Raw genomic sequence first — 230,686 nt, 5'->3', positions numbered from 1 at the left:
TCAAATAGAGGGCATTATCGTCAATCAAAATATTTTCCATCTGAACAATCTTTTTGAGTCTTTCATAAATGTCTTTCACAGAAATCCTTTTAAAATCAAATCTCTGACACCTTGATAGAATAGTTGCAGGCACTTTCTGGATATCTGTGGTTGCCAGAATAAAAAGTGCATGGGAGGGGGGCTCTTCAAGGGTTTTTAAAAGCGCGTTGAAAGCCCCTGTTGAAAGCATGTGTACCTCGTCTATTATATACACCTTCTTTTTGCACATAGAAGGTGGGTATCTGACCTCGTCCCTGATTTGCCTCACGTCGTTGACACTTGTATTTGATGCAGCGTCAATTTCTAAAACATCAAGTGTCTTTTCGTCTAAGATGCTTCTGCATACCTCACATTCGTTGCATGGATTCCCATCCTTGGGGTTCAAGCAGTTCACAGCTCTTGACATTATCTTTGCGGTTGTTGTTTTGCCAGTACCTCTCGGGCCGCAAAAGATGTATGCGTGTGCTATTCTATCTTGTTTTATCTGGTTTTTTAACGTTTTGGTTATATGCTCCTGGGCAACAACATCTTCAAACACTTTTGGTCTGTATTTTCTATAAAGTGCTATGTGCATACTTATCACCCTTTTTCTACATTTTGAGTTTTTCCACAACAGCAAACTCTATTTGTCTTAGCGGCACATTAGCATCAATGAGCATTACTTTTACCCTGTCACCTATCTTGTAAACCTTTTTCGACTTTTCGCCTATCAGCTGATAAGTCTTTTCATTAAAGACATAATAATCATCCTCTAAAGAGCTGACTCTTACTAAGCCTTCTATTGTATTTTCAAGCTCCACAAAAAATCCAAATGGTGTTACATTCGAAATAATTCCTTCAAAGACCTGACCAATCTTGTCTTGCATAAATTCAACCTTCTTGAGGTCAACCGTTTCACGTTCTGCTTCTTCTGCAACTCTTTCTCTCTGTGATGTCCACTTTGCAATCTCTGGCATTTTAAGTTTGAGCCTCTGAATTTTTTTCTCTGTCATTCTACCTTTTAAAACATCCTTCATAATCCTGTGTATCACAAGATCAGGATATCTTCTTATTGGAGAGGTAAAGTGACAATAGTATTCTGTCGAAAGACCAAAGTGACCAAGGTTTTCTTCACAGTACCTTGCTTTTTTGAGAGACCTCAAACACAGCGTATGAATAACCCTTTCTTCTGGCGTGCCACGGCTTTGTTCTAAAACTGCCTGCAAAGCTTTGGGATGTACCTTGTTCGAAATACCTTTTAAAATATACCCCATGTTGTATATAAACTCAGCAAACTGATAAATCTTTTCTATATGAGGCTCTTCATGAACCCTGTACAAAAACGGAACATTTAGCCAGTAGAAATGATTTGCAACTGTCTCGTTGCAAATTAGCATAAACTCTTCAATTATTTTATTAGAGATTGTAAGCTCATATCGGATAACGTCTATGGGTTTGCCGTTTTTATCAAGTATGACTTTTGTCTCGTCAAAATCAAAATCCAAAGCCCCTCTTTTCATTCTCTTTTCTCGCAGGATAAGCGCAAGCTCGCGCATAAGCTCTAAATCTTCTCTTATATGTTCATACCTTTTCAAAAGATCTTTGTCCTCTTCTTTGAGAATCTTTGTAACATTTGTATACGTCATTCTTTCTTTACTTCTTATAACACTTTCAAAGATGTTATGTTTCACAACATTTCCATACTTGTCAATCTCCATCATAACAGAAAATGTCAACCTGTCAACGTTGGGGTTAAGTGAACAAATACCATTTGAAAGTTTAAACGGAAGCATTGGGATGACTCTGTCAACAAGATATACAGACGTTCCGCGCCTGTAAGCTTCTTTGTCAAGATGTGTGTTTGGCTTTACATAGTGGCTAACATCTGCAATGTGAACACCTAAAAGATAGTTCCCATTTGGAAGTTTTTGGATAGATACTGCATCGTCAAAGTCTTTTGCATCTTCACCATCGATTGTAAAGATTGTTAAGTCGCGCAGGTCAACTCTTCCTTCTAAATCCTCTTCTGTCACTTCATCTGGAATATTCTCAACTTCTTTTAGTACCTCTTTTGGAAATTCCTCATCAAGTTCATATTTCTTGATTATTGAGAGAATGTCAACACCTTTGGCATTTTCATACCCCAAAATCTCAACAATTTTCCCTTCAGGGTTTCTTCTTTTTTCAGGATATCTTGTAATTTCAACAACTACTTTCTGCCCTGTCTTTGCCTTATTCTTACCGCTTTTTGGAATATAGATATCATATATTATTCTCTGGTCATCTGGAATAACAAACCCAAAGTTCTTACTATCTTCATATCTTCCAACAACTTTTGTAATACCTCTTTTTAAAATTCTTTCAACATATCCTTCAATTCTTTTACCTTCAACAGGAACAGCAGAAAGTGCCTTGACAAGCACTCTGTCGCCATGCATAGCACCATTCATGTTTTCTGGTGAGATATAAATGTCAGGAACACTTGGATTGTCAGGAATCAAAAAACCATAACCACGTGGGTTTACCTCAAGCACTCCTGCAAACAAATTCATCTCTTCGGCAAGACCAAACCTGCCACGTTTTGTTCTTACAATCTTTCCTTCCTGCTCAAGTTCATCAAGAATCTTTTTTAATAACTTCTCATCTTTTTCCTGCCAGTTCAAAATATCAAAGATCTCTGAAAAGGTCATAGGATGATAACTTTCTTCCTGAAAAAGATTTAAAACCTCCTGCTTTTTCTCTTCAAATTTAATTTTTTTCACAGGACTATCACATCCTTTTTTTTAATTTACAAACCAAGTTCATTAGATATTCTTTGCATAGCTTTAAGGGCTATTCTTAAAAATTCTTCAAGATCAAGTCCAAGCTCAGAACATGCTCTCATCTGATCTCTGTTTGCACCTTTTGCAAAGCTTTTTTCATTGAATCTGTTCATCAAAAACGAAACAGTAACATCAGATAGTTTTTTTGATGGTAGAATCAGCGCGCCTGCTACAATAAAACCTGAAGTTGGATCAACACAGTAAAGAGCTTTATCCAAAAGTGAAAGTCTTGGAAGACCATGCGCGTCGTTGTGAACCTTCACAGCATACACAATGTCCTTGTCAAACCCCAAATCCTCCAAAATTTTTGCGCCAACCAAGCTATGTGTACTTGGGTCATTTTTTGTTTCCTCATAATCTATATCATGGACAAGCCCGCAAATCCCCCACTTGTCCATATCCTGTTCAAAATAACATGCAAGCTCGCGCATGATAGCCTCGCAAGCCAAACAGTGTTTGAAAAGATTCTGTGTCTTTATTCTCTTTTTGAGCTCCTCAAGTGCAACTTCACGTGTAATGCTCATTCTTAAAACCTTCCTCCTTTTGTACTAAGCGTTTTTTAAGATCTTGTGAACATTCATGGTTAAAATAAAAACCCAAGGTTGACATTCAACCTCAGGTTTTACTTTATTACAAAGAATAAAACTATTGATACCACAAAGAAAGCTGCTGCAACTATCCATGTGTATCTTCCAAGCATAGCATCAAGAGTTCTTCCCTTGTACTTTCCAAAAAATGTCTCAGCACCACCTGCAATTGACCCAGAAAGCCCTGCACTCTTGCCTGACTGCAAAAGCACAACAATTATAAGTGCAATTGCTAAAAGAAGCTCCAAAACAGTTAGAATTATCTTTGCCATTGTGGTTTAAAACCTCCTAAAAATTTAGTATTGACTTGCACAAATTACAGGTCAACTTCCCTGCACTTTGTCTCAACAAGCTTAATTTGACCTTCTTTGTCCTCACCTAAAAGTAAATCACACATCTCTTTTGCTTTAGCGTTTGTGAGAAAGATATCTTCAACTTTTCTTCCATCTTTGTATTCAATCTTAACATAGAAGACTTTCAATGCATTCACCTTCCCTGCAAAAAGCCATAAAAACCATACTAAAATTATATCACAAGATAAGAAAAATTCAATTAAAATGATAATCTTTAATCCAAATACTCCCCAACAAAAACCTCCTCGGCAGGTCCTGTCATAAAAACTATACCGTCTTCTTGCCACTCTATTTCAAGAATTCCAAAATAAAGGTGGACATTTGCTTTTCTTTCTGTAAGTCCATTTAAGTTTGCTGCTATCACAGAAGCACAAGAACCCGTGCCACATGCAAATGTAGCCCCTGCACCTCTTTCCCAGGTTCTTACCTTTATATTATTCTTGTCAATCACCTGAACAAAGTTGACATTTGTCTTTCTTGGAAAAGCCTCATGCTTTTCTATTTTTGGTCCTAACGTATAAATGTCCACTTTTTCAACATCATCAACAAACAAAATAGTGTGCGGAACACCCATCAAAAGAGATGTAATTCTGTATTCATTGCCATCAACTACAATAGATGTATTTATGGCATCACTTTCTGGGTCGCCTTGCATTGGTATATCTTTTCTTTTAAAGCTGGGCTTTCCCATATTCACTTTAACTTTATCAACAAGTCCATATTCGTTTACAAAAAGCTCTGGCTCAATTATGCCTGCCAACGTTTCAACTTTGAATTTAGTGGCTTTCACAATTCCTCTTTCATATACATATTTTGCAAAACACCTGATTCCATTTCCGCACATCTCAGCTTCAGAGCCGTCAGAGTTGATAATTCTCATCCTGATGTCAGCAATATCTGAATTTAATACAAGCAGCAGACCGTCTGCTCCAACTCCAATGTGTCGATGGCACATCCTCTTTGCAAGCAAGTTATAATCTATATCCTCTTTGCCTCTTGCATCTATTACAATAAAGTCATTTCCAAGCCCGTGCATCTTTGAAAAAAGCATTTCTTGAACCTCCTTTTAAAAAGTTTTAATTTCTCAGCGAAATTATAGGTGGTGGAACTCTTCCTCCACGTTCAATCAACCTTTTTGGTGAACTTCTGTTGATACTCATCACCTTTGATCTTCCTAAAAGCCCACCAAAGTTGACCTCATCCCCTTCTTTTTTGCCATATGCAGGAATCACGCGCACAGCTGTTGTTTTGTTGTTGTAAACGCCAATCGCAATCTCATCTGCAATTATAGCAGAGATAACTTCAGCTTCTACATCGCCTGGCACAACTATCATATCAAGACCGACAGAACATACACTTGTCATTGCCTCAAGTTTTTCTATCGATAGTGCTCCTGCCTCAACAGCCCTTACCATTCCAGAGTCTTCTGATACAGGTATAAATGCTCCAGAAAGTCCACCTGTAAATGTTGCAGCCATCGCTCCGCCCTTTTTTACAGCATCATTCAAAAGCGCTAAAGCAAATGTTGTGCCATATCCGCCAACCTTTTCAAGTCCCATCTCTTCAAGTATCTCTGCAATGCTATCACCAACTTTCGGTGTTGGTGCAAGCGACAAATCTACAATCCCGGCTGGAATTTGGAGCTTTTTGCTTGCATACTGCATAACAAGCTGACCAGCCCTTGTTATTTTAAATGCCATCTTTTTTATTGTCTCATAAATCTCATCAATTGAAGCATCTTTCTTCTCTTCCAATGCTCTTTTCACAACACCAGGGCCTGAAATTCCCACATTTATGCAACAATCTCCCTCGCCTGTCCCATGAAACGCACCTGCCATAAATGGATTATCATCTGGTGCGTTTGCAAATACAACAAACCTTGCACATCCGAAACTGTCTTTATCCTTTGTTTTTTGTGCAATATCTTTTATTATAAACCCAAGATAGGCAATCACATCAAGGTTAATACCCGACCTTGTTGTGCCAACGTCAACCGAAGAACAAAGCCTTTCTGTTGATGCCAATGCATCTGGAATAGAAGATATGAATTTTTTAGTATTTTCATCATAGCTTTTGTGAACAGCCGCAGAGTAACCACCTATCAGATCAACCTCAAGCTCTTTGGCAATCTCATCAATGGCTACTGCTACCTTTATCAGATCTTCATATGAATAAGAAAAGGTCAAAAGAGAAATAGGTGTAAGAGCTACCCTTCTGTTGACAATTGGAAGTCCAAACATATCCTCAATCTCATTTGCCACATTTCTGAGATTTCCCGCATATTTTATAATCTTTTTTCTCATGTTATCAATAAACCTCTGTGGAATGTCTGAGCAACAATCAAAAAGACTTATCCCAACTGTGATTGTTCGAATATCCAAGTTGCTTTGCTTTACCATATTAATAGTTTCAATTATCTCCTGTGATGTGAACATTCTGCTTTCATCTCCTCAAAAACAAAAATTACTATATCCTGTTTATGCTATTGAAAAGGTCTTCGTGCTGCATATTTACATCAACGCCTATTTCCTGCCCTTTTTTCATGAGAAGTTCTTTCAGCTCAGAAAACTTCAATTTGCACTCTTTTAGGTCAACAAGCATTATCATAGTAAAAAATCCCTGCATAATTGTCTGGCTTATATCAAGAATATTTACATTGTTCTGGGCAAGTAAGCTCGAGATTGCTGCAATTATGCCAACTTTATCTTTACCAACAACTGTTATTATTGCTCTCATGTCTCTTTTCCTCCAAAAGTTTTATGATAAAGATTTTTGAATTTCAAAGCCTTTCTAAAACTTCACTGTACTCAGGAATTGCAGGAATAGCACCTTTTTTGGTTGCACACAGAGCACCTGCTATGTTTGCTTTTTTTACAATATTTACAATTTCATCTTCTGATAGATTTTCAACTGGCAAAGATTTTAAGATTTCATGCAAAAACATGCCGACAAAACAGTCTCCACATCCAGTTGTGTCAACAACATCAACCTTTATTGTATCAACAAAATATGACTTTCCTTTAAAGAAAACCATGCTACCCTTTTCGCCAAATGTCACAAGGAAAATCTTTACCTTGTCTTTTATTCGGTTATAAAAGTAATTTACACCCTTTTCATATAACAAAACCTCTTCCTCGGACATTTTCAGAATATCCACAAACCCATTTTCAACAGGTTCAATCATGGTCTCTAAAGCCTTTTTTTGGCTTTCCCACAGGCTACTTCTGTAGTTTGGGTCATATGAGATTGTGCTGCCACTTTGTCTTGCAATCCTTAAAAGCTCTAAGGTGGTTCTTTTGTTTTGTTCATATGTCATTGAAAGTGAGCCAAAGTGAAATATATCAGCTGACTTTACGATATTCATATCAATATCTTCCACTTTTAGGTAAACATCTGCACCATATTTTCTTGAGAACGAAAAAGACCTTTCACCTTTGCTATTTAGCTTTACAAACGCAAGTGTTGTGAAATATTCATCTGTCATTTTAACATTTGAAATATCAACACCACAGGCAGAAAGGCTATCTATAATCATTTTGCCAAACATGTCATTCCCAACCTGTGAGATTAAATACGATTTTCCTCCAAACTTTGCAACTGCTGCTGCCACATTTGCCGGTGCACCGCCCGGGTTTGCTTCAAATAGGTTATCTTTTACATTCAAAAAATCTATTAAAACCTCTCCGTAGCAGACAACTTTCAAAAACTAATCGTCCCCTTTCCTTTGAGTATAATATTATTATAGAACATTTAATATTCAGAAGTGAAGAAATAATAGGGTAAAACATATATAGAAAAACTTATTCTTGACTGGATATGTCATTCGGATACAAAACTTTTGACCTGTATTTTGGTATTCTGAGCAAGGCTTAAAGATGTTTGAATACAAAAAAATTGGTGCACAGAAAGTCTTATCTGTGCACCAAAATATTTTATTAAGTAAAGGGGGTCTTTCAGTTAAATATTTTTCCCTTTTTGTATTCTTTCATACATCAAAAACCTTAAAAACTAACAATTTAAAAAAGTTATAATCCTCCTTTATAGAGTTCCCAGTTCCACATCCCTTCAAAACTTTAACAAAAACCTATTTATGCCATCAACAAAAAGGAGGTATTATTACAGGTTTGCTACCTTGACAGGTTGTTCGAACAAACCTCTTTTTACCTCTGTAGTTGTCATGTGGCTTGCTTTGAGCATCTCTGTGATGTAGTTGCAAGCTTGCCACGGGTCGACTCTCTCGCCGCATGTAAATACATCAACTGCTGCATAGCCAAGCTCTGGCCATGTGTGAATTGTCAGGTGTGACTCAGATATTACAACAACCCCACTTACACCCTGTGGTGAAAACTTGTGGAATGCTACCTCTCTTACCTCTGCACCTGCTTTGAGCGCTGATTCTACCATTATCTTCTCAATCAGCTCGCGGTTGTTGAGCACTTCCTTGTCACACCCGTAAAGCTCTGCTATTATGTGCCTGCCCAATGCGTGCATCTTCTCTACCTCCTTCTTGGAATTTACTCTTTTCAAGTAACAGAATTTATTTTAGCAAAATTTTTTCAAAAGTCAATATATTTTTTTAAAAAATATCATTTTCCTTTAAATTTTTAAATTAGCTCTCGTTTTCTTATCAAAATCTTTGTTTTTCTCTTTCTTATCCTATTATATGATTGAAAATTTAAAAATGAACGTTGAATACTTTTTCTATAGCCTGTGCAAAACCGCTATCATCACTTTTTGCAACAACAAAGTCAGCAGCCTCTTTTAACTCTTCAACTGCATTTTCAACAGCAACCCCTATCCCTGCATATTCAATCATTGAAATGTCATTGTCACCATCACCAATTGCCATAACCTCTTCTCTTTTCAAACCATAGTACTCGATCAAAAACTTAAGTGCATTTCCCTTTGAAACATTTATATCTGTAAATTCCAAGAAGAAGGGTTTTGAAAACATTATGTTAAATTTTTTGGTAAAATCCTCTGGAAGACTTTCTTTTAACGCTTTCAATCTTTCATGTTCATCAAAAAACAAAACTTTTGTAACAGGTCTTTCGATAACTTCAAGTAAATTTTCAACTATATGTGGCTCAAGTTTTGTAAGATTTTTGTAATACTCTGTCTTTTCGTTCATAGCTTCAACATACCATATATTGTCAATGTAAATGTGAATGTGAATATCTACATCTTTTGCAAGCCTTACAAGTTCTTTTGCACTATCTGGGCTAATCTCACAACCATAAAGTTTTTGATCAGTTTTGGGGTCATAAACAAGTGCGCCCTGGTATGTTATCATTGGGTAAAAATTCTCAAGTTCATACGCCACTTTTTTAACAGAAGGATAAGGCCTTCCTGAAGCTAATATCAAAATAATATTGTTTTTCTTTAAAAATTCAATAGCTTTTAAATTTTTTTCAGTTATTGTTAACTCCTTTGATAGTAACGTATCATCTATATCTGTTGCAACAAGTTTGATCATCTTTTTTGTTTCTCCTTTCTTTCATTTATGTCAAAATACAAAAAACGGTTTGGATATTGAAAACATGAACAACATCGTTCACGATATCAATATCCAAACCTTTTTAGTTTATAAAAACCTTTTTACTTTAAATGAACATATATTACATTTCCTGTCATAAGCTTCGGATAAAAGTATGTGGATTTTTGAGGCATCTTTTCGCCGCTTAAAGATACATCTTTTAATTCCTCAACAAGCGTTGGATTTAAAATAAATCCATATTTTGCACCCTTGTTTACTGTTTCTATTAACTCTTCAATAGACTTGGTATACTTTATGTTTCTCTGGTATAGAATATCTTCATCTGTAATTTCAAGAACTTTATTAAAAACAAGTTTTTGTAATATCACAACATCAAGATTTTTATAAGCTTTACTTCCTTCAATCTCTTTTAAGGAATCTTCAGGTTCTTTTAATGTAATTAGATAGAAATTATGATTATATGTGTAAACTAAAAATGCATATTTTTTCTTTGCTTCTAATTTCTCTTTTAAGTTTTTGTAATCCCCTTGTTCAATTTCAAAATCTGCTTTTAACTTTTCCATAAATATATCTTCTTCAACATCCGATGAAAGAACAATTCTATGTGTAGGCAAAATAATTATTCCTGGGTCTTCTAAACTTGTTAGTGTAATCATTATATAGTTATAATCTGCATTATCTCGTTTGCCTTCTTTCTGTTCCATCTCTTTCTTATATTCAAGTGCTGTTTCATACCTGTGGTGACCATCTGCAATAAATATCTTCTTATCATAAAAAAGCTGTCTCAATTTCTCAATTATATCACTGTCAGATACAACCCACATTCTCTCAAATGTACCAATGCCCTTATAAGAAACATCTTCTTTTTTCGATTTTATTGTATCTAAAATTTCTTTAATTTCTTTTGTCTTATCCTCATAAAGTCCAAATATACTGCTTATATTAGCATGTGTCTTTCGCATAAGCTCAAGTCTTTCTTGTTTCGGTTTTGAAAGCGTAAATTCATGAGGTATAACTATACCTTTTTCAAATTCAACAAGCTCAAGAGCAACAATTAGCCCTGTGCGAACATGCTTCTTCCCATCCACTTCAAATTCCTGTTCAAGAACATAAATGCAATCTTTTGAGTCAAATTTCAAAATTCCTTGCTTTATCCAGTTATCTAAGTATTCTTTTGCACGAGTAAACTTGTTATTCTCCTGGTTATCATTCTCAAACTCTTTCCCAAACTCAACTCGTATTATATTGTATTCGCTCTTTCTATAAAGTTCTTCTCTTTCCTCTTCAGAAATAATATCGTAAGGAGGACATATGCACTTGTCAAGTTCAATTTCAGGCGAATATCTCAAACCTCTAAACCCTTTGATGTTAGCCATACTACACCATAACCCTTTCTACTTTATATTTACTATTTTTATCCAAAACTGTTTTAAAGTTTTGCCATTGTCACTCTCAAAATTCCATCAGTATTTTTTAACTTTTCTACAGCCTCATCAGGTAGATCACCGTCTATCTCGCATACCATAACAGCTTTCTCGCCCTTTTTGTTCCTGGACACCTGCATTGTAGCGATATTGATTCCATATTCACCCACTATGGTACCAATTCTGCCTATCATACCAGGCTTATCTATGTTCTGGATAAGAAGCATATACTTTTCTGGTTTGAAATCTACTTTATAACCAAAGAAATCAATTATTCTTCCTTCATTGTTATACACCGTTCCAGAAAGTTCTAATACCTTCTCATTTGTAGTAAACCTTGCAGTTATCATATTTTTAAATTTACCTGCTTCTTCTGTTTTACTTTCAACTACCTCAATTCCCTGTTCCTTTGCTAATAGCTGGGAATTTACATAGTTGACAGTATCCTGTACCGAAAATTCAAGATAGCCTTTTAAAAGTGCACGTGTAAGCCAAGTTATTGCTTTCTCATCTATCTGTCCGCTGTAGACAATTTCAATTTTATTGGCAAAAGCTCTTTCTGCCTGAATAAAAATCTTTCCCATTGCTTCAGCAAGCTCTAAATATGGCATAACTTCTTCAAGCTTTTCCTTTTCAAACGCCGGAAGATTGACAGCATTTTTAGCAATACCGCCTTTGAGCACCGCTGCAACCTCTTTGGCAACAGACACAGCAACATTTACCTGAGCTTCCTGTGTCGATGCTCCAAGATGAGGTGTTATTACCACATTGTCAAGCTCTAAAAGTGGGTTGTAGAAGTCCTGTTTTTCAACCTCAAAGTTTGGTTCTTTTTCAAGAACATCAAGTGCTGCTGCTGCGACTATGCCTTCTTTTATAGCATTGTAAAGATCTTTTTCGTTTATAACACCGCCACGCGCACAGTTTACTATCCTGACACCTTTTTTCATCTTTTTGAACTCTTTTTCTGAAATGAGATTATACGTCTCTTTTGTCTTTGGCGTGTGGATAGTAATAAGGTCAGATTCTCTAAGTAATGTGTCAAAGTCAACCTTTTCAACACCGTATTTTTTGAACTTTTCATCAGAAACATATGGGTCAAATGCAATGACCCTCATTCCGCAAGCTTTGAGTCGTTCTGCAACAAGTGCTCCAATCTTTCCAAAACCAATAATTCCTGCTGTTTTTTCGTAAAGCTCAACACCTTTGAATTTATTTCTTCTAAAATCGCCCTGTTTACAAGACATGTACGCCTGTGGGATGTACCTAAATATGCTAAATATAAGACCAATTGTGAGCTCAGCAGCTGCCATAATATTGCCATCCGGAGCATTGACAACAATTATACCCTGTTTTGTCGCGCTTTCTACATCAACATTGTCAATACCAACACCAGCTCTTGCAATCACTTTTAAGTTCTTACCACACTTTATCATCTCTTCGTTCACTTTTGTTGCACTTCTGACAATCAAAGCATCATATTCACCAATTATATTGCAAATCTCTTCATGCGAAAGCCCAAGCCTTTCATCAACCTCAATTCCTTCATTTTTCAGAATATCTATGCCTTCTTTTGCAATCCTCTCAGTCACCAAAACCTTCATTTACTCTCACTTACCTCCTTAGCAATTTCCTGAAGCATAGCTTTTGTTGCATCACCAACTTCAAAGTTTTTGTACCCTACTTCTAAAAGCGCAAGCTCAAAGCATTCTATGGTTTTCAAAAGATCAAATTCGTCAACATATCCCATATGACCTATTCTTATAATCTTTCCTTTAAGTGTTGCCTGCCCTCCTGTTACCATTATATCATATTTCTGATTCATTATCTTCCTTACCTTTTCTATATCCACACCTTCCGGTGACTTTATTGCAGTAATTACCGCAGATGAGTATTCTTTCTTTGGGAGAAGCTCTAAATTAAGCTTTTCAGCAGCAAGCTGAGTAAGACGTGCAAGGCGTGTGTGACGTTTAAAATTGTTTTCAAGTCCATAATCTAAAATTAGTCTTAGCCCCGCATCAACAGCTCTGATTAATGTCACAGCTGGAGTGAATGGAGTATCCTGACTTTCCTTTAAAAGATTGTCTTGATACTTTTTAAAATCCCAATAAAACTTTCTAAGTTTTGACGTTTTGTAAAACTCCCAAGCTTTTTCTGACACTGAGACAAAGGCAAGACCCGGTGGGGACATCAAAGCTTTCTGAGATCCTGTAACAACTACATCAACACCCCACTCATCAGTCTTTAAATCAATTGCACCAAGTGAACTTACAGCGTCCACAATTAAAATCTTGTCTGTATTTTTGATATACCTTGCAAGCTTTTCAATAGGATTTGTAACACCTGTTGATGTCTCATTGTGTGTAATAAACACACCTTTTATGTCTTTGTTAGACTCAATTATTTCAATTACTTCGTCAATATTCGCAACATCACCATAAGGATATTTCTTTTCAATTACATTAAGACCAAACGTCTTGCATATATTTATAAACCTATCCCCAAAGACCCCTACTGAAACAACTAAAACAGTGTCACCTTCAGAAAAGAAATTGACAGCGCTTGCCTCCATTGCACCAGTTCCTGACGCTGCAAATGTTAAAACATTGTTTTTTGTCTGAAACACTTTTTTTAAGTTTTCATTCACTCTTGAAAAGATTTCTCCAAACTCTTTTGTGCGATGGTGAATAATCTGTTGTGACATGGCAGAAATAACCTCAGGTGGTAGCGGAGTTGGCCCAGGCGTCATCAAAAGCTTTGGTTTCCTCATATTTAAACTCTACCCCTTTCAACAAACTCAATTTGTTTTAAGTTGATTATATCTAATGCGACGTACAATGTCAATAATTTGACAATCTTATTATTATACATTTTAGACATATAATAATTAGATGTTTTTGTATATTTAAAACAACTTCTTGCAACAAAAAATTGGTAATATAAACAAAAAGCCGGCAAGAAGCACCGGCTAAAACCTTCTTTTGCAGAATCTTTATTTATTTTTTTTGTTCTCATCGTCCTCTTCATCTTCATATTCATCATCGTCTTCTTCATCGTCAAGCTCTTCTTCAAGTTCGTCAAGATATATTATTTCATTGCAGTTAGGACATTCAATCTCGTCCTCGTTTAAGTACTCATCTTCTTCTAAATAAAAGGTAACCTTGCAGTTTGGACAAGTCACTTCTACCAAGTCCTCGTCTTCTTCCTCATCATAGTAGTCATCATAATCCTCGTCATAGTTTTCATACACTTCATCTTCTAACTTTTCTAAATCCTCATCTATTGAGTCTACAACATCTTCCAGCTCTGCCTGCTTTACATCAAGCTCGTTTATTGCATCTGCAAATTCGTCAAGCACATCAATGATGCTCAGAAGAAGCTTGCCTTCTTTTGAATCCTCATTTATGCCCAAACCCTCTGCAAGTCCTCTCAAATATGCAACTTTTTCATACAAATTTTCCATTAAAGTATCCTCCTAAAATACAGAATAACCTTGTCTATACATAATATTTACCCATAAAAAATAGTTTATACACACAGCATATAATTGAAAAATATCAAATTAATTACACTCGTGATAGATACTCTTCTGTTGACGTGTCAATCTTAATTTTATCGCCGACATTGATGAAAAGCGGAACCTGAATTACAGCACCTGTTTCAACCTTTGCAGGCTTGGTTGCACCTGTTTGAGTATCACCTTTAAAGCCAGGTTCTGTGTCTATTACCTCAAGTTCAACAAATCTTGGTGGCTCGACACCAAATACAACCCCATTGTGCGAAAGAACAGTCACAGTCATGTTCTCTTTGACAAACTTGAGTGCATCACCAACCATATCATGACCTAGGGCAATCTGCTCATATGTCTGTGTATCCATGAAATAGTAAAGTTCACCGTCGTTGTAAAGATACTGCATCTCTCTTCTCTCGATGTGAGCAAGAGGCATTCTCTCGTCTGGTCTGAATGTCTTTTCAATCACAGCACCTGTCTTTATATTTTTAAGCTTTGTTCGAACAAAAGCTGCACCTTTACCAGGTTTTACATGCAAAAACTCAATCACTTGAAATATCTGACCATCGTACTCTATTGTTAATCCTCTTCGAAAATCGCCTGCCTCAACCATCAGCTTCCCTCCGATTAAAAATTTTGCTCTTCTATTTTATCAAAAACAACATATTTTTTTCAACCAAATTAAAATTCCTTTACATCCTCGCTATCCACCTCATATACATCTAAAATCTTTCCTTTTGAAAGTGTGCCATAGACCTTTTCAACCTTTGCATATATATACTTGCCAACAAGGTCTGCCGCATCATCAAGCTCTATTCTATTCTGATTTACATACCCAATTGCATTTTTGGAATTGAATCTGTCTTCTTCCTCAACAAATGCTAAAACCTCATCTCCTTCACAAAGCCAGCCACACAACGCCATGTAATGATCTTCATCCTTCACAGGACATATAGTAAACTTATTAATGTGAATATTTGAAGAAGCTTTGACATAAATTTTCTTTTTGTATTTTTTCTCAAGCTCTTCTATTCTGTCAATTTCACCCTTTCTTAAAATCTCACATACTTTTGTGTTAATCTCAACAAAGAATTTGTCTTCTACTTTGTTTTTGCAATACCACTCAATCTCTTTCAATGCTTTAAATGCGACACTCTCAGGAGACAAAATCTTACCAGTACCCTCACAGTAAGGACAGTTTGATTGCATAACGCATGAAAGTCGTTGCCTTACCTTCTTTCTTGTCATCTCAACAAGCCCAAGAGGCGTTATGTCAACAACAACAGTTTTTGTCTTGTCTTTTTTTAGGGCCTCTTTTAAAGCATCTAAAACTATCTTCTGATGATCTGGATTTTTCATATCAATAAAGTCAATTATGATTATTCCACCAATATCTCTGAGCCTTAGTTGCCTTGCAATCTCCTGTGCAGCTTCAAGATTTGTCTTTAAGATTGTTTCTGCAACATCATTCTTGCCAACATACTTTCCTGTGTTGACGTCAATCACAGTCAATGCCTCTGTCTCATCTATTACTATATAACCACCACTTTTTAACCACACTTTTTTCGATAATGCCTTTATAAGTTTTTGTTCTATCTGAAAATATTCAAATATATTAGTCGCAAGGTTAAAATACTCAACTTTATTTTTCAAACTCGGTGCATAAGAGGACAAAAATTCTATAATCTTGTTATATTTTTTCCTATCGTTTATAACAAACCTGTCAACCTGGTTGGTAAACATGTCTCTTACAGCTTTGAATACAAGGTCATAATCTTTGTAAAGAAGAACAGGAGCACTCTGACAGCTTTTTTGTTTTATTTTTTTCCACATATTCTTTAAAAACTCAAGTTCACTCTTCAAAACCTCTTCACTCTTACCTTCAGCTGCAGTTCTGACAATCAAACCCATTCCCTCTGGTTTTATCTTGCAGGCTATCTCTTTGAGCCTCTGCCTTTCTTCTTCACTCTCAATCCTTTTTGAAACACCAACATATTCTGTACATGGCAAAAGAACCAAGTATCTTCCCGGCAACGTTATGTTTGTAGTGACCCTTGGCCCTTTCTGGTCATAGCCCTCTTTTATTACCTGTACAACTATCTCTTGACCACACCTCAAAGCCAGCGGATTTGTTTTTATTTCGTAATACTCATCAGTATCCCCAAATTCAAGTCTGTTCACATCACCAAGATACAAAAAAGCATTTTTCTCCTGACCAATATTGACAAAAGCTGCATCCATACCAGGCAGAATGTTTTCAACTACCCCTTTGTAAATATTCCCTATTATACTTTGACTGTCCTCCCTTTCAATATAAATCTCGACAAGCTCTTTATCCTCTAAAACAGCTACCCTTGTTTGGTTAAAACTTACATCAACTATAATTTCACTTTGCATTATATCACCCTTTTATAGTTAACTTTTACCCTTTCAACCTTAACTATTCTACACTCAATATTATACTCTTGCAAAAATTCTCTTAATATATCTTCTGGTTTTATATAGCTTCCATTCAAAACGTTTATATGAAAGCTTATTTTTACAGTTTTATCTTCTCTTTCACACTCATAGTTCAAAAGAAAATCGAAAATCTTTTTTATTGTTACTTTGCCTTCTTTTTCTTTCTTTACAGCAGGATTTTTTTTCATAAACTCCTCAAAGTACTTACAAAATTCTTCCTCAACTTCAACAAAACATTGATAATACATATCACTTACTTGTATTTTATCAGTAGCCAGCTCAACTTTCAACATTTTTAATCCTTCTGGCAACACTTTATTGAAACTATCAATGATACTGTTCTCAAGTTCCTGCTCACATTCAACTTCAAATATCTCTTCTTTTGAACAAAGCCCAACTGGCATTGGAAGAATAAAAACTATTTTTGGGTGTGGGTTGAATCCCTGTGTAAACTTAAGTTTTATATTTAGCCTTCTAAATAACCTTTCAAATAACCTTGTCATGTCAAGATGGGATATAAACGCTGCTGGTAAATCTCGTGAGAAATAAAACCTGTATCTATTTGCCAACACAAATTCCCCCTCGAAAAGAAGCTACACCACAACCCATGCATCTTTCAAAACACGAACTTGTGGTTTTTGCTTCATATGCCAAAAGACACTCTTTCTTTAAAAACTCCTTGGTCACACCTGTGTCGATAATGTCCCATGGCAAAACCTCATCAAAGTCTCTTTTCCGGTCAGAGTAAAACTTCCAGTCGATATTTTCTCCCACAAATGCCTTTTCCCACTTTGAAAAATCAAAAAACTCACCCCAGTCGTCAAACTGGCAACCAAGAGCAACTGCTCCTTTAATCACCCTTGAAAGTCTTCTGTCTCCTCGTGAAAGTACCGCTTCAAGTTTACTAAGATAAAAATCATGCCAGCTATACTCAACATCCTTTACCCTTTTGAGGTTTTCTTTTAAAAGTTTCATCTTTCTTTGCATGTTTTCAATACTATCTTGTGCTTCCCACTGAAAGGGCGTGTGTGGTTTTGGTACAAAAAAGGATGTGGATACTGTTATTCTAACCTTCTTTTTAAACCCAAGTTCCTTGTAAATTTCCCTTATATTCTTTGCTATTGTATATATCCCAAGAACATCTTTATCTTCTTCAAGTGGAAGACCAAGCATGAAATAAAGTTTTATATTCTGAAACCCTCTTTCAAACGCAAGCTTGACTGTAGAGTATATATCTTCATCTTTTATATTCTTGTTTATAATATCCCTTAGTCTCTGTGTTCCTGCCTCGGGCGCAAAAGTTAGTGTAGGCTTTCTAACTTTTTCAACTTCTTTCAAAAGGTCCAAAGAGGTAGAATCAAGCCTTAAAGATGGCAGAGAAATGTTTACTTTTTTCTCTTCTGCAAATTTCAAAATTTCTCTTGCAAGCTTATCTATATCCGGATAATCACTTGTGCTAAGGGATACAAGAGTTATCTCATTGCATCCGCAATTTTCAACAAGTTCTTTTGCATACTGTAAAATCTTTTCTGCTTTTCTGAATCTAACAGGTCTGTATATTACACCTGCCTGGCAAAACCTACACCCTCTCGCACACCCTCTAAAAATTTCCAGAGTTATTCTATCATGAACAACTTCTATAAGAGGAGTTATCATTTTTGTTGGAAAATAGCTTGTATCTAAATCTTTTACAATTCTTTTTCTTACTTTCTTGGGCACATTTTCAGATACAGGTGTTATAGATTTTATAATACCATCTTTGTTATATTCAACATTGTAAAGCGAAGGAACATAACAGCCCTCAATAGATGCACATTCAAATAAAAATTCTTTTTTTGTCATGTTTGAAAATTTATATCTTTTAAAAAGATCAATAATCTCCAAAATGACTTCTTCACCCTCACCAATAACAAACACATCAACAAATTCCCACAAAGGTTCTGGATTGTACGTACATGGACCACCCGCAATCACAATTGGCATTCCCTTTTCTCTTTTTTGACTTTCAAGAGGAAGACCACAAAGTTCAAGCATCTTCAAAACATTTGTATAGCTCATCTCATATGAAAGAGAAAATCCTAATATATCAAATCTATCAAGTTCAGTAAAAGTTTCAAGTGAGAATAGTTTTATTCCCTCTTTTTTCATCCTCTTTTGCATATCAATCCATGGCATAAAAGCCCTTTCGCAGTATACATCTTCTCTTTCATTCAAAAGATGATACAAAATCTTAAGTCCCAAGTTAGACATGCCTATTTCATATACGTCCGGAAAGCAAAATGCAAATCTAACATCCACCTTTTTAGGGTCTTTTTTTATCATGTTTATTTCGTTGCCGATATATCTTCCCGGTTTTTCGACATCATAGAGCAGTTTAAATACCTTGTCTTTTACAACCACTTTTGTCCTCCACCTCTTCTTTATATAAAAATACAATAAGCTACAGGCTACCCTGTAGCTGAAAAGCTTAAAAATCTTAAATTCTATTATTCCTCAAAGAAAATAAAAGCAAACGTCCCAGGTCCAACATATGTGCCTATTACGCTACCTATTTGAGTTACGATAAGCTCGCCAGGCGAAATTTCCTGTTTTATTGTATTTATAAGTTCCTCAACTTCACTTAAATCACCTGCATAACAAAAACCACAAACCTGATTTTTAAGGTCCAATCCTTTTTTATTTACCTCTTCAATTATTCTTGGCAAAGCTCTTTTCATGCCCCTTACTTTATCAAGTGGCTCAACCACTCCGTCAACTATATGAAGAATAGGTTTTATGTTTAAAATATTACCGATAGTTGCCTTTGCAGGTGATATTCTTCCGCCTTTTTTGAGATATTCTAAGGTTTCAACCGCAAAAATATGTCTTATAGTATTTGTTTTTTGTATTATAAATGAAGCTATATCTTTTGCTGGCATACCTTCATCTGCTAACCTTTTAGCTAAAATAGCTAAAACTCCAGTACCTATCGATGCGCTTTTACCATCAATAACAAAAACCTTTTGAGAATCTAACATGTCTCTAGCCAAACATGCAGAATTATAAGTCCCTGATAGTTTTGATGAAAGATGAATTGATACAATCTCATTACCATTTTCAATCTCTTGTTTAAATATATCCAAAAACTCTTCCGGGCTTGGTTGAGATGTTCTTGGAAGAACTGTTGATGATGTTAATTTTTTGTAAAACGTTTCAGGTGTAATTTCTACCCAGTCTTTATAAACTTCGTCTTCAAAAAAAACCTTTAATGGTACCATTTTGATACCAAATTCATTTAGCATCTGAGGGCTCAAATCACACGTCGAATCTGTAACTATAGTAACACCCATTTAAAATCCCCCTTTTATCTCTATGGACTAGACAAGATTAGGAAAGCCAAGCTGTCTGAGAGCTTCATATAAAACAATAGCAACCGAATTTGAAAGATTTAAAGACCTCACATCGCTTATCATAGGTATTCTGTAAGTCCTATGTATGTTCTGTTCAATCAGCCACTGAGGAAGACCAGCTGTTTCTTTGCCAAACATAAGATAGCAATTGTCTTCATATAGCGCCTGGGTATAATATTGTTTGCCTTTGGTAGAAAAATAGAAAATGGTTGCTCCTCTGTTTTTTTCAAAAAAGTCATTCAAATCCTTGTATATCTTTACATCCAAATACTGCCAGTAGTCAAGACCTGCTCTTTTCAAGTACTTATCTTCCAATGAAAAACCAAGAGGCTCTATAAGATGGAGCTTGCTTCCTGTACATGCACACGTTCTTGCAATGTTTCCTGTATTGTATGGAATTTCAGGTTCATGTAACACAATGTTTATTGGCATAATATAGAACAACACTCCCCCTTTCGTCATTTAGTTTTCCATGAACGCAACATCCAAATCAATTTTATCCCCGTTGTCAAGTAAAAGCGGAACACATATGTTTATCATTTTAGATGTGCTGAGCGTCATGTTCTCACCTATTAAAATTGAAGGGGGTGTTATCTCAACCTTCAATCCTTTTTGTGAAAAAAGTGTTGAACTATTACCCATAATCATATTTGCCATCTCACCAATCGCACTTTTGGCAAGCTCATCAAATTCTGATACAGGATATCCTCCCATCATCATTGATGCAATATTTTTAGCTGTTTCAATTGACATGCAAAAGTTTACTTGTCCTTTTATATTCCCTGTCATTCCAATTATAACAACAACTTGGTCAACTTTATATGTTGGTTCTTTAATGTATACTTTCCCAAGCTTAAAGTCAATGTTTGCAACCTGTCTTAGTACTTGCTGGCTCGCTTGTATAAATGGATTGATGTATTCAACATTTACATTTGCCATCCAAAATTGCCTTGTTACCCTGCCATTTTACTTGGCAGAATACAAGACTTTCCTCCTTTCTTCATTTTAGTATCTTTTCAAATAGGAATGATCTTTTGATTTTTATTGCCTTTGCAGGACAAAGTTCGTGACAGCAATAGCATTTTATACATTTTTTCAAATCGAGGTACGCTTTTCTGCTCTTCATCTCAATAGCCTGAGCTGGACAAGCGTTGAAACACTCTGCACAACCTATACAAATATTTCTGTCGAAAACTGGTCTAGGTGAGAGAAAACTATCCAAAAACCTTGACAAAAACTGTGGAAGCCTTCCTTTCACAAAAGAAATCTCGGGTCTTAAGACGAGTTCAAAACTCGATGGTGCAACATCTTCAATCATCTCACCAACAATCTCAACCTCATCAGGATTTAAAAGTCCTTTCTCCTTTGCCACCTCCAAAAGAGGAACATCTTTTATGTCAAGCCCAATAATCTTACAAGCCACATAATCCAAAGCAATTGCATCCTCGGATATTAGCAAAATTCCAAGCTTTTTAGGTTTTCCTGCCGACGGTCCTTCTCCTTCCATTGCAACAATACCGTCCATAATATTTAACATTGGCTTTGCTACTATGAAGATTTCAATTAGCATCTCCATAAATCTTCTAACATCCTGGAACCTAAAATGCATCTCAGCTTTCTGTCCACCTGGGACAAGCCCAAACAAATTCTTAACAGCACCTGTGAAGACTGCCATCTGATGGGTTTTAAGTTTTGGAAGATTTATGATTCCCTGGCTTTCAAAGTATGGGGATATCAATGAAAGTTTTTTAAAAGTTGACCTTTCGACATTAAGGTCTCTATAAGACGTATCATAGTTTAAATAAACATTTTCAAGATTTTCAAGTACTTTAATTCCTGCAGCCTGGTATATATTTTCAAGCCTCTTTTTGGTGTACGGACCACCTGGACTGTCGGCTATTATAACCTTTGCTACTTTCTCTTTAATAATTTCTACTGTTGCCTGAACAACAGTAGGATGGGTGGTAACAGCATCTTCAGGGCTTTTTTTCATGAGAAGATTCGGTTTTACAAGTACGCAATCTTTTTTTGGAATTTCACAACCTATTAGGTTTATACCCTTTAAAATTGCATCTTTCACATTCTGAAGGTTATATGTATCACACTTTACAATCGCAACCTTACACATTAATTGTTTCCCCCAAAACAAACTTTTCTATTGCTCTTGCCACCCCATCATCATCGTAAGAGTTCGTCACATAATCAGCTATTTCTTTAAGTTCTTCAATAGCATTCTCCATTGCAATACCAAGCCCGGCAAATTCAATCATCTCAAGGTCATTTTCATTATCACCTATTGCCATCACTTCCTCTGGTGCTATTCCTAAATAAGAACAGACAAATTCAAGTGCACTCTTCTTGTTAACTCCTTCTTTCATAACTTCTAAAATGTTAATGTCTGATTTTGTGGTTTCAATACCTGAAATTTCTCTCTCTATTATTTTCCTTACATAGTCTACTTTTTTCAAATCAGCGTCAATAATAACAAATTTGGTGATTAAATCAGCGCAGGCTTTAAGGGTATTTTCAGAATCGTCAATTATGATATTAATTCTCTCTTCTTCAGGAAGTTCCTTATTCTTTTCGTAATAAAATTTAGATGAATAATCAAGCCTTCTTGCTATCATTGTGTCCTGGAAATAGTAATGATAATAGATGTCATTTTCTTTGCAAATTCTGGCAATTTCCAGACTCTTTTCATTCTCAAGACCTATATAGTAGATATCTTTATTTTTCTTGAGGTCTCGCACAATTGCACCGTTGCAGGCAACAATAACCTGGTCATAAAGTCCTAAAACCTTTGCAAAATACATCACGCCTTTGAGGATTCTTCCTGAGCACAGAACAATCTTCACACCTTTTTTCTTTGCAAGCTCAATAGCTTTTTTGTTCCTGTAAGAGATATTTTTGTTTCTGTCTAAAAGTGTCATGTCAAGGTCAATTGCAATAAGTTTGTACATCTTTTACCTTCACCTATATTAATAAATTTTAAAAATAATTTGTTACAATTTATTATATCAAAAAAAAATAAAGGCTGCCAATCATGGCAGCCTTTATTTTTGAAATTAGTACATATCAGGTGCTGGAGCTGGTGGATTCTTCTCTTTTTCAGGTTTTTCAGCAACAACTGCTTCTGTTGTCAGAAGCATTGCAGCGGCTGATGCAGCATTTTGTATAGCTGTTCTTGTAACCTTCGTTGGGTCAACAATTCCCGCCTCGAACATGTCAACAAACCTCTCGTTGAGTGCATCAAATCCAACACCAGCTGGGCTCTCTTTTACCTTGTTTACAATAACTGAACCGTCTAAACCAGCATTTTCAGCTATTTGTCTGAGTGGTTCTTCCAGAGCTTTTCTTACAATCATTGCACCTGTCTTCTCATCACCAGTGAGGCTTTCAATGAGCTTATCAAGTGCTGGAATTGCATTAATTAGAGCTGTACCACCACCAGGTACAATTCCTTCTTCTACTGCAGCTTTTGTTGCAGCAAGAGCATCTTCAATTCTAAGTTTCTTTTCTTTGAGCTCAGTCTCAGTTGCAGCACCAACATGAATTACTGCAACACCACCAGCAAGCTTTGCAAGTCTTTCCTGAAGTTTTTCTCTGTCAAAATCAGATGTTGTTTCTTCAATCTGTTTCTTGATAGACTGAATTCTTGCTTTGATTTCGCTTGGGTCTCCTGCACCGTCAACAATGATAGTATTTTCTTTCTGAACTTTTACTTGTCTTGCACGACCAAGCTGGCTGAGTTTTACCTCTCTCAAGTCAAGACCAAGCTCTTCAGAAATTACTTGACCACCAGTTAATATTGCAATGTCCTGCAGCATTGCTTTTCTTCTGTCACCAAATCCTGGTGCTTTTACTGCAACACACTGGAGTGTTCCTCTGAGTTTATTTACAACAAGTGTTGCCAAAGCTTCGCCTTCAACATCCTCTGCAATTATCAAAAGTTTTCTCCCCTGCTGAACTATCTGTTCAAGAAGTGGCAAGATATCTTGGATTGTCGAAATTTTCTTATCTGTAATCAAGATGTATGGATCATCAAGCACTGCTTCCATTCTCTCTGTATCTGTTACCATGTATGCAGAGATGTAACCTCTGTCAAACTGCATACCTTCAACTATCTCAAGAGTTGTTTCTGTTGTTTTTGACTCTTCAACAGTAATAACACCATCATTTGTTACCTTCTCCATTGCATCTGCAACAAGTTTACCAATCTCTTCGTCTCCTGCTGAGATTGAAGCAACATATGTGATGTCTTCTTTCCCTCTTACCTTCTTGCTCATCTTTCTAATTTCTTCTACAACAACTTCAACTGCTTTCTGTATACCCTTTCTTAAAATCATTGGATTCGCACCAGCTGCAATGTTCTTAAGACCTTCTCTTATCATTGCCTGTGCCAGAACTGTTGCAGTTGTTGTACCATCACCTGCAATGTCGTTTGTCTTAGACGCAACCTCTCTTACAATCTGTGCTCCCATGTTCTCAAATGGGTCTTCCAGCTCAATCTCCTTTGCAATTGTAACACCGTCATTTACAATCTGTGGTGAACCAAATTTCTTCTCAAGAACAACATTTCTTCCTTTTGGTCCAAGTGTAACTTTAACTGTATCTGCAAGTTTATTAACACCACGCTCTAAAGCCCTTCTTGCCTCTTCGTCGAATAATATCATCTTTGCTGCCATCTTTAAACCTACCTCCTTTTCAATTCAAATTAATCTTCAATTATTGCTAAGACATCATCTTGTCTGATTATTGTATATTCTTCACCATCAATTTTGATTTCTGTACCTGCATATTTGCTTACAATTACCTTATCACCTTTTTTCACAACCATTTCAACCTTTTCACCATCAACAATTCCACCTGGACCAACCTCGATTACCTCAGCAATCTGTGGTTTTTCCTTTACAGTATCTGGAAGAACAATACCGCTCTTTGTTACCTCTTCTCTCTCCTTGAATTTGATTAGAATCCTATCACCAATTGGTCTTATCTTCATTAAACTTCCCCTCCTTTTTCAAGTTTGTTAGCACTCACTTTGAATGAGTGCTAATCACAATAAATACTATAGTATATTCTTCCTTTTCTAATCAAGTTTAATTTTGCCCAAAAAAAGCACGCTATATTCAATTTTCGTCGAATTTAAAGGGAAAATATAAAAATATCTTCTTCAGACTCTCATTTTCTCTTCACTGCTTTAATTTTTACATTACGCTATTCACTTAAATCTTGTAAAATTTGTTTTCGATACTGGGTAGGACTCAGACCTGTATACTTTTTGAAAATGTCATTAAACCTCTGAAGTGAAGAAAATCCACACATCATTGCAATATTGCTAATCTTTAGATTTGAAATTGTAAGATACTCTTTTGCCTTTTCTATTCTCTTTGAAAGTAAATATTCTTTTGGTAAAACCCCAAAATGGTTTTTAAATATCCTTGAAAGACTACTTTCAGACACGAAAAACCGCTTTGCAACATCACCCATTTTTATATCTTCCATGTAGTTTTTGTCAATATATTCTTTAATATGTTTTACAATCATTGAATAGTCGTAATTTTTTATCATTTCAAGACTATCAACTTCCCGTGTTATATATACGAAAAGCTCTAAACATTTTATATAAAGAAGAATACTATTTTTGTTTTCTTTTGCCTCATGAAGAATAGATTCTAAACAAAAGAAAATATTGCTTCTTTTTCGAACATGAAAAAAGTAAAATTTATTTGCTATGTTTTCTAAAACTTTTAAAAAGCCATAAATTTCTTTAAGATCATTTACCTTTGCTTTGCTATCTGGATTTAAATAAAATCCTATTACAATAAATTCAGCCTTGCTCGAACCTGTAACCTCAAACTTATGCTTTGTAAAGGGTTTTATTATCAAAAGGTCACCAGCTTTTAGATCAATTTTTTCTTCCTCTACCCAAAAATCAATGTTTCCTTTCTTTATGAATATAAGTTCATAACTGTCATGAATATTATAATCCATTTTCCAGCTATTATCATGAACTCTCTCAAGCGTCTTTACTATTACAGGCAGGATTTTATTAATTGCTTCTATCATCTTCTAACCCCGCTTGCTTTACTTATGACTATTATATACTGCTTCAAAAATCTCTTCATATGTCATTGCTCTCAAAAATTGTATCCTTCGCCCCACCAATAAGTTAGAATTTAGATTTTTGCTTTTTAAAAACCTTTCAAACGACTCTTTGTCCTGAATAACTCCATTTCGGTAAAGAACATCTGCAATGTTTTCAATATTGTCAATATAAATGTCCACCGTACTATTAAGATTTGGTAAAACTTCTTTAGCGTTCGAAATAGTGATAAAATACATTGCACAAACACCAAGTATCCATCCAATTCCTATCCCCAGCAACAAAAACTTGTACCACCTCAGCTTCTCTCCCTCCCAACTATTCTTATAGCAAGTTTTGCTTCACCCTTGCCAATATTTAAGATCGATGCAATCTCATCTACTGTATACCCCTGTTTGTAAAGATCAACTGCTTTTCTGTAAAGCTCTTCTTTTGACTGTTTTTTGCTCTCATTTTTTCGCATATCATTTACATGTTCAATAAAATCTTCTTTTTGTGCATAAGTTTTTGTTTCGTTCGTTTTTTCAACTTTTTTTTCAGTGTTTAGATGCTCAGTATTACCTTTGATTGGCACTTTTTCAATGTCTAAGATCTCACCTTTGGCCCATCTTACCTTGTTTTCTATTCTTTCAATAATATATTCACCAAAATTATCTAATTCTTCAATAGTCTCAATGGCTTCATTCAAAAGCTGTGAAAGAGTTTTTTGAGCCTTTTCTGATTCATGTAAAATCTTCTCTCCTCTTTCTATATCCTTTTTTAACAACCTCAGCGACCACAATACTACAATTAACCCAAAAAATATAAATAATATTACATAGGCATCCATTTTCTTCTTATCTTCTCCTTAACACAAAACTTTATATTCTAATATCAAATCCCTTCTGTTGCTTTTTGGATTTCTTAGATTCCTGTTTTTCTTTTTCTTGTTTTTGTGTAAACCTAATTTCAGATACATTCTCCTTTTCTCTAACCCTTCTCAAATCTTCATATACCTTTGACTGGTTTTTCTGGCTATTTATGTGTTTTAACATATTCTCTTTCTGTTGCTCACTAAGCACAACCTGTGACACCTCTGTCGATTTTGGGTACAAAATCTTTACATCAATTGGTCTTATATTCATTTTCTTTCATCTCCTTTTATTTCCAAGGAAATTCTAAATATAGTTATCTTTAAGCATATGGTGCTATCTTTATATCTGCATCCTCTCTATAAATCTTACAATATTTTACTGGTTCTTTTATAAGTTTACATACATTCCCTATTGTTATCTTAACCCCTGGATATACTGTATCCTGAACCTTAACAATCCCTTCGTTTCTCTCCTCAAGTCGCTTTTCAATTTCTTCAAATTCACTCTGCAATGTTTTTAATCTTTCTGATGCTGTTATCTTTGACCTTGTAAATTTTTGAAGCATCTCTCTTTTCTCATCTGTTAAAAGACCTGCTGCTTCTATCTTTTTCAGAACCTCAATTCCTTGATCACATTTTTTTATGTTTTCTCTTAACTCTGACATCTCTTTTTTTATCTCTCTGTACCTTTCCAACATAATAGGATCAACCCCAACTTCTATTTCAGTAACAGTAGAAAGATACGAACCTATCACTTTTGCTTCAACCTCTTTACCAACCTTACAAGACCCACCAACAATAGAAGCTTTCCTGCCAACAAGTACAAGTTTATTACCGCACTTTATGTCACTATGAACAATTGCTTCTGCCTGAACATCTTCTCCAGCAACAACAGTAGCATTCTCAATAAACTTTGCAAAAACACTCTTGCCGGCAATAACTCTGCCCTTACCCATACCTGTTATTCCTTTGTGCAGTACTACATTTCCTTTTGCCTCAATTTCAGCTGCCTCGACAATACCATCTACCTCTATATTCCCCTCAGCAACAACCTTAAACCCAGAAAGCACACTTCCTTTTATGTGAATATTACCAACAAAGTTTATGTTACCCGTTGAATTGTCTATATCAGAGTTAATCTCCAATGTATTTAATACTGTAACCTTTCCATCAATTATGCACACCTGACCATCGCACGCAGCTTTTAATGTATGACCGTCAGAATCTATGTATGTATTTTTCCCCCTTGGGAGATTTAACTTCCTACCTTTTTGCCCTCTTATCACCCCTCCAAAAACATCCATACCATTTTCTCCATCAATTGGATCTATCATCGTGACAAGAACATCATCTTTTCGCACATTCTGGACAATTCCTAAGTCCTTGTAATCTACTCTTCCATCAGGAAGTTCTTTGGGTCTTATCTCACGTTTGACATCAAAGTGGTATATAAGCTTGCCATCCACAGGTTTACCAGGCGGCTTTCCTTGAGCTACCACAACAGGTGTCCCAAAAATAGGATTTTCAATAATCTTCTTTATGGCTTCTTCATCTATCCCAAATGTAATTTTATTTTCTCTCAATTTATTCATCACATTTTCATATGTCAAATCTATACCATTTTGATTCTGTATAAGCACTATACTTGCTTTTAATCTATCAGATGTCACCATAACCTTTATATCAACCTTTTGTTCATTTGACATTTTAATGTACCCCTTTCCCCGCAAAAAATAAATACTACTTTTCCAAATACTTTTGTAACGCACTTCTGAGTTTTAAAAGTGCTCGTGTGTGAAGCTGACTAACACGTGACTCAGATACACCCAGGATTTTTGCTATCTCTTTTATGCTAAGATCTTCATAGTAATAAAGCACTATCACCATCCTTTCATTCTCCATAAGACTATCTATCTGTTGTCTCAAGACTTCTCTGAGCTCTTCATTCTCTATAAAATGTTCCGGCTGAGACACAAAATCTTCAAGTCCGCCAATTTTGCTTTCATAGTTCTGTTCCAAGAAACTTTCCAGTGAAATAATCATACCACTGGATATCTTTTCTTGCAGTTTCTGAAGTTCATCAATCGAAATCCCAATTCTCTTGGCAACTTCCTGAACTGTCGGTGTTTTACCTTCTTTTTCTATCTCAATGTACGCTCTTTCTATCTCTTTTGCTTTCTGTCGAATGCTTCTGGGCAAAAAGTCTTGACTTCTAACACAGTCAATTATTGCTCCTTTTATTCTTGTATAAGCGTATGTCTCAAATTTGACTCCTTTTTGACTATCAAACTTCTCTATTGCATCAAGAAGACCAATCGAACCATAACTTACCAAATCGTCATATTCAACATTGCCACCAAAATAAATGGCCATCCTGCCAGCTACAAGCTTTACAAGTGGCATATATTTTATTATAAGCTGTTCTTTTATCTTAGGGTCTTTTGTCTTTGTAAACTTCTCCCACAAAAATGCATCATCCATACCTATTCGTACCTCTCAACTACTCAAGGATTATGGTCCTTGTTGTCATTCAATAAACTCATTATTATACTTCCAAACACATAACCTATAATCGACACTAAAGCAGTTGCAAAAAATGTATAATCTCCGGATTTTTTTGTAAAAAGACATGTAACAAGAACTATACTCCCACCTACAAGCGCTAAAATCTCAGGTAATAATTGCTCCCCTTTCAACTTTCAAGTCTTCTCCTTTAAATTGTTTTTGTCCCCTTGCCAATTGTTTTTATTTCAAGCCTACCATCTTCAGAGTAAAATATAATAGTTCTACCATAATTTCCTCCAGTATCTTCTGCTACAATAGGTATATTTTGTTCATATAAAACTTTTTTGGCAGCATCTACGTTTCTTTTTCCAATGTTCATAAACTCAGAACGTGTTACTTCAAACATCTGAGCTCCACCTGCAAGTTTGGAAACCATATTTTTTTTCGTAGCACCAAGCTCTTCCATTTTCTCTATGAGTAGGGGTATACCTGTATCCGCAAACTTCGCAGGATTAGTATTATTTTTTACACCCCAGCTGTAAGGAAGCATAATATGTATCATTCCTATTATCTTTGTCTTTGTGTCGTATATACACACCCCAACGCAAGAACCAAGTCCAAGTGTGGTAAGCGCATTTGGATAACCAGTAACATTTAAATCTGCCATGCCTACTTTTATAATCTCCATCATCTTTTATGCTACTCCCAGTGCCTTTAACATTTTTTTATATGACTCTATTGTTGGTATAAGGAAAAAATCAGCAACAATCCTACTGCTTTCTTCAAAAATCTCTGTTTCGATATAAAGAGCAGTGTCCCCTGTCTCGCCAAACTGAATAGCAGGAAAGCTTAAAATTGCACCTGCCATATCCTCAGCAAGCTGGGGAACAGACTGAATCATCTTAAAACCTGTAAGAGTTGATAGTGCTGTTAAATATGCCCCAGCTAAAATGTTTCCGATCTCCATCAAAGCAGACTTTTCTATGTCAGTAAATTCATTGTATCCATTTAAAGTTGTACCCATTAACATGTTAACAAGAAGGTGAGCTGATGCTTGAGACATCACAAACATTATAAATCCTTCTATGTCGCCTTCCACGTTCAATAATATTCCAACTACGGGTATCTCTGCTCCGCCAAGAATTTCTGGAACTTCTTGGAGTTTTACCATCTTTACAACAGGAACCTTCATGTTTATTTTTCTACCTATCATCATGGCAAGAGCTGACACTGCATTACCTGTTCCTATGTTCCCAAGTTCTTTTAATACATCTAAATACATTTCGTTTATTTCGCTGTTTGACAAATTCATAAAAATTAAACCTCCTCGGCTTTTTCAAAAAGCACATCTTCAAGGTTGATGATGTTTATGAGCAAGCCGTTATACTTTGCAATAGAAAACTTAAACTCGTTCCTGTCTCTTGTTGCCTGATCAAAATCTTCTTTGGTAAGATATACCACATCTAAAACCTCGTCAATTATAAGTCCTACTTTGAACTCGCCTTTCCAGTTAACAATCAAAATTCTTGTCTCCTCACTAAACGCCTCTTTCTCAACATCAATCTTTTCACGAAGGTCTATAACTGGTACAATCTCACCACGAAGATTTATAACTCCTTTCACATACTCCTTTGTATGAGGTACTCTAGTTATCGGCATAATCTTTTCTATGTTTTCTATATTGTTCACACTCAACCCATAATGTTCATTTGCAAGCCTGAAAACTAAATATTGTTCCATCTTCTCTTTTCACCTCTATACTTTTTTCTTACACTGTTAACATGTTCGGATCAAGTATCATAGCAACAGACCCATCGCCAAGTATTGTTGCACCAGATATGAGCCTAATTCCCTCTAAATACTTTCCAAGAGATTTTATAACAATATCCTGCTGCCCTAAAAGCCTGTCAACAATGATTCCTGTCAGCTTTTCACCACGTCTTACTATTACAACAGTAAATTTCTTCTTGTCAAGAACTGGCTCTAACCCCACAATGGAATGTAAATGCTTTATTGGAATCACCTGATTTCTCAGCATGATTATCTCTTTTCCCTTTTGAACAATCTTTATATCCTCTTTTGCAACATCCACAATCTCTCTGATTGATGCAACAGGAATTGCATATATCTCATCATGTACAGTAACAAGCAATGCCTGAATGATAGCAAGAGTCAACGGAAGTCTTATAATAAACTTTGTTCCTTTTCCTTTCTGTGTCTTTACCTCAACCATTCCACCAAGCTGTTCAATTTTGGTCTTTACAACATCAAGTCCAACCCCACGTCCAGAAAGATTTGTAACCTTGTCTTTTGTTGAAAAGCTCGGCATGAACAAAAAATCTATTATTTCCTGGTCTGACAATTCTATCTGGTCTTCTTTCAAAAGTCCCTTTTCTATCGCTTTTTGCTTTACCTTTTCCAAATCAATTCCTTTACCATCATCCTCTACTTCAATAACAACATTGTTTCCATCATGATAAGCCGAAAGTTTAATAACTCCGCTCCTTGATTTACCAGTTTTGACCCTTTCATCAGGGTCCTCTATCCCATGGTCAGCAGCATTTCTCAGAAGATGAATGAGCGGGTCACCAAGTTCATCCACAATAGTCCTATCAACCTCTGTATCTTCACCAGACATTACAAGTTCAAATTCCTTTCCAAGTTCTCTTGCCAAATCCCTCATCATCCTGGGAAAACGTGAAAATACCCTCTCTACTGGTACCATTCGTACCTTCATAACAGCGTCATGCAAACTTGTTGTTATTCTCTCCAAGTACTCAATAGATTCTTCGTACTGCCTATCATTATATTTTTTGGCAAGTCCTTCTATACGGCTTTTGATTATAATAAGCTCGCTTACCAAGTTCATTAGAACATCCAATCTTTCAATATCAACTCTAACTGTTTTGCTTGTTTTCTGCACAGTTTCTTGTTTTTGTTGCCGTACAACCTTTACAGTTTCTTGGACAGGAGTCTCTTGTTGCACCTCTTCAATTTCTTCTTTTTCTTCTGCACTGCTAACCTCGCCAGACTTTATCTCAAGCCCTTTTACTTCTCTTATCTCTGAAATTGATAGAATTCTTTCTCTTATTTTTTCAATCGGTTGTTTGCTTATAACAGTAATAGAAAACTCAAAATCAAACTTTTCATCCTCAATATCCTGAACAGAGGGTTTTGAATGAATAATCTCACCAAATTCCTCAACTGCCCTGAAAACAAGGTATGCACGAGCAGATTTTAAAAGACAGTTCTGGTCAAGCTCAACATCAAATTTGTAAACGTTAAACCCTTGACTCCACGCACGTTCTATTGCTCTTACAACAAATTCGTCATACTCATATTTTTTAATTGGCTTTGAGGTGGAAGAAACTGTTACGCTTTCGGCAGGTTTCCCTAAAATAGCATTCAAAGCGTTGACAAGATGCAAATTTGCTTCTTTTCCTTCTGTGCCTGTTGCAACTATAACATCTAAGTATGCTTCAAGCGCATCAACTGTTTTAAAAAGAATATCCATAATATTAGAATTTACTTTTAACTTGCCATCGCGTGCAGCAGCAAGAACATTTTCCATTGCATGTGTAAGTTTTTGCATGTTGGTAAAACCCATTGTTCCAGCCATACCCTTTAAAGTATGGGCTGATCTGAAAATCTCATTTATAAGCTGCAAATCCTCAGGGTTTTCTTCAAGTTTTAGCATATTGTCGTTAAGGCTTTGAATGTGATCTCTCGCTTCTTCTATGAACATTCCAAGATACTGAGACATATCCATCTTTTCATCACTCTCCTTCTTTTGCACGAAAGGCTTTTTTGAAAATAATTATTATCATAACAGCCCTTTTTGTCTCATCTTCTGTTGCTGAGCAAAAATAAACCTGACTATTTTGTCTATTTCATTTTGTCTTGCCTCAATAAATTTACAACCATACATAAATCTGTACATCGGGTGTTGCACCCTTTCTTTTCTAAGAATCTGTGCTTTCAAGATAAGTTCTTCTTGTTCAATTGGTATCTTGGTTAAAATAATATCACCTATTTCAAATTCTTCTTGAGCTATAAAACATACACCTCCACCGCTAATATCCTTTGTAAGTGCTTTTACAATCTTTCCTTCTGAAAACTCTTCTTCTGCCCAATCTTCTTGTTTATTTTCCTTTGATATTTGATCATGACTTAAAAGTTTAACAAATATATCCAAATTTACTGGAAGTCTGAAAAACATTCTTCTCTGGATTTTTCTAACATCTGATATCTGTTTGACTTTTACCATGTATTCTGGTTCTTTAAACCTCTCCTCAACAACGCCGTCAAACATCCAAACACCATCGCTTGAAACTTTATACACCCTCAAAATTTCATCAATGTAAAATGTCACATAAACTCCTTCTTTTATGGGTGTTAAAATATAAAAACAGTCATCTTTTATATCGGCAATTTTGGAAATATACTGCACATCCTTTTCTTCCCATGTGCGTCTATCTATTCTGACAATTTCAATCTTATCACCTACTTTGAAAATCTTTTGCATAAAAAGCCCCCTCTTTTATTGTTCACGAAGTCTTTTGATAATTGATTCAATAAACCGTGAAAAACCACCCCTGTTTTTTTCATCAATACTTTCAGATGACATTAAAATCTTTCTTGCCACATTTTCAACCTGTCGTGAAATGTTGCTCTTTTCATATGATATCATAAATGGTACCTGTTTGATAACTGATTTTGAAACAATACTATTTTCTTCTATATACCCTATATATTCTACTTCTCTTTGCAAAAACCTTTTAATCACACTATTTAGCCTGAAAAAAATCTCTTCTGCTTCCTTTACCCCATTTACCCGGTTTACTAAAAGGTTTATTTTATGATTAAAATCTCTTGCTATAATTGCCTTTATTATAGCATAAGCATCTGTGATAGAGGTAGGTTCTGGAGTTGTAATTACTATTACTTCATCTGATATCATAACAAACTCCATAACATTTCGTGAAATCCCTGCACCTGTATCTATAAGAACTACGTCAAAGGATTTATTTATCAACTGGGCACATTCAATTAACCTCAATAACCTTTCCTCATCTAAATTTGCAAGATCAACTATCCCCGAACCGCCTGATATAAAGTTGATACCCAGCGGCCCCTCTTCAACAATTGAAAAAATATCTTTTTTACCCTCCAAAACATCTTTTACATTGTATTTTGGCGACGTTCCAAGCAAAACTTCAACATTTGAAAGTCCCAAGTCAGCATCAATTATAAGTACTCTTTTACCCATCTTTTTCAAAGCAATTGCCATGTTAACAGTAAGATTTGTCTTGCCAACACCGCCTTTACCACTTGTAATAGTCACAACCTTTGATTGTGTACCCTGATAGGCAGAAATATTTGCACTAATTTCAACTTTTCTGACAAGATTTCTTAGTCCTTGTGCCTGGTCTCTCATAAAACCTTACTCCCTATGATAAGTTTTGCAAATTGTTCAGGGTTAAACTGTTCAATATCATCAGGTACATTTTGACCAGTCGTTATATACGCAATTGGCTTTTGTGTAAAGTATCGGATATTTAATATATTCCCATAAGTTGATACTTCATCTACCTTGGTTATGATAACTTTATAATCATTTAAAAATGAATAAGTATTCACCACCTCTTTGAACACCGCAGGTTGGGTTGTTGCACTTAGAAGTAAAAACACTTCATCTGGGTTTGCCTTGGCAACAAACGCTTTTAGTTCATTCATATGTTCATGATTCTTGTGACTTCTTCCTGCAGTGTCAACAAGAACTACATCTGAGTCAGAAAAATTTTCAATTATCCTATCATACTCATCAACCTCATACCACACCTTCGTTTTGATATTCATAATCTCGGCATAAGTTTTAAGCTGTTCAACTGCAGCTATTCTGTATGTATCCGCTGTAATAAATCCTACCTTTTTCCCATCCTCAAACATAAGCTTAGCAGCAATCTTGGCAATTGTGGTTGTCTTGCCAACACCTGTTGGTCCTACAAAAAACATAATTTTAGGAATTTTAGAATTAAACGAGAGCGGTGCTGCTGCTCCTAACATATTCTTTATTTCCTTGTATATATTGTTTACAACACTGTTTATAGAAGCTTCTCCGCTTAGGTTTGACAACAGCACATCTATAATTTCATTTTCAACGCCATTTTTTATTAAATTTTCTCTCATAATATCAATAAAATTTTTCTTACTAAGTTCTTTTGTTTGAGTAATACCTTCTTCTTGCTCTTTCTTTATAACCTCTTTTAAAGCTTTTTCGAGAGAGTCAATCTTTCTTTCAAGTTCTTTTATCTGGGTTATCTGAAGGCTCAAAGCTAAGCTTTCCTGTTTTATAGAATCTTCTTCTTTCTTTGTTATTTTCTCATCCTCACACGCAGCTGTAACTTCTATTAGTGGCTTTTTGAAAAAACCAAATAAACCTTTTTGTTTCACCTTTTTAGTTGAAAGTATAACAGCATCCTTACCTAAATCTGCTTTTATTCTCATTAATGCTTCCTGCATATCATGTGCCAAATACCTCTTGATTCTCATCTTTAAACTTCCACCATCCCAACTGTTCTAATTTGCACACTTGGTAAAATTTCATTATATGAAAGTACTACAACATCAGGAAAGATATTCTCTATAAGCCTCCTGAAATATATCCTAACTATCGGCGAACAAATAACAATTGGTTGTGCCGACATGCTTACTAACTTTTCTAAAATATTGCTGAGATTGTTTATAAGTTTTTGAACATAATCAGGCGGAATGTTTAAAAAACTTCCCTGTTCAGTTTTCTGAATAGAATTCATTATTATCTCTTCAACATCAGGGGAAAGAGTAATTGCTTCGAGTACATTACCAGATACATACTTTTTAGTGATATACCTTGCCATTGCCTGACGTACATATTCTGTTAAAACATCTGTGTCTTTTGTTGTATGTGCCCAGTCAGCAAGCGTCTCTAATATCGTAACCATATCCCTTATTGAAATCCGTTCTTTCAACAGGTTTGCCAAAACCTTTTGAACTTCTCCAACTGTCATAAGTTTTGGAATGAGTTCGTCCACTACAACAGGATTTATTTCCTTCACATTGTCAATCAACTTCTGTACATCCTGTCGTGTCAAAAGCTCATGAGCATGGCGTCTTATTATTTCTGTAAGGTGAGTTGCTATGACTGACGGAAGGTCAACTACAGTATACCCTGCCATTTCTGCTCTTTCTTTCATTGAAGATGAAATCCAGATTGCATCAAGCCCAAACGCAGGCTCCTTTGTTGGTATACCTTCTATCTGTTCTGTGACAAAACCAGGATTAATAGCAAGAAGGCTGTCGCTCATAAGCTCTGCTTTAGCTACCTCAACACCTTTTATGTTTATTCTGTACTCATAAGGCTTGAGTGCCATGTTGTCTCTGAGCCTGATTGTAGGAACAATAATTCCAAGTTCAAGCGCAAGCTGCCTTCTTATCATAACAACCCTTTCTAAAAGGTCCCCGCCCTGGTCTTTGTCAGCAAGCGGAATTATTCCATACCCAAACTCAACTTCAATAGGATCGACATACAAAAGATTTACAACATTTTCAGGTTTCTTTAGTTCTTCAACCTCTTTCTGTTCAACCTGTTTTTCTTCAATACTCTCTATCTTTTTTAGACTACTATTCATCCTAAACCCCATTGTAAACATAGCCCCAGATAAGAAAAATAGCGAAAGTTTTGGCATTGTGGGAATTAAAGCGAGTACTGCTAAAATACCTCCCACAGTATAGAGGACTCTTGGATGAAATTCAAACAATTGTTTTATAAGACTTTCCGAAAGCTTGCTCTCATCTGCTGCTTTTGTCACAACAATTCCTGTAGCAGTTGAAATAAGAAGTGCGGGTATTTGAGCTGCAATACCATCTCCCACAGATAAAAGAAGATACTTTTGTATAGCCTCGGTAACATCTTCTCCTCTCATAGCAACACCAATTATCAGTCCACCAAGTGCATTGATAAACGTAATCAAGATAGCCGCAATAGCATCACCTTTGACAAACTTGCTCGCACCATCCATTGCACCATAAAAGTCTGCCTCTTTTTGAATCTTTTTTCTCCTCTCACGTGCTTCCTGTTCAGTTATTATTCCCGCATTAAGGTCAGCATCCACAGCCATTTGTTTGCCCGGCATCGCGTCAAGCGTAAATCTGGCAGCAACTTCTGATACCCTCTCAGCACCTCTGGTTATTACTATAAACTGGATGATGATTATAATAAAGAATATTATAACACCAACAACAATGTTGCTGCCTATTACAAAATTCCCAAAAGTATACACTATCCTAACATTTTCACCTTGCCCAGTTAATATCTGTCTTGTAGTGGAGATATTTAAAGCAAGCCTGAGCAATGTTGTAAACAGAAGAAGTGATGGAAACACTGAAAAATCTAAAGCTTCTTTTATGTTTATGCTGTTTAAGAATATAACAAGTGCAACTGAAAGGTTGATAGCAATTAAAACGTCAAGCAGGTTAGGTGGTATGGGAAGTATCATCGATAATACTATTACTATTGCAAATACAGAAAAAGTTGCACCTTTAAAATTCATCTTATATTCACCTTCTGATAATTTTTAAGACTATATACATATGCTAAAACTTCTGCAACTGCATGGTAAAGGTCCGGCGGAATGAAATCGCCAATCTCACACATATTGTAAAGATCCCTTGCAAGCTCTTTATTTTCAATAATTTCAATACCGTATTTTATTGCCTCCTGTTTTATCTTTTGGGCTATGTAATCTTTACCCTTTGCAATCACTCTTGGTGCATCAAACTTTTCAGGTTCATACAAAAGAGCAACCGCATAATGTGTTGGATTGGTTATAACAACGTCTGCCTTGGGAAGTTGCTGAAACATTCTTTGAAGAGAAATTCTTCTCTGTCTTTCTCTTATCTTGGACTTTATCTGTGGATTGCCTTCTGTTTGTTTGAACTCTTCTTTTATTTCTTCCTTTGTCATCATTAGCTTTTTTTCATACTGCTGGCGCTGAAAAATGAAATCTATCACTGCTATTCCAAAAAACATTACTGCCATCCATAAAATTAAATTAATAACAGAGTCAAAGGAAAACTTGACAATTGTAAGTATATTCATTTCATACATTTCCAAAAGCTTTTTAGCAAATGTTTGCGTATAACTGTATCCCGTGTATCCTATAATCAGAACTTTTAGTACAGACTTGATAAGTTCAACCACCGAATTAATTGAAAATATTCTCTTAAATCCTTCAATGGGATTAATCTTTTGAAAACTCATTTTAAGCGACTGTCCTGTAATAAGAAAACTACTTTGTGCCCATTCTACAATTGCTGCTACAAACATAATTGTAACGCAAAATGGAAGAATTATTTTCAAAGAAGTTGTAATAATAACACTTAAAAGATTGGTTGCATCGCTTATATCTTCTAAACTATAATTCAAATTACTAAAAAAATATTTACTCCCTTGTTGCAATGGCTTAGTTATTGAAGAATAACCAAATTTTAGAAAAAGAATACTTATCAATAAAGCAAAAGCAGAGGTAACTTCTCTGCTTTTTGCTACCATTCCACGCTTTCTTGCTTCTTGGCGTTTTCGAGGTGTTGCTTTTTCAGTTTTAGTACTTGCTTCAGAAAATAACTGGATATCAAATTTTAATTTCACCTGATGCTCCCTCTCAATGTTTCAAAAGTATATACAGCTATTTTGTCAATTAACACAAATATCATCTTGTTCATGAAAGGAAGAACTATAACAAGCACCAAAAAACCAATTGCAATCTTTATAGGAAGTCCTACCATGAACACATTCATCTGTGGAACTGCTCGTGACAGTACAGCTAAAATTATATCTACAATGAGCATACTCATTAAAATTGGCAGGCTTATCTCAACTCCTATTAAAAAAAGCTCTGAAAAAAACCTAAAAAAACTCCAAGTAAATTCTCTTTTAAAACCTTCATATCCGATAGGTACAAGCTTGTAGCTATATATTAAAGCTCTTATAAGCAGATGATGAGCATCTGTTCCAAAAAAAACAACAAGCATATAAAGATATAAAAAGTTCCCTAAAAGAGGTACCTGAATCTCATTCATAGGATCAATGACGTTTGCCATACCAAAACCTATTGCATTGTCAATAATTTGACCTGCCAAAAGTATAGCTGAAAATATCATATATGATATATAGCCTATTAAAAGTCCAACAATAAATTCCTTAATCACTACAAAGATATACACCAACAAATTGGAAGGTACATTGTAGGAAAAGCTGTAAGTTGAGACAACAAGTAAACTCAAGAAAAATGCAAAACCAATCTTAAAATACGCAGGTATATTTCTTCTGCCAAATATTGGTGAGGCTATAAAAAGACCGCTCATTCTTGCAAGTACAAGAAAAAATATATATGAACCGTTTAAAAAAGCGTTAATAATATCTGTCATAAGAGTTCTTCCTTAAATAGAGTTACTTTATAAATTGGTTAATATTTGTCCACAAATATCTTGTAAATTCTATCACTTTGGCAAGCATCCACTGTCCGAAAATCAATAGAGATAGTGCAATAGCTATCAATTTGGGCACAAATGTAAGTGTCTGCTCGTTTATCTGAGTAGTTGCCTGCAAAATAGATATAATTATGCCCACTACCATTGATACAAGCAAAATAGGCCCCGCAACATAAAATGCTGTTAAAATTGCCTGTCTTGCAATCTCAAGCACAAGGGTTGTATCCATATTTACATCTTCTCACTTTTCTTTTATTTAAAACTTCGCACAAGCGACTCTACAACCAAATTCCAACCATCAACCAAAATAAACAACAAAATTTTGAAAGGCAGTGATATCATAACAGGTGGAATCATAAGCATTCCCATTGACATAAGTATACTTGCAACAACCATATCGATTATTAAAAATGGCACATATATCAAAAACCCCATCTCAAAAGCACTTTTGAGCTCGCTTATTATGAAAGCAGGAACAACAACTCTTAGTGGAAGGTCTTTTACATTTGTATTTGGATTTACATTGCTAAGCTTTACAAAAAGGTCAAGATCTTTTTTACGTGTATTTTTTAACATAAACTCTTTTAAAGGCTCCTCTGCCTTTTTCAGAGCTTCCTGGGACGTTATTCTTCCGTTTATGTATGGCAGATAAGCCTGAGTATAAATTTTATCTGTCACAGGTGCCATCACAAAAAAAGTCAAAAACAGTGCAAGCCCAATCAAAATCTGATTTGGCGGCATCTGCTGGGTACCGAGTGCATTTCGAATAAATCCAAGAACTATAAGTATGCGCGTAAATGATGTCATCATTATTAAAATAGACGGTGCTAAAGTTAGGATAGTCAGAAATATTATAAGTTGCAGGGCAGACGATACATCATTTGGATTTTGGGGATTGCCAAGATTTATATTAAGGCTTGCTGTTGCAAGTGCTATTTCTTTTTTTACGCATATGGTTATCAAAATTGAAAGTAGTGTCGATATAATATAAAGAGATTTATTTTTTTTCATCATTTTCTTTACCTTCACTGTCTTTTATTAGGGTGTAAAGGTTGAGTACCTTGTTCTTCAGGTCAAAAGAAGAACTAATCTGGTTATCAATTATTTCCTTAAAACTTTGATGTTGCTCACCTGAATTGAGCAGTTGGTCTTTGCTAAACTCCTTCAAAAATGTTATGCTTTTTTGTGTTTTTCCAAGCAAAATTACCTTGTCAACAATCTCAACAAGCACAAGCATACTATCTTGAGAAAGGGGAAGTAGGTCAACTATCTTAATGTATTCCCCTTTCCTGCCAAGCATCTTTTTGTTCATAATCCTAAGCACATAATAGGTAATGTACATTAGAAGACATATAATTATCAGCGCAAAAACTACCCTAAATCCAAGATCCATTTTTATATTTTTATCTCCTCAAAAATCTATTTTTATCCAAGCACTTTTTTTATTGCTTCAACAATTCTTTCTGCCTGGAACGGTTTTACTATAAAATCACGTGCACCTGCTTGAATGGATTCTATAACCATTGCCTGTTGACCCATAGCAGAACACATGATTATTTTGGCCTGTGGGTCTATCTTTTTTATTTCTCTTACAGCTTGGATACCATCCATTTCAGGCATTGTAATGTCCATCATGACAAGGTCAGGTTTTAATTCCTTATACATTTCCACTGCCTTAGCCCCGTTTTCTGCCTCTCCTGCAACCTCGTAACCGTTTTTTGTGATAATATCTTTTAACATCATTCTCATAAAAGCTGCATCATCAACTATCAAAATTCTTTTTGCCATCAATCTCTCTCCTTTTCAAAGTAGTTCTTTTTTAATTGTAATCTCAGAGTTTAATTTTTGAACACGAAAAAAATAACTTATTTATATTTTATAATCTATTTGAGGGATTGACAATATCAGTTATCCTTACGCCAAAATTCTCATCAATTACTACAACCTCACCTTTTGCTATGACTTTACCGTTTACCAGAATGTCAACAGGTTCACCTGCAAGCTTTTCAAGTTCAATAATTGACCCTGTTGAAAATTCCAAAATCTCTCTTACAAGTTTCTGTGTCCTTCCAAGCTCGACAGTAATCTCAAGCGGCACATCCAAAATGAGTTCAATGTTCTCAGGATACCTTCTTTCCTCTTCCTCATCAAAACTTTCAAATTGCACAGGCGAAACATTATAAACTTGTTGCGGCTGTTCTTTCTTTGGCGTCGGTGTATAAGAAGGTTGTGATGCTGTCCTCTGACTTTTTGAAGTTTGAGAAGAAGGCTGTCTTAATACCTCTTCTTTCCCAGACTCATGCTGAGTTTGTACTGTTGTCTCTGCCTGTACAGATGTACCAAGTGCATTTTTGAGCATTGCATCCACAAGCTGTTTTGCAAAATCAACAGGTATCAGTTGCATAATCTGGCTATCTATCAAATCTCCTATTGTCATCCGAAAAGCTACCTTGACAATCTCATCAGCTCTTTTTAGCTCAGGTATCATCTCCTCGGCATTCTGGGCAAAGTCAATCACAAAAGCTTCGGGCGGATTTATGTCAATTTTTAAATTTAGCATGGAAGAAAGTGATGTGGAAGCAGAACCCACCATCTGATTCATTGCTTCCTGTATTGCTGAAAGTTGAAGTTCTGTCAGCTCATCAGTAAACTCAATTTGACCTGTACCGCCCATCATAAGGTCTGCAATAATTTCAACATCTTCTTTTTTTAGAATGAGAAGATTTACGCCGTCAAGCCCTTCTTTGTAAACAACTTTTATTGCCACATATGGCACAGGAAACTCCTTAGGAAGCTCATCCCATTTTAAAATGCTCACAACTGGCGTTGTAATGTTCACCTTCTGGTTTAGCAAAATGCTCAACGTTGTGGCTGCTGTACCCATTGAAATGTTTCCAATTTCGCCTAATACATCTTTGTCCTGGTCAGATATTGCAGGTGATGATGGTGATGCTTGGTTCATTCCCCGCAAAAGAGCGTCTATTTCGTCCTGAGAGAGCAAATCGCTCATCTAAAATCCTCCCCCTCTTCTACCCGTGTAATCTTTACCGCAATCCTACCTTCTTTTCGTCCTGGAACACCATAAAACTTTAATTTATTCCCAACAAAAATTTCTATTTCCTGGTTTTTTCTTCTGTCAAGTCTCAATACATCACCCACCTGAAGATCCAAAAATTCTCTGACTGTAATTTGTGTTCTGCCAAGTACTGCTTTTACTGTAACCCTTGTTCTTTCAATTTTTTTCTGTAAATACTCTTTTGTCTCCTCTGATGTTTCTTTCGCAGATGTTGAAAACCAGAACTTCGTTGAAAGCCTCGGCATTATCGGCTCTATCACCATATGCGGAAGGCATATGTTTGCCATCCCTTCCGCCTCGCCAACTTTCATAGCAATGGTCACAAGCGCAACTGTCTCATTAGGTGACACAATCTGAGTAAACTGCGGATTTGTTTCTATTTTTTCAAGCCGTGGCCGAAGAACAACAATATTCTCCCATGCTTCCTGAAAATAATTGATAAGTTGCTGAAGTAGTCTTTCTAACAGTGCAAGCTCGATCTCGGTAAAAGTCCTCACTTTATCTATTCCCTTCCCAAATCCTCCAAGGACTCTATCTATCATGGCAAACGCAATCTCTGGGGCCATCTCAAATACAATACTTCCTTTTAATGGTGAGAAATTTACAATGCCCATCACAACCGGATTAGAAAGAGAATTGCTAAATTCATAATATGTCAGCTGTTCAACCGATAACACGTCCATCTGAACAACTGTCCTTAAATACCCAGACAAAAAGGTGGTGACAATCCGGGCGTAATTTTCAAATATCATCTGAAGAGTTCTCAAATGGTCTTTTGCAAACTTACTTGGTCTTTTAAAATCATATACCCTTATGTTCTTTTCTTGTTTTGGTTTTTGAATCTCTTCTATTGAAAGTTCACCAGATGTAAGAGAACGCAAAAGCTCATCTATTTCGCTCTGAGACAGTATATCGCCCATATTCTTACTTTCACCACCTTATTTACTGGATTATAAACTCACCAAAGTTAACATTGTACACTTTGTTCTCAAATATCTCATTTAACCTATCTTTAATCTCTTTTCTAACCTTTTCTTTCCCCTCAGGTTTTAAAAGCTCATCTGCCGTTTTGCTTCTCAAAACACTGTCAATTATATCAGCAATTACTATGTTTTTCTCTTTCATAGTCTCAGGCAGCTTTTTGTCAGTCACCTCAAGCTGAACTGTTATTCTAATAATTCTTCCTGCATTTGTTTGAGTATCCTGCAAGTTACTCATAAGAGCCTTACCATCATTTACATCGTATGTATAAAGCTTTTCTGGTTTTTTCTCAACTGGAGTAACTTTTGTAGCTGATGATGCAGGTGATAAATTTTTTACAACAGTCAAAAATCCTATTCCCATCCCCACCATCATAAGAAGAAGCAGAACAAGTAAAATGAGAATAATTGAGTTTATCTTTTCGCCTTTCATCCTTCATGCTCCTTTTGCACAGGTTGTATATTAAATATAATACCCTCAAAAATCCTCTTTTTATATTCAATGACCTTTTCAATGACCTCATCCACAGACTCTTTCACAACAAGTTTTATGCCATTCGTGAGGGTTATAACAGTGTCTGGAGTGGACTCTACAAACTCTATAAAATCGGCATTTACCACAAACTCTTTGTTGTTTATCCTTCTCAATTTTATCATACATAATCAACCTCTTAAAGATATTGATGAAAAGATATATCTATTTTTTGCAAGGAAAGGAGAAAAAGATATCATACCCTACCCTTTTTCTCCTTCCCTTACTTTTCAGTCATTTACCTCTTAATATTAACTAAATCCTGTAAAAGTTCATCTGATGCTGTTATCACCCTTGCATTTGCCTGATACCCTCTTTGAGTTACAATCATGTCTGTAAACTCTTTTGCCAAGTCCACATTTGACATCTCAAGCGTTCCTTGAGAGATTGTACCTCTTGACCCAGACCCAGGTGTGCCAATCTCAGGGTCACCTGAGTTTACTGTGTTTATATAAAGATTATCGCCTATTCGCTGAAGCCCTGCAGGATTTGCAAATGTCGCAACCGCAATCTGACCAATTAGCTGGTTCAAACCATTTGAATATACACCTGTTATCTTGCCTGATGCATCAACGTTAAACCCTTGAAGGCTTCCAGCGCTATATCCTGTCATTTGCGCCACTCTTATAGAACTTTCCATATTACCAAATTGAGTTATATTCTTCAAGAAAAAGGCAATGTTTGTGGCATCATTCACATCAAACTGAGAACTATTAACTTTTAATGTAACAGGATTAACAACATTGTTCTTGAAATTAATTGTGAACGTACCATCTTGTGTATTAATAAATCGCCCTCCTGTTATAGTAATTCCTTCTACATCAGCGGTGTTCTCGTCATCAAATACCTTTCCAGCTTGTCCAAATGTTATTGTTCCCCTTGCAATAAAGTTGTCATAGTCATTGTTTGCCTCTATCATATCATCAACATATACGTACGCTTCCTGTGGATTTTGGGCAGTACCTATATTCTTCTTTATTCTCGGAGCATCTACAAACCATTCCCATGTATTATCTCCTGTTTTTACAAAAGTCAACTGCAATGTATGTTCTTTCCCTTGTGAATCAAAAATCTTGAAACTGGTTGAATATTTGCTATCGGCAGGAACGTTCAACAAATCTTCAAATTTTGTTATTTGCCCTGAATAGATTTTTGTGTCCGCACTCAGGTTCCCATCAAAACTAATCTTATCTGTTGCCTTTGGAGGCAAAGTTGGAAATGCAAGTATGTTTATCTTTGAAGGCGATTTTGTTGTATCAATTTGATTGTTTACAGGGTCATACATCCATCCAAGAACATTCAATCCCGTTGCTGTCACTAAATTCCCCATCTTGTCCAAACTGAAATTCCCAGCTCTTGTAAATCGTGGAGCCTTTCCGTCTCCTCCCACAACAAAAAATCCATCGCCTTCAATCGCAAGATCTGTTGGATTATCTGTCCTCTGAAGGCTTCCTCTTGTCATGTTCATATCAACAGACGCAACCGACACACCAAGACCAATCTGCATTGGATTTGAACCGCCTCTTCCAGAGGATGTATCTGGTGCCGACGCTGATTTTAAGACTGAAGCAAATACAGAGGCAAACGTCACTCTGCTTGACTTAAATCCCACCGTATTTACATTGGCGATGTTATCACCAATTACGTCCATTCTGGTCTGGTGAGCACGAAGCGCAGATATAGAAGAAAACATTGACCTCATCATGGCTTAAATGAAATCCCCCTTTTTATATGAAATTAAATCCCTTTTGCGGACCTTCCCTCTGTCAGTCAGAAAGGTCCTTTTTCGGGGGACCTCCTACTTTTCAGGTCCATCCCCCATTGTTAATTTTAAATCATCAGCACACCATCAATGTTTGTGAATATGTTATCTTTCAAGTTTGAAACATCTTTTACAGTCACAATTACCCTGTTTTTTATATTTACTATATATGCCTTATTCCCCTCTAAAATCAGTACATCATTTTTGAGACCTTTTTTCTCAGCCTTTTTCACAGCCTCTTCAAGCTTTTCTAAAGTAGATTCATCCAAATTTATATTCTGGAACTTTAACCTTTCGTTAGCGTGTTTTGAAATCTTAATTGATGAAGAAAGTATACTATTAAAACTTTCTGTGGTTTTCCTTTGAGTAGTTGAAACAAAACCTTCAAGCTTCCCACCAGTAATACCTTTTATATTGTTTACTGTCATCTGTCTCATTCTCCCTTTTGCGAGGAGATCAGTATCTCTAGCAAGTCTTCCTTTGAAGGCACTTTGCTGTAAATATTCGATAAAACCTCCTCAGAGTAAGAATGATAAACCTCCTTTACATTATCAGAAAATACCTCTGTACCGTTTACTTTTAAATATACCTTGCTGCCATCCACCCTTATACTGTCAACTCTTCCCTCTATGGTCTTTGATGTATCTGCTGGATTTGTTGCTACAATATATCTTCCTATCATACTTTGGGCTTTCAAAAATTCAAATGACTCATTCAAGTTTTGCATCTGTTCAAGGGCAGAAAACTGAGCAAGCTGGGCAACAAACTCTTTGTCTTCCATTGGTTTTAATGGGTCCTGATACCTTAGCTGTGTGACTAAAAGATTTAAAAACTCCTGTTTGCCAAGAATATTTTTACCAGATGATGCAGTTGAACCTTGAGTTGAGTTTGATATATTTGTATTATTACTTACAAATAAGTCAGACATCTCTATTCCTCCTCAAGCCTTCAAGTTGAGAATACTTTCACTAATCTCATAAATCAAACTCTCTATACTTCTGGTACTCTCCTCATTACCCTGAACAATCAAATTTCTTCTTTGAAAAAACCTCTGCTGTTCTTGATTTTGCTGACCAGTGTAATTTCCCCCTAAGCTTACATTAAGTTGTGATATGTTTATTCCTTGGTCTTTGAGTATAGTAAGAAGACTATTTAGTGACCCTTCTATGATTTCTTTAACATGAGGCGTTGTTACAATCAGATTCCCAAAAATCTTTCCATTACTATCTTTGCTCAGTTCAATTACTACACTTCCAAGCCACTCAGGTTTTATGTTCACCTGCAAAGTAGTTAAATTCTCCTTATTCACTAAAGAAATTTTTTGTGCAAGTTGACTTATTATAGACATTCTCAGTTCTTTTACTTTACTGTCATCTTGGGATGAGATTGTGTTCTCCATATTCTCTACCTTGTTCTGAATAGCAAATGGATACTGTTTTAAATCTAAGGTTTTAACTTCTGCTTTTCCGTCATTTATGCTACTACTTTCATCTTTTTTCAACAAGGTTGAAAAAACTTTGTTAAAATCATCTTTCGAACCTATACTATCAATATTACTGCTCCCTTTTTCGGTTATTTGTACTTTATCTGGAATCTCCAAATTAAAACTATTTGCTATTTTTTGACCATTTAATCTTTTAGCAATATTCTCAAGAACATTTAAAATATTCTTAAAAATCTCTTTGCCATCACCTGATTCAGACAAAACTTTGAAGTTTTGACCTTCCTGTTCAAAAAGATTTTTAAAACTTTTAATCCATGAACTATCATCTGGTATAACATCAAACTCTGGTTTTTGCTTATCTTTTTCAAGAAAGATTTCTTCTAATAACTCTAAAATATTTCCTGCATTAACCCCATTTCCTTGGATAATGCTAAAATTTTGTATCTGTTGGTTTTGAGTTTTCTGTTCAATTGTCTGCACTACATTTTGTAAAAGATCAGAAATTGCTGCTTTATTACTCAGATTAGTGTTTAAATTTAAATACTGATCTAAATTCATGCTCATCTGCACTGACCGCAACTGCAGATTTAAAAAATCTGTTCCTTGGATACTGCTATTCTGAAAAAGCTGTTCTAAATTAAACCTGTCCAAGCTCTCACCACTTTGAAACAAATTAAAAATTAGCTGTAAAAACTCCATCATCTGAGCTTGCAATGATTGTATCTCAGACCTATTTTCAAAGTCTGAGTTTGTACTGTCTGAAAAATCTTGTGATAAAAGCCTGTCTTCTTGAAAATTAGTTTTATCTTTTTGTTCCTGTCCTTGAGAAAATACAATAGCTGATCTACGACTCCCTATTACTACCTTTCTTGGCAAAACACTGTTTTTATTGCCTACATCCTCTGCATTGTCAGATATTTTTTTGAAAACATCTTTAAATGATATATTGTTTTCCTGCCTATCTTTTGTTTTCGATGTTGCAGCGGATGTTTTTGAAAACAGCATATTAGTATTAACAATGCTCTGTATACCCACCTTATCTTTCTCCCTCCCTTCTTGTTAAAATTTTAAATTTTTTTACTATCTTAATGCTGAAAGGCTTGATGTGACCTTTGCAGCATTCTCCGCTCTCATATTACTTATTATCTGCGAAGATATTTTTGTATCAAGTGACTTTAGTATTCTAATTACTAATGTATATTTTGCGTTATCACTCATCATATTTTCAAATATTGACGCTGCAACTTTCGGGTCAATGTTTTTATAGATGTTTGTCAAAATAGAGATATCTTCAGAATTTGTCTTTTGATTTGAGTTTGAAATTCCTAATAATTTTATCGTCTTCTCAGGTGCAATATTTGATAGTATCTCTGAGGCATTCTCAGATGGTATAGATGAAAGCACATCATGTGCCACTTGACTATTTGTATCTAACAAGTTCTCAACTATCTTTGCAGCTTTTTTTGAATCCATATTTTGAAGCAAACTTGCAAAATATTTTGTTCTGTTTTGATTATCCTCCTGCTTTGAAGTAAGGTTGGTTATTTTCACAGTTAAATCTTCTATCTGCTTTTGCAAATTGGTATTTTGTTTTTCCAGCAAAGAAAGTTTTTCCAGTAAGCTCTCTTTTTGTTTTTGAAGGTCAGCAATCTGCTTTTCATATATCTTTTGGATATCTGCTGTTTTTGCCTTATTTGTACTTTTTGCAAATGGAGTTTTCTTTAGAAATGCATCCAAAGCATTTTTCGAACCAAAAAGATTAAAGTATACAGTAGCAAATGACGCCCCAGCAAGAATCAAAAAAATTATTAAAAGTATTAATAAACCCTTTCTCTTTTTCTTTTTTGGATTATTTTCAGTTGTCAAACCCTCTACAACTTTAGCCTCTGCCACTTCTATCACCTATACCTTTGTAGATTTTGTATGAAACAACTCTATCAAGTTCCTTGTTTTCAAGTTGTTTTATCTCATTCACCAAATTTATCAAATACTTTTCCTTTAGCTTTTCGAACTTTTTCTTTTCAATCATGCTTTCTACTACCTCTTTTTTCTTCTCCTCAACTCTAATTTGCTGAAAGTAAATTAACTGGTTTTGAACATCCATTCTCTTTTTTAGCATACTGAGAAACTGGAAATAAACTTTCATCTGCTGTGGCGAAAAACCATTCAAGCAAAGACTTTTTAAATCTTCTTTCACCTTTTTTGCATTCTCCTCCAGTTCAACCTTTTTTGCAACATATTCATTCAAAATCTGATTTTGCCTGGCAAGATCACATTTTTTTATTTCCTCAAACTGCGTTTTTAACTTTAATAGCTGTTCAAACCTGAACCTTTTCATCTTCTTTTCAACCCTTCAAAAAACAATTTTATGAGATTATAGCCTTTAGCATCTCAATCTCCTCTTCAAACTCGAACCTCTCGTCAACCTCCTGTCTTAAAAACTGGTTTATCCGCGGGACAAGTTCAATTGACCTGTCAATCTCCGGATTCGAACCTTTAGTATACGCACCAATGTTTATCAAATCCTCTGCTTCCCTGTACACAGCCAAAATTCGTTTTGTCTCGTTCGCAAGCTCTTTGTGAAAAGGATCAACAATATCGTTCATCACCCTGCTAATGCTTGCAAGCACATCAATGGCCGGATAATGGTTTTTATTAGCTATCGCTCTTGATAGGACAATATGACCATCCAAAATACCACGTGCAGTATCAGTAATAGGCTCGTTAAAATCATCACCGTCAACAAGGACAGTAAAAAGAGCTGTGATAGACCCTTTCCGGTTCTTTCCTGCTCGCTCCAAAAGTTTTGGCATTATGGAAAATACAGACGGTGTGTACCCACGCGACACTGGCGGCTCACCAACTGCAAGACCTATCTCCCTTTGAGCCATTGCAAACCTTGTAAGTGAGTCCATCAAAAAAAGAACATCAAGCCCCTGGTCACGAAAATATTCTGCAATTGTCATCGCAACATATGCCGCCTTTACTCTTTTCAGTGCCGACTCGTCCGAGGTTGCAACTACTACAACAGACCTTTTAAGTCCTTCTTCCTTCAAATCCTTTTCCAGGAACTCTTTAAGTTCCCTTCCTCTTTCACCAATCAAAGCAAGTACATTAACATCAGCCTTTGCATTTCGTGCTATCATGCCAAGTAGCGTACTCTTACCAACACCGCTTCCTGCAAATATGCCAACTCTCTGTCCTTTCCCAATGGTCAAAAGAGTATCTATAGCCTTTATTCCAAGTGGCATTATGGTGTCTATCCTTGGTCTTTCAAGCGGGCTTGGAGCCCTGTTTTCAACAGGATATTTTATCTTTGACTTTATCTCGCCTTTACCATCAATTGGCTGACCAAGACCGTCGAGGATTCTGCCTAAAAGTTCTTTACCCACCTTTACCTCAAACATGCTGTCCTGGGCAATTACCTTGCAGCCAGGAAACACACCAACAAGGTCAGAATATGGCATTAAAAGCACTTTGTTCTCTTTAAATCCTACAACTTCTGCTAAGGTCTCTGTCTTTGCAGCCTTTATACGGCACAAAGTTCCTATGCTAACAGCCGGACCTTGTGATTCTATTGTAAGACCTATAACCTGATTTACAAAACCGGTGAACTGATAAAAATTTGTACTGTCAATTTTTGACTTCAACTTCTCAAGCATTTCAATCACCAATCAAAGATAAAACTATTTCCTGTATCTTTTCAACTCTCATCTTTACTCCTGTTTCGACAAAACCGTATGGAGTTTCAATGACTATATCCCCACTTCTCAAAGCTTTATCAACCTTCACATCTACTTTATTAACTCCGTCAATTTCCCGTAGAATCTTATCAAGTTGACTATTTACATACTCAAAATCTTCCTCACTAACTCTTAAAGACAAATTGTTTCGGATAGAAAGTTGTAAAATAGCGTTCTTAATATACTGCTGAAGAAAACTTTTATCTTTTATCTCTCTCTCTAATACCTTTTCTAAAATCTGGGGTATAAGAAGTAAAAGCTTGGTCTCAAGTTCTTTGAGCATATTCTCTCTTTCCTTTAATATCATTGCCTTTTGAATTTCTACATTTTCAAGCATCTTTTCATACTCTCTTTGAGCATTAAACAAACCTTTTTCAAACCCTTCTTTATAACCATCTTCCTGTGCCTGTTGCAAAATTCCCTGTGCGCGAACATTTGCTTCATTTATTATCTTCTGCGCCTCTTCCTTTGCTTTTTTCAAGATATCTTCAGCCTCTTTTTGAAGAGCCTCAGCTCTACTTTTTTGCTTATCAAACTCTTCTTCTTTTTCTTTTAATTTTCTTTCATAATGCTCAATTTCAGCTTTTGCTTTTATAAGCTTTTCAATAAGCATTTTGTAGTTTGTCTCAACTGGATTTTGAATTAGAACCTGATTATTTCTTATAACATTAGACAATTATCTCATCTCCCCCGCCACGAGAAATTACAATCTCGCCAGCATCCTCAAGTTTTCTTATAATATTGACAATCTTTTGCTGAGCTTCTTCGACATCACGTATTCTAACAGGTCCCATATACTCCATATCTTCTTGAATCATCTCTGCCATACGTTTTGACATGTTGCTAAAGATAACCTTTCGAACCTCTTCAGTTGTACCTTTGAGAGCAATTGCAAGTGTATTGTTCTCAACCTCACGTAAAATCCTCTGAATAGACCTGTTGTCAAGCTTAACAATGTCTTCAAATACAAACATGCGTTTTCTAATCTCTTCAACAAGCTCAACATCTTCAAGTTCTAAAGCTTCCAAAATTCTCTTTTCTGTACCTCTATCAACAGCGTTTAATATATCAACAATGGCCTGAATACCACCAACAACTGTGTAATCTTGCATTACAACAGATGAAAGTTTTTTCTCAAGTACTTTTTCAACTTCGCGTATTACATCAGGTGAAGTTCTGTCCATAAGCGCAATTCTTCGAGCAACATCAGCCTGTTTTTCCTGAGGCAGGGATGCCAAAACCTGAGCAGCCTGCTGTGGCTTTAAGTACGAAATGACAAGCGCTATTGTCTGTGGATGTTCGTTTTGAATAAAGTTGAGTATTTGCGATGCATCAGCTTTCCTGATGAAATCAAAAGGTCTTACCTGTAGCGATACCGTAAGTTTCTCAATAACCTCTCTTGCCTTTTCAGGACCAAGCGCTTTCTCTAAAACCTCTTTTGCATAGTCAATTCCACCTTCGGCAATATATTCCTGTGCAAGGCAAAGGTTATAAAATTCTTCTAAGATAGCCTGTTTCTGCTCAGGCGATACCGTTCTTATATTGGCTATCTCTAATGTCAGTTCCTCAATCTCTTCTTCTTTTAAGTGCTTAAAAATCTTTGCTGACCTCTCAGGCCCGAGCGCAATTAAAAGCATGGCTGCCTTTTGCTTGCCTGAAATACTACTTTTTGCCATAGAGATTCATCACTCCCACTCTTCGTTGAGCCAGTTTCTGAGAAGCTGTGCAACTATTTCAGGTTTTTCTTTCAAGAGCTTGTCTATCTGTTTTTCATACTGGCTAACACCAAACTCTTCAATATTTATCTCTTCAACTTCTGCTTCTTTTTTCTTTTCGACCTCTTGTAAGATTCCCTCAGCTACAGGTTTTTCCTCTGAAATCTCTACAGGCCCAACACCTGCAAGCTCAAGCCTACGAGGTTTACTTTTTGATGCCTTTATCAAGAGGCTTGTCGCAAACGCCATCAAAAGCAAAAAGGCAAGTGCAACATAGATATAATCAATTGGAATTTGTTTTTGAGGTTTGTCAACAAAGGTTGGAATTTCGTACCCCTCTATTGTCACGTTTTGTATCCCTGTTGCATTCCTTATAAGATTTACAATGGTTTCTACCTCTTTCTGGTCTGTCAAAAACGATCTTTTATTGTTCTGATTCTGGATCTTGAACTGTGCCCAGCTCATATTTTTTGCCTGGTCAGACTTTTCAAAATCTTCCTGAGTATATGTAACGTATCTGTACAGTACAACTGCTATTGAAGATTTATCATAGTTAATAGTGCCAGGTGCTTTTATAGTCTCAATTTTTTTTTCATTGTTTTGATAATTTACAGTCTCATCAGTCTTTGTATATGTAGACTGCCCCCCTTGAGAAGTTATAGGATACTGCGGTGCATTTTGTGTGGGATTAGTATCAGTCCCAGGAACACCGCTGGACGAAGAATTTGTACTCTGAGCTTCCTCCTTAGTTGTTTTTTTCGACACAACTATACCACTGTCTTCTAAAACAGGCGAGTATTTTGTTTCGCTTATCTTTTGCATATCAAAGTTCATATCTAAATTCACTGAAACCTTAACATCTTCGGGAGAGCTTACATAGCTTCCTAAGAGCTCTTTTATCTTTTTCTCAATCTCATTTTTAGTTGCAATCCTCAGTTGAAGCTGCTTGCTTGAAAGTCCTTCGGTTGTATCTGACGAATTGTCTGACAGATAATTTCCCTTGTTGTCTATTATCACTACATTTTCTGGCAAAAGACCTTCAACTGAGGCTGCAACAAACCTCTGAATGCCTTCTATCTGGTCTGAGCTTAAACTCTTTTTCAAAGTAAGCTTCACACTTGCAGTAGGTTTTTCAGCTTCACTTTTTAGCGCAAAAGTGTAATCCTCAGGCACGCTCAAATTTACAACCGCGTCTTCTATGTAATCTGACATCTGCTTTAAAGCCTCTTGAATCTCACTCTCTTTAAGTTTTATAAACGTCCTTCTTTTGTCAGCTTCTGTTGCCGTCATGGAGCTTGAAAGTTTTAGCGCATCTTCAAATGTGATACTGCTATTTTTAGGATATCCAGCTTGAGCTGCTGCCATCTTTGCCCTGTCAACGTCAGTATCTTTTACCAGTATAGTTGTACCACCATTTGTAACCTTTGAATCAATTTTTTGATCGTTTAAAATGTTTTGAATTTCTGCTGCCTCTTTCGGGTCAAGTCCAGAAAAAATTGTAACATAATGCGGTCTTGTTGTAATATAAATGGCTGCAATGACCGATAATAGTATTATAGAAGAAGATACAACAAACATTGTCTTCTGTGATCTTGATAAGCTACTCCATTTTTCTTTTATGTTCTTCAACAAATCATTTAAAAATTGAGGCAATTATAATACCTCCCCGCAAAGAAATAAATAAGGTTATACTTGCATACGCATAATTTCGTTGTATGCATCCAAAATCTTGTTTCGAATCTGCAAAGTCAGCTGCAATGCAATTGATGCTTTTTCAGATGCTACTATAGCATCCTGCGGATTTGCAGAAAGCCCCAGTAAAAATAAGTTGTTCTGGTAATCTGCTTCTTTTTGAAGCCCATCTACACCTTCTAACGCTTTGTAGAGAAAATCAATAAACGAAACAGGGGAATTTAAAGAATTTGCATTATTAGTATCTATACTTGAAAACTGTTTTTCAAAAGCCTTCGAAATGCTATCAAAACTTACTTTATCGATCATTATCTGTAAAATCCCCCTTCATTTATTTACCTATTTCAAATGTTCTTGATATCATTGACTTTGTGATGTTAAGAGCAGTGACATTAGCTTCATACGAACGTGATGCTTCAATCATGTTAACCATTTCTGTAACAATATCAACATTTGGATAATTTACATAACCATTTTGATCAGCATCTGGATGTGTAGGGTCATATACCCTTTTAAACGGACTTGGGTCCTCTAAAATAGCCTTTACTCTCACACCGCCAAAAGATGGTGTTTGAACCTCGCTAATCTTCTGGTCTAATATATCAGCAAAACTCTGTTTTCTTTCTTCAAAAACCACAACTTTTCTTCTGTAAGGTTGACCACTTTCTGTTCTTGTAGTGTTTGCGTTTGCAATGTTCTGGGCAATTACATCCATTCTGACACGCTGGGCAGCTAAAGCTGATGAAGAGATGTTTATCGCATCAAACATTCCCATTCTTTATCACCTTCCTTCCTTGATAACCGTTTTCCATTTATTTATCTCTCTTGAAAGTTGAAGTGAAACACCATCAAAATAGAGAGAGTTTTGCAAAAGTTTCCCCATCTCCTGTTCTATGTCCACAGTGTTCTGATCAAGTCTCATCTGCAGACTGCTGTCAAGCACTTCTATGGAATTGTCTTGGTTGCTACTGTTTTCTTTTATATGTTTTTCGTTGGTTGTCACAAGTTCTAAACTTTCTTCTTGATTCAAAGTTCTTAGCAAGAACGCTCTAAAATTCAAGTCTTTTGCCTTATAACCAGGCGTATCTGCATTTGCTATATTGTTTGAGACAATTTTGTTTCTCTCCCATGCCCAGTCAAGTGCCTTTTTGTAAAGGTCAATTTTATCAAACATATTTATCATTTTTTACCCCTCTATTTTTCGACAATCTTTTATTTTATTTTACAAAATTTTTGATAAAAATACCATACAAAATTTTTTAGACTGAAAATTACATCAAAAAAGAGGATAGCAAGAGGCACTAAATTTATAAATCCCCCTGCTATCCCCCTCTTTCCCCCTCATTTTAATTTTAATTTCTCCTTTTGTTTTTGTATTTCATCCCTCACCATATCATTTAACACCTTTATATATGTGCCTTTAAGCCCAAGAGACCTTGTCTCTATAAGCCCAGCACTCTCAAATTTCCTCAGAGCATTCACAATGACAGAACGTGTAATTCCTACCTTGTCAGCAATTCTGCTTGCAACCAAAAGTCCTTCGTTTCCTTTTAACTCATTAAAAATATGCACAAGTGCTTCAAGCTCAGATACAGAAAGTGTCTCAATTGCAGATTTTATCATTTCTCTTTTCTTTTTTTCCTCTTCATCTTCCTCTTTTGAAAGATTTAAAAGTTCAAGTCCAATCACAGTAGAGGCATATTCAAGTACAATTATATCCTCCTCTGTAAAACTCGAGAAACTTTTGAATGCCAAAACTGTACCGAACCTTTTACCTCCACCAACAACAGGAACAGATGTACAAAGCAACTCTTTTTCACTATAAACTTTGCTCTCGATTTCAGCAATCCTAGTAATGTCTGAAAACTTCATATTGGCTCTTGTATCCACAAACCACCAGAAAAATTTTTGAAGGTTATCACCTATCTTTTTTTCTTCAGAAAGTTTTATTTCCACATTCACAAAAGGCATGATGTATTTGCAAATGACCTTCCCATCTTTATCAATAAAAAATACACTCGAATCTGTTACATCACCAACAACAGAGCACAGCCTATCAAAATCCAAGACTTCTTTGTCCTTGCTTTGGATAACTCTGTTGAGTTTCCGAACTTTTTCGAGAAGACTCTGCTGCATTGGCACATTTATCTCCCTTCGCAAATTCCTATGAAAGACATTTGGTTATATTATAAACCTGCTCAAATCTTTGTCCTTTATAATATCTGAAACTTTTGAATATACATAATCCTTGTCAATTACAAGGTCTATAGGCTTTTCAACATTTGCATATTCAAAAGAAATGTCTTCCATTATCTTTTCAACAACAGTGTGAAGTCTTCGCGCACCAATATTCTCGCTCTGCTCATTTATCTTTACAGCAACTTTTGCAATTGCCTCTATTGCATCATCAGTAAAGGTAATGTTTACACCCTCTGTTTTCATAAGCTCAATATATTGTTTTATAATTGCATTCTTCGGCTGGGTAAGTATCTTTTTAAAATCCTCTTCTGACAAAGGATTCAGCTCCACAACAACCGGGAACCTTCCCTGAAGTTCTGGTATCAGGTCAGAAACCTTTGCAACATGAAAAGCTCCAGCTGCAATAAACAGAATATGGTCTGTCTTTACAGGACCGTATTTTGTCATAACAGTGCTTCCTTCAACAATGGGAAGAATGTCTCTTTGCACACCTTCTCTTGACACATCAGGACCAACGCTTGAACCTTTTCCTGCAATCTTGTCTATCTCATCAATAAAGATGATCCCATGTTGCTCAGCTCTTTGAATAGCTTCTTTTATAACCTCATCCATGTCAATGAGCTTGTTGTATTCCTCCTGCTCTAAAACCTCACGCGCTTCTCTTATTGTCATCTTTTTCTTTTTCTTCTTCTTTGGAAATAGTGACCCAAAAACGTCCTGGAAAGAAATCCCCATCTCGTCAGAAATTGTACCCATAATCATTTCAAATGGTGGTTTTACAGTATCTTCAACCTCAACCTCAATCACCTTGTCCTCAAGCTCTCCAGAGCGAAGTTTTTCGCGCAAAATCTCTCTTTGCGTTCTGATATAGTCATCTGTTGTCTGAAAAGTCTGTTCTACTTCCTGCGTCGTAGTACCAAAAAGTGCTTCAAACGGATTTTTAAAACCCGCCTTTCTTGACTGAGGTTCAGGAATTAATATCTCCAAAATTCTGTCTTCAACAAGAGCTTTTGCCCTTTCTTTCATTCTCTCCATGTATTCGCTTTTCACAAGTGATATTGCATTCTCAACAAGGTCTCGAACCATTGAATCTACATCTCTTCCAACATATCCAACTTCAGTAAACTTTGTTGCTTCAACTTTTACAAATGGAGCGTTTACAAGTTTTGCAAGCCTTCTTGCAATCTCAGTCTTACCAACACCTGTTGGTCCAACCATCAAGATGTTCTTTGGTGTTATCTCATCCTGAAGCTCTTTTGGAAGTTTTGCTCGTCTGTACCTATTTCGAAGGGCAATGGCAACACACTTTTTTGCCCTATCTTGCCCAACTATATACTTATCAAGCTCTCTCACAATCTCCTGAGGAGTTAATTCAATCATATCTTATCACCTACAATTCCAAAACTGTAATGTTGTTGTTTGTGTACACACAAATAGACGCCGCAATCTCCAAAGCTTTTCTGGCAATCTCAGCAGCAGAAAGGTCTGTGCTTTGCAGCAGTGCCCTTGCAGCTGCCAAGGCATACGGTCCGCCAGAACCAATCGCAGCAATGTTGTCGTCTGGCTCTACAACCTCGCCACTTCCTGATACAACAAAAAGGTGTTCTTTGTCTGCTACAACCATGAGGGCTTCTAAGCGTCTTAGGACTTTATCCTGTCGCCACTCCTTTGCAAGCTCAACAACGCTCTTTTGCAAATTGCCACTATTTTGTTCAAGCTTTTCTTCAAACTTTTCACACAGAGTTATTGCGTCTGCAACAGAACCTGCAAAACCAACCAAAACCCTGCCATTGTAAAGTTTTCTAACCTTTTTGGCTGTCGATTTCATTATCATATTCTGGGAAAATGTAACCTGACCATCACCAGCTATGGCAACACTTTCGCCTTTTTTTACAGCCACTATTGTTGTTGCATGAAACATAGCTAACCTCCATAAACTTTAAATTATTCAAAAATTTTTTTGGCGACTTCTTTGCAAATGTCCAAAGATTTTTGTGCAATCAAAAGTTTTCTTTTTACCTTGTCTTTAATCTTTGCAATTTCATCATCAATTGATATTATACCATAGTTAGCGTTCATGGGCTGAAAATCTTTTTTGGGTGTTGTAATATACTCTATCAGAGATCCTATACAAGTGTTTGGTGGCAAACTCACAAGATCTTTTCCTAAAAGCTGTCTTGCTGCATTAATTCCTGCAACGATACCTGTTGCAGCAGATTCTAAATACCCTTCGACACCTGTTATTTGTCCTGCAAAAAATATGTTTGGATATTTTCTCAGAAAAAGGTATTTAGTCAGCACTTCAGGTGAGTTAATATAAGAATTTTTGTGCATCACACCATATCTTACAAACTCAGCATTCTCAAGGCCGGGAATGAGCCTAAAAACCCTTTTTTGTTCACCCCATTTGAGTCTTGTCTGAAACCCTACCATGTTATAAAGCTTTCCATCCTGCGTGTCTTTTCTAAGCTGTACAACAGCGTACGGCATCTTCCCAGTCCTTGGGTCAATAATTCCAACCGGCTTTAGTGGACCAAACCTCATTGTGTCAATACCACGTCTTGCCATCTCTTCAATCGGCATACAGCCTTCAAACAGCAGGTCCTTTTCAAAGTCTTTAACTTCAATAACCTCTGCATTAACAAGTTCCCAGTAAAACCTTTCATATTCTTCTTTGGTCATTGGACAGTTTATATAGTCATTTGAACCTTTGTTATAGCGTGAGGCAAAAAACGCCTTTGAAAAGTCTATGGAGTCTTTGAGCACAATTGGGGATGCTGCATCAAAAAAATAAAGGTTTCTGCTATTACATAGCTTTGAAATATCACAAAGAAGACTTTCTGTGGTAAGTGGACCTGTACATACAACCACTACCTTATCTCTTGGAACTTCTGTTACCTCTTCATGGATAACTTCAATTAGTTCATTTTGGCTAATCTTTTGAGTTATATACTCTGAAAACTTATACCTATCAACTGCCAAAGCCTGTCCTGCCTCAACTGAAGTTGCCTGGGCAGCTTCCATCACAAGCGAACCGAACACCTTCATCTCTTCTTTTAAAAGCCCAGATGCATTTGTCAAAAGCTTGGATTTTAAAGAATTGCTGCACACAAGCTCTGCAAAGGTATCTATTTTGTGTGCAGGCGAAAACTTTTTGGGTTTCATCTCAAAAAGCTTTACCTTTATTCCAAACTTTGTGATTACATTTGCTGCCTCAACACCTGCAAGCCCCGCTCCAACAACTACAATTTCCATATCAATTACTCACCTTTTTCCTCTATTTTTCTTCGTAAGCACAACTCTCATTTGAACATATAATCTTTTTATTCCCTTTTCTTCCCTTTTCAAACATGAGACTGCCACACTTTGGACAGTTTTTGGCTGGCTTTTCCCATAAAATGAGGTCACAGTCAGGATATCCTTCGCACGTGTAATATCTCTTGCCTTTTTTGGACTTTTTTTCTATTACCCTTTTGCCGCACTTTGGACACAACACATCAAGGTAATCGTAATAAGGTTTTGTGTTTTTGCATTCAGGATATCCTGGACATGCCAAAAACTTCCCGTATCTGCCTTTTTTTATCACCATTTTTCTTCCACAGTTTTCGCATACAATGTCTGTCTCCTCATCCTCAACCTTAACCTTTAGCAAAGTAGCTCGTGCTATCTCAAGTTCCTTTTCAAGTGGCTGGTAGTATTTTTTTACAACCTCAGTCCACTCAAGCTTTCCTTCCTCAATCTTGTCAAGATTGCTCTCAAGTTCTGCAGTAAATTCAATGTCTATTATGTCTTTGAAATATTCTTTAAGTATATTTGTTACAAGTTTACCAAGCTCTGTTGGTTTTAAAAACCTGTCTTCTTTGACAACATATCCTCTCTCCAGAATTGTCTGGATTGTTGGAGCGTACGTGCTCGGTCTTCCTATCCCTTTTTCTTCTAAAGCTTTTATTAAGGTAGCTTCAGTATAGCGAGAAGGCGGTTGAGTAAAATGCTGTTTGTTCTCAAGTTTTATGGGCTTTAAAACCTCTCCTTCACTAATTTCTGGAAGCTGATTCTCCTCTTCTTCATCTTCTGTATCCTTGCCTTCAACATATACTTCCATAAACCCTGCAAACTTGAGTTTTGACCCTGTGAGCTTAAAAATATAGCCTTCCACTTCAAGCTCGGCTGACAGAGCCTCATAAATACTGCTTTCCATCTGCGATGCCAAAAACCTGTCATAAATGAGTTTATACAACTTGTACTGGTCAGGTGTCAGAGAATCTTTTATACTCTCAGGGTCCATCTCTAAGTAGGTGGGTCTTATAGCCTCATGAGCATCTTGCGCATCTTTTTTTGTTTTGTAAACCCTCGGCTTTTCGGGAAGATATTCTCTACCAAACTTCTGTAGGATAAGGTTTCTTGCCGCCTGCTGTGCCTCCTCAGAAACCCTTGTAGAATCTGTTCTCATGTATGTTATAAGTCCAACACTTCCTTCTCCTTTTATCTCAACGCCTTCATACAGCATCTGCGCAACCGCCATTGTCTTTGCAGGAGTAAACCTCAGTTTTCTTGATGCCTCCTGCTGAAGTGTGCTTGTGATAAAAGGCGGAGGCGGATTTTTCTTTTTCTCCGATACCTTTATCTTTACAACCTTGAACTCCTTGTTTTTTATCTTTTCTTCAATCTCTTGGACCTGACCTTGGTTTTTTAGCTCTATCTTCCCTTTCTTATCTCCATAGAACTTTGCTTTAAACTCTTGGGCATCTTTTTTAAATACCGCTTCTAATGTCCAGTATTCTTCAGGCTTAAAATTTTCTATCTCCTCTTCCCTTTCAACCACAAGCCTTGTTGCAACAGACTGCACTCTTCCTGCAGAAAGTCCACCTTTGACTTTCTCCCACAAAAATGGACTTAGCTTGTATCCAACAAGTCTGTCTAAAACTCTTCTGGCTTGCTGGGCATTAACTAAGTTATGGTCAATAGGCCTTGCGTTTTTTAAAGATTCTTGGACAGCTTTTTTGGTTATCTCGTTGAATGTAATTCTTACATTATCATTTGTATCAAGCCCTAAAATAGTTGCTAAATGCCATGAGATTGCCTCGCCTTCCCTGTCGGGGTCTGTTGCAAGGTAAACTTTTTCTGCTTCTTGTGCAGATTTTTTTAGCCTGTTTATTACATCTGCTTTACCTCTAATGTTTATATACTTAGGGGCAAAACCATTTTCTATGTCAACACCCAAATCACTTTTGGGAAGGTCTCTAACATGTCCCATTGAAGCTTCTACCTTAAATTCTTTGCCAAGATACTTCGCAATTGTTTTTGCCTTTGCAGGTGACTCAACAATGACCAGTTTTTTCAACAGAATTTTACCCCCTGTAAATAGAATTTTTTAAAGCTTAGAAATTATGTTTCCTCGTCCTCTTACAACCTTTGATTTTATCTCCAACGAAGTAATTAAACTTGCAAGCTTGCCAGGTTCCCATCCTGTTAACGCAATCAAACTTTCTACATGCATTTCTCCATTTTCATTTAAAAGCTTTATCAATATTTTCTCATCATTCGTCAACTCTTCTTCATCTTCACTTGTATCAAAACTTAGCTGGGTAGGTTTTAAAGAATAAATCTGCTTTAAATCTTCAAGAAAATCCTCATATGAACATATAATCCTTGCACCTTCTTTTATGAGCCTATTTGTTCCACTACTCTTTTGCGAAAAAATGTTACCAGGCACTGCAAATACCTCTTTCCCCTGCTCCAAAGCAAAGTCAACAGTAGAAAAAGTACCACTTTTAGTTGATGCTTCAATTACAACCAAACAAGGTGAAAACATTGCAACAATCCTGTTTCTCTGCGGAAAGTTCATTTTCTCTGGCAAAGTACCTGGCAAAAACTCAGATACCACACATCCATTTTCTATAATCTGTCGGTAAAGCTTTAAATTTTCTTTGGGATACACAATATCAACTCCGCAGCCCAAAACAGCTACTGTCTTCCCATTTTCAAGTGCTCCTGTATGACAAAAACTGTCAATACCCTTTGCCATTCCGCTAACAACTAAAATCCCTAATGAAGCCAAAAGGCTTGCCAGCTCTTTTGCAACTTTCTTGCCATAATAAGTAGGTTCTCGTGTGCCAACCATTGATATTTTTCGCGGAAATTTAAGAAGCTTTGCATCCCCTTTTACAAAGAGCATAACTGGTGCATGGTCAAAAACTTTGAACTCATCAGGATACAGCCTATCGTCTTCAAGTATTATATTTATACTATTTCTCTCACAAAATTCAAGAATTTTTTCAGCCTCTGCAGTATCAGAGTTTTTTATCTCATCTTTAAGATGTCCAAAAATACCTTCTACTTCTAATTCTTTTCTGTTAAAATAAGCCTCTTTTAGAGTTTTGTATTTATTTTTTATCTGCCTGAACTTCTTAGGGCCTATCCCTTTTATGCTGTAAAGCCACAAAGAATAAATGAGTTCTTCTCTGTTCATTTTCTACCTCATCCCAAACCAATTTGTAAATTAATCCTTCCCCTTTATAACTCCAAGCGGCTCCATTTTAGCAACAGGAGTAGCAAGCCGCGATGTAATTACTGAATTTATCACAAGTTCAATGTCTTTGTAACTCTGAGGACTTTCGTCCAAAAAGTCTTTGAGGTTTTTGGTGTTTATAAGAATCTCTCCGCTCTGCCCCTGTTTTAATGCTTTTGAAAATTCTTCGATGGAGACTGTCTTTTTTGCCTTTGTGCGCGATAAAACCCTGCCTGCTCCATGGTTTACCGTGTGATAGCTGATTATGTTGTCCTGTATTCCTTTCATCAGGTATGAACTTGAACCCATGCTGCCAGGTAAAATCACAGGATGTCCTGTATCAGCAAATTTAGGATTTGGAATCAAATAATGGTTTGGCGGGAGTGCTCTTGTCGCTCCTTTTCTTATAACAAGCTTTTCTCTGTTTGCAAATCTTTCCATGTACGCAATGTTATGAGCAACGTCATACAAAACCCAAGCGTCAATTGAGTGTTTTTCTAAGACTGATATTATGAAATTGCTCATATAGTGTCTATTTATCTTTGCATATATAGCTGCTGACTGCATAGCTTTAATATAATCTTTTGCAACCTTGTTGTCAATTGGCAAAAAGGTAAGCTGCGGGTCGGGTGTTGTGATACCTTTGGATTTCATGACATCTTTGAATTTCCTCTGATAATAATCACCAACAACCGATCCAAACCTTCGCGAACCAGAATGTATCATCACAACAAACTGCCCATCAAAAAGTCCCCACTTTTGAGCTGTTTCTTTGTCCAGCACATGAAGTTTTTGAAACTCAATAAAGTGATTTCCTCCACCCAATGTTGCAAACTGCTCTTTGCCAATCTCATAAGCCTCATCCGGTATTGTGTCAAGGTCAAACTCATGAATGAGAACCATCTTGTCTGAAATATCCTTATCAATCTCTGTATTTTGCAGATACTCTTCATACTTTGCCTTGGAAAGTACAATCTTCTTATTTTTCTTTCCAACACCTGTTGGAATTAAATCTTCTACCTCATTCATTATTTTCTTCAAAAGTGCTTTATCTATATCATCTGCAAACTTGTCTGTCAGTATCAATCTCATACCACAGCCTATGTCAACACCAACAATTGTTGGTGAAATCCACGCCTTTGACATGTCCCAGACAATTATTGTCCCAATCGAAGTTCCTTTGCCTATGTGTGCATCTGGTGTGTAACCCAAAAACTCTACATTTGGAATTTGGGAGGCGTTTTTTGCCTGCTGAAGCACCCCTTCGTCAAGGTCCTTTAAAATCTCTTCTGTCATGAAGAATATCGCATAGTCGTTTGTATAAACACCATCTCTTATCTTTTTCATAAAAAACCTTCACCACCATATCTAATTTTTAATCTTCATTAATAGCTTGCAATATATTAAAATGAAACATCTCGTTTTTTATTTCCTTGCTTTTTTGATAGGAAGTATTCCTTGTTTCGTATATTATCACAAAGAAATTTTTTAATAAAGACATTACCCATTTTTATGATAACAATCCAGGTGCCACAAATGCATTCAGAGTAGCAGGAATAAAAAATACGATAAAAAAAGCAAGCTATCCCTTTTTAAGGAAATAGCTTGCTTTTAACTAAAATTTATTCTACTTACCTTATCTTTTGACCTCTTCAATTACAGACAAATCAACCTTATTTTGAGGAATACCTTGTTTTCTCTGCTCCCAGAGCTTATCTGCAACCCTGCCCCAAGCCTCCGAATATTCAATAAGTTTGTTTGCAAGTTCTTCAGCCGTTTCTGTCTCACCGCCAATCTGAGTTGGACGTGCACCTGCTTCTTCAACAATCTTCTTGAGCTTGAGCGGATTGTCTATCATAGGACATGGTCGCAGATGGTTTTCATTAAATGGAATATTCCTCCTGTATGCCATAAACAGTGGAGATTTTAAAGCATCCAAAAGCGAACATTCTTTTATATTGACGTTTGAAAAATGGATAAATGCGCAAGGTTCAACATCACCGTTTGCGTTGATATGGAGATATCTTCTTCCGCCTGCAATGCACCCACCAGCAGGCTCTCCATCGTTCCAGAAATCAAGCACAAATATTGGTTTTGACCATCTTATTTCTTCTATTCTTCTATACATATACGCTCTTTGCTCTGGCGTTGCCATGTATGATATATCCGCATCCTTACCAACAGGAACATATGTGAAGTACCATCCAAACTTAGCACCTTTTTCTATCAAAAAGTCTATATATTCATCAGAAGATACCTCTTCAACGTTATACCTGTGATATGTTGTTGAAAATCCAAACACAATACCTGCTTCTTTTAGTTTTTCCATTGCTGTGACAACCTTTTTAAATACACCTGGCCCACGTCTTTCATCTGTTGACTTTTCAAAACCATCTATGCTAATTGCAAATGCCAAGTTGCCTACTTTTGCAACCTTATTGATGAAATCATCATCAATCAAAGTAGTATTTGTAAATGACAGGAATACTGTGTCTTCGTACTTTTCACAAAGCTTAAGAATATCATCTTTCCTCAGAAGTGGCTCTCCACCTGAGAAGATTATAAAGTAAATCCCAAGATCCTGAGCTTCTTTTACAACTCTGTCAAGTATTTCATAGTCAAGTTTTGCAGCCTTATGATACTCTCCTGCCCAGCAACCTTTGCAGTGCAGGTTACAAGCAGCTGTCGGGTCAATCAAAATAGCGTATGGAATGTTTATATCGTATTTCTTAATGAGCTCTAATTGCTTTGGTACACCAATAAAGCCTGCATTTAAGAAGAAATTGATAAGAATTCTCTCTCTTACCTTTGGATTTGTCTCTTTAATAATTCTCATTGCATAGTGATGCCAAGAACTATTGGGGTCAAGCAAATACTTTTTCGCATTCTGTATATACCATTTGTCTCTATCACGCCTTACTATCTTTTCTGTAAGGTCCAAAATCTTGCCTATGTTCTCTTCAGGATTGTTTGAAAGATATCTAATTACCTGCTTTAGCACTGCTTCACCTATTATTTTCTTCGGAAGTTCCATATACTTATCACCCCTTTTTTTCTGCTTGAATTTAATTATAACTCTCTTGTTTATAATGTGTCAATAGTTATATATGCATATGTGTATATAAATATGTTTATTTTTTTTCTAAAACGTGATATAATGTTACTTGTCATAACTACATCTTGAGCAAAGGGGAGCAAAAATGACAAGGCTGAATGAAATTTTGTACGCTCTTTCAGACACAACAAGGCTTAGAATTTTAAATATATTGGCCCACCGCGAACAAAATGTAAGCAGTCTTGTTCAGTTGATTCAAGAAAGTCAGCCAAAAGTGTCACGCCACCTTGCTTATCTTAAAAATGTCGGGCTTATAGAGGCAAGAAACCAGGCACAAAAAAGAATTTATTCAATTAAAGCAGATGTGTTTGAAAAATACCCATTTTTAAAAGCTCTTATTTGTGACCTTTCCAAGGTTGAAATATTTGCAAATGATTTAAAGCTACTTTACTCTACAACTTAGTTTCTCTTATTGTTATTGAAAATTGAGTTTTAAAATTAAAAAGAAAAAAGGACTGTCCCATAAGACGAACGTGGGGTAGTCCCTTCTTTATAATATTTGTTTGTACATAATTAAATAATAAGCACTCAAAATATTTTTAGCCAGCTACTTTAATATTATTTTGCCCCAAAATATAGTTAATAAACTTGTCATTTTTCAAATTCAATTTTTTTGTAATTGCTTTTAAAATAACGGTAAATAGTTTCCATAAAACAAAGCCCATAAAAACACCAAAGGTATTTAAAATAATATCATTTATATCACATGTTCTGTACAGGAATTTTATCAAAAAAGAAATAAGTAGTTGAAGTAATTCAATACTTATTGAAAAAGCCATACCTTTCAATAATACCTTTTTTATTGACTTATTTCTTAATAGTGGCAATAAAAAACCAAAAGGAACTGTAAGCAAAATGTTATAATAAAATCGTCTATTTAAAGTAATATTAGCAAATGGTTTTATATTCATTGTTGAAAGAATATCTATCTTTGAAGATATTTCTCTAATGGTTGGTGAAAAGATAGGAATTGGGAATATAGTTTATTCTGTCTTCAAAATTCCACTACCTTTTATATTGTATCCATCATCTTCTATTTTGTAAAATACAAGATAATATTGTCCTGACTTTTGTTCACCAAAAGATTTTGAAAAGTCGACTTCTGTTCCTTCAGGTAATTGTGGTATAACATCTCCCTTTCCAACATTTTCATCAAGTCCAAAACTTGATTTCCAAACTTCATACTTAATTCTATTTGGAGTTTCACCAAACCAGCTATCTTTAGAATAAATCCATATTTTCTCAATTGCGCTCATTTTCCCAACATCCATTTTATGATATATACCATTTTCAGCTCCATTTACGTATCGATAATCCATTGCAAAACTCAAGCTACTTGTATTTGCAAATGAAGGTAGTGAACATACACAACACACAATTAAAATTATTATGGTTGATAAATACTTTTCTGCGCTATATCACCTCTTATTAGATATATTTACAATATTACTATTATAAGCTTTTGTTTTTTATTTGTCAAATACATTTTAAAAATTTTGCTTTTTTATTAGGTAACTCTTGTTTTTCTCAAAATATTATGTATAATATATTTAGTTGCAAACTTTTTGCAAGTAGGTGGAAGGAATGATAAACCAGGAAATTAAGTCTATTTTAAATTTACACAATATCAAAGCTACCTGGCAAAGGATTGAAATATACAAGGTTTTAAATAGTTCAAATCAATGTTTATCAGCTGATGAAATACTCAATATGCTAAAAAACAAAAACCTGAAAATTGACCTTGCAACTGTATATAGAAACCTCGAACTTTTTGTTCAAAATGGAATTGCAGTGAAATCCATTATAAATAGAAAACATTTTTTTGAAATAAAGAAAAATGAGCATCATCACTATTTTGTATGTATAAAATGCAATGCAAAAGCCGAAATTGTAGACTGTAAGATAAATCTAATTGAAGAGGAACTAAACCAAAAGAACTTTAAAATTCTAGACCACAATTTAGAAGTGTATGGTATATGCAATAAATGTTGTGGGAGGGAAAATGAATGAAGAGGATAAAGCTGTTAACTTTTCTCCTTCTTATTAGCTTCATGGTTTTCTTAAGTGGATGCAAAAATGAAGTTTTAACTACAAACAAAGGCACAGTCTACACTACAATCTATCCTTTGTATTCTATTACAAAACTTATAGCAGGGCAGAAGATAACAGTTGAAAAGCTTGTTAAAGACGGTGCAGAAATTCACTCATTTGAACCATCTTCCCGTGATATTGCCAAGCTCACATCAGCAAAAGCAGTGATATATCTTGGGCTTGTTGATGAGTGGGTTAAAAAACCTCTTGAGAGAACAAAGGTCAAAATCTTTAGAGCATCTGAAGGTATAAAGTTTTTAGATAGTGACCCTCATATATGGACATCACCAAGGCTTTTGAAGACAATAACAAGAAATATTGAAAATGCCTTGATAAGCTTAGATCCAAAAAACAAAAGTTATTACCAACAAAATTCTTCAAAGTTGATTTCAAATCTTGATAAACTTGATAAGGAATTTTCTTCTGTTGTGAAAAACTCAAATAGAAAAGAATTTCTAATTGCTCATCCCTCTTTTGGATATTTAGCAAGAGATTACAGCCTCAAGCAGTATTCAATTACCGGTGTGAACGAGGAAGAAGAACCTTCGGCTCAAAAAATGAAAGAGATTGTTCAGCTTATAAAGGAAAAAAACATAAAGTATATTTTAGTTGACCCAAATGAAAATTTGCCTGCTGTAAAGACTATCGCTAAAGACACTGGTATCAAAATTGTAAATATCTATGGAATGGGAATTGTAAATTCATCTCAAGCAAAAAATGAAACTATTCTCAGTCTTATGGAAAAGAACTTAAAAGCATTTGAGATGGTTTTAAAATAAATGTTGCAGGAGAGAAAATCAGAATGATTGAACTTATAGATGTAAACTTTTATATTGACCAGAAAAGAATCCTAAAAGACATAAACCTCAAAATTCAAAAAGGTGAGTTTGTTGCCATAGTCGGACCAAACGGTTCTGGTAAGAGCACACTTTTGAATATAATCTCTGGAATTTACTCTCCAACAACCGGAAAAAGACTAATATTTGGCAAGCAGCATCTTACCCCACAGGATAGGCAGAAAATATCCTTTGTTCCTCAAAAGGTCACAAATTTTAACCAGAGCTTCCCTTTGAGCGTTTTTGAAACTGTACTTTTAGGACTTGTGCCAAAAAAGGGATTGCTTCAGAGATTTTCAAAACAGGACTTAGAAAAAGCCGAAAGCATTTTAGAAAAGCTTCAAATAAAGCAGCTCAAAAACAGGCTCATTGGTCAACTTTCTGGCGGACAGCAGCAAAGAGTATTTTTAGCCCGCGCGCTCATATCAGATCCCCAAATACTTCTTTTAGATGAGCCAACTGTGGGAATAGACAGTCTCTCTGAGCAGCTTCTTTTTGAAATTCTTGGGGAGAAAAAGAAAGAAGGAACAACAATATTAATGGTAACACACGATGTGTATGCTGTAACCCAGCATGCTGATACCATAATCTGTATGGGGGATGGTATGATTTATACCGCTTGCAGCGCAAAAGAGTTTTCCCCCTCAAAGTTTGAAAGTGTGTACAAATACAAGATCAAGAAAATTGAGCACAGACACTCTTATACCAAAAAAGAACAAAATAACAGGATGTGATATTATGCTTCAATATGAATTTATGCAAAGGGCTTTTTTAGCAGGTGTGCTGGTTAGCATTATGACCTCGCTTGCTGGAAACTTTCTTGTTTTAAAGAGATTTTCACAGATGGGCGACTCTCTTTCACACACAGCAATTGTTGGTGTTGCAGCCTCCCTTCTTTTTAATTTTAGCCCGACCATTGGGGCAATTGTCTCAACCGTTGCATTTGCTTTGGCTATTGAATATTTCAAATCAAGATTTAAAAGGTTTGAAGAAATATCTCTTGCCCTTGTTTCAATCACGGCCCTGGGCCTTGCATCAGTTCTGTTTGGAATTTTAAAAAGCAGTAACAACTTGATGAGCTTCCTTTTTGGAAGCATAGTCGCAATTGGGAATGAAGATGTATGGATTATCTTTGCAGTATGCCTTGTAACAGTCACTTTTATAGTTATGTTTAGAAAAAGACTTATTCTTGCTACATTTGATGAAGTTAGCGCAAAGGTCTCGGGAATAAATACAAAACTACTTGATTTTTTTCTGAATATAATTTCAGCAACAATAATTGCTGTTTCACTTAAGATTGTGGGCGGTCTTTTAATCTCAAGCCTGATTGTTTTCCCAACAGCAATTGCGATGAGATTTTCAAAAAATTTTAGAATGCTTCAAGTAGTTTCACTTTTAGTATCTTTAATTGCAATAATAGCAGGACTTACTTCCTCTTACTATATCGATATCCCACCTGGCGGTGCCACAGTCTTGATATTTTTAGTTATATTTTTTATAGCTGAAATCATCAATATTACAAGAAAAAGATATTTTAAAAAAACTTCTAAATAAGTCTTCTTTCTAAAAGCCTGTAAGAGATTGCCTCTTGCAGGTGCTCTGCTTTTATCTCTTCGCTTTCTTCCAAATCAGCAATTGTTCTTGCAACTTTTAAAATTTTGGTATATCCTCTAAGCGACAGTCCCAAGGTATTAAATGCCTTTTCAAGAAGCTGCTTTTCTTTCTTTGAAAGTTTGCAAAATTTGTTTACAAGAGATCCTTTCATTTGAGAATTATAAAATATGCCAAGCCCTTTGAACCTTTCAAGCTGAATTTGTCTTGCTTTTTCTACCTCTTTTCTCATAGCTGCTGAATCTTTGCAAATTGAGGAATTGAAGTTTTCAAGCTTTACAGACTTTACTTCAACCTGAACATCAATTCTGTCCAAAATAGGTCCAGAAATCTTTCCAAGATACTGCTTAATTTGAGCAGGTGTGCATGTGCACTCCCTTTCATCTGACAAAAAATAACCACACTTGCAAGGGTTCATGCTACATACAAGCATAAACCTTGCAGGATATTCAATTGATGCATTTACTCTTGAAATTGTCACATATCCATCTTCAAGAGGCTGGCGAAGAACCTCAATTGTCTTTTTATCAAATTCGGGAAATTCATCCAAAAACAAAACGCCATTGTGGGCAAGTGAAACCTCACCTGGTTTTGGAACTCTACCGCCACCAATTATAGCAATTGATGAAGAGGTGTGATGAGGACTTCTAAAAGGCCTTGCAGTGATAAGCGCCTGACCATCTTTCAAAAGTCCTGCGCAGCTATAAATTTTTGTCACTTCTAAGCTCTCTTCAAAGGTCATTGGAGGTAAAATTGTAGGTATGCGCTGAGCAATCATGGTTTTGCCGCTTCCCGGCGGTCCAATTAAAAGAAGGTTGTGCATTCCTGCCACTGCTACCTCAACTGCTCTTTTGACATACTCTTGACCTTTGACCTCTGAAAAGTCAACATCATATGTAAAGGTATCAAGAAGATTCATCTCATCTATTTCAATCTTATAAGGTGTGGCACTCTGAGGATTATCCAAGATTTCAACAGTTTCTTTTAAAGTTTTTACAGGAAAAACATCAATTCCTTTCACAACGCTACACTCTGCCCTGTTTTCATAAGGAACAATAATCTTTTTGATACCATTTTCCAAAGCTGCGATTGTCATAAGTAAAGCCCCATCCACCCTTTTGACACTTCCATCAAGCGAGAGCTCTCCAATTATTGCAATCTCATACGGGCTAATTTTAGGGTTTATCTGCTCAGACGACTTTAGCACAGAAATAGCCACAGGCAAGTCAAAAGATGAGCCTTCCTTCCTGGTGCTTGCAGGTGCGAGATTAACAATTATTTTTCTGTTTGGAAATTCAAAACCACTGTTCTTTATTGCCACCCTTATTCTTTCTTTTGCCTCTTTTATAGTCACATCAGGAAGGCCAACTATATCAAAACTCGGCAGGCCATTTGACATGTCTGTTTCAACTGTAACAATATAGCCTTTTATGCCAAGGTAAGAAGATGTCAAAACTTTTGCAAGCATTTTTTATATAGCTTTTCCTTTCCTTTTTTTATTAAAACTTTATCACAGCAAACTTCATTTTTCAATATAAACAAAAAAGCCCTTTTTCAAGGGCTTATATTTTTGAAGATGGTGAGCCATCCGCGACTCGAACGCGGGACACCCAGCTTAAAAGGCTGGTGCTCTGCCTACTGAGCTAATGGCCCATATATAAGATGCATTGTTATTATAGCTGATGTCTGCTGACTCTACAATACCAAACTTTTGTTCGAAATATACAAACAATTAACTTAAAATGATTATACTGTAAAGTTTACAATAAATATCAATTATTTTGGACATACTTTTTTATACAACAAATATATTCTTCAAAATCTTGTATCTTTTCTTTTATAAACCTATAAACCAAACTATCATCAATTTCCCAATAAAGATGTACCAGTTTGTTTCTAAACTTTGCCATTTGAGAAAGCCTTGTGCTAAATTCGTCATTAATAATATCCAATTGAGCCAATGCCAAAAATATATCTACATATGTTTCAGGCGTTTTTATATTTTTACCTTTTGTTTGTTCTATTGAAATTATTCTATTTCCAATGTTGATACATGTTTCAATTGCAACTTGTAAATACCTCTGAGCCGCACCTTTTAAGATTTCATTTTTCATATATTCCTCGAAATCAACTTTTGATATATCTTTTAATAACTCTGTATATTTTTTTAAGAGCTTTAAATGAAATAATATTTTTTCGTCCATATCTTAAAAACAAACTCCTTTCAAAAAATCTTTATAAAGATTTTAAAAATTCTCTATAAAATTCTTCCCTATAAGGCTTTATATCAAGATATTTTGAAATGACCTCTGTTTGAAAGTCAACCATTTTTTCTGTATTGCTACAGTAAACTATCTTCCCAGTTTTTAATACTCCGTATCTAACAGATAAAGGTGCGTGATTAAGAATAACAAGATCAATTTCATCAGTTTTAAGCATTTTCATAAGCCCATCAAGAATTTCATTTTCAAGTTCTTCCACTATTGTTTTGGAAAGTTCCTTGTCAAATAAAATTGCTATGTCTATATCAGAAAGCGGAGTATACGTGCCCATTGCAAATGAACCAAAAAAATAAGCAGCAACAACCTTGTTCCCAAACCTGCTGAAAAATGCACCCAAATCTTTAATAACTTTTTTAGCATGATCAATATCAATTTTATTTCTTCTTATCACTTTCAAAGCACCTTCTATTATCAAATTTTTGTTCTACTTAACTTTTTTCACCTTCGTCTTATCCCCAAGTTTAGTTTAGAAAAATTGTAATACAACAACTTACCAACTAATCTTCTAACGAAAATATACTCTTGCAGATATAATGTGCAACCAACAAAGATAACAAAAAATCTATTCCAGGACTATTAGAATACTGAAATACAAACACAACTATAAACATAAGAAAAAATGAGATAATAAAAACACCACGTAGATAAGAGAGTGCACCTTTTCTGAGTTTCACTTTTTATCAACTCTCTCCTATAGTGATTCAAAGTTTTTTTAGAATTATTTTATCAAAAATTCCTGAGTTGTGCAATAAAAGAGGATGTCTTTCTGCAAGAACATCCTCTTTCTAATATTTTTAATTTACTCTTGAAATAAATCATTAACTTTCTAATTGCAAACATACCAATTTGAATTTAATTTTAAATCCAAATGGTTTAATGTATAGATACTCTTTTTTTGTATTTCGATAATAAATTCACACCTGCAACAAAAATTGCTGTTATAGATAGCAACAATGTCGCAACTAAAACATTTTTTATCTTTTCCTTTTTTTCAGTTGCAGTTTCAAACAAAGGTTTATATGGACTTCCACCCATTTTTATATTATCGGGATCTTTTTGCATCTCATCAAAATAATTCAGTATCTCTTTTGGTCTGTTATTCAACCCGTCTTTTATTTCATCAAAATGCCATATTTTTTTTCTATATATTTCTGGATTTGAAGAATCTGCAGCATCAGTGCACCACCAGTTCCCATCTTCAGATGCTACATATAATGATTTTTCTTGAGCGTCAACAATCTTAACGTTTTGTGGTTGTCCTTTGCTTCTTAAAAATTCTCTCATAAATATAATTGCTTCTCCTAACCCACTGTATCCCATTGTTGAATACGAAATAACATAAGAATAATTATTATTATCCCAACCAATTAACATGTATCCAACTGGTTTATCATCGTAATATATTATTCTTGCCCACTCTTTTTTAACAAACCCCTTTTTAAGTAAATCACTAAATGAACTAAATTCAAGATTTTCTATTTTCTTTCTAATATCTTCCTCAAAATAAAAAATTCTTGTATAACCATTAGAGGCTAATTTTGATTTATAAGGAAACTCAAATAATCTGTACACCTCATACTCATCACTTATTTTAAACTTTTTGAAATCATATGAAACCTTATTACCTGTAATTTCATCCAATTGTTTCTTAATAAAACTATTATCTCTATTTAGAAGTTCAAGCAGAGCGTTCAAATGAGATTCGGCAGTCAATTCTCTCCTGAGTTTCATAATTTCTTCATTATGATTTATAATAGAATCAAATTTTTCATATGCCAATATTGGTATACCGAATAATTGTATCAACATTATTGCTAAAATTATTATCAAAAGTATATTCCCTTTTTTCATATTTATTTCCTCCCCATTATTAGATAGCTCTGTAAACTCTCGCTGCATTATTTAATTCCCACTCAGAATCACCATCTCTCAATTCTAAATCAGATATAAATCTTAAACCTCCTATATCTGGATCCATGATTACAACATAATTTTGCATATATGCATTCACATCAAAATATTGCCATATTCCGCATATAACTGCAAAATGTGCACCTTTAACGTAAAAATGTCCACCTATTGGTCTTCTATAAGTTACTACTTGTTGAATAATTTGATCATATGAAATTGTCCAACCACTTACAGGTTTTATCTCTGAATAACCAACACCATAATAGTTGAGCGCTCTTTGTATATCAGAAAATCCTCCAGTTTTATTTACGTAACTTCCATAGATATATTTCACTATATCCCACTGTGTTGCCTCTCTCCCAAAACCTAAATAGTTTTTGCAATAGTACAATATCGACTCACACCCTGCTGCCCAGCACCAATTTGAATATGCCTGACTTACCTTTTTAACTGGAAGTTCAACATACGTAACTGTATTTTCTGCAAATGCATCACTAAGGTTCAGTAAGAGTAATGTAAAAAACACAATAGCACTAATCACGATTCTTTTGTACCTTCCCTTTTTTAGTAATTTTTTGACCATATCTTCTCACCCTTTCGTTTTTTAATTCTATTTCATTTAAGAACCTTTAATTATAATCTATAACTGCTGTTTTTAATTTCAATTCATAATATTGTTTTTTTTTGCAATATTTTGTACCCATATTTGTATTTTTTTGTCTTGTCAAAGTAAAAAATTTACCTCTTATTGTTTCCTGTTAAATCAAACCACTTATTTTATTTCTTGCATTCTAATTATACACTGATAAAACAAATATAAATCCAAAGGAAAAAATTACCTGAAATGATTGTAGTGAACTGATCCAAAGAAAATTTCTTGAACAATCTGACTTTTATAATTTAAACCCCATTCAACCAATCAAACAACCCAAATTTTTTATATGTTTCCTCTGCATAAATTCAAAGACACCTTATTGGACATAAAAAAACACCTCTCGCAAAGTTTTTAAACTCTGCGATTGGTGGTGCTGTCTTCTTCAAGAGATTGTATCCTTTATCCTCTTAAAATCCTGCCACCTATTTTGCCTTTAAAATTGACTACAGGACTTGATGTTTTTGTTTGCCATTTTACATTTTTTAACTGTTCCATGTAACACTTGAGAATACTCCATAAAACAAAAATGGCTGGGGTGGGTGGATTCGAACCACCGGAATGCAGGAGTCAAAGTCCTGTGCCTTACCGCTTGGCGACACCCCAACTTATTTTATATATGGGGTGGATAATGGGACTCGAACCCATGACCTCCAGGGCCACAACCTGGCGCTCTAACCAACTGAGCTATATCCACCGCCTCTTTAACAAGCAAATCATATTATAAAGGCAACAGCCCAGTTAGTCAATAGCGATTATATGTTTGTAATTGTTAAACTTTTTATAAGCATGGTTGCAAAGGATCCCGCAGGAAGATAGAATTTTATCCTTAGCTTATAATACCCGCTGTAAAAATCATCCTCTTCAAAGCTTGAAACCTCAAGCTTTTCTGGAAAGACTATGGCAGGTCGTAAAAATGATTTAAAATACCAGCTCTTAATCCTTTCAATATCAAAATCAGAAGGTTTTACTCCTCTTTCGTTTAAAATCTCTAAAATAGCGTTATTTACAATATCACTCACATATGGTATTTTTGATGAAACGGTTGGAATGTGGAGGTTTTTTAAACTATTTAAAGACTTTGTTGAAAGTGTAGTGTAAATCAAGTAGTCCATAATTTTCCCCTTTACAGGTTTTAACAAATCAACATAATAAGGCAAAACTGCAATCAATGTCCTGTTCCATATATAGCTCTGGTAAGCAGAAAGAAAAATAGACATCTCTTCTTTGGGAATAAGATTGAGTGCTCTAATTAAATAGTGTCTGCTCTTACCTTTTAAAAGAGTTTTTATAATATCCCTTTCTACCTTCGTTTTACAAAGAGGCAGTATCTTTTCGAAATCTCCCCAAAGCTCAGAGATTTTTTTCTTCCTCTCCTTTTCTTCTTTTTTATCTTCAGGATGAATGGTTGTAAAGTAAAGTTTGAGAGCACCGTTGTAATGTTTTTTAACAATCTTTTCGCCTATGAACTCATCTTCACTTTGACTGCTTCCAAACCGCTGGTCATCAAAGTAGTTGGGAAAGCCAAACTGCTGCACTTCATTTAATCTTCGTAAAATTTTCTCATCCTTATTTTTTAATTTTCTTATTGTTATTTCAAAAAAATTCCCTTCAAGAATCAATGGTGATACAAAATCATCTGAATACCCTATAAACTCTACTTTTACGTTTTCTTTATTAAAATTTATGGTATATTCCCTTGGCACAGAAATATACTGAAAAGTAAGTGCATGCCTATCTTTTCTGCCTGCACAGCCAATCTTCTCAAGTGAAATCTTGTTCTCTTTTGAGATGATCCTGAGAGCATCAACCGTGTTCCAGTGCCTTTTTGTCAAAAGATAAATCTTGTATCTCCCCGACGGTTTTATCTCTAGCTTAAGTTTTTCTTTTACTACAAAATCCTCTGGCAAAACCTTAATTTTCAAACTATTATCACCCTTTTAAATCCTCAATTTTTCAAAACTCTTATTGACACCTTATTTTATTATGATATCATTATATATTGTTGTCAACAAACTATATTACTGAAAATTCGGGTAATAATAAATAATTATGAGGAGGTGGTAGAAGTGGATGTATTAAAAGCTGCTGTTGATTTTGTACAGAACAAGACAAAAGTTGAGGTAAATCAAAGAGATATAGAAAAAATACTCTCTGCACTAAATTCCACAAACCATTTTTGGGAAGTTATTTTTTTGTCACAAAAACCGTTTGCTGTGGTAAGAGAAACAATTAACTATCTTATTTCAATAGATTTTGCCAAGACGGATGAATCAGGTAACTTGATATTAACAGAAAAAGGAAAAGAATTTATAAGCACTAACAATATTCCTATTGTAAAAAATTACACATGTTCTTATTGCGAAGGAAGAGGAATAGTCTTTTCTGAAATCAAGGATGCTTATGAGAAGTTTAAAGAGATTGTCAAGACAAGACCTGATGCAATTGTTGAGTTCGACCAGGGATACGTCACAGAAGAAACAGCATATTCACGAATTGCGCTGATGATTAAAAAAGGAGATTTGGTTGGAAAAAAGCTAATAGTATTTGGTGACGATGACCTTGTTTCAATTGCAGGAGCACTAACAAAACTCCCTAAAGAGGTCATAGTTTTAGAAATTGACAAACGACTTGTTGACTTTATAAATCAGGCTGCAAAAGAATACAATTTAAATCTCAAAGCTATTGAATACGATTTTAGAAATAAACTTCCTGAGGATTTTGTTAAAAGCTTTGACACATTTACAATAGACCCACCAGAGACAATTGAGGCTTTGGACCTATGCTTTACAAGAACAATTTCAAGCTTAAAAGGTGCAGGTTGTGCAGGCTACTTTGGTCTTACAAACATCGAAGCTTCGCTTTCAAAATGGCATGAATTTCAAAAACTTTTGTTGAATAAGTTCAATACAGTTATTACGGACATCATTGAGAACTTCAATCATTATGTAAACTGGAACTATCTCCTGCCATCACTTGAGAGTAGACTTCCTTTTGTAAATGTTCAACCAAAGCTTAACTGGTACACATCAAGTATGTACAGAATTGAGCTTGTAAAAGATGTTGAAATTAAAAATGACTATATCAACTGTGAGCTTTATATTGATAATGAGGCTATACTGTATAAAGAAAATTAATCCTTGCTCTTTTTCTCTTTTTTATGTTAAAATATTGTGTGGCTTTTTAAGCTTCTGATGAGAAAAGGGAGGGAAATAAAGGATGGCAATGTGCGAAGTTTGCGGTAAAAAAGTCTCTTTTGGAAATAAAGTAAGCCACTCAAACAAGAAGTCAAGAAGAACATGGAAGCCAAATGTAAAGAAAATAAAAGTTCTTCTGAAAAATGGTCAGAGAAAGAGAATATATGTTTGCACAAGCTGTATAAAGGCAGGCAAGGTTGTCCGTGCTTAAAATAGAAAAGTTCAAGATAAGCAAATTTATCTTGAACTTTTTTCTTTATTTATCATCACTTATTTTAAACAGCTTTTTTATTAACTTGCTCAAAAACCTTGGCATTTTGAACACCATGATTCTCATTTTACTTCCATCTCCCATCCTTTAAAAATAGATATATTCCTGCACTTATTAACACCACTGCAATTATAAAAGCTAAAAGCCAAGGGGGCATCAGTAGTGATATTAAAATACCTATACCGATGATAAGTAGTACAAGACCCAACCAATTTTTGTTTTTGTGTAAAAAATGCTTGCTCATATCATAAATATATTCTTACAATAGCTGGCTTTATTCTATTATATTCATTTGAAAATAGATGGGTGACAAAAAAGGGTGGAAACTTTTTTAGTGTCCACCCTTTTGTATTTTAAATCAATCCTTTAAAAACTCAACCGTTTTATCAAGCACCAATCTTTCCCATTCATACTTGTTAAATGTGTGGTCAGCACCTTCTATCTCAATAAGTTCAGCCCTATCTCCTAAAATCTGTTTATATTTTCTTCCAACCTCGATAGGTACAGCTTGGTCATTTGTTCCATGCAAAATCAAAATCTTGCCAGGATATCTTTTTATTTCCTCAAAGAAATCATATTTTTGCAGGTCGTAATAAAAATCCTGAGAAAGTAAAAGTCCACCTAAATCAACATATCCCTTCTCTTTGATTGTTGGATTTGTCTCAACCACATTTTTTGCAATCTCTTTCATATTGCCTGCAGGTGCCCACAGAATCACCTTGTAAAGTTTTTCTTTATACTCACCAGCAAGGTAAGAGGATATTGCACCGCCAAGCGAAAGTCCAACTATTGAAATCTTCTGCTTGTCAACAAAGTCAAGAGAAAATAGATACTCTAAAATACATCGTGCATCGTCAATCTCACGCGTAACTGTCATATCATAAAACTCTCCGTCTGACTCGCCAGAGCCCGCAAAGTCAAACCTCACACTTGCAATCCCATATTGCTCTAAAAGTCGCGAAAGTTTCACAAAGATAAAATGAGGCTCCATTTTGTTGCCTGTAAATCCATGAAATATAGCAACAGCAGGAATTTTCCCCTCATATTCCTCAGGTGTATGCAAGTAACCTCTTAGCACTTGACCTATTTTGTTTTTGATCTCAACATGCTTTTGCATTCAAAATCCCCCTTGGCTTTATATTGCTCTACAGGTCTCCCCCTCAATAATTGAGTGTTCAACAATCAGTCTTTTGTACGTCTTGTAGGGCTCTTCAAGTTCTTTTATTAACATCTCAGCTGCATAGTATCCTAAATAAAATACATTGGTATTGATGGTTGTCAACCTTGGCGAGGATAGCTTCGAAAAAATTGACTCATTAAACCCTATCACAGACACGTCATACCCAACTTTCAAGTCAAGCTCCCTGCAAGCACGTATTGCCGCATATGCAACAACCTCGTCAATACATACAATAGCCGTTGGCCTGTTTTTCAGCTGCAACATCTGTTTTGCCTTTTCATAAGAACTTTGCTCATCAAACTCAGTAAACATAATGTATTGGTTCTCCCCAGGAATTTTGTATTTGGCAAGAGCACTTTTGTAACCCGAAAGCCTATCTTGAGTAAGAACAAGATTTTCCATTCCACCCAAAAAACCTATTTGAGTATGTCCAAGCCGAATTAGATACTCTGTTGCGTCAAACGCAGCTTTTTTGTTGTCGTTGTCGACCCAGTTCACATAGTCCTTATCCTTGTCAGGCGACCCTATCAACACAAAAGGAAATTTTAGATTTCGCAAGTATTTTATTGCATAGTCGTTTATACGTGAGGTCAGAAGTATAAAACCATCAACTTTTTTACTTTTAATAAGCCTCTCTAAACTTTCTTTTTCTTTTTCAGGAGGCACAATCGAAAGTACTATTTCATATTCAGTATTGTTTATATAGCTGCAAATACCAGACACAACCTGGTCAAAAAACGTAGAAGTCAGTATCTGCTCAAGCCTTCTTGGCATAAAAATGCCTACCGAATAAGCCTTTTTCATAACAAGACTTTTCGCACTTGCATTTGGGATATATCCAAGTTTCTTTATCGCTTCCATCACTCTCTTTGTTGTCTCAGGAGAAATTTTTGCTTTTCCGGATAACACTCTTGACACTGTGGAAGGTGAAACACCTGCTTCCCTTGCTATGTCTTTAATAGTTACCATCTTAATCTCATCCCAACTCTTTCTTACCTTTATTCATTTAAAGTTCAATTTCAATAATACCAAATATTCTGAAAAATTGCAAATTATACTGACAAGTTTGATTGTTTTTATGTTTCAGAAGATTTTATCTCCGGCAAAGTCATCTCAATCACAAAATGATTGTCACCAGTTGAATATGTTATCAAATACGAACCCTCAGGATAATACAGTGCAAACCTGTTTTTTAAAACATTCATTACCTCTTCAATCTTCTCATAATTTTTTATGACATCATTGTAATATACTCTTATATTCAGCATTCCTGATATTTCAAATATTGAAAGCTGTATTACACTTTTTATTGGAAGCTGTCTTTCCGAACAGCTAGTAAAAAGTTTTGCAATAAAACTCAGCGTCCCATGAAGTATAAATCTATCTTTCAAACTATCGTCGTGGAAGTTTACAATTATTTCAAAATTGTTCTTAAGTGAATAAACACAACCAGAAAGAATTGTTTGAAATAATGTCACCTCGTACCATAACGGAACAAAAATGCGGTTTGAATATACACTTGCTTCTAAGGTGTCTAAAAGTGACCTTGCAAGCCCTTCAATTTCTTTTTGCTCTTTTTCAACTGCTATTTCATATATAAGTTGAATATTTCTTATTATCATTTCTCTGTAATCAAAAATAAATTGGTTTTCAGCCTCGTTTTCTTCGTTTATTAAATAAAATTTATTCTTTAAAGCTTGCACAGCACTTTCAAATTTTTTACCATCCTCATTGAAAAACTCAAAACTATTCTCTATTGATTTTAAAATATTTTCTACCTTTCTTACTCGTTCACCAAATTCATTTATTATGGGTAAAATCCCAAAAACATATCCTACAGTCACAATCAAACTCAAACTTATACAAATCAAAATCCATGATACTGTATTATATGTACGTGTTTGAAACTGAATATATAAAACAAGTCCAAAAAATAACAAAAGCTCTGTAAACGTAACTATCCCATACACTCTCGTAAACTTTTCTTTCATAAACTTCTCACCAACTGCTAATCCCTTTCTTGTATTCTTTTTAATATATACCCATATTTTTGAGGTATATGCATAAAAAGCTTAGTTTTTCTTTATCAAAACACCTGTATGTTAATTCAATTTTAATATTACTCAAACGGTATTAGCAACTACTTTTTGATTGTAAAATTTCACAAAAATCTAAACACAACTTTTATACTCTTTTCACGACCCTTTGATGAGGCAATTTCAATGGCTTTCTGATAATCTTCAAGTTTGAAATAATGAGTAATAAGCTTCTGATATGGAATTCCGTGCTGCTGAATAAGACTCATTGCAAGCTGATACGTTGACATTCTGTATTCATTTATATTTTCTGTGCTGTAACAGTAAGCTCCTCTGATGTTTAGTTCTTTAAACCAAATAGGAGTCAAATCTAAATGTTTTACAACAGAGGCAAGCCCTACAAGAATATAGCTTCCTCGCTGTTTTGTAAGCCACATCCCGTCTCTGATAGTTCTTTCTGTCCCTACACAGTCAAATACCTTATCAAATCCCCCAAGTATCACCTTATCACCAATCATTGGTTTATATACTTTAGCGCAAGTTACTTTTGCCAAATCATCCAAATACCCTTCTTTGGGCTTTACCACTGTGTTTGCCCCAAACTCTTTTGCCAAATCTGCTTGAAAATCATATTTTGCAATGGCTGTGATATCAGCTGAGCTTCCAAGCTTTCTCAAGCTCCAAATAACCAAAAGACCAATTATACCAGCTCCATAAACCAAAACCTTCTCGCTATCTTTTGGAAAATTTCTCATAACAGGATGAAGAGCAGATGCTAATGGGTCAATCAAAATTGCCTCTTCATCTTTTACAGTTGCAGGTACCTTTATAACTTGCGATTTGTGCGCAACAAAATATTCACCCCACGACCCGCCTGTTGTATTGCACGCACCCATAATTGTGCCAGGTGAAAGCTTCCCTTCTGTTATATTAAGACAGGTTGAAAATTCTTCTTCCTGACAAGACGGGCATCTTGGAAGTTCTCGAGCATCACAATCAAGCACTGGGTCAACAATGACTCTGTCACCTATTTCAAATTCAGAAACAGCTTTTCCTTTTTCAACTATCACTCCAAGATTCTCATGTCCTATGACAAAAGGAAATGAAGCAAAAGGTGAGGTTGAGGGTGAGTCGTGCAAAAATATGAGATTTAAGTCAGAACCACAAATTCCTGCATATGTAGTTTTTATTTTTACATAATTTTCTGAGGGAAGAACAGGTTCGGGAATTTCTTTTAGCGCAATACACGAAAATCTATTGTAATAAAACTTCTTGGAAATTTTACCAAGTAAAAGAGCCCTTGTGTACTTTGCAACATTTGCATCAAACACAACTGCTTTCATTTTTCATTATCTCCTTTCTCTTAAAAATTTTGTCAGAAACTTTAAGAGGCTGCACAGTAACCATTGCAGCCTCTTACAATTTAAAGCTCATATTTAAATTATATCGTATTTCTTGCCCAAGTGTTCAAGAACATCTAAAGTTCTATCAAGATGCTCTTTTGTATGCCCAGCTGTAACAGACATTCTAATTCGCGAAAGCCTTCTTGGTACAGCAGGATAAAATACAGGATTTACATATATCCCTGCTTCATGAAGCTCCCTGCACATTTCTTTTACCTTGTAATCATCACCAATAATTATTGGAAAGATAGCGGTTTGCTGGTTGCCAAGGTTAAATCCAAGCTTTAAAAGGTTTTCTCTAAAATACCTGATATTGTCCCAAAGTCTTTGTCGCAGCTCCGGTTCTTCCTCAATAACATTTAACGCTTCAATTAAAGAAGCTGTTGCCTGTGGGGTTGGTGCTGTTGAAAACATATATGCCCTTGAGTAAAAGTGCAGATAGTTTACAAGCTCTTTATTTGTTGCGATAAATCCACCAACAGCACCAAGCGCTTTTGATAAAGTTCCTGCAACTATATCAACCTTGCCCTCAACGTTGCAATGTTCAGGTGTTCCTCTTCCGTTTTTGCCAATCACCCCTGTGGCATGAGCTTCATCAACCATGACAAACGCACCATAAGCATGTGCTATCTCAACAATCTGGTCAAGCGGGGCAATGTCACCATCCATAGAATACACACCATCAACTATGACAAGTTTTGTGTTGTACTTGTCTTTAACCTTTTTTAATACTTTTTCCAAAGAATCCATATTGTTGTGTCTGAAAAACTCTACATTTGTGTTTCTACACCCATCAATTATGCTTGCGTGAACATACATGTCAAGTATAGCAACATCCTTTTCGTGTAGAATTGCCGAAATTGTTCCCAGATTTGAACCATAACCGCTTGTGTAAATTAGAGCATCTTCACAACCTTTGAACTTTGCAAGTTTTTTCTCAAGCTCTACATGAATGTCAAGTGTTCCACCAAGAAGTGGTACAGACCCAGCACCTGTTCCATACTTTTTAATAGCTTCAATTCCTGCTTTGATTGTTCTCGGATGTTTTGTAAGATTGAGGTAGTCGTTTGATGCAAGGTTTATCATCTCTTTAACCTGTCCTGTGTAATGGTCAATAATCTTCATGGTTGGACCAGACCCTGTGAGTGAAACTCTTCTGTATTGATAATGTCTTCTTCTGATATAATCTTCCTTGTACTCCCAGAATTCCTTTGCAAGTTCCATAATATTTTTATCTTCACTCTTCATAAAATCAGCAAGTGAAAATTTTGTTGTGTCAATCATATCTTTTCAACCTCCTTCTGAACACATTTTTGTGCACATACATAACTTAAAAAAAGAATTATTTAAAAATTGGATTTCCGCTACTGTCTATGTCAAGATGAAGAGCTGCAAAGTCTTTCCCAAGCCCCGGCATTGCAATTATATCACCGCACATGACAAGTATAAATCCAGCTCCATTTTTAATTTCTATGTCTGTAACATTTAATATAAAATCTTTTGGTTTCCCGAGTAATTTTGGGTCATCAGAAAGTGAATACTGAGTTTTTGACATACAAATTGGAAAATGTTCAGTCTTGAGATTTTTTATAAGCTCAAGTTTTGACAAAGCTGCTTTAGAAAATTGTACATTTTTGGCCCCATAGATGATGGTTGCAACTTTTTTAATTTTTTCTTCAATAGAATCACTGTCCTCATAAACAAAGTTAATCTTTCTTTTTTTATTGCTCAACTCTATAACCTTTTCAGCAAGCTCAAGCACACCTTCTGACCCGTTAGCATATGCAGTAGATACAGAAAATTCTACACCCTTTTGCTCACAAAAAGACCTGACAAGTTCAATCTCTTCCTCTGTATCATCCGGAAACTTATTTAAAGCTACCACTGTCTCAAGTCCCATAATTTTAAGATTTTCAATATGCTTTTCTAAATTCTCAAGTCCTTTTTGAATAGTTTTTACATCACTTTGCAGCCCACCATTTGCTTCAATCCTCGAATGATGTTTTAAAGCCTTTGTTGTCACAACTAAAACAGCAGCGTTCGGATATATTCCAGTTTTTCTTGCAACAATATTAACAAATTTTTCTGCTCCCAAGTCAGAACCAAAACCTGCTTCAACAACAACATAATTAGCAAGTTTTTGAGCAATCTTTGTAGCAACAATACTATTTGTACCATGCGCAATGTTTGCAAACGGCCCACCATGGACGATTGCAGCAGTATTTTCAGAAGTTTGAACAAGGTTTGGTTTCAGTGCATCTTTTAACAAAAGAGCCATGCTTCCATGGACGTTCAAATCCTTGGCATACACAGGTTTTTTGTCATAAGTAAAGCCTATCAAGATATTCCCGAGTTTTTCTTTGAGATCATCATAGCTCATCGAAAGACACAAAACTGCCATAACTTCAGAAGCAACAGAGATAACAAAACCATCTTCTCTTATAGCACCTTTTTGGTCAGATAGTCCAACTATTATATGCCGAAGACTTCTATCATTCATATCTATTGATCTTTTTATAGTTATAGACTTTGGATTTATTCCAAGGCTATTTCCATGATAAATATGATTATCAATGGCAGCACAAAGAAGATTGTTTGCAGAGGTCACAGCATGAATATCTCCAGTAAAGTGAAGGTTTATATCAATTGAGGGCAAAATCTGAGACGCACCGCCACCCGTTGCCCCACCTTTTAGACCCAAAAAAGGTCCTAAGGAGGGTTCTCTTAAAGTTACAATAGATTTAAATCCTAGCCTATTTATTGCCATTGAAAGACCAATTGCAGTTGTAGTTTTTCCCTCTCCATAAGGCGTTGGATTAATAGACGTTACTAAAATAACCTTGCCGTCTTGTACTTGTGCTTTTTTCTTGAAGACATCCAAACTGATTTTTGCCTTGTACTTTCCATAAAGTTCAATGTCCTCATCGTCAAGTCCTATTTTCGCTGCAATCTTGGATATAGGCTCAAGGGAGGTCTCCTGCACTTTTGATATGCTTTTCATAGGTAGATTTCACCTGACCTTTTGATATGTTTTGTTTAAAAATTTTTCGCGATTTACAATAAACCTTTCGTGAACTCCTTCTCCAATCTTCTCAAAGCTGTCGTATGCCTCCACTTTAAATGTGAGTTTTCTGTCTTCAATGGCAATCAGCTGGGCAACTGCTTTTACTTTCATTCCCTTTGGAGTGGGCGCTAAATGCAAAACATCTACTTTGCTTCCAACTGTAGTATAGCCTTCTTCCAAGTAGTTCTCTACACAAAGAAGTGCTGCCTTTTCCATCAGCGCTATCATTGAAGGAGTTGCAAACACATCCAAAAGTCCACTTTGAAAATGAGAAGCAAGCATACTATCGTTCACTACTTCATCGATCTCAAATTTAAGTCCAACTTGAAGTTCTGGCTTTTTCAATTAAATGCGCCTCCCTTTGAATGAACCTTCTGGGCTTCTACGGACACCATCCAAAACATCCTGTTGTAGTGCACAATTTTGTTCACAATATATGCTTTAATAAATATATTACTTCTATTTTGTGGAATTGTCAATTATAATATGAAAAAGTTTGACTTGAAAATGCTGATAAGATAAATTATAATTGATTTTGCAAAATGAAAAAGGCGGAGAGATGGCCGAGTGGTCGAAGGCACACGACTCGAAATCGTGCGCACCCTCAAAAGGGTGCCGTGGGTTCGAATCCCACTCTCTCCGCCATTTTTATTTTAACTTTTCTACACACTAAATTTTCTACTTCTGTAATATCTGCTTTGAAAATAGGCAGACCATTTAAAATTTGTGGTATAATAATATTCAATTCAACATTTTTTATCCAAAACAGTGCACAATCTTTCAAAGGAGATGAATACAATGATTGCAGAAGTATTTGGTGTGTCAATTATTGCAGGATTTGTAGGTTCTCTTCTGGGAATTGGAGGGGGACTCATTGTCATCCCTTTTTTGTCAATTGTATTCAAGTTCAATATGCACCAAGCTGCAGCAGCCGGGCTTGTATCAGTTATTGCAACATCGTCTGGTGCTGCATCTGCCTATGTCAAAGATAGGCTTACTCATCTTAGAATAGGAATGTTCTTGCAGCTTGCAACAGTCATCGGGGGTGTACTTGGAGCAATCTTGAGTGGCATTTTGTCTGCAAAAGTTTTGTCACTCATATTTGGAATTCTGCTTTTATACAATTCGTTTTTGATGATAAAAAATAGAAAGTCGGATGAAAAACCAAAATCTTCAAGTCTTCAAATATCAAAATGGGCAAAAAAGCTTAAACTTTACGGAAACTACTTCGACAAAATCCAAAACAGAAAAATAGAATACAGTGCACAAAATATTGCTGGTGGTTTTTTGATGATGACATTTGCGGGAATACTTTCTGGTCTTTTGGGTATCGGAAGCGGAATTTTCAAGGTTTTAGCACTTGATACTATAATGAAACTACCTTTTAAAGTCTCAACTGCAACAAGCAATTTCATGATGGGTGTGACTGCCTTGGCCAGTATTAGCATATATCTTGCAAGAGGTGATATTGTGTACGATGCATGTGGGGCTGTTGCAGTTGGTGTACTTGTTGGTTCTGCAATAGGTGCGCGACTCATGCCTTACATAAAATCAAAGTACCTTCGCGTAGCATTTGCCCTGATTTTAATTTATACCTCAATTGAAATGATTAGAAAGGGGCTGTTTTAGATGGAAAATAGAAAAACAGCAACAATGGAAGATATAATAAGTATTGTTTTGAGAGCTGGAGTGCTACTTAGTATAATTATTATCTGTGCAGGACTTTTTTTGCACATTGTGCTAGAAATTTCTGTAGGAAGCTTGATTATAAAAACAGGGCTTTATATTCTTTTCCTGACTCCTTTTGCAAGGCTTGTTGTCTCCCTTTTTATGTTCCTTATAGAAAAAGATTTGATATACTTTGCTATAACGTTGGCTATAATTGTGATTATAGTGGTAAGCAATCTGCTTGTATCAGCTAAAATTTAAATTCTTATAAAATATGAACAAAAAAGCCACAGGATTTGCATTTTCGAGCTTCCCGTGGCTTGATTGTTTTATTCATAGATTTGTAATACTGTTTTTATCTTGTCAAAAGCTTCTTGTTAAACACGTTTTTTAGTGTCATCAAGATATTATATATCCAAACAATCAACAAAATCCAAACAATAGCCTTTGAAAACCAATTTATTGTTGAAAAATTGAAACTTAAGTTTACCTTAAAACTTGCAAGCGCAAATATGCCAACTGGGAATATATATGCCCAGTATGCAAGGCTAAAGGGAATTTCTGTTTTAAGACTTCTTATCCACAGTACAATCAGTGCTATAAAGATCCAAAGTCCAAATCCCCAAAGCATTGTTGCTCCTATGTTAAACAGGATGGGCAAAAATGTATCATTTACAAGTCCTGCTACCTTGAAGCTCTGGGCAAAACCTTTTATAGCAACAATTGATGCACCAACAGGTGCAAGTAGAATAAACATTGTTGGAAAATGCCCTTTTTCAATGGGTTCCTGCAAAATAAATCTTCCTTTGATTATAGGCAAATAGGTCAAAAATAGTATAAATCCTATTCCAAACATAGCTAAATTTATAAAAGTTATTATACTTTTTTCATTGCCATCAAGTACATTTCTGTTGATAATTTCATTTCCAAGTATAGGTGCTATTATATTTCCAACAGGTGGCATAAAATATGCAAAGTTCAAAATTGAACTTGGTATCTCCTTGTGAGAAAGATGAACTACGAATGTGATTATTGAAAATACTACCATAAGAAAACTTCCCGTATAGAATGAAAACTTTGCAAAAGCAACTGAAAAGTCACTACCAAAGTATAATTTATTGACTAAAATGTTCAATCCTATAATCATAAGAGAAATTGGCATTGTGGCAAAGTAGTTTGATAAAAGTGGATTTTCAAGGTCTTTCTTTACATTTTCAAATCCCACAAACCATCTCAAAAACCAAATTAAAAAGATTATCGCAAAAAATATAATGTTAATCAAGGTGAATGTATAAGATAAGAAATCCTGACCAATAGCCTTAAAAAGATTTGCTATAATACCTGTACCCATGCAAACAACAAACCATGAGGGATAAAAGTTTTTGATAATATTTTTCATCATTTTTTTACCACCTTTCATAATTGTATAAGAATATAATTATATTATAATGCGCAAGAGGTTTAATTTCAATCAAAACTTGCAAACATGGAAAATAGTATTATAATTCTTTTATAAGCAATACATAAAATAAGCCTACCAAAATCTTCTTAAGAAGGGATGATAAATGTGATACCACTTTGGGAAAATCAAAATGATATTCCTCTTTTTGACTCTGCAAACCCTTTTATACCCCATCTTGTGCCATTCATAATTGAAAGTAGCAATCAGCTACCTTGCATAATTGTATTTCCTGGCGGCGGGTACACACACAGAGCACAACATGAATCAGAACCCGTTTGCCTGTGGTTAAACTCTATTGGAATTTCAGCATTTGTACTAAACTACAGAGTACAGCCTTACAAACACCCTGCTCCTCTTTTGGATGCCAAAAGATCAATTAGACTTGTAAGATACTTTTCAAAAAAATGGAACATTGACCCAAACAGAATTGGTGTTTTGGGCTTTTCTGCAGGTGGGCACTTGGCGTCTTTGGCTGGTACACATTTTGACAGCGGTGACAAGAAAAATAATGACCCTGTGGAAAGAATTTCAAGCAGACCCGACTGTATGGTTCTGTGCTATCCTGTTATAAGCCTTGCCGAGTATGCACATGAAGGCAGCAAAAAGGCCTTGCTTGGCGAAAACCCAGACCCAGTTTTAGTTTGGACTCTTTCATCCCACAACATGGTTTCAAGCAACACACCACCAACATTCTTGTGGCATACAAGCGATGATAGTAGCGTTTCTGTCGAAAACTCTCTCTTGTTTGCAATGGCTCTAAAAAAATATAAAATACCGTTTGAACTTCACATCTTCCCTCATGGAAGACACGGACTTGGTCTTGCCGATGACATTCTACATGTCAAAGAGTGGACAAAGCTCTGCGAAAAATGGTTTGAAAGCATAGGATTTATAAGATATAATGTTTGATAGCAAAGTATTTTCAATTTTAAAAGAAAGGGATTGTAAATGTTTCTTAGAAAAGAAGGGAAAAGAACTCAAAAAAAATTAATTAAGGAAAATAAGCTTTTGGAGGCTGCATACAATCTTTTTATTGAAAAAGGAATCACAGCTACTGCAATAGATGAAATAGTAAAGAAAGCTGGCGTTGCAAAGGGAACTTTTTATCTTTATTTCAAGGATAAAGAGGATATTCTTGAAAAACTAATTCTCAAGAAAAGTAGTGAGATTGTTAAAAAAGCATTGCAAGAGGTATCTACAAAAGATTTTACATCACCTGTTGACAAATTTCTTTATTTTCTTGAGTATATTATAGACTATTTGAGTAAAAACAGAGTTCTTTTTAAATTTTTAAAAAAGGACTTTTCTTGGGTATTTTATAAAAAAATTACAGATAATGAACAGTTCACAGAATTAAAAAGAGCAAAAGAGATGTTCTTAAAAAATTTTAATACAAACTATACCCAAGAAGAACTTGAGATAGTTGTTTTTATGATACTTGAGCTTGTAAGTTCGCTCACTTACTCGAGCATTGTAAATAATGAACCTGATTCTATCGAAAAGGTAAAACCTCTTCTTTTGTCCACAATTCGAAAAATTCTTGAAAATTAAATTTCACAATTTTTTAATTTCCTTTTACAATCTTTTCACAATTTGTTCACATATCCTCTCTTTTTTTGCCTTATAATAGATATTACAAAAAAAATTGTACAGAAGGAGCTTAAAAAAAAACTACGATGGACACAGCTTTAATTTTAAATAAAACAAAAATTATAAAATCAATATTTGCATTTGGCACGGATATTAATTTTATCTTTTATCAACCAAACTTTGTAAGTGTATTTGACAGGGCTCACAGAATCATCTTAGATATGGAAAATAAGTTATCGGTTTTTAAGCCCAAAAGTTTGGTATCAAAATTGAATAGATACGGAAATTACATCCCAATAAAAGTTTGCCCGGAGGTTTATGATCTTATAAAAAAATCTGTTGAGTACAGCCTATTTTCAGAAGGCTATTTTGATATAACTGTAAAAAGACTTATGGATGTTTGGAAAGAAGCAAAACAAAAAAATCAGATGCCAGCAAAAGATGAAATAGAACTTGCTCTTGCTTTTTCAGGATCAGTCAATGTGCAGCTTTTACCAAACTACAAAGTAAAGCTTAAAAACAAAGTCAACCTTGACTTTGGAGCCATTGCTAAAGGTTTTGTAGCAGACAAGATACGTGAGATTTTTGAACAGGAGGGTATAAACTCAGCAATCGTCGACCTTGGCGGGCATATATTGACTGTTGGGAAAAAAAATAATGAAAACTTTTGGAAGGTGGGAATTCGGCATCCTTTTAAAACAAGAGAAGATGTGCTGGGTTTTTTAGAGCTTGGTAGTACTTCAGTTGTAACATCCGCAAGTTATGAAAGGTATTTTACAATTGACGGCAAAAAATTTTCCCACATAATCAATCCAAAAACAGGATTGCCTGTAAATGATGACATTGTAAGTATAACCGTTGTAGATACAAATTCAACATTTGCTGATGCGATGTCTACAGCTCTTTTTGCAATGGGATTTAAAAAGGCCATAAACTTCATACAGGACAGCAAAAACATTGAAGCAGTAGTTGCTACTTCTTTTCGAGAAATATATATAACACCAGGGCTTGCACAAAGGTTTACCCTGTGCGATAGCTCATTTAGAGTTATCAAGACAAATGAGGTGATTGTTCTGTGACAAAAAGAGTAATGCCAACACAAATTTTAAGATTTTTTATCCAGCTTATTTCATTTATCTTCTTTCCTTTTTCTTTTGCAATGCTTTTATCTCAAATAAAAAGTCTGTATTTAGCATTTTTGGGCAAGGAAAATTTTTTATTTAATCAAAACTTTATAATGCTTATTATAACCTTAATTATCACAATCTTTCTGGGAAGATTTTTTTGCGGCTGGGTATGTGCGTTCGGAAGCATTTTAGAATGGGTACATTTTTTAGGCAAGAAACTCTTTAAAAAGACATTTGATATGCCTAAAAAATTAGATAATTTTCTTAAAATGTTAAAATATCTGGTGCTTACTTATCTTATTGTGATTGTGTGGACATTTGGTAAAACTTCTTATGCTGACCCCTGGAATGCCTTTGACAACCTGCTTTCTTTGAATTTTGATATAAAGACATACTTGCCAAGCTTTATATTTTTTGCATTTGTATTAATCTTGAGCCTTTTTGTAAACAGAGCCCATTGCAGATACTTCTGTCCACTTGGTGCAATCTTTAATATAATCTCCAGAGCAAAACTTTTATTTGTCAAAAAGGCAGACAAAAACTGTGGAAAGTGCAGAATATGTAGTATCGCGTGCCCAATGGGAATAGATATGAGCAACGTCGAAAATTACAAAGGCGAGTGCATAGCGTGTGTAAAATGTATTGAAAGCTGTCCAAGGTTAAATATTGAGCTGAACATCACAAAGACCAAAATAGACCCACGGTATACTTCTGCCGCAGCCATTGCAGGCGTGTTTTCAGTTGCAAGTTTTTTTGCTACTTCTTCTGTTGAGCCATTGAACAAAAAATTTGTATCTGCAAAACCTTCAACAACTTTTTCACAAAGCATTCGAACTGAAAATAATAAAGACTCAAGAGAAAACCAAACAGAATCAAAAAACACAAGCTTTGGCAGCAAAAATTCCCAGGCTACTACACAAAAATCTACTCCTAAAATTTACAAAGATGGAATATACACAGGTGAGGGTTTTGGATACAGACCAGGGCTTGTCGTTCAGGTTATAATTAAAAATGATAAAATTACAGATATTAAGATAATCTCTCATCAGGAGACACCAAATTTTGCCCAGCTACCATTTGAGATTATTCCAAAAGAGATAATAGAGTCTCAATCAACAAATGTTGATATTATCTCTGGTGCGACAAGAACGTCTTATGGTATTATCATGGCAGTTGAAGATGCACTCAGTAAGGCAAAAATTGAAAATGATGAGTCGGCACAAAATTAAAAAGTACACGGGCTGCTCAAAACTAAAAGGATTGAGCAGTCCATTTTTTTCGTTTGTTATCTTTTAACATATCCACGGACGATAAAATTCATCCATGCCCAGTAAATACTCTGTAAAATCTCGTTGTTTAAACTCTATATCTTCAATCCGCAAAACAGGGAAAATACCAGCTATGCTGCTTGTAATAAAACACTCATCCATATCTTTGATATCATCTATTTTCAGGCACAACTTTCTTACCATATATCCTAACTTTTCAGATACTCTTATTACATGTTTTCTTACAATGCCAGGAAGCAAGCCGCACGAAATGTGAGGTGTGTAAATCACCTTATCTTTTCTAAAAAAGATGTTGGAAAACGCTGCCTCGCATACAAAGTCATCTTGATTGAGAAAAAGACAGCTGTCAAATCCTTTTTTCTTAGCACTTTTTTCTTCGATTAAATTGACACCTATATTGGTAGTTTTTATATAGTTGAGTATATTAGCGTTATCCTTTCTTGTCCGTGCAATTTTCAGCTCAAATCCTTTTTGGAAAAGATTTTTGCTATACCTTATTTCTTTTTGAGCAAAAATCAAATTGCCATCAACATAAAAAATTCTTACCCCACCATAGTCTTTGCCACAAGAAACTATATACCTTTCTATAGCTTCCTTGAACTTTTCAAACTCTAAATCACACCCAAGTCCAAGTATCCAGAAAGCTCTTTTAAATCTTTTAAAATGCTCAAACAAAAAATGCACACCTTTTTTGTCAAAATAAATTGTCTCAAAAGGAACTAACCCAAAGCTATACGACTGAAAAAACTCCTCCAAAATTTCAGCCTCCTCTTTACACACCCGTAAAATCATTTATTCCCAAAAGTTCTAAAAACGGGCTCCCTTTGTAGATTGTCTCCCACCACTCTTCTTCTTCTTGGGAGTCCCAAACAATTCCGCCTCCAACACTAAAATATGCTGTGTCCTCTTCTATAACAAGCGTTCTTATTGCAATGTTAAAATCCATGTTGAAATTGTTTGAGATATAACCAATAGAGCCACAGTATATCCCTCGCGGACACTTCTCAAGTTCCTCTATAATCTTTATAGCATTTAGCTTTGGTGCACCTGTTATTGATCCGCCTGGGAAGGTTGCTTCAATTATTCTTTTTAAATCCATACCCTTTAGAAGCTTTCCCTTTATGGTTGAGACAAGATGAAAAACTGTTGAATATTCTTCAACATCAAAGAGTTTTACAACTTCAATGGATTCTGGCAAACATATCTTTGCAAAGTCGTTTCTCTCAAGGTCAACAATCATCAAAAGTTCAGACCTGCACTTAATATTGTTATATAGTCGATCTCTCAAAGCTCTATCTTCTTCTGGAGTCTTTCCACGCTTAGATGTACCTTTTATCGGTTTGGTTATGATGGTATCTCCTCTTTTCCTCAAAAAAAGTTCGGGCGATGTTGATATGATAGATGCTTTTGGAAACTTTATATACGCATGGTAACAGCCATAGTTTCTTTTTCTGAGGTCAAAATACAAAAAGTCAGGATCAAATACTCCTTTTACAAAAAAGCGCTGTGAAAGATTTACTTGGTAAACATCACCTTCAAAAATATAATCCTTTATTCTTTTCACTGCCTGCATGTATTCTGACTTTTCAAAGTTGCACCAAGCTCTTTCAACCTCAGACTTTTTAAAGCTTGGCAGGGCAAGGTTTTCATTTTTTAGTATCTCTTCAAATTCCATTGCTAAGGCTTTTGATGTGAAAGAAGCATATGTCTTTTTTTCAAAGTGGTCAATAATCAAAAAATCCTCAAAATATCCAAAATATGCTTTTGGAACAAGAGAAGTATCTTTCTTCCTTTTAATTTTAAAAAGGTCAACACCAAAGTTGTAAGAAAAGTATCCTGCAAAACCTCCATTGAAGACAAAGTCGGAATAGTTATATTTGTCTGTCACTTTGTTTGAAAGCTGAGTTAAATACTCAAAAACATCATCCTCTTCATTTAAAATAAAAACTTCTTTAGGCTTTAAAAACAAAAAGGAATATCTTCCATACTTTTTACTTAGCATATTACTTTCAAGCAAAACTGAAAAATCAGTTTTCAAATAATAAAAAATCATAAATGGGTCAGTTACTGTGTTGTAAACTAAAATCTTCACTTTTATTTTTCACCCTTTTAAAAAATTTTTAAGCATCAAAAGTCCATGCTGAGTTGCAATTGACTCAGGATGAAACTGCACACCTTCTATTTTAAACCTTTTGTGTCTTATACCCATAACCTCTCCCTCTTTTGATACTGCTGTGATGGTAAGTTGTGTGCTGTCAACATCATCTATCACAAGAGAGTGGTATCGCACAACACGAAGAGGGTTTTTGAGTTTTTCAAATACTCCTTTTTTATCGTGAAATATTGTATCAATAATACCGTGCATAGGCCTTTTTGCCTTCTTTAACTTTGCCCCAAAGAACATGCCAATTGCTTGATGTCCAAGGCATACACCAAGAATATTTTTTGATTCTTTAAATTTATCTATGATTTCAAACAAAATATTATCGTCAGTAGGTCTTCCTGGTCCAGGAGAAAGAACAATGTGAGTCGGGTTTAGCTTGTAAATATCTTCTATAACAAGCTTGTCACGGTTTATCACAATGGTAGACACTTTGAGTCTTAAAAAATAGTTGTAGAGATTATACGTAAACGAATCAAAATTGTCAACAATCAACACCTTCATTATAAACACACCCTCTTTTTCTTGCGCAAGAACATTTTATAAGGTATCATTTCTGATACCTTATATCAAAAAAGTGCATTCTTGTATTCCTCTACTTTTCACTATTATACTATAACTTGCAAAGGCACACATCAACATTTTGCAACCATCAGCTAAATTATAGCTATTCACAAATTTCAAAAAAGGATTATAATTTTACTTACCCGAAAATTTTGAAAGGAGTTGAAAAGGGAAAATGGCAAAATCAAAGGTATATTTTACAGACTTTAAAACAAAACCAGGGTATAATATGCTTGATAAGCTTGAGAACCTTGTGAAAAAGGCAGGGATTGAAACAATCGATTTTAAAAACAAGTTTGTCGCTATCAAGGTCCACTTTGGAGAACCAGGAAACCTTGCGTATATAAGACCTAACTATGTCGCAAGGATTGTAAAACTCATCAAAAGTCTTGGTGGAAAACCGTTCGTGACAGATGCGAACACACTTTACACGGGAAGAAGAAGCAATGCTCTGGACCACTTAGAAGCTGCGTATGAAAATGGGTTTAACCCGCTTGTACTTGGTTGTCATGTAATCATCGCAGATGGTCTGAAAGGAACAGAGTACAGAGAGATTGAGGTGAACCTTAAACATACTCAAAAAGCAAAGATTGGCTCTGCCATTGCAGATGCTGATATTATAATCTCAATGAACCACTTTAAAGGTCATGAGATGACAGGGTTTGGTGGTGCTATCAAAAACATTGGAATGGGTTCGGGCTCGCGCGGCGGAAAGCTTTTTATGCACTCATCCTCAAAGCCGGTTATAAAGACATCAAAATGTGTTGGCTGCGGAATGTGTGTCAAAAGCTGCGCACAGCTTGCTATAACTTTGAATGAGAAGAAAAAAGCGGTAATTAGCTATGAAAAGTGTGTTGGATGCGGCCAGTGCGTTGCTGTGTGCCAGTTTGAAGCGGCAACTGTAAGATGGGATGAGGCAGCGTCAATCGCAAGCGAAAAGATTGCTGAGTATACCTATGCAGTTTTAAAAGACAAACCCAATTTTCACATAAACTTTGTCATGAACATTTCGCCTGACTGTGACTGCTGGTCACACAATGATATTCCTGTTGCACCTGATATTGGTATTGCAGCGTCATTTGACCCTGTTGCGCTTGACAAGGCATGTGTTGACCTTGTAAATAACTCTACGTTCATACCGGCTGGCTCTGCACTTGAAAAGGCAAAACACATAGAGGTTGATGGAAAAATTGACAGGTTCAAGAGCATTCATCCTGACACAGACTGGAGAGTAGCACTAAAACATGCTCAAGAGATTGGGCTTGGAAGTTTGGAGTATGAGCTTGTGAAGGTATAGACATTCTTTCTTGCCAAACTACTGTTTTTCTGGTATGATAAAAATCATAATAAAAAATAAAATCAAAAAAAGCTGAATTCTTGTGTAAAAAGCACAGGATAGGGGGGACCCACTTTTTTGGGGTGAATCAAGGCATCTTGCCTTGTAGGGCAAAAATTCCCTTTCTGCCCGAACCCGTCAGCTAACCCCCGAAGCTTTGAAAGGGAGGTTGTGTTTTTGAATGTAAAATTTAATCAAAAGACTCATATTCTTGAGATTGAATATCAGTTTAGGGATGTTGAAGAGCCAAATCTTTTCAGAAACATCTATCCTTACAATGAAGTGCCAAGGCTTGTATTCAATCACAGGATTGTGCCCATGAACGTGCCAGAACGACTTTATATAACTGACACTACTTTCAGAGACGGTCAGCAATCACGCTCACCTTACACTGTTGAACAAATCTGTAGAATTTATGACTACTTGCATGATCTTGACAATGGAAGTGGGATAATTCTTCACACAGAGTTTTTTGTCTATTCAAAGCAGGACAAGGAAGCAGTTTTAAAATGTTTGGAAAAAGGTTATGATTTCCCAAAGGTGACTGCTTGGATTCGCGCAAAAAAAGAGGATTTTGAGATTGTAAAGAGCCTTGGTATCAAGGAAACAGGAATTTTGGTTTCATGCTCGGACTATCACATTTTTAAGAAGCTCAAGATGACACGAAGCCAGGCAATGAAGCAATATTTAGAAATTGTGTCAGCAGCTTTAGAGGCAGGAATTATTCCAAGGTGCCATTTTGAAGACATAACACGTGCAGACTTTTATGGGTTTGTCTTGCCATTTATTAATGAACTTATGAAACTTTCAAAAGAGGCAAACATGCCTGTGAAAATTAGAGCATGTGATACGCTGGGGCTTGGATCACCAATACCAGGTGTGGCTCTGCCAAGAAGCGTTCCTCAAATAATCTATGGTATTGTCAACTATGGTGAAGTGCCATCTGAGTGGCTTGAATGGCATGGGCACAATGATTTTTACAAGGCTGTGATAAACTCTACAATGGCATGGCTTTATGGTGCCTCAATGGTAAACACATCACTTTTAGGAATAGGTGAACGAACTGGTAACACCCCATTAGAGGCAATGGTGATGGAATATATTCAGATAAGAGGGTCTGCAGACGGCATGAACGTTGCTGTGATATCTGAGATTGCTGAGTATTTCAAAAAAGAAATAGGGTATGAGATTCCTCCAATGACGCCTTTTGTCGGTGAAAACTTTAACGCAACACGGGCAGGAATCCATGCAGATGGACTTATGAAAGATGAAGAGATTTACAATATATTTGATACAGGAAAGATTCTGGGGAAGCCTCCTAAGGTTATTATAGATGCATACTCAGGCATTGCAGGAATTGTAATCTGGATAAACAGGTATTTTAAAGACAGCGGTATTGACATTCAGGTTGACAAAAAGGACCCAAGGGTTCAGAAGGTCAAAGAATGGGTAGATGGTCAATATGAAAACGGAAGAAATACATCAATAAGTGATGAAGAGTTAAAAGAGGTTGTAAACAGAATATTTGGACTGTAAAAAAACAAGCAAGGCTGCCACTTGAAAACGGCAGCCTTATGTTGTATTAACAACCCTTTCTTGTGCTGGGGGAAAAGTAATTTTTTATTTTTGTCCATATTTTGCCACGTATCTCTCATGAGCTCTTTTTACCTCATCAGGTGGAATCTCGATAGGCTCGCCCATCATCTTTGCAATAAATACTGTTTTTGCAACATCTTCTACCATAACAGCCGCTTTTACTGCCTCATCAACAGTCCTTCCTATTGTAAATACTCCATGGTTTTGAAGAAGAATTGCCGGACTTTCTCCTATATACTCAACTATCACCTTGCCTATATCTTCACCACCAATCTGAGCATATGGTCCGCATGGAATCTCACAGCCAAACTCATCGGCAATTGCTGTCAAATACACTTTTATTGGCTGGCCCAGTGCTGCAAATGCCGTTGCATAGTTAGAATGTGTATGGACAACAGCATTTATGTGTGGCATGTGCTTGTATACATAAAGATGTGTGAGTGTGTCTGTTGAAGGTTTTAAATTCCCTTCAATAACGTTTCCGTCCATGTCAACAACAACCATTTTGTCAGGTGTCAAATCATCATACATAACACCAGACGGTTTTATAACAACAAGGTTTGTTTCAGGGTCGCGTGCTGAGACATTACCAGAGGTCCATGTGACAAGACCAAATTTCGGAAGATAAAGATTGTATTTGCAAACAAGTTCTTTTAAACTTTCAAGCATTCCTGTAATCCTCCTTTTGTTGAATTTCTGTATATAATGTCACATTCTATTTCTTCTTTAATAATCTTTCGTGTTTTTTTGATCATTGAAACTGCTGCTTTTGCCGCCATCTCACCAAGTTTTTCTTTTGGGTGCTCCACAGTTGTCAGTTTAATGTCTGTCAGGGTTGCTAAAAGGGAATTGTCATATCCTGTGACCGAAATGTCTTGAGGAATCTTAAACCCCATCTCCTTTAACTTTACACAAAGAGGAAGAGCAATCTTGTCATTGTAACAGACAGCTGCATCAAATCTCTCTCTTGATATGACTTCAGCAGCTCTGTTATGAACAAAATTATACTCCTCACTTGTGAAAAAGATTGCATCAAACTCTGCCTGTGCCTCCCTGCACGCTTTTTCAAAACCACTGTATCTTTTTATCCCCTGCAAATCGTCGCCTTTGAAAATGCCAAGAAGCTTTTTGCAACCGCTTTTTATGAGGCTGCATGTAAGCCTGTAAACAGCTGACTGGTCTTTGGTTATTATGTAGTTTTGAGCAATTTCTTCTAAAATAGTATTGATGAAAATCACAGGGATGTCTTTTTGTATGAGTTTTCTATAAAGCTCTTGATTTTTGGAAGGCAAGGCACTTTTTGTTGGTTCTATTATGACAGCGTCTATGTTGGGGTTGTTTATTATGCTCTCCAAGTGGTATCTTTCAAATTCATAACTGTTGTCAGTCGAAAACAGCAAAAGACCGTACCCTTCATGTGCTATCACCTTTTCAATTCCTCTTATAATCAGGGGAAAGATGTAGTCAGATATAAATGTCGTTAAAACTGCAATGCATTTAGAGCTGTCTGCAGTTTTCTTTGCAACAAACGTGCCTCTTCCTTTCTGCGACACCAAAAGTCCCTCAAATTCGAGCTCCATTATAGCTCTTCTTACAGTGTGCCGCGAAACTTTGAACTTTCGTGACAGCATATTCTCTGAATAAATCTTCTCGCCCTCTTTAAACTTACCAGAGTTGATTCCTTCAATAATGAAATCTTTTATAATCTCATATTTGGTTTTGCTCATCTTATCATCATCTTGTCCATACAAGTTTATTTTTATCATACCACTTTAAAATTTTTAAATCAATACCATTATTTAACTTGCAGGCCGCCCCTAAAAAGCAAAGGTAGTTTTCAAAGAGCAGCCTGCTTTTGAATGGTTAAAAGACTTAAAGATCTATATCTTTGAAACTTCTTCCTTTATCTCTTTTAGTCTCTTCATCACATCATTTGTTCCCCTTCCAAAATAGTCATGAAGAATCCTGTATTCTTTGTAAAGCTTCTTGTAAATCTCGTGGTTTTGTGGATTTGGTTTGTAAGAATAGTCTTTTAGTTTTGCCATCTTCTTTGCAGCCTCAAATATGCTGTCATAACCACCTTTTTCTTTTCCTGCAGCAACTGCACCAAACATAGCAGAACCAAGTGCCGGTGTCTGAGGTGAGGCTGATACCTTTATCTCAAGCCCTGTCACATCAGCATAAATCTGCATCAAAAGCTCGTCTTTTTCAGCAATTCCGCCGCACGCATAAAGCTCTCTTACCTCAATGCCATGTTCATTGAAGTTGTCAATTATTATCTTTGTCCCATATGCCGTTGCCTCAATCAAGGCTCTATACATCTCCTCAGGCTTTGTAGTTAAGGTCATGCCAAGCATCATACCAGTGAGGTCTGCATCAACCAGAATTGACCTGTTACCATTCCACCAGTCAAGCGCTAAAAGCCCACTTTGGCCAGGCTTTAAAGCTTTTGCCTTTTCTTTGAGAAGCTGGTAGATATTTAATCCTTTTCGCTTTGCTTCATCATAGTATGTTGGTGGCACACAGTTTTCTACAAACCACTCAAAATGGTCTCCAACACAGCTCTGACCTGCCTCATACCCATAAAATCCTGGTAAAATTCCATCCTCAACATATCCGCAAATACCAGGTACCATTTTCTCTTCGTTCCACAAAAGCATGTGGCATGTAGATGTTCCAATTATCATTAGCATCTTGCCAATATCAGTAATTCCAACAGCAGGAACAGACACATGAGCATCCACATTGGCAATTGCAACAGCAGTACCGGGATTTAAGCCCATCAGTTTTGCCATCTCTTCTGTGAGCTCTCCAGCTTTCTGACCAATAGGATATATGTCGCGTGATAGCTTTTCATCAACAACATTTTCAAGCCTTGGATGAAGTGCTTTGAAAAACTCTTTTGAAGGATATCCTTCCCTCTTGCTCCAGATAGCTTTATACCCTGCTGTGCAAGAGTTTCTCTTCTCAACCCCTGTCATCTTCATTACAACCCAGTCAGCAGCCTCTATAAACCTGTCTGCTTCTTCATATACCTCTGGTGCTTCCTCTAAAATCTGCATGATTTTAGGGAATAGCCACTCGGATGAAATCTTTCCGCCATATCTTTGTAAAAACTTCTCGCCTCTTTCTTGGGCTATTTGGTTTAGCCTATTTGCATATTTTTGAGCAGCATGGTGTTTCCAAAGCTTAACATAGGCATGAGGATTAGACTTGAATTTATCTATCATGCAAAGCGGTGTTCCATCTTTTTTGATTGGAAGCATTGTACAGGCTGTAAAGTCAATGCCTATTCCAATTACATCATCTTTTGAAACTCCTGCTTTTTTCAAGACATCTGGAACGGTTGTTGCCAAGACCTCTATATAATCCTGTGGATGTTGAAGTGCCCAGTCATGAGGAAGTTTTGTACCATCTGGCAAGCTCTCGTCCATAACACCATGAGTATACTCTTTCACACTTGTTGCAACCTCTTCACCTGTCTCAACATTAACAAGCACTGCTCTTCCTGACTGTGTTCCAAAATCAATTCCTATACTGAACTTTGCCATAAAAATCCCCCTTTTCCCCTTTTGCTTGTGCATACATGTTTCTTTAAAAATATAGTAGCATATATGCAAAAAGAACAAAAGAGAAGGAATAAAAAAAGTTGTACGTGGACAATTCAACTTTAAAAATTTTTCAGTGTTTTTAACAAAACAAAACTAATAGTCATTTTTCAGCAAAAGTGATATAATAAATAAGTGGAATAGATAAGTAAGATAGAACTGAGTCAATTATCTTAGGAGGTGAAAAAATGAAGAGATTTTCAAGACTTCTAGTAAGCTTATTAGTTGTTTTACTTTTACTTTCTATATCTGTATCTTACATTTTAGGTGTGCCAAATCAGCAATCTCAGACATCTTTACTTGAAAAAAGTTTCAAAACAGAGCTTGTAAAAATCTTAAATCCTGACTCTCCTCTTTCTTGTGACATAATTTCTTCATCATCCGGGCAAAAGTCACTTGGTTATGGCCTGAATCTTACTATTAATGACGCAAAATCATACAAAGTAATTTTTGACAGAAAAAATAAAAAACTTTATATGCAGACCAAAAAAGACAATATAAATCAAACAGTTTTTTTAAACGGGCAAAATGTTTATATTCTTGACCCAAAAGATAATAAATATACTCTTTTAAACATACCAACAAATATATGGATGAGCATAAATATGATTGATAGTTCTCTTACTCAACCTATAAACAAACTATCTCAAAGCATTTTAAATTATCTTAGTTCTCAGTCATCTACAATTGCAAAAAGCGCAGTAAAGACAACAACATCTGTAGGTTTAAAAAAGATAAGTTGCTGGCAGCTTAGTGCAACCCTGCCCAGCAAGGTAATAGACCCTGCGGTTAAAGAATTTTTATCTAACTCTTCAAAATCTGTTTTGCCTCAACTTGAAATTATGCTAAATGTCTACCTAAAATCATTAACTGACGATGAGAAAAAGGCTTTAAGTTCCTTAAACATAGATGTAAATAAACTATCATCAGCTGATATCTCTAAACAAATAGAAACTAATCTTTCCAAAAAGCTAAGTTCATTAAAATTAGACGACTATAAGATTATTTTCTATATTGATGAAAAGACAGGCAAAATTGTTAAGATAATTATAAAAAATCTGCCTTCAAACGGTAGCGGTATTCAGTCAAGAGTGGAGATTTCAAATATTCAAACAGGAAACGCTGTGAAGTTCCCTCAAATTCCTCAGAATATGTTAAAAACTCAGTCAAACCAAGTAGATATTGTTGGTATTTTAAAACTGATTGAAAATTTTGTTTCAAAAATGCAGCAAATTAAATAAAATTATGTAAAATTAAGAAACTATAAAGACTGCCACATAAAGTTACCAAACCAATAAGGTGGCAGTCTTTTTATTTTTTTGATAAGACAACTGTTGCAGTAGATTACCTAATCTTTGTAACATTCTTTTAAAAATAATCACACAAAATATATCTATAATCTTGTAATTGTGAGGCATTATAAGCTCATCCAAAAAAGAAGGTGAAATCGCAAATGAAAATTAGATTTGTCTTAGCACTTTTTGTATTTATATTAATTTATACACTTATTTTTTCTAACTCAGTTTTTGCACAACCTCAGCAAACAAAGATACCAGTACTTGTATCACTATTTTGCAAAGGACCAAAAAGAAGCTCAAGAATGTAATTCTTCAACAGTTGTAGATATTAAAGAGTTTGAAAGACAAATGGAATATTTATATAAGAATAATTTTAAAACACTGACAATGGAAGAATTATATGAATTTCTGAAAGGCGAATATAATCCGCCTAAAAAATCAGTTGTGATAACAATGGACGACGGGTACAAAAACAATATTACTTTAGCATATCCTATCTTGAAAAAATATAGGTTTAGATCATGTATATTTGTAATTGGAAAATTTTTAATATCTAAAAATTACTCAAATGAATTTGAGTATCTTTCATTTGAAGACACATTTAAATATAACGACGTATTTGAATTTGGCTCCCACACATATGATATGCACAGGTTACTAAATGGAATACCGTTATTGCCTCAAGCTAACATGCTTGACATCATTTTTGATTTTGTAAACAATCAGAGGCTTATAAATTCTCCTTATTTTGCTTATCCGTTTGGTGCATATGACGAAAGAATAATAGAGGTTTTAAAGTTCTTTAACTACAAATTAGCCTTTACTACTAAAAAAGGATATGTAACATCTTCGACTGACCCATATGAAATACCGCGGTTTACAATCTCACAAAAAACTACTTTTGACCAGTTTATAAAAATTGTAAACGGTGAATATTTTGATATATACGTTCACAAATCCAGCAACAAAATACGCAAATCCTACCAACCTGCCAAATCGTTCGATGAAAAACTACAATACAATTTAGTTCAAAGGAGAGGCTAAAATGCCTCTCCTTCTTTTGTGCTCAAAATACATATAGCAAAAATTGCTATAACTGCACCCATGAACTTATTAAAAAGAAAAGGTAAAACATGAGAATAAGCAAATGTTGCCACAAATGCAAGCTGAGGGCCTAAAGCTGAAGCTGCCGTCATGCACAGGGCAGATGCTAAAATTTTTGACCTTTTGTCCATCTTATCAAAAAGGTAAAGAGTAGGCACACAGTTCACAAGTAGCATCAACATTCCTTCCAGCCCTGCTTGATTTAATGTACAAGAACTTTTAAAAAGCCTGAATCTACTCATTAGAAAATTGTAGACTATTGTAAAAAATACATAGCTGCTACCAATTAAAACTGCCATTTTAAGTGGAAGGGTTATATAGTCTTGCAAAGCTGTTTTTATGGGGACTAATGGTTTGTTTGTTAATATATGATATCCTAACAACGCAAGTCCTACAAGGTTAACAACGTTCATTGTGCTACCCAAAAATTTCATTGCAGTTATCAAAAAACGCCATCCTTTTGAAACCCCAATGGCAAGCACAAAAGTAACAATCACAACAATAGCTACCAGTTTTAATGACCTCAGTACATTATATCCCCAAAGCATGCTTGTGAACACTACTGCAATGGGAATACATCCAATTCCAATAAGACTTCCTTTTATAAAATCCTCTTCTGACTCGCCTTTCAAAATTCCAAATGCAACAGGGTATGTAAAACCAATGGTTGCCCCCAAATTTGAGCTAAGTAGAATACCGCCTATTACCTTAGCAATTTCATCTTTCGATACTTGCTGGGATATATGATACCCACCCATATCTATAGGCAAAAAACAAGAAATTAATATTGCACTGTCGGTATGAAAAAGCTGCGCTAAAAACTTTGAAGGTTTTACCAGCAACATACCCAAAAATGGATATAAATAAAGAATGCCCAGCATTGAAAAAACGGCTTTTGCCATGATGATAAAGCCTTCTTCAATTTTTGACCCAAGTTTGAGCTTGTCACCAAAGATTTTATCAATAACACCTGTTGCAAAGGCTATTGAAAATAACATAAACAAGATCTTGATTAGCTGCATCTTAAAACTCACTTCTCAAATTTCATTTGTTTAGAGTTTATTTTACTACAAATTTGAATCTTTTGCATTTTAGCTGTCTAAAATTTTGCTTAAAAAGACCATTGCCACAGCCACACCTTCATTTCACCAACTCCCCTATTGGCCCAGGCATAATAAGGAATAAACTTTATTTTTACAGGCACAAACTTTGGCCTGTGCCTCTTGTAAAGCTCTTGACCAAAATCATCTTCTGCCATCCTAAAACCATCTACTTCAACTGTGTACAAACCTCCTAAAATATTGCTATTAAATTCTAACTTGCACTTGCTGTTTACATCAACAAAAAGCAGATGCAAATTCTTGCCATTGTCTGCTTCTTCTGCACAAAATACAACAGGGCCTTTCACAACTGCCACTTTACCTACATTGCTCCTCACCTGCGGGTGTGAACTTACCATTTTAACCTCTGTTGGTATCTTTAATATAACTTGATCATTTTCTTTCCACAACCTATCAATGCAAACATAGCTGTTTTCCAGTTTCTGTATCTGTTCTTCTTCCCCATTTATATAAACCTCATAGTTTTCACACCAGCCTGGAACCCTAAGATAAAGCTTAAATCTTGCTTCTTTTGAAGGTTTTAAATCTATCTTGACCATGTCTTCAAAAGGATAACTTGACACTTGCTGGAGCAAAACCTTAGTGCCACATACTTCTACATGACTACTACTGCCGATGAATAAATTCACGTAAATTTCATCATTGGTGTAGCTATAAATATACCTGCCCAAAGACGCTAAAAGCCTTGCAACATTTGGCGGACAGCACGCACACCCAAACCACGGCTGACGCTCAGGTTTCACATGGTGTCTGTCAAACCTCTTTTCCACTTCTTTCGGATATACCTCAAGAGGGTTCACATAAAAATACTTTTTACCATCCTGCGACATAGAACCAATAACGGTGTTATAAAGAGCCCTTTCTACAACATCGTAATACTTAGCATGCGGCTCTATTTTGTTTAAGCGATGTGCAAAAAAGATAAGACCTACAGATGCACAAGTCTCAGCATATGCTGCATCATTTGGCAAATCATACTCAAATGTAAATGCCTCACCATGTGCAGATGAGCCAATTGCACCAGTGATATACATCTTCCTCTTGACTATGTTATCAAAGAGAGTCTTGCACACGTCAAAAAGCTCTTTATCCTGTGTATATGCTGCAACATCTGCCATACCAGAATAAAGATAAACTGCTCTGACAGCATGTCCCACAGCTTCTCTTTGCTCTCGAACAGGCTTATGTGCTTGCAAATACTCTCTCCCAAGTCCTTTAAAACCTTTCCAATGCTCTTTTTTGCCTCTTTTTTCCCACTCTATATCAAAGTAGTATGGTTCTTGTCCTCTTTCATCAATAAAAAACTTTGCAAGTTCAAGGTATTTGCTATTGTTTGTTACCTCATATAGTTTTACAAGAGCAAGCTCTATCTCGGGATGTCCATCGTAGCCTCTGATCTTACCCTCCTCTTTTCCAAACACACTATAGATATGGTCTGCAAGCTTGCAAACAATATCTAAAAGCTTAGTCTTTCCAGTTGCTTTAAAGTGAGCAACACCAGCTTCAATCATATGTCCTGCAGTGTAAAGTTCATGGCACTCTTCTAAATTTGTCCATCTTTTGCCCTTTTCCTTGATGGTAAAATATGTATTGAGGTACCCATCTTCCCACTGAGCCTTGCCAATCAGCTGTATAACCTCATCAACCTTCTTTTCCAAATCAGGGTCTGGATACTTTTCAAGGACGTATGAAGCTGCTTCAAGCCATTTTGCAACATCGCTATCTTGAAAGACAAATCCTTCAAACTCCCCATCTTCAAGACCTGCTGCTATTTTGAAATTCTTTATTGCATGGCTCTTGACAGGAATATCAACAAGGTCATTTAAAATTTCCCACTGATATGGTACAACTACATCACGAACAAGGTCTATATACCTTCCCCAAAATGGGTCTTTGATAATGACATCTTTTATTTCTGGGGATTTCAAAGAATTTGTGAAAGGATTTTTAGTCATATTTTCCCACCACCTAAGTATTTAATTTTATCCTTTGTCTTTATTTTCTGACACTATTCTTACTTTTTCAAGTTGAAAAAACAATAATTTTGGTGGAAAAATTTGATTTAACTTTTTGCCTTGATTTGTTGTCATGACCAGACTTATATCACTTCATTATATATTTTATACAACTTGTTGCTCTCAGTTTTGAGCATATTTAAATTGCCTTTTTTTGGCTTAAATTTTAAAGGTCTCAGAAAAATAAACCACTTGAGCTATTTTTCAGTTAGCTCAATTTTTAGTGCATAATCTCTACAACGTGTATATTTTACTATCTATAAAACATCAAAATAACAATTGAATTAAATCTTTTAGGGGAATATAATTTTGTATGTGAATATAACTTTAAATTAACTACTCAGAGGGGGAGTTTTGGTTTGTTTGAAAAGCTAAAGAGAATCCTTATAGGAAAACCTTTACCAAATGAAGCAGAGAAGACAGAAAAATATGGTGTTTTATGGGGATTACCGATTTTGTCAAGTGATGCTATATCATCTGTTGCATACGCTGGACAAGAAATTTTGTATGTACTCTTGCCTGCAATAGGATTTCTCGCTTTTAAAGAAATATCTGTTGTAACTGCCGCAATCATAATACTTCTTTTTATTTTAATGCTCTCTTACAGACAAACTATTGAAAACTATCCAAATGGCGGCGGTGCGTTTATTGTTGCAAAAGACAATCTTGGTGTTTTGGCAGGCATTATGGCAGGGGCTGCTTTGTCTGTTGATTACATCTTGACAGTGGCAGTTTCTATTTCTTCAGGTGTTGACCAGATTGTAACCGCACTTGAATTTTTAAAGCCGTATAAGATTGCCCTGTGTTTATTTTTAGTTCTATTTTTGATGATTGGAAATTTACGAGGAATAAGAGAATCATCCAGAATATTTGGTATACCTGCATATGCTTTTATGTTTTCAATTTTGGCTTTAATTATAGGGGGTTATATAAAGCTAAAGCTAGGATATGTTCCACCAGAGCCAAAGATTAATTATTCCACGCATCCTGTTACTCTCGTTTTGCTTTTGAAGGCATTTGCAAGCGGGTGCACAGCACTGACTGGAATTGAGGCTGTATCAAATGCTGTTCCAAACTTTAAGGACCCGGCAACAAAACATGCTAAAACTGTTTTGCTTTTATTATCTTTGATAATCCTTGTGTTATTCGGCGGAACAACACTTTTGGCAACACACTATCATATAGTTCCTACTGAAGGTGCCATGCTTGTTTTGATGGCACAAGAAATTTTTGGTAAAAGCTTTATGTATTACATTGTTGCTGCAACAACCTTTATAATCCTTGTTTTTGCTGCAAACACTGCGTTTTCGGGCTTTCCAATGCTTGTTGCTGTCATGGCAAAAGAAGAATTTGTTCCAAGGCAGCTGAGCCTCAAAGGTGATAAGCTTTCATACTCAAATGGAATTATCATCCTTGCTCTGGTATCCGCACTCTTGATTGTAGCATTTAATGGTAACGTCACAGCACTCATTGGACTTTATGCGGTTGGTGTTTTTATATCATTTACACTATCTCAATCAGGTATGTTTGTAAGATGGCTTAAGAACAAAGGCAGTCATTGGCACATAAAAGCATTTATAAATGGATTTGGTGCACTCACAACATTTGTTGTTGTTATTATAATTGCAATAACTAAATTCAAAGAAGGTGCATGGATTGTAGTTCTTTTAATTCCTCTACTTGTCTTTGCAATGATAAAGGTAAAGCTTCATTATATTGCTGTTGCTGACCAGTTAAGAGTAAAGCCTGAAGATAAAGAACTTTTGGACGTTGAACACAATATATATAGAAACAGGGTTATTGTTCCTATTGAAAGTTTAAACAAGGCAAGCATTCGTGCTTTGAGATTTGCAAAGACAATCTCAGACAATGTAATTGCTTTTAATGTATCAATAAATGAAGAGCAGGCAAAAAAGCTCCAAGAAAGATATAAAATGCTCAACTGCTCCATACCACTTGTAATAAGGTATTCACCTTATAGAAAAATATTAGAACCGCTTTTAGAGTATATAAAGTCAGAAGAATATAACTACCAAAAGGGGGACATGATAACAGTCATCATACCTAAATTCACCGTACAGCGCTGGTGGCAAAAGATTTTGCACAACCATACATGGCTGTTTATAGAAAAAGAGCTTTTAAAACACAAGCACATTGTTGTATCTGTTATGCCACTTAAGCTAAAAGATGATGATGTGATTTTGAAGAAAAAGAACAAACCTTTGTGGAAGGTATTAGAGGAAGATTAGCTTTCTAAAGATTTAATCTCGATTATAACTGATAATAAATAATAAAAAAAGGGAGCTGACCTGTCTTGAGGTTCAGCTCCCTTTTTGTATGTTATTTCTTTAAATTGCTCAGTGCCCTGAAAAGCAATGTCAAAAATTCAGCTCTTGTAATTGTATTTTGTGGTCTGAATGTGCCATCTGGATAACCCTTGACAATTCCAAGTTTGTATGCCTTTGTAAGATATTCAACATCAGTAGATGACTGTTCAAGCAAGTCACTAAATTCAATCTCTGCAGGTTCCACATTAACTCCGACCTTTTCTAATACCTTCATAATTATCGATACAGCTTCAATCCTTGTAAGTGGCCTATTAGCATCGTCAACTTCTGAGATAACTTCATTGTCAAGTAGTGCTTTGATAGCTGATAGTGCCCAGCCAGGAACATTTGCAGGCTTGTTGCTCATATCCTTTGGTTGAACTTCAAACGCTCTCTGAACAATTACAGCTGCTTCAGCAAGTGTTACATTCTTTGAAGGCTTTAATGTCATGTCATTGTAACCCACAACTAACCCAGATGTTACTGCTTGTTTAAATGTGTCATAAGCCCAATAATTTTTTGTAACATCTTTATAAACTTCTTCTAATTTTGCAGCAACTACAACTACTGCCCCTTCTTTTGTTGCATTAACAACAACTTTGTTCACTTCTTTCTTAACAGGAACAAGCACTGCTTTGTTTGTTTCATCTATTACAAACGCAACAGGTATCTTACCTTCCTTGAAAGATACAGGGTCGACCTTTATTTCAATAGGAACAGGTTTCATAAAATCTGCATTTTCAACTGTGAGTTTAATAGCAGGAGTAATATTTATTCCAATATTGATACCGGTATCTAATTTTTCAATTTTTTCTACTTTGATTAATGCATTTCTGCTTGTAACAGCATCAGGTGAAACAACAACCTTTATGTCTTGCCCCAGTCTGATTGTTGCTGGCTTATCAGCTTCAAGTTTAACAGTTGCTATATTCTGTGAAGCTGTAGAAGTTGTTTGTTGTTGCTGGGTTGTAGTTTGCGTTTGCTGCTGAGTCTGCTGCTGTCGCTGGGTTTGTTGCGTCGTGGTTGTCGTTGTACCTGTTGAAGGCGTTGGTATCATCACTGTTGACGGTGATGATACTGTATTTCTTGTAATATTAATTGTGTAAACTTTTGTTGAACCATCATCAGCGACAACTTTGATACGAACTGTATTCGCACCTACATTTAGAGATATTGCCCTTGTATTACTCTGAACATCATTGATGTAAACAATGGATGTTGGAGCCTCAGGTACTGCAGTAACTGTAATTGCAGTTGTTTCATATGGCACTGAAATGTTATATGAAATTACATCTTTATTGAATGAAAGTGTTCCGGCACTTATTACAAGTTGTTTGAGGTTTGGATTCTTGTAAAGTGTTGGTACAACAATAGTATCCCAAGCTGGGTCAATTGTAAATCTACTTGTTGAAAAATCTTTTCCAACTGGTATAATGCCTCTTAATTGCCAATCACAGAAATCAAGTAAATTAGCTATATCTTCTAATGTTATTGCATGACTGCCATCTCTTAATGCAAAACCTATTTTATCTGGTATACCAAGGAATTCATATACTTTTCTTGCACCAATGTAAGATACCCAAGTACCTTCAGGATTTGTACCCCAGTCTGAATACCCTCCTGTGATAATAACAGTTCTTGGTGCACATAGAGCAATCAATTCGTGTTGGTCAAAAGGCAATTGTCTTGGATCTTTGAATTCTAAGAACACTGAATTGAACCAATGTGCCTCTGTATTCCCTTGTAAGTTAGCAAATGATTCTGTATTACCTGCAACACCCCATGGATATTGTTTACCGTCAAATTTAATTCTAAACGAACCTGCTCCGCCTTGACCCGATGCATGAGGATTTACAACTGCAAATCTATCATCAAACGCACCAGCAACAAGAGCAGCTTTACCATATCTTGAGAAGCCTGTAACTATTGCTTTTGTTGGATCTATTTCAGGTATTGCTCCTTTATATAACACATCAAGAATCTTGGAAGCACCCCAAGCCCATGCCATAAGAACACCAGTGTCTTCGTTTACTTTTTTAGAACGCGGGTAGAGTGTATAAAATGCTCCTCTGTAACTCGAATCATCACTTGCTACATCGTTTGGCATAAATGTAACTACAGCATAACCTCTTTTGTTTGCAATCGGTGCATAGTTTATAAACTGCCATGTAGTCCAATCAAATGATGCTAAATAACCAAGAGAAATTATAACTGGATAAGGTGGTTCATACACTGATTGTGATGTTGGTAATGAAACTGTTGCATTGAATGATGCTTGTTTGCCTCCTTTTTTGACTGTTATAGTCAATGTATTTCCATTTAATGTGTATGTTACTTCCTCAACTGTACTATCAGGTTTGTATCCATACATATAGAACTGATATAAATCCTTTAATTCAGCAGCACGTTTAGACCAATCACTACGTCTTTGAACTTTTGAACCATCACTGAACGTGAATGGATCAGGTAACTGTTCAATAATTGGCATCGTTTCTGGCTCTGGATATTTGTCACTTCTTCTTAAATTATTGAGTGCATTCTTTAATTGTTCAAGTGCTGAATCTAACTGCTGCTGTGTGTATTGTCCGCTTTGTAAAAGTATTTCTGCTTCAGCTATTGGATCATTTAATATGTTCCCATTTATAAATACATGTTTGTCAATACTTTTTGCATATTCGAGATAGCACATCAAATCATATGGATTGAGTTTAGGCGTAACTTGTAAAGGCCTCCCTATCAGTTTAACTTCGCCGAACAACGATGGATTTTGCCATGCGTTTCCTGTTCTATCAAACATGTTTATTGTTGCTACTCTTCTTCCACTTGAATCTGCTTCATTAATCTGGAACTCAAATCCCATAATAGTACCATTTGTAGGCTTTATATTCAAAGCTATTCTTGCTTCTACTCTATAGCCGTTTGGCAGAAGTTTAGTTTTTGTATAAAATCTTAGGATGTCACCCGCATCTGTTGTCTTAAGGTTGTCATAATTTACTCTATAGTGTAGGTCGTCAGGTTGATAAGAAATTGCCCTATCAAAGTTTTCATCTATAAACACTTCAACAGAATCTTGTTGATATGGTGTCGAGTTAGCAGAATTCAAAACTTGATCATAAACTTCTGCTAAGACATATAATGCTTTGTCATCCCATAATAATTTGAACTTACCTGATGTTTGAGTACTTGTTGAATAAATTGCTGGAACATTCCAATCTACAGTATCCCAGATTTCATCTACTTCACCATCAATATCTGGTGAACCATAATTTGCATATATCCTCTTTGCTTGTTGTGGATTTATACCAGCCAATTCAATGCACCCAAACCCAGTAGTATCTCTCCAGTCATTTCCACTCTTGTCGTTCCATGTAATGATATTTACTCTCTTACCTGTATGGTCGGCGTCGTTTACTTGAACATCAAAACCTATTATCATGCCTTCAGAAAGATTTGTTGTTCTCATATAAACCTTTGCCTCAACTGTGTATCCAAATGGAGTTATCTTTGTGTTTGTGATAAAGTTCTGTGCTGAACCGTTTGTACCAAATGTCTGTGTGTTTTCATAATTTACTCTGTATTGAACATCGTCATCTTCATAGAAAGAGGTTTTATGATTATTCTCATCCACAAAGAATTCAATCGAATCTTGCTCCCATGGATTTACATTAGCTTTGTTTAAAAGTGGGTCATATACGTCTGCCCAAATATATAGAGCAGTTTCATCCCATAAAAGCTTAACATTTGCATAAGCTGTTGCATATACAGTACCACTTACCTGAATTGGTGTCTGGGTTGTTATTTGGGTTGCAAAGTCCCATATTGGGTCTTCATTGCCATCTATCCTAGGTGTCCCTTTATATACTGTAGCAAATTTTATGCTATCAGTCATACTTAAAATACCATAATTATCAGTTGCATATAACTGGGAATTTGTCTTATCATTCCAGCAGAATACGTTAGTATCATCTCTTACTACTAAATCAAACCCGATATTAGATCCTTTAGCAAGTTGATTGTCAAGAATAATCTTAGCTTCAACAACATATGAACCTTGCTGCGATACAACTTTGTATGCTGCAATTTTTCCGTCTTGCAGTTCTGTCAACACGCCACCTCTGGTTATAATAGCCCAAAAATCATCTGCTTTTAGCTCAGGAAGCTTTGCATTATCTTGATCAATGCATACCATAATATAATCAGTTGATGGATTATACGTTGAGTCATTCACATATACGTACAGGTATACTTCATTAGTATTCCACAAAGCCCGTGCTGTAGCTTTTGTATTACCTGAATCATCTTTTATTTCAATTGGAACAGCACCTTTGTATTCCCTGTCCATAACACCATCTATTGCTGCTGAAGCATTGATAGCATATGCCTTATTTATTGCAAGAGGCAAAACTGAAGGTTCTACAATCGCCCAGTAGCTGTATTTTGCTTGATAGTTGCTATCGAAAAGCAATGGCCAATTGTTTCTATCTTTTGATAGCCACGAATAATCATCTTTAAGACCCCAAAGTGTTACATTTGTTATTCTGTCGCTGTGGCGTTTTAACATCTCAAATAACTCTTTGAATTTCAAAGCTTGTTTAATCATTATGTCTTGTGGCAATGTGTCATAACGCTGGCTGCTGCTTGTATAAACACTTATGTCAAGCTCTGTTATCTGAATTTCAAGCCCAGGGATTGTTGAAAATAGATTGATTGTGTTTTCTATCTCTTTAACTGTTGGAGAATCAACATTAATGTGGCCTTGCAAACCAACACCATCAATTAAGTTCATATCGTGTAATTTTTTGACCATGTTGTAAATGAACTGTCTCTTCTTTGGATTTTCAGTGTTGTAGTCATTATAGAAAAGCTTTGCACTTGGGTCTGCCTGTCGTGCATATTGGAATGCCAAGATAATATATTCAGGTATTCCACCGGTTTCTGGAGTTGGCCCTAAAATTCTGTACCATTCACTTCTTCTGTATCCATCTGGTTGATTTTCGTCAATTGCTTCATTTACAACGTCCCATGCATAAATTTTACCTTGATACCTTGACATAACAGTCTGAATATGAGTTTTTAATCTATCTCTTAAAAGTTGTTTATCTTCTGGATTGCTCGGATCAAGCGCCGTCCCGTCACTGTGCTGGAAGAACCATGATGGGGTTTGCTGATGCCAAACTAAAGTATGCCCTCTTATACCAATATTATTGTTCTGGGCAAAGTTAACATATTGATCCGCTATAGTAAAATTAAACTGACCTTCTGTTCTTTGAAGTGCATCTGGTTTCATTTCATTTTCAGCAGTAATACTGTTGAAGTGCTTTAGTACCATTGCACTTTCAACAGGATTTTGCAAAACCTTATAAGGTATTGCAACACCAATTGAGAAGTACTGGCTGTAATGCTGACAAAGTGATGGAATCTCCCATTCTGGCTGTTTTGCTGCAGTTGGAATTGTAATTGGGTTTTTATCTATTACTGTAAAATCATCAAGATAAAAACTCAATGTAGCATTTGGTGACTCAACATAGAATACAAGCTGAGTTGCAGTCTGTGGCACTTGGTATGAACCTGAGACCTCTGTCCATGTGCCAGATGGAACTGTTTGCTGGTATTTTATAGAATCATAACTTGTGGTATTATCTGAATTTTTTCTTTGCATTGTAAGAGTTATTTTTTGGTCACTTCCACTATCTTGATAAACCCATATACTAAATTGATACTCTTTCCCCTTTTCAAGAAGACTTGTCAAATCCATCTGTGCACCATGCCAGGTAGATGTTCTTCCAGATACATACAATGCCTTTGTCCCAGAGTGATAATAAACATTATCATAAACTGTAAGTGAAACAGTACCTCCTCTTGGAACAAATTCCTCAGTCGATCCACTTTCAAATGTACATGATTTAATTAGACCCGGATTTACAACAGGTGGATTTTTGTCCACTGCTGAAAAGTCATCAAGGTAAAAACTCAAAGTAGCATTTGGAGATTCTACATAGAACGTAAGTTTAATTGCAGTCTGTGGCACTTGGTATGAGCCTGTTATTTCAGTCCATACACCTGATGGAACAGTCTGCTGCCATTTTATGGTATCATAATTTGTGGTATTATCTGCATTCTTTCTCTCCATCGTAAGTGTTATCTTTTGGTCACTTCCACTGTTCTGATAAACCCATATGCTAAACTGATACTCTTTCCCCTTTTCAAGAATATTTGTAAAATCTATTTGAGCACCCTGCCATGTTTGAGCCCTTCCTGTAACATATAAGCTCTTGCTACCCAAATGTGCAACTGTATCGACTACAGAAATTTGAGCATCTGAGCCAGTTCCTCTTGCCTGCCAGCCTTCGGTGCTACCGCTTTCAAACGTAGATGATTTTACAATGCCTGATGAAGTTGACTGAGCAGATGTTACAATTACACTATCGGCATAGAATTCAACTGATTTGTTAGAAGGAACACATACAAGAAGTTTAACTATTTGGAGAGGATTAGAGGTACTAATAGTAAATTTACCAAATATTTGTTTCCAGTAATTTGGCATTACTACTTTGTCTGCAATCTGTATATATTTTTCACTTGCACTGTCTTTCACATATACGTATACCGCAAATCTTTGCGGCTTTGCATCATTATGATAAACAAACATAGATACAGTATATGTGGTATTTACCGAAACGTTTGAAGTAATATCAACAACTGCCCCATCCCACGATGAATTTCTGCCTGAAACTTTTAAAGAGTAATCTCCTTCATAAGCCACTCCGTAAACGGTTGAAACAGTAGTTGAGGTTCCTCTTCCTGTCCACCCCTGGGTACCGTTTTCAAAGTCAAATTTTAAATTAGTTTGGCTGCTTTGAGCTTTTGCAACCGGTGTCAAAAAAGATTGGTATATTGGATTTAGCAATGAGATGACAAATATCAGCATCACAAGAAATGCTATAAGTCGCTTTTTCATTATTTTATCTTCCCTCCCTTTATTTTGGCTTGAGAATAATATATAACATTAAATTTCAAACTTAAACCCCAAAAATTTGACTAAAATCTCCTAAAAATTAAATTAAATTTGATTTCAATATTGACTGAATTTTTCTAATATTCTTTAATATTTCATTTATAACAAACAAAATAAGCACAGCAGTTTTTACTTCTGCTGTGCTTGAATAATATAAACTTATCTAAATTCTACAATTTATTTATATGCATTTTTCATTATCTGCACAGTTTCTTCAAAAGAAAGCTTATATGGGTCAACCTCAAAAAGTCCACCCATTGTTTTTACTGCGTTGTCAGCAAGCTTTTCTATTTCATTTCCTTTTATTCCATAGTCAGACATCTTTAAATTCCCAACTCCACACTCTTCTTGAAGCTTTTTCATTGTCTTGACAAATGCAAATGGTCTTTCATCCTCTGGCAAGGAATCCACATCAACACCCATTGCCTTTGCAAGCTGAACATATTTTTCAGGCACTTTTGATGCAAAGAATGTATGGTATGCTTCAGATAGCATTATAAGTCCTGCACCGTGTGGCAAATCTGGGTAAAATGCAGAGAGAGCATGTTCCATTGAATGCTCTGATGTACAGCTGGAAGTCGACTCAACAAACCCTGCCAAAGTGTTTGCAAGTGCAACATATGTTCTTGCCTCTATATTTGTCCCATCTTTTACACAAAGAGGCAAGTATTTTGCTATAAGCTCAACGCTTTTGAGGGCAAACATACTACTGACCGGAGTTGCAATCTTTGCAATATACCCTTCGACTGCATGGAAGAAAGCGTCAAACCCCTGATATGCTGTCAAATGCGGTGGAACACTCAACATAAGTTCTGGGTCTACAACCGACAAAGTTGGGAATGTGTACTGGTTACCATAACCTATCTTCTCGTTTGTCTCTTCATTTGTTATAACAGTCCAAGGGTCAGCCTCTGTTCCAGTTCCAGCTGTTGTTGTTATTGCCACAATAGGAAGTGCACCGTTTGATGGAAATTTACCTTTTCCGCTACCTCCAACAATATAGTCCCAGTAATCACCATCGTTTTTTGCCATAATAGCAATGCTTTTTGCAGAGTCGATGCTACTTCCTCCACCAAGACCAATTACAAAGTCACAGCCTTCTTCTTTTGCTAATTTTGCCCCTTCCATAACATGTTTTTTAATTGGATTTGGCAAAATCTTGTCAAATATAACATAATCAACTTTCTTTTCTTTCAATATTGATGTAAGTCTGTCTAAATACCCATACTTTTTCATAGACGTTCCAGCAGATATTACAATCAAGGCTTTCTTTCCGGGCAAATTTTCGTCTTTGAGTCTGTTCAAACTTCCTGGTCCAAACAATATTTTTGTGGGTATAAAATAATTGAAAACCAAGTTTTCCATTGCATATTCCCTCCACACTTTTAATCTGTAAATGCCAAAACACAATCTCTTTTAAGTTTAGTATAATATACTTGATGTCATTTACAAAGAGCGCACTTTTTTAATATTAAGTATCATAGATGATACCAAAGGAAGGTGTTTTTTCTATGTCCCAAAAGCAGAAGGTCAAAGAAGCAACATGCGAGATTGAAGTTGCATTTGAAGTAATAGGCGGAAAATGGAAACCTTTGATTTTGTGGTATTTAGGAGAGTACGGAACACTTAGATTTGCTCAGCTGCAACACTTAATTCCTGATATTACTCACAGAATTTTAACAAAACAGCTTCGTGAGCTTGAGGAGTATGGACTTGTTGAGAGAAAGGTCTATCCTGAAGTACCTATTAAGGTTGAGTATACAATAACCGAAAAAGGAAAAGAAGTACTACCTATCTTAGATATGATGTGCGACTGGGCTGATAAGTACAACTATTTTGGATATAAACTAAAGTACTGTCTTTGCAATGAAGATTCCTGTGAGATTGCTCAGGATGATTCCTGAACACAGAGAAAAGCCGCTGGCAAAATTTTAAAATTAAAAAGGGGGATATTTACAAATGTACATTTTTGTCTATGGCAGCCTTCTTTCTCATAACAGCCACAACTATTTGCTCAAAGGCTGTAAATTTATAGGAAAAGCCCTTTTAGAAGGCTTTGGGCTTTACAAGGTAAGCTGGTACCCAGCGATAGTACCAAAAGAAAACTCAAAGGTGCTGGGTGAGGTTTACCAAATTGACCCAAGCACCTTGAAAAAGATAGATGAATTTGAGGATGAAGGTGAGCTTTACAAAAGAAAAGAGGTTGAGGTTGTGCTTGAGAAAGGTGACATTTTGAAAGCTTGGACTTATGTGTATTTGTTTGATGTTGATGAGGATAACTACGTTCCTTTTGAGAATCAACCATGGAGGGGATGAAGCTTTATACTTGCCTGGAAAAACTTCAAGTTATTTTTTTACAGTGATTTTAATAACCCCCAGTCATAGATATGATTAGCTCTGTCAAAAAAGATGATATAATAAAGCTGTTTACCATTACTTTTGTAACTGTGCCATATATATGGATTTTCATAATTGCGAAGGTATTTTTCAATTAAGCTTTTATCTGTAGCCTTTTTAAAGGCTTTTTGAGCAAGCTTTTCAGGTACACTATTTCTTACTTTTTCTGGACTGCTCACTTTCCCAATCGCAGCATATGCTATCTCATCTGGCATGACACGGGCATATTTTATGTAACCTCTTTCAGAAAGCCACTTTTCGAGTTTTGAGTATGACTTTGAAAAAGGTACATCTAAGTGACTTGCAAATGTATTATAACCTCTGTAAATTACATTTTTAAGATTTATTGTAATATACCCCCAAGGCTCCTTTGTAGTGAAAACAAGCTCTTCATACTTAGTATTGGAAAACTCTTCTTTTAGGATGGTTAGAAACTTTTGAATATCTTCTTCTTTAATGTTGAATTGCCTTTCTGAACCTCTTTTAGTAAGTACAATTGACTTTACATTTGTTTGCCTTACTTTAAATAATGGATTTATGTGCTGCTTATAGTTTCTATTTTCATAAATCGGTTTTAAATACTTTGATAAAGAGTATCTATCAACTACATATTGTCTCTCAATTTCTTTGCCATCTTTGAGATAGTACTTGATGTACAAATTAGAAGTCCACGAAAAAGGTTGATTTGCTGATGCCAAAACATGTCTTTTATTTTTTGTAATATACTCATGAAGTCTTATAGTATTATTGATGATATCACGATTGAAAAATTTATTGTCAATTTTATATGTTGAAAAATTATATGACGATAGAAAAGTGTCATCTTTAAAAATCATAGCTTTCACCTCATTTGGTTTTGGTACATACCTTTCAAAGCCAAAAACGTCTAATTTAACAATTCCAATTATTGCTATCATTGCTATCAAAAAATATACATATTGAAATAGCTTTCTGTTGAAGACATTAAATCTCTTGTTCAAGATCATTTCAGCAACTAAATAACAAACAAACGAACCAATAAAATAGCTGAGAAGAATACTCCAAAGTTTACCTTGAGCAAGCGGAGTAGAATAAGAACCAACAAAAAGCATCCCGCAAAACGCAGCTCCATATTTGAATATATACTCAAAAGGTTTAAAAACAATAGACTCTCCTGCTTTTTCGCTTTTGCGAACTCTATAAAAGATTGCACCAAGTATGAAAAAAATAATTACTAGAGAAATATAAACTATCTTTTCTACAAAACCCATTTTAGGCATACTGCCGCCACCAAAGATTCTTCCAAGCGGTATTAGTTTGTCAATAAGCTGAAAGTTTGTTTCTGCATAATATCCAAAAACCAAGCCATAAAGGTTTGGAATTCCTGTTAGGTATAAGAACCCCGGTAGATTTAAGAGAACAATTGTCAAAAATCCTTGAACAGCTATTGAACCCGTTATGCTTGCACAAAAGGTTGTAACTGTAAAAAACAGCATACAGTACAAAGTTATATAAAGCCCCCATGAAAAAACCTCTTCTGTTCCAAACACAAAGAAATCTTTAAATCTGATTACCAAGCCCAAAATAATAGCAGTATTTAATATAACAGGAATAAGTAGTATAAAACAGCCAGAAAATACATGAGAAAAGTACAGAGTTTCTCTTTTTACTGGAAGACTGTGAATAGAATCAGAGGCTTCCTTCGAGTGAATATAGCTAAAAATCAAAATTGACGTAAGCATACCAGCCAAAAATGTCAAAAGTCCTGTATAACTCCAATAATTTAAAACTGATGATGAAATCTTGAAATCTTTATATTTCAAAATATTTGGTATATCAAACAGAATAATTAAAAGCGGATTTGTAAAAAGTCCAAGAAAGTACAGTAAACCTATCCAGCTATATCTTTTTAGGTCTGACAGGAAAATGCTTTTATTAAAGAATGATATCTTTAACCTCATATCCAATCCCTCCCATCTCATAGATGAATATCTCCTCTAATGTAAGTGGTACTGTATCAAGTACTATTGGTTCATATTTGTTTAGAATCTCTAAAATCCTTTGTCTGTCCCCTTTAACAACTAATATTTCTACATTTCCTTTTTTGATGTAAGAAAGTATCTTAAAGTCTTTGAGAGAATCAATATCAAAATTCTTTTTAAATACAACCTGAAATTTCGTAACGGTTTGTTTTAAATCATCTATATCCTTCTTCGCTACTATCTTTCCCTCATGCAAGATTGCGATTGTGTCACATAAGTCTTCAAGTTCTCTTAAATTGTGAGAAGATATCAAAACTGTCGTCTGTCTCTCTGCAACCTCATCTATGAGTACTTTTTTAAACATTTGGCGAACAACAGGATCAAGTCCGTCAAAAGGCTCATCTAAAATCAAAATCTCTGGCATTGTGCAAAGACCAAGTAAAATCGCAACTTGTTTTTGCTTCCCTTTTGAGAAACTATTTATTCTTTTTTTATAAGGAAGAGAAAAATAACTTTTAAGCTTTTCAAACCTCTCCTGTGACCATTTCGGGTAAATCCCTTTAAAAAACCTTGCCATATCAATGATTGAAAAACCCCTGGGAAAGTATGGATTGTCAGGAACAAAAAACATCCTGGACTTGATAGAAATATTTTCGTGGACATCAGCACCATAAATGCTAATTTTACCACTATCCGGTTTATATACACCAGCAATAGTTTTTAAAAGAGTAGTTTTACCTGCTCCATTTGTCCCAGCAATCCCAAATATTGAACCTCTGGAAACTGTACAGTTTATATCTTTTAATGCTTGAATCTCATCAAAACTCTTTGAAACTCCTTCTATCTCAATCACGTTGAGTGCCTCCTTTTGTTTTACTTTCTACCTCATCTACAATTTCCATCAACTCTTCCTTTGATAGTCCAAGGAAAAAAGCTTCTTGCAAAATCTTTTTTAATTCCTCTTTTAAATTACTCAGCTTTTTAGCATTAATCTTTGCCTTCACAGGAACAACAAAATTCCCTTTTCCGGGGATAGAATAAATAAACCCTTCTCTTTCTAATTCCCGATAAGCCTTTTGAATTGTATTAGGATTAACCGAAAGCTCTTTTGATAAGGCTCTTACAGATGGTAGCTGCTCATTTTCTTTCAATACCTCCTTTATGATGAGTTCTTTTATTTTTTCTACAATCTGCTCATATATAGGCGTCCTGCTTTTCCAATCAACTTCAAACACTTTTATTTCACCACTTTTCTATATTAAAGGTTTTGTACTCTTTATCTGTATTAACTGTATTATTAGTAATAGTACAGTTATATTATAAGTTGTTTTTGCAAAAATGTAAAGCATATTTTAATTTGAAAACGCTTTTAATTTATATTTCTTTTTTCCCTAATTTTTAGTACAGTAAAAAGAGATGAATATGTGAACAAAAAAGTACCAGTGAAGATAAAAAGAAGAGAATGAGAAAATGCAAACAAAACTCTCGATATTGAAAATAAGAGGAAAACATCTAAAAACATAATTTCAGAACATAGAAATACAATATACGGGTCAAATACAACTAATAAACTACTAAATATTGGACACAAGGGGCTATCCACTTGTTTTTTGGACAGCCCCTAATATGTTTTTACAAAGTAGGTAAATACTTCTTTTCTTTATGACTATTATCTTGAAAGCCATATCCGCACACACCATTTCTTGGAGAATTAGCAAGACTATTTGCAATTTCTTCTACATAATCTGAATGTGTAGAAGAGTGTTTTTTAATACATTCATTGCAAATAAAATTGCCACAGTGATAACAAAAATATGAGGCTTTTTTATCACAATAGCTACAAGAATAAATTGGCGGAAAATTTCTGGCAAGAATAATTATTTTCTTCTCTTGCGGAAGAACATCTTTTTTTATCACTTTTATTTTTAGATGAGTAGTGCTACCAAAGTCATATTCATAATCAAAGATAAGTTTTTCTGATAAAATGTTTTTAAGTTTTTCCTTCATTGTTTTTACCGACTTCCCAGTCATATAACACAAAGACAAATAATCAGGATCTGGATTTTCTTGATATAACACATCTCCAATCTTAAACTCACTTAGATGTCCACAACACTCTACCCATACATCACGCAAAAACTTATCTAAATCTTTCAACGTTGCGTTCGCATCCACCATAATATAAAGCCAATAAAGTGATTTAAGATGCGGTGGATAGATATTCAATATAAAAACCTCTTTGGGTGTAAGATTCTTACTCTCGCCAATTTTTTGTAAATATTCTTGCCTCTGTTTGCAGCATAAAAAGTGCCTCTCAATTGTTGACTTTGCAAATTCTTTACCACAAAAATAGCATTTCCCTTTGTTCATATCTTTAAAATATCTCCCGTAGTTTTTTTATTTAACTTAAGTATAACACACTCAAGAAAGTAGAAAAAGTGTTTTCACAACATTCCTTCTATCTCAATTTTGCCTTCACAACTATTTTGAGTTGATATGGTTGGTAAAACGCAGTAAAAAAGGGCTTACCCACAATATTACCTAAAAGTGGGAAAAGCCCTTCTTTATTTATCTCACCCTCTCAACCTTTGTGCCTTGGGGTGTGTCCAAAACTATATAGCCTAAACTCTTTAGCTCATCTCGTATCCTGTCCGCTTCAAGAAAGTTTTTAGCTTTTCTTGCCTCATTTCTCTTTTCAACAAGCTCTAAAATCTCTGGTGGAATTTCATCCTTTTTCTCTTCATATTGATCTAAGATTCCTAAAATGCTGCAAAGCTCTTTTAAAGTGTCTCTTGCCAAAATCAGCACATCTTTTGAGCACGTATTTGCATGTGTATTTATTTCTCTTACCATCTCAAAAAGATATCCTGTTGCCTCGGCAGTATTGAGGTCATCTTCCATTGCATCTATAAACTTTGCTTTTAGATCTTCAATTGTAGCTTTTAGCTTATCATCATTTTCAGATGAAGAGGCTGCATTTTGAATCAAAAACTCAAGATTTTCATAACAGGTATAAATTCTTTTGAGTGCCACCTCTGCCTGTTCAATAAGGTCTATACTGAAGTTAAGAGGTTTTCTGTAATGAGCTTGAAGCATAAAAAGTCTCAGTGCCTCAGGATGGTATTTTTTGATAATTTCTCTTACAGTAAAAAAGTTCCCCAGTGACTTTGACATCTTTTCATTGTTTATATTCACATACCCATTGTGAAGCCAAAAACGTGCGAAAGGTTTTCCTGTTGCAGCCTCGCTCTGTGCAATCTCATTTTCATGATGAGGAAAGATCAAATCCTGTCCGCCTGCATGAATGTCAATGGTCTGCCCAAGGTATTTCATTGCCATAACAGAACACTCTATATGCCAGCCGGGCCTGCCCTCACCCCAAGGTGAACTCCATGCCGGCTCACTCTCTTTTTTAGCCTTCCACAGGGCAAAATCAAGCGGGTCTTCTTTCTTTTCGTTCGGGTCAACGCGCGCGCCAGCCATCAGCTCTTCAATGTTCTTGTGAGAAAGCTTTCCATACTCAGCAAATTTTCTTGTTCTAAAATACACATCACCATCAACAACATATGCATAACCATTGTCAATAAGCTTTTGTATCAGTGCTATCATATCTTCTATCTCTTCTGTTGCCCTTGGATTTTTGGTTGCTCGCTTGACATTTAGCCTGTCTGCGTCTTTGTAATACTCTTGTATGAATCTTTCAGCAAGTTCAAAGACGGTTATGCCCTCTTTGTTTGCTCTGTTTATCATCTTATCTTCTACATCTGTAAAGTTCTGAATGTAGATAACCTCATATCCTTTGTATTCAAAATATCGCCTTAAAGTGTCAAACACAATCAAAGGCCGGGCATTTCCAATGTGGATAAAATCATAGACAGTTGGACCGCAAACATACATCTTTACTTTGCCTTCTTCTAAGGGTTCAAACTCCTCTTTTGTCATTGTCAGAGTGTTGTAAAGCTTCATACTCTTTTAATCTCCTTTCGTACTCAGAAAGTTTTTTCTCCAAAGCCTCTATCTTGGTCTCAAGCCTGCAAATCTGCATTGCAAGCGGGTCGGGAAATCTTACCTGGTCAAGCTGTTCTTCAACAGTTGGCTTTTCCTTTTTCTCCTTTCTGACAACCCTTCCTGGTACCCCAACTACTGTTGAGTTATCTTCAACCTCACGAAGAACTACTGCATTTGCACCGATTTTCGTATTATCCCCCACCTTAAAAGGTCCTAAAACCTTTGCACCAGCACCAATTAAGACGTTGTTTCCAATTGTCGGGTGACGCTTACCTTTTTCTTTTCCTGTGCCGCCCAACGTCACGCCCTGGTAAATCAGAACATCATCGCCAATCTCAGCTGTCTCACCAATTACAACACCCATACCATGGTCTATAAATACCCTTCGGCCAATCTTGGCACCGGGATGTATCTCAATACCAGTTTTGTGCCTTGCACGCTGTGAAATCCACCTTGCAATGAAGTACATCCTGCGGTTGTAAAACCAGTGAGCTATTCTGTGATATATAATAGCCCACAGGCTTGGATACAAAAGAGTTTCCAGCCTGCTCTTGCAAGCCGGGTCCTTTTCCATGATAACATCCATCTCTTCTTTAATCATCTTAAAAAATCTAAACATACTCTCAAAAACTCCTTTACAAACCTATAAAAATTCTTAATTTAATTATACCACGTTTTGAAGAATTCCAATCGTTTTAGTATGTTTTCTTTACCCACAATCTCTATTATCTCCACAAGCTCAGGGCCATGGGTTTTACCAGTCAACGCAACTCTTATTGGCATAAACAGGTTTTTGCCCTTGTAACCTGTCTCTTTTTGAATCTCTTTGAAAAGTAGCTTAATAGCTTCAGGTGTCAATTCACTGAGCTGAGTTACTTTATTCTCAAAGACATTTATTAAATCTTTCACATGCTCCCATTTTAAGACCTCTTTTGCCTCATCTTCTTCTATTTTGACTTCATTGTTAAAGAAGATATCAACCCTGTCTTTGATCTGAGATAGATAATCCAGTCCTTCATACACAGATTTTACTATCTTCTTGAGCCATTCAAATTTGGACTGTGCCTCATCCTCTTTGATATATTCTGCTTCAACAAAGTACGGTATGCACATCTGGGTAAGTTCATCCAATGATTTTAGTTTAATGTGCTGAGAGTTTATATAATTTAGCTTATCGATGTCAAATATTGCAGGATTTTTGGAAACTCTTTCTAATGAGAAATTCTCAATTAGATATTCCATGTCAAATATTTCTTTATCCTCTGGTGGTGACCAACCAAGCAGAGCCAAGAAGTTTATAAGTCCTTCTTTTAAATACCCTTGCTCTTTGTACTGCTCAACCCAAGTAGAGCCGTGGCGCTTTGACATCTTTGTTCTGTCTTTTCCAAGTATAAGCGAAACATGAGCAAACTGCGGAAGTTCAAACCCAAGCGCATTGTAAATTAGAATCTGTCGCGGAGTGTTTGAAAGATGCTCTTCGCCTCTTATAACATGCGAAATCTTCATCAAGTGGTCATCTATGACAACTGCAAAGTTGTATGTGGGAATTCCATCAGATTTGACAATTACAAAGTCGCCTATGTCATCTGACAAAAACTCAACATCTCCACGCACAAGGTCATGGACAACTATCTTAACACCTTCTGGCACTTTGAACCTGACAGTTGGTTTTCTCCCCTCCTGCTCAAATCTTCTTTTTTGATCCTCTGTTAGGTTTCTACATTTTCCTGTATATCTTGGCATCTGACCTTTTGATAAAAGCTCTTGGCGCTGAGCCTCAAGCTCCTCTTCTGTGCAGTAACAATAGTATGCGTAGCCTTTTTCAAAAAGCACATCTACATATTTTTTGTAGATATCAACTCTTTCTGTTGATCGATATGGTCCATATGGACCTCCCACCTCAACTCCTTCGTCCCACTCAATCCCAAGCCATCTTAAGCTCTCGATAATAACCTTTTCGGACTCAATAGACGATCTTTCTAAGTCTGTGTCTTCTATCCTTAATATAAACTTTCCACCATATCTTTTGGCAAAAAGGTAGTTGAAAAGTGCTGTTCTTGCGCCTCCTATGTGAAGGTGCCCTGTCGGGCTTGGTGCAAATCTTGTTCTTACTTCCACTGTATACTTCAGTCCTTTCTTCTTGAAATTTTTAAACTATTTCTATCTTAAAGCGATGATGAAGAGGCTATTTCTCTTGTTTAGAACGTGAAGAAATTATTCTCTTTTAAAAGTATAAACCTTGAAAAATCTGTAGTCAATCCAAAAAAATAAGAGGGGACTGTGGGAAATGTTAAGAAAAGTATACTTTGCTTATTTTTTAAACACATTTCCTTCCCATTCTATTCTTAATTTTTTCTAAAGAATTCGCAATAACATCTCTTGTTAATACTGAAAATTTATCCTTATTTTCTGATAAAAACTTATATGCCTCTTCTCCACCAATCTCTCCAAGAGCAAAGACCATAACCTGTTCAAGGTAGGGGTCTTTTTTATTTAAAAGATTTTTGCAAAGCTGTTCTATCAATGATTTTTCTGCTCTTTTTATTTTCAATTCTCCAATTATTTTTGCAGCCATATAAGCCACATTATAGTCTGGGTGTCTTAGGGCTTTGATGAGCTTTTCAGCATACTTTTCATTTGATATATGCTCAAAATCATAACCGCAGTTTGAACAGAATTTTTCTCCAATATCTGCTACTTTAAAGCAGTTAGGACATACATATCTCATTTTTTCTCACTCTTTATACCTAAGAGCTTTCTAAGAAATCTGTTCTCCGCTTCGCAGCCATTTAAGCTCATTTCAAGTAATCTATTTTCTTTTTCTAATTGAAAGTTTTTAAACTTAATCACTGAATACTGTGAAGAAAGCATGAGAAGTTGCTTTCTTAAATCATCTTCCTCAGAATTACTCTGCTGTAACTGATATGCCATTATCCCCATTTCAAAAATAGCTCGATAGGCATCCTCTTTGGTGTATGAATCCTCTTCAAAATCTTTTATCAACTCTTTAATCTTTTCCAAGCTTTCATCACTAATCTCAAAAGAAATTCTTACCATAATTACCACCTCAAATTTAGTTAGTTTCTGTTTTTTGTTTGGTCGACAATAGCTTGGGAGATTTCGTCCTTAAGTTGCATAATTTTTTCTAACACCTTCTGATTGTATGCCATTTTCCTCTCCAATTCACTTTTGTTTTTGTTAAAATCATCCCTTGTATTTCTCAAAAGCTCTGATATGAGACTGCAAACATATGATATTTTATCATCCATATCAGTTTTAAAAGCCTCAAAGCTTTCTTCCATTCTTCTTAAAAGATCATACCTGATTCTGCCAATGTTTCTGTCAACATCAATTTCAACCCTGTCAAGTACTCTCTTTAAAATAATCTTTTGAGCAAGTTTTTTAGGCAAAAGATAAGTAAAATACACAGGATCAATCTCAAGCGCACCAACTTCATAGCCTATTTTATAAGTAAACTTGCTCTGAGCCACAAGCCTCTGCAGTCCCTCATAGTAGCTAATCTCAACAGAAAAAAGATCTTTTGTGGTGTCTTTGATACTCTTTATCAACTCATTTATCTTTTCACAATATCTTGAAAGAAGAATGGCAAACTCATCTTCTACATATTTTTCAAGACCTCCTTTTTGAAACTCAAACTCTTGCACAATAGCCTCCTCCAGATACCTTTCAAGATATTCTTTCTGTTTGAGCCTTTTAAATCTTGCAATTGAGGGATAATAATCTTTTACCTTTTTTGTAATATTTATTGTAATCTCTTTCTTTATTTTTTCTATTTGATCATCAAAACTTGTCAGAATATCATTTATCTCCACCTTAAATAACCTATAAATTTCAATCTTGTTCCGATTTATTTTATCTAAAAACTCATCAAACTTTACAATATTTTCTTCAAGCTGTTTTAATGGCATAGCTTTGAGTTTCATATCACTTTCCAAAAATGTTCTGCAAACTTCTAAAAAGCTATCTAAACTTTTTAGATTACTTAAGAATTGCACTTTTTCTTTTTCCTCTCTTAAAAATCGTTTTAGTTCCTCTTCAAAAATCTCTATGCCACTTTTTCTGATTACTTCTATGTTTTCCTGCATCTTACCTTCAAGTGCCATCTTTGCTGAAATAGGAAAGATATTTATATTTTCTTTCTTTGTTACATCCTTAATTACATTTTCTGTAAAAGTTGCTATCTCCTTTAATTCATTTCTGTTTGTCAACTCGCATTTGTTAATTACAAAGAATATCTTATCTACACTTTCAGCAATCTTAAGTAGAAACTGTTTTTCAACTTCAGTAATTGGTGGGTCAACAGACAATACAAATATGACTGCATCTGCCTTTTCAATAAATTCATATGTCACATCTGTGTTATGCTGGTATATAGAACCAATCCCAGGTGTGTCAACAATTACAACATCTTTGTTCAAAAAATCAAACGGATACCCTATCTCAATTGTATCAACACCTTTTTGGTTTTTAGGATTCCCTTTTTCTGTGCAGTAAAGCTCAAGTTCATCAACTGAAATTTCTTTTTTTACACCATTGTTAAAAATTACATCTATTTTAACCTCAGGACTGTAATAAATCTTTGTTATAGTTGATGTTAAAGGAAGAACCCCTGTTGGTAACAAATTTGTTCCAAGCATGTAATTTATTAGCGTAGATTTTCCTCTTTTGAACTGACCCAACACGACAAGGTAAAATGCATCTTTTTTTATTTTTTCCTCAATGCTATTTGCTAATCTCTTGATAGATTCTGAATCAATCTCCTCTGATAGGTTTTTAATCTGCTGGGTAAAGCTTTTAATATTCTCCTGCATGATATCATACGCTGTTTTCCTCATCGCGTGTCACCTCATTTTATAACCATCACAGAACAATGTGCATGCCTAACAATGTTTTCAGCAACATTTCCAACAATATACCTTGCAACACCACTTCTTCCCCTCTGCCCTACAATAATAAGGTCTGCCTTGATGCTCTCTGCAAAGCTTACAACACCATTTGCAGGATGCCCTAGAACAATCGCAGTATTTACTTCTACTCCTTCACTTTTTGCACGATCTATAGCCTGCTGCTGAAGCTTTTCATAATACTGACGCGCATCGCTTAGCATTCCATTTAGCTCATCTTTTGTCTCAACAAAATCTGGTATGTGTACAACAGAAACCAAATGTATACTTGAGCCAAACATCTTTGAAAGCTCAAGTGCCACCTCAAACCCTTTTTTGGCATGCTCAGACCCATCATATGCAACAACAATCTTTTTATACATACTACCTTCCCCTCCTGATTATTTATTTTCTTCATTTTGCGGATTGAAAAACTTTTGCGCTATCAGGGTTGGCACAACTGCACTTAAAATCACAGCAGATACTAAGATTGAATACTGTGCCTGGTTTATAATACCCTTGCTCAGACCAAACAGAGCAGAGATTGTTCCAAAGGTCAGACCTGTTGACATCAAAAGTGTTGTATAAATTCCTTCTTTCTTTTTATACTTGAACATTAATGTAAATGGTCTTACACCTATATATTTTGCAATCATCTTGACAATCAGAAATGCCAACACTATCCAGATATAATTCACAACACCAAATGTTACCTTACTTCCTGCTTTTAGAAAGTAAAAAGGTGTAAAAAGTCCAAACACCATTGCTCGCAATCTGTATAGAAGATCTTTTTGTTTTGCAAAGAAAGGTGACATTGCCAATCCTAAGATGTATGCAGGAAGAACTGCTTCCATATTGGAAAGATTTGCAACTCCTCCACAGAATAGTATGAGCAAAAACAGATATTTTAGCTCAAGCTGATATGTTCTGTTGCCAAACTTGTTGAAGAAAGGTTCTGTAAATTTGTTTGCTGCAATGGTAGCAATAATAATGACAATTAAGAATACCAATATCCACCAGTTGCAGTTAGCAAATAAAAGACCAAGCATTAAGACTGTCCCAAGGTCGTTTATAAAACATGCTGCCAGAATAACCTTGCCAAGTTCTGTATTGTTAAGACCTGTTTCAATCATAACAGCATATACAACAGCAACAGATGTGGTTGAAAGTGCAATCCCTGCAATCTGGGCTGCTTTCATGTCCCAGTGGAAAAACCAGAATGCCGTTCCCCATGCAAACAAAAACGGCATCAAAAACGCAAAGATTCCAATTAACATGCTCTCTTTGAATTTGTTTTTCAAAACGTCGTAGTCAATCTCAGCACCCGATAAGAATGTTAGGATAATACTCCCCATGCCAGCCAAAAAATCTATCCATTGGTTTGTGGTAAGATGCAAGAGGTTCCCTGCTAAAAACCCAACCACTATCTCAACAAGCGAAATGGAAATACCAGACCAGTAAGCTAAAAAACCTGCAAATAGAGCTATTGCCATCCACTTTGAAAATTCAAGCCACATCTTGTATTCCCCCTTTATTTTGAAAGTTCTCTCGAAGGCACTTACTCTAAAGACCCTGCAACAAACTCAACAGCCATGTGCCATGATTTTATTTCTTCAGAAGTATAATTTAAATGAATGTTTCGATAATCGTTCTTTTCTTTTATTTTCTCAAGGTAATACAAGATTATATCAATTTTGTGACTTACAACTGATAATAGTTCTTTTTGAGCAGTTATTGATGTAATTTTTTCTAATACTTGTTTTAAATGCCTTTGACATATAAAACCTTTTTCTGAAAATGCTGATTTAAATTGCGGCTGTGCTGTAAAGTAGTGAGAAAACGCTTTTGTGTAAGTATCTTCAAAGCCACTTTCCTTTTCACAAAAGACACACACATTTTGATCTTGAATTTTTCTTTTACGGGGTAATATTTCAATATGGTGGTTATTTTTAAAATTAATTAGCAAATCAGAGTATATAATAGCATGGGCAAGTACATCTCCAAACGACTCTAACTTTCTTGCATGTATAGGACAAATTCCACCTTCCCTAATTCTGCTTCGCAGACTATAGTCATTTACGGATTCGTACAGAAAATCGTCAAAGAATTTGTTCATTGCCTTGTTTTTTAAATAGCAAATTATACACTTATCTTCTTTGAAGTTTTCTATCATTTCAAAATACACAATATCCAAGGTCCATCCCCCCAAAGCCTTCAAAAAGGCTTTAAACTCTTTAATAAAGCAAAAAACTCCTGCCCGCATCTTATACGGACAGGAGTTATCAGCCACAAGGTATTTGAACCTCTTGTGGCAATTTAAGGCGAACTCCATCGCCTTGTTATTTACTTTTTTCCTCCTATATTAATTATATGAGGTTTTGAAAGATAAATCAATATGGGTATTATTGGATTTTATCTTAAATAGGTGTAAATACATTCACCATATCAGAAAAATGTATGAAAGCATGATTGTAATTAAGCAGCAATTTCTGAGTAGTTTGCAATAGTTATTTCTGACTTGTTTTTGAGAAGTTCATCAACTATCTTCTCTATTTTTATAGCTGTTTCATTGTCAAGGTAATATTCTCCACATTGATGACAAACCATAGCCGGAACATTTTTAATAATTACAATCTGAGATCCACTATCAAAAATATGATTTGCCTCTCCATGAATTAATTGTGATTTACACAAAACACAGTTCATCTTTTCTCTCTCCTTGTTTTATAATCAGGCATCCACTCATCAGCTGAAGGAAAATATGCTGTTATCATCCATACATAACCATCACCAACTGCACACACAACGTGGAGAACACTATTGTTCACGGAAGTTCCCAAAATCAAGCAACTCGGGTATGGATAATCATTTTCATATTGTTCAATTATTTCGCCGTTACTTATGCATTCTAGCACATCTGATATGTTTATTCCTCTTTGTTTCATTCTTTTCAACATATGACCACGCCATTGAATTTTCTCATCTTTAACCATTTTTCTTATCTCACCTATAGTTAAAGCCATCAGTAGAGTTCCTTATCTTATTTTTTATCCTCTTTCAATTTTCTTATTGATAATTATACCACAAACCTAAGTATTTTTGCTATAGAAAAAGAACCACTTCACCAAAAAGGTGAAATGACTCTTTGAGCTTTTTAACTTTTTTGCCCTACTTCAGCACATTAACCTTATAGAACGTATCCATATTTAGTTTCAAAACTTCAGACCAAGATAGCATATTCATTTCTTTGCAAGCTCCTCAAAAGCTTTTTTATACTTGTCAATAATTTCATCCATTAATTTTTCAATCTCTTTTTTCTTGAGTTAAATAAACTCTAATACCTCTTTTTGCAGTTCTTCTGGAAAGTTTACTATATCCTCTAAAATTCTCTTTGCTAGCTCCATAACAATCCCTCTCTTTTCACCACCGTCTTTCTTATTCACTTTTTATTTTAACTCTTTTTATTGCAAAATAACATCATTAACTCTTATACGATTTTAACCTATTACAAAAAGAGCCTCTTTGCCAGTTTGGGCAAAGAGGCTCTTTAAGAAACATTTTAATTCATTTACTTTATCACATTAACCTTGTAAAACGCATCAACATTCTGCTTTGTTACAACCATTGTACCTGTGTCGACGTATGGTGGGAGCGGGTTGATGCCAAACTTCTGCCAGTTGTCAACAGGATTTACTATGCCATGTTTGAGATAGAACAGGAATGTCATGCCCCAGAATCCCATGTTCCATGTTCCTTGTGCAATTGACGCATCAATGATACCTTGCTTAATTAAATCAAGCGTTCCTTTGTCGGTATCAAAGCTTATTATCTTTACCTTGCCAACTTTGTTTGCTTCTTTGATAGCTGTTGCAGCACCAACACCACCAAGAGCGTCTGTACAGAATATTCCTTTGATATTCGGATGAGCTTGGAGCATAGCAGAAATCTGTCTTGCAGCTTTTGTCTGGTCGTTTTCATCGTTGACAATTGCAACAACCTTAATTCCTGGAAACTCTTTCTTAAGAGTATCAATAAACCCTTGTTTTCTCTGCTCATGATTGAGCTGTGCAGCAACTGTTGAGATACCGACCTCGCCTTTGCCACCCAAAAGCTTGCCAAGATATCTTGCAGCCATTGCACCTGCGTTATAGTTTCCTGTCTCCAAAACAGAGTATCTGCTTGACTTTGGTGAATCTGCGTCAAATGTTATAACAGGAATTCCTTTTTTGATTGCCTCATCAATTGGAGCTTTTAATGCATCTGGGTTTGCACATGTAACCAAGATTCCAGCTGGTTTTTTAGCAATAACCTGACGAAGAACAGTAACCTCTTGGTTTACATCAAACTGTGGCGCACCTGTGTAGATTGCTTTTACACCATAAAGGTCAGCTGCTGCCTTCATACCCTTGTAACAGCCTTTCCAGTATTCAATACCAGAAACAAATGTCACCATGTAATACTCCTCATTTGGACTTCCTTTGAGTTTTGGATTACCACTGCTTGCCTGTGTGACATCCTTAGAACTTGGAACAAGCGCATAAGCCAAAGACACAATGAGCGCAACCGCCAAAAAGATTGAAAGGTACTTGTAAAAGTTCTTCTTCATAGCCTACCGAACCTCCTCCAATATAGTTTTTATTTATTTTAACCCCTGCCGCCCACAACACTCTTTCTAAAGCAGGCGACAGAAGTTAAAACCAAGCTTTTAATTTTAAAATCCTCTATGATTTTTTCTGATGTGTCAGGTAGTCAATTGTCACAGCTGCAATTAAAATCACACCACTGACCAGGTTCTGCCAATAGACAGAAACGTTCAAAAGTACAAGCGCGTTGTTAATGATTCCAACCAGGATTGTACCGAGGATTGCACCAAGAACTGTTCCTTCACCGCCTGCCAGTGACGCTCCGCCAATGACACATGCTGAAATAGCATTGAGCTCTGAACCGTTTCCTGCTGTTGGTGCAGCAACTGAAAATCTTGAAAGTGTGAATATTCCTGCAATCCCTGCTAAAACTGACATCAAAACATACACAGAAATCTTTACCTTTGGGACATTTATACCAGAAAGCTTTGCTGCATTTTCGTTACTACCAACATAGTACACAAGCCTCATAGGAGCTGATTTTCTCATGAGAAAATCAAAAAGTATTATTAAAATTACAAAGAACACTATAAAGAACGGTATTCCTGCTATCTTGCCCTGCCCGAGAAAATCAAAGCCTTTTAAGTTCCCATAAAGCGAAAGAGGCGAACCTTGAGTCAGAACATACGCAGCACCTCTTGCAATGCCCATCATAGCAAGCGTAACAATAAGTGGCGGAATTCCTATGCGTGCTATAAAGTACCCATTGAAAAGTCCAATCAGAGCACATATAACAAGAGCTATCAAAGAACCTATCCATATATTTACACCATAGCTAAGATAAAGCCCTCCTGCAATAACAGCTGAAAGCCCCAAAACAGAACCAACAGAAAGATCAACTCCACCTGAGACAAGTACAATGGTCATACCTATTGCCAGAATACCATCAGCTGCAAGACCCAGAGCTGTTGTTATCAGGTTTTCTGCAGTCAAGAAGTTTGGACTCAAAATAGAAATTATTACACTTATAACAATTATTATGAATATCAACGTAATTTCCCTAAATCCCATTAATTTTTTCAGTAAACTTTTATTTGCTGATGCATTTGATATAGTATTTGACATTTTTAAGATGGTCCTCCTTTCCAGTAATCATATTAAATTATTTGTGTGCAGCAAGCTGCATAATATTTTCTTCTGTAATTTTCTCTCCAGCTAGCTCTCCAGTAATTCTGCCTTCTCTCATGACAAGTACCCTATCGCACATACCAATTATTTCTGGAAGTTCAGATGAAATCAAAATTATTCCTATCCCACTTTTTGCAAGTTCTCTTAAAAGATTGTGTATCTCTGCCTTTGCTCCAACATCTATTCCGCGTGTTGGTTCATCCAAAATCAAAATCCTTGGATGTATTGCAAGCCATTTTGCTATCATTACCTTTTGCTGGTTACCACCAGAAAGACTCATAACAAGCTGCAAATACGATGATGTTTTTACATTTAGTTTTTTAACATACTCATCCGCAAGTGAAAGTTCATGATTTTTATCAATCAAAAGCCGTTTGTAATCATGTTTAAGATGTATTGCTGAGACATTGTAAGCAACGGGAAGTTTTAGAAATAGTCCATACTGTTTTCTATCTTCTGTAACATAGCCTATTTTTTGCTTTATTGCATCTTCAAACGAATTAATTTCTATCCTTTTTCCATCGAGATAAATCTCTCCACTGTTTCTTGGCAAAATTCCACAGATTGTTTGAGCAAGTTCTGTCCTTCCAGATCCTACAAGCCCCGCAAACCCTAAAATCTCACCTTCTCTGAGTGAAAATGAAACATTATATACTTTATCTGAATTTATATTTTCGACCTTAAAAATTTCTTTGCCAATCTTTTCAGCTTTTGGTGGATACATTTCTTTAATTTCTCTTCCAACCATAAGACTTACAACCTGGTCAGGATTTGTTTCAGCTGCATTTAGTGTTGTAATGTATCTGCCATCTCTAAGGACAGTGATTCTGTCTGCAAGCTCAAAAATCTCACGAAGTCTGTGAGATATGTAAAGAATGCTTATTCCCTTTGCTTTTAGATCTTTTATGATTTTAAAGAGCACTGCTGCATCAGCCTCAGATAGAGCCGATGTAGGCTCATCCAAAATCAAAAGCTTGCAGTTAAATGTTATCGCTTTTGCAATCTCAACAATCTGCTGTTGCGCAACGTTCAAATTTGCCACCTTGTCGTTGGGCTTTATGTTCACCTCATCAAACAAAGACAAGACCTCTTGCGACATCTGGTTGAGTTTTTTGAAATCCACTATTTTTGCAGAGTTTTTAGGAAGTCTCCCTATATAAATATTTTCAGCAACAGTAAGATGAGGACAGAGCGCAAGCTCCTGGTGAACTATGCTAATGCCAAGATTTTGTGCATCTCTTGGTGACTTTATGTTCACTTTCCTACCTTCAAGATATATCTCACCTTTGTCCGGAATAAGGCTTCCCGATATTATGTTCATCAAGGTTGACTTTCCAGCACCGTTTTCACCAACTATTGCATGAATCTCTGCCTTGTTTACCGCAAACGAAACATCAGAAAGTGCAACTGTCCCTGGGAAAATCTTTGTAATTCCATGTAGCCTTAAAAGTTCATTATCAGTGGAGCTTTTCATGCAAATCTCACCTCGCTTTGTTTAAAATTATTGTAGTTTTGGTAATTCTATTTATTTTCATTTATCTTTTGCTTTTCTATTTATATATATTCTACACCGAAATCAAAAATCCTTCTTTTTTAATCAAAAATTTTTTATTATTTTGAACGTTGTTATCAAAAGTGTTCAGCTTGTTGACAGGCTTGATAAAATATAATACACTGATTAAAAGAAATATATAAAACTTGTTCACGTACAACTTTTTTGGTAATATAATTTACATATAACTTGTAAAAGTGGTGAATATTGATGCTTGTTGCTGAGAGATTAAAAAAGATAAAGGAGATACTTATTCAGAAAAAGCATATTGACGTTGCAACACTTGCAGAACTTTTGAATGTTTCAGAGGTAACAATCAGGCGTGACTTGGACAGACTTGAAAGTGAAGGGTTTTTGATAAAAACATACGGTGGGGCAATCTTAAAAGAAGAAGCAGCAAAGATTCTATCACCTACAATCTCAGAAGATTCTGAAAAAGAGGCAATAGCAAAAGTGTGTTCCTACATGATAGAAAGTAACCAGGCAATTATCCTTGCAGGCGGAAATATTTTGAGGCTTGTTCCAAAGTATATAAAAGAAAAACAGAACATAATAGTTTTGACAAACGACCTTCTTTTGGCAATAGAGTGTGGAAAACTTTCTATTCAGACAATTGTAACAGGTGGGTATATTGTTGGAAATACCTTCACTTTGGCAGGACCAATGCTTGTAAATCCTAATCTTGATATATTTGTTGACAAAGCATTTATTGAAGTTGACGGGGTATCTTTAGAGCGTGGTTTTACTGTCAACAATGTTGAGTTTGCAAATGCATATAAATATTTTAAGTCAATTGCCAAAGAAACAATTATTGTTGCTGACTCCTCCAAGTTTGATAAAATTTCACTTTTTCAGATTGCAAAGGTTGATGAAATCAAAAAGGTAATAAGCGACACAAATGTGCCTGATGAATATAAATCATTTTTCTTTGAAAACGGCACTCAGATATTTTGCAGTTTTGACTTTTCTGACCTTGAAAGAGAGGTTTGAAAGTAATGTCAATTGTACTTAAAAATGTTTCAATGAAATACGATGACTTTTATGCTTTGAAAGATATAAATCTTGAGTTGTTTGAAGGAAAAGTAAATGTTATTCTTGGCAAAAATGGATCTGGAAAGACAACTATAACAAAGATTATCAATGGAAGTATAGCGCCAACAAGCGGAAAGATTGTGATTGACGGAAAAGAATTTTCAACCCTCAATCCTATGGTTGCAAAATCGCTTGGAATATTTACTGTGCATCAGGAACTTTTGTACTTTCCACATCTTTCTGTTGCCGAAAATATCTTTATAGACAACAAGCCAAAAAATAGATTTGGATTTGTCAGCTACAGGACAATGATAAAACAAACATCAGAAATCTTGAGCAAAATGGGTGTATATATAAATCCAGAAGCACTCTGTAAAAACTTAGGACAATCACAGCTTCAGGTTATTGAAATTTGTAGAGCGCTTGTTCAAAACGCTAAAGTTTTGATTTTCGATGAGCCAACAGCAGGACTGACCACTTATGAAATAGAAAATCTATTTAGAATTATAAAAGAATTAAAACAGAAAGGAATTAATGTTATATTTGTAACAAATATGGTAGAAGAAGCGCTATCTATCGCAGACAGGATAACAATTTTACGCGATGGCAAGGTGGTTGCATCTGATAGTGTTACAAGTTTTAACCTTAACAAAGTAATATCTCTAATATTCGGACGCGTTGATAGAACATATCCAAAACTTAAAGTTGACAAAGGAGAGATTATTTTTAGCGTTAAAAATTTAACAAAACGTGGGATAATTGAAAATATTTCATTTGACGTAAGAGAGGGAGAGGTTTTTGGAATTGCTGGGCTTGTTGGGTCTGGGCGTAGTTTTTTGGCAAAGGCTCTTTTTGGTGCAGAAAAGCTTGATTCAGGTGAAATTTATATGAATGGAACTCTTTTGAAGATCTCAAGCCCAGCCGACGCAATAAAAAACGGTATAGCGTTTATGAGTGAAGACAGGATTGGAACAGGACTTTTTAAGACACTTAACATTGCAGACAACATCATTTCATCAAACATTTGGAACATAGCAAACGGATTCTTTGTAGATTCAACCCGTCAGGAAAAAATTGCTAATTTGTATATTAAAAAGCTTGGTATTAAGCCAAAAGAAATAAGTCAAAAGATTGCATTTTTAAGTGGTGGTAATCAGCAAAAGGTATTGATTGCAAAGTGGTTATTTTCGCGCTCAAACGTATTTATTCTGGATGAGCCAACAAAGGGTTTGGATTTGGCATCCAAGGTTGAGGTGTATAACATCATAAATGAGCTTACACGAATTGGTTGTGCAATCATTTTTATATCATCAGATTTTTCAGAACTGATTGGCATGTGTGACAGGATTTTGGTTTTGAGAGAAGGCAAAAAAGTTCATGAGTTTTCAAAGAAGGAAATGGATTATGATAGAATTTTAAAAAGTGCAATGGGAAGTTTAGAAAGCAAATAATAAAAAATCTTGATGGTATAACACCACCAAGATTAAAACTTTTCATTCTTCATTGTCATATTGTGGCATAGGATGATAAGGATGAGGCTTTTCCTTCTTTATTATAGTTGCCTTAAACTCTCTTATCATATCAAGCTTTTTGATTATGATATTTTGCTTTTGAATGAGCTTTTCTAAAATCTCTGCAACAAGCTTTTGAAGACTAAGCAGCTGTGAAAAATCCTCAGCTTTTGGAAGATCATGGCTCGCAACAACTCTTTTTATCTTCTCAGCCTCAGCATTCATAAGATTTGCAATCGCCATCTCTTCCTTTGCAATAGACTCTAAAATCTCATTTATAATTTCATCCCTTGGCTTTCTGACAAACTCTGGACCACTCAAAGCTATCATCACTTCCTTACTTTACAGACTTGCACTTGGCAGTTATCAACACTAAAAAGCATCCTTTGATTCTTCTTTTGTCTACTACCTCAAGATCAGCCCACTCAATATACATCTTAACATCGCAGCAGCCACAAAAGCTTTTGTGAGTTTCTTCCAAGCATTTGATGTTTATAAAAGCATCAACATCATGGCACAAATGTACATTGTGAACAGATTGCTGTGGGTTTGCAGCTGTGTACATCACATTTAAGTTTATTGTACCTGTAACAACTATTTTGTCACCAAGCGGTCCGCAGATTAGCTTGCACTTTTTTCTTGTAATTTGCATCACTACCGACGAAAAATCTTCTATCTCTGGCTTTGACTCTGGAATTTCAAACTCTGCCTTTGTCAGCACTTGTTTATAAACGTGTGTTTTTTTTACATCGTCATACTCATGTGGCTCAATTGTCCCTAAGTATGCACAACCTTTTTGTATTTCCATCTTTTTCTATAGACCTTTTTAACATAGTTCTAATGTTGATTTTATGGCAACTTCTCCTATTTTATGATACTAAATTTAGCCAAGTACAGTTGATAGTGCGCTATTTAATGTCGCCCAGATGAAAAGGACTGTGCATTTTTCAATTGTTCTTGGGTCAAGAAGTGATACTGTCACATCTTCAATCAGCACGTTGGGTTTTCCAACTAAAACATCGTTTAAAGTGATACCCAATGTCTGCAGAAGCTGTAATGTGTTTGTACCAGCAGGAAGCTTAAGCGGCACTTCGATGAATGTGCAAAATGGCTCAACATACAAAACTGAATGAACAGACTGCTCTGTGACATTGGCTGTGTATATAATCTTTTGTTTGAGCTCACCATCAACAACAATTTTCAGTCCAACAGGTGTAGGAATTACTCTCGAGTCTGTCACCTTTGCTTCAATTAAAACTGTGTTTATTTGCTCAACATCAGGTTTTTCCTGAGGAATTGTGAGTTTTTCTTCTACAATATATTCTGTGTTAGGGTTTGTCGGAAGTAAAGTTGGAAAGCTTGACGCATCAGCAATTCCGATTATGTCAACAAAATTTCTAAGCATTTTTTCTCACACCTCCATAAAATCAATTGTTCTAAGTTGGCAAGTAGGTTGCCAATAGCGCGTTTACTCTTACCCATGCAAAAAGTATTGTACATTTTTTGGCTTTTCTTGTGTCAATCTGGGATATAGAAAAGTCTTCTATAATAATATTTGGTGGTGCGCTGACTACATCATCCAAGGTAATTCCAAGGGTTTGTAAAATGTTTAGCACATTCTGACCAGTTGGAAGATTGAGTGGTATATCTATAAAGTTGCAAAAGCCTGTTATAAACATTGCTGAGTGAATAGACTGTGTTGGCTCATTTGCAACATATGTTATCTTTTGCTTAAGTTCACCTTCGATAATTACTTTTAGCCCGGTTGGTGTTGCAATTGCATAGTAGTTTTTTATACTTGCCTCTACCATAACAGAGACAATTTGCTCCATCTCAGGCTTTTCTGCAGGTATTGTAACTTGTTCCTCTACCTCAAACTGGTTGTATCTGTCAAGAGTTGTAAGTGTGGGAAACTCAGATACATTTGCAACCCCTTCGATACTGATAAAGTTTTTGAGCATCAAACCATCATCTCCGTTTTTATTGTGTTTACATAAGTATAATATGAAATGGAGTAAAAATGTGTGAAAGGAATTTTAGAAAGAAAAGAAATAATGTAAAATGGCATAAAAAATGAAAGGGGTTTGAAATGTTAAAAGATTTGAAAAATGAGTATAAACTGCTAAATGAAGATGCATAATATGTATTAAAGAAAAGTAAAAGGAACAATCCCAGCAATGCCATCGCCTAATTTTTTCAGAGGGTTAAAAAATGGGATTATAATAAGCGTTTTATTGTGGATGGTTATAATTGTTTTGGTGAAGATTTTGTTTTTACTGTGTAATATATTTTGAAGATGAATTTATAAATCCCAATTCCTATTAAAGCACCAATACCATCAATCAACACATCAGTTGCTTTTGCCCCTCTGCCTGGAACAAATAACTGGTGTATTTCGTCACTTGCGGCATAAAAGAGGCAAAATATTAAAGAAAAAATAATTGCTTTGCAGCCCCTAATTCCACTTACTACAAATGCGTTAATAACCAATATGCCCAACACTAAGTACATTACTACATGGGCATATTTTTTTACAAGATTGTTGAGTTTAGTTATTATATTTTTTCTTGACTTTATGTAACTATTCGGTACAATCACCTTTTGTGTTGCTTTAATAATGTGCTTTGTCACACTTTTGCTAAAGTCATTAGACTTTGTCCCTGGCTGAGAGGATAGGAAAAAGATAATAAGCAACCATAAGATTACGGTTGCCCATGATATTAGAGAAATTGTTCTATTACTCATCCTTCTATAGTACCTCTTTCCTTGCTTATATATTATGAAACCAAACTTTTTTCGCATCTTTATTTGAAAATACATACATGTATCTATCAGAATAATATGTGACTTAGTTACATATTCCACTATCTTATCAAACTCAATGCTTTGCTAAAACAAAATAACATTTACATCTTCTAATGCTTCTTTCATAGAGCTAATTTTAAAATTGTAGTCTTTATTGACTGCAGAGTCAAAAGCTTTTACCCTTAACTTCTTGAGACTGCAAGATATTTATTATATCGTGACCATGGCTTAGTCCATCGTCTGAAGAGTAATCCTTCATAGGAATTCCTAAAACTGCTACCACCTTTGGAACATTATATTTTTCAATTGTCTTCATTAAATTGGAACAAAAAATACTTTTTCCTCTGTGCTTACTGTATAAAAAAACTACCACTACCACTTTATATGCTAAAACATGCACAAAAAGCTTCAACATCATAAAACATGTGAATATTTTCTTTTATTCTCTCTTCAGGCCAATCCCACCAATTTATTCTTAGGAGCTTTTCTCTAATCTCTGGCGGAAACCTCCACTTGATTAGTCGCGCAGGAACACCGCCAACAATCGAATAAGGTTCCACATCTTTAGTTACTACAGCTCCTGCTCCTATCACAGCGCCATCTCCAATTTTTACACCTCTCAAAATAATTGCGTTTGCCCCTATCCAAACATCATTACCAATAATGGGTACTTCCTTATTTATTTCCAATTTGCTAATAATTTCTGAATCTGAAATAAATTTTAACTTTCTTTCGTACAAAAATGGGTGTGTCGAAACCAAATGATATGGATGCTCTGAGATCTCTATTTTTACACTGGGACCAATAGAGCAATACTTTCCAATTATACCACTTTCTATAACAGAACCACAATTTACATACGTATAATCACCAATAATAACATCCTTACCTATATGTACATCTTTATAAACCATTGTATTTTTCGATAATTTGCATTTTATGTCAACATTCACTGAATAAATTTTTGCACCATATTTTTTATAAAAATAAATTTGTTTAATCTTCAGCTTTATAAATCTTGGTAGCAAAACTTTAATATCCATTTATGAAGTAATCACCCCTTTAGTACATTCTTATTAGATTATTCTGTCAAATTAGATAAAATTAAACTTCGTCTATCGAGAGAAAACTTTTAATATTTTATATCTCATCCATCTCAAAATTAATTTAGTGTTACCCAGAACATTATTTTTTTGCAACCTCATTGTGTTTTTTAATAATTTTTTAAAGTAATCTTTATCAACGTATTTAAAGCCTAGCATTTTCAACTTAGCAAATAACTCATTGTAACCATATTTTTACTCATAAGGTAAATGTAATATGTGCAGATACATATCACCTTCCGTAAAATTGTAACATTTTGGAGATGTCCAAATCCTTTTTATAAACTTATTAGCTTCATTGTTTTCAAACCCCAGTTTGTAGTATAAAAAACTGAGTGTTTGAGCCTCTTCGTTAAACTTTAGTTTCTTCTGTTTATTTCTCTCTAACATGATAGGAAATAGATTTGTAAATTCTTTATATACCTCTACTATTACTTCTTTTTTTGCAGCAACAATTTCTCCTCCGTAATACCTTGGAACACAATCAAGCTTTATATTTAAAATATCTTCATAAACCTCTTTCATTTGTTGTCGACTCAAACCATTAACTACTTGAGAAATATCATATTCAAGACAATATAATAATATCTTATGCTGTTCCCGTTTTTTGAGCATTTCACCCAGATCATTATTTATTATGCAATCACAGTCAAGTATAATAAAATTATCATCCATACAATATTTTTCATTTGTCGTTACATATTTAAATACATCAAATATGTAAAACTGATTTCTCCACGCCGAAAAATAATCTTGTGGAACTTCATATGTTAATGGCAATGTAACAACTTCTATCTCTTCTTTTTCAAGAAACTTTTTCAGATCAAAGCCATCCAAATTATTTGGAATCAACTCTTTATTTATATTGGTGAAAAATAAGTATTTTACATCATTTCTTTCCTTATTAAACAAAACCGCTGAATAAAAAAACACTGCAACACATTTCCAATATATTTTCTGAAAAATATAAGAAGATGATTTTAAATCCACCTGTGGATAATAACTTTCTTTTCCTTTTTCTTCTAAATAAAGCCACGTGCACAGATATGTAGTCATCTATCAACCTCTCCTTCTAAGAACATTTACCTATTTTGACATACTACGGATTAAAAATTTGAACAATTATATTTTATTCATAAGATAATAACTTTGAGCTCAAATTTACTTAACTCCAGCATTTATTTCTTCAACGATGGTCACCAATTCACACCAGTTTAGTACATCATATTTTATTAACTCCAATAACTCTTTCAAATACAAATAATTCGTACTTTTTTCCCATGCCCAGTGGATCGTTATTGGGATAATTAAATTCTTGTCTTTTAACTTTGTTCTTTGAATTGCCCTCATAATATCCTTTGCCACACTATAATACGGAAAATATGATGGTAAATATAGGCTCTCCCCTATAAATACTCCCATAATTGGCTTTAACTCTGGCATCGTTGATAATGTTAACGGTCCCTCGCAAATAATTTTAAAATATTTCTTTAATACGTTATAATTATTCTTTGATAACGCATTAAAGGGTGGAATAAATACGTCCGGTAATTTTAACTCATTTTCTTGGAAAAATGCATATGTTTTTGCTAGTAAGTTCTCTAACTCAATATCACTATAATAATTGATTTCACCTAGTTTTTTGCCGGACTCATAATAATTATAATGATTAAAACCATGCAATGCATAGTTTAAATTCAATTCTTTAATTGCCTTAATATAATTTTCATCAATCGGATTGAATTTTGGTTCATAAAAACTCAAAAAAGGAGTTAAACCTATCACATAGTCAACGTTATTGCTAACCATGATATTATGAAATTCATAAAATTCACCTAACCCTAAATCCCACCTTGGAAAATCATCAACTCTTATCAAAAATCTTAATTTGCCATTTGGTATTAAATCTATCAAACTTTGCTTATATAGATACTCATCACATTTTTAGACATATTTATGAAAAAACCTAATCATTTTCAGAGGTAAAAAATCCATAACCAATGTTAAATTATTTAAACTTATTTGACTGTTAATATTGTAGTATCTTTTTGTCTTTTCTATATCAATCTGCAACATAAAATTTTGCCCCCCTAATTAGTTTATAACATATTCCCCCTCTGTAAAGCATCCTATAACTACTCTAATAAAGATTTGGCATAAACCTCTCAATTAACACATCCCAAACAAAATATTTCTCTACAGTTTTTATTGTATTCGTAACAATCTTCCTTTTAAGTTGGCATCATTAACCACTTTTATAATTATATCAACCCATTTATTTACATCTAAATCATTGACGATAAATCCATTATAACCATTTTTAATCAATTCTATTTTCATTGTACCCCCATTACATAAACATATTACTGCTACAGTAAATTACATAATTTTATGTAAAATTACACCATAAATTTCATAATAACCTGGTAAAATAAACACGCATGCAGATTTATAAAAATTGATTACTTCATTTTGTTTTGCAGAATAACAATTTCCTACATCGTTAATTATCTCTAGATCTTAAGCATACTCAAAAAAATATTCTTTTGTTTTTTCTTCTCCATTGTCAACATTATCATGTGAAATTCTCTATTCTTCTTTTTTTATAATTTACCAATAACATCTAATAAAAACGTGAAATTTTCTTCCACATCAAAACTTCCAATCCAAAACAACTAAGTTATACTTTTCCATTAAATCTTCCTTATAAGATCTTTCTTCGTCGTTCAATATCACGCATGATCTGAAATTGTGAATCTAACGTTTTCTTTCCTGTTTCATTTAATAATTATACAACAAACATAAGGAAGTTTCTTCCTCAAAAGTTCTTTTGATATTTTACTGTTTGTCTTTATTGTATAATGAAACTTTAACAATCCCATTTACGAATCTCTCAATAAATTTTGCAAATAGAATTTCTTTCTCAAATAAAATACTCAACGAATTTTTCCCCATTCTTTCTATCCCTATCTTTTTTATTTCTTCAACATATGCCACTATCTTGTCTGGGGTCAAATCCTCATCTCTAAATCCATTATATCCATTTATTACTAAATCGTATTCGCTCCCATCTGCTTTACCGCAAATTATGGGTTTTTGATGAATCATGGCTTGGTTCAATGCTAAACCACCTTGATAAGGCATAACAAAAATATCAGCAGCTTGGAAATAACTGTCTACATCTTCGACTATTCTACCAATAAATATTACATTATCTATCTTTTTGTTAATTACATATTTCTTATAATAATCCATGTCATTGCCATCGCCTACAATAATCAGGATGCAATCAGAAAGTTTTTTCATGGAATCTAACAGAATTTCTAGTTTTTTTTCTTTGATCATAGCTCCACAATAGAGTAGAACTATTTTCTCATCTAAATTCATTTTTCTCCTTATTTCTACCGCCTCTTGTTCTGCTTTTTCTATGTTCTTTAATATGTTCTCTTCATTTATAGTGTTATAAACTACTATAATCTTGTCGTCTTTTATGTCTAATTTATTTAAATATTTTTTAGATGATGTACTATAAGCGAAGAAAACATCTACATTCTTATATAACAACTTTAATAGCAATCTTTTTATGAGACTTTTCTTCTCTTCCCATCCCAGAACCCATGCAATAATTTTTATTTTTAAGACCTTAGAAAGTAACACAATTATCCAATTACTGATATTGCTAATTATACCCTCAAATACTATAACATCAGGTCTTATTTTTAATATAGTTGAGAAAACTTTTTTATTTAGTCTTATATTTCTATTAAATAAACTAATTTCAATATATGGACAATATATCTTATTGTTCAAATCAACTTTGTCAAACTTTTTTCCACTTCTTCCGGTTTGCTGTTTCGTTTCTCCGAAAGCAAAAAATACTTCGATATTCTTTTTCTCTAATTCAATTTGAACTCTTCTAAAAAACTCTTCTCTGTAAAAAGGAATAAAACGTTGAAAAATTAAACATTTCATTCTACCACTCCCGTTTATTTAACTATGTAAGTCACCGTAAAACAATCGCATTATCTTTCTCCGCAGAATATGTCCCACAAAATTAAATCGTGTTTTGTACTCTCTCAAATGTCTAATAATTTCCAATTTTAATCTTTCTACCTTTCCCCTACATAACTTTGTGTAAAATTTGCTACAGCCCTCTTAAATATAATATTTGAACTATCTACATTCTATCACCTTAAGACTACCAACAACATCTGCAATAATGCCTACTAAGCCAGTAGATTTTTTAAAAGTTAAAGGAATATTATTTAATAGGGCTTTAATGACGATTATATTAAATATTTTCTTACTTACTTACTTACTTACTTACTTAGATTAACAGTAGGACTCGCATTAATAACTTTTCACAAATAATTTTTTGTGACGAGCTACTCTGCAGTGCTACCTTATTTCTTATTTTTTCTTTATGAGTGATTTATTAATTTGTTTGCTGTATTTTTTATTTAATAGCTTATTATAAATGGAAATTGTTATTTTTTTGCATCTTATTTGTCAGCTATTTTATTAATACTTTTATTCAACATCCCTATAAAACTATTTTCTCTAAAATTTCTAAAATATAATCTTCATATAAACTTCTACACTTTTATAAAGCGGGCAATTACCAGTTTTAATACATCTGGTAGAAGATCAAATATTTCGTTTTTTATCACTTTCACTTTTCTTGCTAAAATGTCTTTCTCAAGTAATTCAATATCTTGTTTGTTCATCTTTATTATACGAGTATTTTCAAAAATATCTATTATTTGCTTTTTTCTGTCTTCGATATTTAATTCCTTTTCAGCATATCTTCTTGCCTTTTCTTTAAATATCTTTAACACTCCAAAGTTGTCGATATAGTACATCATTGCTCTTGCCAATTCTTCTTCATCGCATATAGTTAAAGGCCAATAATATCCGTCGGCTCTACAATATATTTTCTTAACTTTCACTAACTTACCAACTTCCTCATTTATTATCTCATTCATTGGAGCATAATCAGTCGCAATTACTGGTAGCCCACACGCTAAAGCCTCATAAATTGTTAAACCCAACCCATCAAGATATGTAGGGTATACATAGACATCGCCCAAATGATACAATCCTGGAGCTGTTACAGTTTTATTAATTATTTCAATATTGTAGTCATTAATATTTGCCGACAAAAAATTCAAATCACGTTGTGTATGTACTATTAATTTTGATTTTTCATAAAGTCTATTTTTGATAAAAGTTTTTATTAAAAGATCTGTACCCTTTCTATTGGACATGCCTGCAGAGTGAAAAAATACTAATTCACTGTTTCCTTCTTTTTCGATTGGTCGAAATAGTTCACAATCAACGCCCCATTTAACATAAAAAGCTTGAGGATGGTTACTAAAGACTTCGTAATGCCTTTTTGTATTGCAAATCAAAAAGTCATATAAGTAAAACTCACGAATGCTGTCTTCCTTATAATAATCTACATATGTTCCTATTTTTATCTCAGGAAAAAATTTTCTTAACTTAATTACTACATCTATTTCTCTTTGTTCATTAAAAAAGACCACATCTATATTATTCTTTAACAACCACTTTTTAAAATGCTCCCATATTATTCGAGTACCACCTATTCGATAGCCCCATGTAACTTTGTAATTAGTCCATGGTAACATTTCTTTTTCATATTTTTCACCACCTCTCCCATATACATACACATCATGTTTTTCTTTAAGAATATCTATATATGTTTTAGTTACATATGCCGCTCCTCTTTCCATCCATACTGATACAAATCCAATATTCATTGTTTTTTCTCCTTTCATTTTTGCAATATTGAAAAGACAAATTTACAAAATTTTATTTACGTAACTTTATTTGGATTTACAAATCTATTTCACTATTTCAATCCATTCATACAAATCACTCTTTCCATTTTGAATTATCTCTAATATCAACTTACATATCTTTGTATTGTTGTATTCCTCTAATAATTTGCTTTTTAAATTATTTGCTATTGTTTCTCTTTCTTCGTCATTATGCAAGTAATAGTTAATAAATTTATCAAGTTCATCTATGTTCCTATATACAACAATATCTCTTCCTATTTCAAATAAATGCTCTATACCTGGAAAATAATTGCTAATAAAAAATGTTCCAAATGTCCCATAATGCATTAATCTATCACTAAAGTAACCTTCTATATTAAAGAAATTATTCGCTCCAACTCCAATTTTTGTTCTTTTGATTACATTAATATATTCAGTCCCTCTTATATAAGGATTAAACCTTCCTTCTAAAATATTTTTCTTCAAAAACATTAAAAATCTTTTATCCCAAAGTAATAGCTTTTCAATTGTTCCGAAAAAACTCACATCCTTTCTATTTAAAAGATAATAAATAACTTCCCTTCTTTCAGATGAGATTTGCTTGTAAAAATTCCCTGTAAAAACAATATCAAGATCCTTTGTAACTATTGAATTATATTTATTCGCTAAGTCTGGATCTACTGGGTTGATAATATAAGATCCAACCTTTGGTCTACAAATAGAATAATATTTTCGCAACATTCTACCTTTCGAAGTCATAAAGAAAAAATCTACGTATGGTAATAAGTATTTTAAAAACTCAGGAGGATTAACACATATATCACCAAACCACAGAGAGGTAACTAATCGTTTTCTTTTAATTTCTCTTAAAGTATCTGGTAAAATCAGTTCACCTTTTCCGATAAACACTATATCGAAATTATCAGTGCATCTTTCTAAAATTTCTTTATTCATTCTTTGTAGACCATACTTTTTAGCATAACTTCTATAATCAAAATTCACGACTTCTACTCCATTTCTGATAAACCCTTTATTAAAAATAATATCGCCACCCAATTCATGATCTTCAAATATTCCAATATGAAAAATTCTCACTGATTTAGTTGCCTCCTTTCAGTATCTGCATTAACTCTTTCTTTATTAATCAACCCTATCAAAAACATCAGATATGCATAACCTATTCTCTGTATAAAAAATGGTTGAAACAATGCTGTCACACAAGAATTAATTAGTGCCACAATATAAGGTAATGTTTCATGGTTAAAGTTATATTCAATATTGTTTGAACTTTTGCTTCGCAAAAATCTACTGAATGCGAAATATATCATCAGTAAAAACAAAGTAAACCCAATTAATCCTGTATCCCTCAATATTTGAACAAAATCATTATGGACAGTAAATAAGTCAAATGGATTTTGATATCCTATTCCTGCTCCAAATAAAGGAAATTTTTTAAAAATATAAATTGAAGAACTTAATAAAATTTTTCTCGTTTCAAATGCTATCATTAATCCTTCATTTTTTAGTTTTATACCATAAACTTTTTGGTAATTGAAATAATTAATAAGTATCTCTAAGGAGAAAAAAAGAAGCAAACCTGATACAAAAACATTTTTAATTACTCTCAAGCTCTTTTTCGTATATCTAATATAAATGATGAACCAAATAAGAATTGTCATCAATAGATTTAACCATATTGTTCTATAATTTGATATGATGATAGCAATTGTTAACATTCCAAACAAGAAAATATGCTTCTTTTTTGTTTTATTATGTATAACTTCCCATAATAACAGATTAAAAGGTAAAAAAAGAATTGTTCCATATACGTAGGAAATATATCTTCTAGTGTCTATATATTGATTGATCGTGAATATGTCATCTCTGTAACCTTTTCCCATTACTAAATTAAATATAGCATAGAAACTAATCAAAAAACCGCTTGTAAAAATTAAAAATCTTTCAATTTTGGGACTATTAAAGTTTGAAATAATTATGAATAGTAGTGAATAATATACATATATTCTAAGATAACCAAGTACGGCATTTTTATCATTACCCTGATACATAATTGAATATAGAGCATTAAACGTTATGTATAAAATCCATAAATTCAACCCAATTTTGCACACATTACTTCTTCTGAAATTTAAATAACTGAATAACATCTTTAACCCAATTGGACTCAAAAAATACAGCAATAACAGAACATCTAAAATATATATGTCAATTCCTCTGATTGTCATTACTATGTAGTCATTAACTACATGGGGAAGTACAAGTATAAGTGCAATTATAATACTTGATAGAACCATATCATAGGTTATATGCTTTAACACTTTGTTTCTCATCATTCCTATTAATTTCCTCCTAATTCTACTTACTATATGGATTTTTACATTTAATCTTACGACTTTCGTTTAAAGTTTCCATGCATCTAAAAAATACCAAATATCTCAATTATTTATGCTTTGTAAGATAGTAAGGAAAATGCTCTAAAAGAATGATAATATAGAAAACTAATGAATATTCTATTCTATCTTTTAACTGATTCTAACTTCCAGACCACCAATTCCTTATTTTCCTTTTTAACTGTCTCATTTTCTTTTGCCATGGATAAACTACGTCCCTAAAACTATATCGGTAATTAAAATACTCATTTATTTTATTATCATCAAATTCAATAAACTCGTCCTCCTTTATAACAAATCTTTCACAGTCCCGCGATAATTTATGTGGTTTATAATTTCTTTTCTGAAGATGAATATATGCAAATTCTCTCTTTTTGATTTCTGATTGCGTAATGAAATATTGATATATTTTTCCTCTGTCATATACGAAAAACTGATAGCGATAATTCCTTTCTTGGATTGTTAGTGTCAATTTTCTCCTTTCTGGAACAATATTAGCAATAAATTCATCATGAAATTGTGGAATTTTATTGAATTGCAATATCTTAAAGATACCATTCCACTCATCAAACCCTACTGTTTTTTTATTAGCGAACACATCTTTATATGATATTGAGGGATGATATAATCGAAAATAGTTATTAACTTCTTCCATGTTCCTATACATTGTTAAATGTCCTCTACATAACACTCTAGTATATTTGTTAAGAATCTCAACCGCTATAAATTTGTTTAGATCTCCAAAAATAACATCAATGTCGCAATATCCCCACCAATCGTAACCCTTTAAAAACTCATTAAACATATATCCTTAAGCTGGCTTAAAATCGCATAGTTTATATGGATATCTCAATTGTATTTTTAAATCCTTAAATTTACCCTCAATAAACCTTACTAAGTCGTTAAATGACAAATAATAAGAAATCACGTTAGGTGGCAGTCTGTAAGAATCTTTAATTTTTCTATCAGTAAAAAAATGAAATAATAGTTTTGCTGATTTTTCATAGACTTAAGCACTAAATCAAAATAACTCGGAAATTCGCCATAATAAGGTATAATAATTCCTATTTTCAATATATAACTCCTCCACTTAAAGCAATTCCTATATGTAGGTGGTCACATAAAATTGCTCAAATTTTATCTATTTTACAACTTCCAAAATATGTTAATAGATAATCCTTTTATTCTCTCACTTTTGTTTTTATCAATTAAATTAATTACAATACTTTAATTCTAGATAATTCTAAAAATAACCACACAAAATGTTCATAACAAATACTTAAACATCTACTTACTTTCAATTTCTCGTCCATTTTAATACTAAAACACTTCACATTATCGCATTATCTTTTACTTAATAAGGCAAAAATCTGTCTACCCTCTTGTTTAACTACATTATTTTAAACCATCAATAGAAAAATTCAAGAGCTACACCCCAAGATACTTTTATATATTTCAAAGTTATATTTTTCCAACCATATATTTTTTATCTGCACAGTATTCTTATATACTATCTTACAAGCTAATTTATCTATGATATAAGCAATATTATTTTTTTCACACGGATCAAACAACCGTCCATTTACCCCCTCTTCTACAATCTCAGGTATACCACCCAAATTACTCGCTAAAACTGGAGTTCCTACACTAAATGCCTCCAATAAAACCATCGGAAATCCCTCGAACCACAAACTTGGAAAAACTAAGAATTTTGCTTTTCCAATTAGTTCTAAAACCTTTTCCCGCTTTTGTGGTCCCAAATATTTTGTATTCTTCAGGTTATTTTTCTGAATAAACTTTATTACCTCATCTCTTAAAGGCCCATCACCTACTATCAAAAGTTTTACCTCATCATTTAATTCTTTCATTGCCTGCAACAAAGTCATTATTCCTTTTTCATATGAAAGCCGTCCAACAAAAATAATGTAATCTTCTTTTTCATAAACTGGTTTTATATCTTCTTCAAAAATAAAATTTGGCTTTACCGCAATCTTTTCAGCAGGTATTCCAAATTTAACGAATATATTTTTTGAAAAGTTAGTCAGTGCTATAAATTTATCTACATGATCGAATATATTTTTTCTCTTATAAATTGTATTTACCAAAGCAAGAACTACATTTCGCATCCAATCATAGGTGCAATCAGACGTTATTGCATTTATTATGCCCTTATCAAGACACTTCGTACATATCTTATTTTTCTTATAATCGTAAAACGTAGAATTGGGACATATAAATCTATAGTTGTGTAATGTTTGTATAACCTTTGCGCCACTTTCTTTTGCTGCAACATATACAGAAGGAGATATATATGGGAAAATATTATGGCAATGAACTACATCAATTTTATTTTCTCTAACTATCCTTTTCACATCTTTATAAGTTTTTCTGTTAAATATCATATTTTTCACTAAAAAAGGTAACTGAAAAAGAGAAATATCTGAGTTATGAAATGTGTATTCATAAACTTCAATTCCATTTTCACGCAGTAATCTTTTTTCTTGCTCAAATACTCTATCTTCACCACCATATTGGCGATAAAATTCATGAACAAGTAAAACTTTCATCCCGAATTTATCTCACCTTTCAAATTTTCATTTTTTGGTAGCTAAAAGTTTGATAAATTTCAAGTTTGTATATAGATATCTTCTCCATAATCTCCTGGGCTCCTTTATAAGCCTATACAACCATTCAAGCCCCATTCTTTGCATCCACAACGGAGCTCTTTTAATTTTACCGGCGTGCATATTAAACGCTGCACCAACTCCTAACATCACAGCATTTATCTTTCCTTTATTCTTGCTCATCCAAATTTCTTGCTTTGGACAACCAAGGCTAACGAATAATATCTGTGTCTTGCTTTGATTTATTTCTTCCAAAATCTTTTCTTCCTCTTCTGGTGTGAGGTCCCTAAATGGTGGAGAATAGGAATAAGTAATTTTCAAAGCATTGAACATTTTTTTTAGATTATCTATAAGTGCATTCAAAACATCCTTTTCACTTCCGTAAAGCCCTATCTTCAAATTATTTTCCTGAGCATATTTACAAATTTCCAACATCATTGATGGTCCATCAAGTCGCTCTTGTTCATGTTCCCCCTTCCTTTTTAGCCACCAGACTAATGGCATTCCATCCGGGCAAACTATGTCTGCTGAATTTACAGCTTCTTTCACCTTCTCCGATTCAACACACTCAATATCCATATGGACGTTTGCAAAACAAACAACTCTACTCTCATTTTTTCGTGCCCATATACCTATCTTTTCTAATAGTTCTTTTTTGCTTATTGAATGTAATTTCATATTATTAAGCAAATATTCTTTCATAGTATTGGTTCACCTTTAAAAAGTATTTACTCTACTTTCCATTCAGTTTTATTATTGCTAAAAAAGTTTTGAATATTAAGTACAAATCCAAAAGCAGATTCTTTTTAACTACATACTCATAATCCATCTTCATCCACTCATTATACCTAACATCATTTCTATTGTGAGTAATCTGCCAAATACATGTTAAGCCTGGTTTTACTGAATGTCTTATATGATGCTCAAATTCACAGCCGAGAGCTTCTCTCGTTTCCAATGGTCTTGGTCCTACTAAGCTCATCTCTCCTTTTAAAACATTTATTAATTGAGGAAGCTCATCAAGATTTAGCCTTCTTAATATTTTCCCTACCCTTGTTATTCTTGGGTCATTGGTTATCTTAAAAACAGGTCCGTCCATTTCATTATACTTCATTAATTGATCTTTCATTTTATCTGCATTAGGTATCATAGTTCTAAACTTTATAAGTTTAAATCTTCGACCATTTAGCCCAACACGTTCTTGAACAAAGAATACAGGTCCACCTGGAGAATCAATTTTTATAAATATTGCAATTAATAAAAACAGTGGTGCCGTAAGTATAAGGGCTATCAATGATATTAATATATCAAGTACTCGCTTTGAAAACATATAAGCAAAGCTTGTTTCAACTGGCTTGAATTCAAATACAAGATTATTGTCATCAACACTTAATTGAACTTTTTCAACACCTATGTTATTCTTATAAACAACCCTCAGTTTCCGTCCACTTGCTTTACAAATTTCAATAATTTTCTTTAAAAACTCATTATTTAATTCAAACTCTGATAAGAGAACAACTTCGTCTACTATTGAATATTTTATCAAACGACAAAGATTATCTATTGTGTACGAACAAAAATTTTCATTCTTAGAATTGAGCTCAATCGTAGTTATCTTGTTTTTTTTGTTATAAGAATTCAAAAGATTGCTGTTTTTTATCAATTTGATATCTTCGCTTGTTCCTATAACAACAAAGTAATAATCTCTTATTAAAGATTTAAACAAAATATTCTCAATTTTGATAAGAAGAATTTTTAGAGCAATACCAACCAAAAAGTAAATTAGTATAAAAGTACAAATCACAATTCTGCTAAGACCCAGTTTTGTAATAAAATCTATACAAGATACATAGATAAATATAGCCAATGCTCTTTTCGACGTATTTAAAACAATCTCTTTTAGTCCAATTTTATCTGAACTTAATTCTTTTGAAACCTTGATTACTAATATAAACCAAAACAATATAATAAGACCATAAGTCAAAAAATATAATTTCTCATTAAAAAAATCAACTTTGTTGAACCTAAATCGATAAGCTGCAAAATATGCCAAAGTTAATGCAACAAACCCTGCTAAATTATAAAGTAATTTCCTCCATATCTTTACTTCATCAGGCATTTGAGGTCTCTCCCTTTTATCTATAATTCTCAACGTACCATTCATATGTCGACCTCAAACCATCATATAAGCTAATCTTTCTCTCCCAACCAAGGCTTTTAAGTCTGCTTATGTCAAGTAGCTTCCTCGGCGTCCCGTCTGGCATATCAGGGTTGAATACTATTTCACCCTTATACCCCAAAATTTCTTTTATCATGTTAGCTAACTCTGCAATAGAGACCTCTTCGCCGCTTCCCACGTTTATCCATAATTCATCATCGTAATTCTTCATCAAGAATAGACAAGCATCAGCTAAATCATCTACATGTAAAAATTCTCTTAAAGGTTTCCCAGTTCCCCACACTTCAACATAGGGTTTGCCTTGGATTTTAGCTTCATGAAACTTGCGAATCAAAGCAGGTATCACATGCGATGAATTCAAATCAAAATTGTCATTTGGGCCGTACAAATTTGTTGGCATACAACTTATAAAATTTGCACCATATTGTCTTTTGTAGTACTGACACAGTTTAAGCCCTGCAATTTTAGCTACCGCATATGCTTCGTTTGTAGGTTCCAAATACCCAGAGAGTAAATATTCTTCCTTCATTGGCTGAGGACATTCTCTTGGATAAATGCAAGAGCTTCCCAAGAACAATAATTTTTTTACTCCATACTTGTAAGCACTGTGTATTACATTGCACTCAATCATTAAATTCTGATATATAAACTCTGCAGGATATGTCCTGTTTGCATGAATTCCTCCAACTTTTGCAGCAGCCAGAAAAACATATTCTGGTCTTTCCTTTTCAAAAAATCTCTCAACCTCTTCCTGGCGAGTCAAATCAACTTCTTCTCTGCCTTTCAAAACAAGGTTTGTATAGCCTTCTTTTTGTAGTCTTCTTACTATTGCAGAGCCAACAAGCCCTCTGTGACCTGCAACAAATATCTTGCTCGACTTTTCCATCTTTTAAGACCCCTCATTCTAAATATGATGGTTGATAAGCATAGCCATTTTCTTTGTTGAAAAGCTCTCTTTCAGCTTCTTTTAAATCGCTTTCCATCATAATTTTTACAAGCTCATCAAACGTAACTGTTGGCTGCCACCCAAGAACCTGTCTTGCCTTTGTTGCATCACCAACTAATATATCAACTTCGGTTGGTCTGAAATATCTTGGATCAACTTCAACCAGAACTTTTCCTGTTTTTGCATCTATCCCCTTTTCATCTACTCCTTGTCCAACCCATTCGATATCTATATCAACATACTTGAAAGCCTTCTCTACAAACTCCCTAACACTATGTGTCTCACCTGTGGCAATTACATAATCATCGGGTACATCATGATTCAATATCATCCACATAGCCCTTACATAGTCTTTTGCATAGCCCCAGTCTCTTTTTGCATCAAGATTGCCCAAATAGAGCTTATCTTGCAAACCATATTTAATCCGAGCAACTGCTCGGGTTATTTTCCTGGTTACAAAAGTCTCGCCCCTAATAGGTGATTCATGATTGAACAGTATTCCATTGCATGCAAATATCCCATATGCTTCACGGTAATTAACAGTGATCCAGTAAGCATACAGCTTTGCAACAGCATATGGACTTCGTGGATAAAATGGTGTGGTTTCTTTTTGAGGAATCTCTTGAACTTTTCCAAACAATTCACTTGTTGATGCTTGATAGAATCGTGTTTTGTTTTCAAGCTTCAGAATTCTAATTGCTTCAAGAAGTCTTAGAGTGCCGAGCGCATCTGCATTTGCGGTATATTCAGGTGATTCAAATGAAACTTTTACATGACTTTGAGCGGCTAAATTATATATTTCATCAGGCTGAACTTCCTGGATTATCCTAATTAGGTTTGTGGAATCTGTTAAATCGCCATAGTGCAGGTAAAAACGTTGGTTTTCAACATGCGGGTCTTCATAAAGATGGTCTATTCTTTGGGTATTAATTAATGAAGTACGTCTTTTTATACCATGAACTTCATAACCTTTTTCAAGCAAAAACTCAGCTAAATATGCACCGTCCTGACCAGTTATCCCCGTAATTAATGCTCTTTTCATAAAAACACCTTCTTTTAAAATCACTTATATTTGAAATATAGCTCCATCAATCTTTTCTTTTGCTCAGGTGATAATCTTTGTTTTAAAATCATAACCCCTCGTTGTATAGCTTCATTCTTCTTGCCTGATTTGTAGAGGCTAACAAGTTCTTTTATCTCACCCATTGACATAACAGAAAGAACAATCTTAGCAGCTTCTAATTGGTCAGAGGTTGAAATACTCAATCTGTCCTGTTTTGGCGAAGAAGAGTTTTGTTCATTTTTAGGGGTATTTTTGTTTAAGCTACTCTGGAATTTATTATTTGTGTTTGCAGCATTAGATAGTTCTTGGCTTTTAGAATCCTGGTTGCCAGTTTTGCCTTTAATCTCATTGGTTGCTGGCAAGTTTTTATCAATAGCAGGTTTTGAAGGAGTGACTGCTGCGTTACTACCTTCTGCCTGTGCCAAATCCTTTTTTAGCTTGTCCTGGTCATAAACAGCACTTTGAACATCTTTGGCAATGTTCTCATCGTTAATTAGGCTGCTAAGTTCTTTGTTCAGACTTTTATCATTTAAAAGTTCTTTTACCATCTCAGGAGGCAAAACTGAGTTCAAGGCTTTTTCAAAAGCTATTGCCAAAATTATTGCAATTAAAATAAGTGTGATTCCCACTATCATCAAAAGAGTTTTTCTTCGTCTTTTCAACTACATCACACCTTTTAAAACTTTTAAAAGAAGCCTTGAGGCCTCAAATCCAGAGACCTCAAGGCATATTCTATTTTTTCATTTCTGTATTGTAACCTACTTATGGTCTTTATTTTACCAATGCTCTTACAATAACTGTTGCAACCTCAGCCCTTGTTGCGTTTGCCTTTGGTGCAAATGTATTATTGCCTCTTCCTTCCATAATTCCGTTTTCAACAACAACAGCCACATACTTCTTAGCCCAAGTTGAGATGCTTGAGTCATCTGTGAAGTTAAGCGTTGGTATAGCAGATAGAGAAACTTTTCCTACTTTGACAAGTGCGAGTGATATCATCTTTGCCATCTCTTCTCTTGTAACCGGTGCGTTTGGTACAAACTCGGTCTCGCTTCTACCACTAATGATTCCCAAGTTATACAGTGTTGCAACGTACGGATAGAACCAATCTGATTCTTTTACATCTTCAAATTTAGATACAGCTTGTCCGCTTGTGTCAAACTGGAATGTCTCAACAACCATCTTTGCAAACTCAGCTCTTGTAACATTGTTGTTTGGTCTGAATGTGCCATCTGGATAGCCATCTGTTATGCCTTTTGCAGATATTAGCTGAACATTCTTATAATACCAAGCATTTGAGTCTACATCTGAATATGTCTTGTTATAGTTGCCTACATAGTATGTGCTAAGAGACTTTCTTTCAACCAAAAAGCTATTTGTTGTTGATACATATATACCTGGAACAATCTCTGTTTTACCATCTGATACTCTATAAACAGATACCTTTGATTCATCTGCAATCTTGCTGTTGAGCTTGAGTAGTAACACAACTGGCTTGTCAAATTTATCTTGGACATTATCTCCTACAACAATATTCACATCCACTGCTTGAGAAAGTGAGTTTGATATCTGTTTTGGTGTGATTTTAAGTTCAAATTTGTCTTTAGTTAAAGTAGATACTGGAACTACAATACTTGCATTCTGTGTCTTTATAAGTAAATTTGCTATCTTATTATCGCTCTTTATTTTATCGATAGATTCTTTATCAAACATAACAGATGTATCTTTATTTGATGTTGCATTAATAGCAACTGAAACACCCACAAGATTTAATGACTTTTTAACAACTGAATTAGAAATTTGAATACCTGATGCGATCTCATTTGTTTTTGACATAGCCAAAGCAATGTCGTTAGCACTTACTTTAAATGTCACTTTTGATGCATCTTCACTTTTTTGTGGAGTTACTGCAGTTGCCTCATAAGCTCTTAACAATAAACCTACTGCTTCGAATTTAAGGCTTTCAAGCTTAAGTGATTTTTCGACATTTGATATCGATTGTTTTTGAACATTTGCCGCAACAACATTAATAGCATTTGTCAAACCATTTACAATAGATTTAACTTGTGAAACATCAGAAATTTTATCAAGAGCAGTTGCCACTTTTCCTGAAATTTCTTTTAAACTTGAGACTGCTTCCTCAGTATTTTTTACAGTTGCCAAAACTGATGATAATGTATTAACAACCTCCCTTATCTGAGCAGTATTACCCTGTGCTATAGCTTCATCAAGTTTTTTAGACAATTCTGTTGTAGTTGTTGGCTGGGTTTGCTGGCTTGGTTGTTGAGCTGGTTGAGTTGTTTGCTGTTGTTGCTGGCTTGTTGTAGGTTGAGTAGTAGTTGTTCCTCCACCTGTGCCTGGTACTGTTCCACCACCTGTTGATGGCACGCTTTCAACATACAAAAGACCAAGTGCTTGAAGTAGCGCTTTTGCGCCAAGTTTTTCTGTCGGGTCTGCAATGGAGTTGACTGCATTGACTATTGTTTGAAATGCATTTCTCAAATTAGCTTTATTTTCTTCTCCAGTGATTTGATTACCCAAAACTCCATTCAGAAGGTTAAACAAATTGTTGAATCCTGTATCATATACGTTGAAGTTACCATTTAAATCATATTTTATAGGTTTTAAATCTGATGTAGAAGTATTAAACAATGTAACCGCTGCATTGATTTTGTTCAGCTGATATTCAGCTTTGTAAACATCTCCACCGACTGTTTGAACATACTTATTCACAAGGTCATTTGCTGCAGTATCAAGTGCGCTATTCAGAGCATCCCCTGAAAGACTTACCAAATTTACAAACCAGTTCTTGCCGCCTCCACCTTGGTAACTTGCCATCCAATCAAGAAGCTGACCCAAGGTTGTTGGGTTTAATCCCAGTGCACTTTCAAGTCTTTGAGCAGCGCCAGGCCCCTGCGCTATTTGGTTGAAAGCATTCACAAGCGCAGTTCTCCCACTGCCACTTATAAACTTGCTTATAACTTCAGCTGTTTGCTGTGCAGAGCCAGAAGCTTTTATTTTATCTACTAACTGGCTCAAAAGTGCTTTTGCTGTCGACTTGCAATTATCAAGCGGTGTTGCTGCGAAGGCAAGTACATTAGCCAGTAGAAACACAGCTACTACTACTAAGCTGACTGCCCTTTTAAATCTTTTCATTATCCATACCTCCCTCTACTTCCAAATAACCTTTTTAAAAAGTTTTTTCTTGTAAGGCGTTGAGCTGTAACTTCCCCACTTCCGTTTAATATAGCTTTTTGGTTTTGCTCAAATAATAGATCAATTTGCCAATGTTCATTGTAGTTACCTTTTAGATATTTTTTCGCCTCTTGAAAACAAAACTGTCTTGAGCTTTTGTTGTGAGCATCTGATGCGATAAAATGACACAGTCCTCTTTCTAGTAATTCTTGTGAAAGCTTCTGAATTTGCCTGCCGAAAGCACCGATAAAGCTTGCCGCCGTCAGTTGAAAGTAAACATTCATTTCTGCTAACTTTTTTAGCTTGTCAATATCCTTTTTCTCAAACGACCTTTCTGGATGAGCAATTATCACTTCATAGCCACAAAGTTTTAGCTCGTAAATCTGATTTAGCACATATTCTGCTAGAAAACCTTGGGTAATTTCGATCAGCACATAGTCAGAACTGGCAAGTGTAATTAGGTCATCTATCTGCACCAAAGCATCCTGAAGTTTATATTCACACCCTCTATGTAGCCTCACCCCTTCCTCAAGGGCTATTTTTTGAATTTCTTCAAATTTGGTGTCGTATATAGATTTTAGTCTTGATGTATAATGCGGTGTGACTATTATTTCATTTATACCCTCTTTTTTTGCAAGTCCAATCATCTTTTTTGCTTCATCCAAATCTTCTGCACCATCATCAACGCCCACCATCAGATGGCAGTGTATATCTATCATCTCTCTTTCTTCTCCTGCCCATCTTTTTTTTCTTTATAACCTCACCGTTTTCGTCTTGGTAGTAATAGTAGTAGTAATAATAGTAATAGTAACTCGATGTTTGGCGCTTTACTTTATTTAAAACAACACCTATTATATTTGCATTGACTTTTTGCAAGTTCTCCTTTGCCTGCTGGATTGCTTCAATCTGCACCTCACCTGCAGCCGCTACCAGAATAACACCATCTACAATTCTGCCAATAATAGCTGCATCTGTCAAGCTTCCACATGGTGGTGTATCTATAATTATGTAATCGTAACTTTGGCTAATTGTATTTAAGAAATTTTCAAATTTCTTGGAACCAAGTAGTTCAGCTGGGTTTGGTGGAATAGGACCAGATGTTATCAAATCTAATCCTTCAACCCCGTCTTTTTGAACAATCTCCTCAAAGCTTTTGTTTTCAACAAGAAGATTAGTAAGACCAATTTTGTTGCTAACGCCAAAAACTTTATGCACAGCAGGGCGCCTCAAGTCAGCATCTATTACAAGAACTTTACTTCCTGCTTGGGCCATCACAACTGCCAAATTCGCGCATGTAACTGTTTTCCCTTCTGAGGGGCCAGTGCTTGTGACAACTATGGTCTTTATTGGCTTGTCCAGACTTGAATATTGAATATTGGTTCGAAGCATCCTGTAGCTTTCTGTGATGGGCGAGCGAGGATGGTAAAGAGCAACTACTTCTTTAGCAACGGTCATTCATTTATTCCTCCTTCGTGTATGTCCTGGATCACAGCTAATACAGGCAGTTCCAAGTACTTTTCAACATCGTCAGGTGTTTTGATAGTATTGTCTAAGTACTCAATGAAAAATGCAATTCCTACCCCTATCATTAGACCCAATACAAATGCCACTGCCGTGTTTAAAAGTTTTTTGGGTTTTTCTGGCTTGTCTGGAATAACCGCTCTGTCAACTATTTGAACATTTTCTATCTTCATAATTCTCTGAACTGCTTCTATAAACACTTCTGCAAGTTTATTTGCAACAGTTGCAGCAAACTTTGGGTCTTTGCTTTCAATGTTTATCATCAAGATACGGGTGTCATTTTTAAGTTGAACAGATACCATGTTGCCCAACTCTTCAGTGGTCATTTTTAAATTTAATTCTTTTATAACTTTTTCTAAAACTGTTCTACTCACCGCAATTTCTCTGTAATCCTTAACAAGCTGTTGCCCAAGCAAAACATCACTGTACAGTGCCTGAATATTATCATTTGAGCTGTCGTTGTTTGACCGCCCCGCAAATAATGTAACTGTTGCTTTGTAAATAGGTGGAAGGATATAAAAACTGAGTATCCCCGCTATTAAGGTAGAAATAAATGTAATTGATATAATTAAAATTAATCTTTTTCTGATGATCAAAATATACTCTTTTATTTCCAATTACAATCCTCTCCTGATATTGATTTTTTGGTAAAAAATATTGCCACCTCTTGGAATATCTCTAAACAAAATTATATCCCTAAGGGTGGCATTTTTCAAATAAAAATTATACCTTGTAATACATTTTTCATATTTCTGTAACAATATTGTAATATTAAATCCACACGTTACATACCATTTTCAATTTCAAACACTTCACCCTCCCAGTTTCTCAAAACTGCCTTATCTTTGCCTATATAGAGCAAATAGCTTGGTAAAACTGGAGTCTTACCCTTGCCCTTTGGTGCATTTATGATGTATGTTGGAACTGCCATGCCGGAGGTTCTACCTCTGAGGCTTTCAATAATCTCCATGCCCTCTTCAATTGTCACCCAAAAGTGCGATGTTCCCTTTACTCTTTTTGGATGAAAGATATAGTATGGCTTTACTCTGATTTTTAAAAGTTCTTGATTGAGCTTTCGAACAATGTATTTGTCGTTATTGACTCCATTTAGCAGTACCATCTGGTTGCCAAGTGGCACCCCAGCATCTGAGAGCATCTCGCAAGATCTTTTTGATTCTTTCGTTATCTCTCGCGGATGATTAAAATGTGTGTTGATATAAATAGGGTGATATTTCTTTAGCATATTAACAAGTTCTTTTGTAATTCTTTGTGGCAAAGTCACAGGTGCTCGTGTGCCAATTCTGATTATCTCAACATGAGGAATCTGGCGCAAAGACCTCAAAATCCACTCTAAAATCTCATCAGATAGCATCAGTGCATCGCCACCTGTGATAAGTACATCTCGAATGTGATGGTTTTGTGCCACATACTCTATTGCATCTGTAATATCATCTAAGGATGCGTGTGTGTCAGTCTCGCCAATGAGCCTTCTTCTCTGACAAAACCTACAAAACATACCACAAATGTTTGTCACTTTTATTATGAGCCTGTCTGGATAGCGCTGTGTAATAATCTTTGTAGGTGATGTGTGCTCTTCGTCCATTGGGTCAAGCTCTCCTTTTTCTATCAGCTCAAATAAGCTTGGGACTGATTGCTTTTTTATTGGGCAGTTTGGATTATCTGGGTCAATTAGCGATAAATAGTAAGGCGAGATTGCAAAGCGATAAATCTTTCCTACTTCTTCTATTTGCTGTGCTTCTTTTTCATCAAGATTTAAAAGTTCTTTTAATATTTTGGCTGAGGAAATCCTATTTTTCAGCTGCCATTTATAATTTTCCCAGTCTTTTTCGCTTGCACCAAAGTAGGTAAGAATCTTTCTTTTTTGATATTCAATCTTTTCCTCATCCTCTATACCAGTTTTGATTGTGTCTTTGACATCTAAGTAGTCTTGAATTGCTTCTTTTAACTTTTCGAACCTTTCTCTGTTGTTAACAACATCTAACGTTTCCATTTGCTAGATACCTCCTTTCAAAATCTTGACACACAGGCTTATCAGCAAAAATAAAAGCAGCCAAACTCCATAACCTCGGAATTTGGCTGCTTTGAAATCAAAGGCAAAGGAATACCTTCCTTTTTCAAAAAAGGCATAAAAAAACTCCTTTTGCCTCCCCTTTCAAAGCTTCCGAGGTTAGCTGACGGGTTCGGGCCGAAAGGGTTAGCCCTACAGAAGCTTTTGGCTTCTGATTCACCCCAAGAAAAATTGGGTCCCCCGTATCCCAAGGTTCACTTGGGAATTCAGCTTTTCAAAAGGAGTACAAGACTATCTTTACTTTATTTTTTCTGGTACAAAAACTTATTTATATATGTCTCCTCTCGGTCCAATATCATAGACATAAATTATAAGTCTATCTTTCTCTACCCTATATATTATCCTGAGAGCACCTTCTTTGTATCTGTAAAAACCTTTTAACTTCCCATGTAGTCTTATAATTTTGGAAGAAGAAAGAGAGTCTAATATTTTGTGGCAATTTCTGCAAATACTTATATGCTTCTTTAGAAAATATTATATTGAATTTGTTGGATGTTCCCATCTAAGACTGCCACCTGTTTTAAATTCATTTTCTGCTTCTTTTAATCTATTCATAAGTTCATCATCGAGGCAAATTTTAGCGGTCTCTGCCCATTCATCTAACTCTTTTTTCAATTCAGGAGCATAAAAAGTAACAGGTATATTTTCAATAAGTTCTATCTTTACTTTCATTTCCTGCTATACTATTATCTGCACTATGAAAACTTACTTTTTTCTTTGAAATCCTCTATTTACACCTCTAAAAGCTTATAGCCATCTCTGTTATTTTAATTATACCACATCCATTAGCTTTGTAACAACATAAACAACTGAAAATCAAACTGAACATAATATTATTGATTTTTCAATTTGTTTCATGATAAGATTAATTAGAGTTTCTAAAGAGGCTGGTGTTTTCTGTGTTGAACGTAGAATCAAAATTGCCAAAACTAATTGAATATTTTAGCTCAACACCTGAAATACTGGGTGTATGGATAATAGGCTCATATGGAACAGAATTTCAAACAGAAGACAGTGACATAGATTTGGCAATTCTATTTGACAAAGATATGAGCATTTTCGAAGAGATTGACATTGAAATTAAAATTTGTGAAATACTTGAAACTGATATGGTTGACATCGTCAACTTAAATAAGGCACCACTTACTTTGCAGTTTAAAACAATCAGTGAAGGAAGACAAATTTTTGAAAGAGATTTTAAAAAAGTTGCAGATTTTGAAGAGCAGGTTTTAGACCTATATCAAGACCATGAATATTTCTACAAGGCTTTTTGGGAAGATTTTAAAGCTTCACTATCAAAGGAGTCGAGTAATCATGCAAAACAACCTTGACTTAGACAAAATTTCCTTGAAAATGAAATATATCAGAGAATGTTTATCAAAACTTGAACAGCTCAAAAAATTAATTTACCAAGATTTCATTGCTGATTTTAGGAATATCACAAGTTGTAAGTATCTATTACAAACATCAATTGAAGCTATTATTGATATATGCAATCATATCGTTTCAAGAAAAAAATTAGGTAAGCCTTCAAGTTATTCTGATACCATCAAAATTTTGCTTGAAAATAGTTATATTTCAACTAATTTAGCAGAAAAATTAATCCGAATGGTGAAATTTAGAAACAGAATTGTTCATTTGTATCTTGAGGTAGACAACCAAACTTTATATGAAATCCTCCAAAACAATCTTGGTGATTTTGAACTGTTTTGGAATGAGATTTCAAGCAAAATTTTTAATGAGGAGTGATGACATGGACTTTTTGCTGATATTAATCTTAGCTCTTGTTTTCATTTTGCCATTCGTGTTTAAAAAGGTGGAGCACAATTTAGAAATTTTTCTTTTTTTCATGGGAATTTTGGCAACAATCGTTTCAAGAACTTTATCTGTGCATTTGATTGGACATATTCTCTCAAATTATCTTCTCTATGTTGTCACTGCAGTAGTTTTAATAATGGGCTTTTTCTTTAATCTCTCGGTTAACAAGCTTAAAAATGCTATTAACCTTTTACTTAGCAAGATAAACCTTGAAATCTTTATATTTTTGGTTTTGTTAATCTTGGGACTTTTCTCAAGCGTAATTACTGCTATTGTTGCAACACTGATAATGGTAGAAATATTACATCTGCTACCTTTGAGACATTCATCAAAATCAAAAGTTGCAATTGCTGGGTGCTACGCAATTGGCTTTGGCGCTGCGCTAACACCAATTGGCGAACCTCTTTCTACAATTGTTGTAAGTATATTGAAAGAGGATTTTGCTTATCTCCTTCGTCTTGTGGGTCACTATATTATACCTGTGATACTTGTCATGGCTTTACTTGGAAGCTTTATTGCTAAAAGAGAAAAAAAATTCTTTTACAGAAAAGAAGAGATGTCTGAAGAAGACAGAAAGTATTTTGAAATAGAAGATCAGCATATAAAAGAAGTTGAAACACACAAAGATGTAGTGATAAGAGCAGGTAAAATATTTTTGTTTATAGTGGCATTAGAGATCTTAGGAAATGGATTTAAACCGTTTATAGACAAATACATTGTAAAGCTTGGTGACAAGTTATTATTTTGGCTTAATACTATATCTGCCGTTTTAGATAATGCAACAGTTGCAGCTGCTATAATCAGCCCAAAACTTACCTCAAGCCAAGTAACTGCTATTCTTATCAGTCTCTTAGCAAGTGGTGGAATGCTCATTCAAGGAAACATTCCAAATATTATTGCGGCAAATAAACTCGAAATAAAGAGCAAAGAATGGGTTAAATTTGGTTTTCCTATAGGTCTGGTTTTATTGACAACCTTTTATGTTATTTTGTTCGTAATATAAAAGAAGGCTCCATTAAAAAGAGAAAAATTTAGGGCTGGGTAATACCATGAGGATTTGATTACCCAGCCCTGTTTTTACTTTTACAATATATTCCTATTCAATTCTCACAACCTCATACCCTGCATCATCAATTGCTCGAACAAACTCTTCATCTTTTACATCTTTACTTAGCTCAACAGTTGCAACTTTGCCCTGCAGATAAACCTTGACAGAGGTTACACCTTCTATGGCTTTTAGGCTGTTTTCCACTCTTCTTACGCAGTGGTCGCAAGTCATGCCTTTAATATAAATTTTCTTTGTCATTTCAAAATCCATCCTTTCTTTTAATTATTTTATATAAATTTTAATTTACAGGTTTAAATCTTTTTAGCCTCAGAGCGTTTGAAACCACAGAGACTGAAGAAAACGCCATAGCAAAAGCCGCTATAATTGGATTCAAAAGTGGACCACCAAATGTGTGCAAAACACCTGCTGCAATCGGAATGCCCAATGTGTTGTAGAAAAATGCCCAGAATAGATTCTGTTTGATGTTCTGTATTGTCTTTTTGCTAAGCAGTATTGCATTTACAACGTCCAATATATCATTTTTCATAAGAACCACATCAGCAGCTTCTGCTGCAACATCTGTTCCAGACCCAATTGCTATACCAACATCAGCTTGAGCTAAAGCTGGTGCGTCGTTGATCCCATCGCCCACCATCGCAACCTTTTTACCTTCTCCCTGAAGTTTTTTCACTTCATTTGCCTTGTCCTGTGGCAAGACCTCCGCTAAAACCCTATCTATTCCAACCTGCTTTGCAATTGCTTTTGCTGTTTTGCTATTATCCCCTGTAATCATTGCAACGCTAATACCCATTTTATGCAAAAGCTCAATTGCCCGCTTAGCATTTGGCTTTACCACATCTGATACTGCTATTATGCCAGCAAACTTTCCATTCTGCGCTACAAACATAGGTGTCTTTGCCTGCTGTGAAAGCTTTTCTACATCAAGTAAGAAATCTATCTCAATCCCTTTATCTTTCATAAGTTTTTCATTACCAACAAGAATTGTTTGTCCATCTACCACTGCCTCTATTCCATGCCCTGAAATTGCTTCAAACTGACTTGCTTCAAAAAGTTGCAGATTCTTTTCCTTTGCTGCAGCAACTATGGCTTCACCTAAAGGATGTTCAGAGAGCCTTTCTGCTGACGCTACTATTTGCAACAGTCTTTCGCTTTCCCACCCATTTGCCGGAATTATGTCAGTTACTTTTGGCTTACCTTCAGTGATTGTTCCTGTTTTGTCAAAAACAACCATTGTAATCTTGTGCAAGGTTTCTAATGCGTCACCACTTTTTATCAAAATTCCATGTTCTGCGCCTTTTCCTGTTCCAACCATAATAGCAGTTGGTGTTGCAAGGCCCAAAGCGCACGGGCATGCGATAACTAAGACGGTAATAAATATTCTCAAAGCGAAAATAAATGAACTGCCAGCAAAGTACCACGCAAGGGCTGAGATTACAGCAATGAGAATGACAACTGGTACAAAATACCCTGAGATTACATCTGCCAACCTTGCGATTGGTGCTTTAGAGCTTTGAGCGTCCTCAACCAGCTTGATAATCTGCGCAATGACTGTATTCTTGCCGACCTTTGTAGCTTTTATCTTTAGCATACCATTTTTGTTTATTGTAGCTCCAATAACCTTGCTTCCAGGTGTTTTTTCAACGGGGATGCTTTCACCTGTCAGCATTGATTCATCCACAAAGCTTCTACCTTCAATTACTTCTCCATCAACGGGAATCTTTTCCCCGGGCTTTACTAAGAGTATATCGCCTACTTCAACCTCTTCTATTGGAATGACTATTTCATTATCATCTTGAATAACCACTGCAGTTTTTGGTGCAAGTCCCATTAATTTTTTTATGGCTTCTGAGGCTTTGCCTTTGGAAACTGCTTCTAAGTATTTGCCCAGGAGAACAAGGGCTATAATTACACCTGCAGTCTCAAAATACATCTCCTTTACATACTGGTAGTTACCCATTGCAATTTGGTATATAGCAAAAAGACCATAAAAAAAAGCAGCTCCTGTCCCAACTGCAATTAATGAGTCCATGTTTGGGTGAAACTTAAAAAGCCTGCTAAAGCCTACCGTGTAGAACTTATACCCTGCAATGACAATTGGAATTTCCAATATCGCTTGTACAATTGCAAAATTCAAAGGATGTTTTTCTGGCAGAATTATCTCTGGTAGCGGAAGACCCACCACATGTGCCATAGCAATCAATAAAAGTGGAACTGCAAATACACTTGCAATGAAAAACCTTCTAAAAAGACTATTTATCTCCTTTTGTTTTCGCTCTTGATGCGAATCTTCATAGGATGTCTTCTCAATCTCAAGTGGCGTATATCCGGCTTTTATTATCGCATTTTTTATTTCAGACAGTCTTACCTGAGATGAATCATACACAACTCTTGCTTTTTCACTTGCAAGGTTAACACTTACCTCTTTTATTCCACTGAGCTTTGAAATTGATTTTTCGATTGCTCTTGCACATGAAGCACATGTCATGCCTGAAATAGGAATGGTTACTTCTCTAATAGTTTCCTCAACATCATCCAAAACACCATAGCCGGCTCTTTCAACAGCTTCTTTGATCTTTTCAATGCTGGCTTTGCTCTCATCAAACTCAACAATAAGTTTCTCAGTGGCAAAGTTAACCGACGCATTACTTACTCCTTCTACTTTGCTAACACTTTTTTCAATTGCCCTTGCACACGAAGCACATGTCATACCTGTTACACTCAAAGTTTTTTTCTCCACATGTAACACCCTCTTTTTTAGCATTTGCCAATACAATTTTATTATACTCTACTATTTCTATATGTCAAGTAGGAATTATTTAAAAAATAATTTGTCTTTCGGTTTTATTATACCCAACTACTAAAAAATACTATCAGTTTTCTTTATTTATCATCACCATCCTCCGTGGTGCCTGAAACAGTGTCCTCTTCCTTTCCCTCTGTGACATATAACATGAGAAGAGTGGCATTCTGGGCATTCGCACTTTTCTGATTCAAAAACTTTTCCGCAATTTAAGCAAGTATACTTGCAATTCCCAAAAACGTAGTTACCACCTTCAATTCTGATAGCTTTGCCGTTGACAAGCGCATCGGCAATTTTTTTTCTTGCCTCTTCTAATACAAGCTGAAATGTCTGACGAGAAACCTGCATTTTTTGTGCACATTCTTCCTGCATAAGCCCTTCTAAGTCTTTAAGTCTTATTGCTTCAAGCTCCTCTACTTTTAAAACCACTTCATCATTTGAACCTTCTTTTGGTGAAAAGTAATTGAACCTTGGCAGAAATTCTACTCTTCTGCATCTTATTGGCCGTGGCAAGTCAAATGCCTCCTTTTCTCAAATTATTATGAACAAAAAGGCAGGATTTTAACCCTGCCCCTCAATACTGGTTATTTCAACATTGTTTTTCTAAATTAGATTATAACACACATCAAAAAAGCAAGGCTACTCAAATCTCTATATTCAAAAAATCAAATTTATACTTTCCAGTATTTAGATTTTATTATGGTGTGAATGTCCATGCGAATGATGTTGCAATCCCTCTTCATGCTTATGGATCTCATTTGCAAGTGCTTCATTTGACTTCAGCTGACCTTTTAATAGCTTTTCAACTGCTTCATCTGGAGAACCTAAAACACCGATGAAATACCTAATGCCAAGACTATCGAATATATATCTTGCCCTCTCGCCAATTGAGCCTGCAATTACAACATCTGCTCCTTTTTGTTTTATAAACTTTGCAAAAAGCCCAGCCCTGTGCTCTGGCATATTAAAATACTCCTTAGCTACAATATTGTCGTTTTCGACTGTATATATACAAACCTTTTCACTTCCCCCAAAATGTGGACTTATCTGATTGCCTGCCATCATTACTGCTATTTTCATCTTTTTTCCCTCCACTTGGTTTAAGATTTAACTGACTGCTGTTTTAGTATATACTGAAAATTGGTTACATATTCCTCGAAATTCAAGTATCACAAACTCACTTTTGAAATTATACAAAGCCTCAATTGCCTGAGCTATATTTTCAATATCTTTCTTATCCAATTCTAACCGATAGACATTTCTGCACTTCTCGCAAATTAAAAAGGCAAAAAGTAGAATCTTTTTTGAATCTTTTTTAAACAAAGCTAAATAATGGTCTTTTCCTACCTGAAAAGAGATAATTTCCCCTTTTCTTAATAGTCTATTTATTCCTCTGTAAATAGTAACCAAGCTAACATGTTTTCCTAAGCTTTCAATCAAATCCTTTTTCTTAGCAACACCTGAGTTACTGCTGAGAAATTGAAGAATCAGATTATTTATTTCTCTATTCTTTATTCTTCTTTTTTTGTTTTTAAGCATACTCTTCATAACAACCCACCAAATTTGAGTAGCAGGCTTAATCTTATTAAAGATAATTTCGGTTTAACAAATTGGGGGCACATAACATATAAAAATATTCTGCTGTGCCCCCTTCTATGAAGTTTCTTTAAGTTCCTTTACTCTTGCTTTTGTTCATTATCTTTTAGAAGCTTATCAATTAGCTTCAGTCTTTGCTCTAAAACTTGTTTTTCAAACTCCAAAGCATCCTTGACATAAGGCGCGTAAGAAGTGCTACCTAAGAGAGCCCATTTGCAAATTCCAAGGCCTCTGCCAAAACCAAAACCGCCACCAAAACCTCTTGCACAGCCTCTTCCATAAAATCCTGGTCCAAAACCCCAAGGCATCGTTTTTCACCTCCAAAACCATTTTTATTTTTGTTATTGGCATATGCTAATTATAATTATACTCTGTTTTTGGCATATGTCAATAACTTTTTTGAAAAATTTTTACCCTTGCTTTTCACAAGGGTAATAATTCTACCAAAAAAGAAATTATTGTCCTGTCCCAGAAATTTTGCAGTTCTATAATACAAAAGTTGTCAAAAATTTTCTTATCCTTCTACAACGTCCCTTTTTAAAACCTCTATACAGGAATCCAAATACAAATTCCTTGCTTTTTCAATTCCGCCCTCATCACAAAGTTTTGTCAATTCTGTATCTATTGGAATTCGCCCTAAAATCCTCAAATCCAACTGCTCAGCCACATCTTCTAATTTACTTTTTCCAAAAATATCAAATTCTTTTCCACAATGAGGACATATTACATAACTCATATTTTCAATAATACCTATAATTGATATATCCATTTGCTTTGCCATGTTATAAGCCTTTTTGACTATCAAAGAAACAAGGTCTTGAGGCGATGTTACAATAATGATTCCGTCAATCGGCAAAGATTGAAAAACTGTGAGTGCAACATCACCTGTCCCAGGGGGCATGTCAATAAAAAGATAATCTAAAACACCCCAGCCAACCTCTGTCCAAAACTGCTCTATTGTTTTTGCAATGAGTGGTCCTCTCCAAATCACTGGAGCATCTTCTTTATTCAAAAGTAAATTCATTGACATAATTTTTATATCATTGTGAGTTCTCACAGGATAGATTGCCTTTGAGTCTGACTCAATCTTAGCACCACTTACACCAAACATCTTTGGGATAGATGGTCCGGTAATATCCGCATCAAGGATTCCAACTTCATAACCTTCTCTTCTCAGACCCACGGCAAGTAAAGATGTAACCAAACTTTTTCCCACTCCGCCCTTGCCGCTGACAATAGCATACATCTTCTTTACATCTGTAAATTCATTTTTGGGAATTGAGTGCATTGTATTTTGTCTCAATTTTTCTCTCTCCCTTATTCGTTTTTCTCTTTATTTTACTCGTGTTTTTGGCATATGTCAATAATAAATGTTGCCTCTTTTTATAAGGTAAATTTTTTGTGTTTCGAAATTAATTTGGGTATATAATAAATAGCAGGATAAAAAATTTCAGTAAATTAAATATCGATTTTGGAGGAGAAAAAAGTGCTTACAAACATTATTAACCATGATTTTATAAAACTTTTGCCGACTGATACAGTCAAATTTGCACTTGAACAGATGCAAAAAAGGAAAAAGAGCGTTGCAGTTGTGGTCGATGAGAATGACTTTCTTAAAGGAATCATTGTAAAAGCAGATATTTACAGGTTTTTGAGCCAGCCAGGCCATTTTGAAACATACCCTGTTGAGCTTGCTATGACAAAAGCTGTTATTACAGCTGACAAAGATGATGATATTAAAGATGTTGCAAAACTCCTGCGTCAGCATGATATTTCTGCTGTCCCTGTTCTTGATAATGGCAAGGTAGTTGGTCTTGTTGGACTTGAGGATATAGTTGATTATTTTATAAAGATGTAGTATTAAATATTTTCAGAGGTTATTGCAAAGTTAAAAGCAAAATATTGTTATATTGTGCTAAAGGAGGCAAAGAATGGAGCAATTGTTTGATACAAAGAGAGTTATCATTGGTCCAGAAGGGTTCAAAAAAGTTGTTGACATATCAGTGCCAAAAAGAGTTAATCTTCCGACAGGGTATATTGAGACTGGTGAACTTGCAAAAATTTTGCCTGGCGGAAGCTTTTTTGCAAATGATGTTGAATACTATGTTTTTCCTTGTGACACTTTTGATTATGTTATGCACTTTTTGAAAAGACACACACAGATAGTCTATCCAAAAGACGGAGCATATATTCTAATGAAGCTTGATATACACCCTGGAAAAAGAGTAGGCGAGGCTGGGACAGGCTCTGGTGCATTTACGCTTTATCTTTCGATGGCGGTTGGTCCAGAGGGAAAAGTGTATACATATGAACAAAGAGAAGAGTTTTTCAAAATGGCTGAGAAGAACATAAAAAATTTTTCAAAATTTGACAATGTGGTTATGCACAACAAATCAATAGTAGAAGGAATTGAAGAGAAGGACTTGGATGCATTCTTTTTAGATATCCGAGAACCTGAAGAAGCAATTAGCGCTGTGAGAGAGGCTTTAAAACCTGCAGGACACTTAGGGATTCTTGTTCCAACAACAAATCAAGTGTCAGAGACGCTTGTTGCACTGCAAAATTACAGGTTTTATGTCTCAGAAGTTGTTGAAATAATGATGCGTCAGTACAAGCCAGTGCCAGAGCGCCTGCGACCCGATGATAGAATGATAGGGCATACCGCTTATATGATTTTTGCAAGGAAGATTTTGTAATGAAGAGTCAGGCAAAATAAAGCTTTTTGACATAGCAATCCAACAATATTATAGCGATGAAAGTTTACGTAATATGGTGGCAAAAATTAATAAATGGTTTAAAACAAATTAAAATCTTAGATAAAATATATTTGCCTGGCTTCTAAATTGTGCCATAGTATTTATGGGTGATATAAATATGAAAGCAAAAGAAGTTCTTGAATTATTAAAAATATCAAGACCAACCCTAACTAAGTATGTAAAAGAAGGGAAAATAAAAGTAACGGTTATGCCAAATGGATTTTATGATTACAACTATTTATGCAAGGGTTTCAACTCCAAAACTAAAGAGGGATTTAGAAAATCAAATTGAATTATTAAAACAGTTTTGTTTTAATAGTGGCTATAAAATACACGGAGTATTCTCTGAACAAGCATGGGGAATTAGCTTTGAAAAAAGAAATGAATTTTTTAAAATGCCCGATAGATATTCTTGCAGGTAAGGTACAAAGGGTTGTTATAGCCTATAAAGATTAGGTTGAGCAGAGTGGGATTTGAATTGTTTAAACGCTTATTTAGAAAATTTAGCACTGAAATAGTTGTTGTATCGGAAGTTGGAAGCAAGAAGCTTGATTCTCAGGAAATAATTGAAGAAATTATAAGTTTGCTCTACTGTTACAGTATGAAATTTTATAGCAAAAGAAAAATTCAAAAAATAAGGTATGACAATAAAGGTATTTGATAACCTTGTTTTGGATGTTAATGAAATATTTAGCGTGATAAAATAAGATGTAAAAAAATAGAAGGGGACTTTCCTAAGCTAAGCTGCTGTTCAATCCGGAAAGTCCCTTTTGTTGATTTAATCTGCATGATCTTTTAAAATCTCAACCTTTCAAAAGTTTCATGAACTTTGAAGGTGCATCTTTGAAGTATGAGATGTAAAGCTCGAGGGTGGTCTTGTTGGTTTCATTGAGTATTTTATCTCTTTAACACCGCGGACAACTTCATTTTAAATAGGAAGTTTGGAACATCACTAAATCATTCATCTATAAACCACTTTCTATTTTTAATTTGTAATCTCTTTTCGAAGCTTTCTTATCTCATCAATTTCAAGCTCGGTAAGCTCTGCTATTTCATCATCACTATACCCTTTTTGAATAAGCTTTTTTGCCATTTCAACCTTGGCTCTGTATATCCCCTGCTGAATCCCTTGCTGAATCCCTTGCTGAATCCCTTGCTGAATTCCCATATTAAACTCTTTTGTCTTTGTCTCATCAAGAAGCCTTGCAACATTGGATACAAAATCACCCATTTTACCTACACCCCCTTCTTTTATCCTTTCTACTATCTTGTCATACTCTGCCTTGAGTTCCTCTGCAAGTCTTGGCCGTATAATATAATGTGCCCAGTTTATAAATCGGTCAATATTTCCTCTGCTCAAACTCTTTAAATTTGCTTCTATTTCGTATAGCCTCTTCACAAGTTCATTTTTATCTTCTCTTACCTGCTCTAAATAGAAAACTATCGGACCGAGTATATCTTCTTGTTTTTTCAAAAACTTTTTCATATCAAGCTCTATAATATCAACCACCCGGTATTTAAATACATCATCCCTGAATATATCAAAAGCCTCCATTAAGTTTGTTGAAATATTCCATCTTTTGTCAATTCCGTTATAAACAACTATCGGTATAATTGCAGGCAAAACTTCTACTCCTTTTCTTATCTCTTGCGCCCATAAGCTTATCATGTATTTTAATATTCTAAGTGGCATATCCCTTTTTACTGTAGACTGATTCTCTATCAATATGTAAAAATACACTTCCCGTTCACTCAACCTTGCTTTTGCAATGATATCAGCTTCAACTTGCATAAAATCTTGTGTTACATAGTTTGTTTTTACCAACTCAATTGAATCTTTATCTATCATCTCTGCCCATTTGTACTTTAGTATATCTTTTACTAAAAGAAGTATATCCTTTTTCTCTTCAAATAAAAATTTAAATGTGGAATCATGTTCTTTAGGAGGCAAATTTTTGCTCAAAACATTTGCTCCTTTCAATTTTTAGATTTTTTGCTTCAAGCTAATTTTATTGTTCAATTATAATTATACCACAAATTCTCTATTTTGTCTTAAGAAAAAAGGCCGCCTTCGATATCGAATTGGCAGCCTTTTGAAAGCTGTTTTTCAATTCAGCTATGGATTTACCATTGCAACAACCTTGCCATCGTAGCCTAAAAGAAGATATACTCTTTGCCCTGTTTTGAATGTATCTGACAAAATCCATGAACTGTCACAGTTTTCGCTTATATCATATGTCTTTTCAACAAGTTTCCCTGTTGTTGGATCAAATACATTTGCAACAATAGCTTTAGGTGTAAACCTTGTAGGTTGATAACTTTTTAGATAACCGTCAACTTTGTTGTCCACTATCAGAATATAACTATTTCTTCCCCATATATCCTTTACTTCATAGACCACATTATATTTTTGAATATAGCTATAATCTACAACATCTCCATCTTTTATAAATTTCTTACTGCCACTTATATCCAAATCCCCAACCTTCAGTGTCATGTACGTCTGTTCACCTGCAATGTATGGCTTGCTGTATATAGGGTCAAATATTACGCAGTAGTCATAACCTTTTTTCTTTGTGGATAGCCCAAACACGAGCGATGTTGACAGCTGAAGCTTGTTTATTGCTGTCGAATAATCAACCTTTGAGCCATTGTAGTAGTATGTTATGTTCTGAGGCAATGTTATATCAAGTTGATTACCACCCTTGTCAACTGTCACTTTATTTGAAATAGCAGAAAGCACTGCCATACCTTCGGTTGAATTCAGCTTCTTGTACACAAGGGTTATTTGATTATCCTGGTCGATGTAAAGCCCATATTTTGCACCAAGTTCTAAATTCACATTCTGGTTTTCTGGTAACGTTAAAATTCCCTGGTCTGTTAAAATTTCATTTACATCAAGTCCTTTTGTAGTTGAATACGTCCCCAAAATCACTGTCTCTACATATTTTCCATAGCTGTCGTAGTATGGGTCTTGAATTATTGCATACTCATACGAATTTCCTGCTGTGTTGTATCCAAAATAAATCTTTTGCCCTGATTTTATTATGTTTTTCAAACTATTGTAGTCAACCTTACTTCCATTGTAATAATAAACAGGTTTTTGTGGCAGGAAAGTAGAGCTGTTTGTGCTGCCTTTTTTGAGAACAATATTTGTATCACTTATAACATCTGTAACCTCAGCTATATCAACGCTGTTGAGCTTTTTTACAACCTTTGTAATTGTATCGTCTTTGATATATACCCCATATTTTGCACCAATTGTAAGCTTGCCTGCTGTGGACTTTACCGCGTATATCCCTTTGTCTGTTAAAACCTCGTTTGCAGATAACTTATCAGATACAACTGCATCTGCCAGAACAATAACCTCAGTATATGCACCGTATTCAGATGAATATGGGTCTTGAAGAACAATATACTCGCAAGTTTTCCCATCATTTGAGTATCCATAATAGATTTTTTGACCTGATTTTAACACGTTTTTCAGATCACTGTAGCTAATTTTATTGCCGTTATAGTAGTAAACAGGTTTTTGTGGCAGGATTATGTTCTCCTGGCCTTTTAATGATTTCAACTTTACATTTGTATCACTAACAATATCTGTTATTTCATACTGTAAAACATCATTTAATTTCCCAACGACAAGAGTTATTTTATCATCTTTTACATATACACCATACTTACAGCCAATCTCCAATTTAAACTTTGCATCAGATAGATAATATATTCCTTTGTCTGTTAGTACCTGATTATTTTCAAGAGCAGGGTTTAAAAGTGCATTCTGAAGAATAATAACCTCTTGATATAATCCATATTTTGTCGAATATGGATCCTGAATTATATATGCTGAAATATTCCCTGTCAATAAATCCTTTGAAACGTACAATAGCTGATTTTTTTTCAGTACTTTTGTTATATTGTCAAAATTCTGTTTAGCACCTTGATAATATATCAAAGGTTTTGCTGAAAGCTGTAAGGTTATATTCTTTCCATCTTTCTGGCATAAAAGTTGTGTTCCATCAATGTTCTGTATGGTATATTTTTCAGCACTCCACAGTTTTGTTATGACTTTTGTAATTGTATCATCTTTTATATACACGCCATATCTTTCGCCTATCTTTAAATCATCAACTTTTATTCCCTGTGCTAAATTTAATATACCCTTGTCTGTCTGAATTTGATTCTTATCAAGTATATCTGAAGTATCTGGATTAGCAACAACAAGTACTTCGTCATAATTACCAAATATATCTTGTGAATATACATTATTTATAACAACATAATCAATCTTGCTTTTGTCAAATGAATATACAAAACTTAACTTTTGTCCGGGTTTAATGCTATTTACAGCCGTGTCAATGTTCTGTTTTGTTCCTGACAGATAGTATATTGCAGATACCGGCAGTACAATAGATTTTAGTTTTGAACCTTCTTGATAATATACTTTATTTCCGTTTACCCTTACAACTGTCACCTGAAAACTATCTGTCTCCTGACCATACACCTTTGTAATTTTGCCGTCTTCAATCTTCACCATATACCTTTTTCCACTGTCAAATACAGTACTGGTCGTATTTGTTATAACACCAGAGTCTGTCAGTATCTCATTGGGAAGCAACATCGAATTTGTCTTTTGAATGTCAAGCACAAGGATGGATTTGAAAAGTCCAGTCACTTCTGAATATTTCTGATTACTACCCTTTGGGCTTAAATCCAAAAGTAAAGACAGCATTCTTGCAAATGCCCAGCGCGGAACATACGATGTTGCTGAAAGATTAATCCCTTTTGTAATCCCAAGTTCATTTGCCTTATCTATATAATTTTGTGGCCACGTTCCAGCCAAGTCCTGGTCTGTATATCCTAAAAGCCTTAAAAGAGCTGTTACTACCTGCGAAAATGTTGCATTATTTTGCGGATGAAAGTTGCCATCTGGCATAGGACTTAAATATTTTTTCTTAACAGCCCATACAGCATATCCGCAAAGATTTGTGTTTGGTTTTACATCACCAAAAAGAGCATACTTCTTTTGTGATAGTGATTCATCCACAGAATTCGAAATTTTAACTATCGCCTCTGCAAGTTCAGCCCTTGTAATAGGCTGAGCGGGCTTAAAATAGTCCTTGTATATCAAAATACCAAGCTTGTTGAGCCTATCTAAGTCTTTAGCATAACCTGAATTTTGAGAAACATCCTTGTACGCCGCAAATACGCTGAGATTTATAATACTTGTCACAATAAAACTAAATATAAAAACTGCTATTAAAAATCTTTTTTTCATATTCATTTTCACCCTCCAAGCTTATTCGTATCTTAACGCTTCTATCGGATTTAGTTTTGATGCTTTTGAAGCAGGGAACAGCCCAAAAATAATTCCTATGCCTACTGCAATACCAAGTGCAAGTATTGCCCACGGTAGTGAAAAGACCGATGTTAATATGTTAAGTCTGTTTAGTAGCACAGTTGTCAAAAAACCCAGTATAATTCCAATAATTCCACCAAGTCCTGTCACAACTGACGCTTCTATTAAAAACTGAACAAGTATATTTCTTCTTTTTGCACCAATTGCTTTTCTTATCCCAATCTCGCGTGTCCTTTCTGTCACGGATACAAGCATTATATTCATGATGCCAATACCACCAACAATTAAAGAAATGGCTGCAATACCAGCAAGCATGAGTGTAAGTGTCTGTGTCACTGTATTTAAAGTATCAAGAAGCTGGGCAGTATTGAACACCCTGTATGATGTTGTGTCTTGATATATCCTGTACAAAAAATCATTTAGATATTGCATCACTGTATCACTTTTGTTTGGATCAGTCACTTTAAGAGCAAAGTTTCTGAGCCTTGCATCATGTGCAATTCTTTGAGCAACTGTAACAGGTACAATTATCTGGTCATCGTCAGACTGTTCCTGTGAATTTGATCTTTCTTGCAAAATTCCAACAACTGTGAACACCTGTCCATTTATCTTTATTTTCTGCCCGACAGGATTCTGACCTGAATAAAGTTCTTTAACTATATATGTTCCAACAAGTGCCACTTTCTGGCGTTTGTCTACATCTATCGGCAAAATAAACCTTCCTGCTGAAACATTTATATCCCTGACGGTTGAATAGTCTGCCGTGGTTCCAATCATTGTGGTGTCATGCGTCTGTGTTCCAACCTTAACAGTGACCGATGACTGAAGAGTTGGTGCCATTGCTTCAATGTCGTCTTGATGTTCATCTACAAAGGCTTGTAGCTGTTCATATGTAACATTTCTGTTACTTCCACGACCTGTGATATTTATCTGTATTAAATTTGTTCCCAGTTGCTGAAGTCTGTCTGTTATACTTTTTGTGCTCCCCTGACCTATCCCAACAACCGCAATCACAGCCCAGATACCTATGACAACACCGAGCATTGTCAAAAATGACCTCAACTTATTTGACAAAATACTTTTAATTGCCATCCTGAAAGCTAATATAAACTGTGCCAAATCTTAGCTCACCTACCTATCTTCTATTATTTGCCCATCTTGAATCCTAACAATACGTCTTGCCTGCTGTGCAATTGAATTGTCATGTGTAATAAGAACAATTGTGCTGCCCTGAGAATGTAATTGTTTAAAGATAGACATTATCTCAGCACCCGATTTTGAATCAAGATTCCCCGTTGGCTCATCAGCAAGTATTATAGAAGGATCTGTCACAAGCGCTCTTGCAATGGCAACTTTTTGTTGCTGACCACCTGATAGCTGGCGAGGTCTGTGATGGATCCTATCTGACAGCCCAACTCTTTCTAATGCTTCTTTTGCAAGTTTGTGCCTTTTTGAAGCAGGCATTCCTTTGTATATGAGTGGAAGTTCTACATTTTCCAAAGCTGTTAGTTGAGGTATTAAATTGAATTGCTGAAATACAAAACCTATTTTGCTATTTCTGATTTCTGCAAGCTGGTTATCTGAAAGTTTGTTTACTTCTTTGCCATCCAGAATGTATGTGCCTGATGTTGGTGTGTCAAGACAACCAATTATGTTCATAAGCGTTGATTTACCTGAGCCTGAAGGACCTAGTATCGCTACAAACTCATTTTTTTCTATTCTCAGTGTCACACCATTTAAAGCATACACATCTGTATCTCCCATCTTGTAGATCTTGTATATATCATAAAGCTCTATCATTCTTATATACCACCTTTTTCACTGCTTTTAAAGAATACTATCTATTTAGATTACCTGCCTGACCAGAAGATTGACTGCTCTGTGATGACGAACCTGTGCTGCTTTGAGTCGAACTTCTATTTTGTCTGAACTGTCTGAACTCGCCAGGTCCACCACCACCAAAACCACCAAACCCGCCAAACATATTAAATCCCTGTTGACTCTGTGTATTTGTGGATGTAGACGATGTTGCAAGCGGTGGTAAAATCACAATATCGCCTTCATTTAGACCACTAACAATTTCTATATACTGGTCGTTGTTTATTCCAACTTCAACAGACCTCAAAACAGAACCCTTGTAGTAGCTATTTTCAAGAAGTCTTTCAACTCGTCTTGAACGCTGGGTATTTAAACCATTTTGTTGTTGAGAATTTGAACTTTGAACCTGACTCTGAGAACTCTGGGTAGAATTAAATCTTGAACCGAACCTACTCATAAGTGAGTTATTCGATAAACTCTCATTTTGCTGCCAAGAACTTTCCTGATTTTGAATGTGGTCGGATGTAGATGATGACGTTTTGACAAATACAAAATATCTATTGCCAAACTTCTGAACAGCTTCAAGCGGAACACGCAAAACATCCTGTTTCTGGTCAACTATAATCTCTGCGTTTGCATTCATGCCAATCTTGAGGTCTTTAGGATTTTCAATTGAAATTGTAACTGGATATGTTGTAACACCATTTTGTGTTGTGCCTTCAAGCGGAATCTTTGAAACCTTCCCTGTCAGCGGGTTTGTCTGTGTCTCTGGTAGCGCATCAACTGTTATATTTACTTTTTGCCCTACTTTTATTTTAGCAATATCAAGCTCATCTATGTCAACCCTGAATTCTAAATTTTTGTCATCAAATACAGTTGCAAGTACTTCTCCTGCTTTTATATTATCACCTTTCTTGAAATTTATATTTGTCACAATACCATCAAACGGTGCTTTGATATAGTAATTTTCAAGATTGTTCTGAGCTTCTTTTAACTGGTCCTGCAAGTTTTTGAGCTGCTGTTGATAATTTTTGAGCTGTTTTTGATAATCGTCATTTTTAAGTCTCAAAATCAATGTTCCTTTCTGAACATACTGATTATTTTTTATATTAATTACATCTACTTGGCCATCTGCTTGAGCTTTTAAAACAGCTTTTTGAGCATATTCAAGCGCTGCCGACGATACACTCATGTAATCCTGTCCATCGATTGTAACTTGTAAAGATGCTGTCATGCCCTCTTGAATAGCACCAGGGTTTTGTACCTGAGCTTCTACATCAAATACTCTGCTTCCATACTCGTTTGTGTAGATGCTATTTCCAATATATGTTATATTGCCCTGAATCGGCTGCGCTATATCTTGAATGTAAAACAGAACTGGCATTCCATCTTTTACCTTGCCATATATAGCTGCTGGAAATGATACTTTTACTTTTAATGTAGACGGATCAATAATTGTTGCAATATTTGATCCATTTGCTACTCTGTCACCAGAATTTAAATTAAAGTTTTTAACTATACCTGATATGGGAGCTGTGATTGTTAGGTTTTTTATTTGATCCTGAACATCTGATATAGAAGAGGTAATATCATCTATCTGGCTTTTGATTGAATCAACCTTATCTTTTGCATCAGTATTTTCAAGTTCAAAAATCACATCACCCTTTTTTACCCTGTCACCATCTTTGAAGTTGACAGCTGTTATTGTTGAACTGACGGTTGAGGTGAGGTCTGTACTCTGTGCAGATTCAATTGGACCTGAACCTGTGACTGTTACAGTTATATCACCACGACTTACCACTGCCGTTCTCTGTGTTTGAACATTTGAACTTTTGTTTTTGTTGGAAATATATTTATATGCACTGAACCCTGAAGCACCTGCGATTATTGCTATGACAATTACAATTGACAATACCTTTGCCCATCGCCTCGACTTTATATTTACCTTTACTTTAGAAACTTTAACATTGTTCTGATTTTCCATAAAGTGATCACATCTCCTTTCTAAAAGATTTAAAATTATTTTGATGAATAGGTTCCCACCACGACCATCCTTTTTGCAGTTGTTTTATTGCTATCTTGAAACCAGAAATATACTATATTGTTTACCTTCAGGCTTTTTAATGTAATCTTTTTCTCATTAACCTGCCCATTGTTAAATGTACTTGTTAAAATTTCGGTTGATTTTGTTATATAAATTACTTTGGTATTACTAGTAAGCTTTATTGGTAACTGTCTTTGTGAAAAACCCTGCCTCTGCCCGTTTGATGGTTTAGTGGATTGTGACCTCTGACTTTTTTGCTGATTTGCATTATTTTGCCTTTCATTTTGTGGTCTTTGTATCTGCGGCCTGTTAAATTCTACAACTATTATGGTAAGTTTGTTCGATTCTATTTTTTTGATAACGCCTATCTGATCTGGAACTCTATATGGGTCATATGTGTCTACAAGTACTATCCTTGATACGTTTGTTTTCTTTGAATCAGAAAACCATATGTAGAGGATGTCATTCGGTCTCAGGTCTTTTGGAGAAATTTTAATTTCATTTATCTGTCCATTTTCAAATAGTCTTACATACATTTGTGTTTTGTTATTAACAACTAATATTTGAATTTTGTTGGTTAGGACAACATTAACTCTTCCAAATCCTCTTTGCTGGTTTTGATTCTGTAAATTCGCAACCATTATTGTTATTTTGCTGCCAGATACGCTTTTTACAACACCGACAAGCTGAGGTGATGCCAAGTTTTGATTTGAACTTGAATAAACTCTTAGCAGCGGCTGAGAGGTCAAAAAGATAATAAGCATAATTGCTAAACTAACATATGTATTTTTCTTGTGATTCATCATTGCTTCTCGCCTCTCTGTTAAATTTATACTTTTGTTTTAAAAGTATATTAGCAAAAAATTGTGAATTAATTTTTAATTTTTTTTGAACAATTTTTAATGAGTTGTTAAATTTGCAAATGGGGAGGGTATGAGTTGAGTCTATATAATTGTGTAAAAAGGGATTGAGCCACCCCTCACCCTCTGGTTAGAATAGAAATTAAGAAGAACCAAAAACCAAATTCTTTCAGGAGGGATGAGGAATGGCTCAATACAATATTACCATAGATTCTGAAATTTTGCATTACCTTTTTACAACAGGCACAAAAGACGAGAAATTAGCCAAGTTATTAGAATCAATACTTAATCAAATTTTAGCGTATCTTGCTACTGAACAAATTAAGGCTTAAGCCTATCGAGAGGACAGAGGAAAGACAAGATTATCGTAACGGTTATTATTCAAGGAATTTAATTACCAGAGTAGGGACTTTGACTTTGAAAGTACCAAGACTGCGTAATGGTAAATTTACTACAGACCTTTTTGAACGTTATCAGCGAAGTGAACAAGCGCTTTTATTGGCATTGATGGAGATGGTGGTAAATGGGGTATCCACACGAAAGATTGAAGAAATTACTTATGAGTTATGTGGGACTGAGTTTTCAAAATCCACCATTTCAGAGCTTTGCAAAAATCTTGATCCTGTAATTGCGCAGTGGAATTCGGGGTCTTTGGAAGAAAAGAAGTTTCCTTTTGTGTAAGCCTATGCGATGGTTGTAAAGATAAGAGAAGAAGGTCGTGTTCGACAGAGAAGTCTTCTAATTGGTGTAGGTGTAAATGAAGAAGGTTACAGAGAAGTTTTGGGGGTTATGATAGGAGACAGCGAATCAGAAGAAAGCTGGGGAGAATTTTTCTCATGGTTAAAGGAAAGAGGGTTGCATGGAGTCGATTTAGTTGTTTCAGATCATCATAAAGGGCTTGTACAAGCGATTTATCGACATTTTCAAGGTGCGACCTGGCAAAGGTGTCAAACTCATTTTATGAGAAACATTCTTGACAAGACACCGAAGGGTTTACAAAAGGAACTACATGCTAAGATAAGAGCTATATTTGAAGCTCCAGATGCAAAGACAGCAAGGGTGTTGTTAAATCAAGTGTTGGAAGAGTACAAAAATAAAGCCCCAAAAGCAATGGAAGTTTTAGAAGAAGGATTTGAAGACGCGATAGCAGTTTTAGAACTTCCAGAGCCATACCGAAGGAGGCTGCGCGTAGGCTGATATGTTAGAGCGACTGAATGGAGAAATTCGTCGACGAGAAAGGGTGATAAGGTATTTGTTAGCCGAGAGTCGTGTATTCGCTTAATAGGTGCTTTATTAATGGAACAGGATGAAAGATGGCTATCTACGAGGAAGTACTTACAGATGAGAGAGTATTTTGAGTGGCAGGAAAAGGTGAAGGAAGGTGTTAGAAAAGAAATTGTTTTGATGAAATGAGCTTTTTTAAGGCTGTTAGTTTGTAAATGGGCGTAGAAGATATTTTAAGGCTTACAGGTAATAATTGGTAAATTATAATTTACAAAAAACCATATGGAATTTTATTCGACCGATTAAAATATACTAAAAAGCTTATATTCTAACCAGAGGGTATTTTACACAAAAATTTGGACTTGACCGAGGGTATGTAATGTTAAAAAATAAATAATGAGAAAATAAAATTCTCGCTTTTATAATCAACATTAATTTGGATTTTTCTGATATGTTCACAGATAGGAAAAGGTACCAAGAATGGTTGATTAATTGTGTAATTTTATTTTGAATATATCAGAAAAAACATAGCACTTATTCTGAATGCCTGCTATAATTAAAATTGTTTTTAGGTATAAAAAAAAACACACAAAAGAAAGGAGGCATCCAGAATAAGTGCTCAATCATAATTATATCACAGAACTTTTGAAATCAAAAGATATCATTCTCCACCAAGTAGTAGAAAGCAAAAGGAAGTAGAACTCCACATAAGTCAGGCGCAAAAACCTCACAAGTGTCCTAAATGTGGTAGTATCACAAGCAAGATACATGATTATCGTGTCCAAAGAGTAAAGGACATACCAATAATGGGTAAGAGAACATATTTAATTTTAAGAAAGTAAAGATATGTTTGCAAAGAATGTGGAAAGAAATTTTTTTGATATGCGACAAAGAATAACAAACAGATTAATAGTATTCATTAGATGTGATTTTTCATTATAAACTCAAGTATTGCTTTCTCTTTAAGATAGTCTCCATAACAAACAAAAATTTTCTTCATCAGATATATTTAATTTATATTCTGATTATTACCCAGAATGATCTAATTTACTTTACACAAAAATATTTAAAATCTCGGATGGTGTTTAGAAAATACCCACTTCAATTCTTGACAAATAGCCTTTAATATATTGGGTCATAAAAAAGGGTGTAGTGACGTCATGTCACTACACCCTTTTTGTTCAGCACTATACTAATTATTGTACGCTTATTGTCCCTGATGTATAATCAGATGACATAGTATTTTGTGCAGGACTTACATCTTTGATCTGGGATGCTGTAACAGTTACTGTGTAGTTACCTTTTGAAAGCCCAGTTACTAAAATACCTACCACATTAGAACCATTTGAAATAGTTGCCTTTGTTGCAGCAACAACATTACCTGCGGAATCTTTTACAGTTACTGCAGCATCTAGATTTACTACGGTAACAGCTTCACTAAATGCAATTGTTATTGTTCCAACTCCACCTGTTACACTAGCTACTGCTGGCGCAATACCATCATCAATGTTTGCCCATACATTTCCACTTGATGTATATGTCTTTTCAAAAATGCTCTTAATAGTTGTACCATTTGATATTAAGGAATATGTTCCACCAACATTTGATGGTACGCTTAGGTTTGCTAATGTGAATTTAACTGTTACATCGCCAACACTATAAGATGCTGAACTGAAATAGTAGTTAGATGTACCATTTGTTACATAGAATGCGTTTGGTGCAATTGAATAAATACCTTGATTAAATGTTACAGCTACTTGATTTGCAGCTGTAAATTTAACTGCTGTAATTGTTAAAGATTCTACAGCTGTTGTCAATGTCTGGCTAGTTAATATAATTTCGTTACCAGCTACATCTTTAACTCCATATACAACTAATGTTCCACCAACAATATTACTGCCAAATGTAAGCTTAACAATTCTATCGCTAATTACTGATACACTTGAAGGATTAATTGAACCATTTACGGTATAGTTGGTTACTTTTTTCACTGAATCTGTATTCATAGCCTCGTCAAATACTACATAAACGTTGTATGTGCTTCCTACAATATCATAAGCTACAGCTTTAACTGTTGGTCTCTTAATATCAGGCAATGTAACTGCAAAGCTTAAATCAGGTACTTTGAGCTGAAGTGGTGTTGCTTCATAAAATCCTGTCAAAACAACTGTGCAACTTCCGCTGTAGTTGAATGCAGGAATTACAACCTTGCTGTTAGCTGTATCTACAGTATAGGTTACTGATGTTCCATTTATCTTAACCGCTGCATTACCATCTTTGTTGTAGATTGGTTTGCTGAGTGTAACTGTAATATTGTTGCTACTGTCAACACTTGTGCCCGTAATTGTAACAGCTGATGTATCAAGTGTTAATGTTTTTGCTACACCAGTTACACTTGCAGTATTACCAGCAAGATCTGCAACTGTGTAATCTATTGTAACGACACCCACTAAACCAAGACTAATATTTACAGTTGCTGTTACTGTTGCACCACTTACTGATACTGTTGCAACATTACCATTTATTTTAACGCTGCTTGCGCTTCCAATATCTTCATCGAAAATAAGTTGTACAACAGCCTTGTTTGAATCTGTATAAACAAGTTTAACATCTTTCAACTGTGGAGCTGCTGTATCAGCTGTTACTGCAACATCACCACTGTATGCAACAGCACTATAGCCTGCAAAGTCTTTTACTTCGTTTGTTACTTCAACTTTGTGGTTACCAGCACTGAGTGCATTTGTCAATACAACTTTAACAACATTGTTTACATAATCAGTTGATACGCTATTAGCAACCTGATTTACGCCATCAACTTTGAGCCATGTGAGATAACCTGCTGTTGATGGTGGAACTACAGGTTCACTAAACGTAAGCTGTAAAATATTTTGTTTCAGTGCTTCAACTTTTGTTACAGTTGGCTGTTTTGTATCTTGAATAGTTAAATTTGCATTATAATCACTTGCAAGAACTTTCCCGTATTTTGACTTAATTGTATTTGCCAATACAGTTACTTTTACAGTGGAGAATTGAGAAACTGCATTGTCAAGAACTATTACAACACTCTTCTTGTCTGCAGCCGCTCCTACTGTGAATCCACTTGTTGAATCATTTACTTTGAATGCACTTGCCTTAACTGTACTTGCATCCAATTCATCATTGAATGTAACCGTTACTGTCTTGAGATTGTCAGAAGCAACCTTTGAAACTTGCAAGTTAACTGGCGCACCTACAAATGTCTTACCTGTATCTTGACCTTTGCAGAATACTTTATAAGTTGTATTTGGTGTCTGAGCTGCTGTCTTTAATACAAGCTTTCCTGCTCCAAAGTCAGATGCCTGAGAATCAATTAATGTTACCGCAATTGTCTTTGATGGATCAGATGCATCCTTGATTTCAAAATCAAGAGGAATTACATCGCCATCTTCAAGTGTTGCAATCTCATTTCCAAGATATGCATCTACATAAACTTCAATTGTGTCATTTGCAACTGCTTTAACATCCTTAACAACTATTGTCTTTTCTGGTTGGAAGAATGCATTTGCGAATGCTACTGCTGCTTGACCTCTGATTACAACATCACCAATTCCAACTTCATCTTCGATACCATTGAAAAATCCAAGGTCAAGAGCCTTTCTTACATAGTTGAGAGGCCATTTTCCTGCTGCTGGGCTTTCACCTTTTGCAGCAACAAGCATCTTGCAGAGCTCTTCAAACTTGACAGGTTTGTCTGGCTTGAATGTTCCATCTGGGTAACCATTTACAATACCGAGGTCTTTTCCTGCCTCAACATATGCAAATGCCCAGTGATCCTTTGGAACATCTGTGAATGATGGCTCTACATCCTTATAATCATTGATGACATCTTCTTGACCTGTTGCTCTGATAATCATTGCCAAAATTTCTGCTCTTGTGAGTGACTTGTCGAGCATCAGGTCGCCTTGCTCATTGCCTTTTAAAATGCCCTTTTCCTGGAGAATTTTTGCAGCCTGGTCATACACAGAACTTGTTTCTTGTGTTGATTCGTCCTGTGCAAACGCAGGCGCAATTATTGAGAGAGCAAAAAGCATTACTGTGATAATAGCGATGAGTCTTTTAAACTTTCTCATAACTACTCACCAAACCTCCTTGTATGATTTTTTAGTGATAAGGCTATACTATTTTCTATATAGCATAACCTCATCACTTACAGCTACAATTTTATCAAGCGGTTTTTTAATAGTCAATAGCTCTGACTAAACTGTAACCAAACTGTAAAATTGGTGAAACAATTTTATTACACTCTGAAAACTTGCATAGCATCTTTTAAGTCCTGTGCAAGCTTATTTAAGCTTTCTGCCATAGCACGAAGCTCTTCAATTGCTGCAAGCTGCTCTTGAGTTGAGGCAGAAACCTCTTCAGATGATGCAGCAGTTTCCTGTGATATTGCCGAGATATTTTCGATACTTCTTACAATTGTATCCTTTTCTTTATCAATTGACATAATAGACTGATTAATATTTTCAATACCATCTATCAGTTCATCCATAGCAGATTTTATGCTTGAAAATGCAGCTGAAACATTTTTAACAGCTTCATTTTGCTTTTCAATAACATCTTCCACTTTATCAGCAACATCCTGAGCAGCTTTTGTCTGACTTACAATTCTTTTTATCATATCCTCAACTTCTCGTGTTGATTCTTTTGACTGGTCGGCGAGCTTTCTAATCTCACTTGCAACAACTGCAAAACCTCTACCCGCCTCACCAGCTTTTGCAGCTTCAATTGATGCATTTAACGCTAAAAGTTTTGTTTGTTCTGAAATACTTGATAGTACCTGAATAATCTTGCCAATTGACCTTGAATAGTCAGCAAGCTGATTAATGGTTGATATCATTGCATTTGTAATGTTTACTGTGTCAAGCGAAATATTACTTAATACTTCAACAACACTTTCACCTTTTTCAGATAGATTAGATACATCTTTAGTCAATTTCTCCATTTTATTAGACGATTCAACAATAGTTTCTATCTTTTCACCAAAGCGTGATACTACCTCAACAACCCCTGTTGCTTCTTTTGCCTGATTTGATGCACCTTCTGCAATTTCAGAAATTGCTTTTGCAACCTCATTTGACGCTGCAGCTGTTTCACCAGCTACTGTTGATAAAGTAGAAATTGCAGAGGTTACTTCCCCACTCAAAGTTATACCCTTTTCGATAAGTTGTTTAATATTTTTTGTCATATTATTGAAACTGTGCGCCATAAGACCTATCTCGTCGTTACGCTGGATATCTAATTTTATTGTCAAATCGCCTTTTTCTGCAACTTCAAATGCATTTGTTATCTTTTCTATGTCGCTTACAATTCTCAGCGCAAAATATATACCAAGAACAAGTGCAATCATAGTAAATATTATTGTTAGAACAATCGAAATGACTTCTAATTTCCTTGCACTTGTCATAAGTTGTGAAATAGGGATCATCCCTATAACAGCCCATGGTGTATCCGGAATCAACGAATACGTTATAAGAAATGGTTGATTTGAATATACTGTATCAAAAGCTCCTGACTGCTTATCAGCTTTCATATTTGCTAAAACCTTTTTTATAAAATTGGTGTCTTTGTTTGGTATATTTTTGAATTTATTCTCCCATTCTGTTGGTAGTACAACCTGCCCCTGAGAAGAGACTGCAAGCATAAATCCGCCCTGTTGAGAAATCTGAGACTCCTGAAGCTGGTCTCTAAGCCAGTTTTTGCTTACATCAAGGAGCATTACCCCAAGTGTTTCGTTTGTCGCAATGTCTTTAAATGGTAGTCCGATACAAAAAGCATATTCAGGAATATTTGTATTGTTTTTTTTGGCTACCTCATCAAATTCCTTATCATGCACTTCAATTATTGTAGGTCCGCCAGCATCGAGTATTTTTTTGTACCATCCTGTATTTTTTATTTTTTCATAGTCAATCTCAAAAACTATCGATGGATTAAACAACGATTTTTCTTTATTTACCAATATGTAAATTCCTGCAATCATATTGTTCGAAATTAATACATTTTGCATAGCTTTGTTTGCATCCGTCTGCAGTGTTATTTTTTCGTAGTCTTCTAACGCTGCCTGTTTACTTTCAGAGTAGTACCTTTGAATAAGCTCATTAGACATAAGCTGAGTTGCATTGTTCTGAGCAGTTTTTACTGCAAGCTGAAAGTATTTTGCAGTTGAATCTGTTGCAGCAAGATATGATTTCTTACTTTCATTAATAACCGAATTTACTGACATTGATATTGACAAAATGTCAATTATTACAATTGGAATAATCACAATACACGCAATCAATAATGCAAAGCGTTTTGCAAGTTTTCCTCTCTTCAAAAATGAAAAAATCAAGACTTGAAGATTAACGCCGTTTCTCAATTTGGTCATACCTTCTTTTTTCACAAGTACTCCCACCCTTATAAATTTTGTATGTTAATTTTGATTATATCTTATTTTATCTGCCAATACAATAATAAGTCACTTTTTATTGATTATTCGACAAAACATTTTAACAAAATTATTTAATTTTTAATGAACAAAATAACTTAAATAACTACTAGTAAATACGATATTATGTTGTAATTTAAAACAAAACCCTGCAAAAGATATCTTCTTCTGCAGGGCCATTAAAATTTATTTAAACAACGTCAAAAGAACCCCTGCTGCAACAGCAGAACCAATAACCCCGGCAACATTTGGTCCCATTGCATGCATCAAAAGAAAGTTTGAAGGATTTTCTTTTTGCCCCACAACCTGTGAAACGCGTGCTGCCATTGGCACAGCAGAAACACCTGCAGAGCCAATGAGAGGATTTATCTTGCCGCCAGAGAGCTTATACATAATCTTGCCAAACACAACTCCGCCAACTGTTGCAAATATGAATGCCAAAAGGCCTAAAAAGATTATTGCAAGGGTCTTTGGATTTAGGAACCTGTCGGCTGTGGCAGTTGCACCAACCGAAAGTCCCAAGAAGATTGTGATTATGTTAATCAGAGCATTTTGGGCTGTGTCTGAAAGCCTTTCAACAACCCCACATTCTCTAAAGAGGTTACCAAGCATCAGACATCCTATCAGCGGTGCAACAGATGGCAAAAGCAGCGACACAATTATCGTAACCGCAATTGGGAAAACAATTCTTTCAAGCTTTGAAACCTCTCGAAGCTGGTCCATTTTGACCATTCGCTCTTCTTTTGTTGTCAAAAGCCTCATAATAGGCGGCTGAATAAGCGGAATCAAAGCCATGTAAGAATATGCTGCAATTGCGGTAGCACCAAGAAGGTGTGGTGCAAGCTTTGTGGTAAGGAAAATTGCAGTTGGCCCATCAGCACCGCCTATTATACCAATAGATGCTGCTTCCTGCGGTGTAAAGCCTATTAGAAGCGCTACCATGAACGCAAAATAAATTCCAAACTGGGCAGCAGCGCCAAGAAAAAGACTAATTGGCCTTGCAATCAGCGGTCCAAAGTCTGTCATAGCACCAACGCCTAAAAATATAAGTGGTGGGTAAATGCCAAGTTTTACACCTTGATAAAGATAGTACACAAGTCCGCCCTTGTCGTGGCTTGATAAAAACGAAAGTGGTAGGTTTGCAAGCATCATACCAAACGCAATGGGAAGCAAAAGAAGCGGTTCAAACTTTTTACCAATTGCAAGATATATCAAAATGCATGATATTGCAAGCATTATTGCCTGACCCAATGTTATCTTGGCAAAACCAGATGTTGTTAAAATGTCTGATATTGCCTTTGTTATCATATTGAAAAATTCCATCTTTGTTTCTCTCCTTCTTTTGTAGTTACTTTAAGATTGCCAGTATATCACCACTTGCAACCTGAGCACCTTTTGATACTAAAATCTTTTCTACTACACCATCTTCCGGTGCCATAATCTCATTTTCCATCTTCATTGCTTCTAAGATGAAAAGCACATCGCCTTTTTTGACCTTCTGTCCCTCCTTAGCATTGACAGATAAAATTTTTCCTGGCATAGGAGCAGAAACTTTTGTTCCACCTGTGACAACCCTTGAAATCTCATCACTTGAAACTTTTTTTGAAACTGAAGAAGAATCCATATGACCATTTCCATTTGAAACCCTCTCAACCTCAACCTCAAACTTTTTGCCGTTGATTGTTACAATATATTTCATAATTAAACTCACCCTCCGCAAAAAAAATTGTTTTTTTATTCTTTTACTGGCTTAATTGATTTTATTTTAAGCTCAGAAAGAGGAATATCAGAATCTATTGCAACTGCAGCCAAGATTGCTGCAACCTCTTCATCCTCCGCGTCTAAGACATTAGCCTCGCCAGATGTAAAACCTGTCTTTTCAACGGGCTTGTACTCCTGCGTCTCGTCTATTTCAAGAGAGGAAAGCTCGCTTTCGGTAGCCTTCGTTGGCTTTTCGAACCTCTGCAAAACCTTTGATAAAAGGCTTATAATCCCGCACAAAAGCGCAAGCACAGCAAAGACAATGAGCATCCCGATAACCGTCACTTCAAGACCAAGGATGAATCTCTGACCCAAGGTAGAGTATTCCATTTATTTCACCTTCTTGCTCAGAAAATTTTAAGATATTCCTTCTATTGTATATTCAATCTTTCTTTCTCTTGGCTCTTTCTTTTTGCCTCTGTTTCTCAAAAACTCCTCAGCAACCTGAGGGAAGAGAATGTAAGACAACACATCCTCATCGCTTTTTGCAAAATCTTTGACTTTACCCTTTGTCTTTTCGAAAATAGGCTCTAAGGTGTCTGCAAACCTTCCCTCAATCGGCTTTTCATCGCCAAGAACTTTTTTGACAAGCTCAGGGTTGATTTTCCCGGGTGGTCTTCCATACTCGCCTCTTATATATGCCTTTACTTCTTTGAGGATCACCTTGTATCTCTCACCAGAAAGCACATTTGCAGCAGCTTGCGTGCCAACCATCTGACTCATAGGTGTGACAAGCGGTGGATAGCCTAAATCCTCTCTTACCCTTGGTACCTCCATCAAAACCTCATCAAGCTTATCCAAAGCGTTTTGCTGTTTTAGCTGAGCAATGAGGTTTGAAAGCATGCCACCTGGAATCTGGTAGATGAGTGCATCTGTGTCTGTTGAAAGAACAAAAGGATTCAAAATTCCATTTTTTATAAACTTGTCTTTTACAGGCTTGAAAAAGTCGTTTATCTCTTTTAAAAGCTTATCATTAAGATTTGTATCATACCCCATCTGCTTTAGTGCATAGTTGAGCGTCTCTGTTGGCGGCTGAGATGTGCCACCTGAAAAGCTCGAAATTGCTGTGTCAATCCCATCTACACCGGCTTCGACTGCTTTGAGGTATGTGAGAATTCCAAGCCCTGTTGTGGAATGTGTGTGAAGAAAAATTGGTACCTTGACGTTTTCTTTTAGAGCCTTTACAAGCTCGTACGCCTCTTTCGGGCTCATGATACCTGCCATGTCTTTTATGCAGATGGAGTGAACGCCCATGCTTTCAAGTTCTTTTCCGATTTTTACGTACATCTCAAGGTTATGGATTGGACTTATGGTATACACAATTGTGCCCTGTGCATGACCGCCTGCTTTGATTGTCTCATCAACTGCAACCTCAATGTTTCGAAGGTCGTTTAATGCATCAAATATCCTTATTATGTCCATTCCATTTTCGATAGATTTTCGGACAAACATCCTCACAACATCGTCTGGATAGTGTCTGTAGCCCAAAAGATTTTGCCCGCGAAGAAGCATCTGAAGCTTTGTGTTTTTCACTTTTGATCTTATCTTTCGCAAGCGCTCCCAAGGGTCTTCATTTAAGTACCTAAGACATGAGTCAAAGGTTGCACCGCCCCAGCACTCAATAGAATAATACCCCGCAGCATCTATTTTTTCTAATATACCCTCAAAATCTTCAAAAGACATTCGCGTAGCAATTAAAGATTGCTGTGCATCTCTCAAAACTGTCTCTGTGATATGAATCCTTTTCATTTTTTCCAACTCCTTTTACAACCTGCTTTGAATTTTGGTGCCAATTTTATTTTTGGTCAATTTTTTAACAAAAGGCGCATGGTATTAATTGTAGCATCTTTGATTAAATTTTTCTACATCAAACTTAACAAACCTGTTTGTAAACATTTCACTATTCATAGCTTTATATCAGCACCTATTACGCCCAATAAGTTACCAATATTGTCATATACAGGCATTGATATAGTAATGCAGTAATTTCTTGTTATAGCTGAAATGTAAGCTGAAGATACATATGTGTGACCTGCCACTGCTTTTGTAAACCACTCCCTGACTTTTGCGTTTTCTATGCCCTCCGGCGGATTTGAATATATAAAGGTTCCATCAGGATTGTTTGTCCACAGAGCCTCAAATATATTAGAAAACTTTTGAAGACTTTGGTCTATAACCTCTTTATGATTGAGCTCCTTCTGCCAGCTTAAAACAAGTTGTGGAATCACCTCATTTTCAATGGTCTCGATAGCCTCTGCAACACGCTGCTGGTTTACCTCTATCTCTACTCTCTTTGTGATCTTTGCTGAGATGTCGTTTCTGACAGACTCAAACTCCCTACACATGTCAACAAGCCTGTTCATAAGCCGCATAAGCCTTGCTGCAGTTTTTTGGCTTACCTCTACAGAACTCAAAATTCTGCTGGTGCTGGCATCAACAGCGATATAGTCATTCTCAAGTCTTGATACATAGTGCTTAAGGTCATTCACAATAGAGTACTGGACAGAAAGCTTTTCTGATGCCTGGGAAATTTTCTTGTTTATGTAGTCAACAAGCTGCGAAACCTGATTTAGTTTCTGGAAAGTAGTCTTGCCATACTCAACTTGTGCTGATATTATGTCCTTACTTTTCTCGCTGAGGCTTGAAATTCCATCAACTATGCCAGAAATCTCGATGATAAAGTCTCCAATCTCGTCTGCAGTTGATTTTGTGTCATTTGAAAGTTTTCGGATTTGGTCAGCAATTACATGAAAGCCGGTTTTTAAATTCTCACCAAGCACACTTTCAAGCTTTGCAGATTCAATAGAAGCGTTCAGCGCAAGGATGTTTATCTGCTCTGAAATTTTCACAATTGTGCCAAGAAAATCTTCTACCTTTTTGAAAACAGTCTTGAGCTTGGTTATTTGGTCTGCCATTTTCTGGGTGTATGCTGTATTTTCTGAAACCATACTTTCCAAATCGGTTGAAACCTCAGCAAGCAGTTTTTGAATGTCTTCTTGAATATTCTGGTTTTTTTCTTTAAAATGAGTCATAAATTCTTCAAGGCTTGAGACATTTTCATATGCACTTTCAATGTGCTGAAGGACAAGTTTCAAACCTACCAGAAGTCCTGATATAGAATTTTGAATGTCCTTGCTATTTGTTAGCACAAGATTGGATTGCTGCTGGTTCTTTTCTGCGCTTGTTTCGATGTCATAAGCAACAGACAAGATCTTGTTGTATGCAAGGTCAATCTCTTTGAATATGTCACTTAAGAAGCTCTGAAAAGATGCTGCCCAGTCTTTCACAGGTGTCAAAAAGAGCTGTTCAATTGCGTTGAGGTTGTTCTTTCCCTGCAAAATTGAAATTGTCTTGTCAACAAAGATTTTTAAAATTAGAACCGAAAAGACAACTGATAACACAAGCGCACCCAAGATAGTCAATACAACCTGCATCTTGCAAAACCCCCCTGTAAAAAGTTTTACAAAAAAATTAAAGGCGCTTTGAAGCTTATCGCCCCAAAACGCCTTTGTTTTGGATACAATATTTTTTTATAAATTATAGCATAGACTATCAAAAAAAACAAGAGGTCAAAACAATTCTCTTCCAATTCTGTATACAAACCAGTTTATAACCTCTTCCATGGATTGAAAGGACTTTTATAACTATTAAACTTTATCATATCTTGAATGATTTTGTCGCCTTGGGCAGCAGTTATCAATTTCTGATCATATGCTTCGTATAGTATCCCCAAACTTCCCTTCAGTTTTAACCCATTGGCTTTACAGTAATTCTTTACACCTGTCATATCATCGCTTATAACAATAAAATTATTAACTTTCGCAATTGCCAAAATTGCTCCTTCTCCTGGATGAAATCTTTTTCGTATTCTGGTATGTTCTACAAACTCCATAGGAGTTAAAGTGTATGAAATAACAAACTCTTTCAGCCAGCCTTTTGAAATAGCGTCAGATATGTAAGGTCTAAGTTCTGGTTTATCTTCACATTCTTGTATAACAATAGTTGGCATATAAAGTTTTTGTCCATACAGAATTTCAAGTATGTTAATGTTACCCGTTAGGGCAAAGTTTGAAAATACATTTGTATCTATTACTGCAGGGGGATTAGTCATACATCCAGTCCCCCTCTTCAACAGGTTGCCCCTCTATTATATCATTTAGGTTAATATTTACTGCGTTTAAATATTCTTCTGCTTTCCTTTGGCTTATCTGTTCTAATTTGAAAGCATCCACAACTAATTCTACATAAGCTTTGGAACAATAAATATCATTTGTAGGTTGATAAAGCTGAGTGTTATAACCAAGGACTTTTGCCAGTTTAGTTATTGGGATATTTAAATAGCAAGAAGGGTCTTTTATATATCCCAACTCCTGTAATTTTATTACAATTGCCTTATAACTTACACCAAAATATTGCTGAATAAAAAGCACATCTGTAACATCTAACTCTCCTTTTTTATTTTTCCGTTTTACTGCTATTTCCATCACACCTTCATCTGGCATTAAAAAGTGGGAAGCAAATAAATCTGCCATAATTTCTTCCTGTTTTGAATTAGGTGAATTAACCATACAAATTCTGCTTGTGATTTCAGGATTGTATTGGTAATGATACAATTCATGGGCAGCTGAAAAAATCTGATGGCCAAGAGTTCGTGCTGAGTTTATAACAATCAAACAAATGCCTTTTCTTTTCCTATAAAGTGCTGAGATGCGTGTATCAAGAAATGGTTTTTTAAAAATGCTGCGCAACCCTTTCCTGAGTAAGCCCAACACTTTTCCTTGCTTTTTGCAACCTTTCTGGTATAATTTGTTTCATAAATTTCACCCCAACTTGTTGAACAATTTCAACATTTCTTTGACATTATTATAACACTTTGTTGCTTTTTGTAAACACAAAATTGCTTCTTTGATCTTGAAATGCATACATAAAAAAATGGGCTATCCAAAAGGTAAAAACCTCTGTTGAGGTTTTCAAAAACCCTTTCAGAATAGCCCTTACAAATTCTTATTCTTTCACAGCTCCAGCAGTAAGTCCCGACACAATTCTTTGCTGGAATACAAATACCATTAGCACAAGCGGAATCATCACCACAATTGCTGCAGCTGAAATCTCATCCCAGGGAATTGTGAACCTTCCCTGGAACATGACAATTCCAACAGATACTGTTCTCCAGATATCGTCTGTGTTGATAACCAGGGCAAACAAAAACTCATTCCATGCAGAGATAAAAATCAAAATTGCTGCAGTGAATATTCCCGGTGCTATGAGAGGCGTTATAATTTTATAAAAAATTTGGAATGTGTTGCACCCGTCAATCTTTGCTGCTTCATCAATTTCATGAGATACGCCTTGGTAAAATGTTGTCAGATACCAGATTGCAAGTGGCAGTGAAAATGTGGTGTATGGAATTAAAAGCCCAAAAAAGCTGTTTCTAAGCCCTAAGTTTTTTACCATAACGTAAATAGGAGATACAATTGTAATTTGCGGAAACATTGAAACAGCCAATGAAAGACTCAAAACAAGGTTTTTTATCTTTGGTGAGATGTTTGTCTTTGCAATTGCATATGCTGCAAAGCTGGCAATCACAATTGATATAATTGTTGTCTCAAGACCAATTACAAAGCTGTTTAAAATGTATCTGGCAAATGGTCTTTCAGTAAACACCATCTTGTAGTTGCCAATATGAGGTTTTAGTGTTATCAGTGATGAAATATTAAATATTTCACTTTTTGGTCTTATTGATGTAAGAAGTAGCCAGTAAAAAGGAAACAAAATTACAATCAGTGCCAGCACAATTATTATGTTCATAACAATCTTTGCAATCTTTTCGCCTGTCAGTTTCTTCTTGTTTTTCATTTTATCCCATCACCTCTTTTGATGTGAGAATACCTCAGCGCCAAGGATTTTTATATAGATAAAGCTTATAATGGTTACCATTATGAAAATCAGCACAGCTAAGGTTGAACCACTACCAAAGTCAAGCTGGTTAAACAAAGTTTTATAAGTGTAGATAGAAACTGTCTCTGTTGAGTTTGCAGGCCCGCCACCAGTCAAAACATAAATCAGGTCAAATACTCTAAATGCATCCAAGGTTCTAAAAAGCAGGGCCACAAGTATAGTTGGTTTTAACATCGGTAGTGTAATCCTGAAAAATTGATACACCGCATTTGCTCCATCCACTTTTGCAGCTTCATAAAGTGACTCCGGAATTGTCTGAAGTCCTGCAACAAGCAAAATTGCAATATAGGGCGTTGTTTTCCAGATATCGGCTGTCATTGCAGCTATCATTGCGTTTGTAGTGCTTGATAAAAGGTCTGCCGGGCTTTTGATAAGTCCAATGTCTGCAAAAAACTTTGCCAAGATACCAACCTGACCATCATACATAAACTTCCACATCAAAGCTGATATAACTGTTGGAATAGCCCAGGGCATAAGAACAATGCTTTTGAAAACATTTTTCAGGCTTGCTACTTTGTGCATAACAACTGCAAGCATTAGACCAAACATAAGTTCAAAAAACACTGTTACAACTGTGAACAAAAGTGTATTTTTTACGGCTGACAAAAGCCTTGAATCTTTTAGATAGTAGCAATAGTTCTGAAGACCAACAAAGTTTGGTTTAACTATCACCTGGTCAAACGCTAAAATTGCCTGTTTTAAATCATTCATCTCTTGCGTGTTTGGCAAAGAGTTTGTAAGGTTTATGATTTTATCTACATATGCATTATATTGATTTATCTCTTTAGCAGCCACTGGTAGATATTTTAGCTTGCTATCTACCGGCTGAAAGTTATTTAAAAGGTGATTGACCTTGTTGAGCCTGTCAATTCTTGCCTTTGTGTTAAAAATACTTTTCTCCATCATAGGCAATAGAGATTTTATTCTGGCAATTGTCTTTTTTTGACTATCATTTAAAGATTCAATATTGATTCCATCTATTATTGAAGAAACTGTAAAAATAGTATTAGCATAGTTTTCTACATCTATTTTATATGAAAGTGAAACCTCACTTTTTGTAGGATTATTGAGCTGAATGTCAAATAAGCTGAACACAAACACCTGTATCAGCGGAATCACCGCAACAAAAACAAATATCAAAACCGCAGGAAGTAAGAACAAATATCCAAACAGTTTTTCCTTTCTGCCCATTATTTTCCTCCCCTTTAAACTTGATTGGCAGGCTTAAAAACCTTTTAAGCCTGCCAACTCACAATATTAAGAATTGCCTTTTATTTTTGAGTCTTTACAAGCTCTTTTAACTTCTTGTCTAAATCAAGGACAGCTGTCTTTACATCTTTCTTGCCATTTACAATGTTGGAAAATTCAATCTGCATAGCATCTGAAATCTTTGGATAAATTGGTGAAACTGGTCTTGGAACAGCTGCTAATATAGCTTCAACAAACTTCTTATCTCCAATAAGCGGATTTGCTTTGATTACATCCTTGTCATTGAAAAGTGGTTTATACACTGGAACATTTCCATTGTAAATAGCCATAAGTTTCTGTCCTTCTTTTTGTACAAGGAACTTCAAAAGTCTCCATGAAGCTTCAGAATTCTTTGTATATTTATTAATACCAACCATCCAGCCACCAAGACAAGCAGCTGAACCTTTTGAACCTTTTGGAAGAGGCAAGATTCCAACTTTTCCCTTTACTTTTGACTGTGGACTGTTTACCATAGCCCACATGTATGGCCAGTTTCTTGCAAACACTGCAAGACCGTTTATGAAAGCAGTATGTGTTTCAATCTCTGTAAATGTGTTGATGTTTGGTGGAACAATCCCTGATGTTATAACTTTTCTCATCATGTTAAGTCCATCAATTGTTCCTTTGTTATTAACTACAATGTTTCCACTCTCATCAACAACTCTTCCACCATAAGATGCAATATATTCTATAGCATCACAAACAAGACCTTCGTACTGTTTTGCCTGCATTAAAAATCCATATTTTGTCCCATTTTTACCTTTGTATTTTTTAGCAACCTTAATCAAATCATCCCATGTCTTTGGGAGTTCATTATGGGGAACAATATCTTTTCTGTAATAAAGAAGTCCTGCATCAATAAACCTTGGAAATGCCCACATCTGCCCTTTAAATCTTGCAGCATCAATTGTCCCTTTAATGTAGTCATTGAGATTAATCTTGTCACGCTTTATAAACCTGTCAAGAGGAAGTGTGTAACCTGCCTGAGCAAACTCAGCTGGCCAGATAACATCCATGTCAAACACGTCAATGTCAGAACCACCAGCGCTCAGTACTGTCACAAGCTGGTCATGATTTTGACCTGTGTCAGAGGGGTTTTCTTTGTAGATTACCTTGATATCAGGGTTTTTCTTCATGAACTCTTGAATAATTTTTTCTGTTGCATGGGTTTCGTCCTTGCCACGTACATAGGTGATTGTGACCTGTTTTTTAGAACTGGCATTAGAATTGTCAGGACCAAAGACCAAAAATAAACTAACACTTAATGCAATTAGAATGACAACAGCAATAAATCTTTTCATTTAAAAATACCTCCTCTTAAGTAATTTTGTGATATAATATATATTGGGGAGATGTATAATATCCCATATGATGGGATATTACCAATTTTATGCCTGGTCTTTATCTAATTAGTTTTTTGTGAGATCAGGCAGCTATTTTTATTGTCTATCGTAATCGTTTACGCTAAATAAAATATATTATATCTTGTTCAATTTGTCAATAGGTCTTTAAAAAATGCATATCATTTTGTGATATTTGCATTTCTGGTTGATTCTCTTGGAATTATTGAAGTATCAAGTATATATTTACCTTTTGAAATTTTCTCACCAGACAAAATTTTTATTAAAAGTTGTGCAGCCAATCTTCCCATTTCATATCTTGGCTGGTGAACTGTAGAAATCTTTGGTGTCACCATTGAAGAAAGTTCGATATCATCAAAGCCCATAACACCAAGCTCATCGGGAATAGAAAAACCCAGATCTTTTGCTGCATCACATGCCCCAATTGCCATCTCATCGTTTGAGCAAAAGATAGCATCTGGAGCAGATGACATTTTCAAAAGTTCTTTTGTAAGTTTGTAACCACTTTCGTACTTGAAATCACCATATTTTATATATTTTTCATCACTACCTAACCCTAAGTTCTCAAGAGCCATTTTATATCCTCTTAGTCGGTCTTGAGAAAGAATAGATCCAATTTTTCCTGTTATTTTAGCAATCTTTCTGTATCCACACTTGTACAAAAACATTGTAGCATCATATGAAGCTTTAAAATTGTCAATACACACAGTCACAAGCTCGTCCGAAAAATAGTCAGAAATTATAACCAAAGGAAATTGTTTTGATATTTCAACAATCTTTTGAGGACCGCTCAGACTTCCAACAATCAATATTCCATCTGCTATCTGTCCTTTCATCATTTTGTAGTATTCCTCTTCAATTTCTTGAGAATCCGAAAAATCTCCAAGGATAATATTGTAACCTTTTTTGCGAGCTTCCTTTTCAATACCTTTAATTAACTTGTTAAAAAAGTAGTTTTCTATATCAGGTATCATCACCAGAATATTTTTTGTCTCTTTGCTTCTGAGCCTTCTTGCACTCTGGTTTGGAATATATCCAAGCTGGTCTATAATTTTCAGGATTTCTTTTCTTTTTTCCTCACTTACTCCTTCTTTACCGCTCAACGCCCTTGAAATTGTTGCAACAGAATAGCCAGTTATCTTTGCTATGTCTTTTATTGTATACTTCATCTTCCTCATCCTTTTTCTTTAATTTAGATTTGTACGTAATCGATTTCGATTATAAATAAAAATATAACAGCTAATTTAGGCGAAATCAATACATATTTTGTATAAAATGTGCGAAATTTTGTTGAACAAGGATAACAAAAAAGCAGGTAACTGTGTCTTTGATGAAGACTTATTGTTTATTACAATAGATTGTAAAATTTTTTAACAAGCCAAGCAAAAAAGAAGTATAATATAAAATGTAGAAGTATTTTAGCATTGAAACTTTCAGGTTGGAGGTAAGTTTTTTAAAAATGAATAAATACTTTTTTATAGGTATCGGTGGAATATCAATGAGCGCAATTGCTTTGATACTCAAAAATCAGGGTTTTTGCGTTGAAGGCTCTGACATGCAGGAAAGCGCTACTACAAAAGTGCTAAGAGAAAACGGAATAAATGTATATATTGGTCATGATGAAAGTCATATACACGGTGATGAAATTGTAATATACACTGCGGCAATTTCAAAAGATAATCCTGAGCTTGTAGCAGCAAAGAAAATGAATTTGAAAATCTATGAACGGGCAGAATTTTTAGGGTTTTTGATGAAAGATTTTAAAAATGTAATAGCAATCGCAGGTACACATGGAAAAACAACTACAACTTCTATGATTGGTTATATACTGGAAAAAGCAAATTATAACCCTACAATTTTGGTAGGCGCATTTGTAAAACAACTTGGTGGAAATTTTGTGATTGGCTCTAAAGATTATCTCGTTGTTGAGGCATGTGAATATGTGGATAGTTTTTTAAAGTTCAACCCTACAATTGGAGTTATCTTAAACATCGATAATGACCACTTAGATTATTTCAAAAATGTAGATTCAATAAAAGAATCTTTTAAAAAGTTTGCAATGAAAATTCCCAGTTCAGGGTTTATTGTTGTAAACTGCGATGACAAAAATGTTAAAGATGTTATAAGCAAACTTCATACAAAAGTAATTTGTATATCTACAAAAGAAAAAGCTGACATTTTTGCCGATAATATTATTTGCAATGATGGATATTATGAATTTAATGTTAAAAATAATAACAATGAAGTTTTAGCTCATATAAAACTTAATATTCCTGGTTTTCACAATGTTTACAATGCACTTGCGGCATTTGCAGTTGCTTCAAAGTTAGGTGTGGAAGCTTTTATTATTGAACATGCTCTCTCTGAATTTTGTGGAGCTTCTCGTCGGCTTGAAAAGGTAGGAGAGTTCGATGGAATATATCTTTATGATGACTATGCTCATCATCCCACTGAAATTAAAGCAACACTTGCTACTCTCAAAAATATTTCTAAAGGAAAGGTTATTGCAATATTTCAGCCTCATACTTTTTCAAGACTTAAAACTCTTTTAAACGATTTTGCTGAAAGCTTGAAGTTAGCTGACAAGGTTATTGTAACAGATGTATATGCCGCACGTGAAAAAAATGTTTTTGGGATTACATCTGAAAAGCTTTATTTTAAACTGAAAGAAATTGGAGTTGACTGTGAGTATATAAGTAATTTTGAAGATATCGCCTGTTATGTAGTAAAAGAGGCTAAAAAAGGAGACATTGTTGCAACTATTGGCGCAGGTGACATAAACAAATGTATAGATGTCATTCTCAAAAAAGCGCCTATAAAATCGTAAAAAAATACTGCCTCATTTGGAACTTCATTTCTAAATGAGGCAGTTTACTTTCTCTATTTAACTATTAAAAGTTTTTGCCCAGGTACAATTTCTTCTTTATCTATCTGATTGAATTCTATGATTTTTTCTACTGTTGTTCTGTATTTTTTTGCTATTTTCCACAGAGTGTCATTTTTCTGGACAGTATAGATGTACACACTTGCAAGTCTCTCATCTTCTTTTTTTATCTCTTCTACAAACTCTAAATCAGATAAAATTTCTTTCGAGAGAGCTCTTTTTATCCACGCTTCAATCGCAAGATGAATTCTCAGTTCAATTTCAGATGTAGAAATGATTGAAAATGATATGTTTTCTATCTCAATATTTGCAAATGCCCTGTCGGTCTCTTCTACCCCTTCTATATCCAATTTAACATCAAAAGGAATTTGCGATGTTGTATTTTTTATGATATCCTGCTGGTCTTTTGAAAGATAAATCAAAAATATAACAGCTACACCTTTTATATTAACTTTATTCTTTTCTGGCTTTATAACATCTATCTCAATCCTTCCAGAAACTGAAAATACCTGTTCAGGTTCCGTAGGAAGAGTAATTATATCTTTTAAAAGATGTACATGTCGAACTTTCCCAACAAATTGTTCTATGCTGAGAATTTTTTTAGAATCTTTTATCTCATACGCTGTCGAATATGCATCAATAATGGGTTCAATAGTTTTTACATCATGGAATGCTATCTCAGCTTCAATGGTTATGTCATACTCTATCCTGCGAAGTTCGCCCACTTCATCAGTTTTTGGCATAACCTTGAAATTTTTGATATAAAACTTCACAGTCGGTTCAACATCATCAGGACTGTCTGGAAGTTCAGATTGGTGCTGGATTAACACCTCATGCTCAACCATCTCAATAGGATTTTGCCCAATATCTGGTGAATAGAGGGTCTTTAAGTCTACTTTTAAATCAAAAGTTATCTTTTTTCTGTCAAATTTGATGTTCCTGTCTGAAAGCCTTGCAAAACATCGTAATATTTCTCTGATCGAAGGTTTACCTTGAGATATCTCTAAAATCTCCCTTTTTGAAATCTCTTCTTTTATAGTATAAGGATTCGAAATTGAAATTTTTTCTTTTAAATACTTTATCGAACTTTCTTCAATATCGGCAAGATACTCAACAGTAGTTGGTGCTTTTACCAAAACAGTAATCTCTGCAATTGCCTTGGCAGAAAGTTTGCGAGGACTTAAAAGTGAACAAAATGTATAAATAAGATCATCTTTCACTTCGTACGCCATTGTAGGTCTAATCCCCAACATGTCAAAAGTTTTTGAAAACTCAGCTGAACTTGAAACAGAAGCAATTTTCTTCTGTGGATCAGTTGAGAGATAAATCACCTGAAATTCTATTTCGCCTTGAACAACTACCCTGTCATTTAAAATTTCAACATTGGTAATCAAAACTTTGCTGTCAGTTTGAAGCACCTTTAAAGCATCTGGTTTTATCTCTGGAAGCAAAATTTCGCCTTCAACAATTACTTTTTGTGAATCTGTACCATAAATATTCATGTATTCAATCTTTTCAAATCTCTTTTCCAATTCTAACTTGCCTCCGTTTAATGTTCTTTTACTATATAAATATATGCCAAGATGTCCCAAGAATATGTAAAATAAAAAAGAGCTTACTCTAAAATGTTTTAGAATAAGCTCTATTTGAGTAGTTGACAAATCAATATTTTCGATTATAATAGAAACATACAAGAAGTTTCAACAAAACTATAGAGTTTACATGACACCTACTTTTGTATTTGTCCTACAAAGAATAATTTCTACCGTATTTGTAATGAGATCAGAATAGGTGTATGTTACACACCTGAACTGTTTACATTCTCTGTCAACTGGAAACTTGACAACGAAGATGTTTGAATAAGTGTTTTCTAAAATACCTTCAACCTCAATCATCTTTTTTCGTCCTTTATTTGCGCGAATTAAAACCTTTTCGCCTTTTAGGGCTTCTATATCCTTTTTTAGCTGTTGAAGGTGAAGTTTATCAACCACCTTAACATCACTGCCCCTCTAAAAATATTTACTTTTCATATTGCATGAAAATTTCTCCATTTTACTACATTCAAAAACAATAATATTATATCACTATTCTTTTTTTTTGTAAATAGAGGGGGTAAATATTATAAAGACTTTTTAAAAAGTTGTCAAGAACCTAATTTCAGAGTTTTTGTCGAAAATAACGGTTTAAATACAACAAATTTATTGTTTTTTATTTCTTTTCTCATAAATAGAAGCATTTTTGATTTTTTTGATATATCTTTTAGCTTTTTTAATACTTTTTCTGCAAAACCTAAGCTACAAAAAATCCAAGGACAAACTATTTATGAGAAAGTTAAAATTTTGGAGAATGCACACTGGGAATGCAACACAGATATTGAAGCAGTCTTCACACTCATATTAAAATATTGCAATAAATAAAAATTTAGCACAAGAGGACTTGCCCCAAAAATTATATATTGTCTCAGACATGGAGTTTGACGAAGCCACAAGAGTTTCACCTGACGCACCACTTTTTGATGCGATAAGAGAAAGGTATAAAAATCATGGATATGAGTTGCCTACTTTGGTGTTCTGGAATGTCTCAAAAAATATTTGAAAACCTTATTAAAAATCAACTTCCAGATCCTGTAGAATTTATGCTTGAAGTATTGAACAATGAAAGATACTCTGTTATTCAAATATAACTTTTCGAGTTTTTACTTCTTGCTTCTAACTTTCCCATTGTCAAAACTCAAAATATGCCTTATAATAGATAAAGTGAAAAGGGAATAGTAGCGGAGAGATGGCCGAGTGGTCGAAGGCGCACGACTGGAAATCGTGTGTACCCCCAAAAGGGGTACCGAGGGTTCAAATCCCTCTCTCTCCGCCATTTTTATTGGGTTTTTAGGTGGTTTAAATTGGAATTAAAAAGGCAACTTTCCCTTCAAAAACCTTGCACCAGTAAACAATAATTTTTGTACGAGTTTATTTTTATTGTTAGACATCTTTCGTATCTTCTTCTTTGAAACAATTATTTTTTTGCTTCTATGTAAACCGTATTTTAATTTATAGTTTACTATTTGTAATTTATATGCTATCATTAAAATTAAACATTTTCGTTTGGAGATGATTTAGTTGCTGAATTTTTTTCAATCAGTTCAATTTGTTAAAGAAGTTGAAAAAATGATAGTTGAGTATGAGAGAGATATTAATTTCAATGAGGCAATTATACTTTATGAAATTGCAAAACATGATGCAGACCTGGTAAAAAACCTTGCCAATACTATAAAACAACATTATTTTGAAAACACAATTGAGCTTTGCTCTATTTTCCCTGCAAAGGTAGGACTTTGTTCTCAAGACTGCAAGTTTTGCTCCCAGTCTATCCATCACAGTTGTTCAATTGAGATAAAAGATCTTGCAACGCTTGATGAGGTAACAGAGTATCTTGAGAATGTAATATCTTTTCCAGCAAAAAGATTTTCCTTAGTCACAAGTGGTGAAAAGCTTAATGACTCAGAATTCGAAAAAATTTTAGACATCTATTCATATATCTCAAAGAATTATAACATTCTTTTGTGTGCATCGCTCGGCTTTCTTACTCAAGAAAGGGCAAAAAAGTTATTGAAAGCTGGGGTTGTAAAGTATCACAATAACTTAGAGACATCCAGCACATATTTTAAAAATATCTGCTCCACCCATACTCATCAGCAAAAGATTGAGACTTTAAAGATTGCAAAAGAGGCAGGTCTTGAAATCTGCAGTGGTGGAATAATTTCAATGGGCGAGGATATGATTGAGAGAATTAAGCTTGCATTTGAACTGAGAGAATTAAAGGTTGATTCTGTTCCAATCAACATATTAAACCCAATAAAAGGCACGCCTTTGGAAGATATGAAGATCATAGACCAAAACGAAATTTTTATCACCCTGGCACTATTTAGAATTATACTACCAAGGAAGACCATTCTTCTTGCAGGCGGGAAAGAAAATGCACTCGGAGATAAGGAAATAATGGCATATGAATGTGGAATAAATGGTTGTATGGTTGGAAATTATCTTACAACAAAGGGAATGGAAATAAGGGAAAAGATTGATATGCTGAAATTCTTGGACTTAATATTTTAAATTGAAAAATATTTAGCAAGAATATACTAAAGTTAGAAAGTAAAACTTTCTAAGCTTTAAGAGGTGAGAAATGGTGATAGTTTAAATAAAGTAAAAATCCCGAGTGATAATTCCAGCTCAAATTCTGAAGAAATTAGACTTGCGTGTAGGTGATTTATTACAAATAGAGGAGAAGGATGGTAGGATAATTTTAACGCCTGTAGTAACTATTGCGAAAGAGCAGGGGTGGTTTTACTCTGAGAAGTGGCAAAGAGAAGAAGCAACTGTAGAACAGGAAATCAAGGAAGGCAAACTCATGGTGGCTAATTCGTTGCAAGAGTTATTTGATGATTTGGGTTGAATGACGAATGAAGATTTATTACTCGCAACTTTTCAAAGAAAAAGTAAACAAATTGCCACCAGATGCAAAAAAGATACTAAAGAAAAAGTTAGAACTATTATTACAAAATTCATACCACCCTTTTTTGCAAACTAAAAAAATCCAAGGGACAAAAGATATATTTGAAACAGGCATTACGATGGGAATAAGACTGACATGGCAGTACAAAGAAGATGGAATAATTTTTAGAAATATTGTTGAACACGATAAAGCTTTGAAAAATACATAAACTTGCTTATTTATCTTCTCTATAAAAATAACTTCAATGTTGTTTTTATAGTTTCATTTGTTGTTGCAATCACAGTTATATATCAAAAATTTTTAATATATTGACAACTCCTAACTTTTCAATTAACATGTTTGATATAAAATTCATTGCATAAATACAATTGTCAATTTTCATTGCAAATATGCAATACAAAGTTTGAAAAATTGAATATTTGCGATAGGCACCTTTACCTATCAAGCAGGTGCTGCCATTTGGCGGCTTAATAGGGAAAGCGGTGAAAATCCGCTGCAGCCCCCGCTACTGTGAGCACTGACAAGCCCTCAATAAACTTTTGCCACTGGAAGGTTGGGTTCCTCTCCTGAAAAGTGGGGCTTGCCTTCTGGGAAGGCCAAAGAGGGTTTTGGATGAGGTGCGAGCCAGGAGACCTGCCTGTTTGAGATGCCTTGTACTGTCTTCGGTGGGAAGTACAGTCAAGGTGGTAAAGACCGGAGGGGTGTTTTGTTCTTTTTTAGCCCTTGTCATACATTGTTTTAAAAGCTTTTATTCTTTTTTAAAAAAGCATTTTAAAAGCAAAAGCTTTTTGAAAACGCTAGTAATGGGTCTTTACTGCCTTGACGCAATTTGTGCCTTTTTGACGGCAGTAAAGGCCCATTTTGTTTTGGGCATAAGAAAAAATTTTAGTTAGGAGGTTGAAAGTGTAAGATGATTTCAGTTGTTGGTTTTCCAAGAATAGGCCAGAATAGAGAACTTAAAAAATGGGTTGAGAGCTATCTTGACAAAAAGCTTTCAAAAGAAGAACTAATACAAAATTCAAAAGAGTTGAAAAAAACTCACTGGCAACTTCAAAAAGAGTATGGTGTTGACCTTATATCATCAAATGATTTTTCGTTTTATGACACTTTTTTAGACCATGCAATGCTTGTAGGATCAATACCTGAGGAATACAAGTCGGTTTTTTCAGACGACCTTGACCTATACTTTGCTCTTGCAAAAGGGTATCAAGACCAAAAAAACGACTTTAAAGCTTTGCCAATGAAAAAGTGGTTCTTTACAAACTATCATTATCTTGTACCTGAAATCACTGAAAAAACCAAATTTGAGCTTTCATCAACAAAACCTTTTGATGAATTTGCCGAAGCATTTTCGATAGGAATCAAGACAAAACCGGTGATAATCGGTGCTCTTACTTTTCTGAAGCTTTCCAAAAAATCGAATGTTGATATGTATGACAAATCTTTTTGGGAAAAGCTACTTGATGTATATATTCAAATACTAAGAAGGTTTGAAGAGTTGGGTTGCGAGTTTGTTCAGATAGATGAGCCAATACTTGTCACTGACTTGAGTACAAAAGATATAGAACTTTTTGAAAGTTTCTATCGCAATCTTCTTTCTCATAAAGGAAATCTAAAGGTACTTCTTCAAACCTATTTTGGAGATGTCAGAGACTGTTTTGAAAAGATAATCTCCCTTGATTTTGACGCAATTGGACTTGACTTTGTTGATGGAAAATTCAATTTAGATCTGATTAAAAAATTTGGTTTCCCACAGGAAAAGTTCTTGGTTGCTGGAGTTGTAAACGGCAGAAATGTGTTTAAAAACAACTACAAAAATACGCTTGAGCTTTTAAATATGCTCTCCTCCTTTGTTGACAAGAAAAACATTGTAATTTCAACATCATGTTCTTTGCTCTTTGTGCCATACTCTTTAAAGTTCGAAACAAATCTTGATAGCGAAAAAAAGAAGTTTTTAGCGTTTGCTGAAGAAAAATTAAAAGAACTGTCTGATCTAAAACTTTTATTCTCTCAAGAAAACTTTACTGCAAATAGTATGTATATTAAAAATGTTCAGCTTTTTGAAGAACTTGAGAAAAATAAGATTTCAGATATCAGCACAGCTGTAAATAATCTTACAGACGATGACTTTGAAAGAAAACCATGTTTTGAAGAAAGAATTAAGCTTCAAAAAGAGGTTTTAAAGCTTCCACAACTTTCGACAACAACAATTGGGTCATTCCCACAAACCCAAGATGTAAGGTCCGCTCGAAGCAAACTCAAAAAAGGTGAGATAACATTTGAAGAATATGAAAGCTTTATAAAATCCAAAATTGAAAGGGTAATAAAGCTTCAGGAAGAAATCGGGCTTGATGTGCTCGTCCATGGCGAATATGAGAGAAATGACATGGTAGAGTTTTTTGGTGAAAATTTAGAAGGGTTTTTAATTACTCAAAACGGCTGGGTTCAATCATACGGTACAAGATGCGTAAAACCACCAATAATATTCTCAGACATAAAGAGAAAAAGACCGATTACAGTTGAGTATATAAAATATGCACAGAGCCTAACAAAAAAACCTGTTAAGGGAATTTTGACAGGGCCTGTGACAATCCTTAACTGGTCGTTTGTGCGTGAAGACATACCATTAAAAAATGTTGCTTTCCAGCTTGCTCTTGCAATAAAAGAAGAGGTTTTAGAACTTGAAAAAGAAGGTGTAAAGATTATTCAGATTGACGAGGCAGCACTGATTGAAAAACTGCCGCTAAGACGATCTGAACAAAGTGAATATTTATCATGGGCAATAAAGGCATTTAAACTCACATGCTCAAAGGTAAAACCAGAAACTCAAATCCACACACATATGTGTTATAGCAACTTTGACGAGCTTTTAGACGAAATAGCAAAGATGGACGTTGATGTTATAACTTTTGAGGCAGCTAAATCTGATTTTACCTTGCTTGACAGCATAAACAAAAGCAGTTTAAAAGCTGAGGTAGGTCCTGGCGTGTTTGATGTTCACTCACCAAGGATTGTATCAAAGGAAGAGATGAAAAAGCTCATTTTAAAGATGATAGAAAAGGTTGGAAAAGACAGGCTGTGGGTAAACCCTGACTGCGGTCTTAAAACCAGAAAAGAAGAAGAAGTTTTACCAACATTGCAAAATATGGTTCTTGCAGCGTGGGAAGTTAGAAATAACTTATAAAATAAGTTCTCCTCCTCACATAAAAACAAAAGAAGGCTGGGAATGTGCTTTTTGCAAAAGTCCCAGCCTTCTTTTTATACTTTTCTGTACTTTTTCCTATACTGATTAGGCGTCATGTTGCAAAATTTTGCAAAACACTGTATAAAATAGTCTGTGTCGTTGTACCCAACTGCCTGTGAAATTTCGTATATTTTCATATTAGTGGACAACAAAAGCCTTTTTGCTTCTTCAACTCGTATCTTTTGCAAATAAGAGTTGAAATACATTCCGTAATGCTTTTTGAAAAGCTGACCCAAGTACACAGGATTCAGATAAAACTTTTGCGCAACAGATTTCAATGTCAGGTTCTTGTTATAGTTTTCCTTTATATACTTTTCAAGCTCGCTCATGATACCGTTAGATAGGCTTGTTTTCCAATGCCTAAACTTGTTCAGTACTCCTTCACAAAATTTTAGCATACTTTTTTCTATATCCTCAACGTTTGAAAATTCCAACTTCAAACTTGAAAAGTACTCTATTTCATCTTCTAAATTTAGACCCATCCTACTAAAATAAGAGCTTATAGATACCACTACAAAGCTCAAATACGTCCTCAAAAAGTCAAGCTGATACCTTTCTTTTTTAATATCCTCAATCATTTCTTTAATTATCTTTTGTAGGTTCTGGCTATTCTCTTCTTCAATAGCCAAAATGAGTTTTTTGTCATATTCTTTTAAGTACAAAAGCTCTTTTGAACTGGGCAGACTGCTACTATAAAATGCGATTCCTGTCTGATTGTAAAAAAGTGCAAAGTTCAAAGAGTATGCTGCTTCGTAAATAGCATCAAAAAATTGAGTCCATTTTGAAATCTTTCTTGAAAAAGCAAACACAATCTCTGTTGCAAAGTCAACAATATTTTTTATGCTCTGATATGCCTTTTTGATGTCCTCTTCAGATGTTGCAACTACGTAGTACTTGCCTTCAACCTCTGAAAACTCATACACAAGTCCTTCTCTTTTAAACTGCTCAAAACACTCCTTTATCCTTAACAACATATTTTCAATTCTCTCATCAAGATAGAGACTAAGCCAGTTCGACATTTCTTTAAAATAAACTATTCCAACATAAACTCCATTTTCTATATTAATATTGCTATTTTCTATCGTTTCTTCAAAACTTTTCTCAAGAGCAAGCAAGCTTTTACCTTCTTTAATTAACTCTCTCTTTTTGAGTTTTGACTTTATTTTCATGAGCGTGTCAACAAGCTCTTCTTCTTCAATGGGCTTTAATATGTAATTGACAACACCGTGCTGGATAGCTTTTTTTGCATATTCAAAATCTGCATAACCACTGATGATTATCACTTCAGGCGGATTTTTTATCTCCCTTTTAACCTTCTCGATAAGGTCAAGACCACTTAAAAGCGGAACCTTGATATCGCTGATGAGCACGTCAACCTGCATCTTTTCCATAAACTCAAAAGCAGAAAGACCATCTTCTGCCTCGCCCACTATCTCAAACCCGAGTTCTTTCCAGTCAATCAAGTTTTTTAGCCCTTCTCTCATAAATACCTCATCTTCAACTATCAACACTTTGTACAGCATCCTCAAATTCCCTCTTGTTAGGAATTTTTATCACAACTTTTAATCCCCCAAGCTCGCCTCTCAATACATCAAAGCTAAAATCTTTGTCATAAAACAGCTCAAGCCTTCTAAAAACATTTTTAAGTCCCACACTACTTGCCATATCAGACGAGACTCCTTTTATAGACCGCAAGAGTTCTGTTATCTTATCATCTTCTAAGCCTTTTCCGTTGTCTTCAACATGTATTGCTATCATATCACCTTCTTTGAAAACCTTGACCAAAACCTTCCCTTCACCCTTGCTATTTTCTATCCCATGAACACATGCGTTCTCAACAAGAGGTTGTATGGTCATCTTCGGTATCTTTGTTGACTTTACATCCTCCTCAACCTCAATCTCAAATTTTAGCTTTTCCCCGAACCTGTACTTTTGTATCTCTAGGTAGTCATAAATAGCCGAAATTTCCTCTTCAATGGTTATAAGGTCGTTCCCCCACCTTATGCTTCGTTTTAAAAGCTTTGCAAGAAGTTTTATGACTTTAGCTGTCTCAAACTCTTTTTTGAGCATACTTCTCATGCGGATTGTTTCTAATGTGTTAAAAAGAAAATGAGGGTTTATCTGGCTTTGTAGCGCATTTATCTCTGCTTGTTTTTTCTCCAGTGCCAGCTCTTTTTGTTTAAGTTTATATTTTATTTCCTTTTCAAGAAGCTCTTTTATCTTTTGTGCCATGATATTGAACTCTTCTATAACCTGGCCTATTTCATCTTTACCAGCTTCAATGTCGATACTTTCAAACTGCTGTTTTCTTGCCTTTTTTATGTGCCTTGCTAAAAGAGATAGCCTATTTATAACAGAATTTACTATTAAAAATAGTGCAAAAAATGCAAGTAAAAAACACAAAACTACAATTGCAAGATAATTTCTCTGATGTTCAAGCAGCCTTTTTGATATTTCGCTATTGTTGGTTGTCACAATGTATCTCCAGTTTTCAAAGTAAGGAAGCTCTGTTGATAGAAGCTTTTCAAACACGATTGTTTGATTTTTCTCTTCCTTCAAAAGGTCACTGAGTCTTCCAACCTGGTTGTAATACAAAAGGTCACTGAAATATACTGTGTCTTTATCATCTGCTATAAATATGTGACCATCTTTAAACGTGCTCAAAATACTGTTAAGATACACTCTGTTCAGATCAATTCTCAAAAATTTTTTAAATTTGCTATTTTGGTACTTCGGAACATACTGTTCATAAAAGTTAAGATTTAGCACAATAGAAACATACGGTTTTTCATTCTCAAGACCACTTAACACATAGAGGTTTTTGCCCTCTTTTTCTCCTTTTTGCAAAAACTTTTTATATTCATCTGTCAAAAACGCCAGCCCATCAGCATTTAATATAGTAGGATTGTTACAGTATATTGTTATTTGCGAAATTTGCGGATAGAGTATTCTTGCGTTTTGAAGTACGGGTTTTATGTTCTTTTCGTACGCATAATAGAATTCCTCAACAGACAAATACGGAGTATTTACAGTTTCAATAACTCTCGGGTCCGAATATATGGTATATGCAAGATTTATTGCAAGCTCAATAGCTTTCTTGAAATTTGAAATTGCCATATTTGACGCATTTTCAAGCTGGCTGTGGAGCTTATCATTTATATAAAAATCAATCTGCGAGATAAATTGGCTACTCAAAATCAAAAGGGGAATAAAAACAAATACAAAAAATATGGAAAATATCTTCTTAAACAGCGGAATATCATTTATAATCTTAATTACTTTGCGCATGAATCTTTCCATCTTCTTTTAAGCTAAGAGAATATTGATTTAATTATAACACAATCTTTTTTATTCTTTTATACTACCAATTGTAAGACCATGTATAAAGTATCTTTGCAAGAATGGATATACAAAAAGTATGGGCAGTGTTGCAACTATTGTCATGGTTGCACGGATAGCAGTTGGTGTCACAGTCCTGCCAGAAGATGTAAACGATGCTGAGAAGTCGGGGTTGGTTGATGCAGACTGAACAGACTGCAGTATCTTTTGAAGCTCAAACTGCAAAGTAGAAAGCTCTGGTTTCCCGGAGTTATACAGGAAGGTGTCAAACCATGCATTCCACTGACCAACCGCAACCCAGAGTGTAACAGTTGCCAAAACAGGAAGACAGAGAGGCATTATTATCTGGAACAGTATCCTGTATTCGCTTGCACCGTCAATCTTGGCTGACTCAATAAGACTTTGAGGAAGTCCGTCTATATAGCTTCTTATCACAATTATATTGAATGCGCTTACCATACCAGGCAAAATGTACACCCAAAACGTTCCAACAAGATGAAGATTTTTCATAAGAAGGTATGTGGGGATAAGACCGCCGCTAAAATACATTGTAAACACGATAACTCTGGAGATAAACTTTCTGAATATGTAATCCTTTCGACTAATCCCATATGCAACCATCAAACACGAAAGAACATTTGCAATACTTCCTACAACAGCTCTCAAAACTGATATTAGGGTTGCATGGTATATGTCAGGATTGCTGAGGATGACTTTATAGTTGTTGAGTGTGAATTTTCTTGGCCACAGATATATTCCACCCCTTATGGAATCAAGCGCATCGTTAAAAGAAATAGCAAGTATATTCCAAAAAGGATATAAAGTAGCTATCATCACGATTATCATGACTGTGTATACCACAATGTCAATGACCAAATCCTCTGTTGTTCTGTACTTTGCTGACGTTTGCACTTTCTAAAACACCCCTCAATAAAGTTTTTTAAAATACTCTTTCACCTTCACCAATCTTAGATGCAATTCTATTTGCAGTTGTAACAAGAATCAAGCTCACAACTGAGTTAAAAATACCAGCTGCTGTGGCATATGACCATCTACCACTACCAATACCATATCTTAAGATGTATGTCTCAAGGATATCCGAATAGTCTAACGTAGAAGGTCTTTGCAAAAGGTACATCTGTTCAAACCCAGCGTTCAAAATCCACCCTACGTTCATAATAAGAAGAATCTTTACTGTGGGTAGAATACCTGGCAAGGTTATGTACCATATTCTTTTCAGCCTGCCTGCACCATCTATACTTGCAGCTTCATAAAGCTGCGGGTCGATGTTTGTCATTGCAGCCAAGTATATAATTGCGTTCCAGCCCATCTCTTTCCAAACCTCTGTAATTGGTGCAATGAACCAGAAATATTGAGGTTCGCCCAAAAAGTTAATTGGTTCTTTTAGAATATGGAATTTGACAAGAAGGTCGTTTATTATCCCATAGTCAGGTGAAAGCACTGTGTATATAATATTTGCTGCAACAACCCATGAAACAAAGTGTGGAAGGTAGGAGATTGTCTGCACTGCCCTTTTAAATAGCATGTTTTTAATCTCATTTAGAAGTATTGCAAACGTAATGGATGACAAAAAGTTAAATATGAGTTTCAAACAGCTTATGACCAAAGTATTTCTAAGCGCCTGGAAAAAATAAACATCTGAAAATAGGTCCACAAAGTTTTTAAATCCAACCCATTCGGAATTTTGAAAACCAAGATAAGGTTTGTAGTCTTTGAAAGCTAATAACCAGCCCCACAGCGGAAAGTAGTTAAAAATTAGCACCATAATCAAAAAAGGAAATGTAAGAACAATTAGCTGGCGCTGGTTGTAGATTGTTGAAAAGAATCTTTTCTTAGATGACTGCATCTTCCTTTTCCTCCTTAAAAACTTGTAGCGACAATTAAATTAAATACTCACGGAACACCTGTTAAATTAGGTGTCCCGTGAGCTTTAAAATTGATAATTTCTAAAACACCAATTAGTTCCACTCTTTGAGTCTTCTTTGAATCTCTTTTTGTCTGAAATCAATTACCTTTTTGATAGGAATACTTTTCATCTTGTTAAGATATTCATTCCAGATTTTATCGTACTCACCCGGTTTTGCCATTATAGCTTTTGTGATGTATCTTCTTTGCAAGTCATCAGCCTGGTTTTGGATTGCCTGCAGGTCGTCTGGAAGCTTGATATCCCAACCATATCCATACGGTGAGTTCCATGTTGGTGAGAACAAGTCTTTGAACGACTTAATCTTATAAGCTTTCAAAACTTCCTTTTCATATGGTTTATACCTCTGCTCTAATGCCTGGTCTGAGTAGTCCCAAGAAATCTTTCCGCTCTTGTCTGAATATGTCCAGTCAAACGGTGGTCTTGGGAATGCAAACCAGATATTTCCGCCAATGCCCTGTTTCTTTCTGTAATCTGGGTTCATGTAATTTTGAATTTGTTTTGCATCTTTATACATCTTACCATCCTTTACGTAGTAGTCCTGGCCTTGGATACCCCAGTTAATGAGTTTTAAGATATCTTCGCCAGCCATTCTGTCCAAGAACTTGAAGGCTGCAACCGGGTCCTTGCACTTCTTTGTAATTGATATTCCGGCACCTGTTCCCATTGTAACCACGTTGTATCTATCTCTCTTTACACCCTTTTTCAAAACTGGCATTGCAATAGGAATTCTGTCGTAAAGTCCTTGTTTTTCGAGAGAGTCTATTGCAGACTGTATCTGCCATCTTTCATCATAAAAACCAACAACCCTGCCCGACGAAATTTTTGCTAAGTATTGGTCATAGTTTTGTGAAAACATCTCTTTGTCAAGAAGACCTTCGTTCCACATCTGGTTGAGTATCTTGTAATATGTCTTTGCATATGACATTGTATAGCTGTCTTTTACAACACCTGTCTTTTCATCGATAAGCCAGCCGCCATCGTTTGGATAGCCTTCAAGCCTGAGTGGCTGCTGCATCAGTACATAGATTCTCCAGCTGTCAGTCAGCGCTGTAAAACCTATCGTTGGTTTTCCATTGTATGTTGGATGTTTTTTGACAGCGTCCTTTACGATCTTGAAATATGTGTCAATATCTCTTACAACTGGCCATTTATTCTCTTTCAGAATGTATATAGGCAGCCAAAAACCAGCAAATGAATACAGTGGGTCAGATTCCTCTCTGAAAGGTGTAAGGTAGTAAATGTGCCCATCTTTTGGATATTTGAGTTTTTTAAGAGCTTTTGAGTCATACCATTTCTTGATGTTCTTGCCATACTTAGCAATGTAATTATCCATCGGAACTAAAGCTCCTGCTTCAATAAACTTATTTATAACGTTGTGCGCATTGATTAAGTCCGGCAAGTCACCACTTGCAAGCATGATACCTGCCTTTGTTTCCTCATCACTGCCGACGATAAACTCAAATTGGAGTCTTACACCTGTTAGTTGTTCAACCTTTTTACCAATTGGTGTCTTCCACACATCAACCGGCTCTGCATTCGAATCACCCCAATAAATCTTAAAAACTATTGGGGGTTTGGACGCTGCTACTGCCTTTGTTGGAGTACTTAAAAATCCAGGAACAATGATGGTTATCAAAAAGGCAATAGCAACCAATAAAGTAACTTTTCTTTTAAACATAATCAATCCTCCTTTTTAGAATGTAATTTTTGTATAGAAAAACTGCAAAACAACTACATGTTCATTATAAGATTTGTGGTGCATATTTAACAACCCGAGAAACTTAATATTTTATACCGCAGATTTTAGATTTTACTTTACCAGTAAACAAAGCAATTTCAAACTTGAAAAAAATTACAAAATCAAAAAGGTCAGCAGTTTTGCTCTACTGCCGACCTTTATTTTATATTTTTTATCTATCAATATTTTTATTATTCCTGGCTCTCTTTTTTGAGAAGTTCAATTATATCCTGAACATAAGCAAAAGCAAGGTTTACAACAGTATCAGCACCACCATAATAAATTGCAAGCCTACCCGTGCTGGCGTCGCAAAGTGTCGCGCATGGGAATGCAACGTTTGGAACATCGCCAACACATTCATAATACTCTTGTGGTGAAAGAAGATAAGATTTTGACCTTGCCTTTACAACCCATGGTTTTTCCAAATCCAAAAGCGCTGCACCAAAGCTGTATACATATCCATTACATGAAAGAAGTACGCCATGATAAATTAGCAGCCATCCTTCGCTTGTTTCAATTGGTGTTGGCCCTGCCCCTATTTTGAGCGACTGCCAAGGTGTGTAGCCTGCTGACATTACATGTCTGTGGCAGCCCCAGTGAATCATATCAGGGCTTTCGCTGTAGAATATGTCACCAAATGGTGTGTGCCCCGTATCTGATGGGCGGGATAGCATAGCGTATTTGCCATTTATTTTCCTCGGGAAAAGCACACCGTTTCTGTTGTATGGCAAAAACGCATTTTCAATCTGATAGAACTTTTCAAAGTCGAATGTATAGCCAACACCAATTGTCGGACCATGATAGCCATTGCACCATGTGATATAGAATCTATCTTCTATGAAAGTTACTCGTGGGTCATATTTGTACTCACTTACAAGCGGGTCTCTTGTCTGCTGGATGAAGTTGATTGGTTCATCATCAATCTCCCAGTTGTAACCATCCTTGCTAAACCCACGTCTGATGTTCATTCTTCTCGCTTTATCATCCACCCTGAAAACTCCTGCAAAACCATCTTTGAATGGAACAACCGCACTGTTGAAAATGCTGTTTGCATCTTTTGCCTGATTTCTCTTGATAATTGGGTTGTGTTTAGACCTCCATACAATGTCCTTGCAGTCTTTAGGTCTTTCTTCCCAAGGCATGTTTGGAAGTGATTGCCCTATTATTTTGATATCCATTAGTTCTTTCCTCCTCCATATTTTTTGATTTATGCGAATTTAAAATGTTATCCGACCATTTTGAAAAAGTATTATTTCAAAGCCTTGACAGACTCTCTTATAATAATCTTGCCTTTTATGAGCATTTTGCCATAATGCTTTTCTCCCTGCTTTATCTTTTCAACCATCATCTTGGCTGTTCTTCTACCCATCTCTTCCAAATTCACACGGACGGTGGTAATTTTGGGCTGTGAAAGCACTGCATGAAGGCTATCATCAAACCCCACCACTGAAACATCATCCGGCACCTTATATCCTCTTGATTTGAGCTTTTCTATTGTAAGATAAGCAGTCTTGTCACAGTTGCAAACAAATGCCGTTGGAAGGTTTTTGGGCAATATAATATCTATGAAATTGTTGTTGTCATCCCTGTCTTTTATTATCCAATCCTTGTTGAGATCTATCTTGTTCTCCAAAAGCGCCTTGTAAAAGCCCAGAAACCTGTCTTGAATGCTGCTTGTTGCGTAGATGTTTCCTACAAACCCAATCTGGGTGTGACCCTGCTCTATTAGCATGTTGGTTATCTCGTATGTTGCGTAAAAGTTGTCTGTAATTACACAGTCAACGTTAAACTTGTCACAGTAAAAGTCTAAAAACACTGTCGGGTAATTATAACTTAAAATCTTTTGAATGTAGTCAAGACTCATCTGACCCAAAATAACAACACCGTCTACCTTCTGTTCTAAAAGCGCGTTAGGTACAGAAAGATCATTTTCGTCTGACTGGCTTATAATGTTGAAGGTTGTTGTAAAGCCAAGTTTTTCTAAACTGTTTGAAAGATGTTTGTAAAGGTCTATGTAGAAATAGTCGTCTTTGCCATAATACTTTTCTGACGATATCACACCGATAGAATACGTAAGGTTTTCTCTCAGCATCCTTCCTTTTGCGTTGTAGATATAACCCATCTCCTGGGCAGTCTTTATAATTTTCTCTTTCAGGGATGAACTAATATCAGGACTGTCCTTGAGCGCCTTTGACACTGTTACCTTAGAAACACCAAGCTTTTCGGCAATATCTTTCATAGTAACTCTCTTGTTCATTGTACTTTTTTCCCCTTCAAATAAGGCTTCACAAACCTTTTCTTTTTTACTTACTATTATACTTTATTTCTCTGTAACTTTACAGGGTCAGGCTCGAAACTTTTAGTAAACCCTTTTTATTATCTCCAAACACATTCTGCCATTATGATACGGGCACTTCCATGGCTCAACAATTGGCATTTTAGCTGCTTTTAAATTCTCATCTACCATCCACAGCCACTCAGAGTTCTTTCTTCTGTCAACAAGATGATTTTTTATGAACTCCCATGTCTTGACGGCTGCATCTAAATATTTTTCCTCTTTTGTCTTTTGATATGCATTAAAAAATCCAACAACTGTCTCTGCCTCAACCCACCAGATTTTGTTTCTATCAACCCTGTCTTCTACCTTCTCGTTTATGAGACTTTGACCATCAAAGGCTTCTTTTAAAGTCACTTGTGCAACCTCTAATGTGATCTTTTCAACCTCTTCTTTTAACTTTTTATCCTTCAGATACTTGGCAGCTTCGTCTAAAAGCCAACTTGCTTCAATGTCATGTCCATATGATACTGCTTTTATAAGTTCGTTCCAGTTGTCATCGCAAAATACCTTGAAGTGACCTGTTCCTTTTTTGTAAATCTTGTCAACAAAGAGTCTAACTATCCTCTCAAGCGCCTCATACACATCATCAAGTTTTAAAATCCTGTAGAGGTTTGTATAGCTCTCCAGTACATGAAGATGCGTGTTCATTGTTTTTGAGGCAATTAGTCCATTTTCGCTCAAAAACCTGTTTTCTTTTTCTTGCCAGTTTCTATCAAACTGCTCTGTATATCCATTTTTACTTTTGCATTTTGTCTCCAAAATCTCAAAAAGCCTCTTTGCCAAACGAAGAGCTTCTTTATCGCCAGATGCTTCATAATACTCCGAAAGTCCGTATATGCCAAAAGCCTGAACATAAACATGTTTTGTTACATCAACGGGCACACCTTTGTGGGATACATTCCAGAAAAGTCCTTCATACTCTTTGTCCCAAAACTTGTTTTTTAAAAATTCAAACGCATGAAAAGCCAGCTCTTTGTATTTTTCACTTTTCAGCACATTGTAACATGCTGAGAAAAACCACAATATCCTCGAGTTCAAAATACAACCTTTTTGAGCTTTCTTATTAATATTGAGATTAAAATCCATATATCCATAGTAGCCACCAAATTCGTCATCCTTTAAACCTTGCCAAAATGGTATTATCTTTTCATCAAGATGACTTTTTATATCTTCTTTAAACCTGTTAATATCCATTTTCTACCAACCTTCTTAAATGTTATGCAAATGTGTTACTTAATCGTTCACTTTATATTTCTATATTAATTGTTTTTTTATATTCTGTCAATTGTTTTTTAAAAAGGGCTTATCCTAAATTGTAGCCGGATAAGCCCTTGAAAAAGTCTTATTTATATTTTTAAAGTCCTACTTGAAAAGAAAAACCAAAACTGTTTTGAGAAGTTCCTGAAAATTATTATCCAAAAGCCCATCTTCTCTGTGAGCAGGAGTTAATGCAACTACTTTGCCCTTGCCAAAATTGTGCCACCATCCTGCAATTGAACTGCCGTCTTCTGATTCAGAGTAAAGATAGATATTGGTATTCTCTTCGTCGCAAAAAACAAAATAGTGTTCATCCATAATTTCAAAATCAAACTCTTTGTTCTCAAGAGTAGCTTTATGGGAAGAGTGATATCTTACAGGTTTGTGCTTATCTGGATGAAACTTAAAATACCCTCTCACAAGTTTGCAAAACTCTCCTTCTTCAGGATATGAGGCAAGTCCCGAGTGCCATACAAAAAGCCTTCCACCGCCTTCAACATACTCTTTTATTCTCTTTGCCAACTGCTCTGTCATCCAGCACTTTATAATTTCATCCTGTGGATTTATCCTGTTCTCTGCAGAGATTACAATTGCATCTGGATTTTGAGAAAGAAACTCCTCAAAGTTTTCAATAGATGTATCTATTATCTCGCAATTACCTAAAGCAGCATTTGTGGTTTGCTTTAAGGCTTTGAGTAGGTTGTCATGGCTGTGGTAAAAATCTCCAACCAAAGCTAAGATTCTTTTCATATTCTAGCTCCCCACTTCCCTAAAATATTTTAAAAGTTCTCCAAAAGTTCTAAGATGAATTTAAGTTTATTGGTACTTTCCATGTAAGCATATCTTCCACCTGTGTAATCCCCTTTTTGAACAACCCCAATTCCTTCTTTTTTAAGATTTTCAATTTTTTCATCCATGTTCTTTACAAATACACCTATATGGTGAATACCCTCACCATGAGTTTCTAAAAATTCTCTCCAAGTAGATGGATTCTCATCTGGTTCAATTAGCTCAATTTCTATGTTCTTGAAATTCCTGAAAAATGCAAGTTTTGCTCTGGCATTTGTAGGCTTTCCTCTATACTCTGTGTGTGTTTTTTCGTACCCTTCAGTTTCGATAATCTGTGGAACCTCAACTCCAAAAAACTGCGCAAAGTCTTTTGCCGTCTTTTCAATGTCCCTAACAATTATTCCTATCTGAACAACAACATCTGTTCCCAAAATCTCGTTTGCCACCTTTTATGCCTCCTTTGAAATTGTTTACATGACAATATTATATATCACTTTGTTAAGTTATGGGTATCCAAATTTTTGCTTTATTTTTGCACATTTTTGATAAAATAATACTTTATATTTTGTAAATTTAAAGTGTTTATAGTTGATTGAAATACCTTCTTAAAAGAGGTAAAATAATCTTGTAGGCAGACTATGTAAGTTTAAATAAAACATAGAAAGGTCAAAATCTTTAATATACAATATAAAGGAAAGTAGGAATGAAAAATGGAGATAACAAATGTAGCAAAAAAAGTTATTCAAAATATATCAAAAGTAATTGTTGGAAAAGAGGCTCAAATTGAGCTTGTAATAACATCTCTTTTCGCTGGCGGTCATGTTCTTTTAGAGGACGTCCCTGGCACAGGAAAAACAATGCTATCAAAGGCTCTTGCAAAATCCATAGATTGCAGTTTTAAAAGAATTCAGTTCACGCCAGATCTTCTGCCATCTGACCTCACAGGTATATACTACTTCAACATGAAAACACAAGAGTTTGAGTTCAGACCAGGTCCAATTTTCACAAATATACTTTTGGCTGATGAAATAAACAGGGCAACCCCGAGAACACAGTCAAGTCTTCTTGAATGCATGGAAGAAAGACAGGTGACAATTGATGGTATCACACACAAGTTAGAAGACCCATTTTTTGTTATTGCTACTCAAAACCCCATTGAAATTCAAGGAACATATCCTCTCCCTGAGGCACAGCTTGACAGGTTCTTGATAAAGCTCAGTTTAGGATACACAAACAAAGAAGAGACTATCCAGATGCTCACAAGGTTCAAAGAAAAAAATCCTCTCGATAGTATAGAACCTGTAGTAGCAAGGGATGAGGTAATAAAGATTCAAGAAGAGATAAAAGAGGTGTATGTAAACGAAGATATTCTATCTTATATATACGAAATTTGTCAAAGCACAAGAGAACACGAAATGGTTCAGCTTCCTGCAAGCAACAGAAGCTTTATTGCTCTTATGCGTGCATCTCAAAGCCTTGCAGCTGTCCGAGGCTACGATTTTGTTCTTCCTGATTTTGTTAAGTACTTAGCTCCTTTTGTCCTCAGCCATAGGATTCTACTCAAAAATCAATATATAATCAAAAATGCAAAGTCGTCAGATGTGATAAACGAGATACTTGAAAAGGTACCAGTGCCAAGTGAGAATTTCGCTTTTTGAAAGGACTTTAGAAATAAAAAATGTAAAGCTTTATTTTTAAGATTAGCTTTTTAAATTAGAAAACCAACTCAAAAAAGTATCTTTTACTTAAAAGTATTTTTGACACCTGCAGAAATTTTCGCGTTTTGAGCTGAAATCTTTTTTATGATAGGTATTGTTAAACAATTAACATTCGAACACAAAAATAAAAAATCCGGCAGCCACCTACTTTCCCGTGCCGTCTCCAGCACAGTATCATCGGCGCTCACGAGGCTTAACTTCCGTGTTCGGAATGGGAACGGGTGTTTCCCTCGCTCTTTCGCCACCGGATTTGTTATCAATATTCATTTTTTCAAAAGCTTTTTAAGCAGCCTCGCAAGTGAATAGGAGGAAAGCTCTCTTGGTCAAGCTCCTCGGGCCATTAGTACCGCCTTGCTCAACGCCTTGCGGCGCTTACACATGCGGCCTATCTACCTGGTAGTCTTCCAGGACCCTTACCACCACTTACGGTGTGGGGTATCTCATCTTGGGGTGGGCTTCACGCTTAGATGCTTTCAGCGTTTATCCCATCCGGACTTGGCTTCCCAGCCGTGCCCCTGGCGGGACAACTGGTAAACCAGCGGTCCGTCCAACCCGGTCCTCTCGTACTAGGGTCAGCTCCCCTCAAATACCCTGCGCCCGCGGCGGATAAGGACCGAACTGTCTCACGACGTTCTGAACCCAGCTCACGTACCGCTTTAATGGGCGAACAGCCCAACCCTTGGGACCTACTTCAGCCCCAGGATGCGATGAGCCGACATCGAGGTGCCAAACCTCCCCGTCGATGTGGACTCTCGGGGGAGATCAGCCTGTTATCCCCGGGGTAACTTTTATCCGTTGAGCGACGGCTCTCCCACTTGAAACCGCCGGATCACTAAGCCCGACTTTCGTCCCTGCTCGAGGTGTCCCTCTCACAGTCAAGCCACCTTACCGCCTTTGCACTCTTACCGCACGATTTCCATCCGTGCTGAGGTGACCTTTGGGCGCCTCCGTTACCTTTTAGGAGGCGACCGCCCCAGTCAAACTGCCCACCTGACAGTGTCCCATCACTCGGTTCAGAGTGTCTGGTTAGTGCCCCAGTGCACCCAGAGTGGTATCCCACCGTCGGCTCCATGGATGCTGGCGCACCCACTTCTCTGCCTCCCACCTATCCTGTACAGGGCACACCAAAACACAGTGCCAGGCTGCAGTAAAGCTCCACGGGGTCTTTCTGTCCAACCGCGGGTAACCAGCGTCTTCACTGGTACCACAATTTCGCCGGGCACACCGCCAAGACAGCGCCCAAGTCGTTACGCCATTCGTGCGGGTCGGAACTTACCCGACAAG

General features: G+C 35.2%; 217 protein-coding genes, 5 tRNA genes, 2 rRNA genes, 4 pseudogenes and 4 riboswitches (2 of these 232 running past the window's edge). Of the genes and pseudogenes, 41 read left to right on the top strand and 187 right to left on the bottom strand.

Annotated elements, in window-relative coordinates:
* The 71 genes from dnaX to CaldiYA01_RS02025 form a co-directional block, all read right to left on the bottom strand.
* Window positions 1–613: the beginning of a DNA polymerase III subunit gamma/tau gene (dnaX, locus tag CaldiYA01_RS02375; protein WP_207180949.1), read on the bottom strand. 992 nt of this gene lie to the left of the window's left edge; the window shows 613 of its 1,605 coding nt (coding positions 1–613); the start codon lies at window positions 611–613; the stop codon falls past the left edge of the window.
* A 16-nt stretch (window positions 614–629) separates the two neighbouring features.
* On the bottom strand, window positions 630–2,780 hold the full coding sequence (gene rnr / locus CaldiYA01_RS02370) for a ribonuclease R (RefSeq protein ID WP_207180947.1): 2,151 nt from the start codon (window positions 2,778–2,780) through the stop codon (window positions 630–632).
* A gap of 26 nt (window positions 2,781–2,806) precedes the next feature.
* On the bottom strand, window positions 2,807–3,364 hold the full coding sequence (locus CaldiYA01_RS02365) for an HDIG domain-containing metalloprotein (RefSeq protein ID WP_207180945.1): 558 nt from the start codon (window positions 3,362–3,364) through the stop codon (window positions 2,807–2,809).
* Between the two features lie 98 nt (window positions 3,365–3,462).
* Complete coding sequence (gene secG, locus CaldiYA01_RS02360) at window positions 3,463–3,699, bottom strand: preprotein translocase subunit SecG (protein ID WP_207180943.1); 237 nt, start codon at window positions 3,697–3,699, stop codon at window positions 3,463–3,465.
* Between the two features lie 44 nt (window positions 3,700–3,743).
* Window positions 3,744–3,908 carry a hypothetical protein gene (locus CaldiYA01_RS02355; RefSeq protein ID WP_238480644.1) on the bottom strand — a complete coding sequence of 55 codons (165 nt, stop codon included), beginning with the start codon at window positions 3,906–3,908 and terminating at the stop codon, window positions 3,744–3,746.
* Window positions 3,909–3,994: 86 nt separating this feature from the next.
* Window positions 3,995–4,831 (bottom strand): diaminopimelate epimerase, encoded by an 837-nt coding sequence (dapF, locus tag CaldiYA01_RS02350; protein ID WP_207180941.1) that lies wholly within the window; start codon window positions 4,829–4,831, stop codon window positions 3,995–3,997.
* A 25-nt stretch (window positions 4,832–4,856) separates the two neighbouring features.
* Window positions 4,857–6,215: a PFL family protein gene (locus tag CaldiYA01_RS02345; protein WP_207180939.1), complete on the bottom strand. Its 1,359-nt coding sequence runs from the start codon at window positions 6,213–6,215 to the stop codon at window positions 4,857–4,859.
* 31 nt (window positions 6,216–6,246) lie between these two features.
* A complete protein-coding gene (locus tag CaldiYA01_RS02340) occupies window positions 6,247–6,516 on the bottom strand; it encodes an ACT domain-containing protein (protein ID WP_207180938.1) in 270 nt (89 codons plus the stop codon).
* A 43-nt stretch (window positions 6,517–6,559) separates the two neighbouring features.
* A complete protein-coding gene (locus CaldiYA01_RS02335) occupies window positions 6,560–7,483 on the bottom strand; it encodes a carbohydrate kinase family protein (protein WP_207180936.1) in 924 nt (307 codons plus the stop codon).
* A gap of 413 nt (window positions 7,484–7,896) precedes the next feature.
* Complete coding sequence (speD, locus tag CaldiYA01_RS02330; RefSeq protein ID WP_011916845.1) at window positions 7,897–8,271, bottom strand: adenosylmethionine decarboxylase; 375 nt, start codon at window positions 8,269–8,271, stop codon at window positions 7,897–7,899.
* A gap of 184 nt (window positions 8,272–8,455) precedes the next feature.
* Entirely contained in the window at window positions 8,456–9,256 is an 801-nt protein-coding gene (locus CaldiYA01_RS02325) for a Cof-type HAD-IIB family hydrolase (protein WP_207180934.1), read from the bottom strand.
* Between the two features lie 122 nt (window positions 9,257–9,378).
* Window positions 9,379–10,653 (bottom strand): DUF1015 domain-containing protein, encoded by a 1,275-nt coding sequence (locus tag CaldiYA01_RS02320; RefSeq protein WP_207180933.1) that lies wholly within the window; start codon window positions 10,651–10,653, stop codon window positions 9,379–9,381.
* Window positions 10,654–10,706: 53 nt separating this feature from the next.
* Entirely contained in the window at window positions 10,707–12,302 is a 1,596-nt protein-coding gene (gene serA / locus CaldiYA01_RS02315; RefSeq protein WP_207180932.1) for a phosphoglycerate dehydrogenase, read from the bottom strand.
* Window positions 12,299–13,468 carry a pyridoxal-phosphate-dependent aminotransferase family protein gene (locus tag CaldiYA01_RS02310; RefSeq protein WP_207180931.1) on the bottom strand — a complete coding sequence of 390 codons (1,170 nt, stop codon included), beginning with the start codon at window positions 13,466–13,468 and terminating at the stop codon, window positions 12,299–12,301. The genes serA and CaldiYA01_RS02310 overlap by 4 nt, the downstream gene beginning before the upstream one ends.
* A 222-nt stretch (window positions 13,469–13,690) precedes the next feature.
* Window positions 13,691–14,161 (bottom strand): CD1247 N-terminal domain-containing protein, encoded by a 471-nt coding sequence (locus CaldiYA01_RS02305; protein ID WP_207180930.1) that lies wholly within the window; start codon window positions 14,159–14,161, stop codon window positions 13,691–13,693.
* Between the two features lie 103 nt (window positions 14,162–14,264).
* On the bottom strand, window positions 14,265–14,822 hold the full coding sequence (gene efp, locus CaldiYA01_RS02300; protein ID WP_207180929.1) for an elongation factor P: 558 nt from the start codon (window positions 14,820–14,822) through the stop codon (window positions 14,265–14,267).
* Between the two features lie 68 nt (window positions 14,823–14,890).
* The gene (locus tag CaldiYA01_RS02295) at window positions 14,891–16,606 is read right to left on the bottom strand and encodes an Rne/Rng family ribonuclease (RefSeq protein WP_207180928.1); all 1,716 of its coding nucleotides are present in this window, start codon (window positions 16,604–16,606) and stop codon (window positions 14,891–14,893) included.
* A complete protein-coding gene (locus tag CaldiYA01_RS02290) occupies window positions 16,606–17,241 on the bottom strand; it encodes a TIGR03936 family radical SAM-associated protein (protein WP_207180926.1) in 636 nt (211 codons plus the stop codon). Before CaldiYA01_RS02290 ends, CaldiYA01_RS02295 begins: the two co-directional genes overlap by 1 nt.
* Window positions 17,228–19,069, bottom strand: a complete 1,842-nt coding sequence (locus CaldiYA01_RS02285) for a TIGR03960 family B12-binding radical SAM protein (protein ID WP_207180925.1) — start codon at window positions 19,067–19,069, stop codon at window positions 17,228–17,230. The genes CaldiYA01_RS02290 and CaldiYA01_RS02285 overlap by 14 nt, the downstream gene beginning before the upstream one ends.
* Before the next feature lie 86 nt (window positions 19,070–19,155).
* On the bottom strand, window positions 19,156–19,998 hold the full coding sequence (locus tag CaldiYA01_RS02280) for a DegV family protein (RefSeq protein ID WP_207180922.1): 843 nt from the start codon (window positions 19,996–19,998) through the stop codon (window positions 19,156–19,158).
* Window positions 19,999–20,025: 27 nt separating this feature from the next.
* A complete protein-coding gene (gene trmL / locus CaldiYA01_RS02275) occupies window positions 20,026–20,490 on the bottom strand; it encodes a tRNA (uridine(34)/cytosine(34)/5-carboxymethylaminomethyluridine(34)-2'-O)-methyltransferase TrmL (RefSeq protein WP_207180920.1) in 465 nt (154 codons plus the stop codon).
* 30 nt (window positions 20,491–20,520) lie between these two features.
* Window positions 20,521–20,997 carry a chemotaxis protein CheX gene (locus tag CaldiYA01_RS02270; protein ID WP_207180919.1) on the bottom strand — a complete coding sequence of 159 codons (477 nt, stop codon included), beginning with the start codon at window positions 20,995–20,997 and terminating at the stop codon, window positions 20,521–20,523.
* A gap of 61 nt (window positions 20,998–21,058) precedes the next feature.
* Window positions 21,059–22,186, bottom strand: a complete 1,128-nt coding sequence (locus tag CaldiYA01_RS02265; protein ID WP_207180917.1) for a DUF362 domain-containing protein — start codon at window positions 22,184–22,186, stop codon at window positions 21,059–21,061.
* Complete coding sequence (locus tag CaldiYA01_RS02260; RefSeq protein WP_207180915.1) at window positions 22,179–23,018, bottom strand: Cof-type HAD-IIB family hydrolase; 840 nt, start codon at window positions 23,016–23,018, stop codon at window positions 22,179–22,181. Before CaldiYA01_RS02260 ends, CaldiYA01_RS02265 begins: the two co-directional genes overlap by 8 nt.
* A 105-nt stretch (window positions 23,019–23,123) precedes the next feature.
* Window positions 23,124–24,743: a chaperonin GroEL gene (groL, locus tag CaldiYA01_RS02255; protein WP_207180909.1), complete on the bottom strand. Its 1,620-nt coding sequence runs from the start codon at window positions 24,741–24,743 to the stop codon at window positions 23,124–23,126.
* A 29-nt stretch (window positions 24,744–24,772) separates the two neighbouring features.
* Window positions 24,773–25,060: a co-chaperone GroES gene (locus CaldiYA01_RS02250; protein WP_011916829.1), complete on the bottom strand. Its 288-nt coding sequence runs from the start codon at window positions 25,058–25,060 to the stop codon at window positions 24,773–24,775.
* Window positions 25,061–25,275: 215 nt separating this feature from the next.
* Window positions 25,276–26,127 (bottom strand): AraC family transcriptional regulator, encoded by an 852-nt coding sequence (locus CaldiYA01_RS02245; RefSeq protein ID WP_207180905.1) that lies wholly within the window; start codon window positions 26,125–26,127, stop codon window positions 25,276–25,278.
* Window positions 26,128–26,145: 18 nt separating this feature from the next.
* Window positions 26,146–26,442 carry an MltG/YceG/YrrL family protein gene (locus CaldiYA01_RS02240; protein WP_207182705.1) on the bottom strand — a complete coding sequence of 99 codons (297 nt, stop codon included), beginning with the start codon at window positions 26,440–26,442 and terminating at the stop codon, window positions 26,146–26,148.
* Window positions 26,443–26,462: 20 nt separating this feature from the next.
* Entirely contained in the window at window positions 26,463–26,993 is a 531-nt protein-coding gene (locus CaldiYA01_RS02235; protein ID WP_207180903.1) for a DUF6115 domain-containing protein, read from the bottom strand.
* A gap of 31 nt (window positions 26,994–27,024) precedes the next feature.
* Complete coding sequence (locus CaldiYA01_RS02230; protein ID WP_207180901.1) at window positions 27,025–27,288, bottom strand: hypothetical protein; 264 nt, start codon at window positions 27,286–27,288, stop codon at window positions 27,025–27,027.
* Window positions 27,289–27,337: 49 nt separating this feature from the next.
* A complete protein-coding gene (locus CaldiYA01_RS02225; protein ID WP_207180899.1) occupies window positions 27,338–28,723 on the bottom strand; it encodes a DUF342 domain-containing protein in 1,386 nt (461 codons plus the stop codon).
* Between the two features lie 34 nt (window positions 28,724–28,757).
* Window positions 28,758–29,498, bottom strand: a complete 741-nt coding sequence (locus CaldiYA01_RS02220) for a FliA/WhiG family RNA polymerase sigma factor (RefSeq protein WP_207180897.1) — start codon at window positions 29,496–29,498, stop codon at window positions 28,758–28,760.
* A gap of 23 nt (window positions 29,499–29,521) precedes the next feature.
* Window positions 29,522–29,713: a hypothetical protein gene (locus CaldiYA01_RS02215; protein WP_207180895.1), complete on the bottom strand. Its 192-nt coding sequence runs from the start codon at window positions 29,711–29,713 to the stop codon at window positions 29,522–29,524.
* Window positions 29,714–29,730: 17 nt separating this feature from the next.
* Window positions 29,731–30,213 (bottom strand): chemotaxis protein CheD, encoded by a 483-nt coding sequence (locus CaldiYA01_RS02210; protein ID WP_207180893.1) that lies wholly within the window; start codon window positions 30,211–30,213, stop codon window positions 29,731–29,733.
* A 3-nt stretch (window positions 30,214–30,216) separates the two neighbouring features.
* A complete protein-coding gene (locus CaldiYA01_RS02205) occupies window positions 30,217–30,834 on the bottom strand; it encodes a chemotaxis protein CheC (RefSeq protein WP_207180891.1) in 618 nt (205 codons plus the stop codon).
* 5 nt (window positions 30,835–30,839) lie between these two features.
* The gene (locus CaldiYA01_RS02200) at window positions 30,840–31,262 is read right to left on the bottom strand and encodes a chemotaxis protein CheW (RefSeq protein ID WP_207180890.1); all 423 of its coding nucleotides are present in this window, start codon (window positions 31,260–31,262) and stop codon (window positions 30,840–30,842) included.
* 28 nt (window positions 31,263–31,290) lie between these two features.
* Window positions 31,291–33,291 (bottom strand): chemotaxis protein CheA, encoded by a 2,001-nt coding sequence (locus CaldiYA01_RS02195; RefSeq protein WP_207180888.1) that lies wholly within the window; start codon window positions 33,289–33,291, stop codon window positions 31,291–31,293.
* Between the two features lie 54 nt (window positions 33,292–33,345).
* Entirely contained in the window at window positions 33,346–34,047 is a 702-nt protein-coding gene (locus CaldiYA01_RS02190) for a flagellar brake protein (RefSeq protein ID WP_207180886.1), read from the bottom strand.
* A 15-nt stretch (window positions 34,048–34,062) separates the two neighbouring features.
* Window positions 34,063–34,959: a MinD/ParA family protein gene (locus tag CaldiYA01_RS02185; protein WP_207180878.1), complete on the bottom strand. Its 897-nt coding sequence runs from the start codon at window positions 34,957–34,959 to the stop codon at window positions 34,063–34,065.
* Window positions 34,956–36,074 (bottom strand): flagellar biosynthesis protein FlhF, encoded by a 1,119-nt coding sequence (gene flhF / locus CaldiYA01_RS02180; RefSeq protein WP_207180877.1) that lies wholly within the window; start codon window positions 36,072–36,074, stop codon window positions 34,956–34,958. The genes CaldiYA01_RS02185 and flhF overlap by 4 nt, the downstream gene beginning before the upstream one ends.
* A 2-nt stretch (window positions 36,075–36,076) precedes the next feature.
* Window positions 36,077–38,113 (bottom strand): flagellar biosynthesis protein FlhA, encoded by a 2,037-nt coding sequence (flhA, locus tag CaldiYA01_RS02175; protein ID WP_207180875.1) that lies wholly within the window; start codon window positions 38,111–38,113, stop codon window positions 36,077–36,079.
* Window positions 38,110–39,210: a flagellar biosynthesis protein FlhB gene (gene flhB, locus CaldiYA01_RS02170; RefSeq protein ID WP_207180873.1), complete on the bottom strand. Its 1,101-nt coding sequence runs from the start codon at window positions 39,208–39,210 to the stop codon at window positions 38,110–38,112. The genes flhA and flhB overlap by 4 nt, the downstream gene beginning before the upstream one ends.
* Window positions 39,207–39,989, bottom strand: coding sequence for a flagellar biosynthetic protein FliR (gene fliR, locus CaldiYA01_RS02165; RefSeq protein WP_207180872.1), 783 nt, complete (start codon window positions 39,987–39,989; stop codon window positions 39,207–39,209). The genes flhB and fliR overlap by 4 nt, the downstream gene beginning before the upstream one ends.
* A 22-nt stretch (window positions 39,990–40,011) precedes the next feature.
* Window positions 40,012–40,281 (bottom strand): flagellar biosynthesis protein FliQ, encoded by a 270-nt coding sequence (fliQ, locus tag CaldiYA01_RS02160; protein ID WP_207180871.1) that lies wholly within the window; start codon window positions 40,279–40,281, stop codon window positions 40,012–40,014.
* Between the two features lie 23 nt (window positions 40,282–40,304).
* Window positions 40,305–41,066, bottom strand: a complete 762-nt coding sequence (fliP, locus tag CaldiYA01_RS02155; RefSeq protein ID WP_207180870.1) for a flagellar type III secretion system pore protein FliP — start codon at window positions 41,064–41,066, stop codon at window positions 40,305–40,307.
* The gene (locus CaldiYA01_RS02150; protein WP_207180864.1) at window positions 41,050–41,445 is read right to left on the bottom strand and encodes a FliO/MopB family protein; all 396 of its coding nucleotides are present in this window, start codon (window positions 41,443–41,445) and stop codon (window positions 41,050–41,052) included. Before CaldiYA01_RS02150 ends, fliP begins: the two co-directional genes overlap by 17 nt.
* A 32-nt stretch (window positions 41,446–41,477) precedes the next feature.
* Entirely contained in the window at window positions 41,478–41,840 is a 363-nt protein-coding gene (locus CaldiYA01_RS02145) for a response regulator (RefSeq protein ID WP_013291202.1), read from the bottom strand.
* An 88-nt stretch (window positions 41,841–41,928) separates the two neighbouring features.
* Window positions 41,929–43,062 carry a flagellar motor switch phosphatase FliY gene (fliY, locus tag CaldiYA01_RS02140; RefSeq protein WP_207180863.1) on the bottom strand — a complete coding sequence of 378 codons (1,134 nt, stop codon included), beginning with the start codon at window positions 43,060–43,062 and terminating at the stop codon, window positions 41,929–41,931.
* On the bottom strand, window positions 43,059–44,048 hold the full coding sequence (gene fliM, locus CaldiYA01_RS02135) for a flagellar motor switch protein FliM (protein WP_207180861.1): 990 nt from the start codon (window positions 44,046–44,048) through the stop codon (window positions 43,059–43,061). The genes fliY and fliM overlap by 4 nt, the downstream gene beginning before the upstream one ends.
* A gap of 22 nt (window positions 44,049–44,070) precedes the next feature.
* A complete protein-coding gene (locus CaldiYA01_RS02130) occupies window positions 44,071–44,541 on the bottom strand; it encodes a flagellar basal body-associated FliL family protein (protein WP_207180859.1) in 471 nt (156 codons plus the stop codon).
* Window positions 44,538–44,765, bottom strand: a complete 228-nt coding sequence (locus CaldiYA01_RS02125) for a flagellar FlbD family protein (RefSeq protein WP_207180857.1) — start codon at window positions 44,763–44,765, stop codon at window positions 44,538–44,540. Before CaldiYA01_RS02125 ends, CaldiYA01_RS02130 begins: the two co-directional genes overlap by 4 nt.
* A 113-nt stretch (window positions 44,766–44,878) precedes the next feature.
* Complete coding sequence (locus tag CaldiYA01_RS02120) at window positions 44,879–46,345, bottom strand: flagellar hook protein FlgE (protein ID WP_207180855.1); 1,467 nt, start codon at window positions 46,343–46,345, stop codon at window positions 44,879–44,881.
* 125 nt (window positions 46,346–46,470) lie between these two features.
* On the bottom strand, window positions 46,471–46,830 hold the full coding sequence (locus tag CaldiYA01_RS02115) for a TIGR02530 family flagellar biosynthesis protein (protein ID WP_207180853.1): 360 nt from the start codon (window positions 46,828–46,830) through the stop codon (window positions 46,471–46,473).
* Between the two features lie 5 nt (window positions 46,831–46,835).
* On the bottom strand, window positions 46,836–47,330 hold the full coding sequence (locus CaldiYA01_RS02110; protein WP_207180851.1) for a flagellar hook capping FlgD N-terminal domain-containing protein: 495 nt from the start codon (window positions 47,328–47,330) through the stop codon (window positions 46,836–46,838).
* A gap of 12 nt (window positions 47,331–47,342) precedes the next feature.
* A complete protein-coding gene (locus CaldiYA01_RS02105) occupies window positions 47,343–48,881 on the bottom strand; it encodes a flagellar hook-length control protein FliK (protein ID WP_207180849.1) in 1,539 nt (512 codons plus the stop codon).
* A gap of 45 nt (window positions 48,882–48,926) precedes the next feature.
* The gene (locus CaldiYA01_RS02100; protein WP_207180847.1) at window positions 48,927–49,739 is read right to left on the bottom strand and encodes a MotE family protein; all 813 of its coding nucleotides are present in this window, start codon (window positions 49,737–49,739) and stop codon (window positions 48,927–48,929) included.
* Entirely contained in the window at window positions 49,726–50,184 is a 459-nt protein-coding gene (gene fliJ, locus CaldiYA01_RS02095; RefSeq protein ID WP_207180845.1) for a flagellar export protein FliJ, read from the bottom strand. The genes CaldiYA01_RS02100 and fliJ overlap by 14 nt, the downstream gene beginning before the upstream one ends.
* A gap of 28 nt (window positions 50,185–50,212) precedes the next feature.
* Window positions 50,213–51,508, bottom strand: a complete 1,296-nt coding sequence (gene fliI / locus CaldiYA01_RS02090) for a flagellar protein export ATPase FliI (protein ID WP_207180844.1) — start codon at window positions 51,506–51,508, stop codon at window positions 50,213–50,215.
* A gap of 1 nt (window position 51,509) precedes the next feature.
* The gene (locus tag CaldiYA01_RS02085) at window positions 51,510–52,265 is read right to left on the bottom strand and encodes a FliH/SctL family protein (protein ID WP_207180843.1); all 756 of its coding nucleotides are present in this window, start codon (window positions 52,263–52,265) and stop codon (window positions 51,510–51,512) included.
* Complete coding sequence (gene fliG / locus CaldiYA01_RS02080) at window positions 52,258–53,265, bottom strand: flagellar motor switch protein FliG (protein ID WP_207180842.1); 1,008 nt, start codon at window positions 53,263–53,265, stop codon at window positions 52,258–52,260. The genes CaldiYA01_RS02085 and fliG overlap by 8 nt, the downstream gene beginning before the upstream one ends.
* Before the next feature lie 9 nt (window positions 53,266–53,274).
* On the bottom strand, window positions 53,275–54,957 hold the full coding sequence (gene fliF / locus CaldiYA01_RS02075) for a flagellar basal-body MS-ring/collar protein FliF (RefSeq protein WP_207180841.1): 1,683 nt from the start codon (window positions 54,955–54,957) through the stop codon (window positions 53,275–53,277).
* A gap of 33 nt (window positions 54,958–54,990) precedes the next feature.
* Window positions 54,991–55,305 carry a flagellar hook-basal body complex protein FliE gene (gene fliE, locus CaldiYA01_RS02070; protein WP_207180840.1) on the bottom strand — a complete coding sequence of 105 codons (315 nt, stop codon included), beginning with the start codon at window positions 55,303–55,305 and terminating at the stop codon, window positions 54,991–54,993.
* A 22-nt stretch (window positions 55,306–55,327) separates the two neighbouring features.
* On the bottom strand, window positions 55,328–55,771 hold the full coding sequence (gene flgC / locus CaldiYA01_RS02065) for a flagellar basal body rod protein FlgC (protein WP_207180839.1): 444 nt from the start codon (window positions 55,769–55,771) through the stop codon (window positions 55,328–55,330).
* 6 nt (window positions 55,772–55,777) lie between these two features.
* The gene (gene flgB, locus CaldiYA01_RS02060; protein WP_207180837.1) at window positions 55,778–56,179 is read right to left on the bottom strand and encodes a flagellar basal body rod protein FlgB; all 402 of its coding nucleotides are present in this window, start codon (window positions 56,177–56,179) and stop codon (window positions 55,778–55,780) included.
* 158 nt (window positions 56,180–56,337) lie between these two features.
* Entirely contained in the window at window positions 56,338–57,132 is a 795-nt protein-coding gene (codY, locus tag CaldiYA01_RS02055; RefSeq protein WP_207180835.1) for a GTP-sensing pleiotropic transcriptional regulator CodY, read from the bottom strand.
* 45 nt (window positions 57,133–57,177) lie between these two features.
* The gene (gene hslU, locus CaldiYA01_RS02050) at window positions 57,178–58,575 is read right to left on the bottom strand and encodes an ATP-dependent protease ATPase subunit HslU (RefSeq protein ID WP_207180828.1); all 1,398 of its coding nucleotides are present in this window, start codon (window positions 58,573–58,575) and stop codon (window positions 57,178–57,180) included.
* A 10-nt stretch (window positions 58,576–58,585) separates the two neighbouring features.
* Window positions 58,586–59,116, bottom strand: a complete 531-nt coding sequence (gene hslV / locus CaldiYA01_RS02045; RefSeq protein WP_207180826.1) for an ATP-dependent protease subunit HslV — start codon at window positions 59,114–59,116, stop codon at window positions 58,586–58,588.
* A gap of 23 nt (window positions 59,117–59,139) precedes the next feature.
* Window positions 59,140–60,450 (bottom strand): methylenetetrahydrofolate--tRNA-(uracil(54)-C(5))-methyltransferase (FADH(2)-oxidizing) TrmFO, encoded by a 1,311-nt coding sequence (gene trmFO / locus CaldiYA01_RS02040; protein ID WP_207180824.1) that lies wholly within the window; start codon window positions 60,448–60,450, stop codon window positions 59,140–59,142.
* A gap of 22 nt (window positions 60,451–60,472) precedes the next feature.
* Window positions 60,473–62,539: a type I DNA topoisomerase gene (topA, locus tag CaldiYA01_RS02035; RefSeq protein ID WP_408612168.1), complete on the bottom strand. Its 2,067-nt coding sequence runs from the start codon at window positions 62,537–62,539 to the stop codon at window positions 60,473–60,475.
* Window positions 62,540–62,566: 27 nt separating this feature from the next.
* On the bottom strand, window positions 62,567–63,664 hold the full coding sequence (gene dprA / locus CaldiYA01_RS02030) for a DNA-processing protein DprA (protein WP_207180814.1): 1,098 nt from the start codon (window positions 63,662–63,664) through the stop codon (window positions 62,567–62,569).
* Window positions 63,665–63,694: 30 nt separating this feature from the next.
* The gene (locus CaldiYA01_RS02025; protein ID WP_207180806.1) at window positions 63,695–65,050 is read right to left on the bottom strand and encodes an RtcB family protein; all 1,356 of its coding nucleotides are present in this window, start codon (window positions 65,048–65,050) and stop codon (window positions 63,695–63,697) included.
* A 122-nt stretch (window positions 65,051–65,172) separates the two neighbouring features.
* On the opposite strand from CaldiYA01_RS02025, the gene CaldiYA01_RS12530 reads away from it, so the two are divergent.
* Entirely contained in the window at window positions 65,173–65,307 is a 135-nt protein-coding gene (locus CaldiYA01_RS12530; RefSeq protein ID WP_307729597.1) for a glycerol-3-phosphate acyltransferase, read from the top strand.
* A 32-nt stretch (window positions 65,308–65,339) separates the two neighbouring features.
* Here CaldiYA01_RS12530 and CaldiYA01_RS02015 read toward each other — a convergent pair whose 3' ends face one another.
* On the bottom strand, window positions 65,340–66,737 hold the full coding sequence (locus CaldiYA01_RS02015; RefSeq protein WP_207180804.1) for a radical SAM protein: 1,398 nt from the start codon (window positions 66,735–66,737) through the stop codon (window positions 65,340–65,342).
* Between the two features lie 166 nt (window positions 66,738–66,903).
* On the opposite strand from CaldiYA01_RS02015, the gene CaldiYA01_RS02010 reads away from it, so the two are divergent.
* Complete coding sequence (locus CaldiYA01_RS02010) at window positions 66,904–67,221, top strand: ArsR/SmtB family transcription factor (protein WP_207180801.1); 318 nt, start codon at window positions 66,904–66,906, stop codon at window positions 67,219–67,221.
* Between the two features lie 136 nt (window positions 67,222–67,357).
* On the opposite strand, the gene CaldiYA01_RS02005 is transcribed toward CaldiYA01_RS02010, so the two are convergent.
* Together CaldiYA01_RS02005 and CaldiYA01_RS02000 are read right to left on the bottom strand one after the other, a co-directional pair.
* Window positions 67,358–67,759, bottom strand: a complete 402-nt coding sequence (locus CaldiYA01_RS02005) for a VanZ family protein (RefSeq protein WP_269076408.1) — start codon at window positions 67,757–67,759, stop codon at window positions 67,358–67,360.
* Window positions 67,760–67,801: 42 nt separating this feature from the next.
* Window positions 67,802–68,137 carry a hypothetical protein gene (locus tag CaldiYA01_RS02000; RefSeq protein WP_207180799.1) on the bottom strand — a complete coding sequence of 112 codons (336 nt, stop codon included), beginning with the start codon at window positions 68,135–68,137 and terminating at the stop codon, window positions 67,802–67,804.
* A 265-nt stretch (window positions 68,138–68,402) separates the two neighbouring features.
* On the opposite strand from CaldiYA01_RS02000, the gene CaldiYA01_RS01995 reads away from it, so the two are divergent.
* From CaldiYA01_RS01995 to CaldiYA01_RS01980, 4 genes are read left to right on the top strand one after another with little or no spacing between them, the layout of a single operon-like run.
* The gene (locus CaldiYA01_RS01995; RefSeq protein WP_207180797.1) at window positions 68,403–68,828 is read left to right on the top strand and encodes a Fur family transcriptional regulator; all 426 of its coding nucleotides are present in this window, start codon (window positions 68,403–68,405) and stop codon (window positions 68,826–68,828) included.
* Window positions 68,825–69,688, top strand: coding sequence for a metal ABC transporter substrate-binding protein (locus CaldiYA01_RS01990; protein WP_207180796.1), 864 nt, complete (start codon window positions 68,825–68,827; stop codon window positions 69,686–69,688). The genes CaldiYA01_RS01995 and CaldiYA01_RS01990 overlap by 4 nt, the downstream gene beginning before the upstream one ends.
* Before the next feature lie 23 nt (window positions 69,689–69,711).
* Window positions 69,712–70,479 carry a metal ABC transporter ATP-binding protein gene (locus tag CaldiYA01_RS01985; protein WP_207180787.1) on the top strand — a complete coding sequence of 256 codons (768 nt, stop codon included), beginning with the start codon at window positions 69,712–69,714 and terminating at the stop codon, window positions 70,477–70,479.
* Between the two features lie 4 nt (window positions 70,480–70,483).
* Window positions 70,484–71,299: a metal ABC transporter permease gene (locus tag CaldiYA01_RS01980; protein ID WP_207180785.1), complete on the top strand. Its 816-nt coding sequence runs from the start codon at window positions 70,484–70,486 to the stop codon at window positions 71,297–71,299.
* On the opposite strand, the gene CaldiYA01_RS01975 is transcribed toward CaldiYA01_RS01980, so the two are convergent.
* The 10 genes from CaldiYA01_RS01975 to truD form a co-directional block, all read right to left on the bottom strand.
* Window positions 71,292–72,824 carry a YifB family Mg chelatase-like AAA ATPase gene (locus CaldiYA01_RS01975; protein ID WP_207180783.1) on the bottom strand — a complete coding sequence of 511 codons (1,533 nt, stop codon included), beginning with the start codon at window positions 72,822–72,824 and terminating at the stop codon, window positions 71,292–71,294. The two genes, CaldiYA01_RS01980 and CaldiYA01_RS01975, sit on opposite strands and share 8 nt — an antisense overlap.
* Window positions 72,825–72,933: 109 nt before the next feature.
* A tRNA-Lys gene (locus tag CaldiYA01_RS01970) sits at window positions 72,934–73,009 on the bottom strand.
* Between the two features lie 119 nt (window positions 73,010–73,128).
* Window positions 73,129–73,560, bottom strand: a complete 432-nt coding sequence (gene hepT, locus CaldiYA01_RS01965; protein WP_207180781.1) for a type VII toxin-antitoxin system HepT family RNase toxin — start codon at window positions 73,558–73,560, stop codon at window positions 73,129–73,131.
* A 31-nt stretch (window positions 73,561–73,591) separates the two neighbouring features.
* A complete protein-coding gene (gene mntA / locus CaldiYA01_RS01960; protein WP_207180779.1) occupies window positions 73,592–74,029 on the bottom strand; it encodes a type VII toxin-antitoxin system MntA family adenylyltransferase antitoxin in 438 nt (145 codons plus the stop codon).
* A 106-nt stretch (window positions 74,030–74,135) separates the two neighbouring features.
* On the bottom strand, window positions 74,136–74,312 hold the full coding sequence (locus CaldiYA01_RS01955; RefSeq protein ID WP_207180777.1) for a hypothetical protein: 177 nt from the start codon (window positions 74,310–74,312) through the stop codon (window positions 74,136–74,138).
* Window positions 74,313–74,511: 199 nt separating this feature from the next.
* Complete coding sequence (locus CaldiYA01_RS01950) at window positions 74,512–75,489, bottom strand: hypothetical protein (RefSeq protein WP_207180775.1); 978 nt, start codon at window positions 75,487–75,489, stop codon at window positions 74,512–74,514.
* A 19-nt stretch (window positions 75,490–75,508) separates the two neighbouring features.
* A complete protein-coding gene (locus tag CaldiYA01_RS01945) occupies window positions 75,509–76,132 on the bottom strand; it encodes a papain-like cysteine protease family protein (RefSeq protein WP_207180773.1) in 624 nt (207 codons plus the stop codon).
* Between the two features lie 599 nt (window positions 76,133–76,731).
* A tRNA-Gln gene (locus tag CaldiYA01_RS01940) sits at window positions 76,732–76,807 on the bottom strand.
* Between the two features lie 14 nt (window positions 76,808–76,821).
* Window positions 76,822–76,898: transfer RNA gene (locus tag CaldiYA01_RS01935), tRNA-His, on the bottom strand.
* A 58-nt stretch (window positions 76,899–76,956) separates the two neighbouring features.
* Window positions 76,957–78,126, bottom strand: a complete 1,170-nt coding sequence (gene truD / locus CaldiYA01_RS01930) for a tRNA pseudouridine(13) synthase TruD (protein ID WP_207180771.1) — start codon at window positions 78,124–78,126, stop codon at window positions 76,957–76,959.
* Window positions 78,127–78,270: 144 nt separating this feature from the next.
* Here truD and CaldiYA01_RS01925 point away from each other — a divergent pair, with 144 nt between their 5' ends.
* Together CaldiYA01_RS01925 and rpmB are read left to right on the top strand one after the other, a co-directional pair.
* Window positions 78,271–79,338 carry a bis-aminopropyl spermidine synthase family protein gene (locus CaldiYA01_RS01925; protein ID WP_207180770.1) on the top strand — a complete coding sequence of 356 codons (1,068 nt, stop codon included), beginning with the start codon at window positions 78,271–78,273 and terminating at the stop codon, window positions 79,336–79,338.
* Window positions 79,339–79,420: 82 nt separating this feature from the next.
* Complete coding sequence (gene rpmB, locus CaldiYA01_RS01920) at window positions 79,421–79,609, top strand: 50S ribosomal protein L28 (protein ID WP_207180768.1); 189 nt, start codon at window positions 79,421–79,423, stop codon at window positions 79,607–79,609.
* Window positions 79,610–80,027: 418 nt separating this feature from the next.
* Here rpmB and CaldiYA01_RS01915 read toward each other — a convergent pair whose 3' ends face one another.
* From CaldiYA01_RS01915 to CaldiYA01_RS01885, 7 genes are all read right to left on the bottom strand, one after another.
* Window positions 80,028–80,786: an alpha/beta hydrolase gene (locus tag CaldiYA01_RS01915; RefSeq protein ID WP_207180766.1), complete on the bottom strand. Its 759-nt coding sequence runs from the start codon at window positions 80,784–80,786 to the stop codon at window positions 80,028–80,030.
* A gap of 18 nt (window positions 80,787–80,804) precedes the next feature.
* On the bottom strand, window positions 80,805–81,818 hold the full coding sequence (locus CaldiYA01_RS01910; RefSeq protein WP_207180764.1) for a LacI family DNA-binding transcriptional regulator: 1,014 nt from the start codon (window positions 81,816–81,818) through the stop codon (window positions 80,805–80,807).
* 107 nt (window positions 81,819–81,925) lie between these two features.
* Complete coding sequence (locus tag CaldiYA01_RS01905; RefSeq protein WP_207180762.1) at window positions 81,926–82,840, bottom strand: sensor histidine kinase; 915 nt, start codon at window positions 82,838–82,840, stop codon at window positions 81,926–81,928.
* A 170-nt stretch (window positions 82,841–83,010) separates the two neighbouring features.
* A complete protein-coding gene (locus tag CaldiYA01_RS01900) occupies window positions 83,011–84,228 on the bottom strand; it encodes a zinc-dependent alcohol dehydrogenase (RefSeq protein WP_207180760.1) in 1,218 nt (405 codons plus the stop codon).
* Window positions 84,229–84,321: 93 nt separating this feature from the next.
* Window positions 84,322–85,572, bottom strand: a complete 1,251-nt coding sequence (locus CaldiYA01_RS01895; protein WP_207180759.1) for an aminotransferase class I/II-fold pyridoxal phosphate-dependent enzyme — start codon at window positions 85,570–85,572, stop codon at window positions 84,322–84,324.
* 58 nt (window positions 85,573–85,630) lie between these two features.
* The gene (locus CaldiYA01_RS01890; RefSeq protein WP_207180757.1) at window positions 85,631–87,289 is read right to left on the bottom strand and encodes a formate--tetrahydrofolate ligase; all 1,659 of its coding nucleotides are present in this window, start codon (window positions 87,287–87,289) and stop codon (window positions 85,631–85,633) included.
* 9 nt (window positions 87,290–87,298) lie between these two features.
* Window positions 87,299–87,697 carry a thioesterase family protein gene (locus tag CaldiYA01_RS01885; protein ID WP_207180755.1) on the bottom strand — a complete coding sequence of 133 codons (399 nt, stop codon included), beginning with the start codon at window positions 87,695–87,697 and terminating at the stop codon, window positions 87,299–87,301.
* 208 nt (window positions 87,698–87,905) lie between these two features.
* On the opposite strand from CaldiYA01_RS01885, the gene CaldiYA01_RS01880 reads away from it, so the two are divergent.
* From CaldiYA01_RS01880 to CaldiYA01_RS01870, 3 genes are all read left to right on the top strand, one after another.
* A tRNA-Ser gene (locus CaldiYA01_RS01880) sits at window positions 87,906–87,997 on the top strand.
* Between the two features lie 153 nt (window positions 87,998–88,150).
* Window positions 88,151–88,981: a sulfite exporter TauE/SafE family protein gene (locus tag CaldiYA01_RS01875; protein WP_207180753.1), complete on the top strand. Its 831-nt coding sequence runs from the start codon at window positions 88,151–88,153 to the stop codon at window positions 88,979–88,981.
* Window positions 88,982–89,281, top strand: coding sequence for a DUF1634 domain-containing protein (locus tag CaldiYA01_RS01870; RefSeq protein WP_207180751.1), 300 nt, complete (start codon window positions 88,982–88,984; stop codon window positions 89,279–89,281).
* A 94-nt stretch (window positions 89,282–89,375) separates the two neighbouring features.
* Here CaldiYA01_RS01870 and CaldiYA01_RS01865 read toward each other — a convergent pair whose 3' ends face one another.
* Complete coding sequence (locus tag CaldiYA01_RS01865) at window positions 89,376–90,422, bottom strand: TDT family transporter (protein ID WP_238480574.1); 1,047 nt, start codon at window positions 90,420–90,422, stop codon at window positions 89,376–89,378.
* Between the two features lie 165 nt (window positions 90,423–90,587).
* Here CaldiYA01_RS01865 and CaldiYA01_RS01860 point away from each other — a divergent pair, with 165 nt between their 5' ends.
* The 4 genes from CaldiYA01_RS01860 (at window position 90,588) to CaldiYA01_RS01845 (ending at window position 94,428) form a co-directional block, all read left to right on the top strand.
* Window positions 90,588–91,391, top strand: coding sequence for an alpha/beta hydrolase (locus tag CaldiYA01_RS01860; protein WP_207182700.1), 804 nt, complete (start codon window positions 90,588–90,590; stop codon window positions 91,389–91,391).
* A 39-nt stretch (window positions 91,392–91,430) separates the two neighbouring features.
* A complete protein-coding gene (locus CaldiYA01_RS01855; RefSeq protein ID WP_207180749.1) occupies window positions 91,431–92,033 on the top strand; it encodes a TetR/AcrR family transcriptional regulator in 603 nt (200 codons plus the stop codon).
* Between the two features lie 125 nt (window positions 92,034–92,158).
* On the top strand, window positions 92,159–93,151 hold the full coding sequence (locus CaldiYA01_RS01850; RefSeq protein ID WP_207180748.1) for an FAD:protein FMN transferase: 993 nt from the start codon (window positions 92,159–92,161) through the stop codon (window positions 93,149–93,151).
* Window positions 93,148–94,428, top strand: a complete 1,281-nt coding sequence (locus tag CaldiYA01_RS01845; protein ID WP_207180747.1) for a 4Fe-4S binding protein — start codon at window positions 93,148–93,150, stop codon at window positions 94,426–94,428. Before CaldiYA01_RS01850 ends, CaldiYA01_RS01845 begins: the two co-directional genes overlap by 4 nt.
* 63 nt (window positions 94,429–94,491) lie before the next feature.
* Here the strand turns inward: CaldiYA01_RS01845 and CaldiYA01_RS01840 are convergent, their stop codons facing one another.
* Genes CaldiYA01_RS01840 through CaldiYA01_RS01830 form a run of 3 tightly spaced genes read right to left on the bottom strand, consistent with a single transcriptional unit; the run spans window position 94,492 to window position 97,153 of the window.
* Window positions 94,492–95,244 carry an aminotransferase class IV gene (locus CaldiYA01_RS01840; RefSeq protein ID WP_207180746.1) on the bottom strand — a complete coding sequence of 251 codons (753 nt, stop codon included), beginning with the start codon at window positions 95,242–95,244 and terminating at the stop codon, window positions 94,492–94,494.
* Window positions 95,245–95,260: 16 nt separating this feature from the next.
* Window positions 95,261–96,580: an aminodeoxychorismate synthase component I gene (gene pabB / locus CaldiYA01_RS01835; RefSeq protein ID WP_207180745.1), complete on the bottom strand. Its 1,320-nt coding sequence runs from the start codon at window positions 96,578–96,580 to the stop codon at window positions 95,261–95,263.
* 9 nt (window positions 96,581–96,589) lie between these two features.
* Window positions 96,590–97,153, bottom strand: a complete 564-nt coding sequence (locus tag CaldiYA01_RS01830) for an anthranilate synthase component II (RefSeq protein ID WP_207180744.1) — start codon at window positions 97,151–97,153, stop codon at window positions 96,590–96,592.
* 235 nt (window positions 97,154–97,388) lie between these two features.
* Here CaldiYA01_RS01830 and CaldiYA01_RS01825 point away from each other — a divergent pair, with 235 nt between their 5' ends.
* Both CaldiYA01_RS01825 and CaldiYA01_RS01820 read left to right on the top strand, forming a co-directional pair.
* The gene (locus CaldiYA01_RS01825; RefSeq protein WP_207180742.1) at window positions 97,389–98,510 is read left to right on the top strand and encodes a DUF362 domain-containing protein; all 1,122 of its coding nucleotides are present in this window, start codon (window positions 97,389–97,391) and stop codon (window positions 98,508–98,510) included.
* Window positions 98,511–98,570: 60 nt separating this feature from the next.
* Window positions 98,571–98,722: riboswitch (cyclic di-AMP (ydaO/yuaA leader) on the top strand.
* 4 nt (window positions 98,723–98,726) lie between these two features.
* Entirely contained in the window at window positions 98,727–100,085 is a 1,359-nt protein-coding gene (locus CaldiYA01_RS01820; RefSeq protein ID WP_207180740.1) for a beta/alpha barrel domain-containing protein, read from the top strand.
* 84 nt (window positions 100,086–100,169) lie between these two features.
* Here CaldiYA01_RS01820 and CaldiYA01_RS01815 read toward each other — a convergent pair whose 3' ends face one another.
* From CaldiYA01_RS01815 to CaldiYA01_RS01805, 3 genes are all read right to left on the bottom strand, one after another.
* The gene (locus CaldiYA01_RS01815; protein WP_207180738.1) at window positions 100,170–100,814 is read right to left on the bottom strand and encodes an L-ribulose-5-phosphate 4-epimerase; all 645 of its coding nucleotides are present in this window, start codon (window positions 100,812–100,814) and stop codon (window positions 100,170–100,172) included.
* A complete protein-coding gene (locus CaldiYA01_RS01810; protein WP_207180736.1) occupies window positions 100,799–101,911 on the bottom strand; it encodes a GntR family transcriptional regulator in 1,113 nt (370 codons plus the stop codon). Before CaldiYA01_RS01810 ends, CaldiYA01_RS01815 begins: the two co-directional genes overlap by 16 nt.
* A gap of 114 nt (window positions 101,912–102,025) precedes the next feature.
* Entirely contained in the window at window positions 102,026–103,696 is a 1,671-nt protein-coding gene (locus CaldiYA01_RS01805; RefSeq protein WP_207180734.1) for a ribulokinase, read from the bottom strand.
* Window positions 103,697–103,941: 245 nt separating this feature from the next.
* Between CaldiYA01_RS01805 and CaldiYA01_RS01800 the strand changes: the two genes are divergently transcribed.
* A complete protein-coding gene (locus tag CaldiYA01_RS01800) occupies window positions 103,942–104,994 on the top strand; it encodes a DUF2092 domain-containing protein (RefSeq protein ID WP_207180733.1) in 1,053 nt (350 codons plus the stop codon).
* Window positions 104,995–105,312: 318 nt separating this feature from the next.
* Window positions 105,313–106,095, top strand: a complete 783-nt coding sequence (locus CaldiYA01_RS01795; RefSeq protein WP_238480572.1) for a polysaccharide deacetylase family protein — start codon at window positions 105,313–105,315, stop codon at window positions 106,093–106,095.
* On the opposite strand, the gene eutH is transcribed toward CaldiYA01_RS01795, so the two are convergent.
* Both eutH and CaldiYA01_RS01785 read right to left on the bottom strand, forming a co-directional pair.
* Window positions 106,092–107,177: an ethanolamine utilization protein EutH gene (eutH, locus tag CaldiYA01_RS01790; RefSeq protein WP_207180731.1), complete on the bottom strand. Its 1,086-nt coding sequence runs from the start codon at window positions 107,175–107,177 to the stop codon at window positions 106,092–106,094. The genes CaldiYA01_RS01795 and eutH overlap by 4 nt on opposite strands.
* Window positions 107,178–107,266: 89 nt before the next feature.
* On the bottom strand, window positions 107,267–109,231 hold the full coding sequence (locus CaldiYA01_RS01785) for a glycoside hydrolase family 127 protein (RefSeq protein ID WP_207180729.1): 1,965 nt from the start codon (window positions 109,229–109,231) through the stop codon (window positions 107,267–107,269).
* Window positions 109,232–109,650: 419 nt separating this feature from the next.
* Between CaldiYA01_RS01785 and CaldiYA01_RS01780 the strand changes: the two genes are divergently transcribed.
* Complete coding sequence (locus CaldiYA01_RS01780) at window positions 109,651–111,540, top strand: APC family permease (RefSeq protein WP_207180727.1); 1,890 nt, start codon at window positions 109,651–109,653, stop codon at window positions 111,538–111,540.
* Window positions 111,541–111,631: 91 nt separating this feature from the next.
* Here the strand turns inward: CaldiYA01_RS01780 and CaldiYA01_RS01775 are convergent, their stop codons facing one another.
* Both CaldiYA01_RS01775 and CaldiYA01_RS01770 read right to left on the bottom strand, forming a co-directional pair.
* Window positions 111,632–118,576, bottom strand: a complete 6,945-nt coding sequence (locus tag CaldiYA01_RS01775; RefSeq protein WP_207180725.1) for an endo-1,4-beta-xylanase — start codon at window positions 118,574–118,576, stop codon at window positions 111,632–111,634.
* 234 nt (window positions 118,577–118,810) lie between these two features.
* On the bottom strand, window positions 118,811–119,998 hold the full coding sequence (locus CaldiYA01_RS01770) for an iron-containing alcohol dehydrogenase (RefSeq protein WP_207180723.1): 1,188 nt from the start codon (window positions 119,996–119,998) through the stop codon (window positions 118,811–118,813).
* Between the two features lie 146 nt (window positions 119,999–120,144).
* On the opposite strand from CaldiYA01_RS01770, the gene CaldiYA01_RS01765 reads away from it, so the two are divergent.
* Together CaldiYA01_RS01765 and CaldiYA01_RS01760 are read left to right on the top strand one after the other, a co-directional pair.
* Window positions 120,145–120,537: a winged helix-turn-helix transcriptional regulator gene (locus CaldiYA01_RS01765; protein WP_207180721.1), complete on the top strand. Its 393-nt coding sequence runs from the start codon at window positions 120,145–120,147 to the stop codon at window positions 120,535–120,537.
* Window positions 120,538–120,592: 55 nt separating this feature from the next.
* Window positions 120,593–120,949, top strand: coding sequence for a gamma-glutamylcyclotransferase family protein (locus CaldiYA01_RS01760; protein ID WP_207180719.1), 357 nt, complete (start codon window positions 120,593–120,595; stop codon window positions 120,947–120,949).
* 38 nt (window positions 120,950–120,987) lie between these two features.
* Here the strand turns inward: CaldiYA01_RS01760 and CaldiYA01_RS01755 are convergent, their stop codons facing one another.
* From CaldiYA01_RS01755 to CaldiYA01_RS01670, 18 genes are all read right to left on the bottom strand, one after another.
* Window positions 120,988–122,970 carry a DUF6449 domain-containing protein gene (locus CaldiYA01_RS01755; RefSeq protein WP_207180717.1) on the bottom strand — a complete coding sequence of 661 codons (1,983 nt, stop codon included), beginning with the start codon at window positions 122,968–122,970 and terminating at the stop codon, window positions 120,988–120,990.
* Complete coding sequence (locus CaldiYA01_RS01750) at window positions 122,945–123,844, bottom strand: ABC transporter ATP-binding protein (protein ID WP_207180716.1); 900 nt, start codon at window positions 123,842–123,844, stop codon at window positions 122,945–122,947. The genes CaldiYA01_RS01755 and CaldiYA01_RS01750 overlap by 26 nt, the downstream gene beginning before the upstream one ends.
* Window positions 123,837–124,226, bottom strand: a complete 390-nt coding sequence (locus CaldiYA01_RS01745) for a GntR family transcriptional regulator (protein ID WP_207180714.1) — start codon at window positions 124,224–124,226, stop codon at window positions 123,837–123,839. Before CaldiYA01_RS01745 ends, CaldiYA01_RS01750 begins: the two co-directional genes overlap by 8 nt.
* Window positions 124,227–124,623: 397 nt before the next feature.
* The gene (locus tag CaldiYA01_RS01740; RefSeq protein ID WP_207180712.1) at window positions 124,624–125,361 is read right to left on the bottom strand and encodes an IS1096 element passenger TnpR family protein; all 738 of its coding nucleotides are present in this window, start codon (window positions 125,359–125,361) and stop codon (window positions 124,624–124,626) included.
* Window positions 125,362–125,559: 198 nt separating this feature from the next.
* On the bottom strand, window positions 125,560–126,957 hold the full coding sequence (cysS, locus tag CaldiYA01_RS01735; protein ID WP_207180710.1) for a cysteine--tRNA ligase: 1,398 nt from the start codon (window positions 126,955–126,957) through the stop codon (window positions 125,560–125,562).
* Complete coding sequence (epsC, locus tag CaldiYA01_RS01730; RefSeq protein ID WP_207180709.1) at window positions 126,914–127,618, bottom strand: serine O-acetyltransferase EpsC; 705 nt, start codon at window positions 127,616–127,618, stop codon at window positions 126,914–126,916. Before epsC ends, cysS begins: the two co-directional genes overlap by 44 nt.
* Before the next feature lie 41 nt (window positions 127,619–127,659).
* A complete protein-coding gene (gene gltX / locus CaldiYA01_RS01725) occupies window positions 127,660–129,117 on the bottom strand; it encodes a glutamate--tRNA ligase (RefSeq protein ID WP_207180707.1) in 1,458 nt (485 codons plus the stop codon).
* 199 nt (window positions 129,118–129,316) lie between these two features.
* Window positions 129,317–129,727, bottom strand: coding sequence for a HEAT repeat domain-containing protein (locus CaldiYA01_RS01720; RefSeq protein ID WP_207180704.1), 411 nt, complete (start codon window positions 129,725–129,727; stop codon window positions 129,317–129,319).
* Window positions 129,724–130,056 (bottom strand): hypothetical protein, encoded by a 333-nt coding sequence (locus CaldiYA01_RS01715; protein WP_207180702.1) that lies wholly within the window; start codon window positions 130,054–130,056, stop codon window positions 129,724–129,726. The genes CaldiYA01_RS01720 and CaldiYA01_RS01715 overlap by 4 nt, the downstream gene beginning before the upstream one ends.
* 20 nt (window positions 130,057–130,076) lie before the next feature.
* Window positions 130,077–131,855, bottom strand: coding sequence for a dynamin family protein (locus tag CaldiYA01_RS01710; protein WP_207180700.1), 1,779 nt, complete (start codon window positions 131,853–131,855; stop codon window positions 130,077–130,079).
* 11 nt (window positions 131,856–131,866) lie between these two features.
* Window positions 131,867–132,286, bottom strand: a complete 420-nt coding sequence (locus CaldiYA01_RS01705) for a universal stress protein (protein ID WP_207180698.1) — start codon at window positions 132,284–132,286, stop codon at window positions 131,867–131,869.
* A gap of 18 nt (window positions 132,287–132,304) precedes the next feature.
* A complete protein-coding gene (locus CaldiYA01_RS01700) occupies window positions 132,305–133,420 on the bottom strand; it encodes a cation:proton antiporter (protein WP_207180696.1) in 1,116 nt (371 codons plus the stop codon).
* 41 nt (window positions 133,421–133,461) lie between these two features.
* Entirely contained in the window at window positions 133,462–134,097 is a 636-nt protein-coding gene (locus CaldiYA01_RS01695; protein ID WP_207180690.1) for a DUF6062 family protein, read from the bottom strand.
* A gap of 72 nt (window positions 134,098–134,169) precedes the next feature.
* A riboswitch (Fluoride riboswitch) is annotated at window positions 134,170–134,248 on the bottom strand.
* Between the two features lie 130 nt (window positions 134,249–134,378).
* Complete coding sequence (locus CaldiYA01_RS01690) at window positions 134,379–134,609, bottom strand: type II toxin-antitoxin system MqsA family antitoxin (RefSeq protein WP_207180689.1); 231 nt, start codon at window positions 134,607–134,609, stop codon at window positions 134,379–134,381.
* The gene (locus CaldiYA01_RS01685) at window positions 134,606–134,926 is read right to left on the bottom strand and encodes a DUF4258 domain-containing protein (protein WP_207180688.1); all 321 of its coding nucleotides are present in this window, start codon (window positions 134,924–134,926) and stop codon (window positions 134,606–134,608) included. Before CaldiYA01_RS01685 ends, CaldiYA01_RS01690 begins: the two co-directional genes overlap by 4 nt.
* 545 nt (window positions 134,927–135,471) lie before the next feature.
* Window positions 135,472–136,509, bottom strand: a complete 1,038-nt coding sequence (locus CaldiYA01_RS01680) for a substrate-binding domain-containing protein (RefSeq protein ID WP_207180686.1) — start codon at window positions 136,507–136,509, stop codon at window positions 135,472–135,474.
* 115 nt (window positions 136,510–136,624) lie between these two features.
* Entirely contained in the window at window positions 136,625–137,611 is a 987-nt protein-coding gene (locus tag CaldiYA01_RS01675) for an ABC transporter permease (RefSeq protein ID WP_207180684.1), read from the bottom strand.
* Window positions 137,612–137,648: 37 nt separating this feature from the next.
* Window positions 137,649–139,148 carry a sugar ABC transporter ATP-binding protein gene (locus CaldiYA01_RS01670; protein ID WP_207180683.1) on the bottom strand — a complete coding sequence of 500 codons (1,500 nt, stop codon included), beginning with the start codon at window positions 139,146–139,148 and terminating at the stop codon, window positions 137,649–137,651.
* A 288-nt stretch (window positions 139,149–139,436) separates the two neighbouring features.
* On the opposite strand from CaldiYA01_RS01670, the gene CaldiYA01_RS01665 reads away from it, so the two are divergent.
* Complete coding sequence (locus CaldiYA01_RS01665) at window positions 139,437–140,216, top strand: DeoR/GlpR family DNA-binding transcription regulator (protein WP_207180681.1); 780 nt, start codon at window positions 139,437–139,439, stop codon at window positions 140,214–140,216.
* A 5-nt stretch (window positions 140,217–140,221) separates the two neighbouring features.
* Window positions 140,222–141,709: a sugar ABC transporter ATP-binding protein gene (locus CaldiYA01_RS01660; protein WP_207180679.1), complete on the top strand. Its 1,488-nt coding sequence runs from the start codon at window positions 140,222–140,224 to the stop codon at window positions 141,707–141,709.
* Between the two features lie 42 nt (window positions 141,710–141,751).
* On the opposite strand, the gene CaldiYA01_RS01655 is transcribed toward CaldiYA01_RS01660, so the two are convergent.
* From CaldiYA01_RS01655 to CaldiYA01_RS01525, 27 genes and pseudogenes are all read right to left on the bottom strand, one after another.
* The gene (locus tag CaldiYA01_RS01655; RefSeq protein WP_011915850.1) at window positions 141,752–142,099 is read right to left on the bottom strand and encodes a hypothetical protein; all 348 of its coding nucleotides are present in this window, start codon (window positions 142,097–142,099) and stop codon (window positions 141,752–141,754) included.
* A 7-nt stretch (window positions 142,100–142,106) separates the two neighbouring features.
* Window positions 142,107–142,577: an SPOCS domain-containing protein gene (locus tag CaldiYA01_RS01650; RefSeq protein WP_207180677.1), complete on the bottom strand. Its 471-nt coding sequence runs from the start codon at window positions 142,575–142,577 to the stop codon at window positions 142,107–142,109.
* Between the two features lie 75 nt (window positions 142,578–142,652).
* Window positions 142,653–143,174 (bottom strand): DUF3794 domain-containing protein, encoded by a 522-nt coding sequence (locus CaldiYA01_RS01645; RefSeq protein WP_207180675.1) that lies wholly within the window; start codon window positions 143,172–143,174, stop codon window positions 142,653–142,655.
* Between the two features lie 31 nt (window positions 143,175–143,205).
* Window positions 143,206–143,730, bottom strand: a complete 525-nt coding sequence (locus CaldiYA01_RS01640; protein ID WP_207180673.1) for a DUF3794 domain-containing protein — start codon at window positions 143,728–143,730, stop codon at window positions 143,206–143,208.
* A gap of 283 nt (window positions 143,731–144,013) precedes the next feature.
* Window positions 144,014–144,514 carry a VanZ family protein gene (locus tag CaldiYA01_RS01635; RefSeq protein ID WP_207180672.1) on the bottom strand — a complete coding sequence of 167 codons (501 nt, stop codon included), beginning with the start codon at window positions 144,512–144,514 and terminating at the stop codon, window positions 144,014–144,016.
* Between the two features lie 226 nt (window positions 144,515–144,740).
* Window positions 144,741–144,890: a hypothetical protein gene (locus CaldiYA01_RS01630; protein ID WP_207180670.1), complete on the bottom strand. Its 150-nt coding sequence runs from the start codon at window positions 144,888–144,890 to the stop codon at window positions 144,741–144,743.
* Between the two features lie 64 nt (window positions 144,891–144,954).
* On the bottom strand, window positions 144,955–145,617 hold the full coding sequence (locus CaldiYA01_RS12450; protein WP_307729587.1) for a CatB-related O-acetyltransferase: 663 nt from the start codon (window positions 145,615–145,617) through the stop codon (window positions 144,955–144,957).
* A 255-nt stretch (window positions 145,618–145,872) separates the two neighbouring features.
* Window positions 145,873–146,733 carry a hypothetical protein gene (locus tag CaldiYA01_RS01620; RefSeq protein ID WP_207180669.1) on the bottom strand — a complete coding sequence of 287 codons (861 nt, stop codon included), beginning with the start codon at window positions 146,731–146,733 and terminating at the stop codon, window positions 145,873–145,875.
* Between the two features lie 105 nt (window positions 146,734–146,838).
* Window positions 146,839–147,555, bottom strand: a complete 717-nt coding sequence (locus CaldiYA01_RS01615; RefSeq protein WP_207180668.1) for a DUF2334 domain-containing protein — start codon at window positions 147,553–147,555, stop codon at window positions 146,839–146,841.
* Window positions 147,556–148,515: 960 nt separating this feature from the next.
* Window positions 148,516–149,649 carry a glycosyltransferase family 4 protein gene (locus CaldiYA01_RS01610; protein ID WP_207180667.1) on the bottom strand — a complete coding sequence of 378 codons (1,134 nt, stop codon included), beginning with the start codon at window positions 149,647–149,649 and terminating at the stop codon, window positions 148,516–148,518.
* A 623-nt stretch (window positions 149,650–150,272) separates the two neighbouring features.
* Window positions 150,273–151,460 carry a glycosyltransferase family 4 protein gene (locus CaldiYA01_RS01605; protein ID WP_207180666.1) on the bottom strand — a complete coding sequence of 396 codons (1,188 nt, stop codon included), beginning with the start codon at window positions 151,458–151,460 and terminating at the stop codon, window positions 150,273–150,275.
* Between the two features lie 84 nt (window positions 151,461–151,544).
* A complete protein-coding gene (locus CaldiYA01_RS01600; RefSeq protein ID WP_207180665.1) occupies window positions 151,545–152,576 on the bottom strand; it encodes a glycosyltransferase family protein in 1,032 nt (343 codons plus the stop codon).
* A complete protein-coding gene (locus tag CaldiYA01_RS01595; protein WP_207180664.1) occupies window positions 152,573–153,835 on the bottom strand; it encodes an O-antigen ligase family protein in 1,263 nt (420 codons plus the stop codon). Before CaldiYA01_RS01595 ends, CaldiYA01_RS01600 begins: the two co-directional genes overlap by 4 nt.
* A 199-nt stretch (window positions 153,836–154,034) precedes the next feature.
* A pseudogene (locus CaldiYA01_RS12445) lies at window positions 154,035–154,897 on the bottom strand (DUF6625 family protein).
* 416 nt (window positions 154,898–155,313) lie between these two features.
* A complete protein-coding gene (locus tag CaldiYA01_RS01585) occupies window positions 155,314–156,459 on the bottom strand; it encodes a glycosyltransferase family 4 protein (RefSeq protein WP_207180660.1) in 1,146 nt (381 codons plus the stop codon).
* A 27-nt stretch (window positions 156,460–156,486) separates the two neighbouring features.
* Window positions 156,487–157,218 carry a WecB/TagA/CpsF family glycosyltransferase gene (locus CaldiYA01_RS01580; RefSeq protein WP_207180658.1) on the bottom strand — a complete coding sequence of 244 codons (732 nt, stop codon included), beginning with the start codon at window positions 157,216–157,218 and terminating at the stop codon, window positions 156,487–156,489.
* 31 nt (window positions 157,219–157,249) lie between these two features.
* The gene (locus tag CaldiYA01_RS01575; RefSeq protein ID WP_207180656.1) at window positions 157,250–158,635 is read right to left on the bottom strand and encodes an exopolysaccharide biosynthesis polyprenyl glycosylphosphotransferase; all 1,386 of its coding nucleotides are present in this window, start codon (window positions 158,633–158,635) and stop codon (window positions 157,250–157,252) included.
* A 16-nt stretch (window positions 158,636–158,651) separates the two neighbouring features.
* On the bottom strand, window positions 158,652–159,581 hold the full coding sequence (fcl, locus tag CaldiYA01_RS01570) for a GDP-L-fucose synthase (RefSeq protein ID WP_207180650.1): 930 nt from the start codon (window positions 159,579–159,581) through the stop codon (window positions 158,652–158,654).
* 13 nt (window positions 159,582–159,594) lie between these two features.
* Window positions 159,595–160,683, bottom strand: a complete 1,089-nt coding sequence (gene gmd, locus CaldiYA01_RS01565; RefSeq protein WP_207180649.1) for a GDP-mannose 4,6-dehydratase — start codon at window positions 160,681–160,683, stop codon at window positions 159,595–159,597.
* 20 nt (window positions 160,684–160,703) lie between these two features.
* On the bottom strand, window positions 160,704–161,366 hold the full coding sequence (locus CaldiYA01_RS01560) for a hypothetical protein (protein WP_207180648.1): 663 nt from the start codon (window positions 161,364–161,366) through the stop codon (window positions 160,704–160,706).
* A gap of 109 nt (window positions 161,367–161,475) precedes the next feature.
* Window positions 161,476–163,857: an S-layer homology domain-containing protein gene (locus tag CaldiYA01_RS01555; protein WP_207180647.1), complete on the bottom strand. Its 2,382-nt coding sequence runs from the start codon at window positions 163,855–163,857 to the stop codon at window positions 161,476–161,478.
* Window positions 163,857–164,615, bottom strand: coding sequence for a tyrosine-protein phosphatase (locus CaldiYA01_RS01550; RefSeq protein WP_207180646.1), 759 nt, complete (start codon window positions 164,613–164,615; stop codon window positions 163,857–163,859). The genes CaldiYA01_RS01555 and CaldiYA01_RS01550 overlap by 1 nt, the downstream gene beginning before the upstream one ends.
* Complete coding sequence (locus CaldiYA01_RS01545; protein ID WP_207180645.1) at window positions 164,578–165,351, bottom strand: CpsD/CapB family tyrosine-protein kinase; 774 nt, start codon at window positions 165,349–165,351, stop codon at window positions 164,578–164,580. Before CaldiYA01_RS01545 ends, CaldiYA01_RS01550 begins: the two co-directional genes overlap by 38 nt.
* Window positions 165,348–166,034, bottom strand: a complete 687-nt coding sequence (locus tag CaldiYA01_RS01540) for a YveK family protein (RefSeq protein ID WP_207180643.1) — start codon at window positions 166,032–166,034, stop codon at window positions 165,348–165,350. Before CaldiYA01_RS01540 ends, CaldiYA01_RS01545 begins: the two co-directional genes overlap by 4 nt.
* Window positions 166,035–166,201: 167 nt before the next feature.
* Entirely contained in the window at window positions 166,202–167,428 is a 1,227-nt protein-coding gene (gene eam / locus CaldiYA01_RS01535) for a glutamate 2,3-aminomutase (RefSeq protein ID WP_207180641.1), read from the bottom strand.
* A gap of 151 nt (window positions 167,429–167,579) precedes the next feature.
* Window positions 167,580–167,728: riboswitch (cyclic di-AMP (ydaO/yuaA leader) on the bottom strand.
* Between the two features lie 42 nt (window positions 167,729–167,770).
* A complete protein-coding gene (locus CaldiYA01_RS12235) occupies window positions 167,771–167,905 on the bottom strand; it encodes a type II toxin-antitoxin system RelE family toxin (RefSeq protein WP_238480611.1) in 135 nt (44 codons plus the stop codon).
* 75 nt (window positions 167,906–167,980) lie between these two features.
* Window positions 167,981–168,178, bottom strand: coding sequence for a hypothetical protein (locus CaldiYA01_RS01525; protein WP_207180639.1), 198 nt, complete (start codon window positions 168,176–168,178; stop codon window positions 167,981–167,983).
* Window positions 168,179–168,405: 227 nt separating this feature from the next.
* Between CaldiYA01_RS01525 and mntA (CaldiYA01_RS01520) the strand changes: the two genes are divergently transcribed.
* The 3 genes from mntA (CaldiYA01_RS01520) to CaldiYA01_RS01510 are packed head-to-tail and all read left to right on the top strand — an operon-like array spanning window position 168,406 to window position 170,327.
* Complete coding sequence (gene mntA / locus CaldiYA01_RS01520) at window positions 168,406–168,837, top strand: type VII toxin-antitoxin system MntA family adenylyltransferase antitoxin (RefSeq protein ID WP_207180637.1); 432 nt, start codon at window positions 168,406–168,408, stop codon at window positions 168,835–168,837.
* Window positions 168,821–169,255: a type VII toxin-antitoxin system HepT family RNase toxin gene (gene hepT / locus CaldiYA01_RS01515; protein WP_207180636.1), complete on the top strand. Its 435-nt coding sequence runs from the start codon at window positions 168,821–168,823 to the stop codon at window positions 169,253–169,255. The genes mntA (CaldiYA01_RS01520) and hepT (CaldiYA01_RS01515) overlap by 17 nt, the downstream gene beginning before the upstream one ends.
* Window positions 169,256–169,259: 4 nt before the next feature.
* Window positions 169,260–170,327 carry a DUF1646 family protein gene (locus tag CaldiYA01_RS01510; protein ID WP_207180635.1) on the top strand — a complete coding sequence of 356 codons (1,068 nt, stop codon included), beginning with the start codon at window positions 169,260–169,262 and terminating at the stop codon, window positions 170,325–170,327.
* 93 nt (window positions 170,328–170,420) lie between these two features.
* Here the strand turns inward: CaldiYA01_RS01510 and CaldiYA01_RS01505 are convergent, their stop codons facing one another.
* The 7 genes from CaldiYA01_RS01505 to CaldiYA01_RS01475 all read right to left on the bottom strand — a co-directional run bounded on the left by CaldiYA01_RS01505 (window position 170,421) and on the right by CaldiYA01_RS01475 (window position 176,092).
* Window positions 170,421–170,630 carry a heavy-metal-associated domain-containing protein gene (locus tag CaldiYA01_RS01505; protein WP_207180634.1) on the bottom strand — a complete coding sequence of 70 codons (210 nt, stop codon included), beginning with the start codon at window positions 170,628–170,630 and terminating at the stop codon, window positions 170,421–170,423.
* Between the two features lie 40 nt (window positions 170,631–170,670).
* The gene (locus CaldiYA01_RS01500) at window positions 170,671–173,130 is read right to left on the bottom strand and encodes a heavy metal translocating P-type ATPase (protein ID WP_207180633.1); all 2,460 of its coding nucleotides are present in this window, start codon (window positions 173,128–173,130) and stop codon (window positions 170,671–170,673) included.
* Between the two features lie 153 nt (window positions 173,131–173,283).
* Window positions 173,284–173,706 (bottom strand): DUF134 domain-containing protein, encoded by a 423-nt coding sequence (locus CaldiYA01_RS01495; protein ID WP_207180632.1) that lies wholly within the window; start codon window positions 173,704–173,706, stop codon window positions 173,284–173,286.
* Window positions 173,707–173,880: 174 nt separating this feature from the next.
* A complete protein-coding gene (locus CaldiYA01_RS01490; protein ID WP_207180630.1) occupies window positions 173,881–174,273 on the bottom strand; it encodes a NifB/NifX family molybdenum-iron cluster-binding protein in 393 nt (130 codons plus the stop codon).
* A 27-nt stretch (window positions 174,274–174,300) separates the two neighbouring features.
* Window positions 174,301–174,741, bottom strand: a complete 441-nt coding sequence (locus CaldiYA01_RS01485; protein ID WP_207180628.1) for a transcriptional repressor — start codon at window positions 174,739–174,741, stop codon at window positions 174,301–174,303.
* A gap of 128 nt (window positions 174,742–174,869) precedes the next feature.
* Complete coding sequence (locus CaldiYA01_RS01480; protein ID WP_207180625.1) at window positions 174,870–175,097, bottom strand: hypothetical protein; 228 nt, start codon at window positions 175,095–175,097, stop codon at window positions 174,870–174,872.
* Between the two features lie 206 nt (window positions 175,098–175,303).
* The gene (locus CaldiYA01_RS01475) at window positions 175,304–176,092 is read right to left on the bottom strand and encodes an Mrp/NBP35 family ATP-binding protein (RefSeq protein WP_207180623.1); all 789 of its coding nucleotides are present in this window, start codon (window positions 176,090–176,092) and stop codon (window positions 175,304–175,306) included.
* 183 nt (window positions 176,093–176,275) lie between these two features.
* Between CaldiYA01_RS01475 and CaldiYA01_RS01470 the strand changes: the two genes are divergently transcribed.
* From CaldiYA01_RS01470 to CaldiYA01_RS01460, 3 genes and pseudogenes are all read left to right on the top strand, one after another.
* Complete coding sequence (locus CaldiYA01_RS01470; RefSeq protein ID WP_207180621.1) at window positions 176,276–176,647, top strand: CBS domain-containing protein; 372 nt, start codon at window positions 176,276–176,278, stop codon at window positions 176,645–176,647.
* Window positions 176,648–176,720: 73 nt separating this feature from the next.
* The gene (locus CaldiYA01_RS01465; RefSeq protein WP_207180619.1) at window positions 176,721–177,485 is read left to right on the top strand and encodes a tRNA (adenine-N1)-methyltransferase; all 765 of its coding nucleotides are present in this window, start codon (window positions 176,721–176,723) and stop codon (window positions 177,483–177,485) included.
* Window positions 177,486–177,663: 178 nt separating this feature from the next.
* Window positions 177,664–178,206: pseudogene (locus tag CaldiYA01_RS01460) on the top strand (IS607 family transposase).
* 324 nt (window positions 178,207–178,530) lie between these two features.
* On the opposite strand, the gene CaldiYA01_RS01455 reads toward CaldiYA01_RS01460, so the two are convergent.
* The 6 genes from CaldiYA01_RS01455 to CaldiYA01_RS01430 all read right to left on the bottom strand — a co-directional run bounded on the left by CaldiYA01_RS01455 (window position 178,531) and on the right by CaldiYA01_RS01430 (window position 187,572).
* Window positions 178,531–179,508, bottom strand: a complete 978-nt coding sequence (locus CaldiYA01_RS01455; protein ID WP_207180617.1) for an Rpn family recombination-promoting nuclease/putative transposase — start codon at window positions 179,506–179,508, stop codon at window positions 178,531–178,533.
* 153 nt (window positions 179,509–179,661) lie between these two features.
* Complete coding sequence (locus CaldiYA01_RS01450) at window positions 179,662–182,823, bottom strand: S-layer homology domain-containing protein (RefSeq protein ID WP_207180615.1); 3,162 nt, start codon at window positions 182,821–182,823, stop codon at window positions 179,662–179,664.
* Between the two features lie 21 nt (window positions 182,824–182,844).
* Window positions 182,845–184,023: an ABC transporter permease gene (locus CaldiYA01_RS01445; protein WP_207180613.1), complete on the bottom strand. Its 1,179-nt coding sequence runs from the start codon at window positions 184,021–184,023 to the stop codon at window positions 182,845–182,847.
* Between the two features lie 12 nt (window positions 184,024–184,035).
* The gene (locus CaldiYA01_RS01440; RefSeq protein ID WP_207180611.1) at window positions 184,036–184,704 is read right to left on the bottom strand and encodes an ABC transporter ATP-binding protein; all 669 of its coding nucleotides are present in this window, start codon (window positions 184,702–184,704) and stop codon (window positions 184,036–184,038) included.
* A gap of 37 nt (window positions 184,705–184,741) precedes the next feature.
* On the bottom strand, window positions 184,742–186,706 hold the full coding sequence (locus CaldiYA01_RS01435) for an efflux RND transporter periplasmic adaptor subunit (RefSeq protein ID WP_207180609.1): 1,965 nt from the start codon (window positions 186,704–186,706) through the stop codon (window positions 184,742–184,744).
* Window positions 186,707–186,741: 35 nt separating this feature from the next.
* Window positions 186,742–187,572, bottom strand: a complete 831-nt coding sequence (locus tag CaldiYA01_RS01430; protein ID WP_238480571.1) for a hypothetical protein — start codon at window positions 187,570–187,572, stop codon at window positions 186,742–186,744.
* Between the two features lie 239 nt (window positions 187,573–187,811).
* Here CaldiYA01_RS01430 and CaldiYA01_RS01425 point away from each other — a divergent pair.
* A pseudogene (locus CaldiYA01_RS01425) lies at window positions 187,812–189,039 on the top strand (IS256 family transposase).
* Window positions 189,040–189,465: 426 nt separating this feature from the next.
* A pseudogene (locus tag CaldiYA01_RS12525) lies at window positions 189,466–189,689 on the top strand (transposase family protein); the annotation flags it as partial.
* 357 nt (window positions 189,690–190,046) lie between these two features.
* Here CaldiYA01_RS12525 and CaldiYA01_RS01415 read toward each other — a convergent pair.
* From CaldiYA01_RS01415 to CaldiYA01_RS01355, 13 genes are all read right to left on the bottom strand, one after another.
* On the bottom strand, window positions 190,047–192,959 hold the full coding sequence (locus tag CaldiYA01_RS01415; protein WP_207180607.1) for an S-layer homology domain-containing protein: 2,913 nt from the start codon (window positions 192,957–192,959) through the stop codon (window positions 190,047–190,049).
* A 167-nt stretch (window positions 192,960–193,126) separates the two neighbouring features.
* Entirely contained in the window at window positions 193,127–195,253 is a 2,127-nt protein-coding gene (locus CaldiYA01_RS01410; protein ID WP_408612166.1) for a methyl-accepting chemotaxis protein, read from the bottom strand.
* Between the two features lie 246 nt (window positions 195,254–195,499).
* A complete protein-coding gene (locus CaldiYA01_RS01405; protein WP_207180604.1) occupies window positions 195,500–196,636 on the bottom strand; it encodes a sodium ion-translocating decarboxylase subunit beta in 1,137 nt (378 codons plus the stop codon).
* A gap of 25 nt (window positions 196,637–196,661) precedes the next feature.
* Window positions 196,662–197,012 carry a biotin/lipoyl-containing protein gene (locus tag CaldiYA01_RS01400; RefSeq protein ID WP_207180603.1) on the bottom strand — a complete coding sequence of 117 codons (351 nt, stop codon included), beginning with the start codon at window positions 197,010–197,012 and terminating at the stop codon, window positions 196,662–196,664.
* Window positions 197,013–197,047: 35 nt separating this feature from the next.
* Window positions 197,048–197,404: an OadG family protein gene (locus CaldiYA01_RS01395; protein WP_207180601.1), complete on the bottom strand. Its 357-nt coding sequence runs from the start codon at window positions 197,402–197,404 to the stop codon at window positions 197,048–197,050.
* 27 nt (window positions 197,405–197,431) lie between these two features.
* Window positions 197,432–198,823, bottom strand: a complete 1,392-nt coding sequence (locus CaldiYA01_RS01390; RefSeq protein WP_207180599.1) for an oxaloacetate decarboxylase subunit alpha — start codon at window positions 198,821–198,823, stop codon at window positions 197,432–197,434.
* A gap of 155 nt (window positions 198,824–198,978) precedes the next feature.
* Complete coding sequence (locus tag CaldiYA01_RS01385) at window positions 198,979–200,508, bottom strand: methyl-accepting chemotaxis protein (protein ID WP_207180598.1); 1,530 nt, start codon at window positions 200,506–200,508, stop codon at window positions 198,979–198,981.
* A gap of 173 nt (window positions 200,509–200,681) precedes the next feature.
* Window positions 200,682–201,185, bottom strand: coding sequence for a hypothetical protein (locus CaldiYA01_RS01380; protein WP_207180596.1), 504 nt, complete (start codon window positions 201,183–201,185; stop codon window positions 200,682–200,684).
* Window positions 201,178–201,846: an ImmA/IrrE family metallo-endopeptidase gene (locus tag CaldiYA01_RS01375; protein ID WP_333783650.1), complete on the bottom strand. Its 669-nt coding sequence runs from the start codon at window positions 201,844–201,846 to the stop codon at window positions 201,178–201,180. The genes CaldiYA01_RS01380 and CaldiYA01_RS01375 overlap by 8 nt, the downstream gene beginning before the upstream one ends.
* 232 nt (window positions 201,847–202,078) lie before the next feature.
* Window positions 202,079–202,930: a carbohydrate ABC transporter permease gene (locus CaldiYA01_RS01370; RefSeq protein WP_013433500.1), complete on the bottom strand. Its 852-nt coding sequence runs from the start codon at window positions 202,928–202,930 to the stop codon at window positions 202,079–202,081.
* A gap of 9 nt (window positions 202,931–202,939) precedes the next feature.
* Window positions 202,940–204,223, bottom strand: a complete 1,284-nt coding sequence (locus CaldiYA01_RS01365) for a carbohydrate ABC transporter permease (RefSeq protein ID WP_207180592.1) — start codon at window positions 204,221–204,223, stop codon at window positions 202,940–202,942.
* An 80-nt stretch (window positions 204,224–204,303) separates the two neighbouring features.
* Window positions 204,304–205,581, bottom strand: coding sequence for an ABC transporter substrate-binding protein (locus CaldiYA01_RS01360; protein WP_207180590.1), 1,278 nt, complete (start codon window positions 205,579–205,581; stop codon window positions 204,304–204,306).
* A gap of 221 nt (window positions 205,582–205,802) precedes the next feature.
* Entirely contained in the window at window positions 205,803–206,810 is a 1,008-nt protein-coding gene (locus tag CaldiYA01_RS01355) for a LacI family DNA-binding transcriptional regulator (protein ID WP_207180588.1), read from the bottom strand.
* 290 nt (window positions 206,811–207,100) lie between these two features.
* Between CaldiYA01_RS01355 and murC the strand changes: the two genes are divergently transcribed.
* Window positions 207,101–208,468 carry a UDP-N-acetylmuramate--L-alanine ligase gene (murC, locus tag CaldiYA01_RS01350; RefSeq protein ID WP_207180585.1) on the top strand — a complete coding sequence of 456 codons (1,368 nt, stop codon included), beginning with the start codon at window positions 207,101–207,103 and terminating at the stop codon, window positions 208,466–208,468.
* Window positions 208,469–208,521: 53 nt separating this feature from the next.
* On the opposite strand, the gene CaldiYA01_RS01345 is transcribed toward murC, so the two are convergent.
* Both CaldiYA01_RS01345 and CaldiYA01_RS01340 read right to left on the bottom strand, forming a co-directional pair.
* The gene (locus CaldiYA01_RS01345; protein WP_207180583.1) at window positions 208,522–210,057 is read right to left on the bottom strand and encodes a DUF3794 and LysM peptidoglycan-binding domain-containing protein; all 1,536 of its coding nucleotides are present in this window, start codon (window positions 210,055–210,057) and stop codon (window positions 208,522–208,524) included.
* Between the two features lie 186 nt (window positions 210,058–210,243).
* Window positions 210,244–210,516, bottom strand: a complete 273-nt coding sequence (locus tag CaldiYA01_RS01340; RefSeq protein ID WP_207180581.1) for a Veg family protein — start codon at window positions 210,514–210,516, stop codon at window positions 210,244–210,246.
* Between the two features lie 210 nt (window positions 210,517–210,726).
* Between CaldiYA01_RS01340 and CaldiYA01_RS12230 the strand changes: the two genes are divergently transcribed.
* The 7 genes from CaldiYA01_RS12230 to metE all read left to right on the top strand — a co-directional run bounded on the left by CaldiYA01_RS12230 (window position 210,727) and on the right by metE (window position 216,215).
* Window positions 210,727–210,942 (top strand): DUF7788 domain-containing protein, encoded by a 216-nt coding sequence (locus CaldiYA01_RS12230; protein WP_238480569.1) that lies wholly within the window; start codon window positions 210,727–210,729, stop codon window positions 210,940–210,942.
* 49 nt (window positions 210,943–210,991) lie between these two features.
* On the top strand, window positions 210,992–211,120 hold the full coding sequence (locus tag CaldiYA01_RS12225) for a DUF7788 domain-containing protein (RefSeq protein ID WP_408612165.1): 129 nt from the start codon (window positions 210,992–210,994) through the stop codon (window positions 211,118–211,120).
* A gap of 180 nt (window positions 211,121–211,300) precedes the next feature.
* A tRNA-Ser gene (locus CaldiYA01_RS01330) sits at window positions 211,301–211,393 on the top strand.
* A gap of 245 nt (window positions 211,394–211,638) precedes the next feature.
* On the top strand, window positions 211,639–212,631 hold the full coding sequence (gene bioB / locus CaldiYA01_RS01325; protein ID WP_207180579.1) for a biotin synthase BioB: 993 nt from the start codon (window positions 211,639–211,641) through the stop codon (window positions 212,629–212,631).
* Between the two features lie 139 nt (window positions 212,632–212,770).
* Window positions 212,771–212,971 carry an AbrB/MazE/SpoVT family DNA-binding domain-containing protein gene (locus CaldiYA01_RS01320; protein ID WP_238480567.1) on the top strand — a complete coding sequence of 67 codons (201 nt, stop codon included), beginning with the start codon at window positions 212,771–212,773 and terminating at the stop codon, window positions 212,969–212,971.
* Window positions 212,972–212,978: 7 nt separating this feature from the next.
* Entirely contained in the window at window positions 212,979–213,239 is a 261-nt protein-coding gene (locus CaldiYA01_RS01315; protein ID WP_207180577.1) for a hypothetical protein, read from the top strand.
* A gap of 222 nt (window positions 213,240–213,461) precedes the next feature.
* A riboswitch (cobalamin riboswitch) is annotated at window positions 213,462–213,686 on the top strand.
* A gap of 255 nt (window positions 213,687–213,941) precedes the next feature.
* Window positions 213,942–216,215, top strand: coding sequence for a 5-methyltetrahydropteroyltriglutamate--homocysteine S-methyltransferase (gene metE, locus CaldiYA01_RS01310; RefSeq protein WP_207180575.1), 2,274 nt, complete (start codon window positions 213,942–213,944; stop codon window positions 216,213–216,215).
* Between the two features lie 74 nt (window positions 216,216–216,289).
* Here the strand turns inward: metE and CaldiYA01_RS01305 are convergent, their stop codons facing one another.
* The 10 genes from CaldiYA01_RS01305 to CaldiYA01_RS01260 all read right to left on the bottom strand — a co-directional run bounded on the left by CaldiYA01_RS01305 (window position 216,290) and on the right by CaldiYA01_RS01260 (window position 228,130).
* Complete coding sequence (locus CaldiYA01_RS01305) at window positions 216,290–217,798, bottom strand: response regulator transcription factor (protein WP_207180574.1); 1,509 nt, start codon at window positions 217,796–217,798, stop codon at window positions 216,290–216,292.
* Complete coding sequence (locus tag CaldiYA01_RS01300; protein WP_207180572.1) at window positions 217,773–219,563, bottom strand: sensor histidine kinase; 1,791 nt, start codon at window positions 219,561–219,563, stop codon at window positions 217,773–217,775. Before CaldiYA01_RS01300 ends, CaldiYA01_RS01305 begins: the two co-directional genes overlap by 26 nt.
* 60 nt (window positions 219,564–219,623) lie before the next feature.
* Window positions 219,624–220,526, bottom strand: coding sequence for a carbohydrate ABC transporter permease (locus tag CaldiYA01_RS01295; RefSeq protein ID WP_207180570.1), 903 nt, complete (start codon window positions 220,524–220,526; stop codon window positions 219,624–219,626).
* 28 nt (window positions 220,527–220,554) lie between these two features.
* Window positions 220,555–221,481: an ABC transporter permease gene (locus CaldiYA01_RS01290; protein WP_207180568.1), complete on the bottom strand. Its 927-nt coding sequence runs from the start codon at window positions 221,479–221,481 to the stop codon at window positions 220,555–220,557.
* Between the two features lie 112 nt (window positions 221,482–221,593).
* The gene (locus CaldiYA01_RS01285; RefSeq protein ID WP_207180566.1) at window positions 221,594–223,240 is read right to left on the bottom strand and encodes an ABC transporter substrate-binding protein; all 1,647 of its coding nucleotides are present in this window, start codon (window positions 223,238–223,240) and stop codon (window positions 221,594–221,596) included.
* A 251-nt stretch (window positions 223,241–223,491) separates the two neighbouring features.
* Window positions 223,492–224,478 (bottom strand): glycoside hydrolase family 130 protein, encoded by a 987-nt coding sequence (locus CaldiYA01_RS01280; protein WP_207180564.1) that lies wholly within the window; start codon window positions 224,476–224,478, stop codon window positions 223,492–223,494.
* 71 nt (window positions 224,479–224,549) lie between these two features.
* Window positions 224,550–225,557 (bottom strand): substrate-binding domain-containing protein, encoded by a 1,008-nt coding sequence (locus CaldiYA01_RS01275; RefSeq protein ID WP_207180562.1) that lies wholly within the window; start codon window positions 225,555–225,557, stop codon window positions 224,550–224,552.
* A 102-nt stretch (window positions 225,558–225,659) separates the two neighbouring features.
* The gene (locus CaldiYA01_RS01270) at window positions 225,660–226,832 is read right to left on the bottom strand and encodes an AGE family epimerase/isomerase (protein ID WP_207180560.1); all 1,173 of its coding nucleotides are present in this window, start codon (window positions 226,830–226,832) and stop codon (window positions 225,660–225,662) included.
* A gap of 168 nt (window positions 226,833–227,000) precedes the next feature.
* Window positions 227,001–227,645, bottom strand: a complete 645-nt coding sequence (locus CaldiYA01_RS01265) for a ThuA domain-containing protein (RefSeq protein WP_207180558.1) — start codon at window positions 227,643–227,645, stop codon at window positions 227,001–227,003.
* A 29-nt stretch (window positions 227,646–227,674) separates the two neighbouring features.
* Entirely contained in the window at window positions 227,675–228,130 is a 456-nt protein-coding gene (locus CaldiYA01_RS01260; protein ID WP_207180556.1) for a VOC family protein, read from the bottom strand.
* 264 nt (window positions 228,131–228,394) lie between these two features.
* Here CaldiYA01_RS01260 and CaldiYA01_RS01255 point away from each other — a divergent pair, with 264 nt between their 5' ends.
* Complete coding sequence (locus tag CaldiYA01_RS01255; protein ID WP_207180554.1) at window positions 228,395–229,342, top strand: AAA family ATPase; 948 nt, start codon at window positions 228,395–228,397, stop codon at window positions 229,340–229,342.
* Between the two features lie 191 nt (window positions 229,343–229,533).
* Here the strand turns inward: CaldiYA01_RS01255 and rrf are convergent.
* Together rrf and CaldiYA01_RS01245 are read right to left on the bottom strand one after the other, a co-directional pair.
* Window positions 229,534–229,651: ribosomal RNA gene (gene rrf, locus CaldiYA01_RS01250) — 5S ribosomal RNA — on the bottom strand.
* Window positions 229,652–229,721: 70 nt separating this feature from the next.
* A 23S ribosomal RNA gene (locus CaldiYA01_RS01245) occupies window positions 229,722–230,686 on the bottom strand (it continues 2,007 nt past the right edge of the window).

This window comes from Caldicellulosiruptor diazotrophicus (assembly GCF_017347585.1).
GTDB classification, from domain to species: domain Bacteria; phylum Bacillota; class Thermoanaerobacteria; order Caldicellulosiruptorales; family Caldicellulosiruptoraceae; genus Caldicellulosiruptor; species Caldicellulosiruptor diazotrophicus.
Note: the sequence above shows the minus strand (reverse complement) of the source record. Positions and strands in the feature narration are given on the sequence as shown.

What these genes read in the sequence shown, in the direction of transcription:
- CaldiYA01_RS02365 (WP_207180945.1), bottom strand. Translation starts at nt 3,364, where the DNA reads ATGAGCATTACACGTGAAGTTGCACTTGAGGAGCTCAAAAAGAGAATA.
- secG (WP_207180943.1), bottom strand. Translation starts at nt 3,699, where the DNA reads ATGGCAAAGATAATTCTAACTGTTTTGGAGCTTCTTTTAGCAATTGCA.
- dapF (WP_207180941.1), bottom strand. Translation starts at nt 4,831, where the DNA reads ATGCTTTTTTCAAAGATGCACGGGCTTGGAAATGACTTTATTGTAATA.
- CaldiYA01_RS02345 (WP_207180939.1), bottom strand. Translation starts at nt 6,215, where the DNA reads ATGTTCACATCACAGGAGATAATTGAAACTATTAATATGGTAAAGCAA.
- CaldiYA01_RS02340 (WP_207180938.1), bottom strand. Translation starts at nt 6,516, where the DNA reads ATGAGAGCAATAATAACAGTTGTTGGTAAAGATAAAGTTGGCATAATT.
- speD (WP_011916845.1), bottom strand. Translation starts at nt 8,271, where the DNA reads ATGCACGCATTGGGCAGGCACATAATAGCAGAGCTTTACGGGTGTGAC.
- CaldiYA01_RS02325 (WP_207180934.1), bottom strand. Translation starts at nt 9,256, where the DNA reads ATGATCAAACTTGTTGCAACAGATATAGATGATACGTTACTATCAAAG.
- CaldiYA01_RS02320 (WP_207180933.1), bottom strand. Translation starts at nt 10,653, where the DNA reads ATGGCTAACATCAAAGGGTTTAGAGGTTTGAGATATTCGCCTGAAATT.
- serA (WP_207180932.1), bottom strand. Translation starts at nt 12,302, where the DNA reads ATGAAGGTTTTGGTGACTGAGAGGATTGCAAAAGAAGGCATAGATATT.
- CaldiYA01_RS02310 (WP_207180931.1), bottom strand. Translation starts at nt 13,468, where the DNA reads ATGAGGAAACCAAAGCTTTTGATGACGCCTGGGCCAACTCCGCTACCA.
- CaldiYA01_RS02305 (WP_207180930.1), bottom strand. Translation starts at nt 14,161, where the DNA reads ATGGAAAATTTGTATGAAAAAGTTGCATATTTGAGAGGACTTGCAGAG.
- efp (WP_207180929.1), bottom strand. Translation starts at nt 14,822, where the DNA reads ATGGTTGAGGCAGGCGATTTTCGAAGAGGATTAACAATAGAGTACGAT.
- CaldiYA01_RS02295 (WP_207180928.1), bottom strand. Translation starts at nt 16,606, where the DNA reads ATGCAAAGTGAAATTATAGTTGATGTAAGTTTTAACCAAACAAGGGTA.
- CaldiYA01_RS02280 (WP_207180922.1), bottom strand. Translation starts at nt 19,998, where the DNA reads ATGGGTGTTACTATAGTTACAGATTCGACGTGTGATTTGAGCCCTCAG.
- trmL (WP_207180920.1), bottom strand. Translation starts at nt 20,490, where the DNA reads ATGCCAATAAACATTGTGTTACATGAACCTGAAATTCCATACAATACA.
- CaldiYA01_RS02270 (WP_207180919.1), bottom strand. Translation starts at nt 20,997, where the DNA reads ATGGCAAATGTAAATGTTGAATACATCAATCCATTTATACAAGCGAGC.
- CaldiYA01_RS02265 (WP_207180917.1), bottom strand. Translation starts at nt 22,186, where the DNA reads ATGTGTAAGGTTGCGATTGTAAAGTGTGATACATATAACCTTCAGAAT.
- CaldiYA01_RS02260 (WP_207180915.1), bottom strand. Translation starts at nt 23,018, where the DNA reads ATGTACAAACTTATTGCAATTGACCTTGACATGACACTTTTAGACAGA.
- groL (WP_207180909.1), bottom strand. Translation starts at nt 24,743, where the DNA reads ATGGCAGCAAAGATGATATTATTCGACGAAGAGGCAAGAAGGGCTTTA.
- CaldiYA01_RS02250 (WP_011916829.1), bottom strand. Translation starts at nt 25,060, where the DNA reads ATGAAGATAAGACCAATTGGTGATAGGATTCTAATCAAATTCAAGGAG.
- CaldiYA01_RS02245 (WP_207180905.1), bottom strand. Translation starts at nt 26,127, where the DNA reads ATGATAGAAGCAATTAATAAAATCCTGCCTGTAATAGTAAAGACGCTT.
- CaldiYA01_RS02235 (WP_207180903.1), bottom strand. Translation starts at nt 26,993, where the DNA reads ATGGATGCCTATGTAATATTATTTATATTTTTTGGGTTAATTGTAGTA.
- CaldiYA01_RS02230 (WP_207180901.1), bottom strand. Translation starts at nt 27,288, where the DNA reads ATGAATATAAGACCAATTGATGTAAAGATTTTGTACCCAAAATCGACA.
- CaldiYA01_RS02225 (WP_207180899.1), bottom strand. Translation starts at nt 28,723, where the DNA reads ATGTCAAATGAACAAAAGGTTGATATAAAGGTTATGGTGACATCTGAT.
- CaldiYA01_RS02220 (WP_207180897.1), bottom strand. Translation starts at nt 29,498, where the DNA reads ATGGATGATGCATTTTTGTGGGAGAAGTTTACAAAGACAAAAGACCCT.
- CaldiYA01_RS02210 (WP_207180893.1), bottom strand. Translation starts at nt 30,213, where the DNA reads ATGATGGAGATTATAAAAGTAGGCATGGCAGATTTAAATGTTACTGGT.
- CaldiYA01_RS02205 (WP_207180891.1), bottom strand. Translation starts at nt 30,834, where the DNA reads ATGAATTTGTCAAACAGCGAAATAAACGAAATGTATTTAGATGTATTA.
- CaldiYA01_RS02200 (WP_207180890.1), bottom strand. Translation starts at nt 31,262, where the DNA reads ATGGAACAATATTTAGTTTTCAGGCTTGCAAATGAACATTATGGGTTG.
- CaldiYA01_RS02195 (WP_207180888.1), bottom strand. Translation starts at nt 33,291, where the DNA reads ATGGATATGTCTCAGTATCTTGGAATGTTCATAGAAGAAGCGAGAGAT.
- CaldiYA01_RS02190 (WP_207180886.1), bottom strand. Translation starts at nt 34,047, where the DNA reads ATGCAAAAGATTTTCAAAGTAGGTGATAAGATTGAAATTGTCAGAATA.
- CaldiYA01_RS02185 (WP_207180878.1), bottom strand. Translation starts at nt 34,959, where the DNA reads ATGAGAGACCAGGCACAAGGACTAAGAAATCTTGTCAGAAAAGTTGAA.
- flhF (WP_207180877.1), bottom strand. Translation starts at nt 36,074, where the DNA reads ATGAGAATCAAGAGGTATTTGGCACATGATATGCAGGAAGCATTAATG.
- flhA (WP_207180875.1), bottom strand. Translation starts at nt 38,113, where the DNA reads ATGAATTTTAAAGGTGCAACTTTTTCTGTATTTGCAATAGTAATAGTA.
- fliR (WP_207180872.1), bottom strand. Translation starts at nt 39,989, where the DNA reads ATGACAGATATTATTAACGCTTTTTTAAACGGTTCATATATATTTTTT.
- fliQ (WP_207180871.1), bottom strand. Translation starts at nt 40,281, where the DNA reads ATGGATACAACCCTTGTGCTTGAGATTGCAAGACAGGCAATTTTAACA.
- fliP (WP_207180870.1), bottom strand. Translation starts at nt 41,066, where the DNA reads ATGATGAAAAAAAATAAATCTCTTTATATTATATCGACACTACTTTCA.
- CaldiYA01_RS02150 (WP_207180864.1), bottom strand. Translation starts at nt 41,445, where the DNA reads ATGGATCTTGGATTTAGGGTAGTTTTTGCGCTGATAATTATATGTCTT.
- CaldiYA01_RS02145 (WP_013291202.1), bottom strand. Translation starts at nt 41,840, where the DNA reads ATGGCAAAAAGAATTTTGATAGTTGATGATGCAGCTTTTATGAGAATG.
- fliY (WP_207180863.1), bottom strand. Translation starts at nt 43,062, where the DNA reads ATGAGCGATTTGCTCTCTCAGGACGAAATAGACGCTCTTTTGCGGGGA.
- fliM (WP_207180861.1), bottom strand. Translation starts at nt 44,048, where the DNA reads ATGGGCGATATACTGTCTCAGAGCGAAATAGATGAGCTTTTGCGTTCT.
- CaldiYA01_RS02130 (WP_207180859.1), bottom strand. Translation starts at nt 44,541, where the DNA reads ATGAAAGGCGAAAAGATAAACTCAATTATTCTCATTTTACTTGTTCTG.
- CaldiYA01_RS02125 (WP_207180857.1), bottom strand. Translation starts at nt 44,765, where the DNA reads ATGATAAAATTGAGAAGGATAAACAACAAAGAGTTTGTGGTAAATGCC.
- CaldiYA01_RS02120 (WP_207180855.1), bottom strand. Translation starts at nt 46,345, where the DNA reads ATGATGAGGTCAATGTTTTCTTCTATATCTGCGCTTCGTGCTCACCAG.
- CaldiYA01_RS02115 (WP_207180853.1), bottom strand. Translation starts at nt 46,830, where the DNA reads ATGACAGTAAACAATATAAAAGGTATTACTGGTGGGAAGCTTGAAGGT.
- CaldiYA01_RS02110 (WP_207180851.1), bottom strand. Translation starts at nt 47,330, where the DNA reads ATGTCTGACTTATTTGTAAGTAATAATACAAATATATCAAACTCAACT.
- fliJ (WP_207180845.1), bottom strand. Translation starts at nt 50,184, where the DNA reads ATGAAAAGGTTCAGGTTTGAACAGCTATTAAAGTTAAAAACGCAGTTT.
- fliI (WP_207180844.1), bottom strand. Translation starts at nt 51,508, where the DNA reads ATGCTTGAGAAGTTGAAGTCAAAAATTGACAGTACAAATTTTTATCAG.
- fliG (WP_207180842.1), bottom strand. Translation starts at nt 53,265, where the DNA reads ATGGCAAAAAGTAGTATTTCAGGCAAGCAAAAGGCAGCCATGCTTTTA.
- fliE (WP_207180840.1), bottom strand. Translation starts at nt 55,305, where the DNA reads ATGATCGATAAAGTAAGTTTTGATAGCATTTCGAAGGCTTTTGAAAAA.
- flgC (WP_207180839.1), bottom strand. Translation starts at nt 55,771, where the DNA reads ATGGGAATGTTTGATGCGATAAACATCTCTTCATCAGCTTTAGCTGCC.
- flgB (WP_207180837.1), bottom strand. Translation starts at nt 56,179, where the DNA reads ATGATAAATATGTTTGATAAAATTGACCTTTACAAAAAGGCACTTGAC.
- codY (WP_207180835.1), bottom strand. Translation starts at nt 57,132, where the DNA reads ATGCAGCAGAGTCTTCTCGAAAAAGTTCGGAAACTCAACAGAGTTATC.
- hslU (WP_207180828.1), bottom strand. Translation starts at nt 58,575, where the DNA reads ATGATTGAATTAACTCCTCAGGAGATTGTGAGAGAGCTTGATAAGTAT.
- hslV (WP_207180826.1), bottom strand. Translation starts at nt 59,116, where the DNA reads ATGTTTCATGCAACAACAATAGTGGCTGTAAAAAAAGGCGAAAGTGTT.
- trmFO (WP_207180824.1), bottom strand. Translation starts at nt 60,450, where the DNA reads ATGGAAATTGTAGTTGTTGGAGCGGGGCTTGCAGGTGTTGAGGCAGCA.
- dprA (WP_207180814.1), bottom strand. Translation starts at nt 63,664, where the DNA reads ATGAACAGAGAAGAACTCATTTATTCTTTGTGGCTTTACAGCATAAAA.
- CaldiYA01_RS02025 (WP_207180806.1), bottom strand. Translation starts at nt 65,050, where the DNA reads ATGAAAAAGATAAGAGATGGTGTTTATACAAACGACTATGCGATATTC.
- CaldiYA01_RS02015 (WP_207180804.1), bottom strand. Translation starts at nt 66,737, where the DNA reads ATGGAACTTCCGAAGAAAATAATAGGTGAAGCAGTGCTAAAGCAGGTA.
- CaldiYA01_RS02010 (WP_207180801.1), top strand. Translation starts at nt 66,904, where the DNA reads ATGACAAGGCTGAATGAAATTTTGTACGCTCTTTCAGACACAACAAGG.
- CaldiYA01_RS02000 (WP_207180799.1), bottom strand. Translation starts at nt 68,137, where the DNA reads ATGGATTATCGATACGTAAATGGAGCTGAAAATGGTATATATCATAAA.
- CaldiYA01_RS01995 (WP_207180797.1), top strand. Translation starts at nt 68,403, where the DNA reads ATGATAAACCAGGAAATTAAGTCTATTTTAAATTTACACAATATCAAA.
- CaldiYA01_RS01990 (WP_207180796.1), top strand. Translation starts at nt 68,825, where the DNA reads ATGAAGAGGATAAAGCTGTTAACTTTTCTCCTTCTTATTAGCTTCATG.
- CaldiYA01_RS01985 (WP_207180787.1), top strand. Translation starts at nt 69,712, where the DNA reads ATGATTGAACTTATAGATGTAAACTTTTATATTGACCAGAAAAGAATC.
- CaldiYA01_RS01980 (WP_207180785.1), top strand. Translation starts at nt 70,484, where the DNA reads ATGCTTCAATATGAATTTATGCAAAGGGCTTTTTTAGCAGGTGTGCTG.
- CaldiYA01_RS01975 (WP_207180783.1), bottom strand. Translation starts at nt 72,824, where the DNA reads ATGCTTGCAAAAGTTTTGACATCTTCTTACCTTGGCATAAAAGGCTAT.
- hepT (WP_207180781.1), bottom strand. Translation starts at nt 73,560, where the DNA reads ATGGACGAAAAAATATTATTTCATTTAAAGCTCTTAAAAAAATATACA.
- CaldiYA01_RS01950 (WP_207180775.1), bottom strand. Translation starts at nt 75,489, where the DNA reads ATGAAAAAAGGGAATATACTTTTGATAATAATTTTAGCAATAATGTTG.
- CaldiYA01_RS01945 (WP_207180773.1), bottom strand. Translation starts at nt 76,132, where the DNA reads ATGGTCAAAAAATTACTAAAAAAGGGAAGGTACAAAAGAATCGTGATT.
- rpmB (WP_207180768.1), top strand. Translation starts at nt 79,421, where the DNA reads ATGGCAATGTGCGAAGTTTGCGGTAAAAAAGTCTCTTTTGGAAATAAA.
- CaldiYA01_RS01915 (WP_207180766.1), bottom strand. Translation starts at nt 80,786, where the DNA reads ATGCAAAAGCATGTTGAGATCAAAAACAAAATAGGTCAAGTGCTAAGA.
- CaldiYA01_RS01910 (WP_207180764.1), bottom strand. Translation starts at nt 81,818, where the DNA reads ATGGTAACTATTAAAGACATAGCAAGGGAAGCAGGTGTTTCACCTTCC.
- CaldiYA01_RS01905 (WP_207180762.1), bottom strand. Translation starts at nt 82,840, where the DNA reads ATGAAAGAAAAGTTTACGAGAGTGTATGGGATAGTTACGTTTACAGAG.
- CaldiYA01_RS01900 (WP_207180760.1), bottom strand. Translation starts at nt 84,228, where the DNA reads ATGAAAGCAGTTGTGTTTGATGCAAATGTTGCAAAGTACACAAGGGCT.
- CaldiYA01_RS01895 (WP_207180759.1), bottom strand. Translation starts at nt 85,572, where the DNA reads ATGATTGACACAACAAAATTTTCACTTGCTGATTTTATGAAGAGTGAA.
- CaldiYA01_RS01890 (WP_207180757.1), bottom strand. Translation starts at nt 87,289, where the DNA reads ATGAAAAGCATATCAAAAGTGCAGGAGACCTCCCTTGAGCCTATATCC.
- CaldiYA01_RS01875 (WP_207180753.1), top strand. Translation starts at nt 88,151, where the DNA reads ATGATTGCAGAAGTATTTGGTGTGTCAATTATTGCAGGATTTGTAGGT.
- CaldiYA01_RS01870 (WP_207180751.1), top strand. Translation starts at nt 88,982, where the DNA reads ATGGAAAATAGAAAAACAGCAACAATGGAAGATATAATAAGTATTGTT.
- CaldiYA01_RS01865 (WP_238480574.1), bottom strand. Translation starts at nt 90,422, where the DNA reads ATGATGAAAAATATTATCAAAAACTTTTATCCCTCATGGTTTGTTGTT.
- CaldiYA01_RS01855 (WP_207180749.1), top strand. Translation starts at nt 91,431, where the DNA reads ATGTTTCTTAGAAAAGAAGGGAAAAGAACTCAAAAAAAATTAATTAAG.
- CaldiYA01_RS01850 (WP_207180748.1), top strand. Translation starts at nt 92,159, where the DNA reads ATGGACACAGCTTTAATTTTAAATAAAACAAAAATTATAAAATCAATA.
- CaldiYA01_RS01830 (WP_207180744.1), bottom strand. Translation starts at nt 97,153, where the DNA reads ATGAAGGTGTTGATTGTTGACAATTTTGATTCGTTTACGTATAATCTC.
- CaldiYA01_RS01825 (WP_207180742.1), top strand. Translation starts at nt 97,389, where the DNA reads ATGGCAAAATCAAAGGTATATTTTACAGACTTTAAAACAAAACCAGGG.
- CaldiYA01_RS01815 (WP_207180738.1), bottom strand. Translation starts at nt 100,814, where the DNA reads ATGCTTGAAAGTTTAAAAGAACTTGTTTGCAAATACAATCTTTATCTT.
- CaldiYA01_RS01810 (WP_207180736.1), bottom strand. Translation starts at nt 101,911, where the DNA reads ATGATAAAAATAAACTTGTATGGACAAGATGATGATAAGATGAGCAAA.
- CaldiYA01_RS01805 (WP_207180734.1), bottom strand. Translation starts at nt 103,696, where the DNA reads ATGGCAAAGTTCAGTATAGGAATTGATTTTGGAACACAGTCAGGAAGA.
- CaldiYA01_RS01800 (WP_207180733.1), top strand. Translation starts at nt 103,942, where the DNA reads ATGAAGAGATTTTCAAGACTTCTAGTAAGCTTATTAGTTGTTTTACTT.
- eutH (WP_207180731.1), bottom strand. Translation starts at nt 107,177, where the DNA reads ATGCAGCTAATCAAGATCTTGTTTATGTTATTTTCAATAGCCTTTGCA.
- CaldiYA01_RS01785 (WP_207180729.1), bottom strand. Translation starts at nt 109,231, where the DNA reads ATGACTAAAAATCCTTTCACAAATTCTTTGAAATCCCCAGAAATAAAA.
- CaldiYA01_RS01775 (WP_207180725.1), bottom strand. Translation starts at nt 118,576, where the DNA reads ATGAAAAAGCGACTTATAGCATTTCTTGTGATGCTGATATTTGTCATC.
- CaldiYA01_RS01770 (WP_207180723.1), bottom strand. Translation starts at nt 119,998, where the DNA reads ATGGAAAACTTGGTTTTCAATTATTTTATACCCACAAAAATATTGTTT.
- CaldiYA01_RS01765 (WP_207180721.1), top strand. Translation starts at nt 120,145, where the DNA reads ATGTCCCAAAAGCAGAAGGTCAAAGAAGCAACATGCGAGATTGAAGTT.
- CaldiYA01_RS01760 (WP_207180719.1), top strand. Translation starts at nt 120,593, where the DNA reads ATGTACATTTTTGTCTATGGCAGCCTTCTTTCTCATAACAGCCACAAC.
- CaldiYA01_RS01755 (WP_207180717.1), bottom strand. Translation starts at nt 122,970, where the DNA reads ATGAGGTTAAAGATATCATTCTTTAATAAAAGCATTTTCCTGTCAGAC.
- CaldiYA01_RS01740 (WP_207180712.1), bottom strand. Translation starts at nt 125,361, where the DNA reads ATGAACAAAGGGAAATGCTATTTTTGTGGTAAAGAATTTGCAAAGTCA.
- cysS (WP_207180710.1), bottom strand. Translation starts at nt 126,957, where the DNA reads ATGAAGCTTTACAACACTCTGACAATGACAAAAGAGGAGTTTGAACCC.
- epsC (WP_207180709.1), bottom strand. Translation starts at nt 127,618, where the DNA reads ATGTTTAGATTTTTTAAGATGATTAAAGAAGAGATGGATGTTATCATG.
- CaldiYA01_RS01720 (WP_207180704.1), bottom strand. Translation starts at nt 129,727, where the DNA reads ATGAGATATGTATGTCCTAACTGCTTTAAAGTAGCAGATATTGGAGAA.
- CaldiYA01_RS01715 (WP_207180702.1), bottom strand. Translation starts at nt 130,056, where the DNA reads ATGGTAAGAATTTCTTTTGAGATTAGTGATGAAAGCTTGGAAAAGATT.
- CaldiYA01_RS01710 (WP_207180700.1), bottom strand. Translation starts at nt 131,855, where the DNA reads ATGAGGAAAACAGCGTATGATATCATGCAGGAGAATATTAAAAGCTTT.
- CaldiYA01_RS01705 (WP_207180698.1), bottom strand. Translation starts at nt 132,286, where the DNA reads ATGTATAAAAAGATTGTTGTTGCATATGATGGGTCTGAGCATGCCAAA.
- CaldiYA01_RS01700 (WP_207180696.1), bottom strand. Translation starts at nt 133,420, where the DNA reads ATGTGGCTTGAATTTTCAAAGTGGATGGCAATAGCTCTATTTGCAGGT.
- CaldiYA01_RS01690 (WP_207180689.1), bottom strand. Translation starts at nt 134,609, where the DNA reads ATGAACTGTGTTTTGTGTAAATCACAATTAATTCATGGAGAGGCAAAT.
- CaldiYA01_RS01685 (WP_207180688.1), bottom strand. Translation starts at nt 134,926, where the DNA reads ATGGCTTTAACTATAGGTGAGATAAGAAAAATGGTTAAAGATGAGAAA.
- CaldiYA01_RS01680 (WP_207180686.1), bottom strand. Translation starts at nt 136,509, where the DNA reads ATGAAGAAGAACTTTTACAAGTACCTTTCAATCTTTTTGGCGGTTGCG.
- CaldiYA01_RS01675 (WP_207180684.1), bottom strand. Translation starts at nt 137,611, where the DNA reads ATGTCAAATACTATATCAAATGCATCAGCAAATAAAAGTTTACTGAAA.
- CaldiYA01_RS01670 (WP_207180683.1), bottom strand. Translation starts at nt 139,148, where the DNA reads ATGAAAAGCTCCACTGATAATGAACTTTTAAGGCTACATGGAATTACA.
- CaldiYA01_RS01665 (WP_207180681.1), top strand. Translation starts at nt 139,437, where the DNA reads ATGCTTGTTGCTGAGAGATTAAAAAAGATAAAGGAGATACTTATTCAG.
- CaldiYA01_RS01660 (WP_207180679.1), top strand. Translation starts at nt 140,222, where the DNA reads ATGTCAATTGTACTTAAAAATGTTTCAATGAAATACGATGACTTTTAT.
- CaldiYA01_RS01655 (WP_011915850.1), bottom strand. Translation starts at nt 142,099, where the DNA reads ATGATAGCTTTGAGTGGTCCAGAGTTTGTCAGAAAGCCAAGGGATGAA.
- CaldiYA01_RS01650 (WP_207180677.1), bottom strand. Translation starts at nt 142,577, where the DNA reads ATGGAAATACAAAAAGGTTGTGCATACTTAGGGACAATTGAGCCACAT.
- CaldiYA01_RS01645 (WP_207180675.1), bottom strand. Translation starts at nt 143,174, where the DNA reads ATGCTTAGAAATTTTGTTGACATAATCGGAATTGCTGATGCGTCAAGC.
- CaldiYA01_RS01640 (WP_207180673.1), bottom strand. Translation starts at nt 143,730, where the DNA reads ATGCTCAAAAACTTTATCAGTATCGAAGGGGTTGCAAATGTATCTGAG.
- CaldiYA01_RS01635 (WP_207180672.1), bottom strand. Translation starts at nt 144,514, where the DNA reads ATGAGTAATAGAACAATTTCTCTAATATCATGGGCAACCGTAATCTTA.
- CaldiYA01_RS01630 (WP_207180670.1), bottom strand. Translation starts at nt 144,890, where the DNA reads ATGAAGACAATTGAAAAATATAATGTTCCAAAGGTGGTAGCAGTTTTA.
- CaldiYA01_RS12450 (WP_307729587.1), bottom strand. Translation starts at nt 145,617, where the DNA reads ATGGATATTAAAGTTTTGCTACCAAGATTTATAAAGCTGAAGATTAAA.
- CaldiYA01_RS01620 (WP_207180669.1), bottom strand. Translation starts at nt 146,733, where the DNA reads ATGACTACATATCTGTGCACGTGGCTTTATTTAGAAGAAAAAGGAAAA.
- CaldiYA01_RS01610 (WP_207180667.1), bottom strand. Translation starts at nt 149,649, where the DNA reads ATGAAATGTTTAATTTTTCAACGTTTTATTCCTTTTTACAGAGAAGAG.
- CaldiYA01_RS01605 (WP_207180666.1), bottom strand. Translation starts at nt 151,460, where the DNA reads ATGAATATTGGATTTGTATCAGTATGGATGGAAAGAGGAGCGGCATAT.
- CaldiYA01_RS01595 (WP_207180664.1), bottom strand. Translation starts at nt 153,835, where the DNA reads ATGATGAGAAACAAAGTGTTAAAGCATATAACCTATGATATGGTTCTA.
- CaldiYA01_RS01585 (WP_207180660.1), bottom strand. Translation starts at nt 156,459, where the DNA reads ATGAAAGTTTTACTTGTTCATGAATTTTATCGCCAATATGGTGGTGAA.
- CaldiYA01_RS01580 (WP_207180658.1), bottom strand. Translation starts at nt 157,218, where the DNA reads ATGAAAGAATATTTGCTTAATAATATGAAATTACATTCAATAAGCAAA.
- CaldiYA01_RS01575 (WP_207180656.1), bottom strand. Translation starts at nt 158,635, where the DNA reads ATGCCTGATGAAGTAAAGATATGGAGGAAATTACTTTATAATTTAGCA.
- fcl (WP_207180650.1), bottom strand. Translation starts at nt 159,581, where the DNA reads ATGGAAAAGTCGAGCAAGATATTTGTTGCAGGTCACAGAGGGCTTGTT.
- gmd (WP_207180649.1), bottom strand. Translation starts at nt 160,683, where the DNA reads ATGAAAAGAGCATTAATTACGGGGATAACTGGTCAGGACGGTGCATAT.
- CaldiYA01_RS01555 (WP_207180647.1), bottom strand. Translation starts at nt 163,857, where the DNA reads ATGAAAAGATTTAAAAGGGCAGTCAGCTTAGTAGTAGTAGCTGTGTTT.
- CaldiYA01_RS01550 (WP_207180646.1), bottom strand. Translation starts at nt 164,615, where the DNA reads ATGATAGATATACACTGCCATCTGATGGTGGGCGTTGATGATGGTGCA.
- CaldiYA01_RS01545 (WP_207180645.1), bottom strand. Translation starts at nt 165,351, where the DNA reads ATGACCGTTGCTAAAGAAGTAGTTGCTCTTTACCATCCTCGCTCGCCC.
- eam (WP_207180641.1), bottom strand. Translation starts at nt 167,428, where the DNA reads ATGGAAACGTTAGATGTTGTTAACAACAGAGAAAGGTTCGAAAAGTTA.
- CaldiYA01_RS01525 (WP_207180639.1), bottom strand. Translation starts at nt 168,178, where the DNA reads ATGAAAGTAAAGATAGAACTTATTGAAAATATACCTGTTACTTTTTAT.
- hepT (WP_207180636.1), top strand. Translation starts at nt 168,821, where the DNA reads ATGCAAAACAACCTTGACTTAGACAAAATTTCCTTGAAAATGAAATAT.
- CaldiYA01_RS01510 (WP_207180635.1), top strand. Translation starts at nt 169,260, where the DNA reads ATGGACTTTTTGCTGATATTAATCTTAGCTCTTGTTTTCATTTTGCCA.
- CaldiYA01_RS01505 (WP_207180634.1), bottom strand. Translation starts at nt 170,630, where the DNA reads ATGACAAAGAAAATTTATATTAAAGGCATGACTTGCGACCACTGCGTA.
- CaldiYA01_RS01490 (WP_207180630.1), bottom strand. Translation starts at nt 174,273, where the DNA reads ATGAAAATAGCAGTAATGATGGCAGGCAATCAGATAAGTCCACATTTT.
- CaldiYA01_RS01485 (WP_207180628.1), bottom strand. Translation starts at nt 174,741, where the DNA reads ATGAAGAGTATGCTTAAAAACAAAAAAAGAAGAATAAAGAATAGAGAA.
- CaldiYA01_RS01480 (WP_207180625.1), bottom strand. Translation starts at nt 175,097, where the DNA reads ATGCCTTGGGGTTTTGGACCAGGATTTTATGGAAGAGGCTGTGCAAGA.
- CaldiYA01_RS01465 (WP_207180619.1), top strand. Translation starts at nt 176,721, where the DNA reads ATGGAGCAATTGTTTGATACAAAGAGAGTTATCATTGGTCCAGAAGGG.
- CaldiYA01_RS01450 (WP_207180615.1), bottom strand. Translation starts at nt 182,823, where the DNA reads ATGAAAAAAAGATTTTTAATAGCAGTTTTTATATTTAGTTTTATTGTG.
- CaldiYA01_RS01440 (WP_207180611.1), bottom strand. Translation starts at nt 184,704, where the DNA reads ATGATAGAGCTTTATGATATATACAAGATCTACAAGATGGGAGATACA.
- CaldiYA01_RS01435 (WP_207180609.1), bottom strand. Translation starts at nt 186,706, where the DNA reads ATGGAAAATCAGAACAATGTTAAAGTTTCTAAAGTAAAGGTAAATATA.
- CaldiYA01_RS01430 (WP_238480571.1), bottom strand. Translation starts at nt 187,572, where the DNA reads ATGATGAATCACAAGAAAAATACATATGTTAGTTTAGCAATTATGCTT.
- CaldiYA01_RS01415 (WP_207180607.1), bottom strand. Translation starts at nt 192,959, where the DNA reads ATGAGAAAGTTTAAAAGACTCATCGCTATTATCACAGTAATGCTTTTT.
- CaldiYA01_RS01410 (WP_408612166.1), bottom strand. Translation starts at nt 195,253, where the DNA reads ATGACCAAATTGAGAAACGGCGTTAATCTTCAAGTCTTGATTTTTTCA.
- CaldiYA01_RS01405 (WP_207180604.1), bottom strand. Translation starts at nt 196,636, where the DNA reads ATGGAATTTTTCAATATGATAACAAAGGCAATATCAGACATTTTAACA.
- CaldiYA01_RS01400 (WP_207180603.1), bottom strand. Translation starts at nt 197,012, where the DNA reads ATGAAATATATTGTAACAATCAACGGCAAAAAGTTTGAGGTTGAGGTT.
- CaldiYA01_RS01395 (WP_207180601.1), bottom strand. Translation starts at nt 197,404, where the DNA reads ATGGAATACTCTACCTTGGGTCAGAGATTCATCCTTGGTCTTGAAGTG.
- CaldiYA01_RS01390 (WP_207180599.1), bottom strand. Translation starts at nt 198,823, where the DNA reads ATGAAAAGGATTCATATCACAGAGACAGTTTTGAGAGATGCACAGCAA.
- CaldiYA01_RS01385 (WP_207180598.1), bottom strand. Translation starts at nt 200,508, where the DNA reads ATGCAGGTTGTATTGACTATCTTGGGTGCGCTTGTGTTATCAGTTGTC.
- CaldiYA01_RS01380 (WP_207180596.1), bottom strand. Translation starts at nt 201,185, where the DNA reads ATGACTAATCCCCCTGCAGTAATAGATACAAATGTATTTTCAAACTTT.
- CaldiYA01_RS01370 (WP_013433500.1), bottom strand. Translation starts at nt 202,930, where the DNA reads ATGAAAAACAAGAAGAAACTGACAGGCGAAAAGATTGCAAAGATTGTT.
- CaldiYA01_RS01365 (WP_207180592.1), bottom strand. Translation starts at nt 204,223, where the DNA reads ATGGGCAGAAAGGAAAAACTGTTTGGATATTTGTTCTTACTTCCTGCG.
- CaldiYA01_RS01360 (WP_207180590.1), bottom strand. Translation starts at nt 205,581, where the DNA reads ATGAAAAGATTTATTGCTGTTGTCATTCTAATTGCATTAAGTGTTAGT.
- CaldiYA01_RS01355 (WP_207180588.1), bottom strand. Translation starts at nt 206,810, where the DNA reads ATGAAGTATACAATAAAAGACATAGCAAAGATAACTGGCTATTCTGTT.
- murC (WP_207180585.1), top strand. Translation starts at nt 207,101, where the DNA reads ATGAATAAATACTTTTTTATAGGTATCGGTGGAATATCAATGAGCGCA.
- CaldiYA01_RS12225 (WP_408612165.1), top strand. Translation starts at nt 210,992, where the DNA reads ATGGAGTTTGACGAAGCCACAAGAGTTTCACCTGACGCACCACTTTTT.
- CaldiYA01_RS01315 (WP_207180577.1), top strand. Translation starts at nt 212,979, where the DNA reads ATGAAGATTTATTACTCGCAACTTTTCAAAGAAAAAGTAAACAAATTG.
- metE (WP_207180575.1), top strand. Translation starts at nt 213,942, where the DNA reads ATGATTTCAGTTGTTGGTTTTCCAAGAATAGGCCAGAATAGAGAACTT.
- CaldiYA01_RS01305 (WP_207180574.1), bottom strand. Translation starts at nt 217,798, where the DNA reads ATGCTGTACAAAGTGTTGATAGTTGAAGATGAGGTATTTATGAGAGAA.
- CaldiYA01_RS01300 (WP_207180572.1), bottom strand. Translation starts at nt 219,563, where the DNA reads ATGCGCAAAGTAATTAAGATTATAAATGATATTCCGCTGTTTAAGAAG.
- CaldiYA01_RS01290 (WP_207180568.1), bottom strand. Translation starts at nt 221,481, where the DNA reads ATGCAGTCATCTAAGAAAAGATTCTTTTCAACAATCTACAACCAGCGC.
- CaldiYA01_RS01285 (WP_207180566.1), bottom strand. Translation starts at nt 223,240, where the DNA reads ATGTTTAAAAGAAAAGTTACTTTATTGGTTGCTATTGCCTTTTTGATA.
- CaldiYA01_RS01280 (WP_207180564.1), bottom strand. Translation starts at nt 224,478, where the DNA reads ATGGATATCAAAATAATAGGGCAATCACTTCCAAACATGCCTTGGGAA.
- CaldiYA01_RS01275 (WP_207180562.1), bottom strand. Translation starts at nt 225,557, where the DNA reads ATGAACAAGAGAGTTACTATGAAAGATATTGCCGAAAAGCTTGGTGTT.
- CaldiYA01_RS01270 (WP_207180560.1), bottom strand. Translation starts at nt 226,832, where the DNA reads ATGGATATTAACAGGTTTAAAGAAGATATAAAAAGTCATCTTGATGAA.
- CaldiYA01_RS01265 (WP_207180558.1), bottom strand. Translation starts at nt 227,645, where the DNA reads ATGAAAAGAATCTTAGCTTTGGTTGGAGATTTTTACCACAGCCATGAC.
- CaldiYA01_RS01255 (WP_207180554.1), top strand. Translation starts at nt 228,395, where the DNA reads ATGGAGATAACAAATGTAGCAAAAAAAGTTATTCAAAATATATCAAAA.